Source organism: Chryseobacterium sp. PvR013 (assembly GCF_017833095.1).
GTDB lineage: Bacteria > Bacteroidota > Bacteroidia > Flavobacteriales > Weeksellaceae > Chryseobacterium > Chryseobacterium culicis_A.
Genome location: NZ_JAFIBT010000001.1, coordinates 4,661,707 through 4,892,392, shown reverse-complemented (window position 1 = coordinate 4,892,392; position 230,686 = coordinate 4,661,707). Strand labels below are relative to the sequence as shown.

The following is a 230,686-nucleotide window of genomic DNA, read 5'->3' as shown; positions in this document are numbered from 1 at the left end:
TCATTAATCTTTTTGACTTCAGCATCTCAATTTCATTAGCAATACTGTTTGTTTTCAGACCTCCTAAATTCGAAAAGTCAGGTAAAACGCCTAAATCATTGTTTATGGGAGACGATGAGTTTTTGGCATCTTTTACAAGTACTGTTGTCTGTACATTGTAAACAGGAGTCATAAACTTCAATGCAACATAGCCTATTACCAAAGCGATAAAGGCACTTAGAGCAAACCATGGCCATTTTCTTAAATAGGGTTTTACTATTTCATTAATATCAATATTCCTTGAACTATTTTCTACTTCTAAAGGTGTTGAAGACTGTTGGGTGTTCATTAATTCTGTTATTTCTTAAATAAACTTATTACTACTGCTATTGCTGTGATAGCTATAGAAGCTGCCGTAAGGTAAAGAGTTGTATTTGGATTTTGTTTTGCTAAAACATCTTTGGTATTGCTTGAGGAAACAATAATGGCATCCCCTTGCTTAAGATTATAATATGGAGAATTAATTAAATTAGCATCCTGAATATTGATACGGCCATGAGAAACGACACCATTTTCTGTTCTTATAACCAATATGTCCTCTCTTTTCCCGTATTGTGTCAGATCACCAGCCATACCTAATGCGTTTAAAACAGTTGCCTGTCCGTTGGCTATAGTATAGTCTCCCTGCCTGTTGACTTCTCCAAGTACTGTAACTTTAAAATTCGAGAGTCGGATATTAATTGTCGGATTAATAACGTATCTGGTCATTTTTTCTCTAAGTTCATCTTTAAAAGCAGTCAAACTTTTGTCTGAAGTATTCAGTTTACCTAATATAGGAAAATCAATATCTCCATTTGCATCTACGATATAAGTGGGTCCTGAAAGTACTGTTGATCCCTGATTAGGAGTATTTCCGCCGGCCATAGCATTTGTCTGGATAAGTTCTGAGGAAGAATAATTCTGATTAAAAGGCTTTACAACATCCATATCTTTGGCAGTAATCAGAATAACCAACTGATCTCCAACCTGAATTGTGTTTGTTGAATTTTTAGCAGAGGCATTAATTGCAACCTGTTCGATATTCTGCATATAATTTAAATCATTCTTAGCATTAGGATTTACTTTACAGGAAATCACTAATGAAGATGCCAAAACTACTGCTAATATTTTTCCTTTCATTATCTTGTTAAATTATGCAAATATACATTTATATTTTATCTATTTATCGAGGGCCTCATAGATTGAATTATTGCTTCGGAATTCCGGCACTATTGTTTTAAGAATCCTTACAACTTCCACTTTATCTCTTCGCAGGGAAGCCTTGGTAATTTCTTTAGTAAGCCTGTCTATATCTTCAAATCCCATTGAAGGATCTTTAGAAATCATAATTTTATCATTATGAGTAGGAAGTGTTTTTGCATCATCACTCAAGAGTTCTTCATACAGCTTTTCTCCCGGTCTCAATCCAGTGTAGATGATCTTAATATCTATATTAGGTTCGAATCCTGATAATTTTATCATTCTTTTGGCAAGATCAATAATTTTAACGGGTTCCCCCATATCAAAAACAAAAATTTCACCTCCCTCTCCCATTGTTCCCGCCTGAAGTACCAGTTCACATGCCTCAGGAATCGTCATGAAATATCTTACAATCTCCGGATGGGTAATGGTTACCGGCCCTCCAGCTTCAATCTGCTTTTTAAAATGAGGAATTACAGAACCGTTGGATCCTAACACATTTCCGAATCTTGTTGTAATAAATTTGGTAACGTTTCCTTCTACATTCTGAAGTGATTGCACAAAAAGTTCTGCAGCACGTTTGGAAGCTCCCATTACGTTAGTTGGATTTACAGCTTTATCTGTAGATACCATTACGAACCTGTTTACTTTATACTTGCTGGATAGTTTTGCAACAATCTTAGAGCCTAATATATTAACAAAAATAGCTTCATGAGGGTTTTCCTCCACTAAAGGTACATGCTTGTAAGCAGCTGCATGGTATACCATTGAGAAATTATACGTCTGGAACAGAGATTCCATTCTGTGATGATTGGAAACATCTCCTAAAACAAATTTGAAAGCGATATGAGGAAATTTCTCTCTCATTTCAAGTTCAATTTCATAAAGCGGAGTTTCTGCCTGATCTAAAACGACAATCAATGAAGGATTGAAAAGAGCAACCTGTCTTACAATTTCACTTCCTATGGATCCTGCTCCACCGGTTACCAATACTGTTTTATCAGAATGTCTGCTTTTGACTTTTTCGTTCTGAATTTTGATAGGCTTTCTATTTAACAAATCCTCAATTTGAAGATTTCTGATAGATCCACCCAGATCACTGTCTCTAAGCTTTTGTACAGATGGTGCTTTAAAGACGTTAAGATCTTTCTCTAAAAACAGATTCACCCATGAATTCATCTCATCTCTGGCCATCATTTCTTTAACAACAAGAACGCCGTCAATGATAAGATCTTCTTTGGTGTTTTCTTCTATTTTTTCCTTTTCATAAATAGGCTTTCCCAGCAGGGACGCCCTTTTGGAGTCTGTTCTTTGTGTCAAAAAGCCTACTACCTGATAGGGAAGACTTGGATTATCAAGAATAGCACGTGCAATGGCAATAGATTGTTCATCAATTCCCAATACGAGAATTCTTTTTTTCAGTGCACTTCTTCTGTATTCCCTTACAATATGGAAAAATTCTTTCACATAAAGTCTGAAAAGAAATAGTCCCATAAATGAAATTACAAAATAAAGCATCAGATAAGGAGTAAGGATAAACTTACTTCCTGTGATCCAGAAATAGCAGATATTTATTGTTCCGATAGCCAGCATTGTGCAAAAACAGGAAATCAGAAGCTTAAATAAGTCTATAAATGTGGAATGGCGGATAATCCCGGCATAGGTCTTGAAGGCATACATAAAAGCAGCATTTACAAGAATAATAAAAGCAAAAATCAGACTTTTATCATCATGATATATAAATTCCTGCTTGGTAATTTTTGCGATAATGTAAGTAGAAAGAAATAAAGATATTACAAGAATAATAATGTCTATTACAAGAATTATCCATCTAGGAAGATATCTTACGTCTGAGAGATTGACAACATTATCCCCTCCAAATATTGTTTTTCTAAGAGAATTGTACATTGTCTGTATTGGTGTTCATATTTAATTAAGGTATAATATCTAATTATCCAGTCAAAGATAATTTTGACACAATCATACAAAAATAAATAAATTTATTTCAATATGCTGAAATCAAAAATAAATTTGATGTTATATTTATAAAATCTAACAATTTCATTGTGGTACAGCTAAAGCCACCGACAAAAATCATACCATAAGAATACTTATAAAAATGACATTTATTTGTGAATATTCTTTATTTCAGCTGTTTTTAAAAAAATTATTTATTAAATCTTTATGTATCAATCTTTTTCAATGAACTGATTATTTTTTTACGAAAAGTCATAAGTCAAGTTTTTTTTAAAATTCGTTAATATTCAGTCAAAAATATCAATTATTTTTTCATATTCAAAACCTTTACTCATTAAATGTTTTATTGTTTTGGTTTTTTTTTGATATTCTTTCAAGCCCGTTTGTCTGGAATAGTAATCTTCAAAAATCTTTCTGATCGTCTTCTCATAGTCTGAATCATCAATCTCATCAAAACATGAGTTGATTAACCTTTCAGAAATCTGTTTCTGCTTCAGATTCATTTTAATTTTGGTCTTTCCCCAGTGCTTGATATAAAACTTACCTCTGATATAGCTTCGGGTAAATCTTTCTTCGTTCAGATAATTTTCTTTCAGGAGAAATAAAATAATATCTTCTTTCGCTTCCTCAATAAGGAGAAACTCTCTCATCTTCTGCTCCACTTCCGCATGACAACGATCCTGGTAAACACAGTAATTCACCAGTTTCTGTTTAATTTCGTCAAAAGTATAGGATTTCTTTTCCATTTGAATAAAAAAAGAATGAGCAGACTGCTCATTCTTTATATGATATTGGAATGCCTGTTAGTAATTAAACAGAGCTTTACCTTCCATTAATTCGTTTACCTTTTTTCTTACAGATCCAAGAACCTCTTCATTTTTGATATTGTCTACTACATCAGAAATCAATCCGGCGATAGTATCCATATCATTTTCTTTTAATCCTCTTGTTGTAATGGCTGCAGTTCCCAACCTGATACCCGATGTTGTAAATGGAGATTTATCATCAAAAGGAACCATATTTTTGTTACAAGTAATATCAGCAAGTACTAATGCTTTTTCAGTTTCCTTACCGTTTACTCCTTTGTTTCTAAGGTCTACCAGCATCAAGTGATTGTCTGTACCTCCACTAACGATATCAAATCCTCTGTCGATCATCGCTTTTGATAATGCCTGAGCGTTAGATTTAACCTGTTTTGCATATGTTTCGAACTGTACATCCAAGGCTTCACCGAAAGCTACCGCTTTACCAGCAATCACATGCTCAAGCGGTCCTCCCTGAATACCTGGGAATACAGCACCATCCAATACCTGGCTCATCATTTTAATTTCTCCTTTTGGAGTTTTGTGGCCGTATGTATTTTCGAAATCTCTACCCATCATGATCATTCCTCCTCGTGGCCCTCTAAGTGTTTTGTGAGTAGTGGTAGTTACTACATGACAGTGTTCGAATGGTGAGTTTAATAATCCTTTTGCTACTAATCCAGCCGGGTGAGCGATATCTGCCCAAAGAGTTGCTCCAACTTCATCTGCTACCTCTCTGAATTTTGCATAATCCAAATCTCTTGAGTATGCTGAGAAACCAGCGATAAGCATTTTTGGTTTTTCTCTTAGTGCAACTTCTCTCATTTGGTCATAATCAATAAGACCTGTTTCCTGCTGAACTCCGTAAGAAACTACGTTATACTGAATACCAGAAAAATTCACTGCAGAACCGTGAGTAAGGTGTCCTCCCATTGAAAGGTCCATCCCCATGATTTTATCACCTGGTTTCAAAACGGCAAGATAAATGGCAGCATTCGCCTGAGAACCGGAATGTGGCTGAACATTCACATAGTCTACTCCGAAAAGCTCTTTAGCTCTGTTAATTGCTAAAGTTTCAACCTCATCTACTACTTCACATCCTCCGTAATATCTTTTTCCGGGATATCCTTCAGCATATTTATTTGTCAGTACACTTCCCATTGCTTTCATCACGTTTTCAGAAACAAAGTTTTCTGATGCGATAAGCTCTAATCCATGAGTTTGTCTTTGTCTTTCCTTTTCAATCAGGTCGAAAATAATATCCATTTTACTTTTAGTTTTTGAAATTTTCACCCCAAATGTACGGAATTTTCGTTGAGATTTCTCTATTGAAAAAATGATTTTTAAACACTAAAAAATAAAAAAATACCTCCTTTTATATTAAAACCGTATAAACTTTTACATTGATTATTTTAACCATAAAAGACCCAAAAGTTTAAATACTTAAATTTTATAGGTCCAAAATTTATGCATAAATACACCTTAGTTTCATAAAAATCTTCGATTTTCATCTTATGTGAACTTTTCTGCGGACTCATTTTAAACTTACTTAAATGAACTAAATTGTTTTAAAATGAAAACTTTTGTGACTTTTGCGGTTTTTTTTTAAGTTTAAATAAGAAAGCTATTAAAATTCTTCATCCGAAAGCTCTTTATTTACGACAGCACCAGCAAAACTTCCCTGTGCAACTGCATTGGCTACGGAACGCATCATGGTCACATTATCTCCACAGGCAAAAACTCCTGGAACATTTGTTTTCTGCATCATATCTACTTTAATAAATCCCTGTTCTGTCAGTTCACATCCCAGATCCTCGGATACATTGATATTTTGTTCAAAAGGAATTTTGGCATATAAAGCCTGTAAGGGAACTTCTTTTCCATTTTTGAAAATAATTTTCTGAATGGATCCGTTTTCATGTTTTATTTCTCCAATTTCCTCCTCGTTCAGAATGATTTTATTCTGCTTCAGTTTTTCAATCTGTTCATCAGTAAGAACAGCTTTTCCATTGGTGAATAAGGTGAGGTTTTTAGTCAGATTAAAAATCAGTTTTGAAAATTCGTAGGCCATGTCTCCATTGGAAAGAATTCCGGTTACTTCATTTTTCACTTCATAGCCGTGGCAGTAAGGGCAATGTATAACAGAGATTCCCCAGCATTCTGCAAATCCGGGAATATCCGGCATAAGATCTTTTACTCCTGATGCCAGTATCATTTTTTTAGCCTGAAATTTTTCACCGGCTGAAGTTTCAATTTCAAAACCTTCAGTTGTTTTTACTGTTTTCACCACTGTTCCATTGTAAAACCGGACCGTACTGTATTTTTCTACATCTTCTTTTGCCAGCTTTGCAATTTCTGCTGGTGTTTTGCCATCGTGAGTCACAAAATTATGAGAATGAGGAGTCTGCCTGTTACAAGGTTTTCCGTTATCAATAATGAGAACATTTCTTAAAGATCTTCCTAATGACATTCCTGCTGATAATCCTGAATAGCTCCCTCCTATTATGATGGCATCAAAGTTTTTGTTTTCCATAGTTCAGTTGATAGTTGATAGTTGATAGTTGATAGTTGATAGTTGATAGTTGATAGTTGATAGTGCAAAGTTAACATAAAATCAACTAATGCAATAATGTTGCAATAATATTTATCTATTAACTTTATCCTGTCTACAAATCATCATTTTTTATTCTTATCGAAAACTACTTCCACTCATTTTTGACTTCATCAATTTCGTCCTGAATTCTTTTATTGACATCTATTTTAGCTCCCTGCAAACTGAAAATTGCGGTACCTCTTTCTCTTGCATATGGATTGGCAATGGAATCTTTTAATCGGGCAACTTCAAAGAAAGAACCGGATTCATTCAGTTCTTTTCCTGCTTCGGAAGCATCTTTTACCCTTATAACATTTTTATATTTTTTACTCAGATCTATCCAATTGATATAGTCTGCATGAAATGACATTGCTTTTACGCCAATTTTTGAATAATAATTAATAGCTCCTGTCTGTCCGTAATTATCACACAATACCATGGTATTTCCGGACTTTGACAATTTAGAATATTCTTTATCCACTTTTTGAGCCAGTTCTTTCCAGCCCTGCATATCGGCAAAATCCTGTGGTAAAGGATGATCTTTTCCATCTTCCCAGCGAAGCAATCCTAATTTCCTGTACTGTTCCTGATGGGATTCAATATATTCGGGACTTTTATTCGGAAAGGCGACATGATATAAAGGGAGAAATAATAGTATGGGAATGAGAATACTGACAGGTTTCAAGAATCTCTTCCAGCCATTTTCAAATAAATTTCCAAGAAAAACAGCTCCAAAAGCAATATATACCGGATAAAGTCCTATTGCATAATAATCTTTTGCTTTAAAAAACAAAAACAGGGTGATCGTGATGATATAGCTCCAGAAGAAAAATCTGAATTTCTCAAAAGGTTTATACAACAACAATGCTCCCCATCCTGCAATAATTACAAAGGCAACTCCAATGAAAAATAATACCTGAGATTTCATAAAATCCATCCTATTTACATGGACAAGCTGTTTTTCTGAAAGTTCTTTCATATGATGAATAACCGGAAACTGGTTCTGATACTGCCAGAGAAGATTAGGAAAAATGATGATTAACGCTAAAAGCGATGCCCAATACACATGGGGCTGCATAAAAATCTTTCTCTGCTCTGTTAATAATAATGCAGGAACAAGTCCCAACAATGAAAAAGCAATATTGTATTTGTTTAATATTCCAATTACGAAAATAACGGCTCCAATGTAAATCCATTTTACTTTTTGGGAATCAAAATATTTAATCAAACTATAATAAAGAAACAGCCACAGAAAAATTTCTAAAGACGTTGGCTGAAAGAGCATATTTACCCTGAGAAGTACTGAGAATAGAATCCCTGAAGCGGCAAGTATTTTAGCAAACAGGCTTCCATTAAGTTCTTCAACGATCTTCCATGTCAGCACAATGGTTAAAGCTCCGAATAAAGCGGGAAAAAATTTAACCCAAAATATAGAATTCCCAAGCATTTTAATGATCCAGGCCAGCCAGGAATTAACCGGAGGAACTGAGAGATATCCCCATGCAAGATGGTTCGCCTGATCAAGATGCAGGTATTCATCTCTGTGCAGCTCATACTCAGGGCTTATCAGTGAGTATTGGAGCGCAAACTTGGCAATGATAAAAAGAATCAGAATCCAGTAGTCTTTTTTCATGGAGGTATCGTTTGGAGTTTAAAAGTAAGACAGTTTAAATCTCTTTTTTGTTACACTTACATTATTTCAAAGCTATTATTAATAATTTCAGTTTTAATCTTCTGAATATTGCCAGACCAATACTTAATTTCTTCAATCTTCTCAGGACATTCTTCCAGAGGAATTTTCTGACAGGCTACTAAATATTCCTGATATGTTTTCAAAATAGTATTCAGGTAGGTTTCGTAGTCTTTAGGATTTTTAGGAATATAGCCTATTCCATCACAGCCACAGCTATGAAAGCATTTTCCAGTTTTAAAAAGACTTTCTATGATTTTCCATTCTTTGACCGCTGTTTTTTTAGGAGCCTTGAAATCTTTTCCAAGATCAGCCATCACACTGGTGCACTCAGGACATTTTATCGTTCTGTTTTCAATCTCTGAAACAATTTTCTGAAACTCTTTTGTTTCTGCTTTTGTAAAAACGTATCCTATTTTACGAATTGATTTCCCATCGGGTTCATGATATATTTTCTCTTTTTCAATCCGGCGTAAGATATCAGCACTATCAGGCTGTTTAAATGATTTCCGGCATTTAAAACATACATAGTGTGATTTATAAGTTTTCGCAGCGTATCTGCACATTTTTATGGGTTTATCTGATTCAAATATAGGAATTTACTCCTGTAAAAGGTTTTGATATAAAAAAAGAATCCCGGAGAACAAAAATTCTCCAGGATTCACAGTTTAAAAGTGTATAGTGTAGTTTATTATTTTTTATTCGCTTTTTCTTTTAGTTCTTCTTTGTCTTTATCAGAAGGGTTCCAAACTTTTATTTCAGTGTCTTTTGTAATGTTTGATCCCGGAAGAATCTGAACGTTGATACCGTCACTTGCTCCCAATTTCAAATATACTTTCTTGAATTTCCCATCTTTTTGTTTTACTTCTACGAAAGCTACATCTTTTCCTTGTTTCTTTTCATACTGAACTAAAGACTCATCCAATAATAAAGCATTTTTCTGAGAACTTAAAACAATTTCACCATTTGCAGAAAAACCTGCTCTAATATACTCATTATTAGGATTAGTTACATTCCCTTCTACCGGAAATTTGATTGTTCCTGCATTATCTTTTCCTTTAGGAGCAATCATCGTCAGTTTTCCCGGGAAAGTTTTGTTTTGCAGGGCACCGATTACGATATTCATATCCATTCCCTCACTCAGTTTTCCAGCTTGTGCTTCATCAATTTCACCTTTAAAGATCAGAACATTCAGATCTGCTACAGAACAGATTGTAGTTCCTGCGTTAAAGTTATTGGCTTCAATTACCTGGCTTCCTGCTTTTACCGGAACTTCAAGTACAGTACCTGAAGCTTTGGAACGGATTTCAGTGGTCGCTAATCCCTGCCCTTTAAGTTCAGGAGTCGCTCCTGTCTTAGCGATCTGTAATCTTTTTTGAGCAGTATTCAATTGCTGTTGGGCATTTTTCAAAGTTTGTTGTTGAGAAAACAACTGCTGCTGAGCGTTCAGATACTCCTGTTTAGATGCTACTCCCTGCTTGTATAGTCTTTCCTGCATTTCAAACTGCTTCTGCATATTTCCTACATTCATCTGAGCATTACTGATCTGAATCTGCGCATTCTGAACTTCCTGTTGAGATGCGTTTACTTCAGAGATGCTTGGAACGATTTTAACGGTAGCAATCAACTGTCCTACTTCTACTTTATCTCCTTCTTTTACTAAGATTTTATCTATAATCCCTGCGATATTGGGTTTAATTTCAATTTCTTCTTTGGGAACAATTTTTCCCGTCGCCATTACCTTATCATCCATATTCTGAACAGTAGGTTTACGGGTAAGGAACTCCTCACCTTCTTTAGAGTTTGATTTTATAAGATAGCCAAGCCCCGAGAACAATGCCACTGCAAATAAAAGCCCCAACACAATATAAATGGCTTTTTTCCAGGTGAATTTCTTTTTCATATGTATAGTTTATTTTTTATTAAATAGATTGAAAAATTTAAAGATTAAAAGATTGATTCTGTGCATTTATTAATCATTTATCTTTATTTTCAAATTGTTTGATTTTCAAATTAATTACTCTGTTCTTAATGCTTCAATAGGTCTGATTTTTACGGCTCTCTGTGCAGGAATCATCCCGATTATCAGTCCCAGAATTACCATTACAGCCATCGCAGCAAATACATTCCCATAGTTGACTGTCGGATTATAGAAAGGAAATGAATCCTGTCCCTGGGTAACCGCATTAAGAATCATCAGCACAAAAATTCCAAACATAAAACCTAATAATCCCGAGGAGAGCGTGATAACCACACTTTCCAGCAAAATCTGATTTCTTACTTCTGCCGGTTTCGCTCCCAATGCTCTTCTGATTCCGATTTCTTTGGTTCTTTCTTTTACGGTAATCAACAGGATATTTGAAATGGCAATTACTCCCGCCAAAATGGTAAGTGTACCCACGATAATTGTTAATAACTGCATTCCTGTAAGAAAACCTGTCAGTTTTTTAAACTCCTTTCCAAGGTTGAAACTTCCGAAAGCATTGGTATCTTCAGGTGAAACTTTATTTTTTGTTTTTAAAACCTGCTTTACATCTTCTTCTACAGAGTTCACATTGGCATTGGGCTTACTGACAATGGCAAACAAGTCAATCTGATCTCCTGCATTATACATTTTTGTATAGGTAGAAAGCGGAATGAAAGCCGTTTGGTCATTTTCAAATCCTCCTCCTTTTTTCACTCTGAAAACTCCAATTACATTAAAGAATATCCCTTTAATATTGATTGATTTCCCAATGGGATTTTCTTTTTTCTTGGCATCAAAGAAGTTTTTATAAATTTCTTCTCCAATAACTACTACATTTTTATTTCCAGAAACATCAGCATCATTGATATAGCGTCCGAAGATCAGTTTCTTTTCCGAAATCTTATTTCCTACGGAGTAGTCTCCGGTAAGTGAATAGGTCCCGTTCTTCCCGTTTCTGGACATAGACTCTCCCGGTGTTCCGGTAAAGCTTCCCCTTGCATTTTGTGGTGATATATAGTCTATGGCTGTCACTTTTCTTTTCAGCATTTCCATGTCGTTCAAGTTCAGGTGAACTTCCCGTCCCTTAGGAAATCCTTCATAAGGAATAGAGGTTTTCTGTGCCCAGAGAAATATTGAGTTGGTGGCAAAACCGGAAAACAATTTATCAAAACCATTCTCCATTCCTTTGGCTGCTCCAAGAAGGCTTACATACAAAAACATCCCCCATCCTACGCCGATCATGGTAAGAAATGTTCGGAGTTTATTATTCCTCAATGAATAATAGATCTCCTGCCAAGTATCTTTTTTAAATATGATATTCACCTTTTTGAATTATAAGTTATAAATTATGAATTATGAATTTCATTAATCCGTTTATCTTTTTTGTAAATTACTCTGTTCTCAATGCTTCGATCGGTTTGATTCTTGAAGCTCTGTATGCCGGAACAAATCCTGCAATTAATCCTGAGAAAATCAGGGCAATGAATGCCATAATAATGGCTCCCCAGCCCACACTTGGACTTTTGATGAAGAATTCTTCAAGGCTATCGCCAATAAGGCTCAATGTTAAAACTCCTACTCCTACTCCAATAAGTCCAGATACCACTGTGATTACAACACTTTCCTGAACAATCAGACCTACAATGCCGCTTGGTTTTGCCCCAATAGCCTTTCGTACTCCGATCTCCTTGGTTCTTTCTTTTACGATATACACCATAATGTTACTGATCCCAATAATTCCGGCAAGCAGCGTTCCCAGGCCAATGAATCCAACAATTGCTGTAAGAACCGCCATAAACATAAATGTGTCATTCATGTTTTGGGCATTATTCCATACCCGTATCCCTTTTTCATCATCAGGAGAAACACTTTTTCTCGCTTTTAGTTTATCTTTAAGCTCATCACCATATTTAATGGCCTGTTCCGGAGTCAGTTTATCATTGTATGTAATATAGGCTATATTTACTGTATCAGAGCCTTTTTTCATCTGCTGTAAAGTTGTAATAGGAACAGTAATATGCCTTTCATCGCGATCTCCTCCATCATCTGAAAAAACTCCAATAACCTTATACATCGTTCCATTAATATCGAGTTCTTTTCCTATCGGGCTTCCATTTTTAATCAAATCCCTCTGAACCATTCTTCCAATAACTGCAACATTTAATTTCCTTTCAAGATCCATCGCTGTGAGATACCTGCCATCAATCATTTTTCTGTTTTCAATGACTTGCTCTCCTGGTTCAGCCCCATTAATCTGATAAAGACCACTTTCTTTTCCATATTTCACCATTAAACTGGCAGTATATCTCGGGCTGGAAGGTCCGGCTTTTTCCTTATCTGCATTAATTAAAAAGTCATAGTCTGAGTTATTCATTGTTATACTTCGATCAGACTGAAGGCCTTTATATGCTAAAGAAGTTTTTCCTGTAGAAAAAATAATAAGATTTTTAGCATCTCCTGCAAACCCTTCAGAAAATGCATTCTGAAGTCCTTTTCCAATTCCAAAAAGTACAATGAAAATAAACAGCCCCAAAGCTACAGTAAAGCCTGAAAGCACCGTCCTAAGTACATTACTCCGGATAGAACTGAATATTTCCTGCCAACGATCTAGGTCAAACATAGTTTTTATTTTTTTACCTTGTAAAAAAGTCAATTAGCTGCGCTCTCAATTTTCTTCGAAGTCAATTAACGTTGTTGTCAATTTTATTCTTCACCAGACTTTAATTACGACCTAATTACTTTTTACATTTCTAATCTCTTTTCAACATTTTACTCAATAAAATAAATGTCGTTTTTATTAAATTTTCAATTTTTGTCAATCCTTGTCTTTCAATATAATTACAATCTATAACAATATCAAAACAAGAATCCAACTCAATAACCGATCCTCTGGCAATTTCAAAATACCTTTTCCTTTCCAGTTCAGATTTTCTTGAACATCCTTCAGTAATATTTGATACTACAGAAGTAGAAGCTCTCCTTATCTGGTCGATTATATTAAACTTTTCATTATCCGGAATTTTTGATAAAATTTTATAACATTCTATTCTTAATTCTCTGGCTGACTGATAAACATCAAGCTTATAATGGTTCAGATTTAAAAACATTTTTATTTTTTTTCATATTCATTTGTGTGTGCATTTTATAAATTATTTGTCCTCCTCATTGTAAAATTCATTTGCGAAGCAAAATTGACCATTCACTATTCACTTATAGTACAATCTGCTTAATAAACTCATCACTTTCAATAATCCCGTCTTTCAGTACTACATTTCTTTTGGTTTGTGCAGCAACATCCGGTTCGTGGGTTACAACGATAATTGTTTTTCCTTCATTATTGATATCCTGAAGAAGCTTCATAATATCATGAGTGGTTTTGGAGTCCAGTGCTCCTGTAGGCTCATCTGCCAGCACTACTTTTGGATCGGTAATTAAAGCTCTTGCAATAGCTACCCTCTGTTTCTGCCCTCCGGAAAGTTCACTTGGAAGGTGATTGGCCCATTGTGCCAATCCTACTTTCTCCAGGTATTCCATCGCTTTCTGATTTCGCTCTTTTCTCGGTACATTCTGATAGTACAGAGGAAGGGCTACATTTTCCAACGCCGTTTTATAATTGATAAGGTTAAAAGACTGAAAAATAAATCCTAAAAACCTACTTCTGTATTCCGCAGCTTTTACTTCAGATAAATGTTCGATAGGAACTCCATCCAATTCATAGGTTCCTGAATCTTTTTCATCCAGAATACCAATAATATTAAGAAGTGTAGATTTTCCGGAGCCGGAACTTCCCATAATAGAAACAAACTCTCCTTCAGAAATATTCAGATTAATTCCTTTAAGGACATGAAGTTTGCTTTTCCCTGTATCGTATGACTTATTTAAATCCTGAATTACTAACATTAAGTGATGTATGTTTTATACCCAATAAGTAGATGATATTTTCAAATTGTTACAAGAATAAAAATTTATTCAAATATTTTTTTGTTTAACACTATAAGCCTTTATTAATAATACTTTACAATATTTTGTTTAACTGTAACTTGGTATTTCCATCTATTTATCCCCAGGATTGCTGTCCAGCCTATTATTCGAGCCCCTTTCATGTAAATGTGGAAAACTTTTCAAGCTAAAAGTCAGCCTATTAGTATTTACCTCTTTCAAAATCAGTTCTTTTTTTCGAACTTTGCTGTTAGTTCTTTACAAGAAATACTGATTGAGGAAAGTGAATAACTTTAATTCACAATATACAGACAAACAAAAAGTTAAGTATTTCCGGAACGTTATCCACAAGGATCTAAATTATTTAATTATAAAGATATTTAATATGGGAATTTTTGATAAAAGAGTAAGCTATAAGCCATTTGAATACCCGGAGGTTCTTCAGTTTGTAGAGGCCATCAACAAATCGTTCTGGGTGCATTCGGAAGTGGACTTTACTGCAGATGTTCAGGATTTTCATTCGCAGTTGGAACCACATGAAAAGCATGCTGTGAAAAATGCGCTGTTAGCCATTGCACAGATCGAGGTGTCTGTAAAGACATTCTGGGGGAATTTATACAACCACCTACCAAAGCCGGAATTCAATGGATTAGGATCTACTTTTGCAGAGTGCGAGTTTCGTCATTCTGAAGCATATTCCCGTTTATTAGAGGTACTAGGATATAACGACGAGTTTCTTAACGTAATCGAAATTCCTGCTGTAAAAGGAAGAATCGAGTTCTTAGGAAATGCGCTAAAGCATGCTAATTCTGCGACTCCTAAAGAGTATGTTTCTGCTTTATTGTTATTCAGTATTTTAGTGGAAAATGTGTCTCTTTTCTCGCAGTTTGCGATTATCCTTTCTTTCACAAGATTCAAAGGATTCATGAAAAATGTTTCCAATATCATCGCATGGACTTCAGTAGATGAGCAAATTCACGCGAATGCAGGAATCTACCTGATCAACAAAATCCGTGAGGAACAACCTGACTTATTAACAGACAGCGATATTGAAGATATCTACACCTTAGTAGACGAATCTATCGCAAGAGAAGGTGATATCCTTAGCTGGATCTTTGAATTGGGAGAAATCGACAACGTTTCTAAAGAAGATCTTCTTAACTTCATGAAATACCGTGTAGATGACAGCTTGAAGAAAATCAATATGAAAACAAGATACAACATCACTCCGGAACAATACAGACCAATGGTATGGTTCGAGGAAGAAGTTTTTGCCAATTCATTAGATGATTTCTTTGCAAAAAGACCTGTAGACTATACGAAGCACGATAAGAGTATTACTGCAAACGATTTGTTTTAATACAGAGGCGCGAGCGAAGCGAGCGTCAAAGCAGTCAGTATTAGGATTATCCTTTTTCTGACAATATAGTGGAATTGCTGTTCATGAATAAAGCACAAATACAAAAGAAATGATCAATGTAATAGTAACCTATACGGTAAACCCCGAATTTGTTCCAAACAATAAAACCAATATCCAAAAGTTTCTGGAAGATTTCAAGAATTTAGATCCTTCCACCTTTGAATATAAAGTTTATGTAAAGGAAGACGGTGTTACTTTTGTACATTATTCAAACTACATCAATGAAGAAGTTCAGCATGAAGTTTTGAATGTTCCGTCTTTTAAAGAATTTCAGAGGTTAAGAGATGAAAGCGGACTGAACGGTTCCCACAAAGTAGAAATTTTACAATCAATACTATAAAAAAACAAAATTCCGGAGTGATTCTCTCATTCCGGAATTCGAAAATATAACATCTATGGAAGAGCAAAATTCAAATATATGGTGGCTCAATGAAGAGTCTGAGCAGATGCTGAACAGAGGATATCTGTTGAAAGGTGAAACGGTAGACGGAGCTATCGACAGAATTACCACTGCCGCTGCAAAAAGGTTATACAAACCTGAACTTCAACCGGCATTCAAAGAAATGATCACAAAAGGATGGATCAGTTTCTCTTCTCCTGTATGGGCGAATATGGGAACAGAAAGAGGTCTTCCTATCTCATGTTTCAACACTCACATTCCGGACAGCATTGAAGGTATTACTCACAAAATGGGTGAAGTAATCATGCAGACTAAAATCGGAGGAGGTACTTCAGGGTATTTCGGAGAATTGAGAAACAGAGGAACCGCTGTAACGGATAACGGAAAATCTTCAGGAGCAGTTTCATTCATGAAGCTTTTCGATACGGCAATGGATGTTGTTTCTCAGGGAGGTGTAAGAAGAGGTGCTTTTGCTGCTTACTTAGATATTGACCACGGAGATATTGAAGAATTTTTATCCATTAAAGATATCGGTAGCCCGATTCAGAACCTGTTTACCGGAGTATGTGTACCAGATTACTGGATGCAGGATATGATTGATGGTGATATGGAGAAACGTAAAGTTTGGGCAAGAGTATTGGAAAGCCGCCAGCAAAAAGGTCTTCCATATATTTTCTTCACAGACAACGTAAACAGAAATAAACCTCAGGTGTATAAAGATTTGGGAATGACGGTAAATGCAAGTAACCTTTGTTCTGAGATCATGCTTCCATCTACAATGGAAGAATCTTTCATCTGCTGTCTGTCTTCCATGAACCTTGAGTTGTACGATGAGTGGAAAGATACAGATGCTGTAAAATTAGCAGTATACTTCCTGGATGCTGTATTATCTGAGTTTATTGACAAAACTGAAGGTAATTATTATCTGCAGGGAGCAAGAAACTTCGCAATGCGTCACAGAGCTCTTGGATTAGGAGTTTTAGGATACCATTCTTATTTACAGAAAAATATGATTCCGTTTGAAAGCTTCGAAGCAACTCAGTTCAATGCAAGAGCATTCAGACATATTAAAGATCAGGCTGAGCAGGCTTCAAGAGAACTTGCCAACATCTATGGAGAACCGGAAGTATTGAAAGGATATGGATTAAGAAATACCACCACAATGGCTATTGCTCCTACCACTTCAAGTTCTGCAATCCTGGGACAAACTTCCCCTGGAATTGAGCCTTTCTCTTCAAACTATTATAAAGCAGGTCTTGCTAAAGGAAACTTTATGCGTAAGAACAAATACCTGGCAAAACTTTTGAAAGAAAAAGGACTGGATAATGAAGAAACGTGGAGAACCATCATGTTGAACCACGGATCTGTACAACACCTGAATGAGCTTACTCCTGAAGAAAAAGCAGTATTCAAAACATTTAAAGAAATCTCTCCAATGGAGATTATTTCTCAGGCGGCACAGAGACAGCAATATATTGACCAGGCACAATCACTGAATCTTCAGATTCCTTCTACAATGCCTGTAAAAGATGTCAACTATCTTTATATTGAAGCTTGGAAAAAAGGAGTAAAAACACTTTACTACCAAAGAAGTTCATCAGTTTCAAAAGAAATGATGGTTAACTTCGTTTCATGTTCAAGCTGTGAGGCATAGGACCAAGTAATAAACACGCTATATTTACAAAAGCATACCGAAAGGTGTGCTTTTGTCGTTTTCATAGATCTTGATTAATAGTTTAGTTCCCCAAAGATTGCGCAGATCTTCACAGATGATTGTGTGTACTTAAAATCGTTTAATAAAAATAAAAATGTACGTCTTTTATTGGTGAAATTCATCATTCATCATTCATCATTCATCATTCATCATTTACAAAAAAAGGTCCGGAAAGAAAATCCGAACCTTTGAAAAAGAATTATATGAAGTAAAATGTAAAAGCGTGATTAAAAATTGTATCGAACCCCCAGTTGAGCCTGGAATCTTGATGCAAATTGATCAATAGTATAAGGCAGTCCAGGGGTTTTGAAATTGTACGTAGGATCTCCGGCAGAAGGTTGTCCTGTCGTTACATTCCCAACCTTTGTTAATCCTACACTTGCTGTTGAATTGAAAGTATTAGGTACAAAATATACTTTGCCCCAATCTTTATTTAGCAGATTGGTAAAATTGATGATACTTAATGAGATTTGTATATTATTCTTGGATTTCTTGCTTAGCCTGATTTCATCCATGATTCTGATATCTACTTGAATATTCCAAGGAGTAACATCACCGTTTCTTTCTGTGAATTTGCCTCGTCTGGATTTCAGATAGTCATTATTGTTGACAAAGTTTTCATAGTCTGCAATCTGCTGCTGAGCAGTTACCACAACATTTCCTGAAGCATCTTTGATAGGAACGATATACTTTGCAGCTTCTGCAGCATCTTTAAAGATATAGGCAAGTCCTGCTGCCTGTCCTGTATTGGCAATTGTACTGTTTACAAATCCCCATGAAAAAGGATTTCCGGACTGAGCATTGAAATATACATTGGTGGATAACCTGTTCATATCGGAAATATTAAAGGCATATCCAAGATTGGCTACCACTCTGTTTTTGATGGCGAAATTGGAGGTGGTCAGTTTCGGATCATTAGGCGTAAGAGACTGGTTCATCTGCCAGTTACTTTCCATAGAGTTTCTGATACCATTGGTAATATCTTTAGCATCTCCGTAAGTATAGGCTACAAAGAAATTAAATCCGAAATCATACGACTTTGAAAGCTGTGCTGTCAGGTTATACCGATATCCTTCTTTTGTATTGGATAAAAGATAAGCGTTAGAGAAGTTACTGTTGATATTTGTGGTATAGATCGGCATTTCATGGTTCGTATCATAGCTGTAATAGGTCACATTATCCGTCTTGTTCACCTGCTGGAATTTCAGATCATAAAGTACTTTTGTATAGATTCCTTCTAAGGTTAATTTATATCCTGCCAAAGTATAATCGAAAGCTAATGAACTCCTCCACACTCTTGGCATTTTAAAATTATTATCAATAAGGTCTACCTGTACTTTTGAGGAGTTCTGCCATTTCGGGAAATTGGCACTGTTCAATGGATCTCCGTTGGCAGCAAGCTGTGCTGGTGTCGGTGCATTATAATCATAACTTCCAAAACCTACTCCATCATTATAATAAGCATATCCTAACCACGCGAAAGGAATTCTTCCCACAAAAATCCCTGATCCTCCTCGTAGTACCATAGATCTGTTTTCTGTAAGATCAATCGTAAATCCAAGTCTTGGAGAGAATGTTGGCTTATTCAGGTAGTTGTTGGTAAGCTGACTTAGTGGAGTGTAGCTGTAGGTATTGCCAGCGTTTGGATCCTGAGGAGAGTTGGTTACCAGTGGACTTAGTTGTGGTTTATTTGGCAAATCTGTATAATCTACTCTTACTCCCGGTGAAAGTCTCACTCTTCCCCAGTTGATTTCATCCTGAAGATACATGGAAAGCAAATTTACTTTATATTGTGCGTAAGGATTATCAAAAAGTGTCTGTCTGCTGTCTCCGTTGAAAGGGTAAGTACCTCTTATCCTTGCAGGTGTCCCATTATAAAAATCAGTTAAGTTTTTATAAGAAATTCTTCCGTTTAAAGCATTCACAAAACCATAGTCAATGTTATAAAGCTCATTGTGAGTTCCCAATAAGAACGTATGATTTCCTGTTTTATAAGTAAGATTATCTGTGATTTCAAAAGTTTTCTGCTTCATATTGAAAACAGTAGCCTCTCTGTCATTTCCTAACAGAATCGTTCCGCCATTATAAGCAATTTCCACCTGTGGAAACATCGCATTACCCGAAGTAGGATCTCTGTAATCATGAATGGATGAGTATCCCACCACTAAATTATTGCTCCACTTGTCATTAAAACGGCTTTTCAATTCAAGTGTAGTGGTAGACGCTGTATTTTTCTGAACGAAATCCATACTGGAGAACCTAAAGTTGGCTCCGTCTCTTTCCAGGTTGGATGCCTGTGAAAATACCGTATTATTTTTAATGGATAAAGTGTGTTTATCATTAATTTTCCAATCCAGTTTATTGAAAAGTTTAGAACTTTCAGAGAAGTTGTTGTACTGATTAAAGCTTCCTACATTGAAACCATATTTATTTCGTACAAAATCTGAAATCTGCTGAGCAACCTGCTCATTCACCAGTGCTCCCGGATCGTTGGCATTATAAAATACAGGATCTGTTCTCTTGGTATACTCAAGGTTGGTAAACAGGAACACTTTATCTTTAACCACCGGCAATCCTACTCTTCCACCATAAATAAAATCTTCAAAGTCACCTGGCATTTTAGAATTATCCCCTACTCTGTTTCTCCCTGTAATAGCTGCATTTCTTCCGTATGCATAAATTGAACCTGTAACATCATTACTCCCACTTCGGGTTACTGCATTAATACTTCCCCCAAGAAAATTTCCCAATTTCACATCGTAAGGTGCAATATACACCTGCACATCCTGAATAGCATCCAGACTTATTGAATTAGAACGCGTACTGCTTCCCGGCATTCCTGAAGTCCCGGTTTGCCCTCCCAATGAAGGACTGAAACCAATAGCATCGTTATTGATAGAGCCATCAATCGTCACGTTATTATAACGGAAATTGGTTCCGTTGAAAGAGTTGTTGGCACTCTGAGGAACCAGTTTGGTAACATCCTGAATTCCACGGTTGATATTCGGAAGGCCGGAAATTTGTGCCTGGCTGATTCCTACTCCATATTTTGCAGTCGTTTTTTTGGATGTAATTTTTACCTCATCAATTCTTTTTTCTTTGTTTCCTACTTCTACTACAGGCAAGTCGTTATTTCCTAAAGAAAGCTGCAGATTCGGATTTTCATAGATAACCTGTGATCCGTCAGATATTTCAATTTTGTAAGGCCCTCCCGGCTGAAGATTATCTAAACTGAACTGCCCTTTGCTGTTACTTTTCGTCTCAAAGGTACTATTGGTAGGAATATGTACTACCTTTACTGTGACTTCGGAAGAAATTCCCTTTAATCTTCCAAAAATTTTAGAGCTGGTTTCCTGTGAAAATGCAAACCCAAACGATAACAGAGCAAAAGCACAGATGATTTTTTTCTTCATATTTTATTCGCTATAAACTTGGTGTAAAATTATACCTAGTAAAAATGAAGTAGGGTAACATAGAATTAACATTACGTAACAGAATGTTTAACATTTCCTTAAAAAAAACTTAATAGAAACAAAGTAAAAGTCTTAAAAAATTTTCTACATAAAACCTATAAAATGCTCTGTTTTTCAAGTATCTCAAAAGGTTTTAATTTCTTAAAATTTCATTATATACAATCATTTTCTGCTAAAGTAGTTTCCGTAGAAATCATGAAATGCTCTGAGATTTTTGGTTTATATTTGTGTTTATTGTTTAATACCAAAACTACAGATATGAAATTCGGACAAGTAGAAGACCCTTCAAAAATAGATTTCACATTACCTAAAGACCATCCCAGAACTAAAGAAATACTGGCACTCAATAAAAAAGGTCTGGAAAATATTTCTATCGGATGTGCAAAATGGAACAAAACAGACCTTAAAGGGTTTTATCCTAAAGGAACTAAAGACGAGCTGACCTATTATGCCACTCAGTTTAATTCTATCGAACTGAATGCTACATTCTACGGAATGCCAACCCCTGAACAGGTAACAACATGGAAAGAGAAAACTCCGCCAGACTTTAAATTTTTTCCAAAGATCACCAATACGGTTTCCCATTTCAGAAGACTGATTGATGTAACAGATCCGGTGACGCAATTTGCATCTTCGGTGATCAATTTTGATGAAAAACTGGGAATGGCTTTCCTGCAGCTTCATGATAATTTTAAACCTAAGGATTATGACAGACTGGAAAAATTTGTAAAAGAATGGCCCAAAGAAGTTCCTCTAGCAATCGAACTCCGAAATACGGAATGGTTTACTGATGAGGAAATCCTGAATACTACCTGTGAGCTCTTTGAAGCCCATAACATCACCAATATCATTGTAGATACTGCCGGAAGAAGAGATATGCTTCATATGCGCCTTACAACCCCCAACGCATTTATCCGCTATGTAGGAGCCAACGCAGAAAGTGACTACGAAAGACTGGATGACTGGTTGAAGCATCTCACAAAATGGAAAAAAGAAGGACTTCAGAATCTTTACTTTTTCGTACATCAGAATATTGAAAAAGCCTCTCCTTTATTATCTGCTTATTTCATCAAAAAAGTGAATGAGGAATGGAAAACGGATATTCATATTCCACAAATGGCAACGGAGAGTACAGGAACGCTTTTTTAAATTTAAATGGAATAAATTCGGTATAAGTAACTTCCTTTTCATCATGAAAAAATTCGTACCTTAGAGTATAATGTTTTCCAATAATCATTATACTTTAAAAAACATAAATCATGGAAAAGGAAATTTGTACAATCAGTATTGCCAATAACTGGCTTGGTGATGAATATATCTTTTATGAAAATCATACCATAAAAAGAGTATATGATAATCACAGTTTGAATTCCAATAAGAGCGAATGGCTCGAACCTAAAGAAATCAGTAAACAGAATAAGGATAAGCTGATCAAAGCCTGTCCTGAAGAATTTAAAGAACGGATTATGCAGATTCTGGATTATCCTTAACAAAAAAGGTAATGAGTATTTGAAACTCATTACCTTTTTTATTTATTTTTTCTAAGAAGCAATACCAGATTGAGAAATATAAGCAGAAAGTCCAGTGTAATCCAGATTCCTAATTTTGTATTCTCATAATTATAAGCATCTACCTGCTTTTTGGCGGCATCAGAAAGTTTCATACTTTGATTAATATAATTCTGTACTTCTACAATCTGATCGATATTCTTATTGGGTACGGAATGCTGAGAAAAGTACACCAGGTTTTTCTTTCCAAGATAGCCTGCAATCCAGTATTCATCAGACTTATCCATTTTCAGGTATTCTATCCTGTAATATTCCGGACGTATTTTCCCTATATGCTTAGGTTCAAGGTTTGTATTTTGCTCTGTTTTGTTTACTTTGATCAGGTAAAAATCCAATGCCTGCGGAAGTTTATTAATCACCTGCAGCCCTACAGAATTATCCACAAATGCCACAGCACTTTTCTTGATAAACCAATACGTAAAAACAGAAATTGAAAAAACTACTGTTACGATACGAAACAGCTTCGCCCACTTGGCCATACTTCCTGATTTAACCTTAAACAGGATCAGAGAAAGAACACAAGCCAGAAATATTATAAAAATAATGAGTGTCATATTCTACAAAGATACTTCTTCTCTCTATTTTATCTATATCTGAGGTCATTTTTTTAATTTTACCCCATCATGAAAAAGAGCTTTTTCTCTTTCTTTTTGTTCGGATTATATTTTCTAATCTACATTCCATTCTTTATAAAACTGATCAAGGAAATTCATCATATACTGATGTCTTTCTTCTGCCATTTCTTTTCCTTTTTCAGTATTCATCATATCTTTCAGAAGCAATAATTTTTCATAGAAATGATTAATAGTTGTTCCGTTAGATTTTTTATATTCTTCTTTGGACATTCCCAATTTGGGTTTCATATCCGGGTGGTACATCAGGTTATTTTTAAAACCTCCAAAGTTGAATGTTCTGGCAATTCCGATAGCTCCTATCGCATCAATACGGTCGGCATCCTGTACAATCTGAAGCTCAATGGGCGGATTCTCCGGTGCCTGATCTCTGTTTTTAAATGAAATATTTTCAATCACAAATAATACCTTACGGATGATTTCTTCAGAAACGCCCTGTTCTTCAAGAAATGCTCTGGATATTTGGGGAGCAATGGTTTCATCACCGTTATGAAATTTAGGATCGGCAATATCATGAAGAAGAGCAGACAATTCTACTACTTCTTTGTTACAATCTTCTGTTTCTGCTATTTTAGCGGCCAGCTTCCAGACTCTTTCAATATGAAACCAGTCGTGTCCTGCTTCTGCTCCTTCTAATTTTTCTTTTACAAATGCTACTGTGTTGTTAATCGTACTTTTCATTTATCTATCAGTTCATTTAAAATAATATCCCAAAGCTTGTTGTTGTAACTTCTAAAAAAATTGACATGTCCTATTTCTTTTTTATCAGATTCTGAAACATTTACTAACCGGTAAGTTGGTTTAAGATTAGGATAGGTGTCATTTAATAAACTCAACACGCCTTTCTCTGTCAGCCAGACATCATCTTCCGCCCGAATTACAAATACTTTCTGGGTCAAATTTTCAGAAAAGTTATCAATTTTCTCCAACAATCTGTTGGTTGATTTCTTGTTTAAAATTAAGGTTCTCCAGTCATATGCGCAATTTTTTGGAAGACTTTCTCCCAGTCCGAACCAATGGGCGGGAAAATATCCTAACAATGAAGTCGTTAACGGCTGAGCAATTCCAAAGCCTAAATAGGCTTCAACTTTTGTCATCCCTTTAAGGTTTCCAACAAAGGCATTTTGGGTTCCCACAAAAACAAATTCTTCAAAGATGTTGGAATCTTCATTCATTCCCAGAATCAATGCGCCTACAGAATGGCCTAAACAGTATTTTTGGTGCTCTTTAAAAGTTGATTTAATATATTGAGTTACCGATTTATAATCTTTGGAACCCCATAACCTCATAGAAGCATGAAATCCTCTCATATCTTTCGGTTTGGAAAGACCAATTCCCCGGTAATCATAAGTAATGACAGTAAATCCCTGTTCAGAAAAATAGCTGGCAAAAGAAAAATAAACCTGCTGTTTTACCCCAGTTGCTGAATTAATCAGTAGTAATTTCCCATTATCTTTTTCCGGTTTAAACAAATGGGCGGTCAGCGTGACATGATCTTCTGTGGTTAGTATTAGTTTTTCCATAGTATAAAAAGAAAAAATCCACTATAAAAGTGGACATTTTACTTATATTTTTATGTTAAGTTTCAGACTTTTGATATGTCGTAAATAGCTTTAGGAAAAGAAATCTGAGATTCTCGGAAGTCCTGTCTGAGAGCCTTTACCTCCGGAAACTCTTGATGAGACTTCATTTCCGAATTTTACACATTCTTCGATAGAATTCCCATGGCACATCGCAATGGCAAATCCTGACGTAAATGCATCACCCATTCCCATTTTATATACTTTTTCATCCTTATCGTTTCTGTAATATTTCATTTCTGTACCATCAAAATAAATGGTGGAATTGGTATCATCTCTTACAAAAACTTTATTGAAATATTTTTTAAGAACCTCTTCTCTTTTTTCTTCCCCGAAAATAACGTACAACTCATTGCTTTTAGCAACAATAAAGTCAACCAGTTCTAAAATTTCTTCACTGACTCTCATTGCAGGTGAAGCGTATAATCCTACTTTTTTTCCATATTTCTTGGCTTTTCTAACGGTATGTTCTACAACATCCATAGAAACTTCAAGCTGTACCAGCACAAGATCTGTGGTATGAAAATACTTATCTGCCTCGTCTATATGTAATTTGCTAAGGTATTTATTGGCTGCCGGTACTACAACAATAGCTGCATTTCCGTGGGAAGTGGTTACATAGGCCGTTCCCGTAGCTTCTTTATCTGTTTCGTGAACAAATCCTACATTCACGTTTTCACTTACCAGATTTCTCATAATCTGCTGCCCAAGAGGATCCATTCCTACACATCCGATAAAGTATACACTTGCTCCCAGCCTGGCTGTACCTACTGATTGATTAGCGCCCTTACCTCCAAAATAACTATCTGACTTAACGGCTAAAACCGTTTCATTAGGCAAAGGGAGTTTTTCGGTTTCAAGAACCAAATCTATCGATGAGCTGCCCACAACAATAATACGGGGTTGTTCTGATGAGAAATTCATTGTGTTTTGTATTAGCTTTAAAATTTATAACTGACAAAAATTGCGTCTCAAAAATAGCTAATTTAAAATTAACTTATTTCTATAAATTCAGTAATTATTTTCACTGGCTGCTGATCTTTGTTATACGCTATATAGCTGGCATAAAATCCTTCTCCATATCCGGTTTCAAAAGCAAATATAGTTCCGGGATGTTCTTTTGCAGGTTTAAGAAAGGCATACTGATCTATTGCGCCGTTTTCATCAAAGAAGTAGTCATGGAAAAATTCTTCGTAGATTCCCATAAAATCACCTCCTTTATTTTGATACAACCTCTGTTCAAGTTCGTTCAGACTGTTTTGGGTATCCACATCCATGAAACATCCCATCCCGCTTTCTACAGGATATCCGAACACTTCTTCTTTCGCAAGATCTTTTATATTCTGTCCTGCTGTAGTGGCCATTTTCCATTCTTTAATTTCAGAATTACTGAATATAATTTCGGCATAGGCTACACAGTTGCTCTCTCTTTCTTTGTGTATCATTACAGAAAAATCTCCTTTGGGAAATTCTGTGGTAAAAGGAAGCATATCATTAGTGATCAAAGGATCACAGGTAACAATCTTTCCACTTGAAAGGTAGATCTTCCCTACTTCAAAACTTTCCAGCAACGGACTTTCTACAAAGTCTTTCGAGAATAGTTTTTGTATGTTTTCTATATGTGTCATTTTTATTTATTCTTTTAAACCATCAGGCTGGATACAATTTTCATCTGTACCCAGCCTGAGATTTCTGACAAATTTATTGTCTATATTTTACAAACTTTTCAGTTTCTCTTCAAGGATAAAAATATCTATACTTTTTACCAACTGCTTGTTTCATCAAATATTTTAAATAATCCTTCTCTATATGGTTGCTTTAGCTGCTTTATTCTGTTTTTCAAAACTTCCCAGCTTTCTTCTGAATATGATTCCAAAACAGCTTTCAATTCCTCTTTATTATTATTAACATAGTCTACAGGAACTGGAAAAAAGTTATTCCAGTGGGGCTTTTCTTCAGAATTTTCATAAAGAGCAACTGTTCCTATCCTATCATTGAGTTTTCCTTTTCCTTTATAAGGTAAAACCTTTATGACAGGAAACTTACCTCCAAAACCTTTGGATAGATTGGTAGTAACAGCAATCATTTTAGGTTTTTCAGAAATGACTATTGCTCCGTTAGAATCTCCATATTTAAAATGTTCTTTTTGCCTTCTCCAATAAAAAATATTTACAAGTAAAAGAATAATAAAAGCAAATCCTCCCCATAGCCATGAAACATCCCATGCAAAAGCTAACGAAAACAATAAAGCAATTAACAAATAAATAGGTTTATAGATGTATTTTATCAATACAAATGGCATTACTCTAACCCTTCCAGGATTTGAAGCAACTGTTCTACTATCTAATGTTAAAATATCTCTATTGTCATCCATATTTTAAGGAGTATTAAATATTTTACAGACTTTTCAGTTTTTCTTCAAGGATCGCAATCTTATCCTGAGCATCTTTTTGCTTCTTACGTTCTCCCTCTACAACTTCAGGCTTAGCATTCGCAACAAATTTTTCATTGGAAAGCTTCTTTTCTACTGAAACCAAAAATCCTTTTAAATATTTTACTTCTTCTTCAGTTTTAGCTTTTTCCTCACCTAAATCCAAGTTTTCACTTAAAGGAATAGAAACTTCAGTAGCTCCTACCAGGAATGTAAAGCTTGGCTTATCTGTTTTCTGCCCGAAGTGAATTTCAGAGATATTTGCTAATTTTCTTACTACATCTTCATTGGCAAATTCAGTAGCATTGGTATATACCTCAGCGGCTTCTCTTGGTGAAATTCCTTTTGTCTGACGGTAATTTCTAACTCCTGAAATCAATTCTGCTGCAGTTTCAAAATTCTTAATAATAGTCTCATCAAACTTTCCAGCTTCTTTCTGCTGAGCGATAACTAAAGCTTCATCAATACTTCTTTCCGAAATAGTCTGCCATAATTCCTCTGTAAGGAAAGGCATGAACGGGTGAAGTAACTTCATCAGCTCTTCAAAGAAATATATTGTTTTGTTATAAACATCCTTAGAAATTCCTTCTCCATAATTGGGTTTGATCGCTTCAAGGTACCACCCACAAAAATCATCCCAAATTAATTTATAGATCAAATGCAGGGCATCAGAAATTCTGAATTTCTCGAACTGATCATTAATTTCGGCAATTGTTTTATTAAGCTTGTTTTCAAACCATTCAATAGCCTGATTATCTGTAGCAATAGCTGGCTTATCTTCATGATTCCACATGTTGATCAGACGGAATGCATTCCAGATCTTCGTCATGAAGTTTCTTCCCTGAAGCATTAAATCTTCATCAAAAAGAAGGTCATTTCCTGCTGCAGAGCTCAATAGAATTCCTACACGTACTCCATCTGCTCCATATTTATCCATTAATTCAAGAGGATCAGGAGAGTTTCCAAGAGATTTTGACATCTTTCTTCTCTGCTTATCTCTTACAATTCCTGTAAAATAAACATTCTTAAATGGAACTTCTTTTCTGTATTCCAATCCGGCCATAATCATTCTGGCTACCCAGAAGAAAATAATATCCGGACCTGTAACCAGATCAGATGTTGGATAGTAATAGTTGATATCTTTGTTTTCAGGATCAAGCAATCCGTCAAATACAGACATTGGCCATAACCAAGATGAGAACCATGTATCCAATGCATCATCATCCTGTCTAAGGCTTTCTATCGTCAGAGTTGAATTCCCTGTTTTTTGTTTTGCCAGTTCTAAAGCAGCTTCTTTAGTTTCTGCAACTACAAAATCTTCATCACCTTCTCCATAATAGTAAGCAGGAATCTGCTGTCCCCACCAAAGCTGACGGGAAATATTCCAGTCACGAATGTTTTCCATCCAGTGCTTATAAGTATTTTTAAACTTCTCCGGATAGAACTTCACTTCGTCATCCATTACTACATCCAAAGCGGGTTTAGCAATTTCAGCCATTTTAAGGAACCACTGTACTGAAATCTTAGGCTCAATAACAGCTCCTGTTCTCTCAGAAGTTCCTACTTTGTTTACATAATCTTCTGCCTTTAACAAAAGATCTTTCTCTTCAAGTTCTTTAGCGATCTGCTTTCTTACATCAAATCTGTTCTTTCCGGCATAATGTAAACCATGTTCGTTAAGATTTCCGTCATCATCCAGTGCATCAATCATTTTCAGCTGATGTTTCTGTCCGATTTCGTAGTCATTGATATCATGGGCAGGTGTAATTTTCAAAGCACCTGTTCCGAATTCTATATCAACATATTCATCCTCAATAATTGGGATTACTCGGTTAACGATGGGTACAATTACATTTTTACCTTTCAGGTGAGCATATCTTTCATCATTAGGATTGATACATACGGCTGTATCCCCGAAAATAGTTTCAGGACGCGTAGTCGCTACTGAAAGGAATTCTTCTGAACCTTCAATTTTATATTTAAGGAAATACAATTTCCCGTTCTGTTCTTTAAATATTACTTCTTCGTCAGAAATATTGGTTTTCGCTTCCGGATCCCAGTTGACCATTCTGTAACCTCTGTAGATTAATCCTTTATTATAAAGGTCTACAAAACTTTTGATAACCTGCTGCGAAAGTTTGTCTTCCAAAGTGAAGCGGGTTCTGTCCCAATCACATGAACATCCTAACTTTTTCAACTGCTCAAGGATGGTTCCGCCATATTTATTGGTCCAATCCCAGGCATGCGTTAAAAATTCTTCACGGGTAATATCTGACTTATTGACTCCTTCAGACTTCAGTTTAGCAACAACTTTAGCTTCAGTAGCAATTGAAGCGTGATCTGTTCCCGGAATCCAACAAGCATTAAATCCGCGCATTCTTGCACGACGGACCAGAACATCTTGAAGGGTATTATTCAACATATGCCCCATGTGTAATATCCCCGTTACGTTTGGCGGAGGAATGACCACGGTATACGGTGGTTTGTCATTAGGCTCTGAATGGAAAAATTTGTTTTCCAACCAGTAATTGTACCATTTTTGTTCTGTTTCCTGTGGATTGTACTTTTCTGAAATCTGCATAAATTCTATTTCTTTGGCTTGCAATTTGCAAAAATAGTCTAAAGAAAAAAATTTTTAAGCATGAATTAAAATAATTTTTAACTTTGTTTCACAAAATTTATCTAACAAACGTATTAACATTCAAGAATATGAAAAAATTAATTGCAGGAATTGCACTATTCGGGACATTTGCTCTGGCATCTGCACAAACAATTACATTTGATAAAACAACTTTCGATTACGGTACTATTAAGCCTAATGCTGACGGTACAAGATTCTTTACGGTAACGAACTCAGGTGATAAGCCTTTGATCCTTTCAAATGTAAAACCGTCTTGTGGATGTACAACTCCTGAATTCAGCCAAGATCCTATTATGCCTGGGAAATCAGCTAAGATCAAGGTTGGATACAACACCGCTATTCCTGGCCCTTTCAACAAAATGATTGAGGTTTTTTCTAACGATCCCGCTAACAACAGAAGTGTAATCTACATCAAAGGTAACGTAGATGCTAATGCTCCTGAACCAAAAGTATTGACTCCTGCTGAGCAGAAAGAAGCTGCTAAAGCTGAGAAAAAAGCTGCAAAACTTGCTAAAAAAGCTGCTGCGAAGTAATCTCTACTCAAAAAAAATAAAAGAACCGTCTCCAATGAGGCGGTTTTTTTATTACATTTATGTTTGATTAGGTGGCAGATGATAGGTAATAGATGGCAGTAAATGTATTGACGTTTATCAAATATATTATCTAGGTTTTAGCTGAAGCCTTCGGATTTTTTTTAAATGGCTGGGCCAAAGCCCCCCCTATTGAATTTAAAGAACAAGATCTTTTAATCTTTTAATCTTTTAATCTTTTAATCTTTTAATCTTTTAATCTTTTAATCTTTTAATCTTTTAATCTTTTAATCTTTTAATCTTTTAATCTTAAAAATATATGGATACCGATTTCTCAGATGACTTTAAGGTAAATGGAAAATTTTCGATAAAAAAAACGTCAACTTCTTATAAAGGAAAGCTTACTAAAGAAGAAGGAGAGCAAATGCTGATTCAGGAGAAAGAAAAACTTCGTGAACTGCAGGAAAAATTATATGCTGACGGAAGCCAGTCTTTGCTTGTTGTATTACAGGCTATGGATGCTGCCGGAAAAGACAGTATGATAGAGCATGTTTTCGGAGGAGTGAATCCTCAGGGATGTAATGTGACCAGTTTTAAAACCCCAAGTTCCAAAGAATATTCCCATGATTTTTTATGGAGACATTATCTTGCATTGCCACAGAAAGGAATGATTGGAATTTTCAACCGTTCTCACTATGAAAGTGTTCTCGTTTGTAAGGTGCACCCTGAATATAATTTGAGCGAAAAAACATGGTCTTCCGTAAAAGACTTTGACAGCAAATTCTGGGAAAACAGATATGAAAGCATCCGGAATTTTGAAAAACACCTTTCACAAAACGGAACTACAATCGTTAAGATCTTTTTGTATGTTTCCAAGGATGAACAGAAAAAAAGACTTCTGGACAGAATTGACGAACAGGAAAAAAACTGGAAATTCTCTGCTGGAGACCTTCCGGAAAGAGCATTATTCGATCAATATATGGAAGCTTACGAAAACGCAATCAACGAAACATCAAAAGAACATGCTCCGTGGTATGTGCTTCCTGCTGACAGCAAATGGTTTGCAAGAGTAGCAGCAATCCAGATTATTATTGATACTCTGGAAAAAATGAATCTTAAATATCCTACTCTTTCTGATAAAGACAGACAGGAGCTTCAGGAATCTAAAAAACAATTGGAAAGCGAATAAATGAGGTTGGAAGATGGAAGCATCAAGATGGAGGTTTTAAAAACTTCACTCTTCCAGCCTCTGACTTCCAGCTTTTTAAAAAAAATCACGAGAAAATCTATAAGCCGGATTCTGTACTTCCGAAGAAGCGCCTGTTATTTATCTACGTGGTACATTGCTGCAACACTTGAGCTGATTACCCCTCGGTTTTCAGGACGAGCCGCCCCTATTTCCATTGCTGAAAAGAACCGATATACTTACCATTGCACCGCAAAGAGTTTACCTGGTTTCACTACAGCCGAACTGTACTTGCTTTCTGTTGCACTTGTCCTACCCTCACGGGTGACGGATGTTATCCGCTTTGCTGCTCTATGGTGTCCGGACTTTCCTACCTCCCGTAAAACGGGAAATCAACAAGCCGATTTTCTCGCGGAGGCAAAGGTACGCAAATTTTGCGGTTAAAAAGGTAAAAGTTCAGAAAGCCTCAATGGTTTTAAGCGCTATGTAAATGAGTAAATATATAAATATTTTTCTTTTGTTTTTAATGAGAATATAAATTACATGCTACAATATTCAAAGCATGTTTACTATTCTATGGTCTAGCTTTTACGATTTTTTGTTATAATTTTCACCAATTACCACTTTATTATTATCTTCGTGCCATTATATATCTATGGATTCCAGAGAAAAAGAATTTGCGCAGCTTATCAAGGATAATCAGGGACTGATTATTAAAGTATCGCGTCTGTACACAAATTCTCTGGAAGATGAAGAGGATCTTTTCCAGGAAATTGTGTTACAACTCTGGAGAAGCTATGATTCCTTTAAAGGAAATTCTAAAATTTCCACATGGATGTACCGTGTAGCGCTCAATACAGCCATTACCCTCTTTAGAAAAAAAAGCAAAAGCCTTCCTACGAATGAGCTGGACATCAACCATAAAGATTTTGTGGAAGATGACGATGAAAAACAGCAGCAGGTATCACTTTTGTATACTGTAATCAAGACTCTTCCGAATGTAGAAAGAGCCATTGTCATGATGTATCTTGACGATCTGCCTTACAAGGACATTGCAGAAAACCTCGGAATCACTGAAGTCAATGCACGCGTGAAAATGAACAGATTAAAGAAAACCCTTAAAGAACAGATGGAAAAATATGCCTGAATTTGATTTAGATAGCTTTAAGAAAACATGGCAGGAACAACCTGTACAAGATAAATATGACAACACTGAGATTCTTCAGATGCTGAATAGAAAATCACGTAACTATGTGAAATATATTTTCTGGATCAGTGTTATAGAATTTCTGTTCTTTTCGGTATTGGGACTGTTTTATCTTTTCCCGGAAGAGGAATCAGACAGCTTCCGTAAAATGCTGGAGCGATTAGGGGCTCAGGAATCTCCTGAAGCAGAAAACAATTTTGGTTATGCTTATCTGGCTATAAAAGTCTTAAGTTTATTAATTACAGCTTATTTTGTATTGAAATTCTATCAGAATTACCGAAAAATAAAGATTGAGGAAAATCTGAAAGGGCTTATTACCCGCATCATTAAATTCAAAACAACAGTCAATGCTTTTATTCTCATCAGCATTGTTTTATTGTTAATATTCACTTTTGTACTTATCGCTTTCATCTTTTATATATTAGATTCTCAGAATATACAGCCTAATGGCTCCAACCTTACGATTGTTATTGTTGGAATTGCCGTAAGCTCATTGCTTGCAGTCTCTATGATCTGGTTTTATTACAGACTGGTATATGGAACAATTATTAAAAAACTTGATAAAAATCTAAAGCAGCTTAAAGAAATAGATTCTCAGGAAAATTAATATACATAGGCATAGTTCGGGATATAATTGCTAATTTTATTCCACCAAATCTTAAACTATGCCCTTATCTTATGTGTATGGAACTTCTGAGGTTTCATTATTAGGACAGACTATCGGAGCGAATCTTAAAAGTACTGTCGAAAAATATCCCCATCAGGAAGCATTAGTCTGCGTTCATCAGAATTACAGAGCTACTTACCAGGAATTTTACAATCAGACAACAGCTGTTGCAAAAGCTTTATTGTTTTTAGGAGCAAAAGCAGGCGACAGAATCGGAATCTGGTCTTCCAACCGTTATGAATGGGTACTTTTGCAGTATGCCACTGCAAGAATAGGAACTATTTTAGTGAATATCAATCCAGCCTACAGAACTCATGAACTGACCTATGTTCTCAATCAGTCTGAAGTTCGTTTTATTTTTTCTTCTTTAAGTTTTAAATCCAGTAATTATAAAGAAATGGTTGAATATGCAAAAGAAGTATGTCCAACCCTTGAGCACGAAATATTCTTTGATGAAAACTGGGAAGAATTTGTTAATAACGGCCAGGAAATATCAGATGAAATGCTTCACAGTTTTGAAGAACATGTACAGTTTGATGATCCTGTTAATATTCAATATACTTCCGGAACTACCGGTTTCCCGAAAGGCGTTACCCTTTCCCATCATAATATTCTCAACAATGGTTATTTCATTGGTATCAGGTTAAAATACACTCAGCAAGACCGTGTTTGTATTCCGGTCCCTTTTTACCATTGCTTCGGAATGGTGATCGGAAATATGTGCTGTACGGCACACGGAGCGTGTATGGTGATTCCCAATGACAGTTTTGATCCGGAGATTACTTTAAAAGCTGTTTCGGACGAAAAATGTACTTCTTTGTATGGAGTACCCACTATGTTTATTGCTGAACTGGCAGTAAAAGATTTTGACACCTATGATTTTTCAAGCTTAAGAACCGGTGTGATGGCGGGCTCTGTATGCCCTCCTGAAATCATGAAGAAAGTGGAAAATCTCATGAATATTAAAGAAATGAGCATCTGCTACGGAATGACGGAAACTTCACCTGTATCTACTCAGACTTTAATAGGAACACCTCTGGAGAAACAGGTGAGCACTGTAGGAACTGTTCAGGATCATCTAGAGATAAAAATTGTTGACGAAAATGGCAGAACTTTAAAACGTGGAGAACATGGTGAGCTCTGCACACGAGGCTATTCCGTAATGCTGAAATACTGGAATGATCCTGAAAATACTAAGAAAGTACTGGATGAAGCCCGCTGGATGCATACCGGAGATATGGCAGTAATGGATAAAGACGGCTATATTACCATTTCCGGAAGGATAAAAGACCTCATCATTCGTGGCGGAGAAAATATTTCGCCTAAGGAAATTGAGGACTTTTTATATACCTATACCCATATTCTGGATGTTCAGATCATAGGGGTTCCGAGTGAAAAATTTGGAGAAGAAGTTATGGCGTGGGTAAAAGTGAGAAAAGGATTTACCCTCACTGCAGAAGAACTTCAGGAATACTGCAAAGGAAGAATTGCCCACTATAAAGTTCCGAAATACTGGAAATTTGTAGATGAATTCCCAATGACTATTTCCGGAAAGATAAGAAAGGTAGAAATGCGGGAAATTTCTATGAGAGAACTAGGACTGGAAAATGTAAAACAGATTTGATGGAAAAGTAAAAGATTCCATGCCCAAAAGGCAAAGAACGAGTCCATCAATTTATTATAAAAAGCAAAAAGCATTTCAGATTGAAATGCTTTTTTATATTTTTAAAGTTCTTTTCTTAACCTTGCTACAGGAATATTGAGCTGTTCACGATATTTGGCAATCGTTCTTCTGGCAATATTATACCCCTGTTCTTTCAGAATAACTACTAATGCATCATCTGTAAGCGGTTTTCTCTTATTTTCCTTATTGATAACTTCCTGAAGATGGGTTTTGATCTCTTTGGTAGAAACTTCTTCTCCATCATCATTCGTTAAACTGTCTGAGAACAGATCTTTAAGGTATACAATACCATTAGGGGTATCTGCATATTTACTTTTTACGACTCTTGAAATGGTAGAAATATCAAATCCTGTAATATCTGCAACATCTTTCAGGATCATTGGCTTCAGTGATTTTTCGTCTCCTGTGATAAAGTAATCCTTCTGGAACTTTACAATCGCTGTAATGGTCTGTAATAAGGTATTCTGACGCTGATTAATCGCATCGATATACCATTTTGCAGCATCCAGTTTTTGTTTAATAAATAAAGCAGCCTGCTTGTGCTCCGATGAGTTCTTATCATGGGAATACGTAGTCAGAATATCTTTATATTCTTCAGAAACCCTTAAAGTAGGTGCATTTTTACTGTTCAGCATAGGAATTACCTGGCCGTCTTTCACCTGAATAACAAAATCCGGGATAATTTCCTGATTGATTGTAATCGTCTGTGTATCAAAGTTCCCTCCTACTTTAGGAGATAGTTTTGAGATTTCATCCAGGGCATCTTTCAGATCATCTTCTTCAATATCATATTTCTGAATGATTTTGTTATAATGCTTATTTGTTAAAGCTTCAAACTGATGTCTTAAGATATTGGCAGCCAAAGAAACCGCTTTATCTGAGCTTACTTTCTTTTCAATCTGTAATAGCAGACATTCCTGCAGACCTCTTGCTCCCACTCCGGGTGGATCCAGTTTCTGAACATAATTCTCAAGGATATCTTCCACTCTTTCTTTTGTGGTATAAATTCCCTGTGAGAAAGCTAAATCGTCAACAATAGACTTGATTTCTCTTCTCAGATATCCGTCTGTATCCAAATTCCCGATAAGGTATTCTGCAATCTTCAGATCTTCAGCACTGATATTCACCAAATGAATCTGTTCTCTAAGATAATCATATAAAGACTGTCCTTCCGTTAAAAGACTCTCGTTATCAAATTCTTCATCATCCGGAGAATAGTTGCTGGATGCGGTTTTATAGCTTGGCTCATCGTCATAGATATATTCATTGACGTCGAAATCTGTTTCAATGCTTTCCGTACCCTCATCCTGATAAGCGTCTTCAAGGGAAGAATATTCATCTTCCTTAGAATCTTCTTTTGCAATTTCCAAAGCTGGGTTTTCTTCTAACTCTCTCTCCAACTCCTCTTCAAATTCAAGAGTATGAAGCTGAATAAGCTTCATCAACTGGATCTGCTGAGGGGCCAGCTTCTGTCCTAATTTGAGTTGTAAGTGTTGTTTAAGCATATTCTTATTTGCGTTTTAACATAACATATTCTACGAATTTAATAAATTTATTTGATAAAAAACGCATTTAGCATGATTTTTGCATTACTTATCCTAATATAATAAACTATTAAATAATAAAAAAAGCCTTAACTCGTGATTAAGGCTTTTTTTATTGTGTTAGAATTCAGCGCTTTTCGGCGTTCTTGGGAAAGGAATTACATCTCTGATATTCGTCATTCCTGTTACGAAAAGAACTAATCTTTCCAGTCCTAAACCAAAGCCTGCATGCGGCACAGAACCGAATTTTCTGGTATCAAGATACCACCAAAGTTCATGCTCATCTACGTGCATATCTGCCATTTTCTGTTTTAAAACATCTAGTCTTGCTTCTCTTTCTGATCCACCGATGATCTCACCGATACCAGGGAAAAGAACATCCATAGCGGCAACGGTTTTGTTATCATCATTCAGTTTCATGTAGAAAGCTTTGATTTCTTTCGGATAATCAAATAAGACTACCGGGCTTTCAAAATGTTTCTCAACAAGGTATCTTTCATGCTCAGACTGAAGGTCAGTTCCCCAACTTTCAACCGGGTAAGCGAATTTTCCTTTTTTGTTTTCTTTAGAATTCAATAAGATTTCGATGGCTTCCGTATAGCTTACACGTTTGAAACGCTTAGCCACTACATTCTGAAGTTTTTCGATAAGTCCTTCTTTTGCTCTTTCTTTCTCAGGTTTTGTTTTTTGCTCTTCTGCAAAACGGTTGTCTAAGAATTCAAGATCATCTTTACAGTTATCCAATACATACTGGATTACATATTTTAAGAAATCTTCCGCAAGGTCGATATTGTCTTCAAGGTTGTTGAATGCCACTTCCGGCTCAATCATCCAGAATTCTGCAAGGTGTCTGGTTGTGTTGGAATTTTCAGCACGGAAAGTAGGTCCGAAAGTATAGATTCTTCCTAATCCCATGGCTGCAGTTTCTCCTTCAAGCTGTCCTGAAACGGTAAGGTTTGTTTTTTTACCGAAGAAATCCTGTGAAAAATCAATTTCTCCTTCTTCAGTTTTAGGCATGTTGTTCAGGTCAAAGTTGGTTACTCCGAACATTTCACCTGCTCCTTCTGCATCTGCTCCTGTAATAACCGGAGTGTTGATATAGAAGAACTGGTTTTGGTTGAAGAATGAGTGAACTGCAAAACTTACAGCGTGACGCACTCTGAATACAGCTCCGAAAAGGTTAGTTCTGAATCTTAAGTGTGCCTGCTCACGAAGCTTTTCAAGGCTGTGTTTCTTAGGCTGAAGAATCGTACTCTGAAGTTCTTCTGTAAAGTTATCTCCTAAAACAATAATCTTTTTAGCGATAATTTCCACAGACTGTCCTGCTCCCTGGCTTTCCACCACTTCACCTACTACTTTCAGAGAAGAAGCAGTACTGATATTCTTGATGATCGCTTCATCAAAATTTTCGAAATCAACAACTATCTGCAAATTATTAATCGTAGAACCATCATTAAGCGCAATAAAGCGATTTGCACGGAAGGATCTTACCCATCCGTAAACGGTAATGTCATGATGTAATACTTTCTTGTAATCCTTTAGGACTTCTTTGATCGTTTGCTTTTCCATTTGTTGATGATAAATTTTTTATATAAAAATTAATGTCTGCAAAGTTACAAAAAAACAGCGCAACTTAATGATTGCGCTGTCTTTAAAAATCATTTAACAGGTATTTAGACTTTCAGTTCAGGAAATTCACCTTTTTTCATCTGCCAACCCTTCTTCATTTTCAGGTTACATTTCCACTCAATATTGTCCTGAACTTCAATAAAATCCGTATTGACCCGGAATGAACACACTTACATTATCACCTTTAGAAAGAATAAATTTGATTTACTCTGAGCTTTCATGGAATTAGTTTTATTGAAATGGTTATTAGTTTTTAAGTGCTAAGTTCGTGGTAAATTACCAGGTCATACATCCATTTTTAGACTATACTATACTTTTAAACATTGTTGTGGATTCAACGGATTTTAATTTTAACTGTTTACGATTTTTTAAATGATCACTACACTTTTACATCTCTAAATTCTGAACAAATATTTCATTCTTTACATTTTGTTTTTTACTGGTTATTATTTCTCATTTCTACCAGCTTCGTTAATAATTTTGTTATCCAGTTCCTAACCCTGATCTTTTAATTAACCATTAGTTTGGAATGATATCTTGTACTGTGTACATACAAAATAAAAGGTTGTGTTTTTACCTGAAGCAAAGATGCAGGAAGTAGAATAACGATACAAGTGAATGCTTTATAGATTCATAAATTTATATACCTAAAATCATGAATTTATAAATAATAAAATATTAAAAATCAATTAATTAACCCTGATTCGAAGACATGTTTTCGATTTCTTTCAGATAGATAGAAAGTGGTGTTCCGGTGCGTTTTTTGAAGGCTAAAGTGAAGGCCTGTTCATTATTATATCCTAATTCTTCGGCAATAAAAGGAATTTTATAAGACCTGAATTTTCTGTCATTGGCCAATCTGCTGATGGCATAATCAATACGAAGATCGTTGAGATAAGTAGCAAAGTTTTTTCCTTTGTAAGTATTGATAATTTCCGACAAATATTTCGAGTTTGTTTTTATTTTTTTGGCAAGACTTCCCAATGTAATTCCCTTGTTCAAAAACTGATCATTGTTTTCAAATATTTCAAGTTCTTTTAAAATATTCTGTGCAATATCTTCAGAAATAGTTCTGGATGTCTTGTCCTCAGAATTTTCCGTATTTGTTACCGGAAGAATCTCAGAATGAATTTCGATTGGGGTTTCCGGCTCTGCATTTTTCCCTACCCTATTTTCATTAACGGACTGAATAAGATCCTGAGCAATCTTTTTATAATTTTTCTCAGATTTTTTATATTTAAAATAAACGTTGATAAACAACAGGTGTGATATCAGTAAAAGACTCAGCACAATATAAAACAGACTCTTTCTTTTAGTCAGTTCATTGGTAATACTTTCTTTCTCCTGCTGTAGTTCCGGAGTATCATATCTTCTCGGAAGTTCTCTGGAAATATATCTGAACTGATTATCCAGCACTTGATCCACCTTTAAAAAGCGATCTACATAATACAGCTGTTGTTCTTTATCACTGTTTGCTTTATAATAATCAATCAGATAAGTGTATACATCCCTCAGCTCCGGATAGATATAACTTGTTTTAAGAACCATAGAATCAATCTTCCGGAAAAAATCTACAGCTTTTTCTTTTTCCTGAAGCCCGGCATAGGATTTCCCCAAATATAAAAGGGTATAATTCTGATCTCTTCTATCATTATTATTGGTAAAGAAATATTTTTTACACTCTAATAAACCGTCAATAGCTTTCTGATAATTTTTTGAATGCAGATTATAATATCCTAATAATCCAAGATTCTGATGATAACGGTAAACATCTCTATTTTTCTTGGAATCCTGTAAACCTTCCTGTATCAATGTATAAGCAGAATCCATTTTACTGATCTCGATATAGGCATCTGCCAGATTCAGTTTGAGAGAATTTATCTCATCTTCATTCATATAATCAACATCATAAGCATAGTGCCTCAGGACTTTTGCTGTCTCCTCATGTTTTCCTATATAATTATTCAGATAGGCAATATTGATATGTGCCATGGCAATCTGCCTTTTATTTCCTTTTTCTTTTGCATATTTCAGTCCCAAAATATAATTATTCAATGCAGACTGGAGATTATCATTTCTAAAATAAAGGTTTCCTTTTAAAAGATAAGTTCTTGCCGGATAGGTATTTTCTTTAGAATTTTGTGTAATATGTTGTAAGCTGTCAAGATATTTTAAAGCATTAGGTAAGTTCTCTTCGAAATGAAGCATAACATATCCCTCAGCAATCTGAGTTGTATTTTTTTCAGATTTTGCCTTTTTAAGATAACAATTGGCAATACTTTTACTGTTTCCTTCTCCTATACGGCTTTTATAGAATTCTTTACTCAACTCTTCATAAGTCCGTTTCTCTGGAATATTCTTTTCTATATTATTGGTCTGTGCCTTAAAGAACACATTTCCAATAATCAAAAACAGTAGTAAAGATTTTATTTTCATCATTCATCCTAGCTATATTACAAAAATATTATTTTTCTTCAGTAGATACACTACTCCTTTTGCTTTTTTCCATGTATTCATCCATATTTTCATTAAAATTTAAAATAATAATTCAACAAAAAGTGAATACATATTAAAGATTATACTCATTTCAAATATCATTTCCATTCTACTTTACCTTCCAGATAATATACTTTTCCATTGTTTTCATACAAAAGATCATATCCCTGAGATGTCAGGTAGAAATGACAGACTTTCATCTCGCCGTTTCTGTCTTTAAATTGAATAATAGCAGGACACATTTTCGCGCGGTCCAATCTTTTTACAATCAGATCAAAATTTTTCCGGATATTTTTTTTACCGTAGAGAGATAACATTCTGTCATCAATAAAACGGACATACTTCAAAGAGGAAAGCGGGTAAGTAATTAACGTAAAAGGTTGTCCCGCCAGTTTCGCTGCATTCTCATTAAAAAAGTTTGTGATTGAAATACTATCCTGTGTAATTTTTTTCACCACACTTGATTCATATCTTTTCCCGTCATTAAACTCCATACTATATATAGCTTCCATTTTAATCGCAAATCCTTTCCCTGATTTTCTTAAATCTGTAAGGTCTGTAAATGCTTTTCCTTTTTTGATCACAATCAAAACATTTCCTTCTCCAAAATCACAGTCATAATATTTTTTATAATCAAAAGACTCTTCAATATTGGTCTTCAATGTATCTGTTGCAGTATTTTGTGAAAAAATAAGTACCGGCAACATCAATAAAAATAGGATCAGTTTATCATTTTTCATGGCTGAAGTATTTAATGGTTTAAAATCATTTACTTAATTTTTTGAGATATTGATAGTGGGAAACAACAGCTTTCACAATACTTTTCTCATGGTATGGAAAATTATTCCTGGCAGCTGCTTTTCGGATCGCCGGAGTAATAATGGTATAAACAGTGTGAGGTAAACCGGGAAAAAGATGATGGGCTGCGTGGGAATTGAATCCACCAAAAATCCAGTTAGCTAATCTGCTGGTTGGGTGATAATCCAATGAAACGGCTAACTGATGTTCATAATAATCATATGGCAGATACCCTTTATCATCCGCTTTGGGAAAATCTGTTTCAAGACTCAGGTGAGAAATGATCAGGGTCAGCACAAAAAACAACGAAATTGTCACATGCATGATGATAAAAGATGCAACAATCGTCATCACCGGAATATCAGTAAAAAGCACAGGCAAAATCAACATATAGCTGAAGTAAGCTAATTTCAACAGGATAACTTCAGCCACAGACAGTATAGAATGTCTCTGATTTCTGAGATTGGCCAATTCTTTTTTTCTGACATATATAAAATCTTTGATGACAATCCAATGCAAGGTGTAAAAACAATACAGTATGGTAGCATATAAATGCTGATAGGCGTGGATTCTCCTTTTGGGATGATGTGCAGACAACCGTAAAAAAATATTATCATCAATATCTGCATCACAGCTATCCACATTAGGAAATACATGATGGGATGCAATATGTCTTGTTCTCCACAGTCTTGCATTCACTCCCTGCAGATTAAAGGTGATATAATAAATAATCTGATTCACCTTTTTGTACCTGGAAAATGTGTTGTGTACACAGTCATGAGCACAATTAAAAGCCAATAGTATTCCCGTTAGACCCAGGATAACATAATTCAAAGCTACAGCCCAACTCTTATCTTCCATATAAGGATTAAAAAGATTAGCATATAAAAACAGGAAGCTCAAAGAATAAAACAGAAATTTCACAATCATCAATCTGCCGGCCTTTTTTGTCACTTCGTCCGTAAGCAATACTTTCACCTCTTCACGCAATTCTGAATAAAAGGGAGAGGTTGCCTTTTTAAATCTGATTTTTGGTTTCATAATCATTGTATTAATTATTTAAAAGACGAGATTAATTCCCAAACCATATCGGAATCCTTTAATAGGAAAAGGCTTATAGGTGTTATATTCAAAGTTGTATCCGAATTCTGCACACAAGAAATGGTAGAAGTTGATTCCTGCTTTAGGCGAAACCGCATAAGGTGAAACTCCCACACCTGCATATAAGGCTGATATTTCTACTCCATCTTCAAAGGAAACAACTTTTCTGAAATAATCAAATTCGGGAATGACCAGCAGCCTTCTTTCATCCCACCAGTTAAAATGGCCTCTTAAGCTGTAATAATTCTTATCACCATCAGTAAGTTTTGTTCCTATTGACAGGAATGCCTTATTATCCAGTGAAGTTCCTTCAATTCTGGTGCTGAGAAGAATGACCAGCCATTTTTTCTCTTTGATTTCTTCAAATTGGGCTTTCAGAAAGCCACATAGAAATATTGCGGTGATGACAACGAGCCTTTTCATAACGCCTGATTTGTTTTTTGTTTCTTAAAATTCCAGTTGATAAGAGGGAGTTTTCTCCTTCCGTTTTCATTCCATCCGCCAATCTGTATTCCTCTGAAATCCTTACATTTATTATACAAACCGATCTGTATTCCTCTGCATTTCTGCCCGATATTGGCTAATGGTGCTACAGAAACCCCTTTCATCTCATGATGCAGATTAAAAAATGGAGAAACAGACATGCCGTTGGTTACCGCATAAGTATTCACATTACTCGATATATTGATCTCCAGACCATTGGTGACCGTGGGTTCCATGTTGATCAATGAAAGTTGAAGTCCGTTAATGGTATTCATCTTTTCACAGCGAAGAATTACATAATCATTATTAAGATTCCAATGATCCGGCTGTAAAGTAAAAAGCATTAATGGAGGAAGGAAAATACCCATAACGTTGAATCCCATTCCTAATCCATTTACTTTTTTAGGTTTAAAATGATCTTCTTCATCATAATATTTAAATAGAATTCCGTTGACGTTCTTGACATTCTTTGAAGGTGAAGCTGCAATCAATCTTGGTTTCAAAGAATCTGCTTTTACACTGTCTGATGCATACATCAGGCTACTGAATAAAAGAACTGCTGCTAATAAAATTCGTGTTTTCATAACTCGTTATTTTAAAATTACAGTTCAAAATTATCAGCGAAGGGCTCAGTTCCGAATGTGAAAAAAAATTAAAAAAAATACTACATTTGTGAAAATCACAAAACTATGCACCAGGAAGCTCTCCTCAAGGAAATCCGAAGAAAAATCGGTGAAAAATCTTTAAATGATGAAATTGCCAACATCCTTAATATCAGCTATGATGCAGCTCACAGAAGAACTTCTTTGAAAGCGAAGTTTAGTTTTGAGGAAGCTCTGGAACTAGCCAAATACTATCAGATCTCACTGGATCAGTTTCTGGGAACGGAAAACCAGTTGGTAGTCAAAAGAACACAGCCTGTAAAAACTACCGAAGATCTTCTCAACTACTTCGAGAACTCTTTAAAGATTTTGAATGTTTTTCAGAATATTACCAATTCTAAAGTATTTTATTCAGCAAAAGACATCCCGTTTTTTTATACGATTTCAGATTCAGTGCTGTCCCGTTTCAAATTTTATGTCTGGATGAATCTACTGAATCAGGATAAATTCTTAAGTCCTTTTCACGAATTTAATATGGAGTACCATTCTGTAAAAAATGAAATGCTGAAAGATCTTTATGATAAACAAAATGTAACGGAAATATGGAATGACACCACCATTATGAGTGCATTGAGGCAAATTTCATTTTATTATGAAATGGGATTGTTAAAAAAGAATGATGTGGATCTCATTCTGGAGGATCTGAGAAAATTACTGGAAGGACTCGAAATCAAAACACTGGAAAAAACTAATTTCCAAATATATGTGAATGATTTAGTAATTTTAAACAACAGTATTTTATTCAAAAATGAAGAGCAATGTTCTTTTTTTGTTCCTTTCAGCATGTTCGGATATATGATGACCAATGATAAAATCACCTGTGAAGATTCTCTGAGCTATTTTGAACATCAGATCAAAAACTCAAGATCACTGAATGAATCCGGGAACAGAGAGAGGAAAATGTTTTTTAATAAAATGTATGAACAGATTGACCGATTAAAACAAAATTTATCATGAATACTCTTCGTAACGGCGAATATTTTGGAGAAACCAATCAAATGGTCAATTTAGAAGGATTAACCATCACTGATACGGAATATACACATCCTTACGTAGACTGGCATTATCATGAGAATGCTTACTTTACCTTCCTGCTTCAGGGCAATATGAAGGAAGGAAATAAAAAAGAAACTTACAGCTGTTCTGCCGGAACATTATTGTACCATCATTGGGAAGATCCGCATTACAATAGTAAACCTGATGTTTTTACAAGAGGTTTTCATATCGAGCTCTCCCAAAGCTGGTTTGACCGTTTTGATATTCAAAAAAATAAAGTGGAAGGCAGCATTAATATAAAAAATCCAGCCTTGAAACTATTGGTGTATCAGATGTTCAAAGAAACCAAAACTTACGATATTTCTTTTGAACTGGCCGTTAATCAGCTGTTAGTAAACCTTTTCAGCCAGTTAACCCATCAGAAGGAAAGTTCGGAAAGAAAACCCGTGTGGGTAAGCCAGATTAATGAAATTTTACATGAAAGCTTTACAGAAAACCTCAGTCTCACTGAACTTTCCAATATACTGGACATTCACCCTATTCATCTCAGCAGGGATTTCCACAAATATTTCCACTGTAATCTTGGCGAATACCTAAGAAAATTAAAACTTAATAAATCTCTGGAACTTCTTGCGCTACCTCATACTTTAACAGATGTTGCTCTGGAATGCGGTTTTTCAGACCAGAGTCATTTTATCCGGTGTTTTAAGGAAAACATTGGAATTACCCCTTTGAAATACAGGAATCTTTTGAAAATTCATTGAACCTCTATTTGAAAGTAAGAGGATGTTTCAAACAATTGACCACTAAAGAGATTCTTCCTGCGTCAGAATGACATTTTGAGAGATCATCATTCACGATTTGGATACATCATTCCCCGATTCGGCTACATTTACCCTTCTGTAAGTTTCCATCTTTGTACCATCATTTAAACAAAAAAATATTTACAAATGGAAACAAAAAAAGTATGGTTCGTGACAGGAGCTTCAAAAGGCTTAGGATTCGAGTTGGTAAAAAAATTACTATCCGAGGGATTTCAGGTTGCTGCCACAAGCCGTACCGTTGAATCCCTGATCTCCACTATCGGAGAAACATCAGTAAGCTTCCTTCCACTCAGCGTCAACATTACAGACAATAATGATATAAAATCTGCCATTGAAAAAACGGTTGAACATTTCGGACGAATTGATGTGGTTGTCAACAATGCGGGATATGGACAGATCGGAACGCTGGAAGAACTTACCGATGAAGAAGCAAGAGAAAATTATGCTGTGAATGTTTTCGGAACATTGAATGTGATCAGAAATGCTATGCCTTACCTTCGTGAACAAAGATCAGGAAACATCTTCAATATTTCTTCTGTTGGGGGATATTCTGCTAATTTTCCGGGCTGGGGAATTTACTGTTCTACAAAATTTGCAGTGGCCGGATTTACGGAAGCACTGGCCGAAGAAGTAAAAGATTTTGGAGTTCATGCTACTGTGGTTTATCCCGGATATTTCCGTACCGATTTTTTAACTAAAGATTCTGTAAAAACACCTTCAAATCCTATTCAGGCTTACGAAGCGGCAAGAAATTCTGAACAGGCACACCTCAATGAAATCAACGGAAACCAACCCAATGATCCAGAAAAGGCAGCTGATGTTCTCATCCAGATCAGTAAAGAGAAAAATCCTCCTGTACATTTATTATTGGGTGTAGGAACGATGGAGTTTCTCAATAATAAAATTGATATTTTAAAGAAAGATGCTGAGAAATGGGAAAGTTTGACTGTTTCTACTGCCATTTAATTTGATACTATCCTTCGACTCCGCTCAGGGTGACATTCCTAATACTTGACGTTTCAATTTATACAGATTAATTAAATATAAAGTGTTACAAAAGTCAGTCAGCGCGGAGCCGAAGACTTTTTAAGATCATGCAATACACTTTTTACAAAAACAACTAACTTAGCTCTTATGAAACAACCCGTTCGTTTTAATTCTATATCAGATTTTCATACTTTCTGTGGGCTTCCTAATCCTGAGCATCCGTTGATCAGTGTGATAGATTACAGCAAGGTTCGTTATATCGTTGACAATGAAGAGCTGAAGTGGATTCAGTGTTTTTATTCAATTGGTTTGAAAAAGAATGTCACTCCAAAATTCAATTATGGGCAACAGCAATATGATTTTGATTCAGGAGTGTTGTGTTTTGTTTCGCCACAGCAATATTTAAGTCTTGAAATCAATCCGGATATTGAGGTAGAACCCACAGGATTTTTATTGCTTATTCATCCTGATTTTCTGTGGAATACTTCGTTAACCAGAAAAATAAAATCATATGATTTCTTCAGTTATCAGGTAAAAGAGGCACTTTTCCTTTCTGATAAGGAAGAGAAAATCCTTGTAGAAATTTTTAAAAATATTGAACGCGAATATCAGTCCAATACGGATAAATTTACCCAGGAATTGATTATCGCCCAGATTGAATTATTGCTGGTTTACTCTGACCGTTTTTATGAACGTCAATTTTTCACCAGAAAAAAATCAAGTCATGAATTATTGTACAAATTCGAAGATATCCTTTCTCAATATTTTGAAAACGGAAATCTCCTTGAAAATGGTATTCCATCTGTAAAAACCATTGCCGAACAAATGAATATCTCTCCAAACTATCTGGGAACACTGCTCCGTTTGCATACGCAGCAAAATACACAGCAGCATATTCAGAATAGATTAATTGATTCTGCCAAAGAGCGTTTGAGTACCACAAACTTATCGGTAAGTGAAATTGCTTATGAATTGGGATTTGAACATCCGCAGTCTTTCAGTAAACTCTTTAAACAAAAGACGAATCAGTCTCCTGGAGAATTTAGAAAATTGTTCAATTAGAATAGATCGCAAATAATAAAACAGTAATGTTAATTTCATTCTATTTTACCATGAAGAAGTTTGTTACTTTTGTTTAAATACTTCTAGCAATGAAACCTGTTCTATTATTGATCTTTATTTTTACATTTTATCTTTATCACGGACAAAACAAAAACATAGTCAATCCAGAAAAAATTGAAAATCCGATTCAAAAAAATAATGTTGGTAAGATTGTTTTCGTTAATAAAACTATAGCTCTTGAAAACCTGAAAGATTCGGACTTTCTCACTTCTTCTGTGTTTCAGGAAAACGGAGATCTTGCCATTCATGCTTTCTTTGATAACTCTCTTGTCAACAATCTGCATCAGCTTGAACCCAACTGGACAGCAGAAGAACTTCTCAAAAAAGGAAATTATCAGTTCTCATTTTATGTGGACGGAAAGCTGATTTATACAGAAAATCTCAATACAGGAGCAGGTACAGCAGAAAATAAAAAAGTCAAAACGACATTGCGAATTCCTCTTCTCAGCAGTAAAAATGAAGATTCATGGGGAAGGTATTTATGGATGCGTTTTTATATGGCCCATAATGGAATTGATGCTTTGACACCGGGAAATCACCTCTTAAACATTGAAATACGTCCTTATCTCCATGTTTCCACAATCAAAACAGGACCTGTTATTGCAGAAGGACAAATCAACCTTACTGTTCCAGTTCAAAATATTACGGAGCAGCAAATCGCTATTCAGTCTATTCAATCCAATAGCGGATGGAAGATTTCTCATGAGAAAATCAATACGGAGATCATCAAATCTCTGAACAGGAAAATTGCAGAAAACAGGTTTAAAAATATAACAGGAATTGTCATTATCAAAGAAGGGAAATTACTTCTTGAAGAATATTTCAACGGCTCCGGAAGAGACTCTCTGCAGGACACCCGCTCAGTAGGAAAATCATTTTCTTCGGCATTAACAGGAATTGCGATCAAAGAAGGATATTTAAAAAGTGAAGATCAAAATCTGAAGGAATTTTATAACCTGAATCAGTTTAAAAACAATTCTTCTCAAAAAGAAAATGTTACCCTAAAAAGCTTATTAACCATGAGTTCCGGATTTGATGGAAACGATGAGAATTATGATTCTCCCGGAAATGAAGAAAATATGTATCCGACTGAAAACTGGGTAAAATTTACTCTGGATCTGCCGATGACTGAGAATACGATAGGAAAAAACTGGAGTTATTTCACGGCCGGGGTTGTGTTAACCGGAGATATTTTAGATAAAACAGTTCCACAAGGTCTGAAAAACTATGCAGATAAAAAACTATTTCATCCTCTTGGAATTACGAATTACAAATGGCAGTTTACTCCACAGCAAAAGCCTTCTCTGGCCGGAGGATTACGCATGAGAGCTCTTGATTTTGCAAAATTCGGGCAACTGTATAAAAATAACGGAATCTGGAATGGGAAAACGATTCTGACTCAGGATTGGATTAAGAAATCTTTCACCAATTACTTCACAGATAATCCTGATTTTGAAGGATATGGATATTTATTCTGGAGAAAAGTTTATACAGTAGGAAACAATAATTATGAAGCTTTCCAGTCCAGTGGAAATGGAGGGAACAAAATTATTATTTTTACGAAAATTCCTGTTGTCATCGTGATTACAGCGCAAGCTTACAACAAGCCTTATGCCCATCAGCAATCCGAAAAAATAGTACAGGATTATCTTTTACCCGCATTAAAAATGAGTAATGAATAATCAGTAATGAAAATAGTAATGTGAAAATAGTGAAAGAATAGCTTATTGCTTATTGCTTATTGCTTATTGCTTATTGCTTATTGCTTATTGCTTATTGCTTATTGCTTATTGCTTATTGCAAAACTATTCGTCTTTCTTTGAAGGAATAAGAAAAACATCAATAAGACCTTCAGGAAGTTCCATTTTGATGGTTCTTTCTTCTCTGTCAACTTCAAGAATCCAGTCTTTGATCATAGGAATAACCACTTCTTTTCCATCCAGATTGGTAATGAAATATACCTGTGCTGTCTGATCGTTTACGGATCTGATCACCCCACAATTGCTATCATTTTGATCAAAAATTTCAAATCCGATGATCTCGTGGTAATAGAATTGTTTTCCTGAAAGTTTAGGCAGTGAAGTAAGCGGAAGGTAAACACTTTTACCCAACACCTGATCCACCATAGCCTCAGAAGAGTTTTTGAATGCAAGATTCAGAGCATCCAGTTTGCTCCATGATGATTTTTCAATAAAAAATGGAACCAATAATCCGTTGATTTCAACGAATATTGATTCCAATTTATTGTAAAGCTCGGGTTGATCGGTATCCAATTTAAGGATTACGTTACCCGCAAGTCCATGTCTGCGTGTGATTTTACCTAAAAAATAGCAATCTTCTTTACGCATAACAGGGTTTGTTCTTAAGCTTCAGTGTTTTCTTCAGTTTCAGCAGCAGGAGCTTCTCCTTCTGTAGCTTCAGCAACAACTTCTTCAGCAGGTGCGTTTGCAGCTTCTTCAGCAGCTTTAGCATCAGCTTCAACTTGTGCAGCAGCAGCAATTCTAGCTTCGTTTACTTTTACTTCAGCTTCTAAAGCAGCTTTCTTAGCGTCAGCTTTAGCAGTTGCTAAACCTTCTACTTTACCTTGTACTTTAGAATCTTTAGCTTCTACCCAAGCATTGAATCTTTTTTCAGCTTCAGCTTCGTCAAAAGCACCTTTAGCTACACCACCTTGTAAGTGTTTTTTGTAAAGAGCACCTTTGTAAGATAGAATAGCTCTAGCAGTATCAGTAGGCTGAGCACCGTTGTTTAACCACTGTACAGCAGAATCAACGTTCAATTCGATAGTTGCCGGATTAGTAATTGGGTTGTAAGTTCCTAGTTTTTCGATGAATCTACCATCTCTTCTAGCTCTAGAATCTGCAACCACGATGTGGAAAAAAGGTTTTCCTTTTTTACCGTGTCTTTGTAATCTGATTTTTACTGACATAATGTTTGAATTTTACGGGAACTCGTCCCAGTTAAATATTTAAGAGTGCAAAGATAAACAAAAATTCTAATTTAACAATTAATAAATATAACAATTTATCAATCTAATAGGGAAACAATATTTTGGTCCTTTTTTAAACTGATTGTTACATTGGTAAATTTTCAGATTGTTATATTAAAACCATATTATATTGTTCCCATATAGAAAAGTCCCAGACATTTCTGGTTTTCTTCAATGGTTAAAGAGTTTTTCAACTCCTCTACAATTTTAGGAGAACTCCAGTAGCATCCGATATTATTTGCAGTACAGGTAAGATACATGTTCTGAACTGCCATTGAGGTAGCCGCTATTTCTTCCCACTCAGGAACCATTCCGCTGAAATTGACAACAATGGAAACTACAGCATCAGCTTTATTGATTTTAAAACCAATATCGTTGTATTTTTTCTCTAAGAAAAGCTGTTCTGGTGTAACTGTCTTATAGATCGCCTGCATTTCTGACGCAAGCTGTGCTTTTTCTTCTCCTTTGAATATTTTGAAACGCCAAGGTTTGGTACGTTTGTGATTAGGAGCAAATGTGGCAGCATTTAAAATTTCCTCCAACACTTCCTGAGATATCTCTGTATCAGTATAATCTTTTGGAAAAATACTTCTTCTTTGCTCTATGATTTCTTTTAAAATGGATGCATTATTCATACCTGCAAATTTACAACATGGAATTCAATCTCTTCCATTTAAAATGTTAAGTATTTACTTCCTGATGATGACTAACCTTTTCAGGATAAAAAAGACTAAAAAAAGAGTATAGAAAACCATTTCTCATAAGGTTTCCTATTCAAAGCCTGTATATAAAGATTTATATTCTACAATACTTCAACAATCTTCTGATGGATTTTGTTTAAAGTAAATTCATCACCGCTCTTTCTGCCCATCATCTCCTTAGCCATAGGACTTTCCGGAGATATGGCATAGAACCTGTCTCCTTCAAAAAAGAATTCTCCCAGTGACACAGAAATATAAAATCTGGCTTTATTGGTAATAACCAACGAACCGAGCTGTACTCTTTCAGTGGCCGTATTGAGAACTTTTGCCATATTTCTTTTAAGATCATTCAAAGCTCCCAATTGTCGCTGCATCTGATAGATCTCCTCCTGCATTTCTTCTCTCATGCTGTCATATTTCGGAGTTTTTTTGATGTCACGGCTGGCTTCCAGGGTAAATTCGATAAAGTTTTTCAATTTTTCAATTTTCTCTGCGATGGTAGTCTTTACAAAGTCTCTGATATCACTTTTTTCAAATACAATCTTCTCCATACAATCTATTCTTTATATAAAGATAATATTTTTAGAATAATATTTCTTTGGCTTTACAAAAATAACGCTTACAAAAATAAAGGAGAAAGAAAATGGGATTCAGTTCCAATAATGGACTGCAATAAAAAAGCCTTGTAAACTTTACAAGGCTTTTTATTATTTTTCAGCAAGTTTTTTCAGATCGCCCAGCCCCTGGCTGAACATTTTGTCCATATTGCCATTCATCAAAGGTTTCATAACCTTCATCATGGGAGTCAGTTCATTATCTATCATCCAGGTTACTTTGGTACCACTTCCTTCAGGAACCAACATGAAATTAGCTTTCATATCTCCTTCAAAAGGTTTTATAAAGTGAAGTTTTGTACTCATTTTCTGGTTCGGTATCAGTTCAGTAATGGATTGCTCTCCTTCACCTACATTTTTATCTCCTTTCCAGTGATAGGAATCTCCTACTTTATCTCCGTTTCCGGAATAGGTAATGACAATGTTTTTATCCGCTTTGGAGAAAGGATCCCATTGGTTATATCCTTTTAAATTCCCTGTATAGCTCCATACTTTTTCCTGTGGTGCATTGATTACAATAGATTTTTCATAGTGGTAATCTTTACTGAAAGTGAGCATGGCAATGACAGCATAGATAATAATCAGTACGATGATGGTACCAATAATTTTTAAGAGTGTTTTCATAGTCTATATATTTAAGGTTATTTATTTTAATGATGACTTTTAAATCTGTTCTCAAAATTAAATATTCCCACATCACTCCCTCTTTCCATATGACAAGATTAAATAAAGATAAGGTATTTTTGTCATAACCCGCCAGTGAGGCATTATTTTTGCGCGTTTCAGCTTTGATTCCCAATGAATCATTAAATTTACCTTATATAAAAAGATCAAAAATGAATATTTTAACAGAAAAATTTAACACTCCATACCATTCGGCACCATTCAATGCCATCAAAAATGAAGATTATCTTCCGGCATTTCAGGAATTGATTCAAAAATCTGAAGAAGAAATTGAGGCTATTGTCAACAATCCTGAATCACCTACTTTCGAAAACGTAATTGAAGCACTGGCCTATTCAGGAGAGCAGCTGGATGTGGTATCCAATATTTTTTTCAATTTAAATTCTGCAGAAACCAGCGACGAAATTCAGCAAATTGCTCAGGAAGTTTCCCCGATCTTAACAGAATATTCTTCAAAAATATTTCAAAACGAAGCCCTTTTCAATAAAATCAAAAAAGTATATGATGAAAAGGAAAATTATAATCTCAACGAAGAGCAGGAAATGCTTTTGAATGAAACCTACAAAGGTTTTGTAAGAAGCGGAGCTTTATTGAATGAGGAAGACAAAGAAAAATTAAAGAAAATCAGTATGGATCTTTCTTTAAAGTCTTTACAGTTCGGACAAAATGTACTGGCTTCTACCAATGCCTATTTTAAACATATTACCAATAAAGAAGATCTTGCAGGAATTCCTGAAGCCATCATCGATCAATATGCGGAGGAAGCAAAAGAAAGAAATCTTGAAGGCTGGGTAGTGACGTTACAGTATCCAAGCTATATTCCGTTTATGACCTATGCCGAAAACCGTGAACTGAGAAAGGAACTCGCCTTAGCCAATGGTAAAAAATCTTTTGACGGCGGAGAATATGACAACCAGAATCTGATTAAAGAATTGCTTACTCTTAAACAACAGAAAGCTGAGCTTATCGGATATAAAAACTATGCAGATTTTGTTCTGGAAGAGAGAATGGCTAAGTCTCCGGTAAAAGTTATTGACTTTTTGAATGAACTTCTAACCAAAGCAAAACCTTATGCTGATAAAGAAATTGAAGAATTAAAATCTTTAGCAAAAGCTGACGGAATTGAAGAAATGCAGAGCTACGATCACGCATTTTATGCTGAAAAACTTCGTAAAGAGAAATATGACCTGAATGATGAGGAACTGAAACCTTATTTCCCGTTAGATCAGGTACAGGATGCTGTATTCGGGTTGGCAGAACAACTTTTCGGATTAACTTTTGAGGAAAGAAATGATATTCCGAAATACCACGAGGATGTAAAAGTATATGAAGTAAAAGAGAACGGGACTTACAAATCTCTTTTATACGTTGATTATTTTCCAAGAAAAGGAAAAAGAGCCGGTGCATGGATGACCAGCTACAAAAATCAGTACAAACAAAACGGTGAGAATTCCCGTCCGCATATTTCCATTGTCTGCAACTTCAGCAAACCGACAAAAGATACCCCTAGCTTACTGACATTCCAGGAAGTGACTACTTTGTTCCATGAATTCGGGCATGCTCTTCACGGAATGATGGCGGATACCCAATATCCTACCCTTTCCGGAACATCTGTAAAATGGGATTTTGTGGAACTTCCATCACAGTTTCTGGAAAACTTCTGTTATGAACCTGAGTTCTTAAAAACGTTTGCAAAGCATTATAAAACGGGAGAAGTACTTCCTGACGAAAAAATTGAAAAGATTGAGCAGTCTAAAAACTTTATGGAAGGCTACCAAACATTAAGACAATTAGGCTTCGGACTTCTGGATATGAACTATCATACGAAAGTTGAAGAATTACAGAATGAAAGTGTAAAAGAGTTTGAAGATAAGTATACCAAAGCAACCACACTTTATCCTTCAAATTCAGAAACGGCAATGAGTCCAAGTTTCTCTCATATTTTCCAGGGAGGATATTCTGCAGGATATTATTCTTACAAATGGGCAGAAGTTCTGGATGCTGATGCTTTCCAGTATTTCAAGGAAAACGGAATTTTCAATCCTGAGATTGCGGCCAAGTATAAAGTATTGCTGTCTTCAGGTGGAACAAAAGATCCAATGGAGCTTTATAAAAATTTCAGAGGCAGCGAGCCGAAAGTAGAGAGCTTATTGAAAAGAGCATTTGGATAGGATATATATTCAGATTGTGACAGAAAAAATAAATGTAAAAAGGACGGCGATTGCTGTTCTTTTTTTGTTTTACAAAAAGTCCTTCATTGTACTTTATGAAAATTTGTAAATTAGTCTCCTAATAACTTTAAATTCCATATGATTATTCAGGAACAAATCAAAGACTATATCAGCGACCAGCCTGAAATAAATGCAATGATAAAAAGAATTTCAATAGTAAATATTTCATTTATAGTCTCTCGCATTTTCCACGATAAATACCTAACCATGTATTATTTATATTATACAAAAAATTTTAAAACTTATTTTTATCATAAAAGTAGGTGTTTTAAATATTTAAATTATGGATATTATTCTTGACACAAATATTCTTAGGACTGATTTCTTTCTTAATTCAAAAGATTTTGAAGTCATATTTGATTATATAGAAAAAACTCACTCTAATTTAATTTTATTAAATATAGTCATGCAAGAAATTGAAAAGCTATATGAAGAAGAATTAAAAGAAAAACATGATGCTTTTAAAAGAACAAACTTTGAATTAAGTAGATTATTAGCTGAAGGGCCAAGTGATTTAAAGGATATAGATTTTGAAAAACAAAAGAAAATATTCAAAGACAACCTATTGGAAAAATTCCAAATTTCAGAATATAATGAAGTTTTTGAATTGGAGAATTCGTCGTTTAATCAAATAATACAAAGAGCAGTTAATAAGAAAAGACCTTTTAGAATAAATGGTGTTGGCTTTAAAGATGCCGTTTTATGGGAATCAATTATAGAATATATAAGAATGTATTCATATAAGGATAGTGTCATATTCATAAGTAATAATGTTAAAGATTTTGCTGATGAAAACAATAAAAATAATTTACATCCATTATTATTAGAAGAAATTAAAGAATTTGAAACACAAATTTATTACTTCAGTAATATTAAAGATTTCATAGAAAAGCATTCAAAACATATAAATTCTATTAGTTCCGAGTGGTTGAATACAAATATTGACAAAAACCTATATCTAGAAAAGATCAAAGAAACTTTTGAGGTATATGAAGCTAAAGAAATTTGTAATTGGTTTGAAAAACAAAATCCTGATTTAAAGTCCAATGGTAAAATAAAATTAAATAGAGTCTTCTTTGGTAATTCTGAAAATTTCTATGTTTATGAAATGTCAAACAAAGATCTAATTATAAAGTTTGAGCATGAAATAGAAACCGAAATCGAAATAGGATTTGATAAAAAGTATTATTACAACTCATTCACTGAAGGTTTAATGGAGTTAAATTACATCAAAATAAATTTATATGTTACCTTGGAAAACATTAGTAATAATATTTCTATAGATGAAATTTACTTTGATATAATAAATTAAATATATTATATATGAATATCCAAGAACAAATCCAAAATTATATCCACAGCCAGCCTGAACCAAAACGCAATGATATGCAGGAACTTCACCAAACCATTCTTGAGCTCATGCCGGAATGCCAGCTATGGTTTCTTGATGGTAAAGACAGTGAAAATAAAACCGTTTCTAATCCTAATATCGGATATGGATTGTATACCTTGCAATATGCAGGTGGAAAAACCCGGGACTTTTACCAGATCGGAATGAGCGCCAATACAACCGGTATCTCAATCTATGTTATGAACATCAGTGATAAAAAATATTTATCCGAAACGTATGGAGAAAAAATAGGTAAAGCCAGCGTAACAGGATATTGTGTTAAATTTAAAGCTCTGAAAGATATTAACATTGAAATACTGAAAGCAGCGATACTGGATGGACTTAAAGAATAAAAAATACTGAAATTCTTTTTACTCTTAAAAAACACCATATCTATTCTAAGAAAGCTAAATTTGTACTTTATAAATAAACATCCATTCTGTAATTTTAAATAATGAGCAGCATAACACTAAGATTAGAAAACGTAAAAAAACTTCAGGCTAAAAGATGGGAAAATGAAGACCATTGGGACACCTTAAACGATCTATTGGTCAAAGAATTAGATGAAATTTTGCTTATTGAGCCTAAAAATACGGCAGCTTTAATTAGTATTGGTGCTGTTTATTCTGATATGGGTGAAAATGAAAAGGCCCTGGCCTACTTAAAAATGGCATTAGATTTGGGTTCTAAAGACAAAAATCTTTTTGTAAACTTGACCATTGTGCTTATTTATATGGAGAAACATCAGGAAGAGTATCTGGAATATCTTGAAGAAGCCGAGGATACCATTGAAGATCCTCTTACTTTTAAAGCGTATTTTGATCCTCAGTCCCGGTAAAAAATCAGTTCAATTAAAAACTTAAAATCATGTTACTAGCCATATTACTTCCTTTCTTATCTTTCATGGTCCGTGGAAAAGTTCTCACCGGAATTATCTGTCTGATTTTACAGATCACTCTGATCGGATGGCTTCCTGCCGCAATCTGGGCAGTACTTTCTTTAAATAATGCAAGAGCAGATCAACGAAATGATAAACTCATTAAAGCAATGCGGGAAAATAAACGCTAGACGCATGATCTGCAATTGAAAGTTCTATAATTTAAGGACTTTATTTGAATGCTGTAGTTCCTTTTAAGTAACAGAAAAATTGCAAGCTATGAAAGAAAATAAATACAACCAGCCGTCATTTTTCGACCAATATGAAAAAATGCTTCGTTCTCAGATAGGATTGGAAGGAGCCGGAGAATGGCACACATTGAAAAATATGCTGCCGGATTTTCAAGGAAAAGATGTTCTTGACCTTGGCTGTGGTTTCGGATGGCATTGCCGCTATGCGATAGAAAACGGAGCTCAATCAGTCATCGGAATTGATCTTTCAGAAAAAATGCTGGCTAAAGCTCAGGAAATTAATAATATGAAAGGAATTCATTATGAAAGAAAAGCTCTGGAAGAAGTGGATTATCCTGCTGAAAAATTTGACATCATATTAAGTTCTCTCACCTTACATTATGTAGAATCATTCGATACCATCGCTCAGCTTATTTATAAATGGCTTATTCCTGGCGGATCATTTGTATTTTCAGTAGAGCATCCTGTTTTTACCGCAGAAGGTGGCCAGGATTGGCTATATGATAAAGACGGTCAGAAAATATGCTGGCCTGTCGACCGATATTTTATAGAAGGAAAGAGAAACACTACTTTTCTGGGAGAAAATGTAATCAAATACCACCGTACTTTAACTTCTTATTTAAATACATTATTAAAACATGGCTTCACCCTTAAAGAAGTTATTGAACCTGAACCAGTTCAGGAAATGCTTAAGGAGATTCCGGAGATGAAAGAGGAACTCCGCAGACCTATGATGTTAATCATCTCTGCTGTAAAATAGTTTTTAAAATATCAATATCATTTTTTTCAGGACACAATTACAAACAACTATATTGTATAACATAGTAATAAAAATAAATCATATCTTTGTATAACAAATTACATACTTATGATTATTAAAAAATTGATAACCGCTTTTGTTTTGCTGCCATTTTTAACTCAAACAATGGAGGCACAAACAAAAGGATATGAAAAGAAAATTGACAGTATTATCCAGACTGAATTTGGAAATAAAGAGGAACCGGGAGGTGTTTTTTTAATTTCTCAAAACGGAAAAAGTCTCTATCGTAAGGCATTTGGAAAAGCCAATCTCGAACTCAATGTCAATATGACATCGGATCAGGTTTTCCAGATCGGATCAATGACCAAACAGTTTACTGCTGTGGCGATTCTGATGCTTGAACAGCAGGGAAAACTTAATGTTAATGATCCCGTTTCGAAATACATCAAAGATTATCCTAACGGAGATAAAATTACCATTCACCACCTTCTGACCCATACTTCGGGAATTAAAGATTTTACGAAAATAAAATCTTTGCCTTCTATTGCTCAAAAAGAAATGAAGCCTGAAGAAATGGTCAATTTTTTCAAAAACGAACCTGTCGACTTTGCACCAGGAGAGAAGTTTGATTACAATAACTCCGGGTATGTCGTGTTGGGATACATCATTGAACTGGTTTCCGGAACTTCTTATGAGGATTTTATTAAGAAAAATATCTTTGATAAAGCAGGAATGAGCCATTCTTATTACGCTTCCGACAGAAAAGTAATTCCTCAGAGAGCTTACGGCTATCACAAAAAAGAACAGGGGTTTGTGAATAAAACCGTGATTAGTTTCAGTGTTCCGTTTTCTTCCGGTTCGTTGATGTCTACCGCAGATGATATGCTGAAATGGCAGCAAGCTCTGAATCAAAATACTTTACTGAATTCAAAAGAAACCCAAAAAGCTTTTCAAAAATATAAGCTGAACAATGGTGAAGAGTTTACCTATGGATACGGATGGCATCTGAAAGAAATTAACGGAACACCTGATCGTGAGCATGGAGGAAGTGTATTTGGATTTAAAAGCATGGGAGTTTACATTCCAGGTGAAGATCTCTATGTGATAGGGCTCAGCAATTGTGACTGCCACTCTCCTACAGAAGTTACCCGAAATATTGCTAAGGCTGCTTTACAAGAAATCAAAACCTCAGCAAAAAAACCTTAGTTTTATTTCCTGTTTTTCATTTCAGGAAGAACATAGTCCGGAACCTTAAAAATACAGGCCACTACAAAAATCAAACAGAGAATATTAATCAGTAAAGAAACGGAAAAGGCATTGTGATACTGTTGTACGGAAGGTTTTGTTCCCAGAAAATAATGGAAAATACTTCCTACAGCAACAATCCCGACTATAGCAGCAATCTGTTGAAAAGTATTATAAACCCCGGAAGCATTTCCAACCAGTTTTTCAGACATTCCTGACAAAGCAATATTCGCCAGTGAAGGAATAATAGATCCTATTCCCAGCCCATGCAAAAATAAAAGCAGGCAGAAAACGGGAAAACCAGTCTCCATTCTGAATAAAAATAACTGAAGCATAAGAATCAAAATAATAAAGCTAAGCCCTGCCATCAGGGCCTTTTTCCCATATTTCAAAATGAGTTTTACAGAAATGACTGAAGCTAAAATAAAACCCAATCCCTGAAAAACAATGATCTCTCCGGCCTCTAATGGACTCATCTTTAGTCCATCCTGAAAAAACAGAGACAGAATATAAAAATAGGAATCCAGCATAATAAAAAAGAAAGAAACCGCCACAATTCCCAAATTGAAATTTTGATAACGGAATAATTCAAAATCAATCAGATAGGAACGTTCATTTTGGATTCTCTTCTTCTGATTTTTTATAAAACTGAATAAAATTCCACCAGAAATAATCATTAATGAAACATTTTTGAAATGAAGACCTTCATGTTCAGACATTGTTAAAGCATAAGTTGCACAGAACAATCCTGCAGAAAGAATGAGAACTCCACCAGCATTGAAAGATTGTTTTACAGGCGTTTTAGATTCGTTCAATAATTTCAGGCTAAGAAAAATAGCGGGCAAGCAGATGGGAATATTCATCAGAAAAATAAGTCTCCATGGCTCTTCCATAACAGTCAAAGATGAAAAGTATCCTCCGAGAAACTGTCCCAAAACGGTTCCAATCCCGATAGTAATTCCATACCATCCCATCGCCTTGGTGCGTTCCTGATGACCGGGAAATAAAATCTGTATCATGGAAAGTACCTGAGGCGCCATCATGGCAGCACTGATTCCTTGTACAAACCTTGAAATTACCAGCTGACCAGCTCCTACAGAAACTCCGCAGGCAATAGAACTTATCATAAAGGCAATCAATCCGAAAATATAAATCCTTTTTCTTCCGTACAGATCTCCCAATCTGCCTCCTGTAATCAGTAAAGAAGCAAATCCTATAAGATAAGCGGCAATCATAAACTGCATTTCTCCATGAGAAGCATGAAGGTCACGTTGTATGGAAGGTATAGACACATTGATGATAAAAATATCCATGATTGTTAACAACTGTCCCAACAGTATCACTAATAATTTCAAATACTTATGTTTCATTTTTATATAGATATATCTATTTTTAAATAATTAAAAAAAATTAGGGCAATAAACCCTGAACAATTTTTTTTATCTCGTCAAAAGAATCAGTTTGTTTGTTGATCGTAGAGGTAACAACAGCTCCTTCGATTAACAGAAAAATATGATCTGCTATTGAATCTGTGTCAGCCAGCTTTGCCTCTGTTCCATATTCATTGGCAAGTGTTCTGATCAAATCCTTTTGCTTTTCTTTATGCTGTATGGCAAAAGTGGAAACAGAAGGATTGCCCTCTCCTATTTCGGAGACAATTTTAATGAAATGACAGCCTGCAAATTTTGAGGCCTGCTGCAATTTTTTTCTGTAGTCAATGAGCGTAAGAAGTTTTTCTTTCGGGTCTGAAACCCTGGATATACTGTTTTCATATCCTTCAAACCAGCCAAGCTCCTCTTTGATAAGATAGGCCTGAAGAAGATCATTTTTGGATGAAAAATGATTGTACAAAGATCCAATGGCAATATCCGCTTCTGCAATAATCTGATTGATCCCCGTAGAATTATACCCTTGCTTATAAAATAATTCTGAAGCAACCCTGATAATCCTCTCGAGTACTTTTTCTTTTTTCATCGTGAAAATTTTTACAAATGTAGATAAAAAATAGATAAGTCTATCTATTTTTGAAATTGAGATAAAAACTTTATTTTAGATTCAGGAAATACCATCTGCCATTTAAACTTCCAATCATGAAATCACTGTCGCTCTTTTTGATATTTATATTGCTAACCGTATCTTGCAGTCAATCACAGAAACCTAATGCTTTAAAAAATATGGATTCCTCCAATCCTGTCGTCTACTTTGAAATTCCCTTGCATGATCTGGCGCGTGCTGAAAAGTTCTATTCTGCTGTTTTCAACTTTAGTTTTGAGAAAGAAATCATAGACCGCTATGAGATGGCATTGTTTCCATTTGAAGAAAAAAACAGTGGCATTACAGGTGCATTAGCTAAAGGAGATGTCTACCAACCTTCCAAAAATGGTGTCATTATTTATTTTAAATCAGAAAATATTGACCAAACATTGGAAAAAGTTTTACAACATGGAGGTTCTGTTCTTTACCCCAAAAGGATAGATGAAAAATACGGTTTTGCAGTAGCAGAATTTGAAGACTCGGAAGGCAACAGAATAGCGCTGCATGAAACAGTAAAGTAGCCATACCATTCATTGCATATTATTTTTTTTCATGCAGTTGAAGCATATTTTGTATATTTAAATAACCATTTGAAATCTAATTTGGTAAATACCTATGGCGGAAGAACTGTATTTCATCAAAACCAATCCCATTATTGCCAAAATAAATTTGTACAATAAGCTCAGCCGTGAAGAAGAAAATATTCTGAAATTCTTTGCGCCTGAAGCGAAAAATACCCTTGAAACAATTAAAGAAAAAGTAAAAGATTCCGTTGAAGAACTTAGCCAGGAAGAACTTCTGCTTATTTTTCAATGGTTTCATAAGGTGTATTCTTCAGATCATGAGGAAACCAAAACACAGCTTTTCATCAATGGTATTGATCTTTTTTATGAAATTCCGACTAACATTCATGCCGAAAATTTCCTTCAGATTCTTTCAGATTATGAAAAACTTCTGAAGCAGGATATGAATTATATTGTAGACTCCAAAAACTTCAATCAATTCCTGATCTACGGGATTTTTCTGACAGAGATTATCAACAGAGAACAGCATCCGGATAATATCCTTTGCGAATATCTGAAACCGGATAACCAGTCTTTATATCTCCTGGCTGAAGACCAGTGTAGTCTGAAAGATTTTGATCCTGCCATCATCCCGGATCTGCAGCATTATTTTACCGATCTGTATGATCTGACTAAGTTTTACAAAGGTTCTATCATCAAACTTGAGAATCAATAAAAAGAGGCTTCTTAAACCTCTCGCAGCATTTCAGGATTTTTCATGAGATACTCTAACGCTTCTGTCACAGCGTGTTCAGGACTTTTAGGATTGAATCCTAATTCATTTCTTGCTTTAGAAATATCAAAATCCTGTTGTAATCCTGAAAACATGGCAATATCTTTTCGGGTAAGTACGGGCGGTTTTCCACTCAATTTTGCGGTAAGCTCCATGAGACCAGCAATCGTAAACAGGATTCCTTTGGGAACGGAACGGGGAATATTCAGCTTCAGTTCAGGATAGAGGGTATTGGCAAGAATAGTTGTATCCGTGATCGTCATGCATTTTTCATTGGCAAGAATATAACGTTCACCCGAACGTCCTTTTTCAGCGGCCAAAAAGCATCCTTCTGCAACATCCTTCACATCAATCCAGTTCAGCGTAATTTTAGTGTCTACCGGAATTTTTCTATTCAAAATTAATTTAAGAACTCCATAGGAAACATTTAACGGTAAAAATGCCTTACTACCAATCATCGCAGAAGGCATTACTGAAACTAATTCTATTCCTAGTTTTGAAGCCAGGTCAAATGCCAGTTTCTCCCCGTCATTCTTAGAGTTATAATACATATCTCTGCGATCCGGATTATAACCATTGCTTTCTCTGGTAGGTAAATTTGTATAATTGAGAGCAGCAATAGAACTTACATATATTATTTTTTTTACGCCTGCTTCTGCGGCAGCTTCAATAGTATTCCGGGTACCATTGATGTTTACTTCATAGATTTCCTTTTTAGGATCTTTAGCCCATAATTTGAAAGAAGCGCCTACAGCATAGAATGTTTCCACTCCCTGCAGTGCTTTTACAAAAGAAGCTTTGTCGGTAATATCCGCTTGTACCAGCTCGCAATACAATCCTTCAAAAGGTTTTTTGTTTTTTGTATTTCTTACAGCAGCTCTTACCGGAATCCCTTTTTCAAGTAAAAATCTGACTAAATTATTTCCCAGATGTCCATTGGCTCCTGAAACAAGACTTACATTATTCTTTGTCATTACATTAATTTTAATGCTGCAAAGTTCATCTTCCCTATTCCAGAACCACTTGACTTTTGTTAGTTAATTATTTTCCTCCGGATTCTGCTCAGGCTTTCCGGCTTCATTCCTAAAAACGATGCGATGTATTGGATAGGAACATTTTGAATGATGCCAGGATAATCATTCATGAGTTTCAGGTATCGCTGTTCAGCATTTAAAACAGATAACTCTCTGGAACGTTTTTCGTTATAGGTAATCGACTGTTGGAAAATTGAAATACTAAAATCCTTCATCGCCTGGCTTTGGCTGATCAAAAAATTCAGGTTTTCTTGGGAAATTCTCAAAAGTTGAGCATCGGTGATCGCTTCTAAATTATTTTCAGAAACTGTACTGTTGATATAATCTGAATAAGAGGTAAAAAATCCAGGCGGACAATTGATATGCGTGGTTACTTCATGACCATTTTCATCGGTATAAAAAAGTCTGAGATAGCCTGAAACAATATAATATAGATATTGAGGTATTCTTCCCGCCTCTTCTATAATCGTATTTTTTGAAAATGATACAGGCTCAAAATATTTTTTGACTGCTTCTGTTTCTTCCTGACTCAAATCATGGCCGGAATAAATATGTTGTAAAAGCTTGTCATGCATTGAACTGAGTATGTTTTAATCTTTCACAAAAATACCAAAAGAAAACTTCAATATTTATGAACTTAAAAAATATTTACCTGTCTATGTAACATACTGGATTCAACAATTGTCTTCTATACATAACCGAAAGAAAATCTGCTGCTGAAAAAGGAAATAAAAACACTACAGGAACGAGTACAGAACCAGGATAAAAACTATAACACAGCCAGCAGTCTCCTTTTACGATGTGGAACTGTTGGCTTTTTTATTGCCCCTCCGGAGAATAAGAAAGTAATATACCATTCCACCTGCAAAATAAGCCACGCCATCCCAAAAATCTCCTGTAAAATGAGGGGATAGTATCGGGCAAAGCACTTCAAACAAAAAAGACAGATAAAGCACTGAAGTCAATACAAATTTCAGATCAGGTTTCCAGTGATAGCCCAGCACAGAATTCATGATATATTCTATCAGATAACAATACATAGGAACTGTCATACAATCTGTAAAATGATCATTGATAACGGGAATAAAAATTCCGTTTCGTCTCAGCAGAATAATAAGTCCCCAAACTGCCAATCCCATCAGGAACCAAAATGAAATTCTTCTGCTCATCACATATGCAGTACTGCCATTATGATCCCAAGGATTACCTGCAGGATTTTTGATATAACTTCCTGGGAGTCTGTTGTATTTTCTTTTTCAGTTTGATCTGCTGATTCATAATTGAACTTTTGCTTCCCTTCCATTTTGATAAGATTTAATCCTGCAAATATATTAAATTAGAACAATTGTTCTAATTTTAAAAATATGATTTATATCCGTTCTGATATTCTTATCTTTGGATGATGAAGACCAAGGATAAAATTCTGTCTAAAGCACTGGAATTATATAATGACAAGGGGTACAACAATATTACCACCAGGCATATCGCAGCTGAACTCAATATCAGTGCGGGAAATCTGCATTATCATTTCAGACATTCGGAAGACCTCATTAAAATCCTTTTCTCTGAGCTTACTCTGAAAATGGATGAGCTGCTGAACCAAATGAAAAAAACAGAGGATAAAACGCTGGATGATCTTTATCAGTTTACTTATTCTACCTGCAGAATTTTTTATTCTTATCGTTTCATCTTCATCAATTTTATAGATATTCTGAATCAAAATCCCGACATCAAAGCCAGCTATGAAGGGATTAATTTCAGCAGGAAAGAAGAATTTCAGCAGATCTTTTCAGATCTTCAGAAGAGCAATATATTTCAGAAAGATGTTCCTCATTTTATTATAGAGGGTCTTGTTGAACAGATTTTCATCATTGCAGACAACTGGCTTACCCACAATAGGCTTATATTAAAACTCAATCAGAAAGAAGCAATATTGCACTATACGATTCTGCAGATGAATCTTTTCTACCCGATTCTCAATAAAGAACAGCAAAAACTTTATGAAGAACAATATATTCAACAGTCATAACATGACCGTCAGAAAAGGGATGAATGATGATCTACCGGAGATGCTGCAGCTTTTTACCGCAACTATAGATGAGATATGTAAAAAAGATTATGATCTTCAACAGCTTCAAGCATGGAAATCCGGTGGAGAGAACAAGGAAAGGTGGATAAAAGTGATGAGAGATCAACATGTTTTGATTGCTCTCACCGAAAATAAAATAGTAGGATTCTGTACTCTTGATCAGGGAAATTATATTGACCTGCTTTTTGTACACAAAGATTATCAGCATAAAGGAATTGCCTCAATGCTTTATAATTTGATTGAAAAAGAAGCCCTGCAGCATCATGAGAGAGAACTTACTGCTGATGTGAGCAAAACAGCCAGACCCTTTTTTGAAAAAAACGGTTTTCAGGTTGTTCTGGAGCAAACAGTGTATGTAAAAGGAATTGCGATGATGAATTATAAAATGGCAAAAACACTTATCTTTTAATGTTAAGATTGATGGAATTACAACCAGAATATAATGAGTATAGAATTTCAGCTCCTCAGGAGTTTGAAAATGTATTTACTCATTTTTATTTTGCTGAAAATACTTCTGAAATATCAATAACCAAAACACTTTTGCCAACTTATCAGACAATCCTGTTATTTTGTTTCGGAGAAAGTGCCACGATGTCTACACGGGAAAAAACCATCATAAGTATTGATAAATGTATGGTATTCGGTCCGGTGAGACAAGCTTTTGACTATACGCTTCCGGCAGGATGTTCTATTCTTGTCGCCAATTTTAAAGATGATGCATTCTTCAGATTTTTTGGAAAAATATCCATTATGCAATCGGTAAAACATCCGGATGAATTGTTGAAAGAAAACTGTTTTACAGATCTGTGGCATCAGTTGACAGCATTACATTCTACTACAGAACAAGTGAATCATATCTTAGAATTCTGCAGACCTTATCTGCAGGATCGGGATATTACCAGCCAGCTTCTGAGCAGTTTTGAGAATGATCTTCTAAACCCTGTTAAAGTCATTGCTGAACAGACTCATCAAACAGAAAGAAACATCCAGCGAAAACAGAAAGAGCAGTTTGGGTATTCTTTAAAAGAGCTTAACCGTTACAACCGTTTTTTAAAAGCCATCAAAATCATTGAAGAGGAAACCGAAAAACAAAATCAGGTCAAATGGTTTGTCATCATTGATGAGTGTGGTTATTATGATCAAAGCCAGCTTATTCATGATTTCAAGCATTTTATCAATATTTCTCCCGCTCAGTATTTAAAATTCCAGCAGGAGATCTGCAACCCAAAATCGAAATAGGTTATTTCGTTTTCTTACAATTTTCGAAGTGTACACCAGACTACTTTTGTCTCATTAATCTAAACAATCAAAGTAATGAGACATTTAATCATTTACGCGCACCCTAATAATAACAGTTTAAATCACAATCTTTTAAACACTGTTATAGAAACACTCCAATCCTGTAATCAGGAAGTTATTGTGAGAGATCTGTATGCCATTGGTTTTGATCCGGTTCTTTCCTTGGCTGATATGCAGGAACAGCGTTTGGGAAAAGTATCAGATGATATAAAAATTGAGCAGGAGCACATTTCATGGGCAGAGCAGATTACCTTTATCTATCCTATCTGGTGGACAGGTCTTCCTGCAATCATGAAGGGCTATATAGACCGCGTTTTCAGTTATGGTTTTGCTTACCGCTATGATCAGGGCATCCAAAAAGGGCTTTTGAAAGGCAAAAAAACTGTTATTATCAATACTCATGGGAAATCTCATGAAGAATATGAAAAAACAGGAATGGATAAAGCTCTGACTTTAACTTCTGATCATGGTATTTTCATGTACTCCGGACTGGAAATCATCAGACATTTATTTTTTGATAAAGCAGATAAAGCTTCTTCTGAAGATCTGGAAATCTGGAAAAGTCAGGTTAAAAATTTATTTTCCGAACCTGTATTTAACTATTAATTTTTACTTAATGAAAACATCTGTAGAAAAACAAGATATCAGTCCTGTTCTATTGGGTTCTTATAAACTAACGAAAAAAATAATAAAATACAGTTTTTATCTCTTTATCCTCTATTTTGTTTTTAAAGGATTTATGGCATGAAATTAGCTTCAAAAATCGCAAGTAAAATTGTTTTGAACCATTATTTTAAGCCATTAAGATTGATGGATGGTTAAGTTTTTATTTAAAAACAAATCTTGTTATAACCCTGCAATGCGTCTTAATGGTTTAAATATTGGATCCTCAGGAAATTCCTGTATATTTACCCAACAATGAAACATCTAAACAGTATATTACGTCTTCCATTCTTCAGTGAATATTACACTCCGGGCTATCGTTCGGGAAGACTTTCTATATCTGTAATCCAATAAAATAATCTAACGTATATATAGAACCCGGACAGTCCCTGTCCGGGTTTTTTCATTTTAAAACTATTCAACATGATTCATTCATTACAAGAAAATGTGGCCATTATCCTGCCTGAAAATGGGCTGGAAGAGAAATTAGCCCAAGCCAAAAAGGAAAATAGAAAACTTTCCATCAAGTTAGGATTTGATCCTACGGCTCCTGATCTGCATCTGGGACATGCCGTGGTATTAAAAAAACTGAAGCAGTTTCAGGATCTGGGACATCAGATCATCATTGTGGTAGGAAGTTTTACGGCCAGAATTGGTGATCCTACCGGAAAAAACAAAGCACGAAAACCTTTAAGTACTGAAGATGTACAGCACAATGCCCAGACGTATATCAACCAACTTTCCAAGGTCATTGATGTTCAGAAGACAAAGATTGTCTTCAATTCTGACTGGCTGGACACACTGGACTTTTCTGAGGTAATCCAGTTACTTTCAAAAGTTACCGTTGCTCAGTTGATGCACCGCAATGATTTTAATAAAAGGTTTACAGAAAATACTCCCATCGCCATGCATGAACTGGTATACCCAATTCTTCAGGGTTTTGATTCTGTAAAAATTGAATGTGATATTGAAATGGGCGGCACAGACCAGCTTTTTAACTGTACCATGGGAAGACAGCTTCAGGAAGTACACCAGATGCCAGCTCAGATTGTGATGTGTATGCCATTGCTGAGAGGTCTTGACGGAAAGGAAAAGATGAGCAAATCTCTGAACAATATTATCAGACTTACGGATGAACCTAACGAGATGTTTGGAAAAACCATGTCTATTCCCGACGCATTGATTGAAGAATTCATCAACCTGGCCACCGATTTTTCGATGGAAGAAAAAAGAGCACTTTTTTCCGGAATAGCAAAAGGGGAAAATCCCATGGATATTAAAAAACAGATTGCTAAAAACATCATTACCCAATACCACGATGCTGCTTCAGCAGAAAATGCAGAACAGTTTTTTATCAATCAGTTTCAGAATAAAAATTTTGAAGAGAAAAAGTATGAGCCTGTTTCTATAAGTTCTTTGGGAAAGATTAAAAACAGGATATCTCTTGTTGAACTTTGTCATCATCTTAAAAGTGACCTCAGCAAATCGGCAATCCGGAGACTGATTGAGAATGGAGGAATTCAAATCAATAACAGTAAAATAACAGACTCTAATGAAGAAATGGAACTGATCCCTCAAACCAAAATAAAGATCGGAAAAAGGGGCTTTTTTGAGCTGATATAAAAGCGGGAAGATGGGAGCTGGAGGAGGGAAGTTTTTGAAAGACGATGAACTTATAAAGTTTTTTGATAGGAATATTTTTAAAACAAAAGCTAAAATTAAAAAACACAGAAGTTCTTTACAGCCCGAAAATAACTTCCAGCTTCCCTCTCCCATCTTCCCTCCTTCAACTAATTTCAATATCTTCGTTTTCTAAAAACTATTTTCCAATGAGCTACATCATGGTCGACATAGAGTCAGACGGGCCGATTCCAGGAGATTTTTCCATGGTCTGCTTCGGAGCAGTACTTGTGAATGCGGAACTAGGCACCACCTTTTATGGAAAACTGAAGCCGGTTTCTGAAAAATTTAACCCTGATGCTTTAGCGGTTTCCGGTTTCAGCAGAGAAGAAACAATGAATTTTGATGATCCGGAAAAGGTAATGCTTGCCTTTGAAGACTGGATTAAAATACATTCTAAAGGCAGACCAATATTCATCAGTGATAATAATGGTTTCGACTGGATGTTTATCTGCTGGTATTTCCATCATTTTATCGGACGGAATCCTTTTGGCTTTTCTTCGAGGAGACTTTCTGATCTTTATTGCGGACTGGAAAAAGATACTTTTGCCCAATGGAAACATCTGCGTAAAACCGAACATACCCACAACCCGGTAGATGATGCCAGAGGAAATGCGGAGGTTCTGCTCTACATGAAGGAAGAGATGGGACTGAAAATAAGTTTTAAATAACCTTTACAACTTATGGGAAAAGATACTTCAATTTATATGTTTGACAGTGAAAAGGCAGCAGTGAATCTTTATGAGGATCTACAGCACAGAATGTATCATACCCAAACATTCAGAGGTTTTATTAACAACAGAAAAAAGGCTCTGAATAATGATAAAATCAGCTTCGACAGAATACTGGAGACCATCAAAAATGATATCAACAATATTACGCCTGAAGATATGCTGGAAATCACGTTGTTCTTTAGAAGTCAGATTGAGCCTCTCTTTCATCATGATTCCTGGGAAGCAAGGAATGAATATTTTGAAACATTATATCAATATTTAGGAATTTTTTGGCTTTACGAGTTTCCTAATGCTGCTGCATATTATGGCTATATGCATCAATACGAAAATTACACTGAGTTCTTCCCCATGAGCATGCTGAAGAATTATCAGTCGGGTATCAGGATCTGCTCAGAAGATTTTCTGCTCTTCAACGATTATGTAATTTTGGTCACAAAGGAAATTCTTGACCGGAAAATACATGATCATGAGCATAAACTGACCGCAGAAGAGGAAAGAATCGTCAACACAATCAAAAAAGAAAATCAGGATAATAGCCTGCTCTTTGAAATCATTGAAGAGGAAGTACAGTTTCTTGCCAAAGTATTTTATCCCAGTGAAAAAAGTCCTTATAGTCATTCTGTTCTCCATTCTTATTCTTTCTTCCGGAAATCTATAGAAATGAAATCCAGAATTGATGCAAAAAAAAATCCAAAAATTCTTATCTTACAGTCTTATTAATGCTGATATAGCCTAAAATTGGAATTCTAAAAAATATGAGTACTTCCCTTATTTACCGAAAAGCTACTGACAACGACATCGATTATCTTCTTGATCTCAGAATGAAAACCATGAATCCTCATTATGAGACTTCAGGACTTTCTACCGACAGAGAAACCACCCTGCAAAGGGTTCTGTACCAGTTTGAAAAAGCAGATATTATTCTTTTAGACAATCAACCCATCGGACTGTTAAAAGTAGACCGAACATTTACCAACATTGAGGTTCTGCAACTTCAGATTGATCCCAGCCAACAAGGTAAAGGTCTTGGAAAAAAGATTTTGTCAGATATTCTGGAGGAAGCTTCATTAGCAGGAAAAACGGTGTCATTAAGTGTTTTAAAAACCAACAAGGCACAGCATCTTTACACAAGTCTTGGATTTAAGATTACCGGGGAAGATGAATATTCATATTTTATGGAAACGGAAAGGCAGTAAATAATTTTTTTTAAAATTTTTGGCTAAAGCGGTTGGAAGACTCTCTTTGATTTAAACACAAATCTCACAAATAAATGAGCACAAATAGTCACAATCATCTGTAGATCTGAAAATCTGAGATTGCTTCACTACGTTCGCAATGACGGTTTACTGATTCGCCATCGTTACATAGATCAGCCTTCCGCCTTCTTCTGCAGACAGCAGTATTTTTTTACCATCTGTCAGCTCAACCATAGAACCGGGTGGAATTTCTTTCTGCTCAGTGACATCTTTCATTCCTGATAAGCCTTGATTTACCAATACCCATTTTCCCTGATGGAATGTGAAATACCCTACAGGCATTTTATCCTGCATAGTCAGGTTTTCATTTCTTATCACTTTCCTGGAAACATGCCATTTGAATAAATACTGATTATGATAAACCATCAGCCTGTGATTTTCCGGTTTCCATACCTCGTCATCAAATTTGAAGTATAAGTCTAATATGGGTAAAGTACCCTGATGCGGAGTTCCACAGAACGGACACTTCGGATTGCTGGTATTATCAAAAACATACCATTTTTCAGTACAGCCGGAATTATGGCAAGGCTGTATCAGATCTACGGTTTTCAATAAAGCGGTTTCCCATTCGTTGGCTGTAGGCCGCCTGATGGGATCATGTAATCCGTCTATAAATGTTTTGCGGAACAATTCTGAAATATAAGGCCCCGTAACCGTATAAGGAATCTGCTGAGGATCTCCCCAGAATGCGTCCCATTTTCTAAGATGATCAGATTTTACCTGGTTGGAAGAGTTTTCCGGGTGTTCTACAAACATTGCTTTTTCCCCCATGGATAAAATTTCGTCATGTTCGGAATCCAGATCCCAGATTTTCCCTCCACGGAGCGGATGTCTTCGTAGCAGATACATATAAATCAGAACAGCAAGGGCATGCAGATCTGTTTTTTGGTTAGGCAGATGTCTGTTTGGATCCTCAAGACTCAAATGTTTTGTTTTCAACACTTCAGGGGCAATAAAATCTGCTGTTCCTATCACTTCCGGCGGAAACAGCTTTGGAACAACAAGCCCGTCAATATCAATAATACAGGCAGATTTTGTAACGGGATCCACCAGAATATTATTGTAAGATAAATCGGAATGTGCCAGCCCCATCTGATGCAGTTTTTTCACTCCCCGGCTGATGTTCACCGCAATCTGAAAATAACTCAGCCAATCTCCGAGTTCTGACTGATCCAGTCTTAAAGGATATTGTTGATTTCTGAACATAGGAGCTGTAAACCATTTTCCCACTTTATCCTGTCCCTGGATATTATCTGAACCAATATATCCTTTGGCAAAATAAAATTTATGATGGTAAACAGGAACCACAATTCCTGTGAGTTTATCTCTTTCCACAATATCGTAAGGCCATCTGAATATTTCGTTCAGAAAGTACTCTGGGGCATTTCCATTCTGTATGCTCTGCAGATAAGTAGAAACAATTCTCTTGATCCTTTCTTTTTGTCCTTCATCCAAAGGACTTCGGTAGAAAGCCACCACATATTCTTTATCGGGAGAAAAATAAACATCTTTCACTCCGCCCCTGATAGGGTTTTCATCTACATATTCATAGGATTTGGCTGTGTCCAGAACAGAAACAACTTTAATGGTCTTTTTCATGGGTATCAATAGATTATTGCCAATGTACGGTCATCGTGATTTCCTCTGCTCCAGAAATCACTCCAGATTAAAAGTTCTTCGTCAATTTTATCATCATTCATAAAATCAGCTTTCGTCCGGTCATCATTATTTCCGGCAAGGTCTTCAAAAAGTGATTTCCAGCTTTCAGTGTCTTCCAGTTTATTTTCTGTGATAAATTTAGGATCATAAATACCATCGGTCATCAGCACGAGATAGGAAAAATTATCCACACAGGTAATCCTGAAACGGGAAGCCATTGTATTGTTGAAAATTTCTTTCATGGTGATAAAGCGGGTACCTCCGCCAAATTCTCCCACATCCATTTTATTTAAAAGTTTAACTTCGGAAAAGTCGGTATTGATGAGGTTAATCGGGCAGTCTCCTACTCCAAAACTTAGAATAACATATCCAAAACTAAATTTTTTAAGCAATGTAAAAATAAGCGTTGCATGCAGATCATTCACAGAAAGGGAGTTTTCTGCTGCTGTCTTTTCTAATCTCTGATAAACAGATAAAACAGCTTCGGATAAAATATTTATAACATTTTGTTTGGCTTCCGATTGTTCTTCATTAGAGGATTGGGCAGCATATAGACGATTGATATTATTTTCAATCTGATTTAAAATCTCCTCTGAACTGAAAAACTGATTGATTGTTGTTGTAGCCAGTTTTGAACCTTCTCTTGCTGCTGTTGCCGAACCTGCTCCATCAGAAATCGAAACAATATTCCAGCCTGCAGGGAAAGTATTTACGGCAAAATCATCTTCACGGAATTTCCCTTCATGCGCATGGGAGCGTCCTCTTTTGGAAGCCACAACAATTTTTTTATCTGAAAATAAACCTTTGAAAGAGGCTTCTTCAGATTTATAAAAAACAGCATTTTTATCACTCGGAATATTCTTCCATAAGTCTTTTGGATCTGCGTTGACAAACAGTTGAATTTTCTTTGTTTCAATCTGGCTTTGATCATGTATGTGATAAAACTGAACGTCCAGATGGTACATATTGTTGGTTACAGGAGTTCCTGAAATGGTATTGTTTTCAAAAGTAAGTCCTGCTTCTTCGAGATTCCCGATATTCTGAATTTTGATGTTCGGAAAATCGTCCATGTCAAGAGGGAATTCATAAAACTGTTTAACACTGGCATTCTTCAATACCCAATGAACCTCTTTGAATTCTTCTTTTTCTTTATAAATAACAGCTTGTTCCACAGTCTTCGGTTTAGATTCACCGGCTGATTTCCGGAAAAATTTACCCATCATTAGCCCAAAGTTCGGTTAATATCAAATCCACCTCCGGAAAAACCGTAATAATCCGAAGTTCCACACCATGGACATTTACTGTATCCTTCTCCTCTCAGACAATGAATTCCTCCGCATGAGCAGGTAGCCAGTGCAATGGGATTGGCACAGTGAGGACATGAAGTTCCTCCATCCAGTTCTTCTATATTGATTTTAAGGTGGGTTTTCTGGTTTGAAGAAAGTCTGTAGTACGCTTTTTCATCAATTTTATAGGCGCCATCCAATCTGTAATACCGTGTTGCCATTCCTGGTATGCTGGATTCCGCAAATGCTTTTCTAAACTTCATCAGATAAAGCTTTTCAGTTTCCTGGCATTTTCCGTTCAGTACTACAAAATTATTGTCCGGAAATTTCTGTTCCATTTCAGGATCTACTTTTTCCAAAATAAGGGAATCAATTTTAGATAAATTAATGCCTTCTTTTTTTGCTTCTGTAACACTCTGGCTGGTTGTTTTAATAGAGTCCGTTACCCACTTGAAAAACTCTTTATAGGAATTTTCATCTGAATTATTGAACAGCAAAACATGGTCTGCCAGAGAACCAAGAAGTTTATAATTGGTATTTTCCCCTATGGATACGGCAATTGTATTGGATTTTCCATTGTATTTGGTATTCCATCGTTCAATGGCTTTGGTAGCATCATCGGTAGGCACTCCGTCTGTAAACAGGAAAACAATAGGTTTCCAGTCGCCTTTTCTCTCATAGGTGGTTTTCACAATATCCCTGTCGATACAATCCATTACTTTGATTAAGCCCTGTGAAAGTGACGTTCCGCTTCCAATTGGAATCTTAGGGGGATAAAAGCTGATAATATCCTGCATTGGAGTAATCACTTCAGCTTCTCCTGCAAAGCCAATAACAGAAATGTAAACCGTTTCGAGTGAATAGGGATCTTTTTTCAATTCCCTGATGATATTGGCGATACCTTCCTGTACCTGCTCAATAGGTTCTCCTACCATAGATTCGGAGATATCTACTAAAAAATAAATAGGCAGTCTTCTCATGGTGTAAAGACAATTTTTTAAATAATAATATTAAGTTCCGATGGTGGCGGAGGTAATGTGATATTTTCTCCCGTACTCTGAGAATGTCCTCCCTGTGTAATGGAAGAACTCACCCATTTGAAAAAGGAAGAAAGCGTAATGGCATCTGTAGTATCCAGTTTTACCACATGATCCGTCAGTTCTTTCAGAAACTGCTCATCTGCTTTCGGACCAGCTGCACACCCTACGATGGCTCCAAATTCCAAACCTCTGATCACAGGGATCATTTGTCTGTATTTCTGGATATCGGAAGGTTTTCCATCCGTAAAAATAAAAAGCAGCGGCTGCCAGTCTCCTTTTGCATCGGCTGATTCTTTTACGAGTTCTTTCCGAACCAGTTCAGAAACCATTTCCAAAGCGGCTCCCGTATGGGTTGGTCCACTATCCGGACAGGTAATTTCCATAGGATAAAAACTCGCCAGATCTGTTAATGGTATCATGTTTTTAACCTCTCTATCAAAGGTAATAACACTTACATGTAAACTGTCCATCGCCTGCGGATCTGCACGCAGCATGCTGATAAGGCCGTTGAAACCGTTATTCAATGCCTGAATAGGTTCTCCGTTCATAGAACCTGAAGTATCCAATAAAAAATAAGCTAATAATCTCCTGCTCATTATAGACAAATATTAATTCTGAAGCCGGCGGAGGAGTCGGAGACTTCCAAGCCGGCTTTTATTTGAGTTGAAAAAAAGTGAAAATCTAGTTGGAATAAGCGTACTGCTGTCTCAGAATATCGATAAAATTATCTGTATTATGCGGCTCACCTACAGCACGAAACTTCCAGTCACCATTATGTCGGTATGCCTCTGCAAAAACCATTGCACATTTTCCGTTCATACTTGAATCTCCGGAAAGGCTGTATTTTGTAATTTCTTTTCCTGAAGCATCCACCGCACGGATAAATGCATTTTCAATCATTCCGAAATGCTGGTTATTGGTTCTTCCCTGATAAATAGTAACAATGAATACAATTTTCTGATAGCTTTCGTCCAGCTGATCCAGCCTTACAATAATCTGCTCATCATCTCCATCTCCGGCTCCGGTTCTGTTATCTCCTGTAAGCCAAACATTCCCGCTTGGGTGCTGCATAGAATTGAAGAAAACCACATCTCCCTGATAAAGTCCCATCTGTCTTCCGTCATTAGTCTGAACGGTTCTTCCAAGATTAGCTACTTTTCCGTTGCCATCTAAAAGAAATGCTACTGCATCAAGGTCATATTCGGCTTCTTTACTGAACAGTTTCCCAAAGAATCCACTGCCTTGTTTTCTGACATCCCATCCTAAACCGATGGTTACTTTTGAAAGATCATAAACGCTTTCTCCGCGGTCATTCTTTCTTAAATCTATCGTTTGTCCTTTCTGTAAATTAATTGCCATAGTTATCGTTTTTGTGTATTTGATGATTTATTTGATGATTTGTCCTTTGTAGTATTTCTCAAGGAAGAAGCCCAGATCTGCTCTGTATCCTATTCCCGAAGCTTCAAACTTCCAGCTTCCGTTTCTTTTGTACAGCCTTCCGAACTCTACTCCTGTTTCAATGGAGAAATCTTCATCCAGTTCATATTTTGCAATTTCCTGATTTGAATGATTATCTACTACTCTGATATAGGAGTTTCTAACCTGTCCGAAATTTTGTCTTCTTCTTTCAAAATCTTCAATAGTAACCACAAAAAGAATCTCTTCCACTCTTGAATCTACTTTATCAAGATCTATAACGATCGCTTCATCATCGTCACCATCGCTGTTTTTACCACTGGGATCATCTCCTGTATGGGTAAGCGCTCCGTCCGGAGAATTCAGGTTATTGTAAAAAACAAAGTATTCTTCACTTACTAATTTTCTGTCAGAATCAATCATGATTGCAGAAGCATCCAGGTCAAAATCGTAGCCTGTTCCTTCATTCGGATCCCAGCCTAATCCAATCGTCATTTTAGTTAATCCTATCTCGATCTTTTGCCCTTTCTGTAGATTAATTGCCATAGTGTTTTATATTATGATTATTTTTTGCATTAAGATAGAAGTGATTTACGAATTGACCAAATTTATTGATAAAAAAATGATCTATACAGCTTCATTAAAACGATTTACGTCACAAAATGACCATAAAAAAAGGTTCAATTAAAAAATTGAACCTTGTATTGTATAAATGTATTTTGAATTACTTTTCAAATTCTTGATCCGAAACAGCAGCATTTCTTGCTTTTGCCAGCATAGGAATGGAAATCAGTCCCATCACCAGCATAATCACAATCTGCAGTGGTAAAGAAATAAAGGAATAGGTAAGCCCCATTTCCCCTCCAAAATCTGCGCTTTTTCCTACTGAAATAAAAAGGGCCATAAAACCGTACTTCATCGCAAGATTATAGGCTCCAATTCCTCCACTGGCTGGGATAATCATTCCCAATGTTCCCACTACAATAATGAAAAAGCCGTCTGCAAAGGTAAATCCTGAGGTTTCAGGAAGAGCAAAGCAGACAAGATAGGCTGCCAGATAATAGCAAATCCAGATTCCTAATGTATAAAGGATGAATTTCCCCTTTTCTTTTAATTTAAAGATAGAAGTTAATCCTTGAAAAATCCCATCAATAAAATTAACGACCTTTCCTAAAAACGGAATGCCTGAAAGTTTCTTTTTAAACACAAAAAACAAAACTGTTCCTCCTATCAGAATGGAAAGGATCAATACTATTTTATTAGGATTAATATTCACTCCGGAGTTTTTATAGAATGACAGAATCGCATCATATTTAAACAATAAAGTCAATCCTAAAAATCCCATCATACAAACCAGATCCACTACTCTTTCCAAAATGATTGTTCCAAAAGATTTGTCTACCGGTACTTTTTCCACTCCATATAAAGCTGTAGCTCTCGCTACTTCACCACTTCTCGGAATGGTAAGGTTCATCAGATATCCAAATGATATAGACCAAAGGGCATTGGAGTTCGAAATTCTGTGTCCCATGGGTTCCAGCATCAGATTCCAGCGGATGGCTCTGAACCAGTAAGCAAGAAGACCAAATACGGAGGCAAACAATACCCAGATATAATTAGCTTTAGCCAGTGATTTTTGAATGACTTTAAAATCCAGTCCCCTTAGGGCAAGCCATAAAAAAAAGCCTGCAAAAGCAAGCGATATTACGATTGTAAGTATTGATTTTACCGGACTTTTTGATGTTTTCTCCATGTCCTACGTAAGAAGGTTTGTTTTTTCATCCGGGAAAACGATCTTCGGCTGGAAGTCTTTTGCCTCCTCCGGGGTCATCTGAGCATAAGCAATAATGATGATGATATCATCTTTCTGTACTTTTCTTGCTGCAGGTCCGTTCAGACAAACTTCTCCTGATTTTCTTTTCCCTTTGATCACGTAGGTATCAAAACGTTCTCCGTTATTTACATTCACGATATAGACCCTTTCTCCCACTACCAGGCCGGCAGCTTCTATAAGATCTTCATCAATCGTTATACTCCCTATATAATTAAGGTCAGAGGCTGTTACTCTCACCCTATGAATCTTAGACTTGAAAACTTCTATTAGCATGATGCAAATTTATTAATAAAAATTAATAAAACAGGTCTTTCCTATCATTTAAAAACTCCCACAAACACAGGGGTTTAATTTCACAAAATACAAGAAATATAAAAATTACTTATAAATTTAATAATCATATGATCAAAAATATTAATTGTTTATATAGAATTTAGGATTTAATAAATACAAAAAATAATATTAACTTTTTGCTAAAGTCAATAAACATAAGCATTTGGCATGATTTTAGTAACCTGTAACGTAGATTTTCTGTGAAAAGTGGAATTATCATATTTTAACTGATTTGAGTGAAAAGCAAAAAAATTTTACAAGTTTTAATAAAAAAATTGCACAATTAGAAAATAGTACTATATTTGCTATAATTACGAACTAACTTTAATATTAAAAATTATGAACAAGTCTGAATTAATCGACGCAATCGCAAAAGATGCAGGTATCACTAAAGTTGCAGCAAAAGCTGCTTTAGAATCTTTCATCGGTAACGTTACAACTACTTTAAAGAAAAAAGATGGAAAAGTTTCTTTGGTAGGTTTTGGTACTTTCTCAGTAGCTGAGAGAGCAGCTAGACAAGGTATTAACCCTGCAACTAAAAAACCGATCAAGATCGCTGCTAAAAAAGTTGCTAAATTCAAAGCTGGAGCTGATTTATCAAATGCAGTTTCAGGTGCTAAGAAAAAATAATCATTCAGATTACGAAAATTCAAGGGCTGTTTCTTAGAAACAGCCTTTTTTTGTTTTAAAGATGTCTCGTCCTAACATAGCGTTACACAAAAAAAGTAATTTTATGGAATCATTTCACAATCAGTATGTAAAACGTAGCCAAAAGGATTACAGCGTCTCCTTTAAATTGGCGGTAGTAAAAGAAGTAGAGAGTGGCAGTATTGGCAATCGTGCAGCAATGCGTAAGTATGGTATTCAAGGTCACGGCACTATAACGGAATGGCGAAGAAAATATGGTACCTTTGATATAGACAACCGCTCCCAACATAAAGCTATGCAAACACCTGAACAAAAGATTAAAGAGCTGGAAGAGAAGTTAAAACGTCTGGAACGTCATAACGAATATCTTGAAACCCGTTTAATGGAATCGGAAGACAAAGCCGCTATTTTGGATAAATTGATAGACCTGGCGGAGGAAGAATATTTGATTTCGGTAAGAAAAAACTCCTTTCCCGATCAATCCAGCATCTCAGCAAAGAAACAAAAAAAACGATAAGTTATCTTTGTAGATTGGTCGGGATCAACCGACAGCACTATTATCGAAGCTTTTGGCTTAGAGATCAAAAACAAGCCCGGGCTGACCAAGTGATTACACTGGTCAATAACCTGCGTTTGATGATGCCTCGTGTGGGTACAAGAAAGATCTATCATATGCTGGCGGACTCTCTGCATACATTACATGTGGGACGAGATAAACTTTTCAGCATACTCAGAGCCAATCATATGCTCATAAAACCCAAAAGAAACTATCGAATAACCACCAATTCCCATCATCGATTCAGAAAGCATAAGAATCTAATAGAAAATATGCCATTGGAACAGCCGGAACAAGTATGGGTTTCAGATATCACTTATATTGGAGGGCGAGACAGGAATTGCTATCTGGCTTTGGTTACAGATGCTTATTCTAAGAAAATAATGGGATATGATCTTTCTAATAGTTTGGCAACTGAGGGATCTCTGCGGGCCCTGAATATGGCTATAAAGAGAAGAAATTATAAAAAAAGCTTAATTCATCATTCCGACAGAGGGTTACAATATTGCAGTCATGTTTATCAAAAAATATTGAAAAAGAAAAATATCAGACCCTCAATGACTGAAAGCTATGATCCTTATGCAAATGCTATTGCAGAAAGAGTAAACGGAATACTCAAGCAAGAGTTCTTATTAGAAGATTATCAGGTAAATATACAGACAATGAAGCTATTGGTAGAAGATGCAGTTCACATTTATAATACCAAAAGACCACATTGGTCGTGTTATATGAAAACACCGGAGCAGATGCACAAACAAAATAGTGTAAAAATAAGAACGTATAAAAACAAATATAGTTGTCGGGAAAACCCAACAACTATATAATAAATATTAGTATTTTTATCCTATTAATATGTAACGCTTATTTAGGACTAGTCAAGATGATAGAGAATTAAACCATTAAGAAGTTTTAAGGACGTAAGAATTATTAAGTTTTGGCTAAAGCCTCTATCATTATGCATAATAAAAATAAGCGGGCTAAAGCCCGCTCCTATTGAATTACAGAGTTTATATTTTCAAGTGGTTTGTCTCATATTAAAAACCACCACTTCTAACTTCTAACTTCTAACTTCTAACCTCTGATTTTCCTATTAGGGTGCCAGTCTTGAAATTTTCCAGTCGAGATCTTCAAGCTGATAAATAATCCTGTCATGAAGACGGTTGGGTCTTCCCTGCCAGAATTCAATTTCATAAGGTCTGGCAAGATATCCGCCCCAATTGGCAGGCCTTGGCACCTCAGTATTTTCATACTCCTTTTCTAATTCTTTCAATTTTTCCTCTAAAAACTCCTTGTTAGGAATCACCTGGCTTTGCGGAGAGACAACAGCTCCCAGCTGGCTTCCTTTTGGTCTTGAATGAAAATAACCGTCACTCAGATTTTCTGCTACCTTTTCAAGATCCGCTTTGATAATAATCTGCCTTTCAAGATTGGGCCAGAAAAAATGCAGACATGCTTTATGATTATTTTCTATTGCTTTTCCTTTTCTGCTGTTGTAGTTGGTATAAAAAATAAACCCTTCATGGGTATATGCTTTAAGAAGTACCATTCTCGTTCTCGGGCATCCATCTTCCTCTACTGTAGAAACCGCCATAGCATTAGCTTCTGAGATCATCGGGCTCTCACTTGCCTCCAAAAACCAGTCTCTAAACTGCTCAATTGGATTTTGTTTTATCTCACTTTCAATAAGTTGGGATTTATCGTACACTTTTCTTTTGTCGTGCAGGTTTTCCATAAATATTTTTTATTAAATTTGAGTATGAATCACTCATACAAAGGTAAAATATTAATCTCGACACCTGACATTTCCGGCGATATTTTTTCAAGATCGGTGGTATTGGTTATTGAACATAATGAAAGTGGTGCATTTGGTTTGATATTGAATAAAAAGAACAGCCAGATGAGTAGCAAGTTCAAAGATTTTTTTGACTTTAAAATTGAGGTTTATGATGGAGGTCCTGTAGAAAATGACAAGGTATTTTTCATCGTAAAGGGTAAACGAGTCACAGAGATCTATACAGACATTACTGATGAATACTACCTTACAGAAGATATTGAACGGATCATTAACGCTGTTTTAAGCAGTGAACTGGATATTAATCATATCAAAATATTTTCAGGGTATTCCGGATGGTCTTCGAACCAGCTGGACACTGAGGTTCAAAGGAAAATGTGGACGGTAGTGGATGTTTACAATCTTGATTATACGTTACCCAATGATCAGACGCTTTGGAAGTCTATCATGCAGAATCTTGGAGGAGAATTTCTTCTCTGGGCCAATTCACCTGAAGACATCTCATTGAACTAAAGGCCTATTTTTCGTATCATTCTGATAATTAACAAACTTTAAGATTCCTTTAACCAATTTTAAACAAAGTTTTTCCGTTCTTTGAAAAACCAAAATCACTGATATGAAAGGTATTACATTACTTGCTTTATCAATATTTTCTACAGCGTTTTTATCATTTACTCCTATCAACAAAAAGTACATTGTCATAGATGCCGGCCATGGCGGAAATGATTTTGGGGCTACCCATGGTGAAATTCTGGAAAAAAATATTTCATTAAGTGTTGCTAAGGAAATACAGAAGATCAATGAAAGCCAGGATAAATATGAAGTTATTTTAACTAGGGATTCAGATAGCGCTCCTACTCTTGCCGAAAGAACAGATATGATCAATAAGCTGAACCCAGAAATGGTCATTTCTCTTCACGTTAACAGTTCTCCTCAAAAAGAAAGATCTGACAACGGGTTTGAAGTGTATGTTCAGAATTCTGATGTTTCAAAGGAATTGGCCGGAAAAATCTACAAGAAATTCAATGCCCGTAAAATTGAGGAACGTAATCTTCACATGCTAAGAGAAACCAAAGCAGCTGCTGTATTGGTAGAACTTGGATTTATCAATAATTCTGATAACAGGAATTATATTACCAGTGAAAAGGGGCAGAAAGAAATTGCACAGAAATTTGTTGAGATCATCAACGAATATTAAATAAAATAACAATTTCTGATTTACTCAGAATAAAACCCGGTAAAGGACTTCTGGAACTTTGTTGTTTACCGGGTTTGTCAATTTCTATTGATTAAAACTTTGTTTCCAGCTTTCTACCAATTCGGAGAAGCGGGAAGTTTCAAAAGTCTTATTTCTTATCTTACCTACAGAAAATATACCTTTCTCATCAGAAATCATTAAAATTTCTTCAGCTTTCTGAGATTCGAATGCGATAATTTCGTGTTCCTGGATATCCGCAAGATTATTCTTATGTAAAAAAGTAACAAAATTTTCCATCAAAGGAGAAATGTATGCTCCTTCAGTCTGCTTGGGTACTTTGATAACATCACCTTCTAAAAAGAGAAGATTTCCGGCAGTAGTACGTGCAATTCTTTTGTTTGGATTGAGAAGAATAACGTCGTCAAGGTCATTTTCCTGCGCATAGATCGCTCCGTAGATATTTTCCGGACAGTGAACCCTGATATTGCTCAGAAGATTGTTATTAACGTTAATTTCTTTAGTCAAATCCAATTCTAAAGGTCTTTGATGAACTGCAAGCACATCAGCCATTTCTGTTACTTCATAAAAATAAGAAACAGAAGATTTTGCCAATGTCACGCCATCATTATTTCTGAACACCTGGAAATTGATAATTCCGTTCTTAACTTCTTTCCCTTCTATAATTTCTTTTTGAAAAAGGGTCTGGAAAAACTCCAGCGTGTAAGTCAAAGGAATATTCATTCTCATCTTTCTCATGGAAGCCATCAGGAAGAAATAACATTCTTCGTCCATGATCAATCCACCATTTCTTACAAAAAAAGAAACCTTCACTGAGTCGCCCCAAAGAAAAGCTCTGTTCTTTACATTTAACTCGTCTGATGTAAAATATTGATTTTCCAATTTTTGATGTGATTTATTTACAAAAAAATAATGAACGATAAATCGTTCATCAGTTTTATCATTTAATATTGCCCGGTATTATGCCGCACCCAGTTTTATTCTTAGGTTCTCAATAAGATTTTCCCAATACATTGCATTTTCCTCTTCATCACCTTCTTCACAGAAATCTGTAATATTTAAAGCAAGATCTTCTGTAATATCATCAATTGTGATAGTCATTTCAAAGAAATTTTTTGTTCCTTCATCTTCTTCCCATCTGAAACGCACGAAACCTTCAGGCTTATATCTGATCAAAGTGGCCTTCTCAGCAGGTCCTCCGCCCCAGCTAAAAAAGAAATCATCGCCTTTCTCTGTTACCTCATCCGCAAACCATTCAGACAATCCTTCTGCAGTCGCCAGATATTCATATAAAATCTCTGATAAACAGTGCATTGGAAATTCGTAATGGACTTTATGTTTCGCCATATAATCTTTGTTTTATCGTCCCGCAATATATAAATTAATTTTTTTATTACGCAAAAAAACAATTACTTTTTTATAGAATCAGTATGATATTTATCACGGGATTCAAATCCTTATTATGTTAAATATTAGGGCTTAAAACTGCCATGCAAAACATAAAAAAATCTCTCCTTCCCGGAGAGACTTTATCTTTAATTTTCATTCAGTATATCTAGAATAATCTGACATCCTTCTCTGATTTCGCCCAGAGATAATGTGAGAGGTGGAGAGATTCTCAGATATTCATTTCTGTACAGCTGCCAGAAAACAATAAGTCCTCTTTCCATGCATTTTTTTGCCACTTCCAGGGTATATTCAGGAGTTCCTAAGTTCACGGCAAGCATCAGACCTTTACCGTTGATATTTTTAATTTTAGGATGAACTAAAAGTTCTCTGAACAACTTCTCTTTTTCTTCTACTTCATTCATTAAACCGCTTTCCAGCACTTCTTTTAAAGTAGCATAACTCGCTGCTGCAATCAATGGGTTTCCTCCAAAAGTAGTAATATGACCTAGCTTTGGTGAATGTGAAAGGGTTTCCATAATTTCTCTGGAACTCATAAAAGCTCCTACAGGAACTCCTCCTCCCATTCCTTTCCCCATTACCAGAATGTCCGGAACGATTCCAAAGTGTTCGAAAGAGAATAATTTCCCTGTTCTTCCAAATCCTGGCTGTATTTCATCTAAAATCAAAAGTGCTCCTACTTCTTCGCATCTTCTCTTCAGTTTGATCAGATAGTCGTTATTGGGCACCAGAAACCCTGCTGCTCCCTGAATGGTTTCAAGGATAACACATGCTGTTCTCTCTGTAATTTTATCGAAGTCATTTTCATTATTAAATTCAATGAAAGAAACCATTGGCAGTAAGGGACGGAATTCCCTTTTGTGGGTTTCATTTCCGGAAACGCTCAACGCTCCATGGGTATTTCCGTGATAAGAGTCTTTAAAGGAAACAATTTCTTCTCTCCCTGTATATCGTTTTGCCAGCTTCAAACTTCCGTCAATGGCTTCAGCACCACTATTGACAAGATAAGTAACTTCCAGTGGATCCGGAGTAGCTTCTGCCAGCAATCTGCATAACGCTGTAGGTTTTTCCTGGGCATATTCACCATACACCATTACGTGAAGGTATTTATCAGTCTGCTCTTTGATGGCATTCACAATTTTAGGATGTGAATGTCCTAAAGTATTGGCAGAAACTCCTGCTACAAAGTCAAGATATTTCTTTCCGTCTGTTCCATAAATATAGCTTCCTTCAGCTTTTTCAACTTCAAAACCTGCTGCAAACTTTGTGGTTTGTGCCTGATATAGAAAAAAATCTTTATGCATTTCCATTGTCTCCAAAAATTTCAGCAAAGCTATAAAAGATTCATTACATGCTAAAATTAATATATAAAAAAGACCAGTGCTTACTGGTCTTTTCTATTATTTTCTGGTTCGTTTAGGCTTTTTAGCTTCTTCTTTCGCTTTTTCGTCATCTATAGCTTTCTGAGCTTTATCGAATAGCTCACTATCAGCTGTATATTGTATTTCTTCGTTATTCGGAGTGTCTACAAGGATATCCTGCCATTTCCGGATCCGGTCTTTGGTATTCCAGTTAAAATCCGGGAATTTTCTTTTCGAAGGTTCTATCATACTCATAGGATAAGTATCTGATACAGCCCCAATACTACATGAAATTATTTGTAAAGCTCTTTCTTCAAACAATGCTCCGATAATTCCACATGTTGAAAGGGTGATCCCTATTCTTTCCTGTTTTTTTGTTTCCTGATCGGTATCATCAACATATACAATAGCCTGGGCATTCCCCACTACTCTTGCCTCTTTAATTGCATTTTTCTCATAGTAAACCGTCATGAATTTTCCTTTCACCTGATTGAACTCATCTTTCAGCGTTATTGAGTCTACTTTACTGATGGCAAAGGCATTTCCGATGACTTTTAATGAATCAATATCTTCCGTCTGGGTATTGAAGTAAGCTTCTACTTTATCTCCGGTAACCTGTTTTTCACCACTCCAAAGAATCGGATTGGTATACATATGCATAATTCCGTCTGTTTCATTGAAGGCAATAGAGTCTGCTCTTCCCTGTGCATTGGATTTATAAATACGAGCCTTTTTAAAGGCTCTCAGGTAACTTTTCTTAACTTTGATATCCAATGAGTCCGGTCTCTGATAAGAGATTATTTTTTCTGCGGCAAAATAAATGGAGTCTTTTTCCATTACTTTTACTGCATAAGGATTTTTCGTCATCATTGCGGAGTCTTTTTTCTCAAAAATCTCTCCGTAACCTCCTTTTATATATCTTTTTTCTTTAGGATCATCCAGGGTTACATTTCCTGTTGCTTTACCGAATCCGGAAATCTGATTGTAATACATATCATCACCGGTAAGAATTTTCTCATTATAATAAATCCTGGAGTTTTTGGTTAGAAAAGCTTCCTTGGAATCCATTTTATAAGTTCCCTTTTCGGTATAGATTCTGTTTCTCGGATTGGTTTTACTGGTAATGGTTGTAGGACCTAAAAAATCCGCAATTTTTGTATTTTGATTCTGCTTGATGTTGGGACCTTCTATGGTATATTGAGGGGTTTCAATTTTCACATTTCCGGTAAGATCCACCACCCGCGTATTCAGAAAGTAAGTTCCTACTTTGGCATAGGTTACATTCTGACCGTCGGAGATTGTTCCTCCTGTATTAAAATAAGCCTGATTAGCCAGCCTGTCATAATAGAGGATATCTGTTTTTATGGTCTGTTTAGGATCAGTCAAGACCACATTTTTTCTGGCAACACCTTTTTGGGTATTGGCATCATATTCCATTTCTCCTGCTGTGATTACAGAGCCGTCAGTGTTTTGAAGTCTTGTATTGCCTATTGCTTTTACAAAGTTTTCCTCATTATATAGAATGACTTCATCTGCTGTAAGAATAGAGCCTTGGTGTTCGATCTGAACATGACCGGTAAAATATTGATTCCCGTCGTATTTTTCAGGATCTTTCTTAATTTCGTCCGCGTGGATGATCTTTACTTTATCTTCAGGTCTTACCTGTTTAGGCTGAGCCGGTGAAGGAGCCTGCAAATAAGGATCTCTCTTCACAGGAGTTTTATCCTGCGCAAAACTTAGCGTAGAAATAAAGATTAACAGAAAAAAGGCTATTCTCATTAATTAGTCATTCTTAGTGCCATAGAAATATAGCGAATGAGAATCAATTTTTACGCCAAATGCTTCTTCAATGGCTTCTTTGATTCCTTGGATTCTTGGGTCGCAGAATTCAATAATTTCTTCAATCTCTTTATCAGAGTCTTTTTTGTAGATCACCAGGTGGTCATGCTGTTTGTCAAAATAAGACTTTTCATATGATGAAGAGGTCAATGTTTTTTCTCCGAACTGATGCTTACGGATCAAGCCTGCATCAAGGAAAATTTCAATCGTGTTGTAAATGGTTGCTTTGGAAACATGGTATTTCTTCTGCATCATCAGAAGATACAGATCATCAACATTAAAGTGATGATCCATATTATAAATCTCTTCCAATATCGTATATCTTTCAGGTGTGTTTCTGAACCCTTTTTCTAATAAGTAGTTTCTTAAAACATCCTTGATCAAAGCTATATTTTTTTCTTTTTGTATTGTATCCATTAAAAAAATTATCTACAAATTTATTGAATTTTATTTAAATAGATATTATGGTTAAATACTAGAGGATTAAGAATTGTGACGGAAATACCCGGATTGCTCAATCTTATTGTCATACACTGTAAGTTCTGTGATCGGTGCAGACTCCACTTCAACGTTATGGGAAGATACTCCCCAGGCCTTAAAGTCGTCACTTCCGATATACTTCACAAAGTTGTAAATATTAAGGGTAATCTTCTGTTTAACAGTTAAAAGAATATCGTTGATATAGGTGTTATCTATGATCACATATTTAAGATCCGGCGGTATATCGTGAGCTCTTAAAGAAGGATGGCTGCTTCTTGAAGGAATGGTTCCGTCTGCCATCAAATCTTTAAGTACCATGTTGAAATAATCATTGATTCTACGGTCTACTTTGAATCCTAAAAGGAAATTGATCTTATACACTGTGCCCGGAAGAATTTCATCTACGGTATATCTGAAGGTATATGGATCTTCCTGGTTTACGATGCTCAGGATAAAGTAATGATCTGCTCTTTTTGGCTGCTTTTTGATGATGGAATAGATAATTTTTGATTCTACCTCATCATTTCTTTTTGCTCTGCTCAGGTAAGCAAGATTAGTAGCGTATTTCGGAATGGTTTCATCCAGCTTCATGTCTTTAAGGATAGACACATACTTTTCTATTTTTACAAACTGGATAAATCTTGTTTTGATCAGTCTTCCGTTATACCAGGCATACATAGAAACCCCGATAGAACCTGCCAATACAACAGTAATCCATCCACCTTCCATGAACTTGATAATATTAGCACTGAAGAAGCCTAATTCAATAGCCATATAAACAAAGGCAAAAAATAAAATTAATATTTTGCTTACTCTTTGTTTCAATAGCCAGAAGACTAACAGGATGGTAGTCATCAGCATTGTCACTGTAATGGAAAGTCCATAAGCGGCTTCCATTTTTCCAGATTCCCTGAAATGCAGCACAACAATAATACAAAGGATAAGAAGTCCCCAGTTGATTCTTGGGATATACATTTGTCCTTTCACCCCGGAAGGATAATCAATTTTCTGATTGGGCCAAAGGTTTAGAGACATTGCTTCTGAGAATATGGTGAAAGAACCTGTAATTAATGCCTGGCTGGCAATAATTGCAGCAGCTGTTGCCAGAATTACTCCCGGAATAATCATCCACTCTTCCATGATTCCAAAGAATGGGTTTACCACAGAGAATCCTGGTTTGTTGTAATTAGTCAAAAGCCATGCTCCCTGTCCAAGGTAATTAAGAACAAGCATAATCTTAACGAATGCCCAGCTTACTCTGATATTTTTAGCCCCACAGTGTCCTAAGTCAGAATAAAGGGCTTCTGCTCCGGTTGTACAAAGAAAAACAGCTCCTAAAATAACAATGGCACTCGGTGAGTTGACAATAAGTTTATAAGCGTAATATGGATTGAATGATCTTAAAATCTCAAAATTCTCACTCAAATGCATTACTCCCAATCCTCCTAATACAAGGAACCAAACAACCATCACAGGACCAAAAAACTTTCCGATAAAGCTGGTTCCGAATTGTTGTACCACAAAAATGGCGATCAGGATTCCGATTGTAATGGGCACAACAGGAGTGTGAGGATTATAAATTTCAAGACCTTCAATAGCTGACATTACCGTCAGTGATGGGGTAATTACTCCGTCCGCAATAAGGGCAGCAGCACCAACAATTGCAATGAGGTACAACCATCCTTTCTTAAGGTTTCTTACCAATGAAAACAAGGCCAGAATTCCTCCTTCGCCTTTGTTATCTGCTCTCAAAGCAATGATCACATATTTGATTGTAGTCTGAAGGGTAAGCGTCCAAATAATACACGAGAGTGCTCCCTCTATATATTCATTGAAAGGCATATTGCTCCCTTGGGATCTTGCATTCACAATTGCTTTCATTACGTAAAGCGGAGAGGTACCAATATCTCCAAAAACTATTCCTAGAGACACTAAAACTCCAATAAAGGAAAGTTTCTTTATGTCGAAGTGGTAACCATCTTCTGTAACTTCTGCCATATCAGCTTAATTTATTTTAAAGGCGCAAATTTATACTAATTTTATGACGTCAAGAATTTTTCTTCATGAATATAATAAATGAAAAAACTTCCTTTCGGAAGTTTTTTTCTATAACTATTTTACGTACATCGCTTTTTTGATTTCCTCTTTTACTTTTTCAAGTTTAGGGAACCATTCTGCAAATAATGCAGCAGAGTAAGGTGCAGGTGCATCAGGAGTAGTAATTCTCTTGATAGGAGCATCTAAATAATCAAATGCTTTTTGCTGTACCATATAAGTAATTTCAGAAGATATAGAAGCAAATGGCCAAGCTTCTTCTAAAATAACCAGTCTGTTTGTTTTCTTCACAGATGCTAAAACAGTGTCAAAATCAAGAGGACGAACAGTTCTAAGGTCGATAACTTCTACAGAGATTCCTTCTTTAGCCATATCTTCAGCAGCCTGTAAAGCCAGCTTCATAATCTTACCAAAAGAAACCAAAGTAACGTCTGTACCTTCTCTCTTGATATCTGCTTTTCCTAATGGTAAATAATATTCTTCTTCAGGAATTTCCATTTTATCTCCATACATCTGCTCAGATTCCATGAAAATAACCGGATCATTATCCTGAATTGCAGTTTTCAACAACCCTTTCGCATCGTAAGGATTTGAAGGTACTACTACTTTAAGGCCGGGAATGTTTGCAAACCAGTTTTCAAAAGCCTGAGAGTGGGTAGCTCCTAATTGACCTGCAGAAGCTGTAGGACCACGGAAAACAATTGGGCAATTCCATTGTCCACCACTCATCTGACGGATTTTAGCCGCATTATTGATAATCTGATCAATTCCTACCAATGAGAAATTGAATGTCATATACTCTACAATGGGTCTGTTACCATTCATCGCAGCACCCACAGCAATTCCTGTAAAACCAAGTTCTGCAATTGGGGTATCGATTACTCTTTTAGGACCAAACTCATCCAGCATTCCTTTTGAAGCCTTATAAGCACCATTGTATTCTGCAACTTCCTCCCCCATTAAAAAGATGGATTCGTCTTTACGCATTTCCTCGCTCATTGCCTGTGCAATTACCTCACGAAAAGTATATTCTGCCATATTTATTCGAAAAATTTAGACTACAAAAATAGTGTTTTTTTATTATACACATCATAAAAAGGCTTCTCATTTTGAATGGAAAGCTTTAATATTAATTTTATTTAAAACGGTTTTTCTTCGTGATTACACAGTTATTTGCCGTTTATCTAAAGCTATGAAGAAATTCCAGGTAATTCTTTTGCATACAAAAAATGACATCTCATTTCTGAAATGTCATCTAAATTCTATTTAAACTTAAATTAATTAGCTTTCTCCCAAACCTGGGTTCTTCCTAATAAAGATAATCCTAAGTAACCTCTTACATTCAGCTTATCACCGCTTCTTGTAATGGTACATTTATAAGTTTTTCCGGTTTTAGGATCCGTAATTGTTCCTCCTGTGAACTCATCACCGTCTTTTTTCAATCCTCTGATGATTTCTAATCCTAAAATGGGTTTTCCTTTTCTGTCATCCTTACAAGCTGTACAGTTTGGATCAGCTGGCTTTATCAACAACTGGGAAACCTTCCCATAATATTTACCATCTGATTTTTTGTACACTTCAACAATAGACTTTGCCTGTTTTGTTTCATCATCTATTGTTTTCCACTTACCTTCAATCTGGGCAAAAGTGAGCACACCACAAAAAGAAAGTGCGAACGTTAACAATATTTTTTTCATATTTCTTATAGTTTTAATTTTTATACAATATTCTTATCTACGTATTGATAAAAATATAAATTAATTTTCAACGAACAAAAACTTTTATTATACAAAGCATAAAGAGGTTAAAAAAGTAAACCAGTTTATTTATAACTTATCTTTTCTATCTTAATACAGCTTCCTGTTAATCACCCTATCCATATAATCCTGATACCAGGCTTTCGCAGTTTTCTTCCCAGCTTCCACTTCGGGGTTTTTAACCTCATTGATCAGATTTTTCTCAAGACTCAGATCAGATTGATTATACACTCCGATGATTTCTTTTCCATCAAAACGATAAATATAGTTTCCAATCATGAACTGATCTGTACTTCCATCTGAATTGACAACAATAAAAGGATATTTTTTATCACTTACCAAACTTCTGCCCCAGCTTCTGATGGGTTTGTTGTACCCAATAAGATCTGCTAATGTAGGATAAATATCTGCCTGTTGTGCTATATCCTGACTCACTCCTTTTAACTGATATTCAGGATTCGGAGAATAGAAAACCAATGGAACAGCATAGCGGTTCATGGCTCTTTCGTATTCCGGATAGTACACCTGATTGGTATGATCTCCTGTGAAAACAAAGATGGTATTGTTGTACCAAGGCTGTTTTTTAGCCGTTTCAAAATATTTTTTGATCGCATAATCCGTATACTGCATCGGTTCATGAATTTCAATTTTCCCTTTTTTAAATTTCCCGTTATACTTTTCAGGGATCTTAAAAGGGTGATGTGATGAAGCAGTAAACACAGTGGTCATGAAAGGCTGTTTCTTCCCGACATTTTTAGCAAAATACTGAAGGAATGGCTCATCCCAGATTGCCCACATTCCGTCAAAATCTTCATCATGATTGTATTCTGTTTTTCCGAAATAATGTTTAAATCCTAGAATATTTCCAAATCCAAGGAATCCCATAGATCCATTTGGGGCACCATGATAAAAAGAAGTATCATATCCCAGATCATTACAAACAGAAACAATAGACTGAATTTTCTGATTGGAATACGGAGATCCCGTAAATGCATCGGTAAGACTCGGAATTCCGGCCAACACACTGCTCATTCCATGAATAGACTGTCTTCCGTTTGCAAAAGTATTCGGAAAAATAAGACTCTGAGTCGCTAAACTATCCATGAAAGGAGTGTAAGAAACATAATCTTTAATATTTTTATCTTTATTAAAAGCTCCCGAATATTCTCTTCCGAAAGATTCTACAATGAAAATAACGATATTGGGACGGTTCTCTACTTTTCTGTCATACACTTTATAAGGCTGCACATTTTCTTCAATATATTTTTCATCTACGAAATGAACTTCCTTAAAGTTATTGGTATTTAAAGTCCTGAAAAAAGAAAATGTACTGTTAAGAACCATATTTCCCTGCAGAGGATTTGTTACAAAACGGGTAGCATCCACCATATTAATAGGTCTTGTACTGTGTTTAAAATCTCCTCTTATTCCTCCCACCACTAATACTGCCGTAATACACAAAGTAAGAATGGAAGTAATAAAGTAAGGAAACAATTTCAAAGGTTTCACCTCTTCTACTTTCACTCTTTTGTAAAGGAAAACCCATAAGATCATCAAAACAACAAACCAGATCAGCACAAAAGGATGTTCTCCAACAGAGATCATCAGTGTTTTAGATACATTGGATTCATGTTCGGCCACTTGAAATACTGCCGAAGTGAGCCTTGCCTGAGAAAATTTATAGTAAATAAAATCTCCGAAATTCATGGCATAAGCAATACCGTTGGTAATGAAATACAGCCAGAAAAGAATTTTCTGAAAAACTTTCTTCGTATTGATTACTAAGGGTAATAAACTAAGGAGTATAAATAGCGCGTTGACATACAGAATAGCGGTGGTATCAAAAGCAGTACCATGGAAAGCCAGCTTTATATATTCCGAAACAGAATCAACTTTAATAAGATCTTTATTAAAATACCAGAATAAGAGTCTGGCAATCTGATAAAAAACATAGGCTAAAAAAATCCTGTAAACTAATGCCAGAACTTCCTGTTTTCTAAATCCTTTTAAAAATTTCATGGAGCAAATTTACATCAAAATCACTTTAATGCATTTTTTAGTTCAGATTATTTTGAGTTAGAATTTTTAAAAACTGTAATTTTGTGCTTATGGATTTTATAAAGAATAATCTGGCCAATGCCTTAACCCTGGCTAACTTATTTGCAGGTTGTGTAGGGGCAATACATTTAATTTTAGGAGATTATCAGACTACGGCAATCTGCCTTGTGCTCTCTTCAATTTTTGATTTCTTTGACGGCTTTGTAGCCAGAGCTGTAAAATCAAACTCCAATCTGGGGCTTCAACTGGATTCTCTTGCAGATATGGTGAGCTTTGGGGTAATTCCCGGGCTTACGATGTATAAAGCACTTGAACCTTTTGGGGCAGAGCTGCTGGGAATTCATTTTCCGTTTGAGATCAAGTATCTGGGATTAATCGTTACCGTATTTTCCTGCCTGAGGCTTGCGATCTTCAATCTTGATGAAGAGCAGCGTTATTATTTCAAAGGATTGAATACACCTACAAACACCGTTTTATTGTTCGGTCTTTATTATGCCTTTAAAGAAACCGGAGCTTTCAGCTTTTTGTTTAATAATGAATTGCTGTTGATTCTGCTCACTCTTCTTACCTCATGGCTGCTGATCAGCCCGATTAAGATGATGGCCATGAAGTTCAAATCCAAACAATTAAAAGACAACTATCCTAAAGTAGTATTACTGGTAGGAGGAATTGCTATTCTTGCGATATTTCAGGTAGTAGGAATTCCTATGCTTGTTATTTATTATATATTGGTGTCTCTTATTTTTCAGGGACAGTTAAAATAATTTATTTAAATAAAACACATTTCAAATTATTAATGATCAACATGAATTTAAAACTCCATAAACCACTTTGTATTTTTGACCTGGAAACCACAGGAACAAACATCGGAAAAGACAGAATCGTTGAAATCTGTATCTTAAAAGTAAATCCGGATGCCTCCAGAGAAAGCAAAACATGGCGTGTAAATCCGGAAATGTCTATTCCAAAAGAAAGCAGTGAAATCCACGGAATTTATGATGAAGATGTAAAAGATGCTCCTACCTTCAGAGATATTGCTTCTAAAATTATGGAAATGATTACCGGAACTGATTTGGGAGGATTTAATTCCAACAGATTTGATGTTCCTCTTTTGGCAGAAGAACTTTTAAGAGTAGGAATGGATTTTGATCTGAGTAAGTTCAGATTGGTAGATGCACAGACTATTTTTCACAAGAAAGAACCCCGAAACTTAGGAGCTGCTTATCAGTTTTACTGTGGAAAAACATTGGAAAATGCCCATTCTGCAGAAGCTGATGTTATGGCAACATTTGAAGTTCTGGATGCTCAGGTGGGAAAATACGATGATATTCCGAATGAAATAGCCCCGCTAAGTGAATTCACATTCCATAATAAGAATGCAGATCTTGCCGGATTCATCGGATATAATGAAAAAATGGAAGAAGTTTTCAACTTTGGAAAATACAAAGGCCAAGGAGTGAAAGCCGTGTTCCAAAAAGATTTAGGATATTTCGGATGGCTTCAGAATGCTGATTTTCCGTTGTATACCAAAAAGGTTTTCACTAAGATTCAACTTTCAAGCAGATTTTAACTATGTCTGAACTGGTTCGTTTTAAATTTTATGAAACTGCCCTGGAAGCCAACAGGGACAAGCAGATACTGGCCGAAAATGGCATCAACAGTTTCATTGCAAATGAGCAACTGATCCAGTCGGATTGGCTTTTGTCGCAAGCTGTAGGAGGCATACAGCTTCAGGTATTTGAAGATGATCAGGAAAAGGCTCAGCAAATCCTGCAGGATTATAAAGAGAATGAGCAATATTCATTGGAAGTGGAACACACCATTGAGGATCCTGAGTTTGATTTTGTCTGCCCGAAATGTGGTTCCAATCATATTTACAGGGATGACAGTGCTACCAGCTTCTTTGGGATTTCTTTTCTGACAAGTCATAAATTCAAATGTTATTATTGCGGGAATGAGTTTACGCATTAATCAATAAGAATTAATATCCCTTAGTCAATATTATAAAAGATTGCTTCGTTCTTCGTAATGACGAAGTCCAAAATAAAATAAAAAAGAGTTATGAAAATAATCTGCATAGGAAGAAACTACACCGAGCATGCGAAAGAATTAGGAAACGAAATTCCTGAGAATCCTGTTATCTTTATGAAGCCGGATACAGCCGTTTTAAAAGGAAACGATTTTTACATTCCTGAATTTTCGAATGATATTCACTACGAGCTTGAAGTGGTAATAAAAATTTCAAAGGGAGGAAAATACATTCAGAAAGAATCCGCGAATAAACATTATGAAGAAATAGGTCTTGGAATCGATTTTACTGCGAGAGATCTTCAGAGCGAACTGAAATCAAAAGGGCTTCCCTGGGAACTTGCCAAAGGTTTTGACGGTTCTGCTGTGGTAAGCAGTTTCTTCAAAAAAGAAAATTTTAATCTTGAGAATCTTCAGTTTTCATTATTAAAAAATAAAAACAAGGTTCAGGATGGCAATACGAAAGATATGATGTTCAACTTTGATGATATTATTGCTTTCGCTTCCCAGTATTTTACGTTAAGAGTAGGTGACCTGATATTTACCGGAACTCCAAAAGGGGTTGGAAAAGTAGAGGAAAATGATATTCTGGAAGCTTATCTACAGGATGAAAAAATCCTTGATATCCGAATATTATAAGTATTTAACATCAGAGTCTGGCAAATTTTTCCTATCTTTAGGTAACAAAATTAGAGGTTATGATAAACATTGTATTACCCGTAGATTTTGGGGACAAGACAGACCAATTGGTAGACGGTGCCATAAAATTTGCAAAACAGCTTAACGGCAGAATTTACCTGATCCACGTAGCACCATCAGATATCGGCTTTGCCATTGGTGATATGGGATTTCAATATTTCCCTGAAGTGGAAGCCAATGAAATCAGAGAAGAGCTGGTGCAGCTTAATAAAATTGAGCAAAGAATCATCGGCCATGATATCGACTGTGAGCACCTGTTAAAACAGGGACTTGCCAAAGATATTATTCTGGAACACGCAAAGGCAAAAAATGCAGATTATATTGTGATGGGATCACATGGCAGAAGCGGAATTTATGATGTATTCGTGGGAAGCTTAACAAAAGGGATTACGAAAAGTTCAAACATTCCTGTGCTGGTACTTCCAATTCACGACTAAGAAAAAGAAATTTTAATCGTTAGTAATAAAAAAACCGATCAAAGCATATTGTTTGATCGGTTTTTTACTATATAACCAATTAATTAACCTTCTTTTTTGTAGATATTCGGATCGTAGTAAGGGTTCTTACCTTCCGTTGGAGAATAATAGTCTTTATCTTTGTCTCCACCTAATGTTACTACAAGTACATAGCACCAGTAAGTAAATAATACACAGCAAACTGCAAACAAAATCCAGTTTAAAACATTACCGAAAGTATCAAAGAAACCGAAAGTCCATTTGAAAACTTTACTTAAGAATAGAAAGAAAGACGTCATTATTTTCCTTTTTTAAATTAACTTTGTACAAATTTATAAAAAATGTTTAAATTACTTTCAAAAGAAAGCAATATTTTTTCAATTCCTGTTTATATTGGTTTTCTTCTTTTAGTAGTCGTAATATTTAACATACTGAATTTCAATACTTACGAAGCTATAATTGCCGGAATAACTTTTCTGGGAATTGCTTTGGGATATTTTTGTTTTCATAGTATTGCCCTTAATTATCAGACCCATCTGCCTTTATTCCTGTATACATTTTTCATTTTTGGGTTATACCCCGGAAATCTGGATATAGGAATTGCTGTCTCGCTGCTTACGAACTCGTTTCTTATCCTGCTTCTGACCAGTGCAGATGAAGATATCAGAAAAAAATCCTACGTATTGGTAGGAGCTATTGTAGCGCTGAATTTTATTTTTCTTCCTACGACATGGCCGATGGCTGTTTTTGTGATTATCCACGTCATTGCAACTTCCGCCAAAATCGGGTTGAATCTTTTCAGATTTCTTTTAGGAATTGTTCTGATTACGTTCAGCTATTTTTCTGTGATGTATTTCGTTCAGTTCACTTCATGGAATATCGATTATTTCCCATTTGGAAAAATGAAACCGGTTACGGATTACACAGAGCTTTTACCATTGATTCCTGTGGTTCTGATGCTTATCTATGCAGTATATGACCATTTTAAAAACTATAACAAGAAAAGTCCGATAAGCAGATATAAATATACTTTCCTGCTGGTATTTTCTGTAGCGCAGCTTATTTCCATCATTTTATATATGAATAAAAGCTATGAATATCTGCTGCTTCTGGCATTTCCTTCAAGTATTATTCTGAGCAGGATGATGAGATTTTTACCCAAATACTGGATGCGGGAAGCCAGTGTATGGCTTATTATTATTAGTTTACTGACCTTTAAAGCAGGTACAGTTTTTGATTTATTTTAGAAAATTATGATTCAGATAGACGATAAATTGATTTCAGAGGAAATTTTTTCCGAAGAATTTGTTTGCAACCTTACGAAATGTAAAGGTGCATGTTGTGTGGAAGGAGATGTGGGAGCTCCGTTAGACAAAAACGAGCTTGAGATATTGGACCGTATTTTTGATCAGATAAAACCTTACCTTACCCAAGAGGGGATTAAAGCCCTTGAAGAGCAGGGAACATGGACTACTGATCCACACGACGGAATGTATGTTACTCCAATGGTGGAGAACCGCGAATGTGCCTATGTAACTTTCGATGAAAAAGGGATTACCAAATGTGGTATTGAAAAAGCGTACGAAGATGGTGCCGTGGACTGGCAAAAACCTATCTCCTGCCACCTTTACCCAATCCGTGTTACAGAATATTCAGCGTTTACCGCATTGAATTATCACGAATGGAATGTATGCAGCGATGCATGTACACTCGGAAAAGAACTTCAGGTTCCTGTTTATAAGTTTTTAAAAACTCCATTGATCAGAAAATATGGCGAAGAATTCTACACGGTTCTGAGCGAAGCTGCTGACGAATGGAAAAAAGAATACGGTTCTTAACCGATATGTATTTGAATACAAAAACAAAAACCGCAGAGAGATCTGCGGTTTTTTATATTGGATAAAAAGCTGATTAAAAAAGCGGTTGTTTATTTAAAATCAGCATCTGTAACTCCTGAATTGATTACCACTTTCGTAGTTTTAATTGTCATTTTCTGACCTCCGCCTTCAGCATCTACTTCAGCAGGGAACTGTATTCCATCTACCGCCATATAGCTTTTAATGGTTGCTTTACCTTCTCCAGCATCCGTTTTGTACAAAAGTCCGGTTGCTGCATCGAAATAAAATTTTCCTTTGTCTGAAGACAAAACATTATAGTCTTTTCCATCTAACTTCTCTGTACTTGCAGTCTGGAAATTAGAAGCATCAAAAGCCAGGGCATCAATAGGTTTTCCTTTCTTCAGCTCGGCAATTTTATCAGCAGGAATATCTGATTTAGTTCCCATCTGATCAAAGTAACCTTTCTCACCGTCAAACAACTGAACCATTTCTTTCCCCATGAAAGATTGTACAGACTTGAATTTATTTCCTAATTTCTTAGTCGTCATTTGAATTTCCATTCCCTGTACCGCAACTGTGTTATCCGTAATGGTAGATTTCACAGCGTCTAATTTATCTTTTCCACCTAATGCTTTGAAATAATTATCAACAATTTCTTTAGGTGTCTGTTTTGATTTTACAGCTTCTGTTTTAGCAGAGGCAGCCCCTTTTTTCTGAGCTGCTGCAGGCACTGAGAAAAGTACAGCGCAGAAAAACGGAATGATGATCTTTTTCATATTTATAATAAAGTTTAAAGGGTAAATATAGGAATATTGGCGGACATACAAATAAATAATGAGTAATGAGCAATTAGCAATGAATGATAATTGATTGATAATGAGTAATGATGAGTGATAAATAATGAATTTTTAGGTGTGGATACATCATAAAAAAACCGTCAAAAAATTGACGGTTTTCAAATATTTATATCGAAGTATAATTATTTCTTAAGTTCTTCTAAAAATTCGTCGTGAGAAATTTTAGTTTCTTTTTTGCTTGCTTTTTCAAGAATTACATCTTTCAGTTTAGCCATAGCAACTTCAGAAGAAATTTGTCTTACCTGCTCCTGGTCTTTCAACATTTCAACAGCATATTTTTGAATTTCTTCATCCCCTAAGTGGTGGATTCCGTAGATTGCTAATTGGTTTTTCACCAACTGCTCAGCCTGACCTAATACATCAGCATAGTCAAGGTTGATTTCGTTCTCCGTCATCAATTTACCTTCGATGATCTGGTATCTCAATTGGTTTTTCTCAGCTTCAAGAATTTCTTTAGCCTGATCTTCAGACTGGATGTTCTGGTTAGAGAATAACAACCACTTCACAAGGAAAGATTCAGGAAGTTTTACTTCTTCTTTCTCCGTTACTTGTTCTAATACTTTATTCACGAAGTGAACATCAGCATTCTGTTGGAAGTACTCGTCTAATTCAGTTTTCACTTTATCTTTAAGCTCATCTTCAGACTTGATGTTTCCTTCTCCGTATACTTTGTCGAATAGATCCTGGTTAAGCTCAGCTAAATCTAATGAATAGAAATCTTTTACTTTTACTTCTAGTTCATTGTGGTGTAGGTGCTCAACTTCTTCTTTGCTGAATCCTAATTCTTTAGCTAATTCTTCATCACCTGCAAGAGTTTCTTTTGTAACTTTTACAGATCCGTCCATTTTCAACCCTTTTACCAATTTGAAAGCTTCTTTGTTTTCAGCAGTAATGGTAAGGTTTTTTGGGTGGTGGTGGTGCTCTCCTTCAGCATCTTCTTCCACAACCTGAGAAACTTCTAAAGCAATGTAAGAATCTTTAGTGATTTTATCTTGAGGAACCTGCTCAGCGAAACGCTTCTGCATGTTTTCAATGCTCTTACCGATTTCTTTATCAGAAGCTTCTACTTTGTAGTGAGGAGCTTCATATTTAGCTAAATCTATAGTGAATTCAGGCTCAAATCCTACTTCGAAAGCAACTTCTAATTGATCAGCGTTGTAATCTAGTTCGTTTACTGGCTGAGGAATAGGCTGACCAACTAATCTTAATTTGTTTTCATTAACATAGTTGTTCAATGCATCAGAAACCTGTCTGTTGATTTCTTCAAATGCAATACCTGCTTCATATTGTTTTTTAACCATACTTAAAGGCACTTTCCCTTTTCTGAATCCAGGAACTTGCGCATTTTTAGCATAATTAATCAACTGCTTCTCTACTTTTTCTTTGTAGTCAGATTTTTCCAATGTTACTGTAAGCAATGCACTTACGTCATCATGGTTTTGTGCGGTAACCTTCATTATTGATTAAAATTTTAGGTTGCAAAAATATGAATTTTTTATGAAAAAAACCCATTTAAAATCAACTTATAAAGCCAAATATTGTTAAATAAAAAGCCACCGGAACATTCCGGTGGCCCAAACAAGATTAAAGGATATATTAATTCGTAATATTATAGTTAGCCTGTGCATCTGTTTCACCTCCTGTATGAGTTCCGTAAATCACTCCATTTCCGCTCACTGCAGAAGTTTCAGAAACCGTTACCGGCTCATGGAACAGGGTAAGAACCAATTGACTAGGTGCAGAAGCATTTTTTACAGCCGTATTTACGACCCATTTTGTTTTCAACCCTACGCGGTTTCCGTCTCCTCTTGTAGAGCTCGCATCATCTGTACGGGTTAAAGTGATATCTGAGTTTGGAAAGTTATACACTAAGAAATGTTCATCTTTTGCATCTTTGATTTCCTGAGTGGCATCTTCATCACCATTCTTGAAAATTACTTCCACATTATAGGTATGCCCGTTGATCAATTTAACATTTGGATTGGTAGTACTGTTCACCTGATAATCATACACCACCGGCGTTCCTGTAGCTACATCGGTAACTCTTAAGAGAACATCTGAAAGTTCTTCCTGAGGAAGGTCATCTGCTTCGTCATCGCTTCTGTTACATGAGGTTAAGCTTAATGAAACTGCGAAGAATAAAAGTCCTAAGATAAGAGTCGTATTTTTAAAAATATTTTTCATGTTTTTGATTTTAAATAATTAAAATTGATATTTAAGAGTTAAAATAAAGTTTCTTCCCATTTCGTTGGAAAAGAAACGAAGTCTGTTCAGATAATCTCTGTAAGACGTATTGAATACATTTCGGACTGAAAAATCAATTCCGAAATTTTTAGACAGATTCACCCCTGCCTGAAGGTTCCAAAGCGAATATCCGTTGGGAGGCGTAGAGATATCTACTTCTTCATTGTAAGCATTTCCATCTGAATCGAATAGTCTGATTGGAACATTATAAACCGGAAATCTTGTCTGCTTCAGATAGGTATTGTTACTTACTGAGACATAGAAGTTTTTCCATTCTTTTTTATTGAATTCCAATGAATTGTTAAAGTTCGGAGGCATCATGAGGATAAGGGGTACATTATGGGTTGTATCCTGTCCATACACATAGGAACCGCTTCCCTTATAGGTCAGATTATCTGTAATTTTCAGCTGAGCATCAATATCAATTCCATACATTTTTGCATTGATCTGCTGATAGTTGTAAACTACAAAAGCCCCACCCCATTGCGTATTCTGATATCCTGTAGGAATCTGGTTGATGAAATTCTGAGTATAAAAGAAATACGGGTTTACTGAAATACTTAATCCTTTTAAGACATGTGCTTTAACGTCTGCCACCAAATTAAACTGGTTTCCCGTCTCGCTTTTCATTCTCATATCTCCTCTTTCAATAATGGCTGCGGAATGGTGAAGCCCGTCTGCAAAGAGTTCGGCAATATTCGGAGATCTTGAAACTCTTGCATAGTTAAATTTCAGGTCAAAATATTCAGATGGATGATAGACAATCCCTCCGTTTACTGAAATGTTATTATAACTTAAAGATGGGTTGGTAAGAATTCTGTTTTGGTTGATTCTCACGACAAAGTCTGAATAATCTGCGGCATATTGTTTATTCCAGTCGCTTAGATCATACCATTTTGTTACATCATAATGATCATAATCGTATCGCCCTCCCAGTTCAAGATCCAGCTCAGGTGCAATTTTATATTTTAATACGGAATAAATTCCTGCATAATATCTGTCATAGTTCGGGACAAGACGCCTTGCCTCGGTCTGAGTGTTGGAATAGTTATTCTGATATCCTGCATTAATCCCTGTTTCAAGATTCCATTTTCCTCTTTCGATCAGGTGGTTCACATTCAGATCATTGGTGATCAGCTCAAGATCCAGTGCAGGTTTTTTGCTAAGTGTTTCTGTACGTCTTATATCATATTCTTTTCTATGATTGTACTGGAAGCTATATGTAGCCGTGATTTTTCCAAAATTTTCAAACCTTTTATAAGCAGAAACTTTAGCAATATGATGCTCGATTTCCTGTTTAGGATTATCGATATCATAACTAAAATCTCTTTGGTAGATTGGTTCTGATGAAGTAAGAGCATTACGCAGATCTTCAGAATTCCCTACGTGAGAACTTCTAAGAATCCCGACCGTGCTTTTCGTCAGATAATAATCAAATGAAAAACCTTTTTCAAATGTCATCTTCTGAACACCAAAATTAAATCCGGAGCTTTCAAGCCCTGTATTCATCAAGCCATAATCCGGAGCTTCAAGATCACCCAGTTTTTTATAACTTCCATTCGTTTTTATGGCCCAGCCGTTTTCCCAGGTTTTGGCCAGTTTTACATTAAGATCAGCTCCTCTTCCGTTAGAAATTCCGGAAAGGGAAACATTTCCCATGATCGTATCTTTTTTAGGTAAAACCTGAGGCTGTAAAACAACCACTCCACCTACCGCTCCGGCTCCATACTTCAAGGCCGATGCTCCCTTAATCACGTCAATATGTTCAAAATTATTGACATCTACGTTAGGTGCGTGTTCTACGCCCCATTCCTGTTCGGCAAGTTTTACCCCATCATTCATAATAGAAACCCGGCTTCCATAAAGTCCATGGATAATAGGTTTTGCAATATTATTTCCTGTTTTAAGAACGTTAACACCGGAAATATTGGTTAGTAAATTCCCTAAGTTTTCGGTAACATTTCTTGAAATCATTGATTTATCAAGGGTTTTCACCACCATGCTTCCGTTATTCTTGTGGCTTCCGTGAACCGTCACTGTTTCGATGTCTCTCACGTGATGTTCCAGTGTAATCACCAGCTGAACATCCTTATCAACTCCTATATTTTCAGTATAATCATTGCAATCAGGATGTTGTGCAATGAGTGTATACTTCCCTGCAGGAATTTTGTCAAAAGAAAATTGACCTTTCTTGTTTGTTTTAACTGTAAAGTTCCCGATTTTGATTACTGCATTTTCCAGCAATGTTTTATCATGAAAATCATGAACGGTTCCCTCTACAGTATAAGTTTTTTGTGCACTTGTAAATACTGATCCGCAAAAGATCAGCAGCAGGCAATATATCAATTTCATTGTAAATAGATTGATTGCGTACCCTTTTTCAATAAGGTACATTTTTCGTTAAAATTTGTGGGAAGGGTTGTGCTTGATTGTAAAATGTATGTTGTACAATGTAAAAAGTATAATGCCTAATGAGAAGTTAGAGGTTAGAAATGAGAAGCCAGTAATTAAATATCAATTACAAGCTATCCGTTGTTTCCCAACAACATTAAACCTTGAACCTAAAACTTTAAATTTTAAGTATTAAACATTGAACTTAAAGTATCAAACTTTAAACCCTATAGAATCTGTGAATTATGAAAGTGCGGGCGGTCCCCGAAGCTGAAAAGTGAATTTGGTCTGTGACCAGATTTTCTCCTGGATGGCGATGATTTGTTCTACTTCATGGCTGTAATGCTCAAAAGTAAAATTGAATTCTTCAGGAGCTAATGTATGTCCGGTAACCAAAAAGTGGCAGGCCAGACAGTCGCCAGCTTTCTCTTTAGTAACGGCTTTCGTCATCGTATTCTCGACTTTTTTAAGATGAAATGCCTTAAAATAATCTACTGAATCGTGGTGGTGAAAGCTTTGAGAAAGCAGCGCAAGGAAATATACTCCAAACAATAGCTTGGAGATAAAACTCTTTAGGTTTCTGCTTTCTTTAAAAATCATGGTTCAAAATTATGAAAATAATTTAATTGTTTCCTTAAAGTTTTATTAAATTACTTAATGACTATTGATAATATGTAGAAATGAGTAAGATTTTGTTACAAAAAAAATGCTTCATAATTTTTAGTTAATGAAGCATTTATATTTCGTTTAATCCAGTTGGGTTCCAAGATATTCCCATTCCTGCAAAGCAGTATCCAGCTCTTCCTTAGCTTTATTATATTGTTCTAAGGTTTCATCTGAAGGATTTTCTTTGGCAAAAGAGGCTTCCATTTCTTCTACTTTTGTTTCAAGCTCAGAAATTTTCTCTTCTACTTTCTTGATTTTATTCTGAATATTTTTTTGTTCTTTACTTACAATATTTGAAGACTGACTGCTTACAACAGGTTTTTCTTCCACTTTCTTTGGCTCTACCTTTACTTCGCTATGAAGTTTCGCCTTTTCTGCAGAAATCTCTCTGATGGTTTCTTTTTGTCTGTATTCAAGATATTCATTGATATCTCCAAGGAATTCTTTCATTTTTCCGTCACGGAATTCGTAGATCTTATCACAAAGTCCCTGAAGGAATTCTCTGTCGTGCGAGATTACAATTAGGGTTCCTTCAAAATTCTGCAGCGCCAGCTTGATGATTTCCTTAGACTGGATGTCCAGGTGATTGGTAGGTTCATCCATGATCAACGTATTGAAAGGACGAAGCAATAGTTTACAAAGCGCCAGACGGTTTCTTTCTCCTCCAGAAAGTACTTTTGTTTTCTTAGTAACGGCATCACCCTGGAAAAGGAAAGATCCTAATAAGTCTCTTACTCTAGGTCTTGTTTCTTCTGTTGCCGCATCTTCTGCTTCTTCCAGAACCGTTTTATTGGGGGTCAACACCTCTTCCTGATTCTGTGCGAAGTAACCGATGTTTACATTATGACCAAGATTCCAGGCTCCTGAGTAATCTTTAATATCTCCTGCTAAAATTTTAGCTAACGTTGTTTTTCCTTGTCCGTTCTGTCCTAAAAGAGCAATTCTGTCTCCTCTCTGAACGATAAAATCTACATTGTCAAAAATCTGTTTCTGCCCATATGCTTTTCCAAGATTTGCAGCTTCGAAGATTACTTTCCCCGGAACCATAGACTGTACGAAACGGATATTGAATTTTGAAACGTCCTCGTTATCCACTTCGATACGTTCAATTTTATCTAATTTCTTAATAAGCGACTGTGCAAAAGAGGCTTTGGTAGCACTGGCACGGAACTTATTAATATTGTCTTCCATCTGCTTGATCTCCGCATCCTGATTCTTTTTAGCCTGAATCAGTTTTTCACGGCGATCTTCTCTCATGACAAGATATTTAGAATAGTTCGCTTTATAATCGTCAACTTTTTTATTGTTGATATCAAAAGTACGGTTACAAACCGCTGTCATAAACTGTTTATCGTGACTTACCAGAACAATAGCTCCGGGATAGTCTTTCAGGAAGTTCTCCAACCAGATGATGGATTCCATATCCAGGTGGTTGGTAGGCTCATCGAGAAGCATAATATCATTCTTCTGAAGAAGTAATTTTGCCAATTCAATTCTCATTCTCCATCCTCCGGAAAATTCATCAGTAATTTTCTGGAAATCGTCTGCTTTAAATCCTAAACCAAATAACACTTTTTCCATGTCACCTTCAAGATTATAGGCATCATGGTTCATCAAAAGGTCGTTCAGTTCGGTCATTTTATTAATCAGATCCGTATAAGAATCGCTTTCATAATCTGTTCTGACAGTCATTTGGTGATTCACCTCTTCAAGCTCATCTTTCCAGGCATTAATCTGTTCAAAAGCCTGCATGGTTTCCGCCCATACCGTTCTTCCTTTTACAAAATCAAGATCCTGCTTCAGGAAACCAATGGTAACACTTCCTTCCGTCACCACCTCTCCTTCGTAGAAATTAATTTCTCCGGACAGCATTTTCAATAAAGTGGATTTACCCGCTCCATTTTTACCTACCAGACCTACTTTATCATCCTTTTTAATGGTGAAATTGACATTTTGAAATAAATAATTTCCTGAATGATGTAATCCTAAACTTTGAACCGAAAGCATCTTAATTAATAATTAGTAATGAATAATGAATTTTCGGGTGCAAAAATACGGAAAAAGAAATGAATAGCCCAGAAATAAAAAAACTGGCCAGTTTTGAATTGTTTTCTTTCTCAATCAAAAGACAGGTATAGACCTTGTAAGAGATTTTAGTAAACAGAAATTTCCTCCATTTTGAGAGGAAATTTTTATTATATACATTAGTGTAATCACAAAGAAATAACGATCCGTATATCAATCAATTGATTTTCATTATTTTATTCAATCAAAAAAACAGATTGAATTTCAATGCTTAAAGTATGCTTTAATTTGTGTGTGGAATCTAATACTTCACAAGTATTAACGAATTACATTTCATTACTCTAGCTCAATAGGGTTATGTCCTTTTTTCTCTGCTTCACTTATTTTTGGTTTGTTTTGCCCTTCTGAAAATACAGTACCCATACTTTCTAACTCACGTTTTGCATTGGCTCTAAAATTTGCTCTTGCATCTGCTAATTCTTTTTGTGTGACTAACTTAGCCCCTTCGTATCGTACTTTTTTTATTGTGACGGTTTTGCCTTTTAATTTAGAACTAGATACTGCTTTTACTAATTCATAATCATAATCTCCCGTTTTATCAATTATTTTTACGATTAATCCGGGGAGGCCACTGAATTTGTATGGACCATAGGGAAAAGGAATTTCGGTTGAATACCAAGCTACCCAGTCTCTACCTTTATAATTTACTCCTGCTTTTTTACAGTTAATAGAGTTAATTACTTTTGTCTCATTAACTAGCTTCCAATTACGAATTACCGGACAATTATACGATAGCAGAGTCATCCCGACTGATTCGTAAAATTCTGAATTTTCATTTGTTTGGATAATTAAAAAGTTAGACCTTGAGGCAGGAATACCACTTAAATCAATAATATTACTTTTTTTATTATATGCTGCTGAAAAAGCAGAATCAAATTTCAGTTTATTTTCACTACTGAAAAAAGAACGTTTATCGGTTATTTGTAATGAATATAATTCTTTTATAACGTAATCTCGATTTAGATTATTAGGCTTGTACTGAAGTAAGTAGGTAAACTCACCCCTTAACGAATCACTCATAGCTGTCTGAGAAAGCGAAATAGAGAAAATGAATAAAAATATAATTGTTAAAGTTTGTTTTTTTATAAAACTCATAATGTATCATTTACTTTCTTCACGTTTCCTTTTGCACTTGCAAAACCTGCTATACCAACCATAGCAATAAATAATAATTTTTTCATGATTGTAATAAATTTGAGTAGCTAATATAAGAACATAAATCAATCAAATGAGAAAAATTCAATTATGTTAACTAGCTCATTTAATGCAAATTAAATACTTAAAACATAAATATATAATTTATTAAATTATATCTCATGATATAATGAAATATTTAAAATAATATTGAATCATGTATAGAATAAAATATTTTTACAGTTGTTGATTTACAGTAGCTACATTATGAGAATTTTGGTTTTATCCGAATGTGAAGAACCTTTTTTCTATTCAGATTAGCCAAACTTTTTGCTTAGCCCCAACTTTTGCATCTGTTGCCTTTCTTCACTGTATGTAATATATAAAACATAAAAAGGAGACACCAACCAGATGTCTCCTAACCTAAATTTAAAACTGAGAAGCTTGGGCACTAATTCTTCATTTCATTTAATATAATAGTTGCCGGCGTTTTTAAAATGGTACGAACCCAGATATCATTATTGGGAACGCTTGTCCCATAAAGGAAATCAGCAACAAAACTGTCTTCCGGCAGGTGAAGCTCTACAGAAAGTCTTGTCTGGCTTGCTTCATCTACAGAGGTGCTGCTTGAGACATTGAGTCCGTTGTTGATCAACTCAATATTAATTTCCCGCTGAGTTCTGTACTGGAAACTATCACTGTACAGTCCAAAGTTTGATGAGATATGGGTATAATCTGCAAATCTTCCAAAGTCATATATTGGTTTTTTGTTGATGGAAAGGTCTTTTAAATATTCTTTCATTTTGGTATAAAAACGACTAAGAAAGTAATGTTTATTATAATCTGTTCCAAAATATGCTTCATTCTCTGTATTAAAGATCAAGGATTTTGCATTGGTTTCATCCATCATCAGTTTTCCATATACTTTTGACAGATCATTGTATACTTTATCACGGCACACATAAGCCTGTGAAAGCCCATTAACCGTTTCTATTTTATATTCTGAGAGTAATGCCTCCCAGATTTTATTTCCATCAACATTGGTTTTTTCATTTCTGATATCTGAAACATAGTTATGCAGATCATCAACACTCATGAAATCTGTAGAAATATAAACAGATTGTGGTCCTTCCAGATATCCACCACCTATATCAGCATGATCTCCGGGTACAAAAATTTCTTTCCAGACGGATGACTGATTTTCAGATTTCTGATCCTGCATGATAACCGAGTTTTCAAAAAAACCGGTAAGCGGAAAGAAAAACCTGCTTTCATTGACTGCACAAATATGCAATGCATTCTCTACCTGTACAGGCATTTTCATATTATAGGTATTAAAAGGTTTAGACTCTACGGTATCAAAGACGCCCAAAAATTTTATTCTGCAATTTCCCACCGCATAATACGTTAAAAGCTGGTTACAGAAAGTTCTTGCCAGCATGCCTCCTCTTCCGAATCCGTATAGATAAAAATGATATTCTGTTGTCTTATCACCAGCAATCTGCTGCACAAAATCGCCAGCTTTCTGAAGTTTATCATCGGAAGAATATCCTCTTCCATAGGGTGGATTTGCACAGGTTGCCATAGCAAAGTTACTATCTTCATTGCCTGTTACAGTACCGATTCCTTCAATATATATTTTTTCATCTCCAGTGAATAAACTGTATAATTTATAGATGTTGGTAAACGTACCATAATAGCTTTCATTATTATTCAGTGGTTTATCCGGTGAAAGAATATTTACCCCATTATTTCCTGTTCCGTCAAAGAAAATCCCGACGGAAATCACTCTGCTGCCATTCATGTTCTTACTTTAATTTTTTATTACAGATCTTGTTTGTGTTTTTTCCAATTAACATCCCCAAAAGAGACATTTCAAAATAACAGAAGAAAAACAAAGCGAGCTAGAGTGAAAAGTACCAAATAAAAAAATCCGTATTTCTACGGAATCAAATTATATTTTTTCAAGAGAGTAAATATTGTTAACAATGGCATAGATCACTATTCCCACCGTATTTTTAGCTCCGATCTTTTCCAGGATACGCTGCCTGTGGCTCTCTACAGTTCTTGGGCTGATAAAAAGTTTTTCTCCTATTTCGTTGTTGGTAAATTCCTGACAGATGAGTTTAACCACATCTTTTTCTCTTTCGGATAATTCATCTTCTGTTTCAAAAAGAGAATTTTTCTTGGCAGAACTGTTCATGTAAGTAAATAGCATCTGATGGTCTTCAGCCGTGAAAAAGACTCCATTTTTATCCACCATTGTAATGGCATCAATGAAGGTTTTCTTATTTGAATTTTTTGGAAGAAAGGCAGATACACCCAGCTTGACCATATATCCAAGAATAGAGGTTTTATAATGGGATGACAGGATAATAATTTTAAGATCAGGATATTTTTCCTTCAGGATTTCTACCAGTTCAAAACCGTTCATTGGTTTCATCTGAACATCTACGAGAGCAATATCAGGAAATTCATCTTGTGAAAGTTTTCCGAGGGCTTCTATAAAATCGGGACCATTATCCGCGGTAAGGTTCACCGATATATTTTTTTCATTGGACAGCAACATTTTTACCCCTTCGAGGATCAGCTGTTCATCATCAATCAGTGCTAGTTTGATTTGGGAACTCATGATATTTTGGAATTTTTATGATTAAACGACTTCCTTTGTTTGAAAATGTTTTTTTCCATTTGTGTGTGGCATTCATTGATTGGATGCGGGATTCAATATTTTTAATTCCCATTCCTTTTTTTACTTCTTCATATTCAAAACCCTGTCCGTTGTCGGAAATCACCACTGCCATATTTTCAGGATAATCCTTAATGTAAATCCAAAGATCAGTGGCATCCGAGTGTTTGATTACATTCGTAGTAAACTCCTGAATAATCCTGTACAACTGTACTTCCACAAAAAGATCTTTCTTTTCGTATCCCGGCATTACCTGCAGGGAAATATTAATTTTATGGGAAAGGTTGGCTATTAATTCTTCAGCGTATAAAACCAGTCCCACTGATTCCAGGTTTACGGGGTATAATGAATGGGAAATACTTCTGGCAGCATCAATCAGGGAAGACATCTGACCATAGATATTTTTTTTGATAAGCTCATCACCCTGGGTATCAAGGTTATTAAGCCATAAGGAAAGAATATTGAGCCGGTTTCCGATATCATCATGAATCATGACTGCAATTCTTTTTCTTTCTTCTTCCTGGGCTTTGATGTTTTCCAGTACTAATTTTTTCTGATGAAGAACTTCTGCCTCATGCTGTACATTTTTCTCTTTAATTATTCTGGTTATAAAAGCTCTGTAAGCTAACAGAATAAAGGATACTATAACTGTTATGGTAACAATTATAAGGATCAGCAGATTGATATTTAAAGTTACTTCTTTAATTTGAAAAAAGTGTATAAAAATGAACAGTACAAAATACTCGAAAGAATATTATTGGCACTGAGAATAATATAATAATCGTTTTCTGACAGATTCGCTATCTGATGCTGGATGATAAAGATAAATACAGAGACTGAGTAATAGAAGAAAATACTGGCATCTACAAGTAGAAAACGGTTCTGCAAAGATGTATTCTTAATCTCACGGATCAGGGTAAATCCGGAAAGACAGATAATGATAATATTGGAAACCACTTTTGCTATATCGGCATTTCCGGGATAATCAAATCCATATTTCGAGATCATAAAACCTGCCGCGATCAGTGCGGTACATCCAAGAACAGATTTTGGTAAGTCCAGTTTTCTGATAAATAAACCAGTCAGCAGAAAAAACTCTCCTGCAATATATAAAGGATAAAGGAATGACGTATCATTCAATCTGAAGATATAAGGCAGCGCAAGATTCAGCAGCTCAATAAAAAAAAGAAAAGCAATACAATGAAAATACTGCTTTTCTTTATGATTTAATATGCGGTATTTTGCTGCTCCCAGCAGTATAACAGATAGGAGCAGTGCATAATTCAGGAATAAAATTGCCTTATAAAGTCCAGCCATTCCTTAGTTTATCGTTTTTAAAATTCACCTCCAACTTCTACATCCGGAATACGGCAGATAGGCGGACATGGTTTTGCCCAGTCGTAAGTATTGGAAATTGGTTCGGCTCCAAGTTCTGCATTCCTAAGATTTTCACGGAAAGAGATAAAGATAAGCGTTACCAACATTTTCCCGTAAATATCATTGTATCTGATTCCAAAAGAACAGGTGATACCTGCTAAACCATCATCTGAAAGGCAAAGGTCTGCTGTAGGAACATAGAATTTTCTGAAAATTCCACTTCCTTGATTTTCTCTGGTCTCTTTATAAAACCAATCCATCCCTTGATTTCTCCAGCGTTCAATAGCATCTACGGCTTTGTCCTGCTCAAGAATTGGGGTATTGGAAACCGGAAGTCCCATATTGGCATTTTTTTCCATGCTCTCAAGATCTTTAGACAGAACCGCATTTCTAATAAGCGTATATTCTTGGATTTCCTGGAGTCTCAGATCCTTTTCCAGCTCGGTAAGGAAGCTGTATGGATATTCTTTTACATCTATTTTTACCCCATCATTGTTCATAGGATAAAAGATAAGAATCAATCGGTCTCTGTAAATTCCTACTGCCGCACAGAAGTCTTTATAATCCTTAAACTCCTTCATCCATTCAAGGTGTTCTCTGGAAATATTAAAAACATAGTTGGTAGGGATAAGTTTTTGAATTTTGGAAAAGTCAGAAAGACATGCTTTCCACTGGTTTGACGCTGCTCTACATTCTTCTACAGGCAGCATATAGTCTACAATGTTTAATGTTGACATAAGCATAGTTTTTAGTCGTATAAAAATATACAAACTAAATATGCTATGCAAGAGGATTTTAATTAATAATTTTTCACAGTAATATGATAACAGCTCTGCTGCTTCTCTTTGATGTAATATATTCTACCGGCTTTCTCGTAATACTTTAAAACTTTCTCCAGAGCTATTTCCATTTTGGGATTGTATTTCAGAACATTGTTGAATCTTACGTAAGAAATGTCAAAAGAGTTGCCGTAGTTGTGAGAACTAATCCCCAGAGAGGCATTAGAATTCACTCTTCTCAGCCTGCACTGGTCTTCAAGAGTTCTGGTAATGGATGAAACAGTAAATGTACCACCTTTTGTATCCTTGCTGAACTTGGAACCTATTTTCTCAAGAGTTGTTTTTGCCTTGGATACCATATAAGGTCTGCTGTAATCAAGTCTCTGAACCTGATATCCTTTGCCGGATTTTTTTATTTTGTGGAATTTTCCTTTGTTGATATATTTCTGTACGGTTTTGGAATCTTTCAGTAATTGTACCCCAAAACTCTTTGATGCATCAAGATGAGGTTTATAAAGTGGCGTAGGCTCAACCTTCAATACAGTGCCAAGATCATAGCAGGGAAAAGCTTTTTTAGCTGTCTGCGAATAATGTAAACTATAAATAAAAGGTACAAAGACCACACAAAGAAACTTTCTCATTCACCATCCTTTAAAATTACAAATGAAAGATAAAACATTTATGTTATATCTTTCAAAACTGACGATAATACTCTCTAAATAAATCCCAAACAAACTTTACACCAAATTACAGATTTTGCAATTTTTGTTCCCACTTTTTTGAAATATTTTTTCAGTTTTTGCTTTTTACTTTAAGATTTAAATTTTACATTTGAGATACTTTAAACAATAAACAACATGATAAAAAAACTTTTCGCTGAATTTTTCGGCACATTTTGGCTTGTTTTCGGAGGGTGTGGAAGCGCTGTTTTCGCAGCTGGTGTTCCAGACATCGGCATCGGACTTTTAGGCGTTGCTTTAGCCTTCGGTCTTACTGTTCTTACGATGGCTTACGCGGTAGGCCATATCTCAGGAGGGCATTTTAATCCGGCAGTTTCTTTCGGACTTTTAGCGGGAGGAAGATTTCCTGCAAAAGACCTTGTTCCTTACATTGTAGCCCAGTGTCTTGGAGCAATTGTAGCAGCAGGATGCCTGTATACAATTCTTAACGGTGCCGGAGCGGTAGAGTTCTCAAAACCCGGAGATTTTGCCACAAACTTTTACGGTGAAGCCGTTTACAATGGAAAAGCTTTCAGTATGGGAGCCGCATTTCTTGCTGAGTTCTTACTCACTGCTTTTTTCCTAATTGTAATCATGGGAGCTACAGACAAATGGGCTAACGGTAAATTTGCCGGTCTCGCCATTGGTCTTGCTCTTACTTTGATTCACCTGATTTCTATCCCGATTACGAATACTTCTGTAAACCCTGCAAGATCACTTTCTCAGGCAGTCTTTATGGGAGGCATTGCTATGTCACAGCTTTGGCTGTTCTGGGTAGCCCCTATTTTGGGAGGAGTCGTAGGTGGATTGATCTATAAGTTCTTACTTCAGAGAGATACTGCTGAAATTGCAGATTAATTTTAAAATAATATCCCATTATAAAATCCTGTCAGGCGGCAGGGTTTTTTATTTTCTGATTTTGAATAAATTGCTTTGAAATTCTTTGTAAACGCAAAGATTTTATGAAGGAGAGCTTTTATTCAAGGGAACAAAGTGGTTACGACTACGTCGCTGATGAAGCTAATTGTAATGTTTGCTTAGTAAGAATCAATGAAATTGATTCCTTCTTTGCATCCTTAAGACATATCAATAAGAAATTAAACTTTGCGTTAAAAAAAAATTTTTGATCTTATTTCAGTTTTTTGATTTCAAAAGGGTTTTTGAAGATCAGTTCTTCATGTTTTCCTTTGATTTCCATTTTACGCTGGAGAAGATTCAAAGCCATTTTTCTGATAAAAAGATCTTTATCATTCAGCTTCCAGTAAGAATCTTCATGAAGCTGTTTAGGGTTGCGGATCAGATAAAATTCAGTTTCCCAGGTATCAACATTATGATAGAATTCAATGATTCCGCAATGTTCAGGGATAAGTTCTGCATCTACCATTCCCATCGGGAGCAAGAAACTGAAAGCATTACACATATAATCTCCACAGGAAATTTTATCATGTTTCAGAAATTTTTCTCCGGTATCTTTATTCAGGTATGATTTTTTGAAATCATTTTTAAAATCACTTTTTGAAAGTTTGATCTCTATTTCATGACTTCCCCCATCTGAATCTATGATCAGAATATCCGCTTCCCAATCTGCCTGAAAATAATTCGTCAGTACAATTTCTTTTTCAAAATCGCAGTGTGAATGGATGTAGGCGTGTATAAGTTCTTCTATTTTGAGCATGAATATAATTGTACAAAGTAAAATGTATAATGTATTTATGATAATGCCGGAATACAAAATTGACAAGCAAAGCGAATTGACAATTCACCATTGCTTTCTTTAGTTTAAATCATCAACTCACCAGCAGACTGCATCCTCTGATATCGGAATGGTCTATTCTTCCTAATACCTGAAATTTATCACCTACTATTTTTCCTAAATCCTGTGTGGCAATAAATGAACAGGAATGGGTGTTGGCAAGATCAATAATGTTAATAGCTCCTGTACGTCCTTCTTTTTCGTAAGCTAAAGGATCTTCTGCATTCCGAACCATAATTCTCATCCAGTTTGGACATTCATATTCGTTATTTCCAAGGGAATAAGCCTGTGAAAGCAACTCTGTCATAGAATATTCAGAATAAATTTTGTCTGTTTTAAGCCCTTCCTGCAAGATTTTCAACAATTCATCCTTTGTCATTTCTTCCTTTCGTCCTTTCATACCTCCAGTTTCTATCACCACTAAATTTTCCTGAAAATTTAGAGATTCTTCGCTTTGCTCAGAATGACAGTAATCAAGAAAGTCTAATAAGGCAAAAGAAACTCCGAAAAGAATAACTTTTTTATCCTGCAGTGTATTCAAAAGTTCAAAGAGTTCAGAATGATTATAAAGGAAATATCCGTTTTCCGGTTTGGCAGATTTCTTCATCAGATAATCTACCATATAAATCAGTGATGAATTTTGTTTCTCAAGATAACTTGGGAGTAAACCCAGAAAAATAAAGTCTTCCGGTTTTCCGATAAACTGCTCAAAACTTTTATAAATGCTCTCTTCATAAAGATCCGGATCTGCTATAAAATGTTTGGAAAGATTCATCTGGGTAGTTCCTGAACTCTGAAAGAAAAGATCTGCAGCAGCATTTTTATCCAGGATCTGATGGTTTTTAAACATTTCAATAGGCAGGAAAGGAATTTTTACCAGACTGTCTACCTCAGCGGGATTAACCTTCAGAAAATCAACGAATTTCCTGTATATTTCAACATTTTCATATTGATAACGAAATGTTTTCAATGATGCATTCAGGAAATCCTGTTCAGTCTGTATGTTGAATATATTATTTAATTCCATAACTTTTTTCAACCCTGCTACCACCTCATTACAAGATAGTTACAAAGGTAATGTATTGATATTAATAATTTTTTAATGTATGAAACCTATTTTGGTAGACTTATTGCAATTATCTAAACGGAATATGGATTAAAAACAAGAATGGGTTTTCCACCCGTTCGAAAGTTACCTCTTTTAGGGGTAATTTTTTTTTGTTTTATTTTTCAAAAGTCCTGAGTTCAAAATCCTTTTCAAAAACCCCATAAGTGAAATAGGAAATCCAGTCTCCAAGGTTGATATATTTTGCATTCTGTTCAAGATCCAGTACCATTGGCAAATGCCTGTGTCCGTAGATAAAGTAATCAATCTTCTGGGTTTTCAGCTTTTCTTTAGAATAAATAATCAGAAATTCTTTATCTTCTCCAAGAAATGCTTTGTCTTCTTCTCCGGAGATCATTTTATTTTTTTGGGACATATATAAAGCAATTTTCATCGCAATATCCGGATGAAGCCATTTGAAGAACCATTGTGCCACAGGGTTTGTGAATAGTTTTTTCATTCTTTTATATCCTTTGTCTCCAGGCCCTAATCCATCTCCATGAGCCAGCAGAAACTGCTTCCCACCCATTTCAAAATATTGTTTCTGGTAGAATACTGTGCACCCAATCTCTTCTTCCAGATAATCTTTCATCCAAAGATCATGGTTTCCGACAAAGAAATAAATATGAATTCCCCGGTCTTTCAATTCTGCAATTTTTCCAAGCACGCGCACGTACCCTTTTGGAATAACATGCTTCCATTCATGCCAGAAATCAAAAAGATCACCCATTAAAAATAAAACCTGAGCATCTCCTTTGATCTCGTCCATCCAGTGTATAAACCTCTCCTCACGCACCTTACTTTCCTTGGTTGTAGGAGCTCCAAAATGCTGATCCGAAGCAAAGTATACTTTTTTTCCAGGTTCTAAATTAATTGTTGTTTTTAGCACTTTCTGAGTTTTGTGGGATAAAATTATTGATTATCTTCTGCAAACCATTCTCCATAAGAGTTTTCTGTCTCATGAAGCTTAAGATAAGCTAAAGAAATTCCTTCAGGAAGTCTTGATTTGATTTTAGCAGCAATGGCATATAACATGTTTTCACAGGTTGGCTGGAAGCTGCAATAGATTACTTTATGTCCCTTCTGCTCAAGATCATCTCCTAATTCTTTGTGAGGAGACAGGGCATTAACAAGAACCGCATGGTCCCATACATCTACGATTTCAGACTTTACGATACTTTTAATATCTCCGAAATCTACCACCATTCCATTTTTAGGATTTTCAATATCATTGATCGGTTTTCCTTTCACTGTTACAAACAGCTTATAAGAATGTCCATGCATATTTTTACACTTCCCATCGTAGTTGTAAAGTACGTGAGCCGTTTCGAATGTAAAAATTTTTGTAATACGTATCATAGTACAAAGATATGATAAAACAGCTTAATACAGAAGAGACTGTTTCTATTACAACGATTTTACCTATTCTTTTTAATCAATTTTTAACGTTAAATTATTATCCTGAGATCCATCCACATTCATTGCATTGGAAGGTACAGAAAGCCAACCGTTTTTATTCATTATAAATTTAAACTGGTAAGTCTTTCCTTTTTCGAACTTAGATGTTGGGATTGACAGTTCAAAAGTATTATTCTTTTTCAGACTCATCTGAAATACTTTATCCTCAGGATTCCAGTCATTAAAGGAGCCTGCCACTGAAATATTTCTGATCAGCTCTGTGCTTTGTTTTTCAGGAAACTGATAGGAAAAAATAACAATATCTTTTTCTTTTCGGTACCCGTAAATTTCTTTTTTACTTCCGGGATGAACAAAAGATTCGGTTCTTGTATATTCCTCTGCCAGCGTATATGGGTTCAGCAACTGTTTATTCATGATGCCTGCAATCTGGTTGACCATGGTATAAAAAACAGGAAAGGTTTTATACCCACTTGACATCAACACAATAGACATATTCTGGTCCGGATAAATTCTGTATGCACTAACATTTCCACCAGAAAAATGATATGATTTTATGTTATTAAAAGTTGACATATCCCAACCGTGGGTAAATTTGATATCTTTATTTTTATATTCAAAAGGTTTCCACATCAGGTCTTGTGTGGAAGGTTTCAGGAAATCATTCTTACTAAGATGGATACTCCATTCTAAAAAAGCAGGCAGCGTAATAGCCAATCCATTGGCAGAGTGAGCTCTTCTTCCTTCCACAAAGGTAGATTTATCATAGTGACGGGTATCATTGTTGTAGATATACTTTACAATTCTGTTCGGAATTTTCTCCATAGAATCAGAGGAGAATACCACTTGATGTCGGGAGTCTGAAAACTGATTTTTTGTGATATAGTCTTCAAATTTCTCACCCGTTATTTTTTCAATAATCATGGCGATCAGCATGTAATTTGTCTGATTGTATCTATAATCACTTCCAGTTTCAAATTCCATTTTTTCTTTTGACAACCGCTCAATAACTTCAGCATTGGGAGCATCTATGGAAATATCACTGAAACGAATCCAATCCGGCAGTCCTGAAGAATGAGAAACAAGATTTTTTACCTGAACATTTTGCCAGTCTGTTGGTACATTGTCAATATATTTTGAAATTTTATCTTCCAGGGATACTTTCCCTTGTTCAACAAGCTGAAAAAGGCCGATATTTGACATCAGCTTTGTAGTAGAATATACCCTGAACATGGAATGGGAATCTACTTTTTTATCACTTTCCAGCGTTTCTGTTCCATAATATTTCTGAAAAGTTACTTTATTATCGGTTACGATTCCTACCGCTATTCCCGGTATTTCATTGATTTGAATAACCTTTTTTATATAGTTATCAATAGCTTTTGACTGTTCTGCCGTCTGGCTGTAACCCATAAAGAAAAAACTTGAAAATAATAGAGTTAAAACAGATGATTTCATGGAGATGTTTGTTTGATGTTTCCTTATTAAAACAACTGTGTTTCTTATTATATTACATTAGGAAAAAGTTATTTGGGTTTATGGTTTTAACGGGTCTGTTTCAAAACCTAATTCATTCAAATAATCAAATCCGTTTTGTATTTCCATTGAATTGAAGCCCGACCATCCTTTTTGTAATCCCAATAAAATAAACTGTTTGATGTATTGTGGCTTATTGAGATTTACCTCATCTTCTGAACACGTGATTTTATTCATCAGCTTCACCCCTGATTTTAAAGGCTGTCCCATAATATAATCATCCACAGTCATACATTTGATGATTAAAGGAGTTTGTTTTTGTCCCTTAAAAAAAACTTTTACAGTCAAAGTATTAGTTTTAGTTTCGGAATGATATTGATCAGAAACTGAATACAAGTATTCTACTGCATTGATGGTTATTTTTCTTAACTTACTTTTCATTACCTCTTTTTTCTACCAAGCTATTTCAAACATTATTTTATCGTTTTTTCAAATCTGTTAATGACTTTGTACTCTTTGTCTTTAATCACAATATCATAAATTCCTTTATCCAGAATTAAAAAAAGGTTGTCTTTGGAAGTATTAATCTCAATGATATCAGCAGGAATTCCTTCTTTTTCAAACTCTCCTTTTCTGTATGCTAACACCAAAGCCGGATAGCTGGAAACTTTAGAAACCGGAATCTTATAAAATTTTCTGTTTTTATTCAGCATCCAATCTGGTCTGCCTTTACTATATTGTGTGACGGGATGAATGATTTTAATATCGGTATACAAATCTTTGTCTTCACCATTATATATTCCCTGGTTTTCATCTTTTAAAACAACAGGAACAGTATTACGTACCAATCTTAAAAGCGGTTCATTATACTTCAGATTGCTTTTTTCTGAAAACTGAGTCTGATCAATGGTAAACGGATTAATCCCTGTTAAATCCGAAAGCCTTCCTGCCATTGTTTTCTCCCATGATTTATGAATTCCTTCATAAGCATGTTGATATCCGCAATAGATCAGATATTTTCCATCTTTATTTTTCTGCATAAAATTGAAGATATTTTGTGCTTCTCCAATTTCCCTTTCTTTATTATTTCCTTCAGCCTCGTATGGAAATAGGGTAAACCCAATTTTCAGAGCATTATAAATAAAATTCCCAAATTCCGGTTCTTTGGAATAATATCCACTGCTGAGTGTTGCAAACTTTTCGCTGTTTAAAGAGTCATTCGCCAATGTTTCAATTCCTAAATATCGATATCCTCTGTCATATAATCCCTGAAGTAAAGAAGAGGCAAAGTTTCTGTGGCTTGCATTGTGATGAGCTTCATTAATGATAACAATCTGTTCATGGACTGCTTTTTCCAAAATATAATCTTTTGCCTTAACAGGATTTAATTTTGTAAACTTCAAGCTATCTGTGACACTTAGTTTTTTAACCCTTCCAAAAGTCATATCCCAACTTTCTAGTGCAGGTTTATATTGTCCGCTTATTGAATAATACGTTGCTGCCATCTGGCTTCTCCATGACTGACTTTGAGTGGAGTCTGCCACCTTTTTTTTAATATCATCGGTAAACCAGTAGGGATTTTCCTGACTATAACTTGCTATGCTCAGCAATAGCAAAGCCAGTGAAGAAAAGAATTTCATGTGTATTTAGCTTTTGAATTAATGTTTTACTGCTAAAAAAACTTTTCCAGCCAGTCATGATCCAGACGTTTGATCTTCTTGGTTTCAGGATCAAACAAAATCCAGAGTGTACTGGAGGCCACCACAAGTTCATCATTGCAATAAAATTCAACTTTCCTTGGCTGCCTGGCTCCCTCAGGAGTCATGGGATAAGTTCTTACCGTGATGATATCATTCAGATAAACCTGCTTTTTATATTGAATATGATGATCCAGAAGCATCCAGGCATCGTTGATATATTCGGTTTTATACTTTAAAAGATCCCAATGCTCAGCGGCTACTTCTTCCACCCAGTGCACATACTGTACATTATTCACGTGGTTATTCTGATCAATATGTTCTTCTGTTACTCGTATCTGTTTTTCGTACATTAAGTTCATTCTCCTGAAAGTTTACTCAAATTTATCATTTTAAAACAGAACTGTCTTCATCCGGCTCTACACTTTTGTGCATAAAAAAACGGAATCATGCGTTATGATTCCGTTACAATATTCAGTATAATGAAATTCTTATTTTTTCCCCGCAGGTTTTGCAGGCGCTGCTGTAGCTCCTAATTTACTTTTCACAAGAGCAGTGATATCCTCACTTCCATCGTTGTAAACAAGATTATTAGATTCCTGTGATGCCACATCAAATATATAATTCAGGCCTCTTTCTTTGGCAGCAGAGGAAATAGCAGATCTTACTTTTTGCTGTAGAGGTGTCAGCAATTCACTTTGTTTAGCAGCAATATCTTTACCTGCCTGTGCTCTGGCCTCTTCTATTTTCTTACCAATACCTTGCAGTTCTGTTTGTGCAGCGATAAGTTCTTTAGTCACCGCTTCTTTATTAGCTTCACTCAGAGTTTTCTCTTTATCTTTTGCTGCTTTCAGTTTGTTCTGATATTCAGTAATCAGTTTTTCAATTTCAGTCTGCTTGGTTTTAGTTAGATTATCAATAGTGGTACCTATAGTTTTTGCTTCGGGTAAACTTGCAAAAATTTCATCAGTATTTACGCTTCCAATCTTCTGTTGCGCTTTCGCAGCATTTGCAGTAAGTGTTAATCCTAATGTAATAAAAAGTACTTTGATTAAATTCATTTTTAATATTTTTTTTCGTCCTCAAATATAATTCAAATTTTCATTATTTATCATGGGGATTTTTCATTTATCATTTCATTACCCGAATGAGACTTAAAACCGAACTTAATCACCATCAATACAGAAAAACCTCCCCACAACAGAGAAGGTTTAACATCAAAAAAATATGGAAAAAATGACTAATGGAATTGTGCGGTTTCTGTAGAATCTTTCATCGCTACGGTGGCTGAAGAGCCATTGGTAACAATATTCTGTATTTCATCAAAATACCCTGTTCCTACAAAAGACTGATGCTTCACTGCTCTGAATCCTTTCTGCTGTAATGCAAACTCACGCTCCTGAAGCTCTGAATATCCCGCCATTCCTCTTTCTTTATATGCTAATGCCAGTTCAAACATAGCTGTATTCAGCGCATGGAATCCTGCCAGCGTAATAAACTGAAATTTATATCCCATTTTAGCCAGTTCCTCACGGAAAGTAGACATTTCTTCTACGCTCAGCCTTGCAGCCCAGTTAAATGAAGGAGAACAGTTGTAAGCCAACATTTTCCCAGGGAATTTTGCATGAATTCCTTCTGCAAATCTTCTCGCCTGCTCCAGATCAGGATTTGAGGTTTCCATCCAGATCAGGTCTGCATACGGAGCATAGGATAAACCTCTGTCAATCCCCTGTTCTACTCCGTTTTTCACTACATAAAATCCTTCGGAAGTTCTTTCTCCTGTTACAAATTTCTTATCTCTGTCATCAATATCAGAAGTCAGTAAATCTGCAGCATCCGCGTCTGTTCTTGCAATAATAAGGCTCGGAACTCCCAGTACATCGGCAGCCAGACGGGCAGCAATCAGTTTATTTATAGCTTCCTGAGTGGGTACTAATACTTTTCCTCCAAGATGTCCACATTTTTTTGCGGAAGAAAGCTGATCTTCAAAATGAACGGCTGCTGCACCGGCTTCAATCATTTGTTTCATCAGTTCAAAAGCATTCAGGTTTCCTCCAAAACCTGCTTCTGCGTCTGCAATAATGGGTACCAGATATTCTTTATTTCCTGTTCCGCTCACAGACTGTACCTGATCTGCTCTCAATAAAGCATTATTTATTTTCCTCACAACAGAAGGTACTGAATTGGCAGGATACAATGACTGATCGGGATACATTTCACCTGATAAGTTAGCATCTGCAGCTACCTGCCAGCCTGAAAGATAAATAGCTTCCAGTCCGGCATCTACCTCCTGTACTGCCTGATTGCCTGTCAATGCGCCAAGTCCTGCCACATAATCCAGGGTATTTAATTTATCCCAGAATTTTTTGGACATTTCTGTAGCAATTGTGTAATCTATGGTATAAGATCCGCGAAGTTTTAAAACTTCTTCTGCCGTATAAGGTCTTTTCACCCCATTCCAGCGTGGATTTGTCAGCCAATCTTGTTCAATAGCCTGGATTTGTTCTTGTCTTGTTTTCATAATATTTGGATTTTGTTTGATTAGGTTTTAGATTAATTTTGTTACTAGTTTCTGATTCCATGGTTAATTGGTTTTCAATCAGCAACTATAAAACCAGCAACCAACATTTTTCCTAAATAAAAGGATATGCTTTAAGGGTCAGAAATTCTTCAAATTTTTCAGAAAAAATCAATTCATTGAAAAGTTCTTTGGCAAGATTAAATTTCCCGTTTTGGAAACGAAATTCCCCCACATACTTTTCAATATTGTCCATTTCTTCTTTTTCCCACTGCAAAATCATACTTCGGGTTAATGTTCTGTCATCACTCAGTACAGCTTCGTTTTTTAGCCATTGCCAGATCTGGGTTCTTGAAATCTCTGCAGTAGCAGCATCTTCCATCAGATTATAAATGGCAGCAGCACCCGTTCCCATCAGCCAGCTTTCAAGGTAAAGAATTCCTACATTGATATTTTTTCGGACGCCTTTCTCTGTGATCTCTCCTTTGGGAATTTCCAACAGATCGCTTTCCGTTATATGGTATTCAAATTTTTTCTCGATCTGATTTTTAGAAGGCATATATTGGTCAAAAATTTCTTTAGCAACAGTCACTAATGCCGGATGTGCCACCCAGGTTCCGTCATGACCGTTTTTCACTTCCCGTTCTTTATCATTTCTTACTTTCTCAAAAGCAGCATTATTAGCTTCATCATTATCTTTTACAGGAATCTGCGCGGCCATTCCACCGATAGCATGTACATTTCTTTTATGACATATTTCTATCACTCTTTTTGAATAAGCACTCATAAAAGGAGAACTCATGGTCACCTGATCTCTGTCCGGAACAATAAATTCAGGAAGATTTCTGAACTTTTTAATGTAAGAGAAAATATAATCCCATCTGCCACAGTTCAGCCCTGCGCTGTGTTCTTTTAATTCAAATAAAATTTCATCAATCTGAAATGAGGCAGTAATGGTTTCGATTAAAACAGTGGCTTTAATAGTTCCCTCCGGAATTCCCAGATAATTTTGGGCAAAAACAAAAACCTCATTCCACCAGCGTGCTTCTTTATAATGTTCCAATTTTGGAAGATAAAAATAAGGGGCACTTCCTTTTTCCAAAAGCGGTGTTACATTTCTGAAAAAATACATTCCAAAATCAATCAGTGAACCGGAAGTTTTCTCCCCACTGATTTCAATATGTTTCTCCGGAAGATGAAGACCGCGTGGACGAACCTGTAAAACCGCAGTTTTTTCATGAAGAGTATACGATTTTCCTTTTTCGTTGACAAAATCAATAGTCCGGTTAATCGCATCAGAAAGATTAATCTGTCCCTGAATACAGTTTTCCCATACCGGCGAAGTGCTGTCTTCAAAATCAGCCATAAATGTAGACGCTCCGGAATTCAGGGCATTGATAATCATCTTACGGTCCACCGGTCCGGTAATTTCTACTCTCCTGTCCAGCATATCGTCAGGAAGCGGAGCACATACCCAATTTCCGTTTCGGATTTCTGCTGTTTCTTTTAAGAATTCAGGAAGTTTTCCTTCATCAAGATGCTCCTGTATATTTTTTCTTTCTTCTAAAAGTTCAAGTCTTTTATGATTGAAGTTCTGATGGAGTGCAATCAGAAAATCTACCAAATCAGGAGTAAATATTTCCTCAAACTGCTTCTGCGCCTTAATTTCTAATTGAGTCTTAGTTTCCATAACTTATTGATTTTGTGATTTGATGTTACAAACATAAATAAAAATTTTCACAAATAGCGAACGTTCGCTAAATTTATTTAAAATTTATTATGCGAATAATCGCATCTATTTATTTATATTTGAGTAATGAATTCAGAAAGCGACTTTATCAAAACAGTTTTTGGGTTAAAACTGAAACAGCAGAGACAAAAGAAAAACTGGTCTCTGCAGGATCTTGCTGTAAAGACAGGATTATCAAAATCTTACCTCAACGAGATTGAAAACGGAAAAAAATATCCCAAGCATGATAAAATCATTCAGCTTTCTGATGCTTTGAGTTGTACTTTTGATGATCTGGTTTCCACCAAGCTTGATAAAAGTCTTGCTCCTTTCAATGAAATTCTGCAGTCTGATTTCTTTAAAGAAGTTCCACTGGAACTGTTTGGGATCAATAAAAACAACCTGATCAGCATTATCAGTGATGCTCCTAAAAAAGTAACTGCTTTTATCAATGCGCTGATTGAAATTTCCCAGAATTATAATTTGGGAAAGGAAAGGTTTTATTTTGCGGTATTAAGATCATTCCAGGAGTTGTACGATAATTATTTCCCGGAAATTGAGGAAAAAGTAAGGGTATTTATCCTGGAAAACCAGTTACAAATCGGAAAAAATTTAAAATCTGAAGTGCTGGAAAAAATTCTTATAGAAAAGTTCAGTTATACCATTCAATCTGAAGATTTTGAAAAATACGGAACGCTGGATAATCTCCGTTCACTTTTTATTCCGGAGAAAAAACTATTGCTCTTGAACCAAAAACTAGAGAAGGATCAAAAAACTTTTATCCTTGCAAAAGAAATTGGATTCAATGTTCTGGAATTAAAAACCCGCCCGAACACTTATTCCTGGCTTGATTTCGGCAGTTTTGAAGAAATTCTGAATAACTTTTACGCTTCTTATTTCGCAGGAGCTCTGCTAATTTCAAAACAACCCGTTATTGAAAAAACTTCTGAGTTCTTTCAGCAAAACACATGGGAACCTAGCCATTTCGAGAACCTTATCAACAGCTTTACCCGCTCTCCCGAAACTTTTTATTACCGGCTTACCAATATTCTTTCGGCTGAAATGGGAATCAAAGATCTGTTTTACTTATGTCTGGTAAAAAAGAAAAATTCATATAAAATTCAGATTTTAAAAGAGCTCCACCTGAACCATCAGCAAGCTCCTCATGCCAACGCAATGAACGAACATTATTGCAGGAGATGGATTGCCGTGAAAAACCTTGATGATTTAAAAGAAAATGAAACCCTGACAGATGCTCAGATCTCACATTATAAAGATCAGGGAATAAGCTATCTGGTTATTTCCACCTCACAGAGAAATCCTTTTTCGGATGGAAGCAACAGAAGTTATTGTCTGGGGATTTTATTGAATACTCAGACGATCAAAAAAATAGGTTTCATCAAGTCTCCTTCTTTAAAAACGATCAATGTAGGTGTGACCTGCGAATCATGCAGTATTGCCGATTGTGAAGTAAGACAAGCACCTCCGGTAAGGCTGGAAAAGGAACATTTTAACCTGAGTATGAAAAGCTCTGTGGAGAAGATCAGGAAGAGGTTTGAGAATTAAAGGGTGAAGAATGAATGGTGAATGGTAAATCGTCAATTCGCTTTGCTTGTGAATTTTTAATACTGTTATGAAGTATTCTTTTATGAACTTTTCCGCCTTCAATTCACTTACGAAGTAAAATTCACCATTGACTTAATTGACTTTTATTTCCTATCTTAGTGAAAACACACTTATGATATTAGACTTATTGTTTCCGAACCGTTGCACCCATTGCAACAGAATCATTGATCCTGAACTTTTGATATGTGATCTTTGCCTTACCCAGATTCATTTTACCCATTATGATTATTTCGAAAACACTCCGATCAAAGAAAAATGCAGTTTATTTTTTCCGGTTGAAAACGCATTTGCTTTAATACAGTTTGAAGAGAAAGGCTTAAGCCGGCAGATTGTTCATGAGCTAAAGTACAGAAGCAGGGAAAAGGCAGGAAAAATTCTTGCAGACTGGACTATCGAACGCCTGGAATTCAAGGATGAAAAACCTGATTTATTGGTGAGCGTGCCCCTTCACCCCAGGAAACTTAAGGAACGCGGATATAATCAACTTCATTTATTCACAGAAACTTTATCTTCATTTTACAACATTCCTTTTAATCATCAACTCATTAAAAGAAATCATTATTCAAAAGCACAGGCTTTAAAGGATAAACAACACAGACTGGAATCTGTCCATACATTCTCCATCACTCAACCTATTACCGGAAAGCATATTCTTTTGATTGACGATGTTTTCACTACAGGAAATACGGTTTCGTCTATAGCATGGGAGATTCTCAATGCAGGAAATAATAAAGTGAGTGTTTTGGTAATGGCTGTGGATGTTTAATGTGGGATGCGAGGTTCGAGGTTCGAGGTTCAAGAAGGAAAGATATAGGGTGAAAAATTCAGAGTATGAGGTACAGAGCTATGTTCAAAAATATTCTCAAACACTAAAACCCTAAAACTCTCCCACACTCTTACCCAAACCATTTTCATCATTCAATTCTTTTTCCTAATTTTCCGGAAACTAAACCACTATGCCAAATCTGCTTTTACTGCACGGAGCCTTAGTTCACAGCGACATTTTCAAACCTTATCTGAATACTTTATCCCAATATTTTACGGTATACACTCCTTTGTTTTCAGGACATGGAGATCAGGAACTTCCGGCAGATGGCATTACCATTGAAAAATACACCCAAGAACTCTCCGAATACTGTAGAGTGAATAACTTAACAGATGTATCAATCTTCGGACATAGTATGGGAGGCTATGTTGCCCTTTGCTACGCAATGGAAAATCCTGAAAATGTAAATTCTATTATAACACTGGGGACAAAGTTCGACTGGACTGAGGAACAGTCTTTGAAAGAAAGTAAGATGCTTAATCCAGATGTTATTCTTGAAAAAATTCCGCAGTATGCCCAACTTTTAGAATCCCAGCACGGAGCAAAATGGAAACAGCTTCTTCCGGCTATTGCTGGTTTAATGATTGATTTAGGTAAAAATCCTCCTTTGGAAAACAATCTTGCTACGATTACTACTCCAACTCAAATTATGGTGGGAGATAAAGATAACATGGTAACTATCGAAGAGAGCACAAGGGTTTACAAAAGTCTTCCCAATGCAAAATTGGCCGTACTCCCAGACACAAAGCATCCTATAGATAAAGTACGACCTGATTTATTATTGAATTTAATAAAAGATTTCTGGAATCTTTCTTAAGTTATCTCTGAAGTTTTTCTCCGTAGCTCAAGTCTCCGGCATCTCCTAATCCTGGAGTGATATACCCTTTTGAAGTCAAGTGTTCATCCATTGCTCCTACCCAGATATGCGCTTGAGGATATGCATTCTGAATGGTCTCTACCCCTTGTTTTGATGCAATTGCTACAACAATATGAAGCTGGGTCGGATTTCCATTGGTTAGCAGGTCTTTGATCGCTTCAATTAAAGAAGCTCCTGTTGCCAACATGGGATCTGCCACAATCAGAGGTCTTCCCTCGATGCTCGGACAAGTCAGATAATCCTGTTTGATAGAGAAATAATCGTTGGCATCGTGTTTTCTGTAGGCTGCTACAAAACCACAGTCTGCTCTGTCAAGATAGTTCAGGATTCCTTCGAATAATGGAACTCCGGCTCTCAAGATAGTTGTAATAACGGGTTGTACAGCAATTTCTCTGCTTTTTATTGTATCTAAAGGAGTTTGAATTTCAACTTCTCTGTACTCCAGTCCTTTACTGATTTCAAAAGCGGCAATCTCCCCGATTCTTTCCATATTTCTTCTGAATCTCATTCGGTCATGTTGAATGTCAACGTTTCTAAGTTCGTTGATCCATTCATTGACAAGAGAAAAGTGTTGCGATAAAATAGTAAGCATGAAAATTTATTTTTTTAATTTCAGTTAATTGATATTAATTGCTGCAAAATTACAACTAAAAAACGAATTGAAAGTTTGGGCTTGAGGAGAAAATCTGCTCTAATTCAATAAAAAACTCCGGCAAGCTTTGCTTGCCGGAGTTTCTGATGAACACTTGTTCTCATTATTTTTGTCTGAAATACACTTCAATTGGAACTCCGGTAAACCCGAATTGTTTTCTCAACTGGTTTTCAGTAAATCTTTTATAAGGTTCTTTCACATATTGTGGAAGGTTACAGAAGAATACAAACTGTGGTGACGGTGTAGGAAGCTGTACACAATATTTGATTTTAATGTATTTTCCTTTTAGTGCCGGTGGCGGTGTCTGTTCAAAGATCGGAAGCATTACTTCATTTAGTTTTGAAGTTTTAATTTTCTTCTTACGGTCTTCGTAAACCTCCATGGCTAATTCTACCGCTTTTAAGATTCTCTGCTTCGTTAATGCTGAAACGAATAAGATTGGAATATCCTGGAACTGACCAATTTTATCTTTGATTGATCTTTCGAAATCACGCATCGTATTGGTCTGCTTGTCTTCGATCAAATCCCATTTATTCACAAGGATCACAATTCCTTTTCTGTTTTTCTGAGCTAAACCGAAGATATTCATATCCTGAGATTCCCATCCCTGGGTAGCATCTACCATAATGATTACCACGTCAGAATATTCAATAGAACGGATAGATCTCATTACAGAATAGAACTCAAGGTCTTCGTTTACCTTAGACTTTCTTCTCATCCCTGCAGTATCTACCAATACAAACTCATGTCCGAATTTATTATATAAAGTCTGGATACTGTCTCTGGTAGTTCCCGCAATATCAGTAACGATATTTCTTTCAACATCCAATAAAGCATTGGTCATCGTAGATTTTCCTACGTTTGGACGGCCCGCGATAGTGATTTTTGGAAGCCCTTCAAAAGGATCTTTATATTCTGTAGTGGGAAAATCTTTAATGATATCATCTAACAAATCTCCTGTCCCGGAACCTGTAGCTGAAGAAAGTGTGTAATATTTATCAATTCCTAACTGATAGAATTCAGTTGCAGGAAGCTCTTCTTTTGCAGAATCTACCTTGTTGATAACGATATAAATCGGCTTGTTGGATCTTCTAAGAAGTCTGTAGATTTCGTAGTCTGTATCAGTAAGTCCTTCTTCCACATTCATCATGAAGATGATAGAAGTTGCTTCATCCACTGCCAATTGTACCTGCTTACGGATTTCCTCTTCAAAGATATCATCTGTACCTACATCATAACCTCCGGTATCAATTACTGTAAAGTCTACTCCATTCCAGTCGGATTTTCCGTAATGACGGTCTCTGGTAACACCAGCTGTAGAATCTACAATAGCTTCTCTTCTTTCTAATAAACGATTAAAAAGCGTGGATTTTCCTACGTTGGGACGTCCAACGATTGCGACAATATTTGACATAAAAAATGTTTAATAATCCTTTTGCTTTGCTCAGGATATGTTATTAATGGGTTACTCCAACTTTTGGAGCCCAATTTTTTGCAAAGATAAGGTTTTATTATTTAACAGCACTTCAAGGATGGAAGCCGGAAGAAGGAGGCTGGGACGCTCTATTCATCGGAGAATTCATAAGAGTCATTCACTTTAAAACTGAACAGAAAATATCTGGAATGCCACTATTCTCCTTATAAAAGCAGATTATTTTTAAATTTTTATTGAAAAATAATTATTTGTATATCAACAAGTAAAGGGATTTGCACTCTCATTATGTTAACTAATCTTTAATTTTGATTTTCATATTTAAAATAAATTCTATAATTTCGCAACATAGAAACAGACCTATAGTGTAACGGTAGCACTCCGGTTTTTGGTACCGTCAGTCGGGGTTCGAATCCCTGTGGGTCTACAAACCATCCTTTTTAAGGGTGGTTTTCTTTTTTAGATCTAAATCTGAAATGAACGGCAAATCATCTTTTGTTATTTATATTGAAATTAATAAAAAAGGCAGCCATACATGCTGCCTTTCCTTATTTTCATTTTATCTAAACTTTTGGATGCACTCTAAATAACAAATTTTAATATTATTCATTAAAATACTCTTCGAAATATTTATCATTTTCAGGATTGTTTAGTTCGCACTCTACAATAATAACTTTTTTGTTTTTTAAAGTATTTAAATTAGAAAATACTTTATTAAAATTATCTATTAAAAAACTGATTGACTCGGAAGGAAATCCAATATTAGTAATTATAATAGTATCTTTTTTCTGATCCACAAGGATTTTAAGTATATCAATATGTAGTTTACCTAAAATATCATCAGTTCGAAGCTCAATATTAGTTAACTGATTAAAAAGTCGGATTAAATTATTACGTTCTTTCTTTCTAATTTTGTCATAAAAAGAGGTAATCATTAATGCATCTCCATAAGCAAAGTTTAAAAAAACATACTCATTTTTATTTTTTAAAAATTTCAATTCTTTTAAGTTTATTAATAATATTTCATTCATTATCTAGTTGGTTTTACTGGAAATTTATATGTTTTCGGTACATATCTAAGTGGATTACTAGTATCTCGTGTAGAATGTTCCATTAAAATGTCTAAATACTTGTAGCTTCCTGTTTGTATTTTATATTGAATTGCAGCATTAATCCTATGATTACCTTCAGTAAAGAAGAATGTTTCATTATAATGATAAGCATGTTTTCCTCAATATTTGTAAGAGTTTCTAATGCCTTTTCCAGTAGCTTTGGTATATTAATTTTGTTCTCTTCCGGCTTATCATTTAATTGTGTTTCTTGTTCTTCAATCTGCTCTTTATATTCTTTTTCATTTCAAGATATTCTTCATCGGTATTACTTCGAAAAGCAGTTTATTTCTTGCCAGAGAAACCTTTGAATTCAACCTATCAATTTCATCGGATATCTTCTTTCTTTCATCCTGTGGGGCTTTTATAAACTTCTGATAGTTATGCAGAAATACTTTTTTTATGAGTTTTTGTGCAGAGCTACTCATTTCCAATTGCTTTAATCCTTCTTCAAAAACTGAATTGACCAATTCTGCTCTATGGCGGAATCCACAGGCCCTCTTTCATAAGGAATTTATATCCGGCGGGATATTGTTAAATATTTTAAAATATCAGGCTGAGTAAAAGCAATATGATAAAAATGGACCATTTTTAACGTCTTAATATCATCATTATAATCATCCTTTATAAGGTACCACCACTCTCATCCTTAAGTGAGTTACATCTTATTCCTTCAAAAGAAGTTACTCAGGTACATTTCAAACGCCTAATATGATTTTCGATATTTTAAACAGTCTAATTTCTACTTTTTCTCATACACACATCCATTATTTTTGTTCGCATTAAAAAAAATAGAGCATTGAAAATCAACACTCTATTTCATCATCAATACGTTTAAGATTACCCCGTTAAAATATATATAGGACATTATCTAAATTATTGTTATTTCACACAACGATTCTTATATGAAAGCCCAAGAAAAGATGTGAGGTCTGTTATTGGAACCTCCTTATTTGAAGAATCATCAAACTTTTGAACAGTACCATCTCTCCAATGAGTAATAGAGCTTTTTAATACACTCATTTTTGTAGTACAATTGATCTGTACATAAAACTCAGTAAATGCTATTCCCGGATTATTCTTTATGGTTTCTTCTATTTTGTGCCATACATAAACTTTATTCCCATCCTTTCTTTCTAACTTTTCATATATTTTGCTGTCATATTGCCCTTTTGTCAGAAATTTATACTCATTTATTTGTTGGGCATATATTGATAAAGATGCAAGCAAAATTATCACAAATAAACTTTTCTTACTTATTATATTTAATTTATATTTCATTTTATTAATAAGTGTTTATTATTTTTCCAGAATTATATCATTAATTTTTGTGCTATCAACCTTTATAGGTAATTCATTAATTTTCCATCCATTTAAGGGAATTGAGGAAGTATTGTATATCGGATAAATATCTAAAATAACATTATTTACAGGTTCTATTGAATCAAAAACTAAAAGATACCTTTGTCCCCTTTTTAAATCTAAATTTATTGTATTAGTATATTTTATATTATTTACAAAATATTCATAATCCACACCTATTCCATTAGTGTTTTTGTGATGCCAATCACTTACTACTAATGCTGAAGTGTATTTTTGTCTATTTGATACATTTTTAAGACCATTCACTGAGCTAAAGTACCAATAACCAATCACGACTATGACGATGAAAATTAGAATAAAATGGAAGTTCTTACTGACTATCTTGTTCATTTTTTTATTTTATTTTCTATAATAACATCTGTTGTATTAAAGTAAATTCCGGGTAAAACAGTTGTACCAAAGTAACCACTAAGGTAGCCATTTGTCAAACCATTATAATTTCCCACTCCCATTCCAAAAATACCAGTTAATGCTTTTGCGCTATTTACCTCAATATCTTTCATAAATCCTTTTTTCCCACCATCATAATATGAAGTACCAAAGTTATTAAGCATATTACCTCCGTAATTTAGCCAATTCACTTTGATAGCTCCAAAACCTTGCCCACCTCCTATAAATGCATTAATACCAGTTTGTTTCCAGTCAATACTCCCTTTTATAGTTTTTTGTAACGTCATATCTGCAACTCCTCTTATTAAAGCCCCTTGCAGATAACTAGCTGCTGTTTCTCCTCCAAGTGTAGCAATATAGGACCCCACAAATGGTGCGGCTAAAGCACCTCCAAACATTAAATAGAAATTTCGTTCTACTTTATCCGCTCCTGTTCTTGCAACTTCACTATAATAAAAAGCTCTATTTTGTTGAAAATTCCATTCCCCAAGTGCACCAGTGAGCTTACTCATCATAAGATAACTGTTGTAACCATAATTTTCAGAATCATTCCATGTAAATCTATTTCCATGAGCATTTATAGTAACTGGGATAACATTTTCCCAGTTACCCATTGTAAAAGTACCATCATACCCTACCGTAGAATTATAGGCAAGACCAGTGCCACCACTACCTGTAGGTCCGTCCTGATAGCTGGTAAATCCTCCGCCATCACTGAACCAATAAGAGTTTGTACCTTCTGGAGTTGCATTCCACATAGCCGCTACGATTTCGTCTGTTGAGTACCTGCCATCAGGATCAAACATATTAATAGCATTATTCATCACATAGGCATAAGGGCTGGTAGAATGATAGCTTTCTGCCAGCTGATCTATACCATTCCATCTTCCCAGATCCGGCATGTACTGTCTCCAGCCATAATCCAGATTCCCGGTACCTTGTAATTCTTTACCATTGTAAAGATATTTAAATTTATTATTACTTGTATCTCCTGTGTTGTAACCGGCATGTTTTAATCCAAAAGGATAATAATTATTTTCCTCCAGAATTACAGGCTGTCCAACATTACCTTTAGTATAAGACAATCTTATATTTCCCAAATGGTCTTTATACTGGTACACATATCTGCTGTTCACAAAATCATAGTATCCTTCCTCATTAGCCAGAACAAATGAAGTCTGTGCGCCTGTAGAGCTGTTGGCAGTGTACTGAAAGCTTCCCAGATAATCTGTTACTTCCGCATCTTTGGTCATTTGTACTTTCGTACCATCAGAAGAATAAACATATTTCAGCGTTTCTGTCTGGGTTGTAAAAGGAATTATTGAAGGAAGGTTCAGAAAATTATAAGAAATTTTTTCCAGTTTCTTATCCAGATGCTGTATAAGGTTTCCATTGGCGTCATACCTCATTACTGCTCCTTTTCCGCGGGCAAGTGGATACCCACTTAAGGCATTTCCTTTTCCTGACTCTGCCACATATTCCAGTTGGTTTCCACCACTTAGACAATTATAAGTAAGGTCATCCATCACCTCAGCTGTTCCATTGACTGCACTTCCCGTTCTATTCATTGAAATGATATTTCCACCCGTATCATAACCTATAACCTCACTATATTCTTTAGAATAAGGATTGGTTGCGGCTTGGAAGAATCCTGCCAATAATCTTGATGCTCCGTCATACACATAACCATATCTTCTTAATGACTCATTGGCACCGGAAGCTGTTTTCCAATCGGTTTCTACAATACTTCCGTTGTATTTCGGTTTCACTCTATGGTGGCTAAAAGAGTTGTTAGGCATTTCTACTCCCTCTACAGTATTATATTTTACTCTGTAGGCAAATAACTTACTTCCCATGCTGTTGATATCGGAACCATTAATTCCGGTAAGCCATCCATGGATATTATAAGTATAATCAATGCTCTGAAGTGTACTTCCTGTCTTCTTATTAGTTATCTGTCCTAAATCATTATAGGTATAGTCAGAAAGAAGTTCTTCTTGGTTGGATCCAATCTGCTGATAATGCTTCAGCAGGAAATTCTGAGGACTATATTCAAATCTGTCTTTTACCGTAATTTCAGTATTAGATGTATTTTTTGAATGGAAAGTATAGGACTCTTTTGTTTTCCCTGAAAAATCCAGTAAAGCTTCTGTACGAGTAAAACCACCCAGATGATTGACTTTATAGGTCCCGATCAACCTTCCCAAAGTATCATACCACAGTACCGATGAGGTCCATTTTTCATTTTCGATATTTCTTGTGATAGATACTGTAGGAAGCATTTTAGTACTTCTTACAGATGATAAACCATTGACAGTAATGGACAATGGTGCAGGAGCAAGGGTGTTGGTTCCTTGTATTTGTTGAGGCCTATCAGGCACCCCCAAAGGATACTCATCATAATAATTAACCCCTAAAACGGTCAAGCTTCCGGTAGGAAAAGCTTCCTGAGTATAGTATATGTTAAGATTATTCTGATTAAATGATGAACTGCTGGGCTTTTCATTATTAAGTACATTAACTGAGATATTATTCAATGCCACCTGAATATCAGATCTTGAAGCAGTGGAAGGAAAGAAACCATAGTATAAAGACCTTCCAAAAGCATCATATTTTGTGAACATCCAGCCCTTTTGTCCAAAATTGTTCGTAGTGGTTCTTAAATTTCCATCCTGTCCAAGTACTTGTCTGTTCTGTTTATCAAATACAAAATATTCCCAGTCCTTCCCCGGCACTTTTTTCTCAGCAAGCCTATTGTATTGGTCATATTTGTATTGGTAACATAACGTATTCAATACTGCCTGAATTTGCGCTGTAGTATTAAATACGGCTGCCTTAGGAGGAATTATAAATGCTATATTTCCAGTCTCATTATATACATAGTACGTATCAAGATTCTCCTGTAAACCATCTACAGTAGTATTGACCTGACGGCTCAGCATTTTCTTTCCTTGTGAGTTGGTAAATATTTGTGTTTCGTTCCCATCCTCATCTTTAGAAACGGTCTTAAATAAGGTGCCTGCCTTATAATATCCTCCAGAAGTATAGGCATCATCTGTTCCCGATGATAAAGAAACATCATAGATACCTGTTAATGGATTCCAAACTGTTACAGCCCGAAATCTCTTAACTTGCCCATCGGTATTGAGTGCGTATTCCATTTTTTGAACGTGTGTTCCACTTATCTGCCATTCTGTTCCAGGCATTGCCTGTTTCTCCGGTCTTCCCAATGGAGATTTTTCATAAGCTGCTTCCGAATAGGCATTGGGAACGCCATAATAAGTGTTTACAGTATTTCCATTCGTTGCTGGTAAATAAGCTCCATTCTGTGAATCTGCGGGTAAAGGGAGATAAGATTTAGTTTGTCTTCCTGAAGAATCATATGCAATAGGAACTACAATGTCTTTTGCTGACGGAGATCCCTTTATCGCAATATTCTGAATAGGCCTTCCCAATCCGTCCATATACTGTACAGTCTGGATCTGGGCAGCACCAGCCTGTTCTGAGGTAACAGCTTCCATATAAGTTCTGCTGTAAATATAGTTCTCACTCTGCGTTAAACTTTGCGCCTTGCCCAGAACAGAGAGAAAAAGAGAGAATGACAATATAATATTTTTCATACTGTTAGATTTAAGATATTAAGGTTGTGGCTTGTTGTTGTACTTATATTCCTTTAGAATATTTCCATTTACATTGGCTACTGTTTTCAGCCTTCCGCTTCTATCATACTGATAAATCTCTCGAATACCATTAGGAGGAGTGGTAGTGGTAACACCTATTAAAGGATCATAGGTATAGGTTGTAATCTGAAAATTTTTCAAAACAGCATTACTTCTGAACAAGTCTAATGCTTTAACAAGTTCTGTTTCAGATGGGATATCTTTGTCAGCATTGGATTTTAAAATAATATCATCTGCCAGAGTTCCTATATCTGTGAGTCTGGCTCCTTCTATTTTTGCAATAGGCATAGTTTGGTTATATCCCCAGATTAAGACAATAGGGAATCCATTTCCTGAATTCTCGTCAACATTTACCATATATTGACGTATATTCCCGTAGCTATCATAAACCTCATATTTTACAGCTGTTTTACTACTTCCATTATCTGTATTGCTGACCTTTAATGATATTGGATCAAATCTTCCCGAATCAGTATAGAAGTTTTCTGTTTTAGCTGCAGCTTTTCCATCTATCTTGGTCTCTGTTTCCAGTGGTACAGAAAAAATATTGGCATCCATCATCTGTGTTTTATTTTTATCTGCTGCATACCTGATCCAGCTTTCTGTTGTGATGCCGTCAGAAGATATTCCTTTCATAAATCCTGCTTTAAAATTGACAGGATTAAAACTTATTTCACTTATAGTCTTTGCAAAGACATTCCCTGAAAAATTTTTTGTAATGGTTTTTGTATTCTTGATGTAAGCAGGCTTTGTATAGATTTCTGCATTACCATCATATACATCTATTTTCAGATCAGGAAGGTTTTGAAGGGTCTCAAATTCTGTCTCATATTCTAAAGAAGATAATAGCTGATTTTGGACATTATATACCTCTTTCTTTTCTAATACACCGGATTTTGTTATTGGATAGTATTGCCAAAAGCTGGTAGGGTTGCCATCCACTGTATATGAAGTTTTTGAATAGTCATCCGGATTTTTGAAATAATAACGCACAAAACCGTTTTCTCCGTCACTTACTGATACATTTTTATACAATACATAGCCAGGGAAAAAATTATCACTACTTTCAGCTTCATTTCTGAAAATATACCCACTAGAGCTAATGGGATCACTGAATGAACCATAGTTATATTGTTCTGTTTTCGATGGAATAGTCTCCGTACTGCTCGTGTAATATTTAATATTTTTGAGTCTGGGGCCATACTTATAAGTGCTGGTTTTATTGGGATAAGTACCATTCTTCAGTTTTATCTGAGACATTAGAAGCTGTGCTTTACCTCCTGTCCCGGAAACATTTATTGTATAAGTACCTGGTAATAATTGATAGATGGATGCCTGGTTAGAAATACAAAATGTATTCATTACTTCATTATTTTTTTTCAGCGTATAGGTCAAGTCAAAATGATAATGCCCTCCTGGGTGAGGATCATTGCCTTCTGGATCTGGCTGATCATTGGGATCAGGGGTATCTGGAACCCATATTCCAGGGGGGTAATATTCACTGACAAGAAACTGTAATGCTACTGATTTTGTTACTCCCGGAGTTCCTGTAACAGTTAAAGTATATGATAAGCTCTGATTGGTATCTACATTAAGTACCGGAACTAACGGCTCCCAATCCTGGACATATGGATCACTTATTATTCCTGAACCCAATGCATTTTCCAGATATTGTGGCGTATTTCTATTGAAAAAGTAATCATGCGCCTCATAGTTATATTCCACGACTCCACCCATAGGATAAACAATTCTTTTTAACAATCCAGGCATTTGGTAAGAGTCGAAATTACCAGGTGTGGAAACAGGCTCAGGATAACAAGGATAAATAAACTTCTCATTAAGAGCATCCTGATAAGGGTTGTATACAAAACTTGTTTTTTCAAAATCTATCTGGTCTTTGTCAATCTTTATCAGTTTTGTTAGCAGCCTTCTTCCTTTCTCTTCGGTATTATCGGAAGGGGAGGAAGGATAAAGTTGAATCCAGCTGTAAGCGAATTTATATCCCGAAATCAAACTTCCCCATATATCTTTCAAAAGAATTTGTGAGATACTGTAGGGATCATTCATTGTCTTTTCCTTTGTTGTGTCATACTGATAATCTATATTCACAGATCCTATGCCGTCAGCATTTATCTTTGAAAGTTTACAACTCCGATATACAATAGGAGAAGTCCACTCTTCGGTAGCATGCTTACTGTCTTTTCTGTATTCGAAGCTTGCAACAACCGTATTATCCGGCATTTTGATCTGGCTTAAAAAGAAGGCTGATCTGTACGTTGTAATAGCATCAGCATTACTACTCTCACTATAATCTTTAAAAACATACTGATACCCGCCTTCATCTGTAATGGTAAAACTTAATACTGTAAAATAGATCGGTGCTGCGGTGTCCCTGATATAGGTTATTTTTACTTTATTCGCCGAAAGGCTTTGAATATCAATGCTACCAGTCGATGCATTTTTGTTAAATTTGAATTTTCCTGAAACTCCCGGTAAATTATAATAGTAAACATCATCAAAAATTTCCGGGGAATTACTCGATGGATTATTACTGTATTGAACCTCATTTAATGCGCCTATAATTTCTCTCGAAATAACCCCACCTGTAAAGAGAGACCAGCCTGTACCAGCTTCTCCTGCAGGTTCCAACGCTTTTACATTCATAGAATTATAAGACAGTGATAGTGGCAAAGAAATATTCTTGGATCGAGTAGGAAGCTCAAGCAAAGGAATAGATACGTTTGATGTACCACTAGCTATTGTAGCTGGGGTATTATTATATGCGGCTAAAGAGGATACTGATGCCACAGGATGGGCAAAGTTTCCAAAATTAATTTCCGGTGTCTGAGCCCTTAACATATTGGAGATTAAAATTCCGATCAATATTCCGGTAAAGTGTAACAGCTTGTATTTTATATTTTTTTTCATAACATTATTTTTTGATGAGCTTAGCATTTGCTGTTTTATTGTTATCAGTTTTTATGGTCACCAGATAAGCTCCCTGAATGAGTGCCTGAGTATTAACCTTAGTCACTCTATTCTTTGTTTTAATACTCTGAAGCTGTCTTCCGCTCATGTCATACAGCAGAATATCTGCATCTTTAAAATCAAAGCCAATTTCTATGTAAGCATAATCGGAAACTGGATTTGGATAGATTTTGATATCATATTTTTCAATTAACTGATCCACCTGCTTGTCACCAAGCTTTACAATCTTCCAGTTTTCTTTACCCAGCTCTTCTGCACTGGTTCCTGCCAGAATAATGGAACCATCTCTGTTGAGTTTTAAATCAGAAAGTCTTTCTTCCTTCTTTCTGGATTCTCCTTTGACATGTTTTCTCCACTGTTCATTTCCGTTTTGATCAAGGTACAGCATCCAGAAGGTTTCATCATCAGTTTGTATTCTTCCTTCAGCCTGAGTGTAGCCTCCTAATAGAATGCCTTTGGAATATTTATCATCTGCTGAATGCAGAACGCTCATACTCATTAGAATATCACGATTTTTGAAATTATAAGACTTCTGCCATTGTTCATCCCCTCTTTCATTTAAAGAAATCAGCCAAAGATCTGTTCCTTCTTCTAGTCCAACAGTTTTATTTCCTGATCTTTCTGATCTGGATTCTCCTCCAATGATGAAGCCAGTTGAAGTTAAGGCCAGGGTTCTGATATGATCATCTCCTTTCCCTCCGAAGTTCTTTTCCCATTCTATTTTTCCATCTTTTGAAAGTTTTACAATCCAGTAATCACCTTCACCATAGTTTTCAGTCTGTTTAGCAGTCTTATCTTTGGAATCACTCATAGTATGGCTTCTTGAATAAATTCCAACTAAGGCTCCTCCATCACGGGTGGGAATCATCTTTTCAACTTCATCAAGTCCACGTCCTCCTAATGTCTGTTCAGATAATATTTTTCCATCTTTATCAAGCCTTACAATCCAGACGTCCTTAGAACCATAACCTTTAGAGGAATTTTGTACATTTCCAGCTACAATAAATCCCTGATCTGTAGTCTGAATTACAGCTCTTGCTTCTTCATTTGAAGAGCTGCCCAATGTTTTTTGCCACAATTCGTCACCAAATTCATTGATTCGAATTAACCAAATGTCTGATCCTCCCTTAGAATCATCCTTTTTATCCAAACCTTTGCCTGAATATGAAGTTCCAGAAATCAGAAAACCGCCGTCCTGAGTAGTAACAGTTGAAGATAAATAGTCGTGATTGTTTCCTGAAAAATATTTTTCAAAAACCTGTTCTCCTTGCTGATTAAGTTTTACAAGGTGAAAATCATAACCGTTGTTTTGTCTGCTGTTCTGTTGGAGTTTATCACTGTGAATAGAACTTCCTGTGACAAGATATTGTCCGTCAATTGTTGTTGTAATCTGGCTTAGAAAATCCTGCGAATTGGATTTAATATCTTTCTGCCAAAGTACCTCCTGGGCAAATATGCCCGAAATAGTGCATAGAGATAATGCACACATGTAGAGTTTTTTCATACTTGTGTTATTAATGTTAAGTAAATGTTGATTTATTTATTGTGTATATAGAAATACACAAATTGCTGAGTAAAATTATTGTTTCATGGTTATGTTTTTAGCACGTTCAAAATTAGGAACTTTTAATCTTTATCTCAAAGAAAATTTATTAACTGTCTTTAATAAAAGCAAAGATATACCTGCAAAGCGACAATACTTGTCGTATTATATTTTTATAAAAAACTTTAAAGTAATAATATTGAATTCGTAAACTTTTGATAAGTACTCTCCCACAATGTTTCTTTAAAATTTTTTATATCTCATTACAATGACGAAAATAAAATAGTTTCTAATCAACTACAATTCTTTTTGTTGCGATTTTTCACAAACACATAAATATCTCATTTACAATAATTTATACATTTAAATTATTCACAAATATGATAAATCCTCTATAATATTTTTCTGTTAAATATTTTGTTCATCTTTTACTCTATCTCATTATGAATTGGTCAATAAGATATTTTGTAAAACAAAAAAAGACAGCACTTCTGCTGTCTTTTTTTATTTTCATTTTTATTTATTAAACCAGATCAAACCTGTCCAGATTCATCACCTTTGTCCATGCTGCTACAAAGTCATTTACAAACTTTCCTTGTGCATCGGCACTTCCGTATACTTCTGCGATTGCTCTCAATTCAGAATTGGAACCGAAAACAAGATCAGCACGGGTTGCTGTCCATTTTGGCTGTCCTGTTGAACGGTCTGTTCCCATATATAACTCTCTGTCATCCGACATTGCTTTCCACTGTGTTCCCATATCTAAAAGATTTACAAAGAAATCGTTGGTAAGAGCTCCCGGACGATTCGTAAACACTCCATGCTTTGAACCGTCAAAGTTGGTATCCAAAGCACGCATTCCTCCTATCAGTACTGTCAGTTCAGGGGCAGTAAGTGTTAACAACTGTGCTTTGTCAATCAATAAAGACTCTGTAGACACTGTAAATCTTCTTTTCAGATAGTTACGGAATCCGTCAGCAATGGGTTCAAGATAGCCCATAGATTCTACATCCGTCTGTTCCTGAGAAGCATCCATTCTTCCCGGAGCAAAAGGAACTTTTACGTCCTGACCTGCATTTCTTGCAGCCACTTCGACTGCGGCATTACCAGCCAGTACAATTAAATCGGCCAATGATATTTTTTTACCTCCGTTTTGAGAATCGTTGAATTCTTTTTGAATTCCTTCCAATACTCCTAATACTTTATTTAATTGTGAAGGATTGTTCACTTCCCAGTTTCTTTGAGGCTCCAGCCTGATTCTTGATCCATTGGCACCACCACGCTTATCACTTCCTCTGAAAGTAGAAGCAGATGCCCATGCTGTAGATATCAGTTCAGCGTTGCTCAATCCTGAATTTAAAACTTTTGATTTTAATGTTTCCACATCATTTCCGTCCACCAATTCGTGGTTTACTTCAGGAATAGGATCCTGCCAGATCAGTTCTTCCTGTGGTACATCTGTTCCCAGATAACGGGCACGCGGTCCCATATCTCTGTGCGTAAGTTTAAACCATGCTCTTGCAAATGCATCGGCAAACGCATCAGGATTTTCATAAAAATGTCTTGAAATTTTTTCGTAAACAGGATCCAGTCTCAACGAAAGGTCTGTGGTAAGCATTGTTGGTTTATGCTTTTTGTCAGCATCAAATGCATCTGGGATAATATCTGCTCCATCCTTAGCTACCCATTGGTGAGCTCCGGCAGGGCTTTTTGTCAGTTCCCATTCATTTTCAAAAAGATTTTTAAAGAAATAATTACTCCATTGAGTCGGAGTTTCAGTCCATGTTACTTCAAGACCGCTGGAAATAGCATCTCTTCCGCTTCCTGATTTATAACTGCTAGACCATCCAAGCCCCTGTTGTTCAATTCCTGCTCCTTCTGGTTCTTTACCTACATGATCTGCAGGTCCGGCTCCATGGGTTTTACCGAAAGTATGTCCTCCGGCAATCAAAGCAACGGTTTCTTCATCATTCATCGCCATACGTCCGAAAGTATCACGGATATCTTTAGCGGCTGCAATCGGGTCAGGATTTCCATCCGGACCTTCAGGATTCACATAGATAAGCCCCATTTGTACGGCAGCTAATGGATTTTCAAGATTTCTTGAATGAATGTCTCCATCTGCATTATCATCGGTAGGAAGAACTGCCGAGTGACCTTCTACAACACCTTCCGAACCGTGGGCATAACGTAAATCGCCTCCCAGCCATGTTTTTTCTGATCCCCAATATACATCGGAATCCGGTTCCCAGACATCTGCACGCCCTCCCGCAAATCCGAATGTTTTAAAGCCCATGGATTCAAGAGCGATATTCCCTGTAAGGATCAAAAGGTCTGCCCATGATATATTTCTGCCGTATTTCTGTTTAATTGGCCATAGTAATCTTCTTGCTTTATCAAGACTCACGTTATCCGGCCAGCTGTTTAATGGGGCAAAACGTTGCTGCCCTGCTCCTGCTCCACCTCTTCCGTCACCTACACGATATGTTCCTGCACTGTGCCATGCCATACGGATAAACAAAGGGCCATAATGACCGAAGTCTGCCGGCCACCAATCCTGGGAATCTGTCATTAATGCATAAAGGTCTTTTTTTACAGCCTCCAGATCAAGGTTTTCAAACGCTTTAGCATAATCGAAATCCTTATCCATAGGATCAGAAAGGGAAGAATGCTGGCGCAGAAGATCTACTCTAAGCTGATCAGGCCACCAATCAGAATTTTGGGTTCCACCACCTGCTACACTCTTCTTCATTGTTCCGTTATGAAACGGGCATTTACTGATGTCATTCAAATCTTTTTCCATTGTCGTTTATTTTATTTTTTATGTTGATTAATTTAAATTCTCTGTTGTAAGAACATGACAAACCTACAACGTTTGAACGATATACACAATCTATTAATTTTTATTTCAACGATAGTTAAAAACTATAAATGAGTATTTTCGACAGCTTTTGCGCTGAGACATAATTGTGGTATTAAGTTAGTCATTTTTCAGATTAACTTAAATAAAAACAGCGGGATACAAGCCAATTTAGAATTACTCAACGTAAGGAATTAAAGGGGAAAAGAAGCTGGATGCTGGAGGAAGGAAGTTCAATAACCTCATGAAAAAAACACGCTATTTCAACAATTTCTAAAAGTACTTCCAGTTTCCATCACCCAACTTCCAGCTTTATCTCACTAAAAATAAATTATTTATCTTTATGTTACCAAACATGAACATCTGCTATGAAAAAAGTAATTATTGTCATTCTTGTTGCATTTATTATGATTCAGTTTTTTCCCATTGATACAACAAATCCTCCACCTACCCCAGGCATGGATTTTTTGAAGATTAAAAATGCTCCGGAGAAAATTGCGCGTACTCTCAGAACCTCTTGTTATGATTGTCATTCCAATGAAACAAAGTACCCTTGGTACAGCAAAATATCTCCCGTTTCATGGTGGGTAAAAAATCACATCAATGAAGGCAGAAAACATCTTAATTTTTCTACCTTTGCAGTATATGAACCTAAAAGACAACTTCATAAACTGGAAGAATGTATAGAAATGGTTGAGAAAAAGGAAATGCCGCTTGAATCCTATTATTTGGGACATCAAAGCGCTAAACTTTCGGATGAACAACGTACAGACCTTATTCAATATTTCAAAAAAGTAAAAGAAGACACTGAGAGAGGGATCATGTTTAATAAATAAAGTCATGGAAAATTGGGAAAATAAACATATTGTTTTTTTTGACGGAGATTGCGGAGTTTGTAATTTCTGGGTGCAATGGATTTTGGAGCGCGACAAGAAAGATCAATTCATGTTTGCTTCGCTTCAGTCTGATTTCGGACAGCAGTTTTTGTCTGAAAGAGGATTGGAAACCCGTATATTCAATACCATGTATCTGTGGAAACCTGGAAGATATTATCAGATCAAATCCAGAGCTGTACTGGAAATCGCTAATTTGTTGGGAGGAGTTTATAAACTTTCCTTTGTCGGGAAAATTCTTCCTTCATCTTTAAGTGATAAAGTATATGATATAATTTCCCGAAACAGGATGAAACTGGCTAATCAGAAATGTTATCTGCCGGATCAGCATCAGAAGAAAAAATTTATTCAGGTATAATTTTCTTTGTCTGACAAAAATTTCTTTCAACATAATCTAAAATATCATTCCGTAAGAGTCTCCAACACATTAACATTAAAGATAATGCATTGTAGAGATTCCTACGGAATGACAAATAAGACGTATAATTGCTTTTGTTTAATGTTTAATGTTTAATGTTTAATGTTTAATGGAAATTAAACTGAAAAACAGTCTTTTACCAGCTTAATCAATTATCAATTATCAATTATCAATTATCAATTATCAATTATCATTCATTACTCATAAATTAAGCGACCACACAGAATAAGAATTTGGCGGGCACTGGATTTTCACCCACTTATCTCCTTGTGTTGTCGGATACCAGCTTGAACTTCCGGTGAAGTCTTTGATCTGCTGGCTGCTCCAATTGGTTTCCACCCATCTTTCCTGCCAATTTGAGGATGTGTTGATATACACAACAAGTCCTGGATTTCCATTATAACCGTTACGTCTCGCAATATATTCATCATTATCGGTATACAGGATAGAAGTAGTTCCGGTAGCTTTATTGTTATGGATCCAAATCAGGTTATTCAATCTTTCTTTATTTAACCATTCTTCGTAGTCTCTGTAAAAAATTGTGGGATACCCTTCATGGGTTAAGATATAGGCATATGCCGGCATTTTATTGTAAATGATATCTGTATCATGATTGGCTACAAAAGTAACTGCTTTGTAGGGATTTCTTTTCCACATCATATCATCATTCAGAACATTTAAATTTCCATTATCAAAAGCTTCATCCATTTTATAATACGCAGCAAAATCAAATACAGAGCTGTTGGCATTATTGGCCCACCACTCCAGTGTATTTACATTGGAATCCCATAGTTCTCCAACAGAAAATCCTCCTACATTGGAATTCCAGGTATTCACTACCCAAGGTCCGAATCCTTTAACGTAATCAAACCTCCAGCCATCGAACTTCATCACATTTTTATAATATTTACCTACAGAATCATCTCTTCCCCAAAGCCAGTCCTGTACATGGGGATTGGCGTGACATAAATCCGGAAAACCTCCAAAGGCTCCTTCATCATTATTTCCATAGGCATTTTTATAAAAATCATTATAATTTCGCTGAAACTTCCCTGATGCAACGCCTGAAAAATTGGTCCAGGTGTTAGTCCCTGTAAAAGGGTTGGCTTCAGATTGCCCGCCACTGTTGTGATTGATGACAATATCTGCATACACCTGCATATTTTCAGTATGTGCTTTGGTAATTAATGCTTCCAGTTCGGTTCTTGATCCGAAACGGGTTTCTGTGCTTCCATTCTGGTTAAAATTTCCGAAATCATAATAATCCGTAGGATCATATCCCATAGAATAGGCTCCGTTCTGTGCTTTTGATGCAGGAGGCAGCCATACAGCACCAATTCCGGCATCGGACCATGCCGTTAATTTATCTTTAACAGTATTCCACCAATTGCCTCCTTCCGGAACATCCCAGTAGAATCCCTGCATCAGAACTCCACCGCCGGGACCTGCTACAAATTTACCCTGCATAGCCCCGGACTCATTTCCAGTACTGAAAGGCCGACCGTCATGATTCGTTACATGTACTGTTTTGTCATGAACCTCTTGCTGCCTGGCAGGTTCCGTAATCATTTCATCTCTGTTCTGGCAAGAGCTCAATAGCGCCAAAGCCAGCAGAGAAAGGAAAAAGTTTGTTTTTTTCATCGTAATAATTAATTATCAATCTATTAAACAAGATACAATTTTATTAAAAACAAATTCAAATGAATGGGAAATATTTTCATTTTCTATAATAAATCAAGAAGAAAGGCCATTCAATTTTTCATTAAAAAATCATAAATTTTTAAGATTCTGGAAACAATTTTTCTTTTAATCCATATATTTGCATACTATGGAATACAATACCCAAAAAACTCAGCTTCATATGCCAGAATATGGCAGAATTATACAACAGTTGGTTGAGCGCTGCAAAGAACTTCCTACCAAAGAGGAAAGGAACGAAATGGCTATGGCAATCATCGATTTTATGGGTCAGAGAAACCCACAACTTCGCGACGAGGAAAATTATAAACATAAACTTTGGGACCATCTTTTTATTCTTGCTAATCATGATCTGGATGTAGATTCTCCTTATCCGTTCCCAACGATGGAACAGCTAGCAGAAAAACCTAAAAGAATGGAATATCCAAAACTTCAAGGTGACTTTAAGTTCTACGGAAAAAGTATTCTTCAATTGATAGAAAAAGCAATCGAACTGGAAACGGGTGATGAAAAAGAAGCCCTTATCGAAGTGATTGCCAACAATATGAAGAAGTCTTATAATGTCTATAATAAAGAACATGTGACGGATGATGTTATTTTCCGCCACCTGAAAGAGCTGTCTGAAAACAGGTTGGATCTTACCGGAATAGATTCTCTTGAGAAAAGTAAGATTTATTATACCAATAATAATAACAACAACCGAAATAACAACAATAACAACAGGAATAACAGCAATAATAAAAATAATAACCAGCCTAACAAGAGAAGGCATAATAACAATCATAAAAACAGAAAATAATGAGTGGAACATTTCAGATAAGAGGAGGAAAAAGACTGCAGGGTGAAATAACTCCACAAGGAGCCAAAAATGAGGCTTTACAAATTTTATGTGCGGTTCTCCTAACGGACGAAGAAGTAAGAATCAAAAATATTCCTGATATCCATGATGTTAACAGACTGATTGAAATTCTTGGAGATTTTGGGGTAAAAATTACTAAAAACGGACAGGGAGATTATACTTTCAAAGCTGATCAGGTTAATTTTGATTATATTAAATCTAACGAGTTCAAAAAAGACGGAGCAAAATTACGTGGTTCTATTATGTTGATGGGTCCAATGCTTGCCCGTTATGGAGAGGCTTATATGCCGACTCCGGGAGGAGACAAAATCGGAAGAAGAAGATTAGACACTCACTTTCAAGGACTTGTAGAATTAGGTGCTGAATTCAATTATGATGAAGAGGAATATTTCTATTCTTTAAAAGCTAAAGAACTGAAAGGAAAATTCATCTTATTAGAAGAAGCTTCTGTAACCGGAACAGCTAATATTGTAATGGCAGCGGCTCTGGCAAAAGGAAAAACAAGAATCTATAACGCTGCGTGTGAACCTTACCTTCAGCAATTATGCAAAATGCTGAACAGAATGGGTGCTAATATCTCAGGAATCGGATCAAACCTTTTGACCATTGAAGGGGTTGAATACCTTAGAGGAACTGAGCACACTATGCTTCCGGATATGGTAGAAATCGGTTCGTGGATTGGTCTTGCAGCTATGACAAAATCTGAAATTACCATTAAAAATGTAAACTGGAACCAGCTTGGTGTTATCCCGAATACATTCAGAAAATTAGGAATCGAACTTGAGCAAAGTGGTGATGACATCTACATTCCAGCTCAGGAACATTATAAAATTCAGAAATTTATTGACGGATCTATCCTTACAATTTCGGATGCGCCATGGCCTGGATTTACGCCGGATTTATTATCTATTATTTTAGTGGTAGCTACACAGGCAAAAGGAAGCATCCTGGTTCATCAGAAAATGTTTGAATCCAGATTATTCTTTGTGGATAAGTTAATTGACATGGGTGCTCAGATCATTTTATGTGATCCGCACAGAGCTACAGTAATCGGATTAAATCAGGAAGCTCCGTTAAGAGGTACAACTATGGTTTCCCCGGATATCAGAGCAGGAAATGCACTTCTTATTGCAGCCCTTTCAGCAGAAGGAAAATCTATTATCCACAACATCGAACAAATCGACAGAGGATATGAAAATATTGATGGAAGACTAAGAGCTATTGGTGCGGACATCGAAAGAATTTAAAATTATTTTATTTGATAATACGAAAGCGTTCAGGGTATTCTGGGCGCTTTTTTTGTTTTACCACCCCGTCAAAAATTCAAAGAATTTTTGCCACCCCTCCGGAGGAGGGGAATTTTGTCCCGGTTAACGATTGATCTTTTAATGTGTTTATCATCTACTTTTGTAAAAAATAAAAAGTGCCCAGTAAAAAACCAGACACTTTGAGTAATTAAAACTATATGAATCTCACTTAAAAATAGGTTCTGCAGGTATATTCTACCGTCGTATTGATAAGTTTATTTTTATTCAGATAGAATTCAAGCTGCTGAAAATCTTCTGAATTGACATTAATATATAACTGTACGGAACCAAAACTATATCCGTTCACGTATTCTACATTAGCTGACAACACTCTATGGCAAATGCCTAATTGATTATAGATGGTATTCATTAAATGTTCAAATTTCATTTTCCCATTCAACTCTATTTCCAATAACAATTCTTTTTTAGGCAGGTTTATTTTATTTTGTAAAACCTGCAGGCCTGGATTAGGTGTAATCATCGCTAAACATTTTTTGGTTAAACACTCTTAGATCATATCGCGCTCTGCATTTAAATCTGTGACAAAAATATAAAAAAATATTAGTCCACCAAATTAGTAGACTAATATTTTTAAAAATTTAACATAAAAAAAAGAAGCCTTATAAGCTTCTCTCTCTATTTTACAGTGTATTTATTCTTTCTAATTTCTCTGAACCCGCAAGGCCATTAGGATTACAACCATCCTCTCCTTCAGGGACTTTCAGATTTTTTTTGGTGTAAAATTCTTCCCAGAATACATTTGTTTTTCCGGTCTTAGGATCAATAAATGTCATGGGTTCCAGTTTGAAAATATGTTCTTCCCGAAAAGCTCTTTCCACAAAATCTGAACAGTAATATGAATTTTCATCCAGAATATAATTGAAATTGTAAGGTTTTCCAAGCATGGAATGTGCCTTTTTAATAGCTTCAGGAATTGCTTTCTGGTATTCGGGCTTTAGACGATAGACAATCACTTCCTGCCCTTCTTCTTTCTGATCTTTTATAAAATCATGGAAATCCTGTTTCTGAGAACCACCTTTAGGCGCAGCATGCAGAACAAACATTCTGTTCCCTTCTTTTTCAAGAATTCCTATATGATCAAATGAAGCCGTTTTTTGTTTTTGAGTCACATTATTAATCGCCCCGGAAAGTCCGGATTCTTTTGCTGTGACAAAAAGAAGATCTCCATTTCTAAGCTGTACATTGCCAGAATGAGTATTTTTACACTGAACCAACAGGATCATTAAGCAGCACAAAAGTCCTGCAACCATAAGTTCTTTAATTTTTGGGCTAAAAGATTTTCTAAATTCAGACATGCTATTATACTTTCGCTGTCAAAATTACAAAATAGAATTCATTACATTTGTGGGAATATTGATCTATTCTTCACACCAAACATTTCCAAAATCTTATGCCACATATTTTATTAGTTGAAGACGATGACAGGCTTTCAAAATTGATTGCAAAAGGATTTCAGGAAGCTGAATTTGAGGTAACAGTGGCTTACGACGGAGTTACAGGTCTGAAACTGGCAATGCAGACCCATTTTGATCTGGTGGTTACCGATATTGTATTACCCAAAAAAGATGGCCTTGAATTTTGCCATGAAATCAAAACATTAAAACCTCATCTTCCGGTCATTATGCTTACTGCATTGGGAACCACTGATGATAAACTGGAAGGATTTGATGCCGGAGCAGATGATTATCTTACGAAACCTTTTGAAATGAGAGAACTGGTAGCAAGAATTAAAGTTCTCCTGAAACGTTTTTCGCAACAGCTTCAGCAAAAAGTTTTTATTCTTACATATGAAGGTATTGAAATGAACCTGGAGCAGAAAACAGTAAGCCGTGATCATACCCCGATAAAATTAACACCGAAAGAATTTAACCTCTTAAAATTCATGCTGGAAAATTCAGAAAGAGTTCTTTCCCGAAGTGAAATTGCAGAGAAAGTGTGGGAAACCCACTTTGATACGGGAACCAATTTTATTGATGTATATATTAATTATCTCCGAAAGAAAATTGATAAAGATTTTGAGGCCAAACTTATCCACACCAAAGCCGGTATGGGATTTATTCTGAAAAAAGACTACGAGTCAGGCATTGTACAATAATCATGAAGATGAACTAAAAATATCCGGATGAAAATAAGAACCAGACTTACGCTGCTTTTCACCTTAATTACGGCAATGCTTTTAGGGATATACAGCTTTTCGATTTATTATTCATCCAAAGAAGCCAGGGAGAAATCTTTTTACAGCGAACTTCAGAATGAAGCCATTGCCAAGGCTGATTTATTCTTCAGAAGCTCACTTCCTGAACAGGAAATGCACAAGCTTTATAAGAACAATACCAGAACGCTTAATGAGGTTCAGGTAGCCATTTATGATATCAATAAGCAACTGATCTATCATGATGATGCCAAAGTAGACTATGTGAAAGAAACCCCGAAGATGCTTTCCCAGATATTCCAGAAAAAAAGAATCACTTTCTTTTTAGACAATCTGCAGGTAATCGGGATGGTGTATCATTATGAAGGAAAATCATATGCTGTAACTGCTGCTGCTTATGATCAATACGGATATGAATATTTGACTCATCTTCTTACCATCAGTATTATTTCATTCTTCAGTATTTTGATTCTGATTTACCTGGCAGGAATATTTCTTTCCAAAAAAGCATTGAGCCCACTCAGTGAAATGGTCATTCAGATTAAAAAAATTACTGCCGGAAAGCTAGAGTTGCGCCTGAAAACAACAAAAGAAAAAGACGAACTCAATGAGCTTGCCCAAAATTTCAACGGAATGCTGGAAAGGCTTGAAAATTCTTTTGATTCCCAAAAACATTTTGTCTCTAATATTTCACACGAACTGAGAACACCTTTATCAGCTATTATTACTGAACTGGAACTGGCCTCCGAAAAAGATAAATCCAAAGAAGAATATCAGGAAACCATTCAATATGCACTGGAAGATGCCCGCAATATGGTAAAACTTTCCAATAGCTTAATGGATCTTGCAAAAGCCAGCTATGATCCCAACGAGATCAGCTTTTCAGAAATCCGCCTTGATGAAATTCTTCTGGAATCTTACACCAAAATAATAAAAGAAAATCCCGGCTATAAAGTTTCATTAAACATCGAAGATTCATTAGAAGAACATCAGCTTATCATTCAGGGAAACGAATATCTTCTGCAGGTTGCTTTTAATAATCTCATCGACAATGCGTGTAAATATTCACCGGAACATACTTGTTCAATAGATGTCAGAACCCATTCAGACGTTCTTAAAATCCGCTTTACCAATACGGGAAATAGTATTCCTCAGGAAGATTTACCCCATATCTTTAAACCTTTTTACAGAAGTGAGACTCCAAGACAGGAAAAAGGCCACGGAATAGGACTTTTCCTTACTGAGAAAATTATTTTGCTCCACCATGCAAAAATTACGGTACTATCAAATCATCATGAAACTATTTTTACCGTGGAGTTTATGATCAGTTAATGAATCAAAAACTTCTTTCAAATTTATTTGAATCTTAACTTCCCTTAAAATCTTAATTAGCTTAATGGTTTAAAAAAGTAATCCCTCTACTCGTGAGAAAGAGATTTCTTATTGAAAACGGTTGTTCCTATACTGGCTGCAATGACGCATGCAATAGAAATCCATTGTAAAAAAGATAATTCTTCAGCCAGGAAAACCAATCCGGAAAGTGCGGCAAATGCAGGTTCCAGGCTCATCAGAATACTAAAAGTTTTTGCAGGAAGCCTTTTCAATGCCATAATCTCCAGCGAAAAAGGTAAGGCACTCGAAAGAATAGCCACCCCAAGCCCTTTTACAAAAATATTCGGAGTAAGGTTGAAAACAGCGCCATCCCATATTGTAAATGGAATAATTACGAGGCTGGCGAATATCATTCCTGTCGTTACCGCATCTTTACCATCCATTATTTTGGAAACCTTCCCGCCCATTATGATATAGACAGCCCAGAACATTCCCGCAAGAAAAGCAAGCCCCAGTCCTATTAAATCTACATGATCATTCTGCCATGGAACAATCAGTAAAATTCCGACACATGCCAGCAACGCCCACACAACATCCAGCAGTTTTCGGGACAAGGCTAAAGCAAGAAATAACGGACCAGCAAATTCCACCGTGACAGCTAATCCTAATGGAATTCTTTGAATGGCCATATAGAAGATAAGATTCATTGCTGCCAAACCTATTCCGTATATCGCACAGTATTTCCATTTCTGTCTGTCAAACTGTAAAAATTTCGGACGATTAATCAAAGTAAGCAATACAGCAGAAAGTACAATTCTTAAGGTAACCGTACCAATAGCACCAATAGCAGGGAATAGCTGCTTTGCGATGGAAGCTCCGCCTTGTACACATATAATAGCTAACAATGTAGCAGGTATTGCTATGTTTGATTTTTTCATTTTTAATTCAAAGGTTTTGGAGGGAAATCTCAGGGATTAAACAAGCTCTTATTTTGTATGACCAATGGTGAAATCCATCATACAAAAACCAGCCTCCAAATGTATTGAAATTTTATCTCTTACCATGGGTACAGTTTACACATATTAATAGGATATAATAAATAATTATTCCTTGTAGAATCATCAAAAAAATACAAAGTAATTTTCTCTAATGATTTTCTAATAACATTCTAAAGCTTTTCTAACGGTAAAAAAAAGCAGTCGTTTCTACTTTTGCACAGTAAAAAATAAAGCATATGGACCCAGATCCTTACCCTAATTATCAATCTTAAAAGCTTTAGTTGTATTCACTTTTCTATACAGCTGAAAAGCTTTGTGAAAAACAGGAAAAGTTATGAATACATTTGAATTTACCCTTCGTTTACTAACCGCATTCAGCCTGGGAGCAGGAATAGGCTTCGAAAGACAGTGGCGCAAAAAAAACGCAGGTCTCCGAACCAACACTTTGGTTTGCATTGGCTCAGCAGCATTCGTATTGATTGCCATCAGAATTGGTGGGGATGCAGCCGGAAGAATCACCTCTTATATCGTTAGTGGAATAGGCTTCCTTGGCGGTGGAGTGATCATGAAAGACGGCCTTACCGTGAGAGGATTAAATACGGCGGCCACTTTATGGTGCTCAGCAGCCATAGGCGCATTGTGTGCTCTCGGATACCCTATAGAAGCACTCATTACTGTAATCTTCATTGTCTCTACAAATATATTTCTGAGACCCTCATTATCCTCACAAAAAGAAGCCAGGAGCAAAAAACTGGTCAGTACCAAGAAAAAGAACGAAACAAAAGCAACAATCAGCAATAGCACTCAATTTTATTAAGGTCATGAAAAAAGTAATCTTATTTCTTATCAGTCTCTCTGTAGTCTCCTGTAAAGACAATACATCTCAACAAAACAAAGAATCTGAAATAATAACCGGTGGCGAGCAGGTTATCATCCCGGAAAACAATCCTGTTTTCAAAAAAATCAAAACACAGATTATTACCGAGCAGGAACACAGCGATGGTATAGTCTCGGCCGGAACAATACAGGCTATTCCCAATCATTACGCAGAAATTGCAAGTCCGTTTTCCGGAAGAATAACCCAATCATTTATTCAGCTGGGACAAAATGTTTCTGCCGGAAGCCCGCTCTTTGAAATTCTTTCTTCCGATTATTTTTCCGTTCAAAAGGATTATACAGATGCATTGAATGAGGTACAGCTTGCAGAAAAAAATTACAGACGCCAGCAGGACCTTGTGAAACACGGCGTAGGTATTCAGAAAGAACTGGATGAAGCAGACACGGATTTTAAAAATAAAAAAACATCTCTTTCCAATGCCTCTTCTGCTTTGAAGGTCTATAACAGCAAAGGCGGAGGAATAGGAAGTCCTCTTATTGTAAGAGCGCCCATCAAAGGAGAAATCATTTCCAATAAAATTGTAAACGGCCAGTATCTGAAAGGAGATGCAGATCCTGTAATGATTATCGCAGAATTATCAAAAGTCTGGATTTCCGGTGATGTCAAGGAAAAAGACATCCGTTTTGTGAATACCGGAGATCAGGTTTCTGTAAAAGTAAGTGCCTATCCCGACAGAAATATTACAGGAAAAGTATATCACGTCAATGAAATTGTAGATGAAGATACCCGAAGCATAAAAGTCCTTATTGAATGTGATAATCCCGACAGAAAACTCAAACCGGGAATGTACGCTACCGTCAATTTTTCCACAACGCCTGAAAAAGCTGTGATGATTCCCGTAACCGCTTTAATGCAACAGGATAATTCCCAATATGTATGGGTAAAAACAGGAAAGCATCAATATGCGAAACGTCCCGTGACAACAGGAGAAACCGACCAGAAAACAGTAAGAATTATTTCAGGATTAAAACCCGGAGAAACCATCATGACGGAAGGAGGAATTTATATGCTTGATGCGAAATAATGTAAAATGATGCGAAATCAGAAACTATGAAAAAATTACTTACAATCTCTATACAGAAGAGATGGCTCATGCTTGCTCTCTTCCTTTTACTGGGGTTCTTTGGATATTATTCCTGGACCAGATTATCCATAGAAGCTTATCCTGATATTGCCGACGTAACTTCCCAGGTGGTAACACAGGTTCCTGGACTGGCCGCTGAAGAAGTAGAGCAGCAAATCACCATTCCCTTAGAAAGATCACTGAACGGTCTTCCGGGAATGCATGTAATGCGCAGCAAAAGTACGTTCGGACTTTCCATTATCACTATGGTTTTTGATGATGGCATAGATGATTACTGGGCACGCCAGCGTATTCAGGAAAGACTGACAGATGTGGATCTTCCTTATGGTGCACAGCCCGGATTAGATCCCCTCACCTCTCCTATCGGCGAAGTATATCGTTATATTATCGAAAGTAACAACCATAGCCTTCGGGAATTGACGGATTTGCAAAAATTTGTCATCATTCCCAGGATCAAACAGGTTTCAGGAATTGCTGATGTAACGAATTTCGGGGGAATTACCACCCAGTTTCAGATTGAGCTGGATCCACATAAACTTGAACAGTATAATCTTTCCCTGTCAGAAGTAACAGAAACGATTTCCAAAAACAATGTAAGTGCCGGAGGAAGTATGCTTCCCCGTGGAAATCTAGCCTATGTCATCCGTGGAATAGGATTGGTAAAAGATTTAAATGATCTTGGAAAAATTGTGGTAAAAACACAAAACGGGGTTCCTGTTTTTCTGAATGATGTGGGAACTCTGAAATACGGAAACCTTGAAAGAAAAGGAATTCTTGGCTATACAGACCGGAAACGTAATTATTCTGAAAGCGTGGAAGGAATTGTTCTTTTACTGAGAGGTCAAAACCCTTCACAAGTACTGGAAGGAGTGCATGAAGCAATCGAAGAACTGAATAACGAAACACTGCCTCCCGGTGTAAAGATCCATCCTTTCCTGGACAGAACAGACCTTGTCAAAACAACGCTTACAACAGTTTCCCATACGCTTACTGAAGGAATTGTATTGGTTATTATTGTACTGATTGTATTTCTCGGGAGCTGGCGCGGAGCATTGCTGGTAGCCATTACCATTCCGCTTTCTTTATTATTTGCTTTTATATTAATGCATTTCACTAATATTCCGGCCAACCTGCTTTCACTGGGAGCTATTGATTTTGGAATCATTGTAGACGGAGCTATTGTCATGCTGGAAACCATTCTGAAGAAAAGGGAAGAAAATTCTGAAGAAACACTGGAAGAAAAAACGATAACCCAAAGAGTGATTGAAGTGGCAAAACCTATTTTCTTTTCCACTATTATTATCATTACAGCATACCTTCCATTATTCGCTTTTGAAAGAGTAGAAAAAAAATTATTTACCCCCATGGCCTTTACTGTAGGATATGCTCTATTGGGAGCACTCGCCGTAGCATTACTTCTGATTCCTGGATTAGCGTATGTAATCTATCGCAAACCCCAGAAAATCTATCACAATAAATGGCTGGAGAAAGTAAGTACCGCCTATGGGAAGAGTATTGAAAAGATAATGCAGGCTCCCAAAAGAGTGATGATTCCTATTACAATCGTCTTAGTATCTGCCGGAATTCTTTCCTACAATGTAGGAAAAGACTTCCTTCCGGAGCTGGATGAAGGTTCTATCTGGCTTCAGGTACAGCTGCCACCCGGAATTTCTTTAGCTAAATCAAAAGAAATGAGTGACACCTTACGTGCCCGTACTTTAAAACATCCTGAAATTACTTATATGATGGTTCAGGCAGGACGTAATGATGACGGTACCGACCCATGGACAGCTTCCCATTTTGAAGTTTCAGTCGGGATAAAACCTTACAGCGAATGGCCTGCAGGAAAAACAAAAGCAGACCTCATCAAAGAACTCGCAGCTGATTATAAAGATATGCCCGGATTCACCGTAGGCTTTTCGCAACCTATGATTGACGGAGTAATGGACAAAATTTCCGGAGCTCACAGTGAACTGGTGGTAAAAGTATATGGAGAAGATTTTAAAGAAACCAGACGTATTGCCGAAAATGTGTTGTCTACTTTAAACCAAATTCCGGGTTCGGCAGACCTTGCCATTGATCAGGAACCGCCATTACCTCAATTACAGATTATTGCCAACAGAGACAAAATTGCTCAGTATGGCTTGAATGTAGCTGATGTTGCCGACCTTATTGAAGTGGCATTGGGAGGAAAAGCCATTTCCCAGATTTTTATTGGCAATAAAGTCTATGATATTTCATGCCGTTATACGGAAGACAGCCGTGATACTCCGGATAAAATCGGAAATCTGATGCTTACCTCAGCTTCCGGAGCTAAAATTCCTTTATCTCAGGTAGCAGAAGTGAAGTTAAGTACTGGTGAAAGTACTATTACCCGGGAAATGAACAAACGACACCTTACCGTTAAACTAAATTTAAGAGGAACGGATCTTTCTTCATTTTTGAAAAAAGCACAGGATAAAATTGAAAAAGATATCCAATATGACCATGAGAAATACCAGATCAAATGGGGTGGACAGTTTGAAAATCAAAACAGGGCTTATTCCAGATTGGCGTTTATTGTTCCGCTGGCATTGGCAATTATGTTCCTGTTATTGTATGGTGCATTTGGAGATTTCAGACAGGCTTTGGTGCTGATGTCTATTGTTCCACTGGCATTATTTGGCGGAATGCTGGCACTCAACATACGGGGAATGTCCCTGAATGTATCTTCGGCAGTAGGATTTATCGCATTGTTCGGGGTTGCCATTCAGAATGGAGTTATTATGATTTCTCATATCAACGATCTGCGAAAGAAAGGATATGAACTGAAACATGCTGCCATCAAGGGAGCAAAAGACCGTTTCAGACCTGTATTGATGACCGCAACGGTAGCTGTAATTGGATTATTCCCGGCATCACTGGCTACAGGCATTGGTTCGGATGTACAGCGTCCACTGGCAACGGTAATTGTCTACGGGTTAATGTTCTCTACTATTTTAACACTTTTCGTGCTGCCGGCTATTTATTTTATGGCTGAACGCCGCCACGAAAAACAAAATTTGAAATCAGATGAAAATTAAAGTTCATATTATCATATTATCTGTAGTATGGTTTAGTATTACAGAGATAAAGGCACAGGAAAAAGAGCTTTTGCAATTTGAAGAATACCTGAGTCTTGTGGGAAATAAAAATCTTGGATATGCCTCTCAAAAATACAATGTAAGTATGACTGAGGCTGCCATTCAGACCGCTAATATGTTTCCTGATCCCCAATTGGAAATGGAAACCACCAATAATGGGGTGAATCAAAATATGGGCAATGTCTATGGCACATCAATCGGCTGGACGCTTGAATTGGGTGGTAAAAGAAAAGCCCGGGTAAATCTGGCCAGAAACCAATCTGAACTGAGCAAAATACAACTGCAGGATTTCTTCAGGAATCTTCGTGCAGATGCCAGTTTAGGATACATTGATGCTTTAAAATCAAAAGCTTTGCTTGAAGTACAGCAGGATTCTTATAAAAATATGCAGCAGCTGGCAAAATCCGACAGTATCCGGTATCGTTTGGGAACCATATCATTAGTGACTTCCAAACAGAGTAAACTGGAAGCGGCTTCTTTACTCAATGAAGTATATCAGGCTGAGAGTGCAGAACAACAGGCTCTCACCAGTTTATCAGTATTTCTTGGCGACAGCAAAATAACAGGCAGAGAGGTTGCCGGAGATTTCAATACTTTCAACAGGGATTTCAGTATTGACGATCTAACCTTACAGGCTTTGAATGAAAGAGCCGATTTATTGGCAGCAAGACAAAATACAGAAGTAGCTAAAAGCCAGATCAATCTTGAAAAAGCCAACCGTATTATCGACTTAGGCATTAGTGCAGGAGCAGAACGCCATACAGAAGCAACCAACGAAATTGCACCTTCTCCTACCGTAAATGCGGTAAAAATGGGTATCAGTATTCCTTTAAAATTTTCCAACAGAAGAAATGCAGGATTGAAGATTGCAGAAATGGCGCATTCTCAGGCAGAAGTTGAATACAAACAAATCGAACAAAGCATAAAAGCAGAAGTGATGCAGGCCTACCAGCAATATATAGCAACTCAGAAACAGCTCAGACAGTTCCAAAACGGAATGCTTTCAGAAGCACAAAGCATCTTGGAAGGAATTACCTACAGCTACAAAAGAGGAGAAAGCTCTATTCTGGAAGTGCTGAATGCCCAAAGAACTTACAATAATATCCGGAAAGATTATTATCAGGCTCTTGCAGATAATGCCGCTGCTTTGATTGAACTTGAACGGAAAGCAGGAATCTGGGATATTCATTTTTAGAAAGGAAGAGGGAAGCTGGAGGATGGAAGTTTCTGCAAGCCGATGAATAAATATACACTATTTAATTAACTTTTAAATATTTATCAAGCTCATCATGAAATGACAATTGGTGATTTTAAAATACAAATACTACCTCCAGCTTCAGACTTCCAGCTTCCAGCATAAAAAAAGCTCTGAAATCAAGTAGATTTCAGAGCTTTTTTTATTTCTTATACTGAGATTCATAAATTTTGATCCAATCATCAGCAGTTATTTTTTTACTGAGTTCAGCGATCAGCTCAAAAGGAATATCTTCTACTTTTTTAAAACGTATGCATGATTTACCCATATCCAGCTTTTTTTTGGAGTGTTTAGGATATTCTGCCACAAACCAGTCGAGAAGTTCCGGTGTGGAATACAGTCCCATATGATACAGCGCTATAAAATTCTTCTGAGAAGCTACGCTTAAAAATGGCAGTGGAGTTCCCGGTGTACAGTGATAACCTGCAGGATATGTTTTCAAAGGAACAACCCAACCTACCATTCCATAATTTGTGGCCTCTTCGAAACCTTTAGGAAGGTTGTCATTCACGGTATCATAAAGCTTTTTGAAGGCTTCCTGTCTTTCTTCAGGAATTTTTGAGATATAATCCTCTATGGAAACTGACTGAATCTGCATATGGTAATTTTTTCTAAAATACGACTATTTTTAGATTATTATTCAAACAAATCATAAAAAAAGGCAGCCACACGAATGCAACTGCCTACAGAAATTATTAACTCAAAAAATTTTATTTCTTAATGGCTTTTACTGTTGATTTTGAGCCATCTTTAAAGTTCATTGTTACTAAATATAAACCAGCGTTCAATTCAACTAACTGAAGTTCTGTAGTTGGATTATCAATAGTTTTCACTACTCTTCCCGCTACATCTGTAACAGTTACAGATTTAACATCTTTGATATCTGCAATATGAAGAACATCTTTGAAAGGATTAGGATATACATTCACTTCTTTTTTCTTCAGATTGGTTTCTGAAGTTGATAATGAAGTAGCTACTTCAAAAGTAAAATCAATGAATTCTCCTCTTGAGATCGCTGAACAAGGGTTTGATGGTGCTGTACTGTTATAATCAGTTACTACTCTCATTCTATAACTTCCAAGAGGTGTTCCCGCAGGTACCGTAATAGTTCCGGAAGCATTTGTTATATAAGTGTTAGTAACAAACATTCTTTCTGAAGCTTCAAAAGTTAAATTATTATTCCAGTCTACCCAAACTGCAATTCCACATGTAGGACCTCCTGCGGTGAAAGACACTGAAGTGTCAGATCCCGGAGCATTGATGATCTTGTTATTGCTTGCTATTAAATTTTGATATCCACCTGCAACACTTGAACCGGATGAATATGTCATATTTACCAATCCTCCGGTAGAACTGAAGTCAGACAGCCATGAGTTCTGTGAAGTAGATGAAGGCAGACAGTAACCTGTTCTGAATGCTGTAACATCACTCCAGATACTTTTGTCACTGGCACTACATACAGATCTTACCCATGCATAGTAATTCGTATCAGTAGATAGAGAGCTCAGCGGTGCTGAAGTCGTAGCAGAAGTTGCAGAGTTGGAAGCGTTCAAAACAGTAGATGCATCAGGTGCAGTATTCGTTGTACTGTAATATACTTCATATCCGTTGGCAGGAGCAGAAGCTGGTGCCGTCCAACCAATCGTTGCTGTATTCATTGTCACGTTTGATGATGTAACAGCAGTTGGCTCAAGACAAGAAGGAATATCCTGAACCGTAATATTATCAATATAAATAGAACGTGAAGAACCTCCCAATCCATGTTTAAATGCCAATTGCAAATCAGAACCTGAAGGAATATTAACGGTATATTGTGTATGAGTAGTAGTTAAGGTAATAGGAGCTCCAATCTGTGTAAAAGAAGCAGGATCTGTAGGATTCGAAAGTGTTCCCACTAATAATGTATAATTACTTCCTCCTCCTTTTGCATAGAATCTTACACGCTTCGTACCATCTGAAAGGTTTATAGTAGGAGGAGCCACTAACATTTGGCTGCCTGTAGTCCCACTTGAATTATTCATATAATAAGAATTAGGTGCTGAATAGCTATTGGATGCTGCTACATATCCATATCCTGCAAATGAGGCACTCTCCAGATATGCCCAACAGCTTGGAGCATTCGTATTTGAAGAGGAACCTGTACTTGTTGTATCAAAGTTTTCAGTATAAGGAACAGTGAAAGTAGAACAAGCTGTTTTAAATGTTCCTGCAAAAGACCATACACTTTGGCTGGTAGCAGTATTACAGTTGGATCTCACCCAATAATAATAGGTAGTATTTGAATTAAGACCTCCAATAGTTGTACTTGTACCTGTTACCCCCGGATAAGTAGGCGTTACTGAACCCGATGGTATTGTGTTTGAAGTACTGTGATATACATCATAACTGGCAGCACTGCCTGTCCATGAAACCAAAGCTGAGTTTGCTGTGATTCCGGAAACTGCCTGTAATACAGGAGGTGCACAATCAGAATAGGCATCTGCTGAAAAAGCAAAAATATTCGGTATCCCTGAACCACTAACTTTAGTTACGGTTACACTTTGTACTAGTTTTGCCTGATTTGCTGCATCTATTGCCAATTCAGCCTGATATAATCTTGGATTGGTTCCCCCTTCAGGAGAAGGCACATCATCACCACTGGCTGGAGTAGCCCCCGGCTTTTTAATCCTTCCTATTCCCTGTATCGCAAAATTAGATCCATTATACCAGTCTGAAAGACTTATACTTGAAAATGTCTGCGAACTGCCATCGGTAAAATTAACCACTACACTTACCGTAGAAGTACCACTTCCACTTACAGCAAGCATATAGAGTTTGATCGCTGCCTTTGGTGTTGTAAATGCCAAAGTTCCGTTATCACTGGTTGCAGCCAATCTTAGAGAATTATTTGCATTTAAACTTGCCAGTTGAAAGCTTAATCCGGGAGTTGTTCCCACTACAGAATTAATGAGCCCATCTACAGGAATACCATACGTAATCGCTGCACTTGTAGAGGTCAGCTGAAAATCTTTCGCTACAAAAGCGTATGAAACTCCATCTACGTCATTATTTGTAGAAATTGTTGAAGAACCGATACCGTTTGCAATTACATCAGCGGTTAAGCCTGAAGTAATCGGCATGGTCTGATAATTTTGAGCCAGGAGTACACTGGCTGAAAACAGAGCGACAGCAGGTACCACTCTAGAAAATAAATTTATTGCCATTTTAATCACATTTGTGGCGAAATTTAGTAAAAATAACAATACAAAAAAGTTTTTTTTGATTAAAAAATAAAATAATTTCGAAAAAGATCAAATATTAATATTTAACGCACACAAAAATTAACAGAAGTAAAAAAAAATTAAAGAACATTCTCCTATTTCTTAATTGACTCTTAATTTTATTATTGAGAAATTAAATCCTATTTTTGTCATACAAATTTTTTGAACAATGCCGAATATTTCAAACAGAGCACTGCATATGCCGCCATCGCCGGTAAGAAAACTGGTTCCCTTTGCGTTACAAGCAAAACAGAAAGGAATAAAAGTATATCACCTTAATATCGGACAGCCTGATATTGAAACTCCGGAAACAGCGTTAAATGCTTTAAAAAACATCGATTTAAAAGTATTGGAATATGCGCTTTCTGAAGGAAATATTGAATACAGAAAAGCCCTTACAGAATACTACCATTCATTAGGTTTCTCAGATCTTACCCCGGACAACTTTATTGTTACCAATGGAGGTTCTGAAGCCCTGAACTTTGCTATCTCTACTCTATGTGATGAAGGGGATGAAGTGATTATTCCTGAGCCTTACTATGCCAACTACAACGGTTTCACCAGTACATTTGATGTGAATGTAGTAGCAGTACCTTCTACAATTGACACAGGTTTTGCTTTGCCTCCTGTTGAGGAATTTGAGAAAAAAATTACAGAAAAAACAAGAGCAATCATTATCTGTAACCCTGGAAACCCTACCGGATATCTTTATACGCGTGAGGAGCTTCAGAAACTTGCAGAAATTGCTTTGAAATACGACATTGTAATCATCTCTGATGAAGTATACAGAGAATATGTATATGACGGAAAGCAGCAGATTTCCATGCTTGATTTCCCTGAATTAGCGGAAAACTGTATCATCATTGATTCAGAATCCAAGCGTTACTCTATGTGTGGAGTAAGAATCGGATGTATGGTGACTCGCTCCAACAAAATCCGTAATGCAGCCATGCTTTTTGCACAGGCAAGATTAAGCCCGGTTCTTTTGGGACAGATTGCAGCAACAGCAGCACACCAGAACGATGGCCCTTATATCAGAGCAGTAAGAGAAGAATATACCCACAGAAGAAATGTATTGGTAGATCTTTTAAATGCTATTCCTGGAGTTATCTGCCCTAAACCAAGAGGTGCTTTCTACTGTGTTGCAGAGCTTCCGGTAGATGATACTGAAAAATTTGCTCAGTGGCTGCTTGAAAAATACGCTCTTAATAACGAAACCATCATGGTTGCCCCTGCAGGAGGGTTCTACAGCAATCCTGAATTAGGTAAGAAACAGGTGAGAATTGCCTATGTTCTGAAAGAAGAAGATTTAAAAAGAAGTGCTGAAATTCTTAAAGAAGCTTTAAAGAAGTACAGAGAAGAATTCAGTCTGTAAAATATATACTATGCCGACAACAAAAAAACTCCATCTGAAAATTCTGTTTTCGATTCTTTTGCTGTCGGCATTTTTTTCATGTGATTCCAAAAAGACTGAACAGTCGGCACCCCACAGAAATCCACACGAAATTACATTCATCAGTGTATCTGATATTGGGGGAAACCTTGGAAATTACAGAATTATCAAAGCCACAAAAGATTCTATTTTTGCAGAAAAAGGGATAACGGCCCAACAAAGCCATCAGGCATGGGCATCTGCCATCAATCCCGAAGTCTGGAAAAAGCTTGTATCATCAGTCCATATTGTAGATCTTGATCATATAAAAAGTTCTCCCAGCCAACAGTCTGTAGACGGAATAGATGAAACATTCCAGATCCGGACTCCGAAAAAATCCCATATTTATGTAAATGCCTACGCAGATACTTTACATTACAAACAGCTACAGCAACTTAAAGAACAACTAGACAAGATTCTTCCCAAAGAATACAAATAAAACATGCAGGAAAATTTTTCATTAAAACCTTATAACACATTCGGTGTTGAAGCCAAAGCCCATTATTTTACTGAAGTCAGTACTATTGATGAATTAAAAGAGGCACTCATTTTCTCGAAGATGAATTCCCTTCAGCTTCTCTTTTTGGGAGGCGGGAGCAATATTCTTCTTACCAAAGATTTTGACGGTCTTGCTATCCAACTGAATTTAAAAGGAATTTCCGAAGAACACATCAGTGAAAATGAAGTATTAGTAACCGCAAAAGCAGGTGAAAACTGGCATGAATTTGTGATGTACTGCCTGCAAAAAAATTATGGAGGACTTGAAAACCTGTCTTTAATTCCGGGAAATGTGGGAACTTCTCCTATGCAGAATATTGGGGCTTACGGAACAGAGATCAAAGACGTTTTTGTAAGCTGTGAGGCATTGGATCTGGAAAATCTTGAACTGAGAACCTTCAGTCTTGAACAATGCAGATTCGGATACAGAGATTCTGTTTTCAAGCAGGAAGGAAAACGCAGATATGTTATTCTTGGAGTCACTTTTAAGCTTACCCAAAAAGAACATCGTATCAAAACCGAATATGGAGCCATCCAATCCGAACTGGAAAATCTTGGCATTAAAAACCCTACGATTCAGGATGTTTCCAAAGCGGTAATCCATATCAGACAAAGCAAACTGCCGGATCCTAAGAAAATTGGAAATGCCGGAAGTTTTTTCAAGAACCCGACAATTCCTTTGGCTCAGTTTGAAGCATTAAGACAGCAGTTTGAAAATATTCAGGGCTATCCCAATGGAAACATGGTAAAAGTACCCGCAGGATGGTTAATTGAGCAATGCGGATGGAAAGGAAAGCAGATCGGAAATGCAGCTTCCCACCAACTTCAATCATTGGTGATCATCAACGCTACAGGAAAGGCTACCGGAAAGGAAATTTTTGATTTTTCTACAGAGATCATCAATTCTGTGAAAGAAAAGTTTGGAATAGAGCTTGAACGGGAAGTGAATATTATTTAATCTAAAAAATATAAAGGCTGATTCATATGAATTCAGTCTTTTTTTATTTCTTATTATCTTTAAGTATTGGATAAACGCAAAGTCGCAAGGATCTTTTATTTTCTTTGTTATTATTTTAAGGCGCAAGGATTTAATCTTCGATAAAATTTAATACTGTTCGATCTTTGTGCTACAAAAGGATTAACCTTATCTTATTTCATTCTCATCCTTGCTGAAAATCTCCGATTTTCTCGCGCCTTAAAACAGCATATTATTCAAAACCTTTGCATCTTTGCGTTTTCCAATAAAAAATTAATTCAGAATCAATTCATATCCAGTCTCCGGAAAATCATTATTTTAGCTTAAAAATTACAATTCGTGATGAAAATAGCTATTCTTGGAGCCGGAAATATGGGACTTTCTTTTTCAAAATCTTTTTTGAAATACGAACTGATCAAACCTGAACACCTTCATCTTATTATCAGAAATCAGGAAAAAATCTCCAAAATAGCTGAAGAATTTCCCCATTCTAAAATTTCTACGTTTGAAGAAATTCAGGAACTCGATGCTGATTTAATCATTATTGCCGTAAAGCCTCAGGATTTTCATGCCGTTGCTCAAAATATTCAATTTACCTTCAAAGAAAACCAGATGGTTCTCTCCATTATGGCAGGGATTAATATTGAAAAAATTCAGAAATCACTGAATCATCCATTAGTGGTAAGAGCAATGCCGAACTCTCCTACCCTTTTGGGAATGGGAATTACAGGCTATACAGCGGCCAACGGAATCTCTTTCAGTCAATTAATCAGTATAGAAAGATTATTGAACAGTACCGGAAGATCGGTTTATCTTGAGGATGAAGAACTTCTGGATGGTGTTACCGCTCTTTCAGGAAGTGGTCCTGCTTATTTTTATTATATCATCGATGCCATGATTAAAGCAGGGGTTGAAATGGGAATTGAAGAAAACCTTTCCAAACTTTTTGTAAAACAAACCATGCTGGGAGCGTATCACCTGATTAATAATTCTGACAAAAATCTTGAAGAACTGATTAAAGACGTTGCTTCTAAAGGCGGAACTACTGAAGCTGCTTTAAAAACGTTTGAAGAAAACAGTTTCAAAGAAATTCTGAAACAGGGAATTCTGAATGCCGAAAAGCGTGCGAAGGAACTTAATAATTAAATCTTTTATCAATAGCGCTGCATAATATCCATCCCAGATACACTCCAAAAGTATTCAGGATAATATCATCTACTTCAAATATGCCCATTCTTGTAAAGTACTGAAGTGCTTCTACAATTAAGATACATGAGATAAAGCCAAACATCAATGGCTTTAATTTTTCAGCTCGGGAATCATCCAGCCCAGAAATCCAAAAGGAATAAACATAATAATATTGCCCAAAACAATCGTCACAATATCTACCGTCTTGTGTGGACCCTGAATAAATTTTACCGTAGAAAAAACAGGTTCTACCGTGATAAGATTTTCCTCGTACTGAAATCTGCCCATTCCTAAAAACATCAGATAGAGCAAAAGCAGACTATAGGGAACAATAATGATTTTATATATTTTCTTTAACATTGAACTGCTAATATATTCATTTCAAAAACATTAAATTTGTGTATTAAAATAATTTAATGAAATACGTTCTACTTACACTTATTTCAGCAATGCTGCTGTCGGTTTCATGGCCAACTTATGGAGTTCCGTTTTTTATATTTTTTGCCCTTGTTCCTCTTCTGATGATGGAACATGGGATTTCAAAATTCTCAGATTACAAAAGGAAAAGCTGGGTCGTCTTCGGATTATCTTACTTATGCTTTGTGATCTGGAATTTAGTCACTACAGGATGGCTGTATGGCTCAAAAAACCCTGATGGAAGCCACTCTATGATGGCTGTATTATTCCCGGTACTGGTAAATTCCCTTTTATATTCTTTGGTATTCCAATGTTATCACTGGTACAAAAATGCTCAGGGAACCTATTGGGGATTAGGATTTTTAATTGCCATCTGGATGAGCTTTGAGAAGTTTCATTTGGGATGGGAACTGACATGGCCATGGCTGAATCTGGGGAATGTATTTTCAGACTACCCAAAGCTGATCCAATGGTATGACACGTTGGGTGCTACAGGGGGAAGCTTCTGGATTCTTTTGGTTAATGTTTTAATATTCTATACGGTAAGAACCTGGGAAGCCGGAAGAAAAAGAAAAGATCTGATTAAAAATTCTGCTATCGTAGGGGCTTTAATTATCTTACCGATGATTATTTCAGTGATCAAATACAATAGTTTTGATGAAAAGCCTATCGGGCAGGTAAGCGTTCTGATGCTCCAGCCGGATCTTGATCCTTATGCTGAAAAATATTCGAAAGACAGTCTGACGATAGAACAGGATTTATTGGCTCTTGCTGAAAAAAACTCAACAGGTAAGATTGATTACTATATTGCTCCCGAAACAGCGCTTCCTGGCAGAGGATCTATTTCTGAAACAGCGTTTGAAAAGAGTTTACTTTTAAATAATATCAAAGGATTTTTATCCAATCATCCGGGATCTGTTTTTGCTACAGGAATTTCTTCCCACCGTTTTTTTTATAATCCGGTTGATTTACCTAAAGAAGCCTATCAGATCAACAGCGGTGTTTGGGTAAGCAGCTATAATACGGCGATTCAATTGGTTCCTAACCAAAAAGTTCAGGTTTATCACAAGGGAAAACTGGTGCCGGGTGTAGAAATATTCCCTTATATGAATGTTTTAAAACCATTGTTGGGAGATGCCATGCTGAACCTTGGCGGTACCGTAGCCTCTTTGGGGACAGATAAAGAAAGAGTTGCCTTTTCAAACCCTTACAATAAAGGGAAACTGGCACCAATTATCTGCTATGAAAGCATTTACGGGGAGTTTGTAACAGACTATGTAAAAAAAGGAGCTAATTTCTTAGGCATTATGACCAACGATTCCTGGTGGGGCGTTACAGAGGGACACAAACAACTTCTATCTTACGCGAAATTAAGAGCTATCGAAACCAGAAGAGAAATTGCCCGTGCGGCCAACAGTGGGATTTCAGCACATATCAATGCTAAAGGAGAGATCACCGCAGATACTTTCTATGGTGACCAAACAGCCTTATTCGCAAAGGTAAATCTTTATGATACCATGACATTCTATACCAGAGCCGGAGATATTCTTTCAAGATTTTCCCTATTTGCATTAGGATTTTTATTGTTCTATTACCTGATTGAATGGTTTAAAAAGAAAACAAAGAAAGCGTAGTTCCCAAAGGTTAATTGATTTTAATAGATAGAAAAGTGAAAAAAAAATTATTCAGATACAGATATTCTGTCATTTTCCTACTATATTGCATTACAGCATACTATCTAAGTAGGAATGCCGATCTTGTATTTGAATGGAAGATAATCATGGAAGATTTTTCCGTTTATCATGATTATTATTATCTGGGTAAACCTTCGGCTTATATGCCACCTTTATATCCTTATTATTTACTTTTAGTAGAAAGTATTGTCAAAACACCGAATTGGGTAATGATTTCATGTGTTCTGCAGGCTGTCATTTTATTTTTCTCTGTTTTATTACTTGTTGTGTCTTTTGAAGAAAATGCGATAAAAAAAAACAGCTACTTCTTTGCTTTTGGGTGTATTATTTTTTTTCCGCCTATTCTTTTAGGCGCTACAAAAATCAGTTCATTTGCTCTTACATTATCTGTATTCAGCATTTTCTTTGCACTGGTATTGAAATTATCACAGAAGGTCACTGTAAAAAATGTAATATTAATTTCAATATTTTCAATAGCCGGGCTATACCTCCGATTTGAATTTCTGTTTTTAATGATCATCTCAGCAATTATATTGATTGGATATAAAAAAATAAAATATTACAACCTTGCACTGGTGTTCACATTTATTTTCATTACATATCTTCCATGGTGTATAAGGAACTATGAAAAAACAGGAGTATTCCATTATTCAACTTCTCTCAATTATAATTTTGCAAAGGGCAATAATGAAAAATATGATATTTTCTCAAGTGAAAACCTGCCGTATGATCCTGCAAAAAAAATATTATTAACCGATGAATATCTCCGTCAGAATTTTACAGATGAAAAACAAATAGATCAATATCTGAAACAGCTTAATAAAAATTTTATTTCGGAGCATCCGGAACTGTTTATTAAAAACAGTTTAAAAAAAATAGGAATTAACTTTTTAAATTATTATCCGGGAAATTATAATTTTTCAGGTATTTACATAATGTACCTCTATTCTATTATTTTAATGGTTTTTAGTTTGCTTTTTATTTACACGATCATTCAAAAGTTAAAATTAAGATTTTCATTTGATGCTGTATATACCGGAATCATTTTTATTTTTTATTTATTGTTTTATTCAGTAGCGCCATTACCAAGATATTTCCTGTTATATTTTCCTTTATTTTTTCTTTTTGTATTTCAGAACTTCAATGATAAACTCCACTCATATTTACTGAAAATCAAAAAAACAAACAGATAGAAAAAAGAAAAGCCAGCTGGACGCCTGGCTTTTCTCATTGATAGAAGATAGAATTGATTCAATTACTTAATCGTAAGTTTTCTGGTGGTTATTTCGTTTTTTATCTTCAGTTTTAATAAATATACTCCTTTAGGTAAATGAGAAACATCAATAGACTGATCTCCGTTTACCTTAATATTCAGTTTTCTTCCGTCCATCGAATACATTTCGGCTTCTGAAACTTTTTCGCCTTTGATATACACTTTATCTGATACCGGATTAGGATAGATAACAAGTTGCTTTTCAGGTTTGATGTCCGCTGTTCCCAGCACACTTTGAGGAGAAGCATCAGAATACACTTTTGAAGCATCAATAGATTTTACACTCCAGTATATATTCTGAATGGACGGATCAAGATCCAGAAACCATGATGGTGTGGTTACTACATACTTAGCAATATCATGAGCTCCCTGTGTAGATCCTACGGTAATTTCATAACGTAAGGCATTCACCGGAGTTTTATCATCCGATGCACCACTCCAGGTAAAATTGAACCTGTTTCCATTTTTCGTCATATTCAGCTGAGTAGGTGCTGCAGGTTTTGCATTGGCCGCTGTAGCATTATTTTTAAATACTTTCGTTAGTGAAGGCAGATCAGAAGCAGCCCAGTCGAATCCACCCAGTAAGATATCCAGATGATGATCGTTATTAAAATCAAAAAGTTGAACCATCCCCGGACCTCCCAGTTCATGGATGCCCGTTACGATTCCTTCATTAAATGTATTATTGGATGCATTATAGATATACGTTTTCACAACGGCATTATAGTTTTCATTCCCGGAAATGATAAAGTCGTAATACCCATCATTATTAAGATCACCAACACTTAATGCCACATCTGAAATATCACCTACCGCAATGGTCTGAGCATTCAGTGTACCGGTACCATCATTCATTAAAACGGCAAAATACCCATCATCATTGGCATCCCTTCCAATCACTACAATATCCTGGAAACCGTCTGCATTAAAGTCTGCAAAATCTATTTTCCCTACTGCTACGGGAGCAAGATCCTGGGTATGGGTCAGAACCCCTGCCTGATTCATGTATACTTTGGATACTGGATCCCCGTTGATATCCGATCCGATAATCACAAGATCCAGAAGATGATCATTATTAAGGTCTACCACTTTAAAACTTCCGCTCTGAGTTCCATCCACCCAGTTTTCCGTCAGAACAAAATCAGTCCCTGTATTTTTATAATAATCTAAACTATTTCCGAATCCTCCTCCATGGGCATATTGAGTTCCATTAATGGCATAATCAGGTTTCCCGTCATGGTTAAAATCAAAAACTTCCAGAGAACCATATATTTTACCGGGTAACTCTGCTTCTTTTACAAATCCTGTCCCGGTATTTTTGAATCGGTATTGTTTATAATTAACAACATCCCAATAGCTGAGTCCAGTAGAAACAATATCCATCAGCCCGTCATTATTATAATCAATGAACTTAATATCTCCCAGATGCGTCACATCTGCTCCTAATCCTGCAAACGGTAATAAAGTAGTCCCGTTATTCTGATATACTTCATTGTAGGTACTGTCTACATTTCCATCACCGTCAGAATCTATCGCACCATTGAGTACAATATCCAGCGTACCATTGTTGTCTATATCAGCAATATCAGCTGCTGAATAATAAAAATTATTCATGTTGGTCTGCACCTCAGTAAAGTTCTGGGCCATCAGACTGACAGGCAACATAGACCATAAAATATAAATCCTCTTCATAGTTGTTTTTATTTAGATTAATTAAAAACAAAGATAGAATATTAAATTCTTTGCTTAAAAAAAAGCCTGTATGAAATATATCAGCACTGATTAACTGCTGTATCCCAAGGATTCTACTATTTTAAAAATTCATGATTATTAATCAGTCACTTATTTGCAAATATTTTCTAAAAGATTTGTCTATCTAAAAAATTCTTCGTTATTTTGCACTCTCAAATATTATACAAATAAGAACATCGAGATATGTCAAGAATTTGCCAAATAACAGGAAAGCGTGCAATGGTTGGTAACAACGTTTCTCACGCTAATAACAAAACGAAGCGTCGTTTTGAAATTAACTTATTAGAGAAGAAGTTTTACCTTCCGGAGCAAGATAAGCACGTTACACTGAAAGTATCAGCTCATGGATTGAGAGTGATTAACAAGATTGGAATCGAGGAAGCTATTGAAAGAGCTACTAGAAACGGATTGATTAAAAAGAATTAATAAATCATGGCAAAAAAAGGAAATAGAGTTCAAGTAATCCTTGAATGTACAGAGCACAAAGAAAGTGGTATGCCAGGAATGTCTAGATACATTTCTACAAAAAATAAAAAGAACACTACAGAGAGATTGGAATTGAAAAAATACAATCCTGTTCTTAAGAGATCTACCCTTCACAAAGAAATTAAGTAATTTATAAATAATAACTTACCATGGCAAAGAAAGTAGTAGCAACCCTACAAACTGGGTCTAAAAAAATGACTAAAGTGGTGAAAATGGTTAAGTCTTCTAAATCAGGAGCTTACGTTTTCGAAGAAAAAGTAATGAATGCTGACGAAGTAGACGGTTATTTAAAGAAATAATCTGTACTTTGTTTACAATATAAAAAAACTACTCATATTTTGTGAGTAGTTTTTTTGTTATTTTTATGCTTAAAAAACATACAAATGAAATCGTTGTTTACGCTGCTTTTGGGCACCATTATTTTCTGTCCCATTTCGGCTCAAAGTATTAAAACAAATACAAATAAAGGGGTCGTCTTAACGGTCCTTGGAAATGTACAGGATGCAGGTTCACCACAGGCAGGCTGTAAGAAAAGCTGTTGTGCTGATCTTTGGAAACATCCCAGACAAGATCGGAAAATTATATCAATGGGAGTCATTGATTACGATCTGCAAAAAAATTATATTTTCGACAGCAGTCCTGATTTCAGTTCACAACTTCAATTATTACAGGAAAAATCCGGCACATTGGAAAAAACAGCTCCGGATGGAATTTTTATCACGCATGCCCACATCGGCCATTATACAGGTTTGATGTTTTTGGGAAGAGAAGGTATGAATTCTAAAAATGTTCCGGTGTATGCTATGCCGATATTTAAGAAGTATTTTGAGAATAACGGACCCTGGTCACAATTGGTTCATTTAAAAAACATTGAGATCCGGGAAATGAAAAATGAAGTGCCACTACAAATAAATCCTCATCTTCAGGTCACTCCTATTTTAGTGCCTCATCGGGATGAATACTCCGAAACAGTAGGATACTTAATTCAGGGGCCTCATAAGAAGGCTTTATTTATACCCGATATTGATAAGTGGAATACATGGAAGCACAGCATTACAGATTTCATCAAAAAGGTTGATTATGCATTTTTAGACGCCACATTTTATGACGCTGAAGAAGTAGGCTTCAGAGATATCTCAGAAATTCCCCATCCATTTGTAACGGAAAGTATGGAGCTTTTTAAAAACCTGCCGGTTCAGGAAAAAAAGAAAATCTACTTTATTCACTTCAATCACACCAACAAACTTTTAATTCAGGATAGCCAACAGAGCAAAACGGTTCTGGCCAATGGATTTAATATTGCAAGACTTGGAGATACGGTAGAACTATAATTTTAAATAAGAAAAAGATACACAATACAACGGGCTTAACATGGTGAGATAGTCTATATTTTATAGATAATGTAAAAAAAACACTCATTTTTTGGGTAGTTTTTTTGCTATCTTTGCTCACCAGATTATTAATCAGCAAAATATGAAAAAGATTCTTGTTCTGTTATGTACAGCAACTTTTCTATTTTCATTCAGTCAGAAAACAATGAACCCTGTAGAATATAAAAGTTCGCCGAAAGTTTTCAACATAAAAGGATTATCTCAGTCAGTAAGTATTGACTGTGGCAGTTCTAAAATGGTTTTATTATCCGGACAGGTGCCTCTGGATCTGGAAGGTAATCTTGTGGGGAATACTATTGAAGATCAGGCACAGCAGGTTTTCAAAAATATTGAAAACATCCTGAAAGAATATGGAGGCACAGGAAAAGATATTATCAAACTGGTAATCTACACCACGGATATCAAAAAAATAGCTGATTTCAGAAAAGTGAGGGATTTGTATGTCAATCTTCAAAATCCTCCTGTAAGCAGCCTTGTGGAAGTGAGAGGGCTTTTCAGAGATGATGTGCTTATAGAAGTAGAAGCCACAGCAGTGATTAAAAATAAATAAGAATAAACTAAAACTATGAGTTGGTTTAAAAATATTTTCAAAAAAGAAGAAAAAGAAACTTTAGACAAGGGATTGGAAAAATCCAGTCAGGGATTCTTTGAAAAAATGACGAAAGCCGTAGTCGGCAAAAGTAAAGTAGATGATGAGGTACTTGATGATCTTGAAGAAGTACTGATTGCTTCCGATGTAGGCGCCTCTACTACCATCAAAATCATAGGAAGAATTGAAGAACGTGTTGCCCGAGATAAATATGTAGGCGTTAACGAGCTTGACAAAATTCTTCGTGATGAGATTTCAGGACTATTGCTTGAAAATCCTCATGCAGGTACAGGAAATATCGATACTTCCAAAAAACCTTATGTCATCATGGTTGTAGGAGTGAATGGAGTGGGCAAAACAACGACTATAGGAAAACTGGCTCATCAGTTCAAATCAGAAGGTAAAAAGGTGGTTCTTGGTGCTGCTGATACCTTCAGAGCGGCTGCTGTAGACCAGCTTGTCATCTGGAGCGAAAGAGTGGGTGTTCCTATTGTAAAACAGGAAATGGGCTCTGATCCTGCTTCCGTAGCATTTGATACTGTACAAAGTGCAGTTGCACAGAATGCGGATGTAGTAATCATTGATACAGCAGGAAGACTTCACAATAAAATCAACCTGATGAACGAACTTTCCAAGATCAAAAGGGTAATGCAGAAAGTAATTCCTGATGCCCCTCATGAGATCCTGCTGGTACTTGACGGTTCTACAGGACAGAATGCTTTCGAACAGGCAAAACAGTTTACCGCTGCTACAGAAGTAAATGCATTAGCAGTAACCAAACTGGACGGAACAGCAAAAGGAGGTGTTGTAATCGGTATCTCCGATCAATTCCAAATTCCGGTTAAATATATTGGTGTAGGCGAAAAAATGCAGGATTTACAGCTTTTTAATGGTACGGAATTTGTAGACTCATTCTTCAAGAAAAGATGATTTATATCATGTTTTCCCTTATATTAGTAAACAAATCATTTTTAAATATTAACAATAAAAAAATTTGCAACTATGGGAATATTAACATGGATCTTATTTGGTCTTATTGCAGGTGCTATCGCTAAAATGATCATGCCGGGAACTCAGGGAGGAGGATGGCTTATCACTATTATCCTGGGAATTCTGGGAGCGTTTATAGGAGGAGCTATAGGAGTTTACATTCTACACTGGGGAGATGTCACTTCATTCTGGAATCCTAGAAGCTGGATTCTCTCAATTGGAGGCGCTTTAATTATCCTCTGGATTTACGGAATGGCAACAAAGAAAAGCTGATATTAACGCTGATAAAAAAATAAAATCCCGGATCTGAAATTTCAGGTCCGGGATTTTTGTATACAATATAAAATTTAGTTTAGTTGTTGATTCTAATCTGATAAGGCATTTCCATTTTCACCTCAGACTGTAGCTTTTTATCTGTGATCTGCTGCAATATTTCATAGTTGGACTTCCCTATTTTATTTTTAATGATTCTTGCAGAAACATCTTCCTCGTTCAGATCTTTGAAGATTTGCTCAAACGGTGACATTCTCTTAGGAAAAGCCTCTACATGGTAAGATTTTAATCCTGCTTTCTGTGCAGCAAACTTCACAGCATCTGTCAAAGTACCCAATTCGTCTACTAATCCTATTTCTTTAGCACGAACACCACTCCATACTCTACCGCCACCTACATTATCAATCTGTTCAAAAGTTTTCTTTCTGTTCTGAGTCACAAAATGGACAAATCTCTTATAGGTACCTTCTACGCTTCTTGTCATCATATTGACTCCGTAAGGGGTTACTCCGTTTAATCCTGAATAATACATAGAGTTGGCATTGGTAGAAACAATATCTGCACGGATTCCGTTTTTCGCCGCAATATCTTTATAATAAGGCATCACCCCGAACACTCCGATAGAACCGGTAAGTGTATTAGGCTCTGAATAAATTTTATCCGCTGCCATGGCTACATAATATCCTCCTGATGCTGCATAGTCACCAAAAGAAACAATCAGTGGCTTTTTCTTTTTCAGCTGCTGCAATTCAAATAAGATTTCATCTGAAGCATTAGCACTTCCTCCCGGAGAGTTGATTCTGAAAACAACCGCTTTAACTTTATCATCTTCCTGAAGTTTTTTGATATACTTTACATATTTTTCAGAATGAATATCATTGTATTCATCACCATTATTGATAGATCCGGAGGCATAAAGCACAGCTATTTTTTCACCTGATTGATCATCATCTGCATAAGAACTTATATAGCTTGCCAAGGAAACTTTATTAAGCTTTTCTTTATCTTTTACATTTAACTTCGTTTTAAGAAGATCTTCATATTCTGATTTCTGGATAAGTTTATCCGCAAGTTTATATTTTACGCCTTGTTCAGGAATCATTCCGTATAAGCTGTCCGTAATCGTTCTGAACTGAGCAGTATCAATCTTTCTTGAAGCAGCCATTTTATTGGAAGTGTTTTTCCAAAGATCATTCAAAAGAGTGCTTAGCTGTTCTTTATTTTCAGGAGAAATATCATTTCTTAAAAAAGGTTCTACTGCAGACTTAAATTTACCGTGACGGATCACTTCAATTCCTATTCCATATTTATCAGCAAAATCTTTGAAGAAAGTAACCTCCGTAGAAAGACCTTTTAATTCTATCATTCCTGCCGGGTGCAGATAATATTTATCAGCAACAGATCCTAAATAATAGGCCGACTGTGATACTCCGTTTCCATAAGCATATACAAACTTTCCGCTTTTCTTGAAATCTTCAATAGCATTTCTCAAATCATCAATTTGAGTAAGACCCGCAGATAAATAATCAGTTTCTATACTGATTCCTTTAATATTATCATCAGTTTTTGCTTTATTAATAGCCTCCAATGCATCATATATAAGGATACTTTTATTTTGGGCACCTAATCCGAACAATCCCATCTCTTCTTCAGTGGGACTATCGATTATATTTGTTTTTAAATTAATCGTAAGAACCGAATTCTTTTTCACCGCCACCGACTTATCATTTCCCATCGAACTGAACACAATCATCATAATGAAAAAGATGAAAAATAGAGAGCAAAGTATGATAATTGCTACTATATTTGCCAAAACATTTTTGAAGAAACTTCTCATAAATCAATCAATTTTACAATATGTCGCAGCATAAGGTCGTTTTGTTACTAGGAAGTAACTTAGGAGAGCAAAAAAAAAATGTAGAGCTTGCATTAAAGAAGATAAATGATGCCGGAAATAACATTTCACAAATCAGCGAATATTTAATGTCTGACCCCGTAGAGTTTGCCAGTTCCAATATTTTTTGTAATATTGCAGCAATAATATTCACATATCTTTCACCAATCCAACTGCTTGATTGTATTAAGAATATAGAAGTTGAGATGGGAAGAATTAATGATTCAAAAGTATCCGGAGGGTATACTGACAGGATAATAGACATTGATATCATTAAGTATAATGAGTTAAATTTTAAATCAGAAAGGTTAGAAATCCCTCATAAAAAACATCTTTTTGAAAGGGATTTTTCCAGAATATTATTGAAAGATTTTATTTAAAACATAAAACATATTGTATGAAATTAGGTTTATTATTATTGGCTACGTCATTGCCAATTGCAGCTTTCGCACAGAACAGCGGCACTACAGTAAACTCTTCCACAGAGTATCCTAATACATTCTCCTCAGGTTCCGCCAATGTACAACCCTTTGACAATAAAGCCAGACGCTTCAGAGACTGGTCTATTTCTGTCGGAGGAGGTCCTGCATTCATGGTACACTCTGATTTAAAATCTATCCGCAAGGATAAGACCAATTGGGGGTATAATGCTTATGTAAGCGTGGACAAACAAATCACACATGCATTCGCATTAAGCGTTATGTATATGAGAGGAGAAACGAAACAGACAGCCCAACTTCCCGGTGCTGCAGGTGTAAAATCAGGAGTAGCTACTGCAACAACACAATTTGACAACATCTCTTTATTAGGAGATATCAACTTCTCAAATTTATTCAGAAGAGTAGACAATCATTCTCCATACAGATGGGCTTTCCACGGATATATGGGTATTGGAGTTCAGGGATTCAGAACATCATTACATGACAATGACGAATTCAGATGGAGTACTACCCCAAGAAGAACCCCTTTATTCATTAAGCAAGACATTGATATCAACTCTATCTTCTATCAAGGAGGTCTGGGAATAAAATATAATGTTTCAAAACTTATTGATGTTGAAGCAAGAACCATGTACATTATCAGTGGTGATGATGAATTCGATGGTGGCGGATGGGCTGATCCTAATGATTATGATCCTTCCACTCCAGGTTCAAAATATAATATGCTAAATTCCAGAAGATCTGATAATGCCTGGACGGTAAGTTTAGGATTATCTTTCAAATTAGGAAAGCAAGAATCTCACCTGGCATGGCATGATCCGCTTCAGGAAGCTTATTATAGAACCAGCGTTCTTGAAAATGCAAGTACCGATCTTGTTGTTTGCGAAAAAGGAGATGCAGACAATGATGGAGTATGTGATGACTGGGACAGACAACTTGATACTCCTGCAGGAGCAAGAGTAGATGGTGCCGGAGTTGCTTTAGATATGGATCTGGATGGAGTTATTGACCTTTACGATAAATGCGTAACGGTACCAGGACCTGTTGAAAATAACGGATGCCCAATTAAATAATTAAAAAAACTTAAACTTCTTTTTTCTAAAAGAAATCAAATAATAATACACGATGAAATTAAGTTTAGCAATTGTTGCATTAGCTTTGGCAATTCCTTCTGCCACATATGCACAAGACTCAACTGCAGATACTAGTGGAAAATATCCAAATACATTTTCTTCAGGATCTGCCAATGTTACCCCATTTACCAGCCAATCCAAGAGATTTAATGATTGGTCTATCTCAGTAGGAGCAGGGGTTCCGCTTCTTCAGTCAGCAGATTTGACCTCTATCAAAAATGGTAATGGTAAAAACCTTTTTGGATATTCAGCTTATGTAAGTATTGATAAAGCGATTACCCATGCTTTTGGGATCAATTTACAATATGACAGAGGTGAAACCAGACAAGGATGGTTCAATACTAAAAATGCAGCACCAGATGCATCAGCAGTAGGAGCAAGAACTCAGTATGATGCAATCTCTATTTTAGGAGACATTAATTTTTCTAACCTATTAAGAAGAGTTGATAACCACTCTACTTACAGATGGGCACTTCATGGATATGCAGGTATCGGTACTATTGCCTACAGAGCATACCAGAAAGACGGAAATAATAAACAGAGATTGATGACTGAAATTAAGCCTTTCGAATTAGGTTCTATGTTCTTCCAGGCTGGTACAGGTCTGAAGTTCAAAGTGAACAGAAGAATCGATATTGAAGGGAGATTAATGTATGTTGTAACCGGTGATGATGAATTTGATGGTGGTGGTGATGCGTACAGCGCTATCAACAAGCGCTCTGAGCAGGTTTCTGACAACTTCTTCAATGCTACTTTAGGTCTTTCCTTCAAATTAGGTAAGCATGAATCCCATGTAATGTGGCATGACCCACTTCAGGAAATCTATTATAAACTTGATGTACTGGCTAATAAAAACCAGGATATCGAAGTTTGTAAAAAAGGAGATGCTGATAATGATGGGGTATGTGACGATTGGGACAGACAGCTTGATACTCCTGCAGGGGCAAGAGTGGATGGTGCCGGAGTTGCCCTTGATACTGACCTAGACGGGGTTATTGACCTTTACGATAAGTGTGTAACGGTTCCTGGACCTGTTGAAAACAACGGATGTCCTATCGTTAAAGACAATAAACAAACTGCTGTAGAAGTAGAGAAAACCCTTAAGGATATTTATTTCAACTTTAATAAAGCAACGATCAGACCTGAATCTAACGAAAAATTAGATCTGGCTGCTTCCATTATTAAAGAAAACGGAGGTAACTATCTGTTAACAGGACATACAGATATCAAAGGAAGTGCAGCGTACAACCTAAGACTCTCTAAAGAAAGAGCAGCTGCTGTAGTAGGAGCTCTGGAAAACAGAGGCATTAATGAAAATGTCTTGAAATCAAGAGGAGTAGGCTCTGCTGAAGCAACAATTCCTGCATCAGCTTCAGATGCTGAAAGAATGGCAGACAGAAAAGTTACTGTAAGATTTATAGAAAGTTCAGAATGGGATTCTATTAAAAAGAAAGACTATGAAGATGCTCCTGTAAAAAAAGCAGTAAAAAAAGTTCCTGCTAAGAAAAAGAAGAAATAAATTTTCAAATACTTTATAAACCGAAAAGAATTACTCTTTTCGGTTTATTTTTTTTCTACTACGAATTTTTTTACATACCTTTAACATTATTTTCAGGACAACTGTATGAAACATATTAAAAATCAACGAGTTTCTCCTGAAAAAAATTAACGCAATATCACTTTTTAGCGTAAAAAATCATTTAAAATAACTTAACTTAAAAAAATAACACTATGAAATTAAGTTTAGCAATTGTTGCATTAGCTTTGGCAATTCCTTCTGCCACGTATGCACAAGACTCAACGGCAGTTTCAAAAGGAGAGTATCCTAATACATTTTCTTCGGGATCTGCTAATGTTTCCCCATTCACCAATCAATCTAAAAGATTTAACGATTGGTCCATTTCTGCCGGGGTGGGTGTTCCACTTCTTCAGTCAGCGGATTTGACCTCTATCAAAAATGGTAATGGTAAAAACCTTTTTGGATATTCAGCTTATGTAAGTATTGATAAAGCGATTACCCATGCATTTGGGATCAATTTACAATATGACAAAGGTGAAACCAGACAAGGATGGTTCAATACTAAAAATGCAGCACCAGATGCATCAGCAGTAGGAGCAAGAACTCAGTATGACGCAATCTCTATTTTAGGAGACATTAATTTTTCTAACCTATTAAGAAGAGTTGATAACCACTCTCCTTACAGATGGGCGCTTCATGGATATGCAGGTATTGGTACTATTGCCTACAGAGCATACCAGAAAGACGGGAATAACAAACAGAGATTGATGACTGAGATTAAGCCTTTCCAATTAGGATCTTTATTCATGCAGGCTGGTACAGGTCTGAAGTTCAAAGTGAACAGAAGAATTGATATTGAAGGGAGATTAATGTATGTTGTAACCGGTGATGATGAGTTTGATGGTGGTGGTGATGCGTACAGCGCTATCAACAAGCGTTCTGAGCAGGTTTCTGACAACTTCTTTAATGCTACTTTAGGTCTTTCTGTAAAACTTGGAAAACACGAATCTCACTTAATGTGGCATGACCCACTTCAGGAAATCTATTATAAACTTGATGTACTGGCTAATAAAAACCAGGATATCGAAGTTTGTAAAAAAGGAGATGCTGATAACGATGGGGTATGTGACGATTGGGACAGACAGCTTGATACTCCTGCAGGGGCAAGAGTGGATGGTGCCGGAGTTGCACTTGATACTGACCTAGACGGAGTTATTGACCTTTACGATAAGTGTGTAACTGTTCCTGGACCTGTTGAAAACAACGGATGTCCGGTAGCAACAACAGGACCTGTAGTAGAAACAGAAACTAAATTGGAAGGGATTGAATTTGACTTAAATTCTGACAGAATTTTACCATCAAATACTCCAATTTTAAATAATGCGGTAAACTATATTAATTCTTCAACTGGTTCTTACAATGTAATCGGAGCTACCGATACAAGAGGTACTGACGCTTACAACCAAAAACTATCTGAAAGAAGAGCAAACAACGTTAAGAACTATCTGATCAAAAACGGTGTTCAAAATGGTAAACTACAGGCAGTAGGAAAAGGTGAAAAAGACCTTAAATACCCTGAATGTGAACCAGCAACGAAGTGCCCTGAATGGAAAAACAGAGCCAATAGAAGAGTATACTTCGAAGCTAAATAATAAACATATTGATATATCATATGAAAGTCACGCCCTGCGTGACTTTTTTTGTCTAATTCTTTCCTTATTTTTACACCATGATTTCTCCGCAGGATTTTCAAAAGCTAAAATATGATACTCTTAAGTATTTCTGGGGCTATACAGACTTCAGAGATTCTCAGGAAGAAATTATCAATGCTGTTATCAACGAAAAGGACACGCTGGTTCTGTTGCCTACAGGAGCAGGGAAATCTTTATGTTATCAATTGCCCGCCCTATTAAAAGAAGGAACATGCCTCGTAATTTCTCCTTTGCTGGCATTGATGAAAGATCAGGTTAATCAGCTCAAATCCCGTGGTATAGAAGCAGAATACCTTTCATCTGAACTGGATGAATATGATGCTGAAACTATTTATGACCGCTGCAAAGAAGGTCTTACAAAACTGCTCTATGTTTCTCCTGAAAGACTTACCAACACTCAGTTTATTCAAAACATGGGGGAAATTCAGTTATCCTTTATTGCCGTTGATGAAGCGCACTGTATTTCAGAATGGGGCCAGGATTTCAGACCTAGCTATCAGAATATAAAAGGATTCAGAAGTAATAACCCTGAGATTCCCTGTCTTGCTCTGACTGCAACTGCTACTCCCAAAGTACTGGAAGAAATTAAAAATAAACTGGAACTTAAAAAGCCTTTTGTTTTTCAAAAAAGTTTCAAAAGAGAGAATATCAAAATCTTTACCGATGAAGTATCTGATAAATTTCAGCGTGTTTTTGATATTTTAAAATACAGCAACGACTCCGGAATTGTCTATGTAAGAACCAGAAAAGAAGCTGAATTACTGGCAGAATTTCTGAAGAAAAATCAGCTGAAAAATGTGGATTATTTCCATGCAGGCTTAACTACTAAAGAAAAAAATGCAAGGCAGAATCTCTGGAACACCAGCGACAACCATGTCCTTATTTCTACCAATGCCTTTGGAATGGGTATTGACAAGGATAATGTACGATTTGTCATTCACTACTCTCCTGCTGCATCCATTGAAAATTATTATCAGGAAATCGGAAGAGCCGGAAGAGATGGAAAAGACAGTTTTGCCTTCATGCTCTGGAACAAACAGGAGCTCTTGAATTTTGATCAGATTTTAAAAAATCAAACCCCCAACAAAGCTGAGTTTTTGAAGATTGTTAGTTACCTCTACTCTATTTTTCAGGTAGCAGAGTTTGAACTTCCCGAAAAAACTTTTCAGTTGAATAGCCTTAGTATACAGAATTTTACCAGGCTTTCGAAAGCGAAAATCAATAATGTACTCAACTTTTTGCACAATCAGGAAATTGTTTACTACAATGATAATAAAAGTCTGTCTTCGCTTGAACTTTTTATCAAAGCCGACGAAATAGATCAGTTACCACAAAAAGATGCTCATTTTATAGAACTTCTTTTCCGCACCATATCCGGAATTACGACCCATAAAGTAATGTTCAGTGAACAACAGGTAAGCAATAAAATTAATGTCAGTGTCCCTTTGATCAAAGAACGGCTGAAGGAAATGCAGCAAAAGAATTATCTTGAATATATCGATGGAGCACTATCCAGTATCAAATTCCTTAAACCTCGCGATGAAAGAGCGGTAAACAGTGCTTACTGGAAGTTATTTGAGCATATTCAGAGAAACAAAATCCAGAAATGGGAAGAGATGAAATTTTACGTAGAAAACAACGACTACTGTAAAATAAAACTAATTCTAGCCTATTTTGGTGAAAAGAATTCAAAAAACTGCGGCCAGTGTTCTGTCTGTGAAAAGAACAAACAATCCATTTTTGGAAAAAATATTTCCCAGCAGATTATCAATGTATTGGCCAAAAAATCGGCAACCATTGAAGAACTTTCTATACAGCTGAGTTATCACTCTAAAGAAAATATATTAGAAAATCTGATTTTTCTTTTAGATTCCGGAAAGGTAAGAATGCTGAATTTCAGAACGTATGCGCTTAATCATGAGTAATGAGTAATGAATAGTAAATGTATTGTGGTAAAATCCTGATGAACTTATCCTATCTCTAAAACTCTCCTGCCCTCAAACTTAAACACTTTCCGACTCTCAGATCAAAAACTTATCTTTGCATTATGAAATCATTGAAAGTCGTTTTTTTAGGGACTCCTGAGTTTGCAAAAACTTCTTTGGAGGCAATCCATCAATCTCACCATCAGGTGGTAGGTGTAGTCACAGTAGCTGATAAAGCAAGTGGACGTGGACAAAAAATTCACCAATCACCGGTAAAAATCTATGCAGAAGAAAATAATATTCCTGTTTTCCAGCCGGAAAAGTTAAGAAATCCGGAATTTTTAGAAGAACTTAGAAAACTGGATGCCGATGTTTTTGTAGTTGTTGCTTTCAGAATGATGCCTAAAGTACTTTTTGAAATGCCTAAAATGGGGACATTCAATCTTCATGCTTCACTACTTCCGGATTACAGAGGTGCTGCCCCTATCAATTATGCCGTTATCAACGGAGAAGAAAAATCCGGAGCTACGACTTTCTTTATCAATGAAAAAATTGACGAAGGTAATATTCTGCTTCAGCAGGAAATGGAAATTTTGCCTGATGAAAATGCAGGAAGCCTTCACGACAGACTGATGGAGATGGGCGCAGGACTTGTTGTAAAAACGCTGGATGCCCTTGCTGAAAATACGATTGAAGAAAAACCTCAGCCTCAGGTGGAACATCCTAAAAATGCTTATAAAATTTTCAAGGAAGATACCCGAATCAATTGGGTACAGCCCTCAAAAACTGTTCATCAGTTTATTCTGGGAATGTCACCTTATCCTGCAGCTTTCACCACGTTGAAGATTGAAAACGAAGAAAAAGGATTAAAAATATTCGGAGGAAAGTTTGAACTTTCTGATCACGGAAAATCAGCAGGAACTCTTGATATTTCAAAAAATGAATTTAAAATCTATACCCAGGACGGAATCTACTATCCTCTGGAACTTCAACTGGAAGGTAAAAAAAGAATGATGGTTAAAGATTTTCTGAACGGTTTCCGAAATTTTGATGGAATCACATTAATCTAAAGATTTATATCTTATCAAATATAAAGTCCCAAAAGTTTGTCTGTAGATACTTTTGGGACTTTTTCGATTTTTAACCATCAGCTTTTACTGACAATTTTCTTGCGTATTCTGCTTATAAACTCAGGAGTTACTCCCAGATAAGCTGCAATCTGAATATTGGTAAGACGATGCGCTGTTTTCGGGTAATCCCTTAAAAATTCTACGTACCTTTCCTCTGAAGGCTTGCTTAGATTATCGATAATTCTTCGTTGCAATGCTATAATTGACTGCTGAAATTTAAGCCTCATCAATCTTTCAATTTCCGGCATTTCAGCATACAGTTTTTCTTTATCTTTTTTCGGAATAAGAAGAATCTCACTATCCTCGAGTGCCTGAATATTAAGTTTTGAGGGAATGCGGTTGATAAAACTGTCAATATCAGAAACCCACCAGTTTTCAATTCCAAAATATAATATCTGTTCGGCAGCATTGTGATGGGTATGAAAAACTTTAAAGCATCCACTCAGTATAAATCCTTCAAATTCGCAGATCTCCCCTTCTTTTAAAAGGAATTCTTTCTTCTTTATTTTCCGAAGGTTAAAAGCACTGCAGTATTTTTCCAGCTTTTCGTCTGAGATATCAATATATTCCCGGATATGTTTTTTTAATGGCTCAGTCATCGTTTAAAAATAAAAAAAGGTTTAGAAAAATCCTAAACCTTGTATGTTGTATGGTAAACAGTCATATATTGTGAAAAAATCACAATTGACTATTCATTTATTAGAGTTGTACCATCTCAGTAACCTCTACATCATATCCTCCAACCTGAGGTTTGATATTAGGGTTTTGTGTGATTACTTTGAACTTATTGATTCCTAAATTCTTCAAGATCTGCGTTCCAATTCCATAATCTCTGTAATTGTACGCTAATGTAGGATGCTGCTCCTGACCATCCTGATAGTTTAAGAACTGCTGAAGTTTTCTCAATGTATTTTCGGAATTAGAAACGTTATTGATGAAAATAATTGCTCCTTTTCCAGCTTCATTTACCATATTGGTTACTTTTTCCAATAATGGTTTTTCACCGTTATTTAATCTTGTCAATACATCAAAATAAGAATCTGAAGACTGTACTCTTACCAACACAGGCTCATCTACAGTCCAGGCTCCTTTTGTCAGTGCAAAGTGGATCTGATCATTAGAAGTTTCTCTGAAGGCATAAAAATCAAACTCACCGTAATGTGTTTTTACTTTTTTCTCTTCAAGTCTTTCTACAAGATTTCCTTTTTTAAGCTGATAATGGATCAGATCTTCAATAGAAACGATCTTCATATCGTGTTTTTGAGCAAAAGCATGAAGTTCAGGCAAACGAGACATCGTACCATCTTCGTTCATGATCTCACAGATCACTCCTCCTTCTTTTAAACCTGCTAAATGAGTAAGGTCAATAGCTGCTTCAGTATGTCCGGCTCTTTTCAATACTCCTCCTTTTCTTGCACGAAGCGGGAAAATGTGACCAGGTCTCATAAAATCTGTAGGTTTGGATTTTTCATCCATCAGTGCTAAAATAGTCTTTGCTCTGTCTCCTGCAGAAATTCCGGTAGATGTTCCGTTACCCAGAAGGTCAACCGATACGGTGAAAGCAGTTTCTTTAGGATCGCTGCTTCTGCTTACCATCACTTCAAGTCCAAGCTCATCACATCTTTTTTCAGGAAGCGGCATACAGATCAGCCCTCTTCCGTGAAGCGCCATAAAATTGATAATTTCCGGCGTTGTCAGCTCTGCCGCACAAAGAAAATCGCCTTCATTTTCTCTGTCTTCATCATCTACTACTATGATTATTTTACCATTTTTAAGGTCTTCAATAGCCTCTGGAATAGTATTTAATTTAATATCGGACATTTTTACTTTTTATTTGTGCAAAGATACTCATAAAAATAAGCATCTCCCAACTAATTATGAATGGTTTATTACGCTTTGGATAGAGTTCGCTGCCTCTCTGAAAATCTCATAAGATCTCAATCTTTTCTGATGGTCATAGATATGTGAGTTGATCATCATTTCATCCACCTGAAATCTTTCCTGGAAATTTGTAAGCTTTTCCTGAACTTCCGCCTGATCCCCAATAAACGTATATCTCAGCTTTTGTAAAACCATAGATTTTTCCATGGGAGACCAGATCTCATCCATATCATCCACCGGCGGAGCAAAAGGCTTTCTATCATTTCTTACAATATTGATGAATGCCTGGAATAAAGTAGTAGATATTTTATGAGCTTCTTCCGATGTTTCTGCTGCCACCCCGTTTACACAGGCAATGATATAAGGCTTGTCCAAATATTTTGACGGCTCAAAATGCTCTCTGTATATTTTAAAAGCCATTTCCATCTGCTCCGGAGCAAAATGCCCTGCAAATGCATAAGGCAGCCCAAGTTCTGCGGCCAGCCATGCACTATCTGTACTTGATCCCAGAATATAAATCGGAATATCAAGTCCTTCTCCGGGAATAGCCCGCACCATGGCCTCTGAATTTTCTTTTGAAAAATATCGTTGTAATTCGAGGATTTGTCTTGGAAATTGTTCATTGATGAGAGCTGGATTTCTTCCTAAAGCCTGAGCTGTTAATCCATCAGTTCCCGGAGCTCTTCCTACTCCCAGATCAATTCTTCCCGGGAAAAGAGATTCCAGGGTTCCGAACTGTTCCGCAATGATCAGGGAGCTATGGTTGGGAAGCATAATTCCTCCCGAACCTACTCTGATTTTTTTCGTTCCATTGGCGATAAAACCAATCAAAACAGAAGTGGCTGAGCTGGCAATACTTTCCATATTGTGATGTTCTGCCAGCCAGAATCTTTTATAATCTAAATTTTCAGCGTGATTGGCTAATGATAAGCTGTCCTGAAAGGTATCGTGAATGCTTTTACCTTGCTTTACAGGGGCAAGATCTAAAACAGAAATTTCAAAATTTTTCATATTGAGATGTTAATTTTTTCAAAGTTGATCCTGAATCTCCTTTGTCAATTTCATAATTCTAAAGTGGTTTTTAAAAACCAAACAAATTTAAAACATAAAAACTGCATTAGTTACTTTTTGTAATTAATAAAAACAATGGCTCAGTTCAGGGAAAAACTATTGGAATAAAATTTTTGTTTATATGATTTTACTTATAAGGTTTTGGTAACTTGCAACATTATTTAATAACTAATAACATGAAGACAAAAATAATGTATATCGAAAACAAATCCTTCGGACATAGCGGGCCGGCATGGATTGGTTTTGTGGAATTTTCAAAGTCCGGACAAACTATTTACTGCAACGGGAAGGCTTTGAAAAAACTGAAAAGACCGGAATATATTGCCAACTATTTTGATATAGAAACCGGAGAAGAATACTGGGTATCCGGTATTAAGAAAAACGGACAGGACAGGCATTGGTGTGGAGGCGGAAAAATTATGCTTGCTAAAAACTCTATGGATGAATATCTGAAATTGGTAGATTTCAATAGCATAGACAAAAATCACTTTGAGATCGTTGAATTCTCCCAAACAGATAAAAGCAGATTTAACGAATTAGAAAATACCGAAACTGAATTCAGAGATAGCAGTTTTCATGCTACTTTTTATGATAACAACCGAAGAAAATTAATCTTAGACACTAAAATTTAAATGAAAAATATTTATTTACTGCTTTTATCATTCTTTTTAATAAGCTGCTCTTTCAATCAATTTTATAAAGACAGAGAATCAGACAAAACAGATGGTGAAAAAATTCCCATAAAATTTTATTGGGAACTTCGTTATGGAAAAAATCCGGATGATATTTATAAGTTATTTGGTGAGAAGTTTTTTGAAGTGACCGATAAAGAAAAACTTGTAAAACTTATGAATACAGTCAATGCGATTGGCCCTGTTGAAGAATACAATCTTGCCAAATGGGAAACAATGGTTGTGAAGGGAAACAACGCACGAAGTCAATACTTCTTCATGTATAATGTAAAAAGAGGAACTAAGAAAACAGAAGAATCTTTTACTTTAGAAAAGAATAAAGAAGGAGACATAAAAATCGTTGGTTACAGAGTTAATCAAGATATGCTAAACGAATAAAAATAAAGGGTTTTGAACATTTTCAGGACCCTTTTTTATTTTACAGGGTTTTAAGTGATTTTTAAAACAAATAATACGAATAAGTATATTTTAACAAAAATAATTCAACAAAAAGAGAGATATTCATTATATTCGTATACCAAATTTTTAAAAACTTTAATATGAACAAAAAAACAAACAGCCTGTTTTATAAGCAGATGCTGACGGGAAAAACTGTGTTTATGAGTTTTCTTATTGCAGCTACATTTTCCTCTTGCAGCAAAAATAATGAGGAAATTACCACCGAAGCCCAAACCAATGCCTTGAGCACAGACAATGTAAAAAAAGGAAAATTTGGAGGTCAGGACATTACCTATGAAAGAAAAAACGGAATGAATTTTTTCCAGGGAGATATTGTTCTTACCGACAAACAATTGTCAGAAGGCAGCGAACTCAATAAAGGCGGCGCCAGTTATTCCAGATGGCCCAATGGTAAAATTTATTATACCATTGCCAGCAATATGGGTTCAATCAACGTTAATAAAATCAATTCCGCAATCAGTGAGTATAATAATAAAACCAATACTCAATGGATCTACCGAAGCAATCAGTCTAACTATGTTGAATTTATTTTTGGGAGTTCATCCGGATCAGATGGCTGGGCTCATATCGGATATCGGGGCGGAAAACAAACGGTTTCTTTGGATCAGTATATTTCTGTAGGATCCGTAATTCATGAAATGGGCCACACGGTAGGTCTTTATCACGAACATACCCGCAAAGACAGAGATCAATATGTAAAAATCCTTTGGAACAATATTCAAAATGGGCAGGCTTTTAATTTTAATATCTATAATTCCGGGACAGACATAGGACCTTTCAATATTAATTCAGTGATGATGTATTGGCCAACATCCTATTCTAAAAACGGACTGCCAACAATTATAAGAGCAGACAATTCAAATTTCACTTATAACAGAACAGGTTTTACAACCGGGGATATCAATACCATCAATGCGATGTATCCTTAATTTTAAAGAATTTTTGTGACCATCAAAAAGGGAAGAATTCTTATGAATTCTTCCCTTTCTTATAATTATAATGATTAATCAAAATCCTGATTTCATTGAATTCAAAGTGGTTGGGCAATGCATTCTTCCACTCAGTCAATGTTTCGTGTGGGTTTTTGTAAAACTCCTCTTCAAACGCTTTGATTTTATCTGAAGTAATGACTCTTGCAATATCCAGCAATCCCTGTTCTGCAAATTTGGCAAGATGGCCAATGACCGTTTCTTTTACCAAACCTCTTTCGAGGGCTATTTCCCCAATGGTTTTTCCCTGTTCAAACAACTGAAAAGTTAAAACCTGAGACGGAACTTTAGCTATTTTCAGATTGATTTCCTTATCATTTTTTTCATCTAAAAGTTTCGTTTCAAGAAGGTAAATATCTCTTAAACTGTTCAGGTATTCTTCAATATCCTCCAGCCAGCTTTTAAATTCTTCGTTATATTGTTTTAAACCTTTCGCTCCTTTTATTTCAGCATAGAATTCCTTCAAAGGATCGAAAATTTTATTCCTGGTTTCTGTAAAAAAGAAATTAACCGCTCCTTTTGACTTGCTTTCAATTTCGGACCAATCTTCTTTTTGTTCAATAAAATTATTGACCTTCTGAAAAATGATACGTTCCAGCTTTTCAAATATTTTCCCAAGATTTACCGCTTCATGTTTCAATTGCAGATAAAGCTGCTTGGTCTTTACATGATCGATATTTTTGGTCACCATCGAAAGGTTGTTCCATTCTTCTACCTCTTTTAAAAACCAAGTACAATCTAATGTACGAAGTACTTTTCTGATGCTGTAATCATATTTTTCCTGGTTCAGGATGGCTTCAACATGGTCGTTGGCAATAGTATCTGTATGGAAATGTAAAATTCGGTTATCCTTGAAAATAACTTCAGGGGTAATTTTTGATTTTAACACAATTCCTTCCAATGTTCTGCAACGGGATAAAGCCACATACACCTGACCGGCTGTAAAACTTTTTCCGGCATCAATAATCACTTTATCAAACGTTAATCCCTGACTTTTATGGATGGTTACCGCCCATGCTAATTTGATAGGAAACTGCTCGAAACTTCCTAAAACTTCTTCCTGGATATTTTTATCCGTATCAAGGAAATATTTTTTCTGTTCCCAGGTTTCTCTTTTTACAACAATTTCGTTTTCGCTTTCGTCCAGTACAACACGGATTTCATTTTCATCTAATCCGATAACCTCGCCCAGTTTTCCGTTAAAATATTTCTTCTCACCGGAAATGTCATTTCGGATAAACATGATCTGGGCTCCGATTTTCAGTTCTAAAAACTGTTCGTTCGGAAACTGATTTTCTTTAAAATCACCTACCAATTTCGCTTCATACACCTGAGGATCAACTTTAATTTCTGTCAGTTTTTCCTGGTTGATTTCATCTGCCATTTTGTTGTGAGAACACAAATAAACGTAAGACTCTTTCCCCATATCAAAATCAGGATCATACCTTTCATTGAGATGATTAAAATCTATATTATCTACATCTCCATCACGGATCGCATTCAGAATTTCCAGAAACTCTTCGTCAGATTGTCTGTATACTTTTGTCAGCTCAATGGTAACAATGGGAATTTCTTTAATGGCATGGCTGTCAAAAAAGAAAGGTGAATTGTAATACATTTTCAAAATGTGCTCATCCCTCACTACCGGAGGAAGCTGAAACAAATCCCCGATAAAAAGCATCTGTACCCCTCCAAATCTTTGATTATTCCTTCTGATGAATCTCAAAGAAAAATCCATCATATCCAGAACATCTGCCCTCAACATTGAAACCTCATCAATAATAATGATTTCTACTTCTCTCAGAAGCTTCAGTTTATCTTTACGATATTTGAAATGGGGCATCAGGTCAGCAATATTATTGGCCAAACTGGTATCTATCCTTTCTGTGGTGGGAAGAAAGGTTCTTAGCGGCAGTCCAAACATAGAATGGATGGTTACTCCACCCGCATTGATTGCAGCAATTCCCGTAGGAGCTACTACAATGTGCTTTTTCTTTGTACGCCTTACAAAATCATTAAGAAATGTCGTTTTTCCTGTTCCGGCTTTCCCGGTTAAAAAAACGCTTCTGTTTGTATATTCTATTAAGTCAAAAAAATGATTGTTCATCGTTGTCAAAAATACGGAAATGAATTTGAATTTCTTACCTTGGCATAAGTTTTGAAAATTTATAAAAAGAAAAAAGTTTATTGTGAAAAAATTATTCTTTCATATCCCGGCAATAGTATTATGTACTACAATAACTCTGGTTTCATGTAATACATCAAAGAATGCCAATACCAATCTTCCTATTGATATCGCAGACAGACCTGCTGACGAAGAAAGTCAGAAATATGAACAGGCACAACTCGACCGATTAAAAGCCTCCATCGAATCTGAAGTATCAGGAGAAAAATGTACGGATGCCAATGAATGGACATTTGCTCCCATGGGATCGAAATCCTGTGGCGGGCCTCAGCAATACATTGCCTATCCTAAAAAAATAGAAGAAACTTTCTTACCAAGAGTGAATGAGTATACGGATAAAGTGAAAGCTTTTAATGAAAAGTATAATATTATGTCTGACTGTATGATGATCACGCCTCCTACATCTCTCAAATGTATCAATGGCAAGATAAGACTGATCACACCAGACAATAACTAACAATAAAGCAAAGGTTCTATATCAAATCGAAAAAGCTCTGTCCAAAAACAGAGCTTTTATATTTATTTTAAATAGATCAATGGTGAATTTTGCTTCGCAAGTGAATAGTGAATTTTTAACACCAAAAAAATTGACAAGCGCAGCGAATTGACTATTCACTATTCACCTGACAGCTTAAAATTGATGGTCTTTCACATTTTCCTTATACCACGATGAGTATTTCACATAGTTATCTGCAATTCTGTTCACTTCTCCTTCCAGTAGCTGAGCATTAATATCTTTGATTTTTTTTGCAGGAACTCCACCCCAAACTTCTCCGGATTTTATGTGAGTTCCCTGAGTTACTACAGAACCCGCTCCTACAATGGAATTCTCTTCTACAAGACAATCATCCATCACAATCGCTCCCATTCCGATCAGTACATTATCTTTAATGGTACATCCATGAACAATCGCGTTATGCCCGATAGAAACATTGTTCCCGATATTCAAAGGAAATTTCTGATAGGTACAGTGCAGCATTGCATTATCCTGAACATTCACCTTATCTCCCATTTTGATATAGTTAACATCTCCTCTGATCACTGCATTATACCAAACACTGCAATCTCTTCCCATCTCAACATCGCCAATAATGGTAGCTGTTTCTGCTAAAAAAGTATTCTCTCCAATCTGTGGTGCTTTTCCTAAAAGTTCTTTTATAAGTGCCATAATATTAATTTGAAAATTTGAAAATGAGCCAATTTGAGAATGTATGATGTGTTATCTTTTCTTGTATCTAAGTTCTAAATTACAGCGATAGCAAAAATCTAACTCTCAATTTTCAGCTTCTAACTTCTAATGCGTATTTTTGTATCTCAAATTTAACGAAAAAATGCGTACCGTACTTATAGAACCAACTGAAAACCCAAAAGTGATGAAATTTGTAGCAGATTACAATCTCATTCCAGGGTCTTTAGAACTGGATAGAAATTCAGATATTTCAGAAATTCCTTTAGCACAGGAACTTTTCAATTATCCTTTTGTGGAAAGAGTTTTCATTACGGCTAATTTTGTAGCTGTAGCAAAACAGGATACCATAGAATGGGAACATGTAGCTGAAAGTCTGAAAAATGTGATTGAGGATGAATTATTGGCAAACCCAAGAATTTATCTTCAGAAGAAAAAAGAAATGTATCAGATTTATGCTGAAATGACTCCGAATCCCAATGTAATGAAGTTTGTGTCAAGCAAGCTGCTGATGGATGGTTTTGTGGAAGTAAAATCGAAAGAAGCTGCTGAAGAAGTTCCTTTGGCGCTGGCTATTTTTAAAGAATTTGATTTTGCAACGGAAGTTTTCATTTCTGACAACTTTGTAGCGGTAACCAGAAATAATTCTGTAGAATGGCATCAGGTAATGATGACTGTTCGTGCGCTTATTGCTGAATATCTTCAAAACGGAGGTGAAATTTCAAAAATAGAACCTCAGAAACATGAAAACCCTGTTGAAAAAATCATCAACAGAGATTATACTGAAGATGAGCAGAAGATTTCTGACATTTTAAATGAATATGTAGCTCCTGCCGTAGAAAATGATGGAGGAAAGATTTCTTTGATGGAATATGATCAGGAAAATAAAACGGCAAAAATGCTTCTGCAGGGTGCATGCTCTGGCTGTCCAAGCTCTACAGCTACTTTGAAAAACGGAATTGAAAATATTTTAAAACAATTCGTTCCTGATTTAGTAGAAAGAGTGGAAGCTGTAAACGGATAAAACAGTGGAAATGCCTCCCGAAAAGAAAATTATCATCATTATAGGAAGTGCTTCTAAAAGTTCCAGCAATCAGAAACTGATGGAACAGGTACTGAAAAAAATGGATCATGCAGATTTCAAGATGTATGATGATCTTTCTGTTCTTCCGCATTTTGATACCGCATTAACCGACGCTCACACTCCGGAAGAAGTTCTGAAAATCAGAGAGGACATTAAAAATTCAGCAGGCGTACTATTTTCTACACCGGAATATATTTTCAGTATTCCCGGAAGATTAAAGAATCTGTTGGAATGGTGTGTTTCCACAACAGTATTTTCTGAAAAACCGGTTGCTGTGATCACCGCTTCTGCCAATGGAGAAAAAGGCCATGAAGAGTTATTATTGATTTTAAAGACCCTCGGAGCGGTAACAGATGATAAACATCAGGCATTAATAAAAGGGATAAAAGGCAAATTTGACAGCAATGGCTTACTGGAAAGTAATACCTTTGCTAAAGTATCAGAATTAGTAACAGATTTTACAACTTCTGTTTCATAATTAAAAATTAGAATATTGAATAAGAAAGGAATTTTACTGGTCAACCTCGGATCACCGAGATCAACTTCTGTAAACGACGTAAAGGAATATCTTGATGAATTTTTGATGGACGAAAAAGTGATTGATTATCGCTGGATCTTCCGTGCCCTTCTTGTACAGGGAATTATTCTGAAAACAAGACCTGCAAAATCTGCTGAAGCTTATAAAACAGTCTGGACGGATAAAGGTTCTCCACTGATTGTTATTACTGAACAGATTCAGAAAAAACTTCAGAAAGTGGTAGATGTTCCGGTGGAAATCGGAATGAGGTATGCAGAACCGAGTATTGAAACCGGTATTCAGAAACTGGTAGATCAGGGAATCACTGAAATCGTTCTTTTTCCTCTCTATCCTCAATATGCGATGAGTACTACGGAAACAGTGATTGAAAAAGCAGAAGAAGTCAGAAAGAAGAAGTTTCCAAAAGTAAAGATCAATTATATTCAACCTTTCTATAACAGGGATATCTACATCAACTGTCTGGCGGAAAGTATTAAAGAAAAACTTCCTGAAAATTTTGATGCCCTGCAGTTTTCGTATCATGGGGTTCCGGAAAGACATATTTATAAAACGGATCCTACCAAAACCTGTAACCTCAACGACTGTTGTTCCAGAGATGATAATCCAAGTCATCAATTCTGCTACCGTCATCAATGTTATAAAACGACACAGCGTGTTATCGAAAAACTGGATTTACCGAAAGAAAAAACAATCGTTTCTTTCCAGTCAAGATTAGGAAAAGACAAATGGATTGAGCCATATACCGACGAAACATTGGAAACCATTGGCAAAAAAGGGATAAAAAACCTGGCTATCGTCTGCCCGGCTTTTGTTTCGGATTGTCTTGAGACCCTGGAAGAAATTTCTGTGGAAGGGAAAGAACAGTTTATGCATGGTGGTGGTGAAAATTTCCACTATATTCCATGTTTGAATGATGAAGACCGTTGGATTGAAGTCGTAAAAATCCTTTGTGAAGAAAAACTGAATGATTTCTATCTGGTATAGTTTACTTTACACTAAATATACAAAAGGCCACAAGAATTAACTTGCGGCCTTTTTGTTGAATATATTAAAAAATTTGGTGCTACTTTTTAATCAGGTTTCCTGCTTTCTCTCCGTTTACCATTACAATATATACTCCCGGAAGAATATTGGAAGGAAGCTGGATATTAAGTCTGTTTACTCCATCGGTAATTTCTACTTTTTCAGAAATTTCTTTCTTACCTGTAAGACTTACCAATTCTACAATTCCTTTTCCTGATTTCCCTTCAAAGTTTATAGTGAATCTGTCAGTTGCAGGATTTGGACTTATAGTATACAGAGCTGTCTCTGCTGCGGCTGCTTTTCCTGCCGGAGAAGTTCCACCTCCTACCCCTACAGCGTTCCAGGCATTTTTAACCTGAGTCACTTCATTGCTGGTTGCTCCGTATAAATCGGTAGCTGCCTGAATAGAATAGGTTCTTGCACTTGCATAAGTAGAAGAAGAAGTCAGATAAGTCGTTAAAGTTCTGTAAGCAATAGCTCCTGCTTTATCCAGTCCGATGGCTGAAACATTATAAGCAAAGCCTTTGTCATTAGTACCGGAACCTCCTGTAACCAGTAGATAATACCAGAAGTTAAGGACTCCTGAGTTGGTATGAACTCCACAATAATCATTAGATTGGCTTGGAGTTACACAACCGGAAGTTGTTGTTGTTTTCCAATACGTTCCCAGATAAGTATCAGGCTGGCTGTATGCGTTAGGATTAGCCATATTTCGGATCACATAATTGAAATCTTCACCCAATGTCCAGCTTGCCTGTGTAGGTCTTGCCCAACGTTCAATGGTATTTCCGAAGATATCTGAGAATCCTTCATTCAATGCTCCGGGTTCTCTCTGATAGACAAGGTTAGCCGTTTTAGAAGTGAGTCCGTGTGTAATTTCGTGACCACAAACATCTATTGCTGTTAAAGGTTTTCCACCGTTTGTTGTAGAGCTTCCATCTCCATAAGTCATTCTGGAACCATCCCAAAATGCATTAAAATAGTTGCTGGAATAATGAACATATGATTTAATAGCGAAATTATTATTATCAATACTCTTACGTCCATATTTTGTATAAAAATAATCTACTGTCATTTCAGCTCCCCAATGGGCATCGGCAGCGTATTGATCTTTATTTGTATTAACATTATTCCAGTTATTGTCTGTATCTGTAAAGTCTACAGCAGAAGCATAGCTGGTTCCTTTTTTAAGGTTATAGGTTTCTACAGCTGTTCCTGCATTTCTTCCTGTTTCTCTTAATCGGTAGCTTCCGTTATAAGAATCTGTAGTGATGCTACGGGTTCCGCTATATCCTGTAACGGCTGTTCCCGGGCTGTTCACTTCATGAATAATGGCATCTACACCTAATACTTTTCCATTTTTAGCATCTACGAAAACATATTGTCTGCTTAATGGTTTTTCAGCATAGATATCAAATTTATAAGCTAGTCTCAGATCATTCAGCTTATCATCATCAGGATCTGAATAATACACTAATTCTCCTTTAGGGGCAAAGCTTGCATTGGGATCACCCGTTTCTTTTTTCAGAAAATCTTCCTCCTCTTTATTTTTCCATTTATAGGAATCTGCTCCCACAAATGACAAAGCACTTTGTAATGCAACATTTTCAGCAAGGCTGGCATTTTTATCAAGTTCTTTCGGAAGTTTAAGAACCCATTTTCCTGACTGTCCTATAATTTTACCATTTTTTGTCTGTACTGCCATCATTCCGTATTCTACAGGAATATCATTAACAGTCTGTTGAAATCTTTGGGTTTCAAAACCTAATGCATCCTTTTCCAAGCCTAGTTTACGAGCTTGTCCCGGAGAAAGTCTCTGAGACGCTTCGTCAAATAAAACAGGGTTCCCCTGATAGGCAGGAGCATTTTTTTCAAATCTCATAAACTCGGCATGTAATCCGCTTTTTCCCGGAATTAGTTTTGATGGTGTGTTTTGCCCAAAAACAAATGAGCAGGCGGCAACACTTGCCACTAAGATAAATTTCGTTTTCATAATAATATTTGGTTGGTTGTGGTGACGAATTTATAAACTTTTCACAATAAAATGATATAAAAAATGAATAAAATTCAATTGATATTATAAATCAATAAATAAAACACAATGATGATTTTAAAACAAAGAAAATTATTTAAAGATAATTTTTCTGTAATACAAACTTTACATTAAAATAATTAATTAAAATCAAAATTTTGTGAATTATTTTTTTTCACTATGTAGTGCATTATAATTAAAAAAAATAACCCTATTCTGAGATTTTAGAGCGCATTTTATTTCAATATGGGCAAAAAAATTAGGACTATCTTAAGAGACAGTCCTAATTTATATGTATATTTTTTATACAAAAATGATATCAAGTCATTGCTTATCGTTTATTGGCAATTGGGGTTCTGAATTCTCCGTACCCCATAAGACCATCATAATTTCTTCCGAACGGTGCATAATAAAGGAATGCCTGATAGAGGTTTTCTGTCTGCCAGAAGTTACCATTTACTTCCCCAAAATTCAGAGAGCCATTTCCTTCTTTTGTTACCAAAACGTAGTTATAAAAACCTTGCTTCAGGAATATTTTGGCTACATATTGTTTCGTGGCAGGATCATATTGCATCTGATTTTCTTTGCCTGGTTTAAAATTATTAAATCCTCCCAGCACATAGATTTCTTTATCCACAGGATCTGAATCCAGGTAGAAATGTACCCATGAATAGTCCGCCTCCCTTTCTGCATCTCTTTCCCGTCCCAGATCATTTCTCCTGTAATACCATGCTCCATTGACATCCGGCTGGTATTGGTAATTCAAAGGAAATGCCCATACCGGATGAAGATAGGTTTGGTTAACATCATCTTTTATTTCAGTGGCACGCACCATATCTGCTGCCATATTCATATTTTTATTATCAAAATAATAAAACTCATTGTCTCCAGGGAACGTAAGATTCGTCTGCTGAAAAAGCACCTGATTTCCTAAAACGCTGCTTGGCTTAAGATTAGAAATCACCATATTCGGGTTGTTATTCTGCATCACATTCATAGTGATTGAATTAACATTGGAAGAAATATCTCCTCCTTTCGGAGAAACATTCACTTCTACCCTTTGATTAATGTTGGGATTTTTTGCATCTGCAAATCTTGAAATATTTAAACCTACAGAGGTTACATCCTCAACCAGATAAAACCTTTTTTTGAAAAGAGGCTGGTCTGCAGAATCTTTATAAACAATCAGCTCATAATTCCCTGAAATCTTCAGCTGGATTTTATCATTCGGAAAAACCAGTTTATAATGAGTGTATGCCTGCAATGTATTGAAAGAATACTGAAACTGATCCAGCAATGCATTCATACTTCCGGTTGCAAATTCTGTAAAAAACAGGTTATCCTCATTCCAGTTTCTGTCATAATGTTTAAAGGTATACCGGTAGATCTGACTGCCATTTGTAAGATCATCAAAGCCCAGAACCAACTGTTCTCCTATCTTAATTACCGGAGTTTCATCATTCGTCTGAGGATTGAACAACTGAACACTTTGGATATTTTGTCCAAAAACCAGTCCGCCCAAAGAAAGTAAGAGTATTCGCAAAGTTTTCATTATGACGAAGATAACGAAAAATAGCCATTTTCTTAATAATATCGTATTTTTGAATAAAAAATATTCAGATATGCTTCAGATTCAAGGTTTCGTATTCAACTTTGCGAGTGAAAATACTTACATCATCTATAACGAAAATAAAAATGCCTGGTTAATTGATCCGGGAAATATGAATGCTCAGGAAACTCAAGCTATTGATCATTTTATTACAGAGAAAGAGCTGAAGATTCAGAAAATCCTTTTGACCCACGCTCATATTGATCATGTATTCGGACTACAGTGGGCTTTTGATAAATTCAATATCCCCGTGAATATGCATCAGGAAGATCAGGAAGTATTGGATATGCTTCAGGCGAGCGGTGTAAGATTCGGAATGCAGATAGATCCGGTAAAAGTAGATGTAGAATATATCAAGGAAGGAGATGAACTGGATTTAGATGGCGAGAAATTTAAAATTTATCATGTCCCAGGACATTCGCCGGGAAGTGTTGTTTACCATAATGAAAATCAGAAATTCATGATTTCAGGAGATGTTCTTTTTGAAGGCAGTATCGGAAGAACAGATTTGTATAAAGGAAATTATGATCAGCTGATTGAGGGAATTAAATCAAAACTATTCATTCTGGATAATGAAACACAGGTTTTCTCAGGACATGGAAATCCTACATCTATTGGATTTGAGAAGCAGTATAATCCATTTTTGAAGTAAGAGAGTTTGAGAGTTTGAGAGTCATATAAACGTCTTAAATCAACCTTAGATCTGACACTTTATATAAAAAATCATGTTCGATAAAATTTAAATATAATGAACAGGACACTCCTCCGGAGCTTTATTTTACGGCAATCTCATTTTTTCTACTAACAGTTAATCCCGATGGGATCAAATCCAGCTTCAATAGGAGTTAACTGTTAATAGGACGTATTTATTTAAAATTAGAGCTCCGGAGGAGCGACCTGTTAATTCATGCTGTAAATATTGATATTTTCAATGTATTTATACTTTTTATCGGACAGTAATAATAAACCGTCAGGACTAAGCCTGACGGTTTTGTTGTTATAAAGAAATAGAGTTTAGAAATCTAAAGTGATGGAAGCTCTGGCAGCTGCTCCCATAATAGGTCTTGCCATGATGATTCCATCTCCATTGGGTGATCCGGCTCTTGGATCTCCTTCTGTAATACCAATCGTATTAAAGATATTGGTACCATCCACTGCAAAACGTATTTTTCCTAACTGATAAGACATTCCTGCTCCAAATTCTGTGAAAGAAGGTAAAGTCTGTACATTCAGCTCATCCTGGAAGCGTTTTCCGTAATAATTCATGCTTACATAAGCTCTCCATGACTTGGTAATGTTCACAGCCGGTGAAATATTAAAATAAAACTTCGGCATTCTTCTCACCACATTTCCTTCCAGAAGACTTCCGGCTTCAAGGTTTTTATATTTTGGACTCTGAACTGTTCCGTTAAAGGTAACTTCCAACATATTATTGAATAAGCGGGCATACCCTTCTACCTCAACTCCATAGTTTTCTGTATTGGCAAAGGTATTTTCAGATTTTCCATCAGAGAAAATATCTGTAAATGAAAGGTTCTTCAAGGTAGAATAGAACGGAATCACGGCAATATCAAAGGTACGCGAGTAGTATTTATATCCTACTTCCAGCTGATTGGTGGTTACAGATTTTAACGGTTTATCAGGAGTCGGGTTGGAGAAATAATTGTAGTACGCTTCCTCATTCGGAGATCTGAAACCATTAGAAAAACGTGCATATACTGCATTCTCTCTGTTGATTTTATAATTCGCTGCTAATGTGAAAGAAACTTTATCTACGTTAAAATTCCAGTAAGTAAATTTATTTCCCAGTACACTCATATTATCATCAGCAGTTGTTGTGTTGAAACCGTGAGTTCCATCTGTTGTTAACCCTGAGTTATTTAAATTGGAAGTTGTTGTATTGGCAAAATTTCCTTTGTAATAATCATGGCTGTAACGAAGGCCTCCGTTCACACTTAAAGCATCGGTAATATTATAATCTAAGTTTACATAAAGGTCATTCAAACTTCCCTGAGTTTGTGTTCTTCTTTGCAGGAATGTCATATCCATCACCCCATTATAGGTTTTAGAATACCCATCATCTGTAGGGCTCATAGAAGGGTTTACCAGATTTAAAAGCTCAGGTCTGTCTGTTGCTGTGGTCAGAATATTGCTCCAGTTCCAATATTGCTGAGATTTCCAGTTGGATTTGTAAAAACCTGCCGTAATATTTCCTTTATCAAATTTATAATTGAACTGTAAATCATTCACAAAGTTATTCATCTGCTTGTCAATCGCCCAGAATCCTAATTTTTGTACGTACTCAGGATTTACAACGGCTCCGTTGCTTACCAGAGAATACTGATAATTGCTCATTCCAAGCCCGCCGTCTTTCACAGCGTCAGTCGCATATTTAGAAGCCACTTTGGGTGGTCCTGCCGGGAAAATCCCCGTATAGTTCATGTTGATATCCGTATATCGGGTTTTGTTTAAAACCGTGAAATTATTTCCAAGATCATATTTAAACTCAGCCCCTAGTACATCTACTTTCGGATGGATTCCGTCTTCAAGATTTCTGTTGAAAAACCCGCCTCCGGCCTGTGGAATATTCAGTTGGCTGATTGCTCTGTAATTATACGTTCCATAATTAGGATCAAACCCCTGGAATCCTTTCAGTTTATTTCCGTTTTGCACCAATGGAATAGGAAGGAAGAATGTATTTCTGTCATCCAGTTTTTTGTAATACACTTTTACATAACCTTTATCAAAGACATATTTAAGATTCATTCTGATTTGTCCGCCGTTATTGGCTTTGAAACCTGTTTTTCTGATTCCGTCATCTGTTCTGTAAAAACCTCCGACATTGAAAAACAATTTATCCTGAACCAATGCTCCACCTACGTTAACATCGGTACGCATTAATCCATAAGTACTTGTTTCCAGTTTTGCTGTACCTCTGAAATCATTGGTTCCTTCTCTGGTAATAAAGTTGATCAGACCACCGGGAGAATTCGTGGCGTAAATAGATCCGGAACCTCCTCTCAGAGCTTCCATACGATTCACGGAGTTATCTACACGGAAAAAGTTATCCGCATTGGCAAACTGAAGCGCACCATCTTCAAAAACGGGAAGACCATCTTCCTGTACCTGTACAAATTCATAGGCTCCTGCAGAAGGAATCCCTCTTGCAAAAAGGTTGTTTCCTACTTCACCTCCTGAAGTTTCCACGGCAAACCCTGGAACTCTCTGTAATAAAGCAGCAGCACTGATTGGATTCTGCTTCTGGATTTCTTTGGAGCTGAATGTAGAAATTGCAGTACTGGATTCTATTTTTTTCTTCGGGTTTGAATTTCCGGTAATAACAATCTGATCTATAGAAGAAACTTTTGCAGAATCCTGCGGAGTTTCCTGAGCATAAGCATTATTAAAATATAACGTAGCTGTAGCGGCAATTAAAAAGATCGATTTTTTTTTCATAGCCATATTTTTTATTGTTAGTTTCAGTTTTGTTGTAATTGTAAATACACTCCATTGGTCCAACCGAATCCATCCTGATTGGGGTATTCCCCGCCGCCTGCTATTGTTTCTGTGTCTAATGCATTGTATTTTTCCATCAGTTTTCCAGTGTTTTTGTAGACTCTTTCTACGTTTGAACACCAGTTGTCTTTAATTTTTTCTGCCAGCTCATTAAAGCCATAATTTTTCATTGCTTTAAAGCCCAGCCATTGATAAGGAGCCCATGCATTGGGAAGATCCCATTGCTGTCCTGAGTTTTTGGTTGTGGTGACAAGCCCGCCTTTATAAAGAAATTTTTCAGCAACCGCTTTGGCCACCGCTTCAGCTTGTGTATGGTCTGCAATTCCCAGGAATAAAGGGTAAAGAGCAGCAATATGTTCAGACGGTGTTTTTGTGTTTTTTTTAGTGTGATAATCTTTATAATTGTTAGTATTTCCATCCCAGAAATATTTATTGATCATCTGTCTTCGGCTTGCTGCTCTTTCTGAAAAATAATTTTCTTTTTCACTCAGATTGTGAAGCGCTGATGATTTCGCCAAAGTTGTTTCCAAATGCCATAAAAGACAGTTCAGATCAACCTGTGCAAGGTTCAGCGTTTCTATCGTCTGTATATTTTCTCCGTCTGCGAACCATCTGCTGGAAAAATCCCAGCCGGATTCACAGGCACTTCTTATATTTCTGTAAAATTCATCTCCTGAAGTTTTTTCATGATCTTCAATATCGATCAGGTAACTTTCAGGGCGAGGTGCATTTTCTGCATCGTAATAACGGTTCAGAATATCTCCGTCTATTGTTTTAACTACTCTTTTTACACTGGAATTGTTTTCAAGCCATTCTTCACCATTCATCCAGAAAGCATATTCTTTTTCCAAAGTGTCATGGTATTCTGTATAAATTCCTTCGTCATTTGTGGTTTCAAAAAGAAGATCCAGCATTAATGAAAAATAGGGAGGCTGTGATCTGCTCAGGAAATGAGTTCTGCTGGCATTGGGAACAAATCCTACGTTTTGAATCAGATAAGAACAGTTCTCAATAATGTTATTCATCATTTCTACTCTGCCGGAAGCTTTTAGCCCAAGCATAATAAAATAGCTGTCCCAATAGAAAAACTCATTGAAACGACCTCCAGGAACAATGTAAGGTTTTGGTAATTTTAAAAGCGTTCCTTTTTCTTCATAGGCTGTACGGGTTAATTCATCCCATAATTTCTCAATATGTTCGCCAATAGGAAGTTGTTCTTCTCTGTGTACGGAAACTCTTGCTCCCAAAAAGTCAAAATGAGTCATCACAAAATCTTTCAGATCAAAACCTTCAGTATTTTTTGTTTGTTCATAATCTTCATTAATCTTTGCAATGGGAAACAGAGGAACTGCATCCGTCATCATTTTCTGATCTTCAAAAATTTCAGATCTCTGTACATCATCAAACAGACTTTGAATTTCGTTTATGTAAAGCTGATTACTCATTGTTATTTTTTAGGATTAATTTTTAATTTATTCATGAAAACCGCTGAGGTGATCAGTAATGAAAGCGGAATCAGGGAAAGGTAAAATGCCTGTTGTCCACTAAACTCCTGAAACACAAAACCGGTAATGATAGAACCTATAGTTCCCCCGATTGCTGAGAAAACAACAATCAGTCCTGACATGGCACTGTGTAAATATTTGGGGATGGATGCCAGAATTACAGAATTAATGCTCGGATAAATAGGTGCCAGCAAACCTCCCATTAAAGGAAATAAATAGACAACCAGAGGAGCATTCGCCCAGTTTGTATTCTTATCAATAGTAATATTATGTGTAAGGGGTAAAACCAGCAGTAAACTAATAGCAAAACCTACTACACAAAAAGAAACAACATAGATCCAGCTGAATTTTTTGGAGAAGAATCCCGATAAAAATCTTCCCAATGCAAAAGCTCCTGCCAAAACCGCTCCTGCCTGAATACTCATTGAGGTAGGCACTTTTAAAATCTCTTTATAAAAAGTAGGAGTCCATGTCTGAAAACTCTGCTCTACCAATACAAAAAGGAAAGCACATAATAAGAAACACAACACTTTTTTATAACTGAACAGGCTTGCACTGTTTTTTAAATCTCCCAAAAGATCTGTTTTCTCACTTTTAACTTCCTGCTCATTGAGTTTTGAAAAGAACAGGAATAAAAAAGATAAACTTGAAAGTGCTCCCAGCACCCAATACACATTCAGCCATTCGGTAGATTTCGGATTGTGATCATCAATATATAAACTGAATAATACATTTCCCGCCAATACGCCAATCATAAAAAAGCCTTCCAGAAATCCCATGAAACTGGAATGTTCTTTATCTGTTTCCGTTACTAATCCAATAGAAGTAAAAACTGATATTTTGATCAGTGCAAAGGAAACTCCTACCGTGGCAAATAATAATTTAAATACCCAGAAATCATTGGTAAATGGCATTACAAAACACATACAGCTTACCAGGAGTAAGGCGGTCAGCATTGATTTTTTGATTCCTATTTTAGGAAGGAATGAAGCCAGAATGAAAGAACATATGGCGATTGGAAGATCTTTGAAACCTTCCAAAACACTGGCCGAAGATTTTGAAATCCCAAAATTCTGCTGTACCTGTAGAATAACTGTTCCTACAGAATTCAGAAGAATTGCGAAGACAAAATAGTTTAAAAATAAAACGGCCTTGATGTTAATATTTTTCATTCAGGTTATTTCTTGTCGGCTAAGATAGAAGCATTTCTGTTAACGATAATTTAACACAGTAAATCAATATTTGAACTATATTAATATATTTAGTATTTTTAGTAATTAAATATGATTAATTAAATGAAAGTTACTTTTGAAAGGGTGATCCCAAATGAAAAGAGCTCGTTCCGTACCATTCATAATAATTCCCCTATTTCAGAATTTAAATGGGAGTATCATTATCATCCCGAAATTGAGCTGGTATGTGTCATTTCCGGGAACGGAACCCGCCATGTAGGCTACCATAAAAGTAATTATACGAATGGAGATCTGGTATTGATCGGATCCAATATTCCCCACTCCGGATTTGGACTGAATTCTATTGATCCGCATGAGGAAATTGTACTTCAGTTCAAGGAAGAAATCCTTCAGTTTCCCCAGCAGGAGGTAGAAGCCAGATCTATTAAAAATCTGTTGGAACTTTCAAAATACGGGATTCATTTTCATCAAAAAGTAAAAAAGGTAATGCTTCCCAAACTAAAACTGATGCTGGAATCAGAAGGGTATAAAAGATATTTACTATTGCTTGAAATTCTTTTTGAGCTTTCAAAATGTGAGGATTATGAGCTCTTGAATAAGGAAATCATGCCCTATACCATTATTTCCAAAAACAAAACCCGCCTTGAGAATATCTTTACGTATGTGGAGCATCATTATGACAAGGAAATTGATATTGAAGATGTTGCAAAACTGGCCAATCTGACTTTACCTGCTTTCTGTAATTTCTTTAAAAAAGCCACCCAGATTACGTTTACAGAGTTTGTAAACCGCTACAGAATTAATAAAGCATGTCTTTTGATGGCACAGGACAGATCTATTTCAGAATGCAGTTATCAATGCGGCTTTAATAATGTCACCTATTTTAATAGGATGTTCAAAAAATATACAGGGAAAACGCCTTCAGAGTTTATCAAGAACTACTCTCACAATAAAGTCAATATAGATTTAAAGGTTGAAAAAGAGGTTAAAAGTAAGGTGAGTTTTTGATAGTGTAAAGAGACTCCTACAGAGTGACAAGGTTGGTGGATAGACCATATCTCGTATTTGTCATTGCGTAGGAATCCAGACTCTCTTCAAATTTTGTAATAATTTACAATAAAAGATATGCAGAGACTCTTACAGAGTGACAAGGTGTGTGGATAGACCATATCTCGTATTTGTCATTCCGTAGGAATCCAAGCTTAACTCAAATTTTACAATGGGTTACAATAAAAATAGGATAAGCTATACTGAGACTCCTACGGAGAGAAAAAGTGTGTGGATAAGCTGCAAGTATTATGTTGCAATCAACAAAAAAGCCACTCTAAAAAGAGCAGCTTTGTATTATTGAGTAAAACCAGTAACTAAATAAACCAGCAACCAGCAATTATTTCCATTTAATATTACATCCCATGCTTGGTCTCTGGATTTCTTCCTGAGCTTCTCCAGCTAAAAGATTTTCAAAAGCGATGATTAAATCTTCACCGGTTACATCTTTATTATTTCCAGGTCTCGAATCATCCATCTGTCCTCTGTATACAAGATCAAGCTTGTCATCAAAGAAATAAAAATCAGGTGTACATGCAGCATCATAAGCTTTTGCTACAGCCTGGCTTTCATCAAATAAATATGGAAAATCAAATCTTCTCTCGATTTGGAATTCAATCATTTTTTCCGGAGAATCTGCCGGATATTTTTCAATGTCATTTGCATTAATGGCGATGAATTCAATTCCACGCTCGTTATAATCTTCGTATAATTCATTGATCTTGTCAATCACATGCAGAACAAACGGGCAGTGGTTACACATAAAGATCACCAAAGTACCTTTTTCTCCTTTCAGTTCGTCCAAAGACTGAAGTTCATTCGTTTTTGACGGGTTAGGAAGTTCAAAAAACGGAGCCTTTGTTCCTAATGCCAGCATATTTGAGGGAGTATTCATATCCTTATTTCTTTACCGGCAAAGATAATTATTTCTTTTGTTAATTGAGCCGAGTTCTGAAACATGCATTTTATTTTTGGTAGAGGATGGAAGCTGGAAGATAATAGGGCTTCAAAAATAGTTATAGTCAAATTCTATTATTAAATTTATTTACCCCTGAAATAACTTCCAGCCCCCATTCTTCCAGCTTCCAGCCTTTGATTTATTTTCTTTAAATAGTCAGCAAGTCTATAAAACTTACAATATCCTTTGGAACTTATATCAAAAAGTTTGTAGTTTTGCTAACGCTGTTAGTAAATAAATATCATGGGTCTACATGAACGCCGTCAACGAGAAAAAGAATCCATCCGTGCAAATATTTTGCAGGCTGCTTTTACGTTGGCTAAAACTGAAGGCTGGGGTTCGCTTTCTATGCGTAAGATAGCTGATGCTATTGAGTATAGTGCACCTGTTGTATATGATTATTTTGAAAATAAAGAAGCTATCCTATTTGAAATTTCTTTAGATGGCTTCCACAAATTACATATAGAATTATTAAAAGCTCAGCAGAAACACGATACTCCGGAAGAGCAGCTTGTTGCTATTGTGGATGCTTACTGGAACTTTGCTTTTAAAAATAAGGAATATTACCAGCTTATGTTTGGTCTTGGAATGCAGTGTTGCGGAAAAGGTCAGATGAAAAAGGAATTCTCATCATTTCAGGAGCTTATCTATGAATGTACTTATGAGATTATCAAGAAAAACGGATCCAATCCGGACAATGCCTGCCATATGTCTCATGCTCTGTTTTCTGCGGTACACGGAATGATCTCTATTATGATGATGCGTACAGCTGATATTCCTGCAACAATGAATAAGACTACATTGGACGAAACTGTTTCGGCTTTCATTAAGTCTTTGTAAATTTTTTTTGAATTAAAAATTAACACCGTTAGGAAACTTAACACCGAATAATTAAAAGTATTCTGTTATTCCTGATTAAAACTCAATCATTTATGAAACCATTCATAGAATTCAGTTGTTAAAATTAGTCATTTTTTGCTTACGAATTAACACTGTTAGTAAAATTAACACACCTTACACCATCATTATACACTTAAATACATTAAAAACAATTTTCAATTATGGAAACAATCGACTTTATCGGACATTAAAAATTCTGTAATTTTTTTTGAACTAATTATTAACACTGTTAGGAAAAAATACAGCATTTATTAAAACACTTTACTTACCTCTAACACTTCATTAAAAAAATTAAACCAAAATGAAAATACCTGGAAAAACAAGGTTTATTGTACTTATTGCAAGTATAATTCTTTTACAGAGCTGCACAAAAGCCGCAGAAGGAACCAATGCCGCACCTCCAGCTCCAGAACTTCCGGTTTATACCGTTATTACATCACCCGCAACTACATATCAGGAATTCCCAACTGCTTTGGAAGGGAAAAACAACGTAGAAATAAGATCTCAGGTAGACGGATATCTGGATAGAATCTATGTGGAAGAAGGCGCTTATGTAAGAGCAGGACAACCGTTATTTAAAATAGATTCAAGAAGCTACGGTGAGCAGATGAATATGGCTCAGGCAAATCTTCAGGCTGCGAATGCCAATATCCAAAAAGCAAGAGTGGAAGTAGAAAGACTTCAGCCACTGGTTGCTGCAAAAGTAGTTTCTGATGTACAGCTTAAAACAGCAAAAGCCAATTATGATGCCGCTGTTGCCGCTGCTTCACAAGCCAAAGCCTCTGTAGGAAACGCAAGAATCAATGTAGGATTTACAACGATTACAGCTCCAGTGAGCGGTTATATTGGAAGAATTCCTTACAAAAAAGGAAGTCTGATCTCCAGAACAGATGTAAATCCATTGACATTATTATCTGATATCAGTGAAATCTACGCGTATTTCTCTTTAAGTGAACTTGACTTCATTGCGTTCCAGAATAAATATCCGGGAGCAAGTTTAGAAGAAAAGCTTAAAAATATGCCAATGGTAGATCTTGTCATTGCTGATAACAGTACTTACCCTGAAAAAGGAAGATTAAGTATTGTAGACGGACAGTTTGATAAAACTACCGGAGCCATCAGTGTACGTGCCGTTTTCCCTAATGCCAACGGAACTTTAAGAACCGGAAACACAGGAAGAGTGCGTATGCCTCAACTGATCTCAAATGCTGTAGTAATTCCTCAGGAATCCACATTTGAAATTCAGGATAAAACCTATGTATATGTGATGGATAAGGATAAAAAAGTAATGGGAAGACCTATTAAAATAGCTGGAAAAACAGAGAGCTATTACTTTATTTCTGAAGGACTTTCCCGTGGAGAAAAAATCGTATTCACAGGAATTGGAAACTTGAAAGATGGTGCTTCCATTAAGCCGAAAAATATTTCTTCTGACAGCTTATTAAAAGCAAAACCATTATAGTCCCTTTTCCCAATACAGAAGACTAAAAAAATAAACTTCTTATGTTAAAACAATTTATAGAAAGACCGGTCCTTTCAACGGTCATCTCCATAATACTCTTATTATTGGGAGCTTTGTCTCTCTTTAATTTACCGATTGCCCTTTTTCCGGATATCGCTCCTCCAAGCGTTCAGGTAACGGCATTCTATCCTGGAGCGAATGCTGAGGTTGTTGCACGTTCGGTGGCTACTCCTATTGAGGAAGCAGTGAACGGTGTGGAAAATATGACCTACATGACTTCTAACTCCAGTAATGACGGTACCATGACACTTAGTGTATACTTCAAGCAGGGAGCAGATGCTGATAATGCGGCGGTAAACGTACAGAACCGTGTATCGAAAGCAATGAGCCAGCTGCCTCAGGAAGTAGTACAAGCCGGGATTTCAACCCAGAAAGTGCAGAACAGTATGATCATGTTCATGGGATTAACCAGTGAAAATGAAAAGCAATACGATGAATTATTCCTTCAAAATTATCTGAAGATCAACGTAATTCCACAGATACAGCGTATCCCGGGAGTTGCACAGGCTCAGGTATTCGGTACAAGGGATTATTCCATGAGAATCTGGCTGAAACCGGATCGTCTGGCATCTAACAGCCTTTCTCCTCAGGAAGTTTTGGGAGCGATTAAAGATCACAACCTTGAAGCCGCTCCTGGCCGTCTTGGACAGGGAAGTAAGGAAACTTACGAATATATCCTTAAATACAAAGGGAAACTGAATAAGAATGAAGATTATGAAAACATCGCGATCAAAGCGAACAGTGATGGTTCTTTCTTAAGATTAAAAGATGTTGCACGAGTAGAATTCGGATCTTATACATATACTGCCACCAACAGAGTAGACGGAAAACCGGTTGCCGGATTTGCCATCTTACAAACCGCAGGTTCCAATGCCAATGAGATCCTGACCGAAATTGAACAGCAGGTGAAAGTAATGGAAACTACCCTTCCAAAAGGAGTGAAGCCTATTATTATGTATAATTCCAAAGACTTTTTGGATGCTTCGATTCATCAGGTTGTAGAAACGCTTGTTATTGCTTTCGTCTTGGTATTTATTGTGGTATTTATCTTCCTTCAGGATTTCAGATCTACATTAATTCCGGCTATTGCCGTACCGGTAGCGATTATCGGAACATTCTTCTTCCTGCAGTTATTTGGTTTCAGTATCAACATGCTTACCTTATTTGCATTGGTACTCGCCATTGGTATTGTAGTGGATGATGCCATTGTAGTAGTGGAAGCCGTCCATTCTAAAATGGAACAGACAGGAATGCCTGTAGAGCATGCAACGATGCACTCAATGAGTGAAATTTCTGGAGCCATTATTTCCATCACACTGGTAATGTGTGCCGTGTTTATTCCGGTTGGTTTCATGCAGGGACCTGCAGGAGTTTTCTACAGACAGTTTGCCTTCACACTAGCGATTGCAATTTTAATTTCAGCAGTGAATGCATTAACCTTGAGTCCTGCATTATGTGCGATGTTCTTAAATGATCCTCAGGGAGAACACGGTGAGCATGGTCATAAAAAAGGTTTTGGAGCAAGATTCTTCAATGCTTTTAATGCCAGCTTCAACAGCATGACGAGAAAATATATCTATAGCCTTAAGTTTTTAATTAAAAACAAATGGGTTGCGATAGGAGGCCTTGTTGTCATTACAGCTGCAAGTGTATTTTTGATCAAAAAAGCACCGTCAGGATTTATTCCTACTGAAGACCAGGGATTCGTACTTTATGCAGTGAATACTCCTCCGGGAAGTTCACTGGAAAGAACACACAGAGCAACCGCACAAATTGATAAAATTATCAACGGTGAAAAAGCAACCAACCACCTTTGGGTAGCAGATGGAATGAACTTCATCAGTAATGCCAACGCTTCTCCCTATTCTGCTGGTTTCATTAAGCTTAAAGATTATGACAAGCGTGGTGAAATGAAAGATCCTGATCAGATTGCAGCAACATTAACAGGTAAGGTAAGCCAGGTAAAAGATGCCAATGCATTTTTCTTCAACTTCCCTACTGTACAAGGTTTCGGTAACGTTTCCGGATTTGAATTCATGCTTCAGGATAAAACGAACGGTTCTTTTGAACAATTGGGTACAACCACTCAACAGTTCATTGGAGAATTGATGAAAAGACCTGAAATTGCTTTTGCCTTTACCACATATGCCGCAGGAAACCCTCAATATACCATTGATGTGGATACTGATAAAGCCAACCAGCTGGGTGTTTCTGTAACAGAACTGATGCAGACTATGCAGATTTATTTCGGTAGTAGCTTCGTATCGGATTTCAACAGATTCGGAAAGTATTACAGAGTAATGGCACAGGCAGATATTCCTTATCGTACTGACGTCAACTCTCTGGAAGGGATTTATGTAAAAAATAAATCCGGAGAAATGGTGCCGGCAAAAACACTGGTTACGTTAAAAAGATCTTTCGGTCCTGAAACGGTAACAAGAAATAACCTTTTCAACGCAGTAACGATTAACGGAACTCCAAAACCTGGTTACAGTACCGGAGATGCCATCAAAGCTGTAGAAGAAGTTGCTCAGCAATCACTTCCAAGAGGATATGGATATGAATGGACAGGGATTACCCGTGAGGAAATTAAAACAAGCGGACAGACTGCCTTTATTTTCTTCTTAAGTATTCTGTTTGTTTACTTCTTACTGGCAGCACAATATGAAAGTTATATTCTTCCGTTTGCTATTATTCTTACGATTCCTACAGGGATTTTTGGAGTATTTGCCTTCACAGGATTAGCCGGAATTGATAACAATATTTATGTTCAGGTAGGATTGATCATGCTCGTAGGACTATTGGCGAAAAATGCCATCCTGATTGTGGAATTTGCTGTACAGAGAAGAAAAGCAGGGAAAACATTAATTGAATCTGCCCTTCAGGCATCAAGATTACGTCTAAGACCGATCTTAATGACCTCTTTTGCCTTCATTGTGGGAATGCTTCCGCTGGTATGGACGCAAGGTGCATCTTCAAAAGGAAACCACTCTATCGGTTATAGTACAGTAGGAGGAATGCTTACAGGAGTAATATTCGGGATTTTTATCATTCCGGTGATGTATGTAATATTCCAGTATCTGCATGAAAAAATGCCAAGCAGAAAAAAGAAAAGACTTCTGAAAAAACAAATGGAGGAAGAACTTTTAGCTGCTACACACTAATAAAAAAATGAATTACAAAAACTTAGGGAAAATTTTAAGATCATAGGTTTACCTATTTACCTGCCTGATCTTAATGGTTTAAAAAAGCTGATTATTTTCTCCTACTAAAGACAATTTTTGCCTCTATAGAGACCTCTCTAAGTTTTGTATTCAACTAAAAGTTTAAAAACTATGAAACGAGTAAAAAATATTATTCTAACATTTGTGCTGGCCATCGGCTCTGTTTCGTGTGTGTCTAAACTGGCATACACGGAGCCTGAGCTTCCTCTTCCGGAAAAGTTCCAGTACACCGCAACTGCAGACACCGCCAGTATAGCCAACCTGGAGTGGAAACAGTTCTTCAGCGATCCTATTTTACAGGAACTGATTGAAAAAGGAATTAAAAATAATTATGACCTTCAGATTGCCCTGAAACAGGTAGCTGCTTCACAGGAAAAACTGAAACAGGCAAAATATATGCAATATCCGGACGTTGGATTCGGAGTAAGCGGACAGATTTCAAGACCTTCCAAAAACAGCATGAACGGACAAAGCTTAAATTTATTTTTAGGTTCAAGCCATGTTGAAGATTATAACGCAGCCTTCAACCTTTCATGGGAAGCTGACATCTGGGGAAAAATCAAAAACCAGCAGGAAGTTTCAAGAATGCAGTACCTTCAGACCTATGAAGGTTCAAAAGCAGTTCAGACTCAGGTAGTAGCAGCTATTGCACAAGGATATTATAATTTGTTAATGCTTGACAGACAATTGGCTATTGCAAAATCCAATCTGGAACTGAGCAGCAACACCCTATTGATCACCCAAAAAATGTGGGAAAGTGGTGATAATACCTCTTTAGGAGTTCAGCAGGCAGCCGCACAGAAACAGGCAACAGAACTTTTGATTGCCCAACTGGAACAGAATATTGCCATTCAGGAAAATGCACTGAGCATTTTGACAGGTGAATTGCCTAATAAAGTAAACAGAACCATAGAAATGTCTGATACCTCTTTACCTCAAAACATCACAGCAGGACTTCCGGCAGCTATGGTAAGCCGCAGACCGGATGTTCGTCAGCAGGAATTGGTTCTATTAGAATCCAATGCGATGGTAGGTATTGCGCAGGCTAATATGTATCCGGCATTGAAGATTACCGCTAACGGAGGGGTAAATTCATTCAAATTTGATAACTGGTTCCAGATTCCGGCTTCGTTATTCGGATCAGTTTTAGGAGGACTTACCCAGCCTATTTTCCAGAAAAGACAATTAAAAACAGATCTGGAAGTAGCAAAAATTCAGAGAGAGAAAAATGTTCTGGCATTCCGCCAATCGGTACTGAATGCAGTAGGTGAAATTTCAGATGCTTTGGTTTCCAATGAAAACTTAAAAATTCAGGAACAAAAAGCCTCTGAGCAGACCACTACACTGAAAGACGGAATTAAAAGTGCACAACTTCTTTACAAAGGAGGTTCAGCCAATTACCTGGAAGTGATTACAGCACAAGGGAATTCCCTACAGGCAGAGTTGAATCTGGCTTCCATTAAAAGACAGAGATTAAGCAGCATTGTAGATTTATACAGAGCTTTAGGCGGCGGTTGGAAGTAGTAAATTAAATTATATTTGTTAAGGTGCGGTTCTTTTTGGACCGCATTTTTTTACGATTTTATTGATGAAATAAATGATCATTAAACCATTAAGAATATTTAAGTTGTTAAGTTTAATTAAGAAAAATCAAATAGATTTTTAAGAATACTTCATAATGCGAAGCTTTCTTAATATTCTTAACACCTTAATAGCTTCTTCATGGTTTAAAATGATTCAGGCAAAATTTATCATTGAAATTGCTCTCCAATCCATTTCAGCAAGTCTTCAAAATCATTTTGAGAATACCCGAGTGGTAAATAATGAATATCATCCGCCTTTCTATACCACGTCAGCTGGCGTTTCGCATACCTGCGGCTATTTTTTTTAATTTCTGAAACCGCAAAATCAAGATCCCACTCTCCGTCAAAATACTTGAAAAGTTCCGCATATCCTACTGTATTTAAAGCTGTCAGATCCTTGAATTTTTCAAGAGCTTTTACCTCATCCAGCAAGCCATTTTCCATCATCATATCTACTCTGCGATTGATTCTGTCATACAGTTCTTCTCTTGGCGCTTCAATTCCGATACGGATCACATTGAAATCTCTGCCATTCTGGGAAACCGAAATATGTTCAGAATATTTTTTATCCGTTTGCCAGATAATATCGATTGCTCTCAACAGCCTGCGATGATTGTGAATATCTACCACATTGAAATATTCCGGATCCAGTTCTTTTAAAATATCCTGAAGTTTTTCTATCCCTTCCTGCTCCATCATAGTCTGAAGTTTCTCCTGATTTTCAGCGTTCGCTTCCGGAAGATCATGTAAGCCTTCTATTACTGCTTTTTCATACATCATACTTCCACCGACAAGAATAACAGTGTCATGAGTGGTAAAAAGTTCATTAAGTTTTTGAAGCGCATCTTCTTCGTACTGCCCGATAGAATAATATTCTTCCACTGAAAGATTTCCGATAAAATGATGAGGGGCACCCGCCAGTTCTTCTTCAGAAGGTGCCGCTGTTCCTATTTTCATTTCTTTAAAAAACTGGCGGGAATCACATGAAATAATCTCCGTATTGAAATGCTGAGCCAAATCAATTGCCAATCTCGTTTTACCAATTCCGGTGGGTCCCACTACAGAAATTAAATTTTTCTTTTTCACGGCGCTAATTTACGAAAACGAGTTTATTTAATTTGCTGGAAGATGGAAGCTGGAGGCTGGAAGTTAAAATTAGATCTATAACAATCTTCCTGCTTCCTACCTCCATCTTCCAGCCATTCAACATTAGCCAAACTATAGACTTAAATGATTATCTTTGTAGAACAATAAAAAACTATGATTTTATCAATGACCGGATTCGGTAGAGCCGAAGATGTTTTTGAAGGAAAAAAAATTACAATAGATATTAAATCTCTGAACAGCAAGAGCTTTGATTTGAATATTAAAATTCCTTTACGTTATAAAGAAAAAGAATTTGAAATCAGAAAAATTCTTAACGATAGAATTATCCGTGGAAAAGTAGACTGCTACGTTAATATTGAGAATCTTGAAGAGTCCAATGATGTAAAAATTAATAAAAACTTAATTGACTCTTATATCAAAGAACTTAAAAATATAGCTTCTGACGGTCCAGATTTCGAATACCTTAAAATGGCGGTGAGACTTCCTGATGCCATTACATCAAGACCAGATGAATTGACGGATGGTGAATGGGAAGCTTTGGCTAAAATTGTTAATAATGCTATTAACAAATTCGAAGAATTCAGAAAAACTGAAGGCAGCATTTTACATGAAGAATTGAACAGGAATATCCAGAATATCGACAAATATCTTGGCGAAGTAATTCCTTTTGAAGAAGAAAGAATTGTAAGCGTGAAAGAGCGTTATCAGAAATCTTTAAAAGAATTTGAAAACGTTGATGAAACACGTTTCTATCAGGAAATGGCTTATTTCACTGAAAAACTTGATATTTCTGAAGAAAAGGTAAGACTTACCCAGCACTTAAAATATTATAAAGAAGTAATGGATAATGAGTCTTTCAATGGAAAAAAACTGGGCTTCATTTCTCAGGAAATCGGAAGAGAAATCAATACATTAGGGTCTAAAGCCAATCATGCAGAAATCCAGAAACTGGTTGTGATGATGAAAGATGACCTGGAAAAAATTAAAGAACAAACGTTAAACGTATTGTAAGATAGATGCGAGTTACGAGATGCGTGATTGTCATTCCCAACAATGGACTCCCAACTCGAAAACCGTAACCCGAAATTGTAAAAAATGGATAAAGTAATTATATTTTCAGCACCATCAGGGAGCGGAAAAACTACATTGGTAAAGCATTCACTGGAAACATTTCCCGAATTGGCATTTTCAATCTCATGTACTACAAGACAGCCAAGAGGAAGTGAAATTCATGCAGTGGATTATCATTTTCTGACACCTGATGAATTCAGACAGAAAATTTCTGAAGAAGCTTTTGTAGAATATGAAGAAGTATACACTGATAAATATTACGGTACTTTAAAATCTGAAGTAGAAAAAATCTGGAATCAGGGAAAAGTTGTTATTTTTGATGTAGATGTAAAAGGAGGCATCTCTCTAAAAAAATATTTTGGTGAAAAAGCACTGTCTATTTTTATAGAACCCCCTTCCATTGAAGAATTGGAACGAAGATTGATCTCCAGAAACACAGATGATGCAGAAACCATCAAAACCCGTGTTGCCAAGGCAGAAGAAGAAATGACCTACGCCAGCGAGTTTGACAAGATCGTGATCAATGAAGATCTTGATGCAGCTAAAAAAGAAATAGAAAGTTTAATAAAAAGTTTTATAGAAAGAAACTAGAAGTTAGAAATTAGAAGTTAGTTTTTTTAGTGTCAGGAAAATTATCCTCATTTTGTACTAACCTCTAGTTTCTAATCTCTAACTTCTATAAAGAAAAAATTGAGGTTGATATGAGTACCGAAACATTAGAAAAAGCTAAATCTGCAATTCCTGTCAGAGGATTTCTGGATATAAAAGATATTGCTATTCCTCAGGGAGAAGAATTGGTGAAAGCCATTCTTAAACTTAAAGAGGAAAAGAATGCTGTTATTCTGGCCCATTATTACCAGCCGGGAGAAATTCAGGATATTGCTGATTTCCTGGGGGATTCTCTACAGCTTGCAAGACAGGCAAAAGATACAAATGCTGATATGATCGTATTCTGCGGAGTACATTTCATGGCAGAAGCCGCTAAAATTCTGAACCCAACTAAAAAAGTAGTTCTTCCTGATACCATGGCCGGATGCTCTCTGGCAGACGGTTGTTCCGGAGAAGGATTAAGAAAAATGCGTGAACAGCACCCGAATGCTTTAATTGCCACTTACATCAATTGTAACGCAGAAACTAAAGCTGAAAGTGACATAATCGTAACAAGTTCAAATGCTGAAACAGTAATCGAAGCCCTTCCGAAAGACAGACCCATCATCTTCGCACCGGATAAAAACCTTGGAAGATATTTATCTAAGAAAACGGGACGTGATATGATCCTTTGGGATGGAAGCTGTGTAGTACACGAAGCATTTTCAATGGAAAGAATTGCTCAGCAGTTAGCAGACAATCCGGACGCTAAACTCATTGCACATCCTGAAAGTGAAGAAGCCGTTTTGAAGCTGGCTCACTTTATTGGTTCTACTTCTGCCCTGCTGAACTATGTAGAAAAAGATGACTGTCAGAAATTCATCATTGCTACAGAAGAAGGGATTCTTCACGAAATGAGAAAACGTGCTCCTCACAAGGAACTGATTCCTGCATTGGTTTTTGATGAAAGCTGTAACTGCTCAGAATGTTTCTACATGAAACGTAATACAATGGAAAAATTGTATTTATGTATGAAGTATGAACTTCCTGAAATTCTTATCGACGAAGAATTAAGATTAAAGGCATTGAAACCTATCGAAGCCATGCTTGATCTTTCAAAAAGCATAAAATAAACAAAGAGGCTGTCTCTGAAAGAATTTACTTTTTTGAGCCAGCCCTTTTTATTTTTAGTCTGCAGGAACTGCAACAAAGCAATCCGCACTTACAACTACGCACATCCTGCAATTCTCCGACAATGTCCAATATGCCTCGCACGAAGGATCACTGGATGAACCCGGCCCAAAAACCAGGTGGGTAGGGCAGCCATCACATCTTGATACACCAGCACCTTTCATCTGTTCCAAATCTCTTCTGTTTAATCTTTTCAAATTTTTCATAAAAGTCAAATTATCTTTTAAGAAACTCCTCCGTCCACACATTCCATACTTACCAGAACACACATCTTGCAATAATCAGGAAGTCCCTGATAAGCAGAACATGGGTACTGATATTCAGGACCATCTCCGAAAGTAGCATGTTGCGGGCATCCTGCACATCTTGACGGACCTGCTGCTCCATTTAATTTTTCAAGTTCTTTTCTGTTTAATTTCTTTAAATTTTTCATAGTCGTTTTAATTAAATTTTGATTTTTAAGTAGATTATTTTCCTGAATCTGATTTCAACCTATTTTTATAAATGAGGATCAAAACATTCAAAGCTCACAAGGACTCTTCCTTTACAACATTCCGGTAAAGCATGGTAATCAGCACATGATCTTGGTTGACCAGGTCCGTAAGGTCCGGCAGGGCAGTTTTCAAAACAGTTATTCACATCTCCTCCATTCATTGATTTCAGATGTTGGCGGTTTAATTTCTTTAAATTTTTCATGATTATTTCGTTATTAGTTAACATTCTAAATGTAACATTTTTAATCAATTACACCAAATATATCTCCTAAAAAGGAAATATATTTTATTATGTTAAAAACTTGGCTGTTCCAAAATAATTTGTACATTTGTCTTGTTACAATGAATTTTCTAAGAAACATATCTGATATTTCTGCCCTGAAATCACTTATTTCAGGCATATCTTCTGTTTCTACATTTGGCACTACAACAATTACCCCGTAACGGGGTAGATTTTCACATATCATTTCCGGTACCCGTACTCTTTTTTTAAAGAGTAACCAATTCTATTTACCCAATTTTCAAAAAAATAATTGATGAAAGTTTTAAAATTCGGCGGAACATCAGTCGCCCATTCTCAGAATATCTTACTGGTGAAAAAAATCATAAAAAATGAATCTTTAAAAAGCAAAGTTGTTGTTATTGTATCAGCTTTACATGGCGTTACTGATCAGTTGATCAAAGCCGCAGAATATGCTTCAGTAAAAGATGAAAACTATATTCAGATTGTCAAGAACCTTGAGGAAAAACATATCAGTCTGGTAAAAGAACTATTCCCAATCACAGAACAGAGCTCATGGTTAAGTTTTGTAAAAAAACACTTCAACGATATCGAAGATCTCTGCAATGGAATCGCTGTCCTTGGTGAATTGACAGACAGAATTAAAGATAAAATCGCTTCTTATGGAGAATTTCTGTCATCAAAAATCATAGCAGCAAAGCTCCAGCATGAAGGATTAGATTGTGGATGGATGAATTCCGCAGAGCTGATCAGAACGGATAGTAATTTCACTCACGCAAAAGTAGATTTTGACTCTACCGAAAAAAATATCATCAATTTCCTGAATGAAAATCAAAACCATATCATTGTAGGTCCAGGTTTCATAGCTCAAGACGAAAAAAATAATGCAACAACACTAGGAAGAGGAGGCTCAGATTACACTGCTTCCATTATTGCGGCTTCTATTGATGCAGAAGAACTTCAGATCTGGACCGATGTAAGCGGAATGATGACGGCCGATCCACGCCTTGCTTCCAATGCTAAACCTATTTCAGAAATCTCTTACCATGAGGCGATGGAACTGTCTCATTTCGGGGCAAAAGTGCTTTATCCACCTTCCATTCAGCCTGTGATGGTAAAAAATATAAATCTGATGATCAAAAATACTTTTGATCCGGATGCACAGGGAACTTTAATCTCTCATCAACTGAAATCTTCAGACAATGAAAAACAGATTGCCGTAGGTATTTCCAATATGAACAGTATTGCTCTCCTTACATTGGAAGGAAGCGGTATGGTAGGAATTCCGGGTATTTCTTCAAAACTTTTTCAATGTTTAAGCCATGAAAAAATTAATGTCATTCTTATTACACAAGGATCTTCAGAACATTCTATCACTATTGCTATTGAAGAAAAAGAAGCGTTACGTGCTGAACATGCAATCAATTTTTCTTTTGCTGATGATATCGACCTGAAAAGAGTTTATGCAGTAAATATTGAAACAGGGCTTTCCATTGTCGCTTTGGTAGGAGAAAGTATGAAAAGCAGAAGTGGTGTGAGTGCAAAAATGTTCGGATGCCTCGGAAATAACGGAATCAATATAAGAGCGATTGCTCAGGGGTCTTCAGAAAGAAATATCAGCATTGTTATTTCAGAAAAAGACAGTAAAAAAGCAGTGAACGTCCTTCATGAAGAATTTTTTGAATCTGAAATAAAGCAGATCCATCTTTATATCTGTGGTACAGGGAATGTAGGATCTAAGCTGATTCAACAGATCTATGACCAAAATGATTATTTAAAAGAAAATTTTTTAATTAACCTTAGAATTGCAGGAATTTCCAACAGTCGTCATATGATATTTTCAGATCAGGGAATGTCAAAGGAAAACTATCTTATCTGGAGCCAGCAAGGTGAAAAAGCCTCTCCGAGAGATTTTGCTGATGAAATTATCCGCAGAAACCTTAGAAATTCTGTTTTCGTTGATGTTACTGCAAGTTCAGACATTCCTGAAGTGTATGAAAGCTTATTAAAAAGAAGTGTAAATATTGTGGCCTGTAATAAAATTGCAGCCTCTTCAGATTATAAAAAATATAAAGCGTTAAAAGATACAGCAAGAAATCATAACTGTAATTTTTATTTTGAAACCAATGTAGGAGCAGGGCTTCCGGTAATAGGAACAATCAATGACCTCATCAAAAGCGGAGACCAAATCCAGTCTATTCAGGCTGTATTGAGTGGAACATTGAATTTTGTATTTAATGAATATGACGGCAGCAGAACATTTTCTGAAGTAGTGGCACAGGCTCAGAAAGAAGGCTACACTGAACCTGATCCAAGACTTGACCTGTCCGGAACAGATGTCGCAAGGAAAATTTTAATTCTGGCAAGAGAGGCAGGATATCCGCTTCAGTTTGATGTCATTGAAAACATAGGTTTTCTACCTGAAGAATGTATGCAGGGAAGCGTTGACAGTTTTTACGAAAAACTTACAGCGTATGAAGAGCATTTTAAAAACTTGCTAAACAAAGCAAAAAACGAAGGCAAAATATTAAAATACGTTGCAAAATTTGAAGATGGAAAAGCAAAAGTCGGGTTACAGCATATTGCTCCGGATAGTGATCTGTTTCACCTTTATGGCAAAGACAATATTGTCATTTTTAAAACCCTCAGATATTCCGAACAACCTTTAGTGGTAAAAGGTGCTGGTGCCGGTGCTGAAGTGACAGCAAGTGGAGTTTTTGCAGATATTATTCGTTCTATATAAAAATACAATTATGAAAAAAGTAAAATTAAAAGTTCCCGCTACTGTTGCCAATCTGGTTTGCGGATTTGATATTTTAGGAATGTCCGTCCATGATCCTTATGATGAGATGGAATTCAGATTATTGGAAACCCCTGAAATTATTATAAAACATATTGATGCTTTCGGGCTTCCTGAAGAGCCTTCCAGAAATGTCGCAGGTATTGTCCTGTTAAAAATTCAGGAATATTTTAATCTGAAAAACGGTTTTGAAGTTATTATCCGTAAACATATAAAACCTGGAAGTGGGCTCGGATCCAGTGCGGCAAGTGCCGCCGGAGCCGCCTTCGGAGCCAATCTATTATTGGGAAATAAACTCTCAAAAGAAGAACTGGTTCATTTTGCCATGTTTGGAGAGGAGCTGGCTTCAGGAGTACGCCATGCAGATAATATCGCTCCATGCATCTATGGTGGAATTACACTGGTAAAATCAACTCATCCTATAGATATTGTTTCCCTGAACAGCCCAGATTTATTTGTAACCGCTGTACATCCGCAGGTGGAAGTCAAAACTTCAGACGCAAGACAGATTTTAAAGAAAAATATCACCTTAAAAAGTGCTGTTGAACAATGGGGAAATATTGCCGGACTTGTAGCAGGAATTCAGAAAAATGATTTCCCTTTGATTGGCCGGAGTCTTAATGATGTTATCATAGAACCTATCCGCAGTATTCTGATTCCGAAATTTGACGAAATCAAAGCAAAAAGTCTGCAATCAGGTGCATTGGGAGGCGGAATTTCAGGTTCAGGGCCATCCATTTTTATGTTGTCTGAACAAAAAGAAACTGCAGAAAAAATTGCCCGGATGATGAAATCAGTCTATGATGAGATTGAAATTGAAAGCCTGGTATATGTGTCAAAAATAAATCCGTCAGGCATACAAATCGTTGAAGAAGTTTAATCACAAAAAACAGAAATGAAATATTATAATTTAAAAGACCACCTGGAAAACATTGACTTCAGAGGAGCAACAATAAAAGGTCAGGGAAAAGAAAAAGGATTGTTTTTCCCTGAAACCATACCTCAGTTTACTGAAGAATTTATTCAAAATCTTCAGCAGTATTCCAATGAAGAAATTGCTTATCAATGCATGAGAGATTTTGTGGGAGATGAAATTCCTTCAGAAGTATTAAAAGAGATTGTTGCAGAAACCGTCAGCTTTGAAATTCCTTTGGTAAAAATCAATGAGCAGATATCTATACTGGAATTGTTTCATGGGCCTACTCTTGCATTTAAAGATATTGGAGCAAGATTCATGAGCCGTTGTCTGTCTTATTTTCTTAAAGATCAAAAGAAAAAAGTCACCGTTCTTGTAGCTACTTCAGGAGATACCGGCGGTGCTGTTGCGCATGGATTTTATAAAATTCCACAAATCAATGTAGTAATTCTCTATCCTAAAAACAGGGTAAGCCCGGTTCAGGAAAAGCAATTGACTGGATTAGGAGAAAATATTTCAGCATTAGAAGTAAATGGCAGTTTTGATGACTGTCAAAATCTTGTAAAACAAGCTTTTTCAGATGAAGAAATCAACAATGAATTATTTCTGACCTCTGCCAATTCTATCAACGTTGCAAGATGGCTTCCTCAACAGATTTATTATTTAATAGCATTGAAACAATGGCTTCAGCATCATAAGGAACAACCGGTAATCTGTGTTCCAAGTGGTAATTTTGGAAATATCTGCGCCGGACTGCTTGCTCATTTCAGAGGGCTGCCTGCCAGTCATTTTATTGCTGCCTGTAATGCCAATCACGTAGTTCCTGATTATTTTATCACTCAGGATTACCAGCCACAAAAAGCAGTTGCTACCCTATCCAATGCTATGGATGTTGGAAATCCAAGCAATTTTGTAAGAATCCTTGAACTTTTCGGGCATCAGTTTGAAAGTTTAAAAAATAAAATATCAGCTTATTCTATTGATGATGATAAAACGATGAGCACTATAACAGAAGTCTATGAGAAATACGGATATATTCTGGAACCTCACAGTGCGGTTGCTTTTGCCGCAATGGAACAGTATCTGCAGGAAAATCCTGATGAAAAAGGATTTATTCTAGGAACTGCACATCCGGTAAAATTCCCTGATGCTGTGGAAAATGCTATTCATACTCAGATTGAAATTCCGGAATCTTTAAATGAGCTGATGAAAAAGGAGAAAAAAACTGTAGAAATAAATTCAGATTTTGAAGAATTAAGACGATTTTTGCTTCATAAAATCTGAAGCAATGAGCAAAATATATCTTGAAGATGTACGAATATATGCGTACCATGGTGTACTTCCTGAAGAAAATATTATCGGGACCTATTATATTCTGAATGCAGAAGTTCATACCGATCTGTGGAAAGCAGCAGAATCTGATGATTTGCATGACACTATCAGTTATGCAGACATCAATGATATTCTCCACCAGGAAATGAAAATAAAATCCAAATTACTGGAACATGTAGCAGGAAGAATCATCACAAAAATTCATGACAGCTTTCCACAGGTTGATTATATTAAATTAAAAATCACCAAAACAGCTCCACCCATGCAGGGAGAAATGAAAGGTGCCAGCATAGAGCTTGAAAAGAGCTTTAAACCGGAAAATTAAATTGCTTATTTTCGTTTCATTAAAAAACATACACATTGAAATTCGTTAAAATATTATTTTTAGCTGCAGGAATCAGTGCTTTCGGTCAGACGGGTGTTGAGAATCAGCTGGCAGCGTACACCTTTCCAAAGATAAAGTCCAGTATTACAATGCCTGTGACGATTCCTCTTTCGGAACTGAGCAATATGATCAACGCTTCTGTGAAAGATCTGGTTTATCAGGATGATTCCTATACTGATAATAACAATGACCAATTTAAAGTGAAAGTATGGAAAACAAGACCTATCCGTCTTGTAGGAGGAACCAGTCAGAACCTGCTGATTGAAGTTCCTTTAAAAATATGGGCAGAAAAAGGGATCGGTACTTTGGGAGTATATACGTATCAGAATACCACTTTTGAAACAGTAATGTCTTTCAATACAACCGTTACTTTTAAAAATAACTGGACCATTACTACGAATACCCGGCCCAATGGTTTCAGATGGGTAACCAAGCCGGTACTTGATTATGGAAGAATCCAGATTCCTATTACCTCTATTGTGGAAAAAAGTCTAAAGGAACAACAGGAAAAATTCTGTAAAACGATAGATCAGCAAATGGCGACACAACTGAATTTCCAGCAATATGCTTTAATGGCATGGAATACTTTTCTGCAGCCCTTTAATATTTCAGAAGAATATAATACATGGCTTAAAGTAAGCCCTGTAGGAGTGAATATTACCCCTTTAAAGTTTTATGGAAACCAGATCAATGCAACCCTTGGTGTTGATATATTTTCTGAAACTTTTACAGGAAATAAACCTACAGCTTCTTCACCAGTGACCAGTGTTGCCAATTTTAACACCACTCCTACTGTTGCAGACAAATTCATTTTACAGACTACGGCCAATATTCCATTTACAGAAGCAAGTAATATGGCAAGAAAAACCTTTCTGAATAAAGAATTTGAGGTACGTGATTCTAAAGTAAAAATAACGGACATCAGAGTCTATGGGGTTGATAACAGAGTGGTCATTGAAGCTCAAACCGATGGCTATATTAAAGGAACTTCCATCATTTCAGGAATTCCGGTATACGATGAAACAAAAAGAAAAATTGTTTTATCGGAAACGAAATTTAAACTGAAAACGACCAATATCCTGCAAAAAACGGCTTCACTCCTATTCCAGGGAAAAATTGTAAAAATGATTGAAGAAGAATATGGAATTCCCACCCAAGAACTGGAAGAAACTTCAAGAAAAAGTATTGAAGAGGCCTTCAATAAAGAATACTATAAGGGATTAAAAATGAACGGGAAAGTATTCAATCTGAAGCCCAGCAAAATACTACTCAGCAATACTGGTATTACAGCCGTTATTGATACCAACGCTTCACTAAAACTGCTTGTCAACGGATTCTAAAACATCAGATAAAACCAAACTAAAAAACTAATAACCGAACCATGAAAAGAATTCTAAATGTTGTTGAATACAATAAAGCCTCGTCAGGGATTAGGCTTGCCAATTATTTTCTCGATTTTATAATGCTATACGCTATTAATTATATCCTTTCTATTCTTGCTTATTTTCTTTATGAAGTAACTTCAATTGAGTTTTTCTACTATTATAGTAATGGAAATATAGTATGGCAGCTATTTATTGGAAATTTCAATTATTTTCTTTATTACTTTTTGATGGAAAACTATTTAGGAGGCAGAACCGTTGCAAAATATATTACAGGCACCAAAGTAATCAGTACAGATGGTACAAAACCTACTACCCAGCAAATGATGTACAGAAGCCTTTCCAGAATTGTCCCTTTCGATGGGCTTTCATTTCTGGGTGTAAACGGATGGCATGACAGCTGGAGTGATACGAGGGTAATTAATGTTAAAAATTATTACGCTGAAATTCAAGCAAAAAGCGAAATAGAAGACCTTGGAAAGAAAGAATTTGCTTAAAAACTTTTGTTCATAAAGAAATTTCGCTATATTTGCACACCTCAAAAATGGTAAAAATGGTACTTTGGCCGAGCGGCTAGGCAGTGGTCTGCAACACCATCTACAGCGGTTCGAATCCGCTAGGTACCTCAGAAAAAACCTCTAAATAACTTAGAGGTTTTTTTGTTTTCAATCTCATTATTTTTTATATCCCATTCTCTTTTTTATCAATCCTATTACTCATGAAAAAAAACATAATCTTCTTCTTCATTTCATTTGTATTTGCACTGTTGAATGGATATTTTTTTAATTACATAAATGATGTCTATTTTCATTTTGATGTACATCAGAATACACCCATCAATGTTTCGAAAGACGAACTCAACTTCATTGCCATATTCATCGCGCCTTTTCTGGAAACTTTTTTATTTCAGTATCTCCCCTATTTGATTTTAAGTAAATGGATAAAGATCAATAATAAAGCAATTTGTATAATCATAATGAGTATTATTTTCGCATCCATGCACTATTATAATGGGTTGTATATTGTTATGACATTTTTTGGAGGTATTATTTTAAATAATCTTTATGTTTATTACCATCAGCACACCCATCAATACAGTTTTATTCTAACAGTGCTTTTCCACTTGCTATATAATCTTTATGGCTTCTTATTCATCATGTGATTGTTCCATTTTTAATGATATAAAAAAGCCCTTCCCATTCAAAGAAGAGCTTGATAAATAATGTAAAAAAGTAATGATGGATAGAAAATTATCTCGTTCAAAAATAGAGGATTAATCCAACATACTTTTATGAGCAGCGTCATATGGGAATAAAAAAAATCCCCGGAAATTCCGAGGATAAAAACTAATAACCATGAAAACTCAAATTAAACATGAGTTACATTTCTATATTGAAAAATCGTGCCAAGAATAACAATTTCAAGAA

214 protein-coding genes, 2 tRNA genes, 1 other RNA gene and 1 pseudogene (1 of these 218 cut by a window edge) are annotated in these 230,686 nt (G+C 36.0%); 101 read left to right on the top strand and 117 right to left on the bottom strand.

Features of this window, described 5'->3' with window-relative positions:
* From JOE44_RS22290 to JOE44_RS22230, 13 genes are all read right to left on the bottom strand, one after another.
* Positions 1–328, bottom strand: partial view of a tyrosine-protein kinase gene (locus JOE44_RS22290; RefSeq protein WP_209787683.1) — the beginning only. It extends 2,063 nt beyond the left edge of the window; only the first 328 of its 2,391 coding nucleotides appear in the window; it begins with the start codon at positions 326–328; its stop codon lies off the left edge, out of view.
* 8 nt (positions 329–336) lie between these two features.
* Complete coding sequence (locus tag JOE44_RS22285) at positions 337–1,158, bottom strand: polysaccharide biosynthesis/export family protein (RefSeq protein ID WP_209787680.1); 822 nt, start codon at positions 1,156–1,158, stop codon at positions 337–339.
* Positions 1,159–1,197: 39 nt separating this feature from the next.
* Entirely contained in the window at positions 1,198–3,126 is a 1,929-nt protein-coding gene (locus tag JOE44_RS22280; RefSeq protein ID WP_209787677.1) for a nucleoside-diphosphate sugar epimerase/dehydratase, read from the bottom strand.
* 356 nt (positions 3,127–3,482) lie between these two features.
* Positions 3,483–3,941 carry a regulatory protein RecX gene (locus tag JOE44_RS22275; protein ID WP_209787675.1) on the bottom strand — a complete coding sequence of 153 codons (459 nt, stop codon included), beginning with the start codon at positions 3,939–3,941 and terminating at the stop codon, positions 3,483–3,485.
* Between the two features lie 57 nt (positions 3,942–3,998).
* The gene (gene glyA / locus JOE44_RS22270) at positions 3,999–5,264 is read right to left on the bottom strand and encodes a serine hydroxymethyltransferase (protein ID WP_209787673.1); all 1,266 of its coding nucleotides are present in this window, start codon (positions 5,262–5,264) and stop codon (positions 3,999–4,001) included.
* Between the two features lie 361 nt (positions 5,265–5,625).
* Positions 5,626–6,531: an NAD(P)/FAD-dependent oxidoreductase gene (locus JOE44_RS22265; protein WP_209787671.1), complete on the bottom strand. Its 906-nt coding sequence runs from the start codon at positions 6,529–6,531 to the stop codon at positions 5,626–5,628.
* Positions 6,532–6,697: 166 nt separating this feature from the next.
* Positions 6,698–8,224, bottom strand: a complete 1,527-nt coding sequence (locus JOE44_RS22260; RefSeq protein ID WP_209787669.1) for a glycosyltransferase family 39 protein — start codon at positions 8,222–8,224, stop codon at positions 6,698–6,700.
* Positions 8,225–8,280: 56 nt separating this feature from the next.
* Positions 8,281–8,847 carry a hypothetical protein gene (locus JOE44_RS22255; protein ID WP_209787667.1) on the bottom strand — a complete coding sequence of 189 codons (567 nt, stop codon included), beginning with the start codon at positions 8,845–8,847 and terminating at the stop codon, positions 8,281–8,283.
* 125 nt (positions 8,848–8,972) lie between these two features.
* Complete coding sequence (locus JOE44_RS22250) at positions 8,973–10,184, bottom strand: efflux RND transporter periplasmic adaptor subunit (RefSeq protein ID WP_209787665.1); 1,212 nt, start codon at positions 10,182–10,184, stop codon at positions 8,973–8,975.
* A gap of 114 nt (positions 10,185–10,298) precedes the next feature.
* Positions 10,299–11,570 (bottom strand): ABC transporter permease, encoded by a 1,272-nt coding sequence (locus JOE44_RS22245; RefSeq protein ID WP_209787662.1) that lies wholly within the window; start codon positions 11,568–11,570, stop codon positions 10,299–10,301.
* Positions 11,571–11,637: 67 nt separating this feature from the next.
* The gene (locus JOE44_RS22240) at positions 11,638–12,867 is read right to left on the bottom strand and encodes an ABC transporter permease (RefSeq protein ID WP_105681261.1); all 1,230 of its coding nucleotides are present in this window, start codon (positions 12,865–12,867) and stop codon (positions 11,638–11,640) included.
* Positions 12,868–12,997: 130 nt separating this feature from the next.
* Positions 12,998–13,354: a four helix bundle protein gene (locus JOE44_RS22235; RefSeq protein WP_209787659.1), complete on the bottom strand. Its 357-nt coding sequence runs from the start codon at positions 13,352–13,354 to the stop codon at positions 12,998–13,000.
* Between the two features lie 103 nt (positions 13,355–13,457).
* A complete protein-coding gene (locus tag JOE44_RS22230) occupies positions 13,458–14,147 on the bottom strand; it encodes an ABC transporter ATP-binding protein (protein WP_034699055.1) in 690 nt (229 codons plus the stop codon).
* A 424-nt stretch (positions 14,148–14,571) separates the two neighbouring features.
* Here JOE44_RS22230 and JOE44_RS22225 point away from each other — a divergent pair, with 424 nt between their 5' ends.
* The 3 genes from JOE44_RS22225 to JOE44_RS22215 all read left to right on the top strand — a co-directional run bounded on the left by JOE44_RS22225 (position 14,572) and on the right by JOE44_RS22215 (position 17,660).
* On the top strand, positions 14,572–15,546 hold the full coding sequence (locus JOE44_RS22225; RefSeq protein ID WP_041461620.1) for a ribonucleotide-diphosphate reductase subunit beta: 975 nt from the start codon (positions 14,572–14,574) through the stop codon (positions 15,544–15,546).
* A gap of 109 nt (positions 15,547–15,655) precedes the next feature.
* Positions 15,656–15,946: a hypothetical protein gene (locus JOE44_RS22220; RefSeq protein ID WP_209787656.1), complete on the top strand. Its 291-nt coding sequence runs from the start codon at positions 15,656–15,658 to the stop codon at positions 15,944–15,946.
* Positions 15,947–16,001: 55 nt separating this feature from the next.
* Positions 16,002–17,660: a ribonucleoside-diphosphate reductase subunit alpha gene (locus JOE44_RS22215; RefSeq protein WP_149833340.1), complete on the top strand. Its 1,659-nt coding sequence runs from the start codon at positions 16,002–16,004 to the stop codon at positions 17,658–17,660.
* A gap of 287 nt (positions 17,661–17,947) precedes the next feature.
* On the opposite strand, the gene JOE44_RS22210 is transcribed toward JOE44_RS22215, so the two are convergent.
* Positions 17,948–21,133, bottom strand: coding sequence for a TonB-dependent receptor (locus JOE44_RS22210; protein ID WP_209787653.1), 3,186 nt, complete (start codon positions 21,131–21,133; stop codon positions 17,948–17,950).
* Positions 21,134–21,451: 318 nt separating this feature from the next.
* Here JOE44_RS22210 and JOE44_RS22205 point away from each other — a divergent pair, with 318 nt between their 5' ends.
* Both JOE44_RS22205 and JOE44_RS22200 read left to right on the top strand, forming a co-directional pair.
* Positions 21,452–22,342, top strand: coding sequence for a DUF72 domain-containing protein (locus tag JOE44_RS22205; protein ID WP_209787651.1), 891 nt, complete (start codon positions 21,452–21,454; stop codon positions 22,340–22,342).
* Positions 22,343–22,452: 110 nt separating this feature from the next.
* Positions 22,453–22,683 carry a hypothetical protein gene (locus JOE44_RS22200; protein ID WP_209787649.1) on the top strand — a complete coding sequence of 77 codons (231 nt, stop codon included), beginning with the start codon at positions 22,453–22,455 and terminating at the stop codon, positions 22,681–22,683.
* A gap of 38 nt (positions 22,684–22,721) precedes the next feature.
* Here the strand turns inward: JOE44_RS22200 and JOE44_RS22195 are convergent, their stop codons facing one another.
* The 7 genes from JOE44_RS22195 to JOE44_RS22165 all read right to left on the bottom strand — a co-directional run bounded on the left by JOE44_RS22195 (position 22,722) and on the right by JOE44_RS22165 (position 29,985).
* Positions 22,722–23,315, bottom strand: coding sequence for a hypothetical protein (locus tag JOE44_RS22195; protein WP_209787648.1), 594 nt, complete (start codon positions 23,313–23,315; stop codon positions 22,722–22,724).
* A gap of 114 nt (positions 23,316–23,429) precedes the next feature.
* Positions 23,430–24,074 (bottom strand): HD domain-containing protein, encoded by a 645-nt coding sequence (locus tag JOE44_RS22190; RefSeq protein ID WP_209787646.1) that lies wholly within the window; start codon positions 24,072–24,074, stop codon positions 23,430–23,432.
* Positions 24,071–24,916 carry an alpha/beta fold hydrolase gene (locus JOE44_RS22185; protein WP_209787644.1) on the bottom strand — a complete coding sequence of 282 codons (846 nt, stop codon included), beginning with the start codon at positions 24,914–24,916 and terminating at the stop codon, positions 24,071–24,073. Before JOE44_RS22185 ends, JOE44_RS22190 begins: the two co-directional genes overlap by 4 nt.
* A gap of 90 nt (positions 24,917–25,006) precedes the next feature.
* Positions 25,007–25,897 (bottom strand): ribokinase, encoded by an 891-nt coding sequence (locus tag JOE44_RS22180; RefSeq protein ID WP_209787642.1) that lies wholly within the window; start codon positions 25,895–25,897, stop codon positions 25,007–25,009.
* 68 nt (positions 25,898–25,965) lie between these two features.
* A complete protein-coding gene (locus JOE44_RS22175; protein WP_105681270.1) occupies positions 25,966–26,601 on the bottom strand; it encodes a DUF4241 domain-containing protein in 636 nt (211 codons plus the stop codon).
* Positions 26,602–26,735: 134 nt separating this feature from the next.
* Positions 26,736–27,347 (bottom strand): DUF3239 domain-containing protein, encoded by a 612-nt coding sequence (locus tag JOE44_RS22170; protein ID WP_209787639.1) that lies wholly within the window; start codon positions 27,345–27,347, stop codon positions 26,736–26,738.
* Positions 27,348–27,369: 22 nt separating this feature from the next.
* On the bottom strand, positions 27,370–29,985 hold the full coding sequence (locus JOE44_RS22165) for a valine--tRNA ligase (RefSeq protein ID WP_209787635.1): 2,616 nt from the start codon (positions 29,983–29,985) through the stop codon (positions 27,370–27,372).
* A gap of 128 nt (positions 29,986–30,113) precedes the next feature.
* Between JOE44_RS22165 and JOE44_RS22160 the strand changes: the two genes are divergently transcribed.
* Together JOE44_RS22160 and JOE44_RS22155 are read left to right on the top strand one after the other, a co-directional pair.
* Complete coding sequence (locus JOE44_RS22160) at positions 30,114–30,578, top strand: DUF1573 domain-containing protein (protein ID WP_002977002.1); 465 nt, start codon at positions 30,114–30,116, stop codon at positions 30,576–30,578.
* A 316-nt stretch (positions 30,579–30,894) separates the two neighbouring features.
* The gene (locus tag JOE44_RS22155; protein WP_209787632.1) at positions 30,895–31,764 is read left to right on the top strand and encodes a polyphosphate kinase 2 family protein; all 870 of its coding nucleotides are present in this window, start codon (positions 30,895–30,897) and stop codon (positions 31,762–31,764) included.
* 84 nt (positions 31,765–31,848) lie between these two features.
* Here the strand turns inward: JOE44_RS22155 and rnpB are convergent.
* An RNA gene (rnpB, locus tag JOE44_RS22150) (RNase P RNA component class A) lies at positions 31,849–32,173 on the bottom strand.
* Positions 32,174–32,416: 243 nt separating this feature from the next.
* Here rnpB and JOE44_RS22145 point away from each other — a divergent pair.
* From JOE44_RS22145 to JOE44_RS22135, 3 genes are read left to right on the top strand one after another with little or no spacing between them, the layout of a single operon-like run.
* The gene (locus tag JOE44_RS22145) at positions 32,417–32,908 is read left to right on the top strand and encodes a sigma-70 family RNA polymerase sigma factor (RefSeq protein ID WP_062673949.1); all 492 of its coding nucleotides are present in this window, start codon (positions 32,417–32,419) and stop codon (positions 32,906–32,908) included.
* The gene (locus tag JOE44_RS22140) at positions 32,901–33,575 is read left to right on the top strand and encodes a beta-carotene 15,15'-monooxygenase (protein WP_209787631.1); all 675 of its coding nucleotides are present in this window, start codon (positions 32,901–32,903) and stop codon (positions 33,573–33,575) included. Before JOE44_RS22145 ends, JOE44_RS22140 begins: the two co-directional genes overlap by 8 nt.
* Before the next feature lie 58 nt (positions 33,576–33,633).
* Positions 33,634–35,259 carry an AMP-binding protein gene (locus tag JOE44_RS22135; RefSeq protein ID WP_209787629.1) on the top strand — a complete coding sequence of 542 codons (1,626 nt, stop codon included), beginning with the start codon at positions 33,634–33,636 and terminating at the stop codon, positions 35,257–35,259.
* Positions 35,260–35,360: 101 nt separating this feature from the next.
* Here JOE44_RS22135 and rpoN read toward each other — a convergent pair whose 3' ends face one another.
* From rpoN to JOE44_RS22100, 7 genes are all read right to left on the bottom strand, one after another.
* Positions 35,361–36,824: an RNA polymerase factor sigma-54 gene (gene rpoN / locus JOE44_RS22130; RefSeq protein ID WP_209787627.1), complete on the bottom strand. Its 1,464-nt coding sequence runs from the start codon at positions 36,822–36,824 to the stop codon at positions 35,361–35,363.
* Between the two features lie 159 nt (positions 36,825–36,983).
* The gene (asnS, locus tag JOE44_RS22125; RefSeq protein ID WP_209787624.1) at positions 36,984–38,432 is read right to left on the bottom strand and encodes an asparagine--tRNA ligase; all 1,449 of its coding nucleotides are present in this window, start codon (positions 38,430–38,432) and stop codon (positions 36,984–36,986) included.
* 753 nt (positions 38,433–39,185) lie between these two features.
* On the bottom strand, positions 39,186–40,931 hold the full coding sequence (locus JOE44_RS22120; RefSeq protein ID WP_209787621.1) for a helix-turn-helix domain-containing protein: 1,746 nt from the start codon (positions 40,929–40,931) through the stop codon (positions 39,186–39,188).
* 155 nt (positions 40,932–41,086) lie between these two features.
* A complete protein-coding gene (locus JOE44_RS22115; RefSeq protein WP_209787618.1) occupies positions 41,087–41,728 on the bottom strand; it encodes a hypothetical protein in 642 nt (213 codons plus the stop codon).
* A 25-nt stretch (positions 41,729–41,753) separates the two neighbouring features.
* A complete protein-coding gene (locus JOE44_RS22110) occupies positions 41,754–42,827 on the bottom strand; it encodes a fatty acid desaturase (RefSeq protein WP_209787616.1) in 1,074 nt (357 codons plus the stop codon).
* Between the two features lie 18 nt (positions 42,828–42,845).
* Positions 42,846–43,310, bottom strand: a complete 465-nt coding sequence (locus JOE44_RS22105) for a hypothetical protein (protein WP_209787613.1) — start codon at positions 43,308–43,310, stop codon at positions 42,846–42,848.
* A complete protein-coding gene (locus JOE44_RS22100; RefSeq protein WP_209787599.1) occupies positions 43,307–43,954 on the bottom strand; it encodes a hypothetical protein in 648 nt (215 codons plus the stop codon). Before JOE44_RS22100 ends, JOE44_RS22105 begins: the two co-directional genes overlap by 4 nt.
* Positions 43,955–44,059: 105 nt before the next feature.
* Here JOE44_RS22100 and JOE44_RS22095 point away from each other — a divergent pair, with 105 nt between their 5' ends.
* The 5 genes from JOE44_RS22095 (at position 44,060) to JOE44_RS22075 (ending at position 49,643) form a co-directional block, all read left to right on the top strand.
* Positions 44,060–44,989: a helix-turn-helix domain-containing protein gene (locus JOE44_RS22095; RefSeq protein WP_209787596.1), complete on the top strand. Its 930-nt coding sequence runs from the start codon at positions 44,060–44,062 to the stop codon at positions 44,987–44,989.
* On the top strand, positions 44,986–45,792 hold the full coding sequence (locus JOE44_RS22090) for a helix-turn-helix domain-containing protein (RefSeq protein ID WP_209787593.1): 807 nt from the start codon (positions 44,986–44,988) through the stop codon (positions 45,790–45,792). Before JOE44_RS22095 ends, JOE44_RS22090 begins: the two co-directional genes overlap by 4 nt.
* A 186-nt stretch (positions 45,793–45,978) precedes the next feature.
* On the top strand, positions 45,979–46,818 hold the full coding sequence (locus tag JOE44_RS22085) for an SDR family oxidoreductase (protein WP_209787590.1): 840 nt from the start codon (positions 45,979–45,981) through the stop codon (positions 46,816–46,818).
* 168 nt (positions 46,819–46,986) lie between these two features.
* On the top strand, positions 46,987–47,901 hold the full coding sequence (locus JOE44_RS22080; protein ID WP_209787585.1) for a response regulator transcription factor: 915 nt from the start codon (positions 46,987–46,989) through the stop codon (positions 47,899–47,901).
* 89 nt (positions 47,902–47,990) lie between these two features.
* Positions 47,991–49,643, top strand: a complete 1,653-nt coding sequence (locus tag JOE44_RS22075) for a serine hydrolase (protein WP_209787582.1) — start codon at positions 47,991–47,993, stop codon at positions 49,641–49,643.
* Positions 49,644–49,766: 123 nt separating this feature from the next.
* On the opposite strand, the gene rimM is transcribed toward JOE44_RS22075, so the two are convergent.
* The 5 genes from rimM to JOE44_RS22050 form a co-directional block, all read right to left on the bottom strand.
* Positions 49,767–50,309 carry a ribosome maturation factor RimM gene (gene rimM / locus JOE44_RS22070; protein ID WP_209787579.1) on the bottom strand — a complete coding sequence of 181 codons (543 nt, stop codon included), beginning with the start codon at positions 50,307–50,309 and terminating at the stop codon, positions 49,767–49,769.
* 14 nt (positions 50,310–50,323) lie between these two features.
* Positions 50,324–50,890: a 30S ribosomal protein S16 gene (locus JOE44_RS22065; RefSeq protein WP_209787576.1), complete on the bottom strand. Its 567-nt coding sequence runs from the start codon at positions 50,888–50,890 to the stop codon at positions 50,324–50,326.
* 185 nt (positions 50,891–51,075) lie between these two features.
* Complete coding sequence (locus tag JOE44_RS22060) at positions 51,076–51,585, bottom strand: nitroreductase (RefSeq protein WP_209787573.1); 510 nt, start codon at positions 51,583–51,585, stop codon at positions 51,076–51,078.
* Between the two features lie 167 nt (positions 51,586–51,752).
* The gene (locus JOE44_RS22055; RefSeq protein ID WP_209787570.1) at positions 51,753–52,202 is read right to left on the bottom strand and encodes a GreA/GreB family elongation factor; all 450 of its coding nucleotides are present in this window, start codon (positions 52,200–52,202) and stop codon (positions 51,753–51,755) included.
* 156 nt (positions 52,203–52,358) lie between these two features.
* Positions 52,359–52,889, bottom strand: a complete 531-nt coding sequence (locus JOE44_RS22050; RefSeq protein ID WP_209787567.1) for an SRPBCC family protein — start codon at positions 52,887–52,889, stop codon at positions 52,359–52,361.
* A 212-nt stretch (positions 52,890–53,101) separates the two neighbouring features.
* Between JOE44_RS22050 and JOE44_RS22045 the strand changes: the two genes are divergently transcribed.
* From JOE44_RS22045 to JOE44_RS22015, 7 genes are all read left to right on the top strand, one after another.
* Complete coding sequence (locus JOE44_RS22045; protein ID WP_209787565.1) at positions 53,102–55,120, top strand: M3 family metallopeptidase; 2,019 nt, start codon at positions 53,102–53,104, stop codon at positions 55,118–55,120.
* Between the two features lie 343 nt (positions 55,121–55,463).
* Positions 55,464–56,492, top strand: coding sequence for a PIN domain-containing protein (locus JOE44_RS22040; protein WP_209787563.1), 1,029 nt, complete (start codon positions 55,464–55,466; stop codon positions 56,490–56,492).
* Between the two features lie 11 nt (positions 56,493–56,503).
* On the top strand, positions 56,504–56,923 hold the full coding sequence (locus JOE44_RS22035) for a DUF1801 domain-containing protein (protein ID WP_209787561.1): 420 nt from the start codon (positions 56,504–56,506) through the stop codon (positions 56,921–56,923).
* A 101-nt stretch (positions 56,924–57,024) separates the two neighbouring features.
* Positions 57,025–57,408: a tetratricopeptide repeat protein gene (locus tag JOE44_RS22030; protein ID WP_209787559.1), complete on the top strand. Its 384-nt coding sequence runs from the start codon at positions 57,025–57,027 to the stop codon at positions 57,406–57,408.
* Between the two features lie 29 nt (positions 57,409–57,437).
* Positions 57,438–57,638: a YqaE/Pmp3 family membrane protein gene (locus tag JOE44_RS22025; RefSeq protein WP_209787557.1), complete on the top strand. Its 201-nt coding sequence runs from the start codon at positions 57,438–57,440 to the stop codon at positions 57,636–57,638.
* An 88-nt stretch (positions 57,639–57,726) separates the two neighbouring features.
* Entirely contained in the window at positions 57,727–58,458 is a 732-nt protein-coding gene (locus tag JOE44_RS22020) for a class I SAM-dependent methyltransferase (RefSeq protein WP_209787555.1), read from the top strand.
* A 165-nt stretch (positions 58,459–58,623) separates the two neighbouring features.
* Entirely contained in the window at positions 58,624–59,664 is a 1,041-nt protein-coding gene (locus JOE44_RS22015; protein WP_245169844.1) for a serine hydrolase domain-containing protein, read from the top strand.
* A gap of 2 nt (positions 59,665–59,666) precedes the next feature.
* On the opposite strand, the gene JOE44_RS22010 is transcribed toward JOE44_RS22015, so the two are convergent.
* Both JOE44_RS22010 and JOE44_RS22005 read right to left on the bottom strand, forming a co-directional pair.
* Positions 59,667–61,073 carry an MFS transporter gene (locus JOE44_RS22010; protein WP_209787551.1) on the bottom strand — a complete coding sequence of 469 codons (1,407 nt, stop codon included), beginning with the start codon at positions 61,071–61,073 and terminating at the stop codon, positions 59,667–59,669.
* A 40-nt stretch (positions 61,074–61,113) separates the two neighbouring features.
* Positions 61,114–61,677: a TetR/AcrR family transcriptional regulator gene (locus JOE44_RS22005; protein ID WP_209787549.1), complete on the bottom strand. Its 564-nt coding sequence runs from the start codon at positions 61,675–61,677 to the stop codon at positions 61,114–61,116.
* A gap of 200 nt (positions 61,678–61,877) precedes the next feature.
* Between JOE44_RS22005 and JOE44_RS22000 the strand changes: the two genes are divergently transcribed.
* Together JOE44_RS22000 and JOE44_RS21995 are read left to right on the top strand one after the other, a co-directional pair.
* Positions 61,878–62,258, top strand: coding sequence for a VOC family protein (locus tag JOE44_RS22000; protein ID WP_209787547.1), 381 nt, complete (start codon positions 61,878–61,880; stop codon positions 62,256–62,258).
* A 94-nt stretch (positions 62,259–62,352) separates the two neighbouring features.
* Positions 62,353–62,976: a hypothetical protein gene (locus tag JOE44_RS21995; protein WP_209787545.1), complete on the top strand. Its 624-nt coding sequence runs from the start codon at positions 62,353–62,355 to the stop codon at positions 62,974–62,976.
* Between the two features lie 11 nt (positions 62,977–62,987).
* Here the strand turns inward: JOE44_RS21995 and JOE44_RS21990 are convergent, their stop codons facing one another.
* The 4 genes from JOE44_RS21990 to JOE44_RS25310 all read right to left on the bottom strand — a co-directional run bounded on the left by JOE44_RS21990 (position 62,988) and on the right by JOE44_RS25310 (position 65,370).
* Positions 62,988–64,007: an NAD-dependent epimerase/dehydratase family protein gene (locus JOE44_RS21990; RefSeq protein WP_209787543.1), complete on the bottom strand. Its 1,020-nt coding sequence runs from the start codon at positions 64,005–64,007 to the stop codon at positions 62,988–62,990.
* Between the two features lie 59 nt (positions 64,008–64,066).
* Positions 64,067–64,642 (bottom strand): Crp/Fnr family transcriptional regulator, encoded by a 576-nt coding sequence (locus JOE44_RS21985; protein ID WP_209787541.1) that lies wholly within the window; start codon positions 64,640–64,642, stop codon positions 64,067–64,069.
* A gap of 219 nt (positions 64,643–64,861) precedes the next feature.
* Entirely contained in the window at positions 64,862–65,236 is a 375-nt protein-coding gene (locus tag JOE44_RS21980) for a hypothetical protein (protein ID WP_209787539.1), read from the bottom strand.
* The gene (locus JOE44_RS25310; protein WP_280895238.1) at positions 65,236–65,370 is read right to left on the bottom strand and encodes a hypothetical protein; all 135 of its coding nucleotides are present in this window, start codon (positions 65,368–65,370) and stop codon (positions 65,236–65,238) included. Before JOE44_RS25310 ends, JOE44_RS21980 begins: the two co-directional genes overlap by 1 nt.
* A gap of 96 nt (positions 65,371–65,466) precedes the next feature.
* On the opposite strand from JOE44_RS25310, the gene JOE44_RS21975 reads away from it, so the two are divergent.
* The 8 genes from JOE44_RS21975 (at position 65,467) to JOE44_RS21940 (ending at position 71,728) form a co-directional block, all read left to right on the top strand.
* On the top strand, positions 65,467–66,096 hold the full coding sequence (locus tag JOE44_RS21975) for a TetR/AcrR family transcriptional regulator (RefSeq protein WP_209787537.1): 630 nt from the start codon (positions 65,467–65,469) through the stop codon (positions 66,094–66,096).
* Positions 66,068–66,565 (top strand): GNAT family N-acetyltransferase, encoded by a 498-nt coding sequence (locus JOE44_RS21970; protein ID WP_209787535.1) that lies wholly within the window; start codon positions 66,068–66,070, stop codon positions 66,563–66,565. The genes JOE44_RS21975 and JOE44_RS21970 overlap by 29 nt, the downstream gene beginning before the upstream one ends.
* 11 nt (positions 66,566–66,576) lie before the next feature.
* Complete coding sequence (locus tag JOE44_RS21965) at positions 66,577–67,395, top strand: AraC family transcriptional regulator (RefSeq protein WP_209787533.1); 819 nt, start codon at positions 66,577–66,579, stop codon at positions 67,393–67,395.
* Between the two features lie 75 nt (positions 67,396–67,470).
* Positions 67,471–68,061, top strand: coding sequence for an NAD(P)H-dependent oxidoreductase (locus JOE44_RS21960; RefSeq protein WP_209787531.1), 591 nt, complete (start codon positions 67,471–67,473; stop codon positions 68,059–68,061).
* 480 nt (positions 68,062–68,541) lie between these two features.
* Positions 68,542–69,741 carry a tyrosine--tRNA ligase gene (gene tyrS / locus JOE44_RS21955; protein ID WP_209787528.1) on the top strand — a complete coding sequence of 400 codons (1,200 nt, stop codon included), beginning with the start codon at positions 68,542–68,544 and terminating at the stop codon, positions 69,739–69,741.
* Positions 69,742–69,947: 206 nt separating this feature from the next.
* Positions 69,948–70,469, top strand: coding sequence for a 3'-5' exoribonuclease (locus tag JOE44_RS21950; RefSeq protein WP_209787526.1), 522 nt, complete (start codon positions 69,948–69,950; stop codon positions 70,467–70,469).
* A 12-nt stretch (positions 70,470–70,481) separates the two neighbouring features.
* Positions 70,482–71,252 carry a hypothetical protein gene (locus tag JOE44_RS21945; protein ID WP_209787525.1) on the top strand — a complete coding sequence of 257 codons (771 nt, stop codon included), beginning with the start codon at positions 70,482–70,484 and terminating at the stop codon, positions 71,250–71,252.
* Between the two features lie 35 nt (positions 71,253–71,287).
* The gene (locus JOE44_RS21940; protein ID WP_209787523.1) at positions 71,288–71,728 is read left to right on the top strand and encodes a GNAT family N-acetyltransferase; all 441 of its coding nucleotides are present in this window, start codon (positions 71,288–71,290) and stop codon (positions 71,726–71,728) included.
* Positions 71,729–71,875: 147 nt separating this feature from the next.
* On the opposite strand, the gene JOE44_RS21935 is transcribed toward JOE44_RS21940, so the two are convergent.
* The 8 genes from JOE44_RS21935 to panD form a co-directional block, all read right to left on the bottom strand.
* Positions 71,876–73,387 (bottom strand): serine/threonine-protein kinase, encoded by a 1,512-nt coding sequence (locus JOE44_RS21935; protein WP_209787521.1) that lies wholly within the window; start codon positions 73,385–73,387, stop codon positions 71,876–71,878.
* 5 nt (positions 73,388–73,392) lie between these two features.
* Positions 73,393–74,670, bottom strand: coding sequence for a PP2C family serine/threonine-protein phosphatase (locus tag JOE44_RS21930; protein WP_209787519.1), 1,278 nt, complete (start codon positions 74,668–74,670; stop codon positions 73,393–73,395).
* Positions 74,670–75,713, bottom strand: a complete 1,044-nt coding sequence (locus tag JOE44_RS21925) for a TerY-C metal binding domain-containing protein (protein WP_209787517.1) — start codon at positions 75,711–75,713, stop codon at positions 74,670–74,672. Before JOE44_RS21925 ends, JOE44_RS21930 begins: the two co-directional genes overlap by 1 nt.
* Positions 75,714–75,730: 17 nt before the next feature.
* Positions 75,731–76,369, bottom strand: coding sequence for a VWA domain-containing protein (locus JOE44_RS21920; protein ID WP_209787515.1), 639 nt, complete (start codon positions 76,367–76,369; stop codon positions 75,731–75,733).
* Positions 76,370–76,454: 85 nt separating this feature from the next.
* Complete coding sequence (locus JOE44_RS21915; protein WP_209787513.1) at positions 76,455–77,132, bottom strand: TerD family protein; 678 nt, start codon at positions 77,130–77,132, stop codon at positions 76,455–76,457.
* A gap of 27 nt (positions 77,133–77,159) precedes the next feature.
* Positions 77,160–77,735: a TerD family protein gene (locus tag JOE44_RS21910; protein ID WP_103232447.1), complete on the bottom strand. Its 576-nt coding sequence runs from the start codon at positions 77,733–77,735 to the stop codon at positions 77,160–77,162.
* Positions 77,736–77,913: 178 nt separating this feature from the next.
* The gene (locus JOE44_RS21905; protein ID WP_209787512.1) at positions 77,914–78,942 is read right to left on the bottom strand and encodes a lysylphosphatidylglycerol synthase transmembrane domain-containing protein; all 1,029 of its coding nucleotides are present in this window, start codon (positions 78,940–78,942) and stop codon (positions 77,914–77,916) included.
* Positions 78,943–78,945: 3 nt separating this feature from the next.
* Entirely contained in the window at positions 78,946–79,296 is a 351-nt protein-coding gene (gene panD / locus JOE44_RS21900) for an aspartate 1-decarboxylase (protein WP_002976902.1), read from the bottom strand.
* Between the two features lie 399 nt (positions 79,297–79,695).
* Here panD and JOE44_RS21895 point away from each other — a divergent pair, with 399 nt between their 5' ends.
* The 3 genes from JOE44_RS21895 (at position 79,696) to JOE44_RS21885 (ending at position 81,384) form a co-directional block, all read left to right on the top strand.
* The gene (locus tag JOE44_RS21895; RefSeq protein WP_002976900.1) at positions 79,696–79,986 is read left to right on the top strand and encodes an HU family DNA-binding protein; all 291 of its coding nucleotides are present in this window, start codon (positions 79,696–79,698) and stop codon (positions 79,984–79,986) included.
* Positions 79,987–80,089: 103 nt separating this feature from the next.
* Positions 80,090–80,521, top strand: a complete 432-nt coding sequence (locus tag JOE44_RS21890) for a transposase (RefSeq protein ID WP_209787511.1) — start codon at positions 80,090–80,092, stop codon at positions 80,519–80,521.
* A 14-nt stretch (positions 80,522–80,535) separates the two neighbouring features.
* Positions 80,536–81,384 carry an IS3 family transposase gene (locus JOE44_RS21885; protein WP_209785203.1) on the top strand — a complete coding sequence of 283 codons (849 nt, stop codon included), beginning with the start codon at positions 80,536–80,538 and terminating at the stop codon, positions 81,382–81,384.
* Between the two features lie 266 nt (positions 81,385–81,650).
* Here the strand turns inward: JOE44_RS21885 and pdxH are convergent, their stop codons facing one another.
* On the bottom strand, positions 81,651–82,292 hold the full coding sequence (pdxH, locus tag JOE44_RS21880; protein WP_105681321.1) for a pyridoxamine 5'-phosphate oxidase: 642 nt from the start codon (positions 82,290–82,292) through the stop codon (positions 81,651–81,653).
* Between the two features lie 24 nt (positions 82,293–82,316).
* Here pdxH and JOE44_RS21875 point away from each other — a divergent pair, with 24 nt between their 5' ends.
* Positions 82,317–82,865, top strand: a complete 549-nt coding sequence (locus JOE44_RS21875; protein ID WP_114820398.1) for a YqgE/AlgH family protein — start codon at positions 82,317–82,319, stop codon at positions 82,863–82,865.
* A gap of 103 nt (positions 82,866–82,968) precedes the next feature.
* Positions 82,969–83,550: an N-acetylmuramoyl-L-alanine amidase gene (locus tag JOE44_RS21870; protein WP_209787510.1), complete on the top strand. Its 582-nt coding sequence runs from the start codon at positions 82,969–82,971 to the stop codon at positions 83,548–83,550.
* Between the two features lie 84 nt (positions 83,551–83,634).
* On the opposite strand, the gene JOE44_RS21865 is transcribed toward JOE44_RS21870, so the two are convergent.
* The 9 genes from JOE44_RS21865 to JOE44_RS21825 form a co-directional block, all read right to left on the bottom strand.
* Positions 83,635–84,450, bottom strand: coding sequence for an aminotransferase class IV (locus JOE44_RS21865; RefSeq protein WP_209787509.1), 816 nt, complete (start codon positions 84,448–84,450; stop codon positions 83,635–83,637).
* Between the two features lie 78 nt (positions 84,451–84,528).
* Positions 84,529–84,915, bottom strand: a complete 387-nt coding sequence (locus JOE44_RS21860) for an START-like domain-containing protein (RefSeq protein WP_034696870.1) — start codon at positions 84,913–84,915, stop codon at positions 84,529–84,531.
* Between the two features lie 188 nt (positions 84,916–85,103).
* A complete protein-coding gene (locus tag JOE44_RS21855) occupies positions 85,104–86,279 on the bottom strand; it encodes an aspartate aminotransferase family protein (protein ID WP_209789285.1) in 1,176 nt (391 codons plus the stop codon).
* A gap of 96 nt (positions 86,280–86,375) precedes the next feature.
* Entirely contained in the window at positions 86,376–88,115 is a 1,740-nt protein-coding gene (locus JOE44_RS21850) for an OstA-like protein (RefSeq protein ID WP_209787508.1), read from the bottom strand.
* Positions 88,116–88,118: 3 nt separating this feature from the next.
* The gene (locus JOE44_RS21845; RefSeq protein WP_002976876.1) at positions 88,119–88,592 is read right to left on the bottom strand and encodes a transcriptional repressor; all 474 of its coding nucleotides are present in this window, start codon (positions 88,590–88,592) and stop codon (positions 88,119–88,121) included.
* 66 nt (positions 88,593–88,658) lie between these two features.
* The gene (locus JOE44_RS21840; protein WP_209787507.1) at positions 88,659–90,653 is read right to left on the bottom strand and encodes a KUP/HAK/KT family potassium transporter; all 1,995 of its coding nucleotides are present in this window, start codon (positions 90,651–90,653) and stop codon (positions 88,659–88,661) included.
* A 114-nt stretch (positions 90,654–90,767) separates the two neighbouring features.
* On the bottom strand, positions 90,768–91,748 hold the full coding sequence (locus JOE44_RS21835; protein WP_034696867.1) for a pyruvate dehydrogenase complex E1 component subunit beta: 981 nt from the start codon (positions 91,746–91,748) through the stop codon (positions 90,768–90,770).
* A 239-nt stretch (positions 91,749–91,987) separates the two neighbouring features.
* On the bottom strand, positions 91,988–92,407 hold the full coding sequence (locus JOE44_RS21830; RefSeq protein ID WP_149386930.1) for a DUF2147 domain-containing protein: 420 nt from the start codon (positions 92,405–92,407) through the stop codon (positions 91,988–91,990).
* A gap of 150 nt (positions 92,408–92,557) precedes the next feature.
* Entirely contained in the window at positions 92,558–94,486 is a 1,929-nt protein-coding gene (locus tag JOE44_RS21825; protein ID WP_209787506.1) for an LTA synthase family protein, read from the bottom strand.
* Positions 94,487–94,575: 89 nt separating this feature from the next.
* On the opposite strand from JOE44_RS21825, the gene JOE44_RS21820 reads away from it, so the two are divergent.
* From JOE44_RS21820 to JOE44_RS21800, 5 genes are all read left to right on the top strand, one after another.
* A complete protein-coding gene (locus tag JOE44_RS21820; protein ID WP_209787504.1) occupies positions 94,576–95,289 on the top strand; it encodes a CDP-alcohol phosphatidyltransferase family protein in 714 nt (237 codons plus the stop codon).
* Between the two features lie 41 nt (positions 95,290–95,330).
* Entirely contained in the window at positions 95,331–96,095 is a 765-nt protein-coding gene (locus JOE44_RS21815; RefSeq protein WP_105681331.1) for a 3'-5' exonuclease, read from the top strand.
* Between the two features lie 2 nt (positions 96,096–96,097).
* On the top strand, positions 96,098–96,496 hold the full coding sequence (locus JOE44_RS21810; protein WP_105681332.1) for a DUF2007 domain-containing protein: 399 nt from the start codon (positions 96,098–96,100) through the stop codon (positions 96,494–96,496).
* 90 nt (positions 96,497–96,586) lie between these two features.
* A complete protein-coding gene (locus JOE44_RS21805) occupies positions 96,587–97,192 on the top strand; it encodes a fumarylacetoacetate hydrolase family protein (RefSeq protein WP_209787502.1) in 606 nt (201 codons plus the stop codon).
* Between the two features lie 59 nt (positions 97,193–97,251).
* Positions 97,252–97,689 (top strand): universal stress protein, encoded by a 438-nt coding sequence (locus JOE44_RS21800; protein WP_209787500.1) that lies wholly within the window; start codon positions 97,252–97,254, stop codon positions 97,687–97,689.
* An 83-nt stretch (positions 97,690–97,772) separates the two neighbouring features.
* Here the strand turns inward: JOE44_RS21800 and JOE44_RS21795 are convergent, their stop codons facing one another.
* Positions 97,773–98,006: a hypothetical protein gene (locus tag JOE44_RS21795; protein WP_047386641.1), complete on the bottom strand. Its 234-nt coding sequence runs from the start codon at positions 98,004–98,006 to the stop codon at positions 97,773–97,775.
* 42 nt (positions 98,007–98,048) lie between these two features.
* Between JOE44_RS21795 and JOE44_RS21790 the strand changes: the two genes are divergently transcribed.
* Both JOE44_RS21790 and JOE44_RS21785 read left to right on the top strand, forming a co-directional pair.
* Positions 98,049–98,954 carry a DUF6427 family protein gene (locus JOE44_RS21790; RefSeq protein WP_209787498.1) on the top strand — a complete coding sequence of 302 codons (906 nt, stop codon included), beginning with the start codon at positions 98,049–98,051 and terminating at the stop codon, positions 98,952–98,954.
* A gap of 6 nt (positions 98,955–98,960) precedes the next feature.
* Positions 98,961–99,545 (top strand): DUF3109 family protein, encoded by a 585-nt coding sequence (locus JOE44_RS21785; protein ID WP_209787497.1) that lies wholly within the window; start codon positions 98,961–98,963, stop codon positions 99,543–99,545.
* Between the two features lie 89 nt (positions 99,546–99,634).
* Here JOE44_RS21785 and JOE44_RS21780 read toward each other — a convergent pair whose 3' ends face one another.
* The 13 genes from JOE44_RS21780 to JOE44_RS21720 form a co-directional block, all read right to left on the bottom strand.
* Complete coding sequence (locus JOE44_RS21780; RefSeq protein WP_209787496.1) at positions 99,635–100,321, bottom strand: hypothetical protein; 687 nt, start codon at positions 100,319–100,321, stop codon at positions 99,635–99,637.
* A 203-nt stretch (positions 100,322–100,524) separates the two neighbouring features.
* Positions 100,525–101,859: a trigger factor gene (locus JOE44_RS21775; protein ID WP_209787495.1), complete on the bottom strand. Its 1,335-nt coding sequence runs from the start codon at positions 101,857–101,859 to the stop codon at positions 100,525–100,527.
* A 139-nt stretch (positions 101,860–101,998) separates the two neighbouring features.
* A complete protein-coding gene (locus tag JOE44_RS21770; RefSeq protein WP_209787494.1) occupies positions 101,999–102,586 on the bottom strand; it encodes a hypothetical protein in 588 nt (195 codons plus the stop codon).
* An 18-nt stretch (positions 102,587–102,604) separates the two neighbouring features.
* A complete protein-coding gene (locus tag JOE44_RS21765; RefSeq protein WP_209787493.1) occupies positions 102,605–104,998 on the bottom strand; it encodes a TonB-dependent receptor in 2,394 nt (797 codons plus the stop codon).
* Positions 104,999–105,280: 282 nt separating this feature from the next.
* The gene (locus JOE44_RS21760) at positions 105,281–105,637 is read right to left on the bottom strand and encodes a hypothetical protein (protein ID WP_245169843.1); all 357 of its coding nucleotides are present in this window, start codon (positions 105,635–105,637) and stop codon (positions 105,281–105,283) included.
* A gap of 147 nt (positions 105,638–105,784) precedes the next feature.
* Complete coding sequence (locus tag JOE44_RS21755; protein ID WP_105681342.1) at positions 105,785–107,710, bottom strand: ABC-F family ATP-binding cassette domain-containing protein; 1,926 nt, start codon at positions 107,708–107,710, stop codon at positions 105,785–105,787.
* A gap of 354 nt (positions 107,711–108,064) precedes the next feature.
* Positions 108,065–108,883: a GLPGLI family protein gene (locus tag JOE44_RS21750; RefSeq protein ID WP_209787492.1), complete on the bottom strand. Its 819-nt coding sequence runs from the start codon at positions 108,881–108,883 to the stop codon at positions 108,065–108,067.
* A 490-nt stretch (positions 108,884–109,373) separates the two neighbouring features.
* Positions 109,374–110,726 (bottom strand): DUF2235 domain-containing protein, encoded by a 1,353-nt coding sequence (locus tag JOE44_RS21745; RefSeq protein WP_209787490.1) that lies wholly within the window; start codon positions 110,724–110,726, stop codon positions 109,374–109,376.
* Between the two features lie 150 nt (positions 110,727–110,876).
* A complete protein-coding gene (locus JOE44_RS21740; RefSeq protein ID WP_209787488.1) occupies positions 110,877–111,554 on the bottom strand; it encodes a response regulator transcription factor in 678 nt (225 codons plus the stop codon).
* The gene (locus JOE44_RS21735; RefSeq protein WP_245169842.1) at positions 111,523–112,104 is read right to left on the bottom strand and encodes an ATP-binding protein; all 582 of its coding nucleotides are present in this window, start codon (positions 112,102–112,104) and stop codon (positions 111,523–111,525) included. The genes JOE44_RS21740 and JOE44_RS21735 overlap by 32 nt, the downstream gene beginning before the upstream one ends.
* Before the next feature lie 200 nt (positions 112,105–112,304).
* Positions 112,305–112,928, bottom strand: a complete 624-nt coding sequence (locus tag JOE44_RS21730) for a hypothetical protein (protein WP_209787486.1) — start codon at positions 112,926–112,928, stop codon at positions 112,305–112,307.
* A gap of 17 nt (positions 112,929–112,945) precedes the next feature.
* Positions 112,946–113,725 carry a hypothetical protein gene (locus tag JOE44_RS21725; RefSeq protein ID WP_245169841.1) on the bottom strand — a complete coding sequence of 260 codons (780 nt, stop codon included), beginning with the start codon at positions 113,723–113,725 and terminating at the stop codon, positions 112,946–112,948.
* 62 nt (positions 113,726–113,787) lie between these two features.
* Positions 113,788–114,408 (bottom strand): DUF5715 family protein, encoded by a 621-nt coding sequence (locus JOE44_RS21720; RefSeq protein WP_209787477.1) that lies wholly within the window; start codon positions 114,406–114,408, stop codon positions 113,788–113,790.
* Between the two features lie 219 nt (positions 114,409–114,627).
* Between JOE44_RS21720 and aqpZ the strand changes: the two genes are divergently transcribed.
* Positions 114,628–115,344, top strand: coding sequence for an aquaporin Z (gene aqpZ / locus JOE44_RS21715; RefSeq protein WP_105681808.1), 717 nt, complete (start codon positions 114,628–114,630; stop codon positions 115,342–115,344).
* 271 nt (positions 115,345–115,615) lie between these two features.
* On the opposite strand, the gene JOE44_RS21710 is transcribed toward aqpZ, so the two are convergent.
* The 11 genes from JOE44_RS21710 to aceB form a co-directional block, all read right to left on the bottom strand.
* Entirely contained in the window at positions 115,616–116,161 is a 546-nt protein-coding gene (locus tag JOE44_RS21710; RefSeq protein WP_209787475.1) for a hypothetical protein, read from the bottom strand.
* 112 nt (positions 116,162–116,273) lie between these two features.
* Positions 116,274–117,266 carry an acyl transferase gene (locus JOE44_RS21705; protein ID WP_209787473.1) on the bottom strand — a complete coding sequence of 331 codons (993 nt, stop codon included), beginning with the start codon at positions 117,264–117,266 and terminating at the stop codon, positions 116,274–116,276.
* 196 nt (positions 117,267–117,462) lie between these two features.
* Positions 117,463–118,233, bottom strand: coding sequence for a UDP-2,3-diacylglucosamine diphosphatase (locus tag JOE44_RS21700; protein WP_209787471.1), 771 nt, complete (start codon positions 118,231–118,233; stop codon positions 117,463–117,465).
* A 23-nt stretch (positions 118,234–118,256) separates the two neighbouring features.
* Positions 118,257–118,703: a 6-carboxytetrahydropterin synthase gene (locus JOE44_RS21695; protein WP_047097353.1), complete on the bottom strand. Its 447-nt coding sequence runs from the start codon at positions 118,701–118,703 to the stop codon at positions 118,257–118,259.
* 72 nt (positions 118,704–118,775) lie between these two features.
* A complete protein-coding gene (locus JOE44_RS21690) occupies positions 118,776–120,218 on the bottom strand; it encodes a serine hydrolase (protein ID WP_209787469.1) in 1,443 nt (480 codons plus the stop codon).
* Between the two features lie 78 nt (positions 120,219–120,296).
* Entirely contained in the window at positions 120,297–120,677 is a 381-nt protein-coding gene (locus tag JOE44_RS21685; RefSeq protein ID WP_209787467.1) for a hypothetical protein, read from the bottom strand.
* Between the two features lie 32 nt (positions 120,678–120,709).
* The gene (locus JOE44_RS21680; protein WP_209787465.1) at positions 120,710–121,876 is read right to left on the bottom strand and encodes a hypothetical protein; all 1,167 of its coding nucleotides are present in this window, start codon (positions 121,874–121,876) and stop codon (positions 120,710–120,712) included.
* Between the two features lie 32 nt (positions 121,877–121,908).
* Positions 121,909–122,295, bottom strand: coding sequence for an acyl-ACP thioesterase domain-containing protein (locus JOE44_RS21675; protein WP_209787463.1), 387 nt, complete (start codon positions 122,293–122,295; stop codon positions 121,909–121,911).
* Between the two features lie 129 nt (positions 122,296–122,424).
* Positions 122,425–122,994: an OmpH family outer membrane protein gene (locus JOE44_RS21670; protein ID WP_209787461.1), complete on the bottom strand. Its 570-nt coding sequence runs from the start codon at positions 122,992–122,994 to the stop codon at positions 122,425–122,427.
* A 179-nt stretch (positions 122,995–123,173) separates the two neighbouring features.
* Positions 123,174–124,457: an isocitrate lyase gene (aceA, locus tag JOE44_RS21665; RefSeq protein ID WP_348635077.1), complete on the bottom strand. Its 1,284-nt coding sequence runs from the start codon at positions 124,455–124,457 to the stop codon at positions 123,174–123,176.
* Between the two features lie 109 nt (positions 124,458–124,566).
* Complete coding sequence (gene aceB, locus JOE44_RS21660) at positions 124,567–126,141, bottom strand: malate synthase A (protein WP_209787457.1); 1,575 nt, start codon at positions 126,139–126,141, stop codon at positions 124,567–124,569.
* Positions 126,142–126,267: 126 nt separating this feature from the next.
* Here aceB and JOE44_RS21655 point away from each other — a divergent pair, with 126 nt between their 5' ends.
* From JOE44_RS21655 to JOE44_RS21645, 3 genes are all read left to right on the top strand, one after another.
* Complete coding sequence (locus JOE44_RS21655) at positions 126,268–127,746, top strand: helix-turn-helix transcriptional regulator (protein WP_209787455.1); 1,479 nt, start codon at positions 126,268–126,270, stop codon at positions 127,744–127,746.
* 172 nt (positions 127,747–127,918) lie between these two features.
* Positions 127,919–128,572: a double zinc ribbon domain-containing protein gene (locus JOE44_RS21650; protein WP_209787453.1), complete on the top strand. Its 654-nt coding sequence runs from the start codon at positions 127,919–127,921 to the stop codon at positions 128,570–128,572.
* Between the two features lie 190 nt (positions 128,573–128,762).
* A complete protein-coding gene (locus JOE44_RS21645) occupies positions 128,763–129,449 on the top strand; it encodes an alpha/beta hydrolase (protein ID WP_209787451.1) in 687 nt (228 codons plus the stop codon).
* Position 129,450: 1 nt separating this feature from the next.
* Here the strand turns inward: JOE44_RS21645 and upp are convergent, their stop codons facing one another.
* Together upp and der are read right to left on the bottom strand one after the other, a co-directional pair.
* On the bottom strand, positions 129,451–130,101 hold the full coding sequence (gene upp / locus JOE44_RS21640; RefSeq protein ID WP_209787449.1) for a uracil phosphoribosyltransferase: 651 nt from the start codon (positions 130,099–130,101) through the stop codon (positions 129,451–129,453).
* A gap of 163 nt (positions 130,102–130,264) precedes the next feature.
* Complete coding sequence (gene der / locus JOE44_RS21635; RefSeq protein WP_209787447.1) at positions 130,265–131,575, bottom strand: ribosome biogenesis GTPase Der; 1,311 nt, start codon at positions 131,573–131,575, stop codon at positions 130,265–130,267.
* Positions 131,576–131,949: 374 nt separating this feature from the next.
* Here der and JOE44_RS21630 point away from each other — a divergent pair.
* Positions 131,950–132,020: transfer RNA gene (locus JOE44_RS21630), tRNA-Gln, on the top strand.
* Between the two features lie 175 nt (positions 132,021–132,195).
* On the opposite strand, the gene JOE44_RS21625 is transcribed toward JOE44_RS21630, so the two are convergent.
* The 8 genes from JOE44_RS21625 to katG all read right to left on the bottom strand — a co-directional run bounded on the left by JOE44_RS21625 (position 132,196) and on the right by katG (position 145,489).
* Positions 132,196–132,624, bottom strand: a complete 429-nt coding sequence (locus JOE44_RS21625) for a hypothetical protein (protein WP_209787445.1) — start codon at positions 132,622–132,624, stop codon at positions 132,196–132,198.
* A gap of 320 nt (positions 132,625–132,944) precedes the next feature.
* Positions 132,945–133,130, bottom strand: a complete 186-nt coding sequence (locus JOE44_RS21620; protein WP_209787444.1) for a hypothetical protein — start codon at positions 133,128–133,130, stop codon at positions 132,945–132,947.
* A gap of 454 nt (positions 133,131–133,584) precedes the next feature.
* Positions 133,585–133,983 (bottom strand): hypothetical protein, encoded by a 399-nt coding sequence (locus JOE44_RS21615; RefSeq protein ID WP_209787442.1) that lies wholly within the window; start codon positions 133,981–133,983, stop codon positions 133,585–133,587.
* Between the two features lie 18 nt (positions 133,984–134,001).
* Positions 134,002–134,415, bottom strand: coding sequence for a hypothetical protein (locus JOE44_RS21610; protein ID WP_209787440.1), 414 nt, complete (start codon positions 134,413–134,415; stop codon positions 134,002–134,004).
* The gene (locus tag JOE44_RS21605) at positions 134,412–138,095 is read right to left on the bottom strand and encodes a DUF6443 domain-containing protein (protein WP_209787438.1); all 3,684 of its coding nucleotides are present in this window, start codon (positions 138,093–138,095) and stop codon (positions 134,412–134,414) included. The genes JOE44_RS21610 and JOE44_RS21605 overlap by 4 nt, the downstream gene beginning before the upstream one ends.
* Positions 138,096–138,113: 18 nt before the next feature.
* Positions 138,114–141,083 (bottom strand): hypothetical protein, encoded by a 2,970-nt coding sequence (locus JOE44_RS21600; RefSeq protein WP_209787436.1) that lies wholly within the window; start codon positions 141,081–141,083, stop codon positions 138,114–138,116.
* A 4-nt stretch (positions 141,084–141,087) separates the two neighbouring features.
* Positions 141,088–142,647: a T9SS type A sorting domain-containing protein gene (locus JOE44_RS21595; protein WP_209787435.1), complete on the bottom strand. Its 1,560-nt coding sequence runs from the start codon at positions 142,645–142,647 to the stop codon at positions 141,088–141,090.
* 562 nt (positions 142,648–143,209) lie between these two features.
* Entirely contained in the window at positions 143,210–145,489 is a 2,280-nt protein-coding gene (gene katG / locus JOE44_RS21590; protein WP_209787433.1) for a catalase/peroxidase HPI, read from the bottom strand.
* Between the two features lie 425 nt (positions 145,490–145,914).
* Between katG and JOE44_RS21585 the strand changes: the two genes are divergently transcribed.
* Entirely contained in the window at positions 145,915–146,382 is a 468-nt protein-coding gene (locus JOE44_RS21585; RefSeq protein WP_209787431.1) for a heme-binding domain-containing protein, read from the top strand.
* Positions 146,383–146,386: 4 nt separating this feature from the next.
* Positions 146,387–146,797 (top strand): DCC1-like thiol-disulfide oxidoreductase family protein, encoded by a 411-nt coding sequence (locus JOE44_RS21580; RefSeq protein WP_209787429.1) that lies wholly within the window; start codon positions 146,387–146,389, stop codon positions 146,795–146,797.
* 261 nt (positions 146,798–147,058) lie between these two features.
* On the opposite strand, the gene JOE44_RS21575 is transcribed toward JOE44_RS21580, so the two are convergent.
* The gene (locus JOE44_RS21575) at positions 147,059–148,498 is read right to left on the bottom strand and encodes an alpha-amylase (RefSeq protein WP_209787428.1); all 1,440 of its coding nucleotides are present in this window, start codon (positions 148,496–148,498) and stop codon (positions 147,059–147,061) included.
* Positions 148,499–148,685: 187 nt separating this feature from the next.
* On the opposite strand from JOE44_RS21575, the gene JOE44_RS21570 reads away from it, so the two are divergent.
* Together JOE44_RS21570 and murA are read left to right on the top strand one after the other, a co-directional pair.
* Entirely contained in the window at positions 148,686–149,354 is a 669-nt protein-coding gene (locus tag JOE44_RS21570) for a DUF4290 domain-containing protein (RefSeq protein WP_209787427.1), read from the top strand.
* A complete protein-coding gene (gene murA / locus JOE44_RS21565; RefSeq protein WP_105681373.1) occupies positions 149,354–150,661 on the top strand; it encodes a UDP-N-acetylglucosamine 1-carboxyvinyltransferase in 1,308 nt (435 codons plus the stop codon). The genes JOE44_RS21570 and murA overlap by 1 nt, the downstream gene beginning before the upstream one ends.
* Positions 150,662–150,890: 229 nt before the next feature.
* On the opposite strand, the gene JOE44_RS21560 is transcribed toward murA, so the two are convergent.
* Complete coding sequence (locus JOE44_RS21560; RefSeq protein WP_105681374.1) at positions 150,891–151,202, bottom strand: NIL domain-containing protein; 312 nt, start codon at positions 151,200–151,202, stop codon at positions 150,891–150,893.
* A gap of 160 nt (positions 151,203–151,362) precedes the next feature.
* On the bottom strand, positions 151,363–152,037 hold the full coding sequence (locus JOE44_RS21555) for a YiiX/YebB-like N1pC/P60 family cysteine hydrolase (RefSeq protein WP_209787426.1): 675 nt from the start codon (positions 152,035–152,037) through the stop codon (positions 151,363–151,365).
* A 95-nt stretch (positions 152,038–152,132) separates the two neighbouring features.
* Between JOE44_RS21555 and JOE44_RS21550 the strand changes: the two genes are divergently transcribed.
* Both JOE44_RS21550 and JOE44_RS21545 read left to right on the top strand, forming a co-directional pair.
* Positions 152,133–152,837, top strand: a complete 705-nt coding sequence (locus JOE44_RS21550) for a response regulator transcription factor (protein WP_209787425.1) — start codon at positions 152,133–152,135, stop codon at positions 152,835–152,837.
* 27 nt (positions 152,838–152,864) lie between these two features.
* The gene (locus tag JOE44_RS21545; protein WP_209787423.1) at positions 152,865–154,226 is read left to right on the top strand and encodes an ATP-binding protein; all 1,362 of its coding nucleotides are present in this window, start codon (positions 152,865–152,867) and stop codon (positions 154,224–154,226) included.
* Positions 154,227–154,312: 86 nt separating this feature from the next.
* Here JOE44_RS21545 and JOE44_RS21540 read toward each other — a convergent pair whose 3' ends face one another.
* Positions 154,313–155,164, bottom strand: coding sequence for a DMT family transporter (locus JOE44_RS21540; protein WP_209787421.1), 852 nt, complete (start codon positions 155,162–155,164; stop codon positions 154,313–154,315).
* A 394-nt stretch (positions 155,165–155,558) separates the two neighbouring features.
* Between JOE44_RS21540 and JOE44_RS21535 the strand changes: the two are divergent.
* The 4 genes and pseudogenes from JOE44_RS21535 to JOE44_RS21520 form a co-directional block, all read left to right on the top strand.
* A pseudogene (locus JOE44_RS21535) lies at positions 155,559–155,939 on the top strand (MgtC/SapB family protein); the annotation flags it as partial.
* A 106-nt stretch (positions 155,940–156,045) separates the two neighbouring features.
* The gene (locus tag JOE44_RS21530; RefSeq protein ID WP_209787417.1) at positions 156,046–157,146 is read left to right on the top strand and encodes an efflux RND transporter periplasmic adaptor subunit; all 1,101 of its coding nucleotides are present in this window, start codon (positions 156,046–156,048) and stop codon (positions 157,144–157,146) included.
* A 26-nt stretch (positions 157,147–157,172) separates the two neighbouring features.
* The gene (locus JOE44_RS21525) at positions 157,173–160,268 is read left to right on the top strand and encodes a CusA/CzcA family heavy metal efflux RND transporter (protein ID WP_209787415.1); all 3,096 of its coding nucleotides are present in this window, start codon (positions 157,173–157,175) and stop codon (positions 160,266–160,268) included.
* On the top strand, positions 160,258–161,523 hold the full coding sequence (locus JOE44_RS21520) for a TolC family protein (RefSeq protein ID WP_209787413.1): 1,266 nt from the start codon (positions 160,258–160,260) through the stop codon (positions 161,521–161,523). Before JOE44_RS21525 ends, JOE44_RS21520 begins: the two co-directional genes overlap by 11 nt.
* Positions 161,524–161,725: 202 nt before the next feature.
* Here JOE44_RS21520 and JOE44_RS21515 read toward each other — a convergent pair whose 3' ends face one another.
* Both JOE44_RS21515 and JOE44_RS21510 read right to left on the bottom strand, forming a co-directional pair.
* Positions 161,726–162,181, bottom strand: a complete 456-nt coding sequence (locus JOE44_RS21515; protein WP_209787411.1) for a DUF1801 domain-containing protein — start codon at positions 162,179–162,181, stop codon at positions 161,726–161,728.
* Positions 162,182–162,293: 112 nt separating this feature from the next.
* Positions 162,294–164,786: a GEVED domain-containing protein gene (locus JOE44_RS21510; RefSeq protein WP_209787409.1), complete on the bottom strand. Its 2,493-nt coding sequence runs from the start codon at positions 164,784–164,786 to the stop codon at positions 162,294–162,296.
* 226 nt (positions 164,787–165,012) lie between these two features.
* Here JOE44_RS21510 and JOE44_RS21505 point away from each other — a divergent pair, with 226 nt between their 5' ends.
* From JOE44_RS21505 to proC, 4 genes are all read left to right on the top strand, one after another.
* Positions 165,013–166,218 (top strand): pyridoxal phosphate-dependent aminotransferase, encoded by a 1,206-nt coding sequence (locus tag JOE44_RS21505; protein WP_105701883.1) that lies wholly within the window; start codon positions 165,013–165,015, stop codon positions 166,216–166,218.
* Between the two features lie 10 nt (positions 166,219–166,228).
* Complete coding sequence (locus JOE44_RS21500; RefSeq protein WP_209787407.1) at positions 166,229–166,714, top strand: hypothetical protein; 486 nt, start codon at positions 166,229–166,231, stop codon at positions 166,712–166,714.
* A 3-nt stretch (positions 166,715–166,717) separates the two neighbouring features.
* Positions 166,718–167,731: a UDP-N-acetylmuramate dehydrogenase gene (gene murB / locus JOE44_RS21495; protein ID WP_209787405.1), complete on the top strand. Its 1,014-nt coding sequence runs from the start codon at positions 166,718–166,720 to the stop codon at positions 167,729–167,731.
* A 360-nt stretch (positions 167,732–168,091) separates the two neighbouring features.
* Entirely contained in the window at positions 168,092–168,895 is an 804-nt protein-coding gene (gene proC / locus JOE44_RS21490; protein WP_209787403.1) for a pyrroline-5-carboxylate reductase, read from the top strand.
* On the opposite strand, the gene JOE44_RS25200 is transcribed toward proC, so the two are convergent.
* Together JOE44_RS25200 and JOE44_RS25195 are read right to left on the bottom strand one after the other, a co-directional pair.
* Complete coding sequence (locus JOE44_RS25200; RefSeq protein WP_245169839.1) at positions 168,885–169,040, bottom strand: VanZ family protein; 156 nt, start codon at positions 169,038–169,040, stop codon at positions 168,885–168,887. The two genes, proC and JOE44_RS25200, sit on opposite strands and share 11 nt — an antisense overlap.
* An 8-nt stretch (positions 169,041–169,048) precedes the next feature.
* Positions 169,049–169,297: a hypothetical protein gene (locus JOE44_RS25195; protein WP_245169838.1), complete on the bottom strand. Its 249-nt coding sequence runs from the start codon at positions 169,295–169,297 to the stop codon at positions 169,049–169,051.
* Positions 169,298–169,353: 56 nt separating this feature from the next.
* On the opposite strand from JOE44_RS25195, the gene lnt reads away from it, so the two are divergent.
* Positions 169,354–170,988: an apolipoprotein N-acyltransferase gene (gene lnt / locus JOE44_RS21480; protein ID WP_209787402.1), complete on the top strand. Its 1,635-nt coding sequence runs from the start codon at positions 169,354–169,356 to the stop codon at positions 170,986–170,988.
* A gap of 146 nt (positions 170,989–171,134) precedes the next feature.
* Positions 171,135–172,241, top strand: a complete 1,107-nt coding sequence (locus tag JOE44_RS21475; protein WP_209787400.1) for a hypothetical protein — start codon at positions 171,135–171,137, stop codon at positions 172,239–172,241.
* Between the two features lie 62 nt (positions 172,242–172,303).
* Here the strand turns inward: JOE44_RS21475 and JOE44_RS21470 are convergent, their stop codons facing one another.
* A complete protein-coding gene (locus tag JOE44_RS21470) occupies positions 172,304–174,013 on the bottom strand; it encodes a T9SS type A sorting domain-containing protein (protein ID WP_245169837.1) in 1,710 nt (569 codons plus the stop codon).
* A gap of 243 nt (positions 174,014–174,256) precedes the next feature.
* Here JOE44_RS21470 and rpmB point away from each other — a divergent pair, with 243 nt between their 5' ends.
* The 7 genes from rpmB to JOE44_RS21435 all read left to right on the top strand — a co-directional run bounded on the left by rpmB (position 174,257) and on the right by JOE44_RS21435 (position 177,802).
* The gene (gene rpmB / locus JOE44_RS21465; protein ID WP_002976757.1) at positions 174,257–174,499 is read left to right on the top strand and encodes a 50S ribosomal protein L28; all 243 of its coding nucleotides are present in this window, start codon (positions 174,257–174,259) and stop codon (positions 174,497–174,499) included.
* A gap of 6 nt (positions 174,500–174,505) precedes the next feature.
* Positions 174,506–174,688, top strand: coding sequence for a 50S ribosomal protein L33 (rpmG, locus tag JOE44_RS21460; RefSeq protein ID WP_027373683.1), 183 nt, complete (start codon positions 174,506–174,508; stop codon positions 174,686–174,688).
* A gap of 20 nt (positions 174,689–174,708) precedes the next feature.
* A complete protein-coding gene (locus JOE44_RS21455; RefSeq protein ID WP_065722020.1) occupies positions 174,709–174,858 on the top strand; it encodes a DUF4295 family protein in 150 nt (49 codons plus the stop codon).
* Positions 174,859–174,942: 84 nt separating this feature from the next.
* Positions 174,943–175,890 carry an MBL fold metallo-hydrolase gene (locus JOE44_RS21450; RefSeq protein WP_209787398.1) on the top strand — a complete coding sequence of 316 codons (948 nt, stop codon included), beginning with the start codon at positions 174,943–174,945 and terminating at the stop codon, positions 175,888–175,890.
* 142 nt (positions 175,891–176,032) lie between these two features.
* The gene (locus JOE44_RS21445; protein WP_209787396.1) at positions 176,033–176,500 is read left to right on the top strand and encodes a RidA family protein; all 468 of its coding nucleotides are present in this window, start codon (positions 176,033–176,035) and stop codon (positions 176,498–176,500) included.
* A 15-nt stretch (positions 176,501–176,515) separates the two neighbouring features.
* Complete coding sequence (gene ftsY / locus JOE44_RS21440; protein ID WP_149833468.1) at positions 176,516–177,469, top strand: signal recognition particle-docking protein FtsY; 954 nt, start codon at positions 176,516–176,518, stop codon at positions 177,467–177,469.
* A gap of 72 nt (positions 177,470–177,541) precedes the next feature.
* Positions 177,542–177,802: a GlsB/YeaQ/YmgE family stress response membrane protein gene (locus tag JOE44_RS21435; protein WP_050019846.1), complete on the top strand. Its 261-nt coding sequence runs from the start codon at positions 177,542–177,544 to the stop codon at positions 177,800–177,802.
* A gap of 79 nt (positions 177,803–177,881) precedes the next feature.
* Here JOE44_RS21435 and sppA read toward each other — a convergent pair whose 3' ends face one another.
* On the bottom strand, positions 177,882–179,639 hold the full coding sequence (sppA, locus tag JOE44_RS21430; RefSeq protein ID WP_209787394.1) for a signal peptide peptidase SppA: 1,758 nt from the start codon (positions 179,637–179,639) through the stop codon (positions 177,882–177,884).
* A 20-nt stretch (positions 179,640–179,659) separates the two neighbouring features.
* On the opposite strand from sppA, the gene folK reads away from it, so the two are divergent.
* The 6 genes from folK (at position 179,660) to fmt (ending at position 187,495) form a co-directional block, all read left to right on the top strand.
* The gene (gene folK / locus JOE44_RS21425) at positions 179,660–180,076 is read left to right on the top strand and encodes a 2-amino-4-hydroxy-6-hydroxymethyldihydropteridine diphosphokinase (protein ID WP_209787391.1); all 417 of its coding nucleotides are present in this window, start codon (positions 179,660–179,662) and stop codon (positions 180,074–180,076) included.
* A 17-nt stretch (positions 180,077–180,093) separates the two neighbouring features.
* The gene (locus JOE44_RS21420; RefSeq protein WP_105681396.1) at positions 180,094–181,209 is read left to right on the top strand and encodes a flagellar motor protein MotB; all 1,116 of its coding nucleotides are present in this window, start codon (positions 180,094–180,096) and stop codon (positions 181,207–181,209) included.
* Positions 181,210–181,261: 52 nt separating this feature from the next.
* Positions 181,262–182,788, top strand: coding sequence for an OmpA family protein (locus tag JOE44_RS21415; protein WP_209787389.1), 1,527 nt, complete (start codon positions 181,262–181,264; stop codon positions 182,786–182,788).
* A 212-nt stretch (positions 182,789–183,000) separates the two neighbouring features.
* Entirely contained in the window at positions 183,001–184,440 is a 1,440-nt protein-coding gene (locus tag JOE44_RS21410) for an OmpA family protein (RefSeq protein WP_209787387.1), read from the top strand.
* 77 nt (positions 184,441–184,517) lie between these two features.
* Positions 184,518–186,425 carry an ATP-dependent DNA helicase RecQ gene (locus JOE44_RS21405; protein ID WP_209787385.1) on the top strand — a complete coding sequence of 636 codons (1,908 nt, stop codon included), beginning with the start codon at positions 184,518–184,520 and terminating at the stop codon, positions 186,423–186,425.
* 122 nt (positions 186,426–186,547) lie between these two features.
* The gene (gene fmt, locus JOE44_RS21400; protein WP_209787383.1) at positions 186,548–187,495 is read left to right on the top strand and encodes a methionyl-tRNA formyltransferase; all 948 of its coding nucleotides are present in this window, start codon (positions 186,548–186,550) and stop codon (positions 187,493–187,495) included.
* Positions 187,496–187,572: 77 nt separating this feature from the next.
* Here fmt and JOE44_RS21395 read toward each other — a convergent pair whose 3' ends face one another.
* The 3 genes from JOE44_RS21395 to JOE44_RS21385 all read right to left on the bottom strand — a co-directional run bounded on the left by JOE44_RS21395 (position 187,573) and on the right by JOE44_RS21385 (position 190,447).
* On the bottom strand, positions 187,573–188,154 hold the full coding sequence (locus JOE44_RS21395) for a Crp/Fnr family transcriptional regulator (protein ID WP_209787381.1): 582 nt from the start codon (positions 188,152–188,154) through the stop codon (positions 187,573–187,575).
* A gap of 100 nt (positions 188,155–188,254) precedes the next feature.
* Positions 188,255–189,376 (bottom strand): 3,4-dihydroxy-2-butanone-4-phosphate synthase, encoded by a 1,122-nt coding sequence (ribB, locus tag JOE44_RS21390; RefSeq protein ID WP_101239474.1) that lies wholly within the window; start codon positions 189,374–189,376, stop codon positions 188,255–188,257.
* A gap of 54 nt (positions 189,377–189,430) precedes the next feature.
* Positions 189,431–190,447 carry an LLM class flavin-dependent oxidoreductase gene (locus JOE44_RS21385; protein WP_209787379.1) on the bottom strand — a complete coding sequence of 339 codons (1,017 nt, stop codon included), beginning with the start codon at positions 190,445–190,447 and terminating at the stop codon, positions 189,431–189,433.
* Between the two features lie 236 nt (positions 190,448–190,683).
* Between JOE44_RS21385 and JOE44_RS21380 the strand changes: the two genes are divergently transcribed.
* The 3 genes from JOE44_RS21380 (at position 190,684) to JOE44_RS21370 (ending at position 192,587) form a co-directional block, all read left to right on the top strand.
* Positions 190,684–191,139 carry a hypothetical protein gene (locus JOE44_RS21380; RefSeq protein WP_209787378.1) on the top strand — a complete coding sequence of 152 codons (456 nt, stop codon included), beginning with the start codon at positions 190,684–190,686 and terminating at the stop codon, positions 191,137–191,139.
* Positions 191,140–191,577: a hypothetical protein gene (locus tag JOE44_RS21375; protein ID WP_209787376.1), complete on the top strand. Its 438-nt coding sequence runs from the start codon at positions 191,140–191,142 to the stop codon at positions 191,575–191,577.
* 161 nt (positions 191,578–191,738) lie between these two features.
* Entirely contained in the window at positions 191,739–192,587 is an 849-nt protein-coding gene (locus JOE44_RS21370) for a M12 family metallopeptidase (RefSeq protein ID WP_209787374.1), read from the top strand.
* Positions 192,588–192,627: 40 nt separating this feature from the next.
* Here JOE44_RS21370 and JOE44_RS21365 read toward each other — a convergent pair whose 3' ends face one another.
* Entirely contained in the window at positions 192,628–194,754 is a 2,127-nt protein-coding gene (locus JOE44_RS21365) for a helix-turn-helix domain-containing protein (protein WP_209787372.1), read from the bottom strand.
* Between the two features lie 82 nt (positions 194,755–194,836).
* Between JOE44_RS21365 and JOE44_RS21360 the strand changes: the two genes are divergently transcribed.
* Entirely contained in the window at positions 194,837–195,289 is a 453-nt protein-coding gene (locus JOE44_RS21360; RefSeq protein WP_209787371.1) for a hypothetical protein, read from the top strand.
* Between the two features lie 174 nt (positions 195,290–195,463).
* Here the strand turns inward: JOE44_RS21360 and JOE44_RS21355 are convergent, their stop codons facing one another.
* Positions 195,464–196,000, bottom strand: coding sequence for a gamma carbonic anhydrase family protein (locus tag JOE44_RS21355; RefSeq protein ID WP_209787369.1), 537 nt, complete (start codon positions 195,998–196,000; stop codon positions 195,464–195,466).
* Between the two features lie 163 nt (positions 196,001–196,163).
* Between JOE44_RS21355 and JOE44_RS21350 the strand changes: the two genes are divergently transcribed.
* The 3 genes from JOE44_RS21350 to hemH are packed head-to-tail and all read left to right on the top strand — an operon-like array spanning position 196,164 to position 198,624.
* Positions 196,164–197,042: a NifU family protein gene (locus JOE44_RS21350; protein ID WP_105681409.1), complete on the top strand. Its 879-nt coding sequence runs from the start codon at positions 196,164–196,166 to the stop codon at positions 197,040–197,042.
* A 10-nt stretch (positions 197,043–197,052) separates the two neighbouring features.
* Positions 197,053–197,580, top strand: coding sequence for an NAD(P)H-dependent oxidoreductase (locus JOE44_RS21345; RefSeq protein ID WP_209787367.1), 528 nt, complete (start codon positions 197,053–197,055; stop codon positions 197,578–197,580).
* 15 nt (positions 197,581–197,595) lie between these two features.
* Entirely contained in the window at positions 197,596–198,624 is a 1,029-nt protein-coding gene (gene hemH, locus JOE44_RS21340; protein WP_209787366.1) for a ferrochelatase, read from the top strand.
* A gap of 79 nt (positions 198,625–198,703) precedes the next feature.
* Here the strand turns inward: hemH and JOE44_RS21335 are convergent, their stop codons facing one another.
* Positions 198,704–200,656, bottom strand: a complete 1,953-nt coding sequence (locus tag JOE44_RS21335; RefSeq protein WP_209787364.1) for a M4 family metallopeptidase — start codon at positions 200,654–200,656, stop codon at positions 198,704–198,706.
* Between the two features lie 370 nt (positions 200,657–201,026).
* Complete coding sequence (locus JOE44_RS21330; RefSeq protein ID WP_209787362.1) at positions 201,027–202,247, bottom strand: DUF5103 domain-containing protein; 1,221 nt, start codon at positions 202,245–202,247, stop codon at positions 201,027–201,029.
* A gap of 70 nt (positions 202,248–202,317) precedes the next feature.
* Between JOE44_RS21330 and JOE44_RS21325 the strand changes: the two genes are divergently transcribed.
* Positions 202,318–202,956, top strand: a complete 639-nt coding sequence (locus JOE44_RS21325; RefSeq protein ID WP_209787360.1) for an MBL fold metallo-hydrolase — start codon at positions 202,318–202,320, stop codon at positions 202,954–202,956.
* Positions 202,957–203,318: 362 nt separating this feature from the next.
* On the opposite strand, the gene JOE44_RS21320 is transcribed toward JOE44_RS21325, so the two are convergent.
* Genes JOE44_RS21320 through JOE44_RS21310 form a run of 3 tightly spaced genes read right to left on the bottom strand, consistent with a single transcriptional unit; the run spans position 203,319 to position 208,497 of the window.
* A complete protein-coding gene (locus tag JOE44_RS21320; protein WP_209787358.1) occupies positions 203,319–205,760 on the bottom strand; it encodes a TonB-dependent receptor in 2,442 nt (813 codons plus the stop codon).
* A gap of 23 nt (positions 205,761–205,783) precedes the next feature.
* Complete coding sequence (locus tag JOE44_RS21315; protein WP_209787356.1) at positions 205,784–207,265, bottom strand: trehalase family glycosidase; 1,482 nt, start codon at positions 207,263–207,265, stop codon at positions 205,784–205,786.
* A 2-nt stretch (positions 207,266–207,267) separates the two neighbouring features.
* Positions 207,268–208,497: an MFS transporter gene (locus JOE44_RS21310; RefSeq protein ID WP_209787355.1), complete on the bottom strand. Its 1,230-nt coding sequence runs from the start codon at positions 208,495–208,497 to the stop codon at positions 207,268–207,270.
* 123 nt (positions 208,498–208,620) lie between these two features.
* Here JOE44_RS21310 and JOE44_RS21305 point away from each other — a divergent pair, with 123 nt between their 5' ends.
* Positions 208,621–209,526: an AraC family transcriptional regulator gene (locus JOE44_RS21305; RefSeq protein ID WP_209787354.1), complete on the top strand. Its 906-nt coding sequence runs from the start codon at positions 208,621–208,623 to the stop codon at positions 209,524–209,526.
* A 379-nt stretch (positions 209,527–209,905) separates the two neighbouring features.
* Here JOE44_RS21305 and JOE44_RS21300 read toward each other — a convergent pair whose 3' ends face one another.
* Positions 209,906–210,460, bottom strand: a complete 555-nt coding sequence (locus tag JOE44_RS21300; protein WP_034694944.1) for a thioredoxin family protein — start codon at positions 210,458–210,460, stop codon at positions 209,906–209,908.
* A gap of 306 nt (positions 210,461–210,766) precedes the next feature.
* On the opposite strand from JOE44_RS21300, the gene JOE44_RS21295 reads away from it, so the two are divergent.
* From JOE44_RS21295 to JOE44_RS21280, 4 genes are all read left to right on the top strand, one after another.
* Entirely contained in the window at positions 210,767–211,363 is a 597-nt protein-coding gene (locus JOE44_RS21295; RefSeq protein ID WP_209787353.1) for a TetR/AcrR family transcriptional regulator, read from the top strand.
* 361 nt (positions 211,364–211,724) lie between these two features.
* Complete coding sequence (locus JOE44_RS21290) at positions 211,725–212,885, top strand: efflux RND transporter periplasmic adaptor subunit (protein ID WP_209787352.1); 1,161 nt, start codon at positions 211,725–211,727, stop codon at positions 212,883–212,885.
* A gap of 41 nt (positions 212,886–212,926) precedes the next feature.
* The gene (locus tag JOE44_RS21285) at positions 212,927–216,109 is read left to right on the top strand and encodes an efflux RND transporter permease subunit (RefSeq protein WP_209787351.1); all 3,183 of its coding nucleotides are present in this window, start codon (positions 212,927–212,929) and stop codon (positions 216,107–216,109) included.
* A 171-nt stretch (positions 216,110–216,280) separates the two neighbouring features.
* Positions 216,281–217,693 carry an efflux transporter outer membrane subunit gene (locus JOE44_RS21280; protein WP_209787350.1) on the top strand — a complete coding sequence of 471 codons (1,413 nt, stop codon included), beginning with the start codon at positions 216,281–216,283 and terminating at the stop codon, positions 217,691–217,693.
* A 227-nt stretch (positions 217,694–217,920) separates the two neighbouring features.
* Here the strand turns inward: JOE44_RS21280 and miaA are convergent, their stop codons facing one another.
* On the bottom strand, positions 217,921–218,838 hold the full coding sequence (gene miaA / locus JOE44_RS21275) for a tRNA (adenosine(37)-N6)-dimethylallyltransferase MiaA (protein ID WP_209787348.1): 918 nt from the start codon (positions 218,836–218,838) through the stop codon (positions 217,921–217,923).
* A gap of 174 nt (positions 218,839–219,012) precedes the next feature.
* Here miaA and JOE44_RS21270 point away from each other — a divergent pair, with 174 nt between their 5' ends.
* From JOE44_RS21270 to nadA, 3 genes are all read left to right on the top strand, one after another.
* Positions 219,013–219,870 (top strand): DUF1732 domain-containing protein, encoded by an 858-nt coding sequence (locus JOE44_RS21270; RefSeq protein ID WP_105681422.1) that lies wholly within the window; start codon positions 219,013–219,015, stop codon positions 219,868–219,870.
* Positions 219,871–219,954: 84 nt separating this feature from the next.
* On the top strand, positions 219,955–220,521 hold the full coding sequence (gene gmk, locus JOE44_RS21265) for a guanylate kinase (RefSeq protein ID WP_105681423.1): 567 nt from the start codon (positions 219,955–219,957) through the stop codon (positions 220,519–220,521).
* A gap of 110 nt (positions 220,522–220,631) precedes the next feature.
* The gene (gene nadA, locus JOE44_RS21260; protein WP_034694934.1) at positions 220,632–221,651 is read left to right on the top strand and encodes a quinolinate synthase NadA; all 1,020 of its coding nucleotides are present in this window, start codon (positions 220,632–220,634) and stop codon (positions 221,649–221,651) included.
* Between the two features lie 281 nt (positions 221,652–221,932).
* On the opposite strand, the gene JOE44_RS21255 is transcribed toward nadA, so the two are convergent.
* Both JOE44_RS21255 and JOE44_RS21250 read right to left on the bottom strand, forming a co-directional pair.
* Entirely contained in the window at positions 221,933–222,142 is a 210-nt protein-coding gene (locus JOE44_RS21255; protein ID WP_105681426.1) for a hypothetical protein, read from the bottom strand.
* A gap of 65 nt (positions 222,143–222,207) precedes the next feature.
* Complete coding sequence (locus JOE44_RS21250) at positions 222,208–222,405, bottom strand: hypothetical protein (RefSeq protein WP_123864421.1); 198 nt, start codon at positions 222,403–222,405, stop codon at positions 222,208–222,210.
* A 334-nt stretch (positions 222,406–222,739) separates the two neighbouring features.
* Here JOE44_RS21250 and thrA point away from each other — a divergent pair, with 334 nt between their 5' ends.
* The 7 genes from thrA (at position 222,740) to JOE44_RS21215 (ending at position 229,885) form a co-directional block, all read left to right on the top strand.
* Positions 222,740–225,187: a bifunctional aspartate kinase/homoserine dehydrogenase I gene (thrA, locus tag JOE44_RS21245; RefSeq protein ID WP_209787346.1), complete on the top strand. Its 2,448-nt coding sequence runs from the start codon at positions 222,740–222,742 to the stop codon at positions 225,185–225,187.
* A gap of 10 nt (positions 225,188–225,197) precedes the next feature.
* Entirely contained in the window at positions 225,198–226,124 is a 927-nt protein-coding gene (locus JOE44_RS21240) for a homoserine kinase (protein ID WP_209787344.1), read from the top strand.
* Positions 226,125–226,139: 15 nt separating this feature from the next.
* Positions 226,140–227,444 (top strand): threonine synthase, encoded by a 1,305-nt coding sequence (thrC, locus tag JOE44_RS21235; protein WP_209787342.1) that lies wholly within the window; start codon positions 226,140–226,142, stop codon positions 227,442–227,444.
* 4 nt (positions 227,445–227,448) lie between these two features.
* Complete coding sequence (gene folB, locus JOE44_RS21230; RefSeq protein ID WP_209787340.1) at positions 227,449–227,817, top strand: dihydroneopterin aldolase; 369 nt, start codon at positions 227,449–227,451, stop codon at positions 227,815–227,817.
* 35 nt (positions 227,818–227,852) lie between these two features.
* Positions 227,853–229,217: a DUF4403 family protein gene (locus JOE44_RS21225; protein WP_209787338.1), complete on the top strand. Its 1,365-nt coding sequence runs from the start codon at positions 227,853–227,855 to the stop codon at positions 229,215–229,217.
* 41 nt (positions 229,218–229,258) lie between these two features.
* Positions 229,259–229,756 (top strand): RDD family protein, encoded by a 498-nt coding sequence (locus JOE44_RS21220; protein ID WP_209787336.1) that lies wholly within the window; start codon positions 229,259–229,261, stop codon positions 229,754–229,756.
* A 58-nt stretch (positions 229,757–229,814) separates the two neighbouring features.
* A tRNA-Cys gene (locus tag JOE44_RS21215) sits at positions 229,815–229,885 on the top strand.
* Positions 229,886–230,686 lie beyond the last annotated feature (801 nt).

What these genes read in the sequence shown, in the direction of transcription:
- JOE44_RS22285 (WP_209787680.1), bottom strand. Translation starts at nt 1,158, where the DNA reads ATGAAAGGAAAAATATTAGCAGTAGTTTTGGCATCTTCATTAGTGATT.
- JOE44_RS22280 (WP_209787677.1), bottom strand. Translation starts at nt 3,126, where the DNA reads ATGTACAATTCTCTTAGAAAAACAATATTTGGAGGGGATAATGTTGTC.
- JOE44_RS22275 (WP_209787675.1), bottom strand. Translation starts at nt 3,941, where the DNA reads ATGGAAAAGAAATCCTATACTTTTGACGAAATTAAACAGAAACTGGTG.
- glyA (WP_209787673.1), bottom strand. Translation starts at nt 5,264, where the DNA reads ATGGATATTATTTTCGACCTGATTGAAAAGGAAAGACAAAGACAAACT.
- JOE44_RS22265 (WP_209787671.1), bottom strand. Translation starts at nt 6,531, where the DNA reads ATGGAAAACAAAAACTTTGATGCCATCATAATAGGAGGGAGCTATTCA.
- JOE44_RS22260 (WP_209787669.1), bottom strand. Translation starts at nt 8,224, where the DNA reads ATGAAAAAAGACTACTGGATTCTGATTCTTTTTATCATTGCCAAGTTT.
- JOE44_RS22255 (WP_209787667.1), bottom strand. Translation starts at nt 8,847, where the DNA reads ATGTGCAGATACGCTGCGAAAACTTATAAATCACACTATGTATGTTTT.
- JOE44_RS22250 (WP_209787665.1), bottom strand. Translation starts at nt 10,184, where the DNA reads ATGAAAAAGAAATTCACCTGGAAAAAAGCCATTTATATTGTGTTGGGG.
- JOE44_RS22240 (WP_105681261.1), bottom strand. Translation starts at nt 12,867, where the DNA reads ATGTTTGACCTAGATCGTTGGCAGGAAATATTCAGTTCTATCCGGAGT.
- JOE44_RS22235 (WP_209787659.1), bottom strand. Translation starts at nt 13,354, where the DNA reads ATGTTTTTAAATCTGAACCATTATAAGCTTGATGTTTATCAGTCAGCC.
- JOE44_RS22230 (WP_034699055.1), bottom strand. Translation starts at nt 14,147, where the DNA reads ATGTTAGTAATTCAGGATTTAAATAAGTCATACGATACAGGGAAAAGC.
- JOE44_RS22225 (WP_041461620.1), top strand. Translation starts at nt 14,572, where the DNA reads ATGGGAATTTTTGATAAAAGAGTAAGCTATAAGCCATTTGAATACCCG.
- JOE44_RS22220 (WP_209787656.1), top strand. Translation starts at nt 15,656, where the DNA reads ATGATCAATGTAATAGTAACCTATACGGTAAACCCCGAATTTGTTCCA.
- JOE44_RS22215 (WP_149833340.1), top strand. Translation starts at nt 16,002, where the DNA reads ATGGAAGAGCAAAATTCAAATATATGGTGGCTCAATGAAGAGTCTGAG.
- JOE44_RS22210 (WP_209787653.1), bottom strand. Translation starts at nt 21,133, where the DNA reads ATGAAGAAAAAAATCATCTGTGCTTTTGCTCTGTTATCGTTTGGGTTT.
- JOE44_RS22205 (WP_209787651.1), top strand. Translation starts at nt 21,452, where the DNA reads ATGAAATTCGGACAAGTAGAAGACCCTTCAAAAATAGATTTCACATTA.
- JOE44_RS22200 (WP_209787649.1), top strand. Translation starts at nt 22,453, where the DNA reads ATGGAAAAGGAAATTTGTACAATCAGTATTGCCAATAACTGGCTTGGT.
- JOE44_RS22195 (WP_209787648.1), bottom strand. Translation starts at nt 23,315, where the DNA reads ATGACACTCATTATTTTTATAATATTTCTGGCTTGTGTTCTTTCTCTG.
- JOE44_RS22190 (WP_209787646.1), bottom strand. Translation starts at nt 24,074, where the DNA reads ATGAAAAGTACGATTAACAACACAGTAGCATTTGTAAAAGAAAAATTA.
- JOE44_RS22185 (WP_209787644.1), bottom strand. Translation starts at nt 24,916, where the DNA reads ATGGAAAAACTAATACTAACCACAGAAGATCATGTCACGCTGACCGCC.
- JOE44_RS22180 (WP_209787642.1), bottom strand. Translation starts at nt 25,897, where the DNA reads ATGAATTTCTCATCAGAACAACCCCGTATTATTGTTGTGGGCAGCTCA.
- JOE44_RS22175 (WP_105681270.1), bottom strand. Translation starts at nt 26,601, where the DNA reads ATGACACATATAGAAAACATACAAAAACTATTCTCGAAAGACTTTGTA.
- JOE44_RS22170 (WP_209787639.1), bottom strand. Translation starts at nt 27,347, where the DNA reads ATGGATGACAATAGAGATATTTTAACATTAGATAGTAGAACAGTTGCT.
- JOE44_RS22165 (WP_209787635.1), bottom strand. Translation starts at nt 29,985, where the DNA reads ATGCAGATTTCAGAAAAGTACAATCCACAGGAAACAGAACAAAAATGG.
- JOE44_RS22160 (WP_002977002.1), top strand. Translation starts at nt 30,114, where the DNA reads ATGAAAAAATTAATTGCAGGAATTGCACTATTCGGGACATTTGCTCTG.
- JOE44_RS22155 (WP_209787632.1), top strand. Translation starts at nt 30,895, where the DNA reads ATGGATACCGATTTCTCAGATGACTTTAAGGTAAATGGAAAATTTTCG.
- JOE44_RS22145 (WP_062673949.1), top strand. Translation starts at nt 32,417, where the DNA reads ATGGATTCCAGAGAAAAAGAATTTGCGCAGCTTATCAAGGATAATCAG.
- JOE44_RS22140 (WP_209787631.1), top strand. Translation starts at nt 32,901, where the DNA reads ATGCCTGAATTTGATTTAGATAGCTTTAAGAAAACATGGCAGGAACAA.
- JOE44_RS22135 (WP_209787629.1), top strand. Translation starts at nt 33,634, where the DNA reads ATGCCCTTATCTTATGTGTATGGAACTTCTGAGGTTTCATTATTAGGA.
- rpoN (WP_209787627.1), bottom strand. Translation starts at nt 36,824, where the DNA reads ATGCTTAAACAACACTTACAACTCAAATTAGGACAGAAGCTGGCCCCT.
- asnS (WP_209787624.1), bottom strand. Translation starts at nt 38,432, where the DNA reads ATGGAAAAGCAAACGATCAAAGAAGTCCTAAAGGATTACAAGAAAGTA.
- JOE44_RS22120 (WP_209787621.1), bottom strand. Translation starts at nt 40,931, where the DNA reads ATGATGAAAATAAAATCTTTACTACTGTTTTTGATTATTGGAAATGTG.
- JOE44_RS22115 (WP_209787618.1), bottom strand. Translation starts at nt 41,728, where the DNA reads ATGAAAAATGATAAACTGATCCTATTTTTATTGATGTTGCCGGTACTT.
- JOE44_RS22110 (WP_209787616.1), bottom strand. Translation starts at nt 42,827, where the DNA reads ATGAAACCAAAAATCAGATTTAAAAAGGCAACCTCTCCCTTTTATTCA.
- JOE44_RS22105 (WP_209787613.1), bottom strand. Translation starts at nt 43,310, where the DNA reads ATGAAAAGGCTCGTTGTCATCACCGCAATATTTCTATGTGGCTTTCTG.
- JOE44_RS22100 (WP_209787599.1), bottom strand. Translation starts at nt 43,954, where the DNA reads ATGAAAACACGAATTTTATTAGCAGCAGTTCTTTTATTCAGTAGCCTG.
- JOE44_RS22095 (WP_209787596.1), top strand. Translation starts at nt 44,060, where the DNA reads ATGCACCAGGAAGCTCTCCTCAAGGAAATCCGAAGAAAAATCGGTGAA.
- JOE44_RS22090 (WP_209787593.1), top strand. Translation starts at nt 44,986, where the DNA reads ATGAATACTCTTCGTAACGGCGAATATTTTGGAGAAACCAATCAAATG.
- JOE44_RS22085 (WP_209787590.1), top strand. Translation starts at nt 45,979, where the DNA reads ATGGAAACAAAAAAAGTATGGTTCGTGACAGGAGCTTCAAAAGGCTTA.
- JOE44_RS22080 (WP_209787585.1), top strand. Translation starts at nt 46,987, where the DNA reads ATGAAACAACCCGTTCGTTTTAATTCTATATCAGATTTTCATACTTTC.
- JOE44_RS22075 (WP_209787582.1), top strand. Translation starts at nt 47,991, where the DNA reads ATGAAACCTGTTCTATTATTGATCTTTATTTTTACATTTTATCTTTAT.
- rimM (WP_209787579.1), bottom strand. Translation starts at nt 50,309, where the DNA reads ATGCGTAAAGAAGATTGCTATTTTTTAGGTAAAATCACACGCAGACAT.
- JOE44_RS22065 (WP_209787576.1), bottom strand. Translation starts at nt 50,890, where the DNA reads ATGTCAGTAAAAATCAGATTACAAAGACACGGTAAAAAAGGAAAACCT.
- JOE44_RS22060 (WP_209787573.1), bottom strand. Translation starts at nt 51,585, where the DNA reads ATGAATAATGCATCCATTTTAAAAGAAATCATAGAGCAAAGAAGAAGT.
- JOE44_RS22055 (WP_209787570.1), bottom strand. Translation starts at nt 52,202, where the DNA reads ATGGAGAAGATTGTATTTGAAAAAAGTGATATCAGAGACTTTGTAAAG.
- JOE44_RS22050 (WP_209787567.1), bottom strand. Translation starts at nt 52,889, where the DNA reads ATGAAAACACTCTTAAAAATTATTGGTACCATCATCGTACTGATTATT.
- JOE44_RS22045 (WP_209787565.1), top strand. Translation starts at nt 53,102, where the DNA reads ATGAATATTTTAACAGAAAAATTTAACACTCCATACCATTCGGCACCA.
- JOE44_RS22040 (WP_209787563.1), top strand. Translation starts at nt 55,464, where the DNA reads ATGGATATTATTCTTGACACAAATATTCTTAGGACTGATTTCTTTCTT.
- JOE44_RS22035 (WP_209787561.1), top strand. Translation starts at nt 56,504, where the DNA reads ATGAATATCCAAGAACAAATCCAAAATTATATCCACAGCCAGCCTGAA.
- JOE44_RS22030 (WP_209787559.1), top strand. Translation starts at nt 57,025, where the DNA reads ATGAGCAGCATAACACTAAGATTAGAAAACGTAAAAAAACTTCAGGCT.
- JOE44_RS22025 (WP_209787557.1), top strand. Translation starts at nt 57,438, where the DNA reads ATGTTACTAGCCATATTACTTCCTTTCTTATCTTTCATGGTCCGTGGA.
- JOE44_RS22020 (WP_209787555.1), top strand. Translation starts at nt 57,727, where the DNA reads ATGAAAGAAAATAAATACAACCAGCCGTCATTTTTCGACCAATATGAA.
- JOE44_RS22015 (WP_245169844.1), top strand. Translation starts at nt 58,624, where the DNA reads ATGGAGGCACAAACAAAAGGATATGAAAAGAAAATTGACAGTATTATC.
- JOE44_RS22010 (WP_209787551.1), bottom strand. Translation starts at nt 61,073, where the DNA reads ATGAAACATAAGTATTTGAAATTATTAGTGATACTGTTGGGACAGTTG.
- JOE44_RS22005 (WP_209787549.1), bottom strand. Translation starts at nt 61,677, where the DNA reads ATGAAAAAAGAAAAAGTACTCGAGAGGATTATCAGGGTTGCTTCAGAA.
- JOE44_RS22000 (WP_209787547.1), top strand. Translation starts at nt 61,878, where the DNA reads ATGGATTCCTCCAATCCTGTCGTCTACTTTGAAATTCCCTTGCATGAT.
- JOE44_RS21995 (WP_209787545.1), top strand. Translation starts at nt 62,353, where the DNA reads ATGGCGGAAGAACTGTATTTCATCAAAACCAATCCCATTATTGCCAAA.
- JOE44_RS21990 (WP_209787543.1), bottom strand. Translation starts at nt 64,007, where the DNA reads ATGACAAAGAATAATGTAAGTCTTGTTTCAGGAGCCAATGGACATCTG.
- JOE44_RS21985 (WP_209787541.1), bottom strand. Translation starts at nt 64,642, where the DNA reads ATGCATGACAAGCTTTTACAACATATTTATTCCGGCCATGATTTGAGT.
- JOE44_RS21980 (WP_209787539.1), bottom strand. Translation starts at nt 65,236, where the DNA reads ATGAGCAGAAGAATTTCATTTTGGTTCCTGATGGGATTGGCAGTTTGG.
- JOE44_RS25310 (WP_280895238.1), bottom strand. Translation starts at nt 65,370, where the DNA reads ATGGAAGGGAAGCAAAAGTTCAATTATGAATCAGCAGATCAAACTGAA.
- JOE44_RS21975 (WP_209787537.1), top strand. Translation starts at nt 65,467, where the DNA reads ATGATGAAGACCAAGGATAAAATTCTGTCTAAAGCACTGGAATTATAT.
- JOE44_RS21970 (WP_209787535.1), top strand. Translation starts at nt 66,068, where the DNA reads ATGAAGAACAATATATTCAACAGTCATAACATGACCGTCAGAAAAGGG.
- JOE44_RS21965 (WP_209787533.1), top strand. Translation starts at nt 66,577, where the DNA reads ATGGAATTACAACCAGAATATAATGAGTATAGAATTTCAGCTCCTCAG.
- JOE44_RS21960 (WP_209787531.1), top strand. Translation starts at nt 67,471, where the DNA reads ATGAGACATTTAATCATTTACGCGCACCCTAATAATAACAGTTTAAAT.
- tyrS (WP_209787528.1), top strand. Translation starts at nt 68,542, where the DNA reads ATGATTCATTCATTACAAGAAAATGTGGCCATTATCCTGCCTGAAAAT.
- JOE44_RS21950 (WP_209787526.1), top strand. Translation starts at nt 69,948, where the DNA reads ATGAGCTACATCATGGTCGACATAGAGTCAGACGGGCCGATTCCAGGA.
- JOE44_RS21945 (WP_209787525.1), top strand. Translation starts at nt 70,482, where the DNA reads ATGGGAAAAGATACTTCAATTTATATGTTTGACAGTGAAAAGGCAGCA.
- JOE44_RS21940 (WP_209787523.1), top strand. Translation starts at nt 71,288, where the DNA reads ATGAGTACTTCCCTTATTTACCGAAAAGCTACTGACAACGACATCGAT.
- JOE44_RS21935 (WP_209787521.1), bottom strand. Translation starts at nt 73,387, where the DNA reads ATGAAAAAGACCATTAAAGTTGTTTCTGTTCTGGACACAGCCAAATCC.
- JOE44_RS21930 (WP_209787519.1), bottom strand. Translation starts at nt 74,670, where the DNA reads ATGATGGGTAAATTTTTCCGGAAATCAGCCGGTGAATCTAAACCGAAG.
- JOE44_RS21925 (WP_209787517.1), bottom strand. Translation starts at nt 75,713, where the DNA reads ATGAGAAGACTGCCTATTTATTTTTTAGTAGATATCTCCGAATCTATG.
- JOE44_RS21920 (WP_209787515.1), bottom strand. Translation starts at nt 76,369, where the DNA reads ATGAGCAGGAGATTATTAGCTTATTTTTTATTGGATACTTCAGGTTCT.
- JOE44_RS21915 (WP_209787513.1), bottom strand. Translation starts at nt 77,132, where the DNA reads ATGGCAATTAATTTACAGAAAGGACAAACGATAGATTTAAGAAAGAAT.
- JOE44_RS21910 (WP_103232447.1), bottom strand. Translation starts at nt 77,735, where the DNA reads ATGGCAATTAATCTACAGAAAGGGCAAAAGATCGAGATAGGATTAACT.
- JOE44_RS21905 (WP_209787512.1), bottom strand. Translation starts at nt 78,942, where the DNA reads ATGGAGAAAACATCAAAAAGTCCGGTAAAATCAATACTTACAATCGTA.
- panD (WP_002976902.1), bottom strand. Translation starts at nt 79,296, where the DNA reads ATGCTAATAGAAGTTTTCAAGTCTAAGATTCATAGGGTGAGAGTAACA.
- JOE44_RS21895 (WP_002976900.1), top strand. Translation starts at nt 79,696, where the DNA reads ATGAACAAGTCTGAATTAATCGACGCAATCGCAAAAGATGCAGGTATC.
- JOE44_RS21890 (WP_209787511.1), top strand. Translation starts at nt 80,090, where the DNA reads ATGGAATCATTTCACAATCAGTATGTAAAACGTAGCCAAAAGGATTAC.
- pdxH (WP_105681321.1), bottom strand. Translation starts at nt 82,292, where the DNA reads ATGGAAAACCTGCACGACAAAAGAAAAGTGTACGATAAATCCCAACTT.
- JOE44_RS21875 (WP_114820398.1), top strand. Translation starts at nt 82,317, where the DNA reads ATGAATCACTCATACAAAGGTAAAATATTAATCTCGACACCTGACATT.
- JOE44_RS21870 (WP_209787510.1), top strand. Translation starts at nt 82,969, where the DNA reads ATGAAAGGTATTACATTACTTGCTTTATCAATATTTTCTACAGCGTTT.
- JOE44_RS21860 (WP_034696870.1), bottom strand. Translation starts at nt 84,915, where the DNA reads ATGGCGAAACATAAAGTCCATTACGAATTTCCAATGCACTGTTTATCA.
- JOE44_RS21855 (WP_209789285.1), bottom strand. Translation starts at nt 86,279, where the DNA reads ATGCATAAAGATTTTTTTCTATATCAGGCACAAACCACAAAGTTTGCA.
- JOE44_RS21850 (WP_209787508.1), bottom strand. Translation starts at nt 88,115, where the DNA reads ATGAGAATAGCCTTTTTTCTGTTAATCTTTATTTCTACGCTAAGTTTT.
- JOE44_RS21845 (WP_002976876.1), bottom strand. Translation starts at nt 88,592, where the DNA reads ATGGATACAATACAAAAAGAAAAAAATATAGCTTTGATCAAGGATGTT.
- JOE44_RS21840 (WP_209787507.1), bottom strand. Translation starts at nt 90,653, where the DNA reads ATGGCAGAAGTTACAGAAGATGGTTACCACTTCGACATAAAGAAACTT.
- JOE44_RS21835 (WP_034696867.1), bottom strand. Translation starts at nt 91,748, where the DNA reads ATGGCAGAATATACTTTTCGTGAGGTAATTGCACAGGCAATGAGCGAG.
- JOE44_RS21830 (WP_149386930.1), bottom strand. Translation starts at nt 92,407, where the DNA reads ATGAAAAAAATATTGTTAACGTTCGCACTTTCTTTTTGTGGTGTGCTC.
- JOE44_RS21825 (WP_209787506.1), bottom strand. Translation starts at nt 94,486, where the DNA reads ATGAAATTTTTAAAAGGATTTAGAAAACAGGAAGTTCTGGCATTAGTT.
- JOE44_RS21820 (WP_209787504.1), top strand. Translation starts at nt 94,576, where the DNA reads ATGGATTTTATAAAGAATAATCTGGCCAATGCCTTAACCCTGGCTAAC.
- JOE44_RS21815 (WP_105681331.1), top strand. Translation starts at nt 95,331, where the DNA reads ATGAATTTAAAACTCCATAAACCACTTTGTATTTTTGACCTGGAAACC.
- JOE44_RS21810 (WP_105681332.1), top strand. Translation starts at nt 96,098, where the DNA reads ATGTCTGAACTGGTTCGTTTTAAATTTTATGAAACTGCCCTGGAAGCC.
- JOE44_RS21805 (WP_209787502.1), top strand. Translation starts at nt 96,587, where the DNA reads ATGAAAATAATCTGCATAGGAAGAAACTACACCGAGCATGCGAAAGAA.
- JOE44_RS21800 (WP_209787500.1), top strand. Translation starts at nt 97,252, where the DNA reads ATGATAAACATTGTATTACCCGTAGATTTTGGGGACAAGACAGACCAA.
- JOE44_RS21795 (WP_047386641.1), bottom strand. Translation starts at nt 98,006, where the DNA reads ATGACGTCTTTCTTTCTATTCTTAAGTAAAGTTTTCAAATGGACTTTC.
- JOE44_RS21790 (WP_209787498.1), top strand. Translation starts at nt 98,049, where the DNA reads ATGTTTAAATTACTTTCAAAAGAAAGCAATATTTTTTCAATTCCTGTT.
- JOE44_RS21785 (WP_209787497.1), top strand. Translation starts at nt 98,961, where the DNA reads ATGATTCAGATAGACGATAAATTGATTTCAGAGGAAATTTTTTCCGAA.
- JOE44_RS21780 (WP_209787496.1), bottom strand. Translation starts at nt 100,321, where the DNA reads ATGAAAAAGATCATCATTCCGTTTTTCTGCGCTGTACTTTTCTCAGTG.
- JOE44_RS21775 (WP_209787495.1), bottom strand. Translation starts at nt 101,859, where the DNA reads ATGAAGGTTACCGCACAAAACCATGATGACGTAAGTGCATTGCTTACA.
- JOE44_RS21770 (WP_209787494.1), bottom strand. Translation starts at nt 102,586, where the DNA reads ATGAAAAATATTTTTAAAAATACGACTCTTATCTTAGGACTTTTATTC.
- JOE44_RS21765 (WP_209787493.1), bottom strand. Translation starts at nt 104,998, where the DNA reads ATGAAATTGATATATTGCCTGCTGCTGATCTTTTGCGGATCAGTATTT.
- JOE44_RS21760 (WP_245169843.1), bottom strand. Translation starts at nt 105,637, where the DNA reads ATGATTTTTAAAGAAAGCAGAAACCTAAAGAGTTTTATCTCCAAGCTA.
- JOE44_RS21755 (WP_105681342.1), bottom strand. Translation starts at nt 107,710, where the DNA reads ATGCTTTCGGTTCAAAGTTTAGGATTACATCATTCAGGAAATTATTTA.
- JOE44_RS21750 (WP_209787492.1), bottom strand. Translation starts at nt 108,883, where the DNA reads ATGAGTTTTATAAAAAAACAAACTTTAACAATTATATTTTTATTCATT.
- JOE44_RS21745 (WP_209787490.1), bottom strand. Translation starts at nt 110,726, where the DNA reads ATGAATGGCAGCAGAGTGATTTCCGTCGGGATTTTCTTTGACGGAACA.
- JOE44_RS21740 (WP_209787488.1), bottom strand. Translation starts at nt 111,554, where the DNA reads ATGAGTTCCCAAATCAAACTAGCACTGATTGATGATGAACAGCTGATC.
- JOE44_RS21735 (WP_245169842.1), bottom strand. Translation starts at nt 112,104, where the DNA reads ATGATTCATGATGATATCGGAAACCGGCTCAATATTCTTTCCTTATGG.
- JOE44_RS21730 (WP_209787486.1), bottom strand. Translation starts at nt 112,928, where the DNA reads ATGGCTGGACTTTATAAGGCAATTTTATTCCTGAATTATGCACTGCTC.
- JOE44_RS21725 (WP_245169841.1), bottom strand. Translation starts at nt 113,725, where the DNA reads ATGTCAACATTAAACATTGTAGACTATATGCTGCCTGTAGAAGAATGT.
- JOE44_RS21720 (WP_209787477.1), bottom strand. Translation starts at nt 114,408, where the DNA reads ATGAGAAAGTTTCTTTGTGTGGTCTTTGTACCTTTTATTTATAGTTTA.
- JOE44_RS21710 (WP_209787475.1), bottom strand. Translation starts at nt 116,161, where the DNA reads ATGCTCAAAATAGAAGAACTTATACACGCCTACATCCATTCACACTGC.
- JOE44_RS21705 (WP_209787473.1), bottom strand. Translation starts at nt 117,266, where the DNA reads ATGGAATTAAATAATATATTCAACATACAGACTGAACAGGATTTCCTG.
- JOE44_RS21695 (WP_047097353.1), bottom strand. Translation starts at nt 118,703, where the DNA reads ATGATACGTATTACAAAAATTTTTACATTCGAAACGGCTCACGTACTT.
- JOE44_RS21690 (WP_209787469.1), bottom strand. Translation starts at nt 120,218, where the DNA reads ATGAAATCATCTGTTTTAACTCTATTATTTTCAAGTTTTTTCTTTATG.
- JOE44_RS21685 (WP_209787467.1), bottom strand. Translation starts at nt 120,677, where the DNA reads ATGAAAAGTAAGTTAAGAAAAATAACCATCAATGCAGTAGAATACTTG.
- JOE44_RS21680 (WP_209787465.1), bottom strand. Translation starts at nt 121,876, where the DNA reads ATGAAATTCTTTTCTTCACTGGCTTTGCTATTGCTGAGCATAGCAAGT.
- JOE44_RS21675 (WP_209787463.1), bottom strand. Translation starts at nt 122,295, where the DNA reads ATGAACTTAATGTACGAAAAACAGATACGAGTAACAGAAGAACATATT.
- JOE44_RS21670 (WP_209787461.1), bottom strand. Translation starts at nt 122,994, where the DNA reads ATGAATTTAATCAAAGTACTTTTTATTACATTAGGATTAACACTTACT.
- aceB (WP_209787457.1), bottom strand. Translation starts at nt 126,141, where the DNA reads ATGGAAACTAAGACTCAATTAGAAATTAAGGCGCAGAAGCAGTTTGAG.
- JOE44_RS21655 (WP_209787455.1), top strand. Translation starts at nt 126,268, where the DNA reads ATGAATTCAGAAAGCGACTTTATCAAAACAGTTTTTGGGTTAAAACTG.
- JOE44_RS21650 (WP_209787453.1), top strand. Translation starts at nt 127,919, where the DNA reads ATGATATTAGACTTATTGTTTCCGAACCGTTGCACCCATTGCAACAGA.
- JOE44_RS21645 (WP_209787451.1), top strand. Translation starts at nt 128,763, where the DNA reads ATGCCAAATCTGCTTTTACTGCACGGAGCCTTAGTTCACAGCGACATT.
- upp (WP_209787449.1), bottom strand. Translation starts at nt 130,101, where the DNA reads ATGCTTACTATTTTATCGCAACACTTTTCTCTTGTCAATGAATGGATC.
- der (WP_209787447.1), bottom strand. Translation starts at nt 131,575, where the DNA reads ATGTCAAATATTGTCGCAATCGTTGGACGTCCCAACGTAGGAAAATCC.
- JOE44_RS21625 (WP_209787445.1), bottom strand. Translation starts at nt 132,624, where the DNA reads ATGAATGAAATATTATTAATAAACTTAAAAGAATTGAAATTTTTAAAA.
- JOE44_RS21620 (WP_209787444.1), bottom strand. Translation starts at nt 133,130, where the DNA reads ATGAGTAGCTCTGCACAAAAACTCATAAAAAAAGTATTTCTGCATAAC.
- JOE44_RS21615 (WP_209787442.1), bottom strand. Translation starts at nt 133,983, where the DNA reads ATGAAATATAAATTAAATATAATAAGTAAGAAAAGTTTATTTGTGATA.
- JOE44_RS21610 (WP_209787440.1), bottom strand. Translation starts at nt 134,415, where the DNA reads ATGAACAAGATAGTCAGTAAGAACTTCCATTTTATTCTAATTTTCATC.
- JOE44_RS21605 (WP_209787438.1), bottom strand. Translation starts at nt 138,095, where the DNA reads ATGAAAAATATTATATTGTCATTCTCTCTTTTTCTCTCTGTTCTGGGC.
- JOE44_RS21600 (WP_209787436.1), bottom strand. Translation starts at nt 141,083, where the DNA reads ATGAAAAAAAATATAAAATACAAGCTGTTACACTTTACCGGAATATTG.
- JOE44_RS21595 (WP_209787435.1), bottom strand. Translation starts at nt 142,647, where the DNA reads ATGAAAAAACTCTACATGTGTGCATTATCTCTATGCACTATTTCGGGC.
- katG (WP_209787433.1), bottom strand. Translation starts at nt 145,489, where the DNA reads ATGGAAAAAGATTTGAATGACATCAGTAAATGCCCGTTTCATAACGGA.
- JOE44_RS21585 (WP_209787431.1), top strand. Translation starts at nt 145,915, where the DNA reads ATGAAAAAAGTAATTATTGTCATTCTTGTTGCATTTATTATGATTCAG.
- JOE44_RS21580 (WP_209787429.1), top strand. Translation starts at nt 146,387, where the DNA reads ATGGAAAATTGGGAAAATAAACATATTGTTTTTTTTGACGGAGATTGC.
- JOE44_RS21575 (WP_209787428.1), bottom strand. Translation starts at nt 148,498, where the DNA reads ATGAAAAAAACAAACTTTTTCCTTTCTCTGCTGGCTTTGGCGCTATTG.
- JOE44_RS21570 (WP_209787427.1), top strand. Translation starts at nt 148,686, where the DNA reads ATGGAATACAATACCCAAAAAACTCAGCTTCATATGCCAGAATATGGC.
- murA (WP_105681373.1), top strand. Translation starts at nt 149,354, where the DNA reads ATGAGTGGAACATTTCAGATAAGAGGAGGAAAAAGACTGCAGGGTGAA.
- JOE44_RS21560 (WP_105681374.1), bottom strand. Translation starts at nt 151,202, where the DNA reads ATGATTACACCTAATCCAGGCCTGCAGGTTTTACAAAATAAAATAAAC.
- JOE44_RS21555 (WP_209787426.1), bottom strand. Translation starts at nt 152,037, where the DNA reads ATGTCTGAATTTAGAAAATCTTTTAGCCCAAAAATTAAAGAACTTATG.
- JOE44_RS21550 (WP_209787425.1), top strand. Translation starts at nt 152,133, where the DNA reads ATGCCACATATTTTATTAGTTGAAGACGATGACAGGCTTTCAAAATTG.
- JOE44_RS21545 (WP_209787423.1), top strand. Translation starts at nt 152,865, where the DNA reads ATGAAAATAAGAACCAGACTTACGCTGCTTTTCACCTTAATTACGGCA.
- JOE44_RS21540 (WP_209787421.1), bottom strand. Translation starts at nt 155,164, where the DNA reads ATGAAAAAATCAAACATAGCAATACCTGCTACATTGTTAGCTATTATA.
- JOE44_RS21530 (WP_209787417.1), top strand. Translation starts at nt 156,046, where the DNA reads ATGAAAAAAGTAATCTTATTTCTTATCAGTCTCTCTGTAGTCTCCTGT.
- JOE44_RS21525 (WP_209787415.1), top strand. Translation starts at nt 157,173, where the DNA reads ATGAAAAAATTACTTACAATCTCTATACAGAAGAGATGGCTCATGCTT.
- JOE44_RS21520 (WP_209787413.1), top strand. Translation starts at nt 160,258, where the DNA reads ATGAAAATTAAAGTTCATATTATCATATTATCTGTAGTATGGTTTAGT.
- JOE44_RS21515 (WP_209787411.1), bottom strand. Translation starts at nt 162,181, where the DNA reads ATGCAGATTCAGTCAGTTTCCATAGAGGATTATATCTCAAAAATTCCT.
- JOE44_RS21510 (WP_209787409.1), bottom strand. Translation starts at nt 164,786, where the DNA reads ATGGCAATAAATTTATTTTCTAGAGTGGTACCTGCTGTCGCTCTGTTT.
- JOE44_RS21505 (WP_105701883.1), top strand. Translation starts at nt 165,013, where the DNA reads ATGCCGAATATTTCAAACAGAGCACTGCATATGCCGCCATCGCCGGTA.
- JOE44_RS21500 (WP_209787407.1), top strand. Translation starts at nt 166,229, where the DNA reads ATGCCGACAACAAAAAAACTCCATCTGAAAATTCTGTTTTCGATTCTT.
- murB (WP_209787405.1), top strand. Translation starts at nt 166,718, where the DNA reads ATGCAGGAAAATTTTTCATTAAAACCTTATAACACATTCGGTGTTGAA.
- proC (WP_209787403.1), top strand. Translation starts at nt 168,092, where the DNA reads ATGAAAATAGCTATTCTTGGAGCCGGAAATATGGGACTTTCTTTTTCA.
- JOE44_RS25200 (WP_245169839.1), bottom strand. Translation starts at nt 169,040, where the DNA reads ATGTTTGGCTTTATCTCATGTATCTTAATTGTAGAAGCACTTCAGTAC.
- JOE44_RS25195 (WP_245169838.1), bottom strand. Translation starts at nt 169,297, where the DNA reads ATGTTAAAGAAAATATATAAAATCATTATTGTTCCCTATAGTCTGCTT.
- lnt (WP_209787402.1), top strand. Translation starts at nt 169,354, where the DNA reads ATGAAATACGTTCTACTTACACTTATTTCAGCAATGCTGCTGTCGGTT.
- JOE44_RS21475 (WP_209787400.1), top strand. Translation starts at nt 171,135, where the DNA reads ATGGAAGATTTTTCCGTTTATCATGATTATTATTATCTGGGTAAACCT.
- JOE44_RS21470 (WP_245169837.1), bottom strand. Translation starts at nt 174,013, where the DNA reads ATGAAGAGGATTTATATTTTATGGTCTATGTTGCCTGTCAGTCTGATG.
- rpmB (WP_002976757.1), top strand. Translation starts at nt 174,257, where the DNA reads ATGTCAAGAATTTGCCAAATAACAGGAAAGCGTGCAATGGTTGGTAAC.
- rpmG (WP_027373683.1), top strand. Translation starts at nt 174,506, where the DNA reads ATGGCAAAAAAAGGAAATAGAGTTCAAGTAATCCTTGAATGTACAGAG.
- JOE44_RS21455 (WP_065722020.1), top strand. Translation starts at nt 174,709, where the DNA reads ATGGCAAAGAAAGTAGTAGCAACCCTACAAACTGGGTCTAAAAAAATG.
- JOE44_RS21450 (WP_209787398.1), top strand. Translation starts at nt 174,943, where the DNA reads ATGAAATCGTTGTTTACGCTGCTTTTGGGCACCATTATTTTCTGTCCC.
- JOE44_RS21445 (WP_209787396.1), top strand. Translation starts at nt 176,033, where the DNA reads ATGAAAAAGATTCTTGTTCTGTTATGTACAGCAACTTTTCTATTTTCA.
- ftsY (WP_149833468.1), top strand. Translation starts at nt 176,516, where the DNA reads ATGAGTTGGTTTAAAAATATTTTCAAAAAAGAAGAAAAAGAAACTTTA.
- JOE44_RS21435 (WP_050019846.1), top strand. Translation starts at nt 177,542, where the DNA reads ATGGGAATATTAACATGGATCTTATTTGGTCTTATTGCAGGTGCTATC.
- sppA (WP_209787394.1), bottom strand. Translation starts at nt 179,639, where the DNA reads ATGAGAAGTTTCTTCAAAAATGTTTTGGCAAATATAGTAGCAATTATC.
- folK (WP_209787391.1), top strand. Translation starts at nt 179,660, where the DNA reads ATGTCGCAGCATAAGGTCGTTTTGTTACTAGGAAGTAACTTAGGAGAG.
- JOE44_RS21420 (WP_105681396.1), top strand. Translation starts at nt 180,094, where the DNA reads ATGAAATTAGGTTTATTATTATTGGCTACGTCATTGCCAATTGCAGCT.
- JOE44_RS21415 (WP_209787389.1), top strand. Translation starts at nt 181,262, where the DNA reads ATGAAATTAAGTTTAGCAATTGTTGCATTAGCTTTGGCAATTCCTTCT.
- JOE44_RS21410 (WP_209787387.1), top strand. Translation starts at nt 183,001, where the DNA reads ATGAAATTAAGTTTAGCAATTGTTGCATTAGCTTTGGCAATTCCTTCT.
- JOE44_RS21405 (WP_209787385.1), top strand. Translation starts at nt 184,518, where the DNA reads ATGATTTCTCCGCAGGATTTTCAAAAGCTAAAATATGATACTCTTAAG.
- fmt (WP_209787383.1), top strand. Translation starts at nt 186,548, where the DNA reads ATGAAATCATTGAAAGTCGTTTTTTTAGGGACTCCTGAGTTTGCAAAA.
- JOE44_RS21395 (WP_209787381.1), bottom strand. Translation starts at nt 188,154, where the DNA reads ATGACTGAGCCATTAAAAAAACATATCCGGGAATATATTGATATCTCA.
- ribB (WP_101239474.1), bottom strand. Translation starts at nt 189,376, where the DNA reads ATGTCCGATATTAAATTAAATACTATTCCAGAGGCTATTGAAGACCTT.
- JOE44_RS21385 (WP_209787379.1), bottom strand. Translation starts at nt 190,447, where the DNA reads ATGAAAAATTTTGAAATTTCTGTTTTAGATCTTGCCCCTGTAAAGCAA.
- JOE44_RS21380 (WP_209787378.1), top strand. Translation starts at nt 190,684, where the DNA reads ATGAAGACAAAAATAATGTATATCGAAAACAAATCCTTCGGACATAGC.
- JOE44_RS21375 (WP_209787376.1), top strand. Translation starts at nt 191,140, where the DNA reads ATGAAAAATATTTATTTACTGCTTTTATCATTCTTTTTAATAAGCTGC.
- JOE44_RS21370 (WP_209787374.1), top strand. Translation starts at nt 191,739, where the DNA reads ATGAACAAAAAAACAAACAGCCTGTTTTATAAGCAGATGCTGACGGGA.
- JOE44_RS21365 (WP_209787372.1), bottom strand. Translation starts at nt 194,754, where the DNA reads ATGAACAATCATTTTTTTGACTTAATAGAATATACAAACAGAAGCGTT.
- JOE44_RS21355 (WP_209787369.1), bottom strand. Translation starts at nt 196,000, where the DNA reads ATGGCACTTATAAAAGAACTTTTAGGAAAAGCACCACAGATTGGAGAG.
- JOE44_RS21350 (WP_105681409.1), top strand. Translation starts at nt 196,164, where the DNA reads ATGCGTACCGTACTTATAGAACCAACTGAAAACCCAAAAGTGATGAAA.
- JOE44_RS21345 (WP_209787367.1), top strand. Translation starts at nt 197,053, where the DNA reads ATGCCTCCCGAAAAGAAAATTATCATCATTATAGGAAGTGCTTCTAAA.
- JOE44_RS21335 (WP_209787364.1), bottom strand. Translation starts at nt 200,656, where the DNA reads ATGAAAACGAAATTTATCTTAGTGGCAAGTGTTGCCGCCTGCTCATTT.
- JOE44_RS21330 (WP_209787362.1), bottom strand. Translation starts at nt 202,247, where the DNA reads ATGAAAACTTTGCGAATACTCTTACTTTCTTTGGGCGGACTGGTTTTT.
- JOE44_RS21325 (WP_209787360.1), top strand. Translation starts at nt 202,318, where the DNA reads ATGCTTCAGATTCAAGGTTTCGTATTCAACTTTGCGAGTGAAAATACT.
- JOE44_RS21320 (WP_209787358.1), bottom strand. Translation starts at nt 205,760, where the DNA reads ATGAAAAAAAAATCGATCTTTTTAATTGCCGCTACAGCTACGTTATAT.
- JOE44_RS21315 (WP_209787356.1), bottom strand. Translation starts at nt 207,265, where the DNA reads ATGAGTAATCAGCTTTACATAAACGAAATTCAAAGTCTGTTTGATGAT.
- JOE44_RS21310 (WP_209787355.1), bottom strand. Translation starts at nt 208,497, where the DNA reads ATGAAAAATATTAACATCAAGGCCGTTTTATTTTTAAACTATTTTGTC.
- JOE44_RS21305 (WP_209787354.1), top strand. Translation starts at nt 208,621, where the DNA reads ATGAAAGTTACTTTTGAAAGGGTGATCCCAAATGAAAAGAGCTCGTTC.
- JOE44_RS21300 (WP_034694944.1), bottom strand. Translation starts at nt 210,460, where the DNA reads ATGAATACTCCCTCAAATATGCTGGCATTAGGAACAAAGGCTCCGTTT.
- JOE44_RS21295 (WP_209787353.1), top strand. Translation starts at nt 210,767, where the DNA reads ATGGGTCTACATGAACGCCGTCAACGAGAAAAAGAATCCATCCGTGCA.
- JOE44_RS21290 (WP_209787352.1), top strand. Translation starts at nt 211,725, where the DNA reads ATGAAAATACCTGGAAAAACAAGGTTTATTGTACTTATTGCAAGTATA.
- JOE44_RS21285 (WP_209787351.1), top strand. Translation starts at nt 212,927, where the DNA reads ATGTTAAAACAATTTATAGAAAGACCGGTCCTTTCAACGGTCATCTCC.
- JOE44_RS21280 (WP_209787350.1), top strand. Translation starts at nt 216,281, where the DNA reads ATGAAACGAGTAAAAAATATTATTCTAACATTTGTGCTGGCCATCGGC.
- JOE44_RS21270 (WP_105681422.1), top strand. Translation starts at nt 219,013, where the DNA reads ATGATTTTATCAATGACCGGATTCGGTAGAGCCGAAGATGTTTTTGAA.
- gmk (WP_105681423.1), top strand. Translation starts at nt 219,955, where the DNA reads ATGGATAAAGTAATTATATTTTCAGCACCATCAGGGAGCGGAAAAACT.
- nadA (WP_034694934.1), top strand. Translation starts at nt 220,632, where the DNA reads ATGAGTACCGAAACATTAGAAAAAGCTAAATCTGCAATTCCTGTCAGA.
- JOE44_RS21255 (WP_105681426.1), bottom strand. Translation starts at nt 222,142, where the DNA reads ATGAAAAATTTAAAGAAATTAAACAGAAAAGAACTTGAAAAATTAAAT.
- JOE44_RS21250 (WP_123864421.1), bottom strand. Translation starts at nt 222,405, where the DNA reads ATGAAAAATTTAAAGAAATTAAACCGCCAACATCTGAAATCAATGAAT.
- thrA (WP_209787346.1), top strand. Translation starts at nt 222,740, where the DNA reads ATGAAAGTTTTAAAATTCGGCGGAACATCAGTCGCCCATTCTCAGAAT.
- JOE44_RS21240 (WP_209787344.1), top strand. Translation starts at nt 225,198, where the DNA reads ATGAAAAAAGTAAAATTAAAAGTTCCCGCTACTGTTGCCAATCTGGTT.
- thrC (WP_209787342.1), top strand. Translation starts at nt 226,140, where the DNA reads ATGAAATATTATAATTTAAAAGACCACCTGGAAAACATTGACTTCAGA.
- folB (WP_209787340.1), top strand. Translation starts at nt 227,449, where the DNA reads ATGAGCAAAATATATCTTGAAGATGTACGAATATATGCGTACCATGGT.
- JOE44_RS21220 (WP_209787336.1), top strand. Translation starts at nt 229,259, where the DNA reads ATGAAAAGAATTCTAAATGTTGTTGAATACAATAAAGCCTCGTCAGGG.